Source organism: Duganella sp. CF517 (assembly GCF_900110275.1).
Classification (GTDB): Bacteria; Pseudomonadota; Gammaproteobacteria; order Burkholderiales; family Burkholderiaceae_D; genus Rugamonas.
In genome coordinates this window covers 114756-344957 of sequence record NZ_FODC01000002.1, presented here as the reverse complement: position 1 = coordinate 344957, position 230202 = coordinate 114756, and the positions used below count along the sequence as shown (strand labels likewise).

The window sequence follows — 230202 nt, the reverse complement described above, 5'->3', positions numbered from 1 at the left end:
TTTGCCGTGGTCGGCGCGCTTGCCGGCGATCGGCGAGGCGATCGCGCCGGCAACTCCGACCAGCGCGAAGATGGCGACGCCGGTTTGGCTGAGGTGGAAGTACGGACCCGTCAGTTCGAGCGAGACGCTGGTCCAGAACAGGCTGAAAGCGCCGAACATGCAAGCGTGGTAGGCGGCGCGGCGGCGCAGGATCGGCGTGGTGTTGAGCAGGTGCCACATCGAACCCAGCAGTTCGAAGTAGTGCAGGCCGGAGTTCGGGTGGCGCTGCGGCAGTCTGGCGCGCAGCAGGAAGGCGAGGGCGGTGGTGGTGACGGCGGAGATGACGAACACCGCATGCCAGTTCAACGCGTCGGCGATCAGGCTGGCGACGGGACGGGCCAGCATGATGCCCATCAGCAGGCCGCTCATGACCTTGCCGACCGTTTGGCCGCGCGTCTCGGGCCGCGACATGTGCGCCGCGAACGGCACGACGATTTGCGCGGCGACGGTGCCGAGGCCGATGCAGAAGGCGGCCAGCAGGAACAGGTTGGGATTGCTGGTGGCGGACGCGGCCAACAAGGCGACCGCGCTGGTCAGCAGCGCGATGAAGATCAGGCGGCGGTTTTCGACCAGGTCGCCGAGCGGGGCGATGAACAGCAGCCCGAGGCAGTAGCCCACTTGCGTGAGCGTGACGATCAGGCCGGCGGCGCTGGGGTCGAGGCCGGTGGCGCGGCTGATCGGGCCGATCAGGGTTTGCGCGTAGTACAGATTGGCGACGATCAGACCGGTCGCGACGGCGAACAGCCAAACCATGCCGGGGGAAAGATCTTGCTGGGCGTGGGACTGGCTCACGTGATGCTCCTTCATTTTGCAGGCGGCAATTCTACCGGCGATTGCAAAATGCTGCTGAGCGAGGAAGATTTGCGTTGTGATTCCTCGCGGAATCACAACGCGTGGCCTTACAAGCCCGTTTCGGCGCGTTTGAGCGACTGGTGTACCTCGGCCGTGATTTCATACGAACGCAGCCGGTGCTCGTGTTCGAAGATCTGCGAGGTGATCATCAATTCGTCGGCGCCGGTGCGGGCGATGAACTCCTGCAACTGGCGGCCGACCGTTTCCGGCGCGCCGATCGCGCTGCACGAGAGCACCGAGTCGAGCATGGCGCGTTCCGGCAGTCCCAGCGATTCGAGATAGCCCGGTTGCGGCGGCTGCAGCCGCGATGGCTTGCCGGTGCGCAGATTGACAAAGGCTTGCTGCATCGACGTGGCGCGCAGGCGCGCCTCCTCGTCCGTGTCGGCGGCGAAGACGTTAAAGCCCAGCATGACGTAAGGCTTGGCCAGTTGTGCCGAGGGTTGGAAGTTGGCCCGGTACAGGGTCAACGCCTGCATCATCATCTGCGGCGCGAAGTGCGAGGCGAAAGCGAACGGCAAGCCCATGTGCGCGGCCAGTTGCGCGCCGAAGGTGCTGGAGCCGAGTATCCACAGCGGCACCTTGGCGCCCTTGCCGGGCACGGCCAGCACGCGCTGGCGTGGCGCGTCCGACATGTAATCTTGTAATTCCAGCACATCCTGCGGGAAGGCGTCCGCGTCCGTCTCAAGGGTGCGGCGCAGCGCGCGCGCGGTGGTCTGGTCGGAGCCGGGCGCGCGGCCCAGGCCGAGATCGATGCGGCCCGGATACAGCGCTTCCAGCGTGCCGAACTGCTCGGCGATCACCAGCGGCGCGTGGTTGGGCAGCATGATGCCGCCGGCGCCGACCCGTATGGTGGACGTGCCGCCGGCCACATGCGCCATGACCACGGCGGTCGCGGCGCTGGCGATGCCCGGCATGCCATGGTGCTCTGCCAGCCAGTAGCGCTGATAGCCCCAACGCTCGCCGTGCTGGGCGAGATCGAGTGTGTTGCGGAAAGATGCGGAAGCGTTGCTGCCTTCGGCGATCGGGGCGAGGTCGAGTATGGAAAATGGAATCATGGCTGACATATCGGGCCAACCGCACAGGTTTCAATGAAGCCCTTGGCGCGCATGTGGGTTTACCGATGCCAAAGCGCCAATCTCTTTGTATTCGCACAGTTTTTTTATTATTTCCCTGCTATTTAAGTGTATGTAATTTGCCGACAGTGCCGCAAAAGTTCACAAAAAGTTTTTCTCCAGCGCCTTCCTGATTTACTATGGGAAACAGTAAAGCGCCACGCCGAGCTGCTCCCACCCTCCTAACTATTGTTATTTCGATGGCATCTCCCGCCATCGTCGGGAATTCGCATGCCTAAGAAAGTTGTCATCTTGTTCGCGCTGTTACTCGGCTTCGTCAGTCAGGCGGTGCTTGCCGCCGGCGTGAGCGAGATGGGTTCGCAGCGCCGTGGCCAGCTGTACCGCATCACCCATGAAGGTAAAGTCAGTTATCTGTTTGGCACGATCCACGTCGGCAAGGACGGTTTTTATCCGCTCGACGCCGAGGCGTCGCGCGCGCTGCTCGCTTCGAACACGTTGGTCATCGAATTGGACATTCGGCAGGACTTGCCTTTCCAGAAGGCGCTGGCGCGTCATGGCCGCTATGCGGACGGCGACGTGGTGCAGAACCATGTGAGCCCGGCCACGTTGAACAAAATGGTCACGGCGCTGGCGAAAGCGGGTTTGTCGCTGCAATCGGTGCAGCACTACAAGCCTTGGCTGATCGCCAATCTGCTGGTTGGGACGGAGTTGGATACGCATGGGTTCCAGCGCAGCCAGGCGGTGGAGTACGCGCTGCTGGCCGCCGCCCAGAAACAGGACAAGAACGTGCAGGAGCTGGAAAGCGCGGAATATCAGCTGGGCTTGTTCGACATGCTGGATGCGCGTCAGCAAGAACAGTATTTGGTGGAAAGTCTCGCCGACCTCGCCAGCGGTTCGTCGCTGAAGAAATCGAAGGCGTTGATCGACGCGTGGAGTTCGGCCGACGCGCCAGGCATCAAGGCCGCCTGGCAGTCGGCCACCACCGGCGACTCCATCTCCGCCGGGTTCATGCAGCGCGTGCTGCTGGGCAAACGGAATCCTGAAATGGCCGCCAACATCGAGCGCATCATGCAGCAGGACAAGGTGGCCTTCGTCGGCGTCGGCCTGCTGCACCTGGTCGGTGACGATGGCCTGCCGCAGTTGCTCAAGCGGCGCGGCTATCAGGTCGAACAGTTGTATTAATACGGCGTCAGGGTTCCGTTGTTGTAACGGACCCGATCGCCAATTTTGTAGCCCGGCATGGCGTCGACCACCACCAGCTGGCTGCTGCCGTCGTCCATCCGCACGGTGACGCGGTACACGCGGTCGGTCGGCGAACCGCCCATCGTGCCGCCCACGGCCGCCGCGCCCACCGAACCCATTCCCGCATCCTGACGTTGCATCTGGTCGATGGCTTGCACCGTTCCATACGAGGTTTGTGCGGAACTGCTGCTGCCGCTACCGGCTGTGCCGCCCATCGCGCCCGCGCCACCCAACGTGCCGCTGCCGCCCGCGCTTCCCAAACTCCCCGTGCCGCCGGTGCCGGCCGTGCTGCTGCCGGTTTCCCCGGTCCCCGAGCTGCTTGGGCTGCCGGTGCCGGCGGTGCTGGAGGTTGCCGTCGTCCCCGGCGCCGTATAACCGGTGTTGGCGCTCGACGAACTGTCGGACATGCGGTCCGACGCGCATCCGGCCAATGCCGCCATACATAAAACCGCAAGCCATTTATTTTGCTTAGTGATGTACATTTTTCGCCTCCCCGTTAATTAATCAAAGTGGGCCAGCCACTTGGGTGAGAGAGGCACAATGCTTTTTTGTTCCAACCTATCCCGCCACAATTGATGTACATCAATTGAAACATGCTACCCGCAGACAATAATTGTTCGGTATCACTTAAAAGGACATCGATATGTTGACACGCGTGACAGACACTATTATCGAAGAGTTAATCACTCTAGCCTGTGGGGAAAAGCAGGATCCCCGCTGCAGGCATTTGCTCACTCATGCATTGCACGGATTGGTACGCGTGGCCCAAGCCGAGCAACTGCAGCAAATGCGTATGGATGTGGAAGTGGCGACCGGTGGCGGGAGAAGCTTTCCCGCCGACGTCAGCCCCGATGTCAAGTTTGCGGCTGGGTACGGAAACGCGTCCACAAGGCCCACATGACGAGCGACGTGAGGACGGCGGCGTTGCAGTCGACCAGCCAATCCGCCACGGCGCCGTGGCGGTACGGCAGGAAGCTTTGCACCAGCTCGTCCAGCGCGCCCATCGCCGCGATGGTGAGGACCGCCTTGCCGGCGCGTTGCGCCGGACTGCCGGTGCCGCCGGTAAAGATCAGGAAGGCCAGGCCGGCATACGCCATCGAATGCAGGATGACGCCGGAAGCGACCTCGCCGATATCCTTGCGGGCGCCGGGAATCGAGCCGAAGATCAGGATCAGCAGATACAGGAAGATGGCGGTTCGGTAGCGCAGCTTGGCGTGCGATGAAGTCAGAAGTAGTTGCTTGATCATAAACCAGACAATACCACGCACTGCGCGAAATGGGGAGTGGTGCACCGGGTTCCCGGTGCACCTTTCTTCAGTCATGCCTATCGGTTGCATGTACTTAAGATGTAATCAGTATAGGGCGGCAATATGACGCGGCCATGACAAAAAACAATACCAGCGAAAAAAGGGCAAAAAAAAAGCCCGCTGGTTAAAGCGGGCTTAAAACTATTTTCTTGGAGGAGAATAGTGGAGACAGGTGTAATTATGGGACCGCAACAGATATGTGTCTAATTGTTGTTTTAGATACCAGACATCAGGTAGGCGCATAACTCTATATTTAACGGACTTATTTGACCGGGACCGTGTAATTCAAGGCCAGCCGGCCGCCGTCGACATACAGGGTTTGCCCGGTCATGTAGCTGGCGTCGTCGCTGGCGAGGAAGGCGGCGATCGACGCCACTTCCTCCGGCTCGCCGCAGCGGCCCATCGGCGTGCGCGACAAAATGGTGTTGCGCGCCTCCGGGCTGGACATCACCGCTTGCTTCGCCAGTTCCGTCAGGATGGTGCCGGGACCGATGCCGTTGACGCGGATGCCATGCGGGATCAGGTTGAGCGACATCACCTTGGTCAACTGGTTGATCGCGCCCTTGGACACCACATAGGGCACCTGGTTCGGGATCGCCAACTCCGCGTTGACGCTGGACATGTTGATGATGCAGCCGCTTTGCTGCTTGACCATCTCGCGCGCGACCGCCTGGCCGCACAGGAACATCGATTTCAGGTTGATGCGCATGACGCGGTCGAAATCGTCCTCGGTGACGTCGAGGAAGTCGGCGGCGTGGGTGACGCCGGCGTTGTTGATCAGGATGTCGATGCGGCCGAAGGCTGCCATGGTGGCGGCGACCAGCGCGTCGACATCGGCCTTCTGGCTGACGTCGGCGGCGAAGAAGCGGGCCTGCCCGCCCAATGCGGCGGCGGCTTGCTCGCCCTCCGGTTTGATATCGACCAGCATGACTTTCGCGCCTTCGGTGATCAGGCGTTGGGCGCACGCCAAGCCTATGCCTTGGGTGGCGCCGGTCACGATCGCGACTTTTTGGGATAATTTCATAGGAGTGCTTTCTGAGCGTTCTGGGATGGAGGGCAAATTTTAACAGCCCGGTGGTGGCGCGTTACAATAGAGGGTTTGCAACAGATTAAAAGGTGCGTCGTGAATTTCATCAACAAATTGTCTGCCGCGTGGACGGCCAACGACTCCCTGCTGTGCGTGGGCCTGGACCCGGACATGGCCAAGCTGCCGGCCCAGTTCCAGAACGACCCGCAAGGTATTTATCATTTCTGCCGCGAGATCATCGACGCGACGGCCGACCTGGCGTGCTCGTTCAAGCCGCAGATCGCCTATTTCGCGGCGCTCAGCGCGGAAGACCAGCTGGAAAAAATCTGCGCCTACGCGCGCGAGAACTATCCGCACATTCCGGTGATCCTGGACGCCAAGCGCGGCGACATCGGCGCCACCGCGCGCCAGTATGCGCGCGAAGCGTACGACCGCTATGGCGCCGACGCCGTCACCGTCAGCCCGTACATGGGCTCGGATTCGGTGGAGCCGTACATGGAATGGAGCGAGCGCGGCATCATCGTGCTGTGCCGTACCTCGAACGCCGGTGGTTCGGATCTGCAATTCCTCAACGTCGACGGCAAGCCGCTGTATCAGCACGTGGCGCGCCTGGTGGCGGAGAAGTGGAACGCCAACGGCCAATGCGCGCTGGTGGTGGGCGCCACCTTCCCGGAGGAATTGGCGCAGGTGAGGGCGATAGTCGGCGATATGCCATTGCTGGTGCCGGGGATCGGCGCGCAGGGCGGCGACATCGCTGCGACCGTCAAGTCGGGGAAGAGCGCGGCTGGCGCCGGCATGATGATCAACTCGTCGCGCGCGATCTTGTACGCGGCGCCGCAGGCGGGCGAGGATTTCGCGTCCGCGGCGCGCCGGGTGGCGCTGGAGACGCGCGACGCGATCAATTCGCATCGCGGCTGAGTTGGCGCGGGTGGCGCGCCCGGCCGGTGGCCACGGCGCGCGCCTCGCACGCGATTACGTTGTTGCCGGTGTTTCCTGATCGGTCTTGGGCAAGGTTTCCGCCGGCTTGGCCAGGCGCGAGGCGATGAAGTCCTCAAAGCCCTTCTGCACCAATTCGTAGGTCTTGTCGATGTTGCTGGCCACCTCGCCACCCAGCACTTTCAATCCCTCCAGCACATCGCGCGCCTCGCCGAAGCCCTGCTCGACACCCTTCTTCAGGGTATCGACGAACTTGTTGAGCAAGGTCTCTTCATCCACGCCCGGGTTCTGCTGCTTGAACGAATCGTAAAATGCGGTCGACAGCGATACAATGCGGCTCGCGGTGCCTTCCGGCGTATTGTCCTGCGACACGGCGTTCTGGATGGCGTTGTCGCCGAATTGCCCCTTGAGCGCCTCGTTAATGCCGGTCAGCGCCGTTTTCAGCACAACCGACATCGGGTCGTTGGACGATTTCAACGATACCGTCAAAGAAGCTTGTACGATGGAAGCGTTCAGTTGCGCCTTGGCCTTGGCGCCGACCGACATCGTGCTGTCGTCCCTGGCCTGGACGTCCTTCGCCTGAAGTGGTGCCGCCTTGGCGGCCGTGCTGCTGGATGGAACTGAGACGGGAGTAGCCATGATATTGCTCCGGTTGGAATACCTTTGAATTATCGGCAGTTTTTAGAATAACTGTAGCCCCCCTGAATGCGCCTCTATGACCACACAGACTTTTCTCTGGCACGACTACGAAACTTTTGGCGCGCAGACGCGTCGCGATCGCCCGGCGCAGTTCGCCGCGATCCGCACCGACGCCGACCTCAACGAAATCGGCGATCCGATCATGTTGTATTGCAAGCCGGCCAATGATTTTTTGCCCGATCCGCAATCTTGCCTGATCACCGGCATCACGCCGCAGCAGTGCCTCGAATGGGGTGTGCCGGAGCACAAGTTCGCCGCCACCATCGAGCAGGCGTTTTCCAAGCCCGGCACCGTCGGCGTCGGTTACAACACGATCCGCTTCGACGATGAAATCACCCGTTTCATGTTCTGGCGTAACTTGATCGATCCGTACGCGCGCGAATGGCAGAACCAGTGCGGCCGCTGGGACCTGCTGGACGTGGTGCGGATGACCTATGCGCTGCGTCCGGAGGGCATCGAATGGCCGAAGAAGGCCGACGGCAAGCCCAGCTTCCGGCTCGAAGACCTGGCCAAGGCCAACGGCCTGCTGCACGAGGCGGCGCACGACGCGCTGTCCGACGTGCGCGCCACCATCGCGCTGGCGCGCCTGATCAAGCAGAAGCAGCCGAAACTGTTCGACTTTTGCTTCGCGCTGCACAAGAAGGACCGCGTGGCCGACGAGATCGGCATGCACCTGGCGCCGGCGTTGCGCGCGCCGTTCCTGCACGTGTCGGGCATGTTCCCGGCCGAGCGCGGCTGCATCGCGCTGGTGTGGCCGCTGGCGACGCATCCGACCAACAAGAACGAAGTCATCGTTTGGGATTGCACCTACGATCCGACCGAATTGTTCACGCTGGATGCGGACGCGATCCGCACCCGCATCTTCACGCGCGCCGACGCGCTGCCGGAAGGCGTGACGCGACTGCCGGTCAAGAGCATCCATCTGAACAAATCGCCGATGCTGGTGTCGAACCTGAAGACGCTGTCGCCGGCCATGGCCGCGCAGTGGGGCATCGATCTGGAGCAGGGCAAGGCGTTCGCCGCGCTGGCCGCCGCCGGTCGCAATATGGATATCGAATGGGAGCAGGTGTTTTATCGTCCGCCGGGCGGGGAGCTCGATGTCGACGAGGATTTGTATAACGGCTTTATCGGCAAGGAGGATCGCCGTTTGCTGGAGTCCTTGCGCAAGGAGGCGCCGGCCAAGCTGGCGCTCGCGTCGCCGTCGTTTGCCGATCCGCGCCTGGTCGAGCTGTTGTTCCGCTATCGCGCGCGCAATTTCCCGGAGACCTTGTCCGAGCAGGAGATGGAGCACTGGGAGCAGCATCGGGCGGCGCGGTTTTACGATGGGGCCGGCGGTGCGCGCAGCATCGATCAATTCTTCGGCGAGATCGATCACTTGCAGCAGGATGCGGATGAGCGGGCCGAGCACATTCTCGCCGAGCTGTACGAGTACGTCGAGCTGATCGCTCCGGCGCAGTAAAAACGGGGCCGCCGGCCGATTACGCCGGTTCTTCCTGCGCCACCTGGTTGCGGCCCAACTCCTTGGCGCGGTACAGCGCCGCGTCGGCGACGGCGATCAGGTCTTGTTCGCTCTGGTGGGGCTGCAAGATCGCCACGCCGAACGAGGCGGTGATGTGCGGCAGCGGCGCGCGCATGTCGCTGAACACCACCGCTTGCTGCATCCGCTCGCACAAGCGCTCGGCGACCGCCAGCGCCACCTTGCGCTGCGTGTCCGGCAGCAGCACCATCATTTCCTCGCCGCCGTAGCGCACGGCGAAATCGGTCGGGCGCAGCGCGCCGCTGAGCACCTGCGCGGCCGAGCGCAGCGCCTGGTCGCCGGCCAGGTGGCCGTGGCTGTCGTTGAAACGTTTAAAGTGGTCCAGATCGATCATGATCAGCGCCAGCGGCGAGTTCGAGCCGTGCGCGGTGGTGATCATCGTCGGCAGCAGGTCGTTGAGCCAGGCCCGGTTGTACAGGCCCGTCAGGCCGTCGATCATCGACAGCTGGCGGTAGAACTCGCCCAGTTTCTGGCGCCGGCGCAGCTGGGCGTTGGCGGCGCGGATGCGGAACGACAGCAGGCGCAGCAGATTGCGCGCCAGCACGTTCGATTCGTCGATCAATTGCCAGACGATCTCCGCCTCGATCACCAGCACGTCGCTTTCCTCCAGCGCGGTGATGCTCGACAGATTGGCTTCCTCGTCCAGCACGGATTGCTCGCCCACGCTTTCGCCCGGCAAGATCTTGCTCACCGTGCCATCGGCCATGCCGGTGCGGGTGTCGGTGGCCACTGACAGCGCGCCGCGCAGCACGATGTAGAGCCGCGCCTTGCTCGAGTCCGTGACCGCTTCGTCCGCTTCCAGCCGCATGACGGGGCAGTGCGCCAGCAGTCTGGCGATGGCGGCGTCATCGTGCGCGTTGCGTAGCAACTGCAAGTCGCCGATCTGGTGGGTGGAGGCGCCAAAGGTGCTGATCTGTTTCAAGATAATCTTTCAATAGCGCAGCGGTATGTGCTGGCAGGCATTCTTATGAGACTCAAACATCATACCCAAACGAATCGGCCGGGTCACGTAGTTGTTGCGCGTTGTGGCGTGGAGTGCTTCAATATTGCCATTGCGATCAAGACGGAAAACCTTATGACTTATATCGACGCGCTCGGCACCGGGCACCAGGCGGACGCCAACGCGCGCATCGTCTCGCTGGTGCCGTCGATTACCGAGTTGCTGTGCGATCTCGGATTGGCGGAACAGCTGGTGGGGCGTACCGGATTCTGCATCCATCCGGCCGATGTGGTGCAAGCGATTCCGAAGGTGGGCGGCACCAAGGATGTCAACCTCGACAAGATCCGCAAGCTGGCGCCGACGCATCTTGTGGTGAACATCGACGAGAACGAAAAGCCGACCGTCGAGGAATTGGCTGAATTTATTCCCAATATTGTTGTGACGCACCCGATGCGGCCGCGCGATAACCTGGCGCTGGCGCGCTTGATGGGCGGCGTGTTTTGCCGCGAGCAGGAAGCCGAGCGCTGGTGCGCGGCGTTCGAGGCGGAATATGCGTTGCTGCAGGCCGCACCGAAAGGGCCGCCGCAGACGATGTTGTACTGTATCTGGCAAGACCCGTGGATGACGATTTCGCGGGATACCTATATCGCGCGCATGCTCGAGGAAATCGGCTGGAGCGTGCCGGATCTGGGCGACGTGCGGTATCCGCAATTCGCGTGGTCTGCGGAGCTGGTGAACGGCATCGACGGCGTGCTGCTGTCGAGCGAGCCGTATCGATTCACGGAGGCTCATGCGTTTGCGCTGGAAAAGCAGCTGGGCAAACCGGTGCTGCTGGTCGATGGGGAGATGATGTCGTGGTATGGCAGCCGGTCGGTGCAGGGGCTGCGGTATTTGCGCGAGCTCGCCACGGGTTCGTGAACCACTCTAAAACACGTGGGCGGATTAGCGTGGCGTGATCGGCCATGTATGCGCCGCAGGCGGCATATGCATGGCCGATTACGGCGTTCCGCCTGATCGGCCCGACGTGAGTCCGGGTAACCCGGCGGCTCCGGGATTATTGCTCGTCTTCGTCGGTATCTGCCGTGGCGACGACCGGATCGGCCGCGTGGCGCTTGTCCTTGTCGTGCAGGCGGCCCAGGGCGCTGTCGAGCGCGCGTTTGAGCTTGTCGGCGGCGCCGCCGATCGATTGGTGCAAGGTGGCGGCGTGGTCGCTCACGGCGATAGGCTTGTATCCGGTAACCCGGGCTTCCATCAGGACGCGGTTGTCGCCGTCCACTGATTTTTGACCCACGTTGTCGCTCAAGTGCACTTCCACGCTGGTGATCTGCTCACCGAAGCGATGAAGCGCGTTGTTCACGACTGATTGCACATGCTCGTCCAGACCTGCGTTGCGATCGATGGTTTTGTCGGAATTAATATTGATCTGCATATGCTTGCTCCTGTGTTGTTGAACTGCGAATCCATATTACACCTCTTTGCCTTAGGTTCCCGTTAAGTAGCTAACCGTTGATGAGAGAGGCTGCAATATTGATGGAAAGACCGAGAATCGCCAGGTTGTAGAAGAAGCACAGCACCGATTGGCCCAGCACCACCTTGCGCAGGCGCCGGCAGCGCACGGTCACGTCCGAGGTCTGCACCGCCACCGAGATGGTGAACGAGAAATACAGGAAGTCCCAATAGTTCGGCTTCAGGTGGCGGTCCGGAAAGCCCAGCGCCGGCTCGCCGCCGGTATGGGTGTAGTACAGATGCGCGTAGTGCGAGCAGAACATCACGCCCACCATGAACCATGAACCGGTCAGGGTCAGCACCACGAAGCCGTAATGCATCGCCAGATCGGCGTGCGGCGCGTCCTTGAGCGTGGTCAGCTGCGAGACGATGGCGGCCAGGCTGATCATCACGGCGATCGACAGGGTGGCCAGGATCACCGGTCCCTTCTCATCCTGGCGGCAGGCGGCGCGTTTGATGTCGTGCTGGTCGGCGCGCAGCATCATCCACCCCATCGTCGCCAGGTAGGTCCACACCGTCACATCCCACGCCGTCAGCACGCGGCTGAGCCAGCGCCAGTGGCCGGGCAAAAAAGGCAGCACCACCGCGCCGAGCACGATCGCCAGCGTCAGGTGCGGGCGGCTGTGCGCGATCTTGGGCAGGAAATTCGGCAGGGACTTCATTTTTTATCCTCGTGGGGGAAGCGGTCCATGCGCGACAGGACCGGGAACAGCCAGGCCCACAGTCCCGTCACGGCCAGCGTGGCGGCGCCGCCGAACAGGATGGCGCGCGTCAGCCCCATCCAGCCGGCGGTGACGCCCGATTCGAACTCGCCCAGTTCGTTGGAGGCGCCGATGAACACCGAGTTGACGGCGCTGACCCTGCCGCGGATCGCGTCCGGCGTTTCGTATTGCACCAGCAAGTGGCGCACGTAGACGCTGATCATGTCGCCGGCGCCCATCAGGAACAGCGCCACCAGCGCGACGATGAAAGTGGAGGTGGCGCCCAGCACCAGGGTGCCGGCGCCGAACACGGCCACGCCGCCGAACATCCACATGCCGACCCGGCGCGTGATTGGGAAGAAGGCCAGCGCGATCGAGCACAGCGCGGCGCCGGCGCCGGGCGCGGTGCGCAGCATGCCGAGTCCGGTCGGGCCGACGTGCAGCACGTCGTGCGCCAGCGCCGGCAGCAGCGCGGTGGCGCCACCGAACAGCACGGCGAACAGGTCGAGCGAGATGGCGCCCAGCACCACCGGCCGCGAGCGCACGAAGCGCAAGCCTTCGAGCACCGTGTGCCAGGTGGCCGGTTCGCGGTTGCTCGGCTGCTTGACCGATTTCACCATGCACATCATCACCACGGCCGCCACCAGCAACGCCGAGGAAATGACGTACACCGTTTTCGGTCCGGCCAGGTAGAACAGGCCGCCCAGGGTCGGCCCCAGGATCACGGCCACATGGAAGCTCGACGAGCTCAGCGCGACGGCCTTGCTGAAACTTTCCGGCGGCACCAGGTTGACCAGGATCGCTTGCGTGGCCGGCCCCATGAAGGCGCGCGCGCTGCCGAACAGCACCAGCACCGCGAACACGGGCCACACGGTGCTCAAGCCGGCCATGGTGAAGGCCAGCAAGGTCAGGCCGCACAGCAACTGCGCCGCGAGCGCGATGGCGATCAGGTTGCGGCGGTCGTAGCGGTCGGCGGCGTGGCCGGCGATCAGGATCAGCAGCAGGAACGGCGCGAACTGCGCCAGCCCGATCAGGCCGAGGTCGAACAGATTGTGCGTCATCGAATACACCTGCCAACCGATGGCGACGTTTTGCATCTGGACGGCGAGGGTGGCTAGGGTGCGGGCGCTGAGGTAGAGGGTAAAGTTGCGGTGACGCAGAACGCTGAAGCCATTGCCAGCGTTTGAAGAGGCGGAACTGTCGGACATTGGGGCTTTCTGGGCGCGGGGTCCTGGGACTCCGCATCCCAGTCCGCTCCCGGTTGGATGCTGTTACGGTTTGTTGATATCGGCTTCTGTGGTGAAGGCGTCGGCGTAGAATTCCTCCTCCGGCAGGCGGCATTGGGCGACAAAGTCCTGCTTGGCCGAGTCGACCATCACCGGCGCGCCGCAGGCGTACACCTGGTGGCCGGACAGGTCCGGCAGGTCGGCCATGACGGCCGCGTGCACGTAGCCGGTGCGCCCGCTCCAGTTGTCCTCCGGCAGCGCGGCCGAGATCACCGGCACGTACTTGAAGTTGGGCAGGATCGCTTCCCACTGGCGGCACAGCGCGTCCATGTACAGGTCTTGCGGACGGCGGCCGCCCCAGTACAGGGTCATCTGACGCTGCGAGTCCTGCGCGCGCAGGTGCTCGACGATGGCCTTGATCGGCGCGAAGCCGGTGCCGGAAGCCAGCAGCACCATCGGCTTGTCGGTATCCTCGCGCACGAAGAAGGTGCCCATCGGGCCTTCGAAGCGCAGGATGTCGCGCTCCTTCATCGTGGAGAACACCTGGTCGGTGAACAGCCCGCCCGGCAGGTGGCGGATGTGCAGGGCCAGCGGCTGGTCCTGGTCCGGCGGCGACGCCAGGCTGTAGCTGCGGCGTTTGCCGTCGCGCAGCATGAATTCGATATACTGGCCGGCGCGGAATTTCAGCGTCTCGTTGGCCGGCAATTGCAAGGTCATGACGACCACGTCCGGCGCCACCTTTTCCAGGGTCGCGACGCGCGATGGCATCTTGCGGATAGGATAGTCGTCGCTGCCGGCCACTTCGCGCGCTTCGATCACCAGGTCCGCGTGCGCGGTGGCGCAGCAGAACAGCGAGTAGCCGGCCGCTTCGTCTTCCTTGCTCAGCGCGCGTTCCTGATGGGCCTTGTGCGTGACCGAACCGGACACTACCTTGCCGCGGCACGAACTGCAGGCGCCGTTCTTGCAGCCGTAAGGCAAGCCGACGCCGGCGCGGATGGCCGCGGCCAGCACGGTTTCGTCTTCCTCGCAGCTGAATTGGTGGCCGCTAGGCTGTACAGTAATTTGAAACGTCATACAATCCTTCAGATGAAAAACATCAAGCTAAATAACGAACACCATTCCCACGCGTTCAACCGTCCGCGTCTGCTGATCGTCGGCTGCGGCGACGTCGGCATGCGCCTGGTGCCCTTGCTGCGGCACCATTTCCGCGTTTTCGCCACCACCAGCCAGCCGGGACGCCGCGCCGAATTGCGCGCGCTGGGCGCCGTGCCGATCGTGGCCGACCTCGACCATCCCGCCAGCCTGCGTCGTCTTGCCGGACTGGCGCCCTACGTGGTGCACCTGGCGCCGCCGCCGGCCGAGGGCGCGCTGGACCGGCGCACGCGTAACCTGACCGCCATTTTACCTGAGCAAGGCCGCATGGTTTATGTCAGCACCACCGGGGTGTACGGCGATTGTGGCGGAGCGTTGTTTGACGAGAGCCGTCCGGTGGCGCCGCGCAACCCCCGGGCGACCCGCCGGGTCGATGCCGAGGCCGTATTGCGGCGGTGGGCGGTGCGCGCCGGCGCCGACTTGTCCATCCTGCGCGTGCCGGGCATTTATGGCGCCGAGCGGCTGCCGGTCAAGCGCTTGCAGTTGGGGACGCCGGCACTGCTCGCGGCCGAGGATGTGTATACCAACCATATTCATGCCGACGACCTGGCCACGATCATCGTCCACGCGCTGTTGAGAGGCTTGCCAAACCGTATTTACCATGCGGTCGATGACAGCGATATGAAGATGGCGGAGTACTTCGACGCCGTGGCCGACACATTCGGGATGCAGCGGCCGCCGCGTTTGCCGCGTGCCGAATTGCAACAGGTGATCACGCCGGCGCTGCTGTCGTTCATGTCCGAATCGCGCCGCCTGAGCAATGGACGCATCAAGCGCGAGCTGGGGGTGCGGTTGCGCTATCCGACGGTGGCGGGGATGTTGGCGGGGATGGCCGCCGCCGTGATGCCGGGCTGACCTGGCGGCCAGGCGCCCGGCCGCGCGCTTATTTCTTCTGCTGTACCTTGCGCAACTGTTGCTTGCGCTGGGTCTGATTCCGGTTCTGCTTCGCTTCATACAGCGCGGTGGCGTCCTTCTTCGCCTGTTCCATCGTGCGCATCGCTTCGTTGTCGTCGTGGGCGACGAAATACTCGGCGTCCTGCGCGTCGACCACCAGCTTGATCGCGGCCGCGTCGTCGAGGTCGTAGATCTCGTGCAGCAGGGTGGTTACCTCATCGAGGAATTCTTCGTAGGTCATGGGCGCCTTTAGTGTTGTGGGATTGCGATTAAGGTCCGGCCGGAGGCGGGAAATACGCCATTTTAAACGACCAGATCATGTCGAGCGTGGCTCCCCGCACATAGCGGCGGTGTGGCCGCTTGTAGTTGCCCAGCAAAAAGGTGTAAAAAGATACGAGTACTTATACCAGTGCAAGCCCGATGTCAGCTTTCTGTGTCAAACTATTAAGATGACTTGCTTGACGCGCATCAAACAAAGCGGCGCTTGATGCGATATCGTTGTTATCTCTACGAGGAGCTCGCGCATGCCGGCCACTTTGCATCCGACGAAAGAGCAGGTTCGTGCTTACATGCAGCTGCGTGAGTGCGCCCGCCGTCCGCCACCGACCCCGGAGGAAATCCGTCGCCAGCTGGGCTGGCGTTGCTCATCGAGCAACCAGGGCTATGGGTCGGCCTCGACCATCCTGCTGCCGAGTACCATCGCACAACTTGCCACGTTGATGGCCGTCGAATGGTGTTTCCTGGTCTCGGGGCTCAGCCGCTCAAATTGAGTTGCTACAATTCTTTACAAAGTTTTATACCCTTTATTGCAACAAATTTCTTACTAGCATAAGAAATGGGTGTAAAATCTATCAAAATCTCACACAAAAACAGCTCGCGTTGGCCGTTCGTTAACAAAAACGTGTATTATCGCGGCTAGGCACTAAAAACCGGCATAAACGTTCGTGTTTTGTAGTGCTTCACTGGTAATTGAGCTAAAAATTTTATTTACCCATGTGTCGTTTTTTTGCGAAAGCGGCCACGAACCTACTTAAACATTATGTCTATCAAAGAAATCACCGCATCCCCAACCTACAACCCGAACCGTGTCCTCGACGCCATCATCGAAAAGTTGCAGCTGAAAAACGATGCTGCGCTGTCGCGCGCACTGGAAGTAGCCCCTCCAGTCATCAGCAAAATTCGCCACAATACCCTCCCGATTGGTGCAACCATCCTGATCCGTATGCACGAGATCAGCGATTTCAGCATCCGCGAGCTGCGCGAACTGATGGCGGCCTGATAGGCAACCAACAAAACAGACAACGGCGCGCACCTCTCGGTAACGCGCCGTTGTCTTAGGTGGGTACGGTTTGGACCGGCCCGCCGCGGTTTGGTTCACTCTCGCTAACGTGCCGACGCTGATCGGTTTTGTGGTCGCCGCTGTTTCCTAGCTCAGGCTGGGACGGCTGCTGAACAAACCTGGCTGATTCGGCGCTTTGGCGACGACGGCCTTTTCCGGGCTGCCGCAAAAAGCGACTTTCTCTTCAGGGGAACCACAGAAGGCGTTGGCTTGCTTATCAGGTGCGCCGCAGAAGGCGTTGGCTTGTTTTTCAGGTGCGCCACAGAAAGCGTTGGCTTGTTTTTCCGGTGCGCCGCAGAAGGCGTTGGCCTGCTTATCAGGTGCGCCACAGAAGGCGTTGGCCTGCTTATCAGGTGCGCCACAGAAGGCGTTGGCCTGCTTATCAGGTGCGCCACAGAAGGCGTTGGCTTGCTTTTCAGGCGCGCCGCAGAAGGCGCTGGCTTGCATTTCAGGAGCGCCACAGAAGGCGGCGGCCTGGGTCGCACCCTCGAAGGCATGCTTTGCCGGACGCACATAGTCCTCGCCGAATTCCGCTTCGTACAGTTCCTTCATCCGCTGCCCAATGCGCGCCAGCGCAGCTTCGTCCGCCTCGCCACGCATGCCGACGTACGGGAAGTGGTGCAGGAAGTAGCCGAACACGGCCTCGCAATCGGCCGCGTACTTCATCGTATCCAGGATATGGTAGTGCCAGAACGTGTCCACGTCGACCAGCGGCGAGGTCTGCTCGTGGGGGTATTTTTTCATCAGCGTCAGGAACCGGCGATATTCAAACTCGACAGCGTTGGCACGTTCCAGCGACCAGCCTTCGCCAGACTCTTGGTGCATCAGCTTGACCTTGATTGGGTCCAGATCCAGGGCGTTGATGACGTTCATGGACTTCTCCTCTAAATTGATACGGGTTAAGAAACAGTGCGAACCCGTTGATTTTTGCCTAACTTTGCGTCTTCACGCTTGATATTTATCAATGTTGTTGAGGAAATTCCTACATGCCGTCGACTTGTCCTAGCAAAAGTCGAGGTAAGCCGGAGGTCAGGCGATGACGTCGGCTCTCAAGTGGCCGGTGTCGTTGATATCCTTGAGATCGTCGTGCGACGGCGGCGGCACGTGGTCGATCGGCACCGAGATGGCGACCGTGGTGCCCGCGTTGGGGCTGCCGATGATGGAGCAGACGCCCCCTAGCAAGCTGATGCGTTCCTCGATGCCGACCAGGCCGAACGAGCCCACCTTGTTGCGATTGCTTGCCCGCATGCCGACACCGTTGTCGGTGATGGTCATGCTCAGCATGCCGCCGGCCTGGCGCAACTCCACCCGCACCAGGCTGGCGTGCGCGTGCTGGACGATATTGCTCAGCGATTCCTGCAGCACGCGGAAGAAGGCGGTGGCGCAATGATCGTCGATGCGGATGTCGCGCTGGTGTTCGATCAGCTCGCACACCATGCCGGAGCGCTGGCGGAACTGGGCGATCTGCCATTCGACGGCGGCGTTCAGGCCCAAATCGAGCACGTTCGGACGCAGGTCGTTGATGATGTGGCGCACGCTTTTGATGGTGCTGTCGATCTGGCTGAGCGTGCTTTTGGCGCGGGCGTGCAGGCGCGGATGGCGGTGGCGGGTACGGGTGGCCAGCATGTCCGCCTCGATCCGCAGCACCAGCAGGTTCTGGCCCAGGTCGTCGTGAATTTCGCGCGCGATGCGTTTGCGTTCCTGCTCCTTGATCTGGTCGGCGTGCGCTGCCAGCCGGCGCAGCTTGTGGTGCGATTGCTGCAGCTTGGCCTGGCTGTCGCGCAGTTCCTTGGTCATCACCTTGGCCATCTTGATCGCCCGCATGCGCGACGACGACAAGGTGTGGATCAGCAGGTAGAACAGCATCGAGCCGATGAATCCGCTCAACATGGCCAGCCACGGCAGGAAGCGGTCGAAGCGGCTGGACCACGCCGCCTTGGGCGCGCTGAAGTGGGCATGCCACTGGCGGCCGTTGAACGTCAGCGGCAACACGATGCCGAACTGGTCGGCGGAGCGCACTTTCTCACCGCCGTTGACCTTGTTGTCGAACAATAGCGCTGGCGCGGACGAGGCCGACGAGCGGTCGTTGCCTTCGCCGCCGTCGTACAGGCGCAGGCGCACGTCGCGCACCTGCATCTGGTCCATCGCCAGTTGCACCAGGCGCGGCACGCTGAAGCCGATGCCGACCGAGCCCCGGTAGGCGGCGCGGCGCTCCCCGATGGTGGTCAGCGGCATGTCCTTGCGGTACAGCGGCAGCCGGATCGCCATGCCGCCGCCCTGGCCGAAGCTGTCCATGTCGATCTGCTTGCCGGACGTGCTGATCTCGCCGGTGTCGCGGGCGTGGGCCAGCGCCTGCGCCACCGCCGGCTTGTGCGTGATGTCGAGGCCGACCCGCCAGCGGAACGCCGCGATCGGCTCGATCATCGTGATGACGGAATAGTCGGCGCGGCGGCCGGACGGCTGGATCACGTAGTCGGGATAGCCGTTGGCCGTGCCGTCGCCGCTGCGGCGCGATACCTTTTCGAAATTCTCGCGCTGGGCGTCGGTGACGTACTCGGCGTAGTTGACGCTGACCAACGCGGGAAACTGGGTCGCCAGTTTCAATCCGCGCACGAACCGGTGGAAGTCCTCGCGTTCGACCCTATCGCTGGCGTCGAAGTAGCTGGCCGTGGCGCGCAGCACGTCGGCGTAGGTGTCGATGCGCGAGCTGATGTGGTACTGGGCGTTGCGCGCCTGGTGCATGAAACGTTCGCCGGCGTCGTATTCGACCATTTTATAGGCGGCCACATAGCACAGCGCGCCCACCCCCAGGGACAGCATGATGCCGGCCCACCAGACCGATTTAGGCGGGGAAAACATTTGTCGCTGCGCGAGCAGTACCTCCATTCCGATTGCCTTTCTAGCAACTCTGATGATTCCCACCGTGCTTGAATATAGAAAATATTACCGATTCTAGTCAAGTAATTTTGCAAATGATGCCATCGAACCCGGGAGGTTATGGCGCCGATAAATGAAAAAACCGGCGCCTTCTTGCGAACGGCGCCGGTTTCACGGAAGCTGGAAGCCTTATTTGGCGACGAAGCTGTCTTTTAGCGTCACGATGCGGTTGAACACCGGTTTGCCGGCGCTCGAATCGACGCGGTCGGCGACGAAGTAGCCGTGCCGTTCGAACTGGAAGCGCTGGTCCGGCTGGGCCGCGCTCATGCCCGGCTCCAGATAGGCGGTGACCACTTCCTTGGCGTTCGGATTGAGCAGCGACAGGAAATCCTTGCCGCCGCCGTCCGGCTGGGCGTCGGTGAACAGGCGGTCGAACAGGCGCACCTCGGCCTGCAGGGCGGTGGCGGTGGAGACCCAGTGGATATTGCCCTTGACCTTGTAGTTGTCCGAACCGGGCGTGCCCGATTTGGAATCGGGGAAGTAATTGACGTGGACGGCGACCACTTTGCCGTTTTCATCCTTGTCGAAACCGGTGCATTCGGTCACATAGCCGTGGCGCAGGCGCACGCGGCTGCCCGGCTTGTCGTCGATCGGCGGGTAGTAGCGGAAATAGCCCTTGCTCGGCACTTCCATGAAGTCCTCTTCCTCGATCCACAGCTCGCGCGTGATCGGGAAGGTGCGCACGCCCATTTCCGGGTGGTGCGGGTGGACCGGCGACGTGCATTCCTCGCTCTGGCCTTCGGGATAGTTGTCGATGATCAGCTTGAGCGGACGCAGCACGGCGGTCGCGCGCGGCGCCTTCGGATCGAGATCCTCGCGCAGGCAGCCTTCCAGCGTGCTCATGTCGATCCAGCCGTCGGACTTGGTCACGCCGATGCGCTCGCAGAACAGCTGGATCGCCTCCGGCGTATAGCCGCGTCGGCGCAGGCCGACGATGGTCGGCATGCGCGGATCGTCCCAGCCGCTGACGATGCCGTCCTCGACCAGCTGGCGCAGCTTGCGCTTGCTGGTGACCACGTAGGTCAGGTTCAGGCGCGAGAATTCGTACTGGCGCGGCAGCGGCAACGTGAAGAAGCCGCCCTCGGCCAAGGTTTCCAGCAGCCAGTCGTAGAACGGGCGGTGGTCCTGGAATTCCAGCGTGCACAGCGAGTGGGTGATGTTTTCCAGCGCGTCCGAGATCGGGTGCGTGTAGTCGTACATCGGGTAGATGCACCAGGCGTCGCCGGTGCGCACGTGGTGCGCGTGGCGGATGCGGTAGATGGCCGGGTCGCGCATGTTCATGTTCGGCGAGGCCATCGCGTCCTCGCTGATCCTGGCGCGCAGGATGTGCGCGCCGTCGGCGTATTTGCCGGCTTTCATGTCGCGGAAGATCTGCAGCGATTCGGCGCGCGGACGGTCGCGGAACGGCGAATTCTTGCCCGGCGTGTTGAAATTGCCGCGATTGGCCGCCATATCCTCGGCCGACTGGCTGTCCACATAGGCGTAGCCCTGGTCGATCAGGTATTCGGCCATCGCGTACAGCTGGTCGAAGTAGTCGCTGGCGTAGTGCAGATGGTGCTCGACGCCGCCGTCGGCGGCCGGGTAGTCGTAGTTAAACCCCAGCCACTTGACGCTGTCGATGATGGTGTCGACGTATTCCTGCTCTTCCTTGGCCGGGTTGGTGTCGTCGAAGCGCAGGTTGCAGCGGCCTTGATAGTCGCGCGCCAGGCCGAAGTTGACGCAGATCGACTTGGCGTGGCCGATGTGCAGGTAGCCGTTCGGCTCCGGCGGGAAGCGGGTGATCACGCTGGGCATGCCCGCGCGCACGTGGGTGCCGGCGGCCTGGTCGTGATCGATGATGGCGCGCAAAAAGTTGGACGGTACGGCTGGCGCGGTGCTGTTTTTGTCGTTGCTCATCTGAAAAGTTGGCTTTGCAAGAGTTCGTGTAAAGGGCATTTTACCGTATCCCCTTCATGGGCTGAGGGGAAATGCTGCGTCGCGGCGGCCGGGCCGGGATGGCCGCTGGTGCGACGGGTATAATTCGCCTTTAATTGTTTCGGCACATGGCCGCGGAGTTTCCAAGATGGAAAATCACTACAACACGCTGGGGATCGCGCCCAACGCCACCGAAGACGAGATCAAAAAGATATACCGTTCGCTGGCGATGCGCTTCCACCCGGACCGCAACCACGCGCCCGGCGCCGAGGCGCGCTTCAAAAGCATCACCAAGGCCTACGAGATCCTGTCGGACCCGGTCAAGCGCGAGGAATACAACCAAAGCGTGAACCACCGCATCATCATCGATTCGGAAGCCGAAGCGTACCAGTTATGGCGCTCGGTCTTCAATCTGCACGGCACCACCCTGCCGCCGGCGTAAGACGATATTCATATAGCATTAAAACGAAAGCAAGCAATGAGAAAAGTACACCCCGAATTCGCCTATCAATCGCGCGAACTGGAAGGCCAGATCGAAGGCATTCTGGGCGATCCGCCCGACCGCAAGAACTACCAGCGCATGATCGACGCGCTGGTGTCCGAGTACGCCGGCGGCGGCGGCATCGAGGATGTCAACATGCTGGCCTTCGCGCTGGTCGACCACATCGAATTCAGCGACCCGAAGGGCTTGCTGGCCGAAGCCCAGGACTACGAGTTCGGCGACCCGGCGCGCGTGTTCGCGATGGCCTCGTGCAAGGGCGAGGCGGCGCAACAGATGTACGCGGCGCTGGAAAAAAACCTGCCGGAGCTGGCGCGCCAGGCCATCATCACCGCCTTCCTGTTCAAGAATCCGCGCAAGTGGGACGACGACGACCAATCGCTGGAACAACTGTCGGCCAACGACGACGGCGACGATATCGAGGATGAGGACGGCGCGACCGACGACTTCGCCCAAATGTTCGACAAGGAGGATTAAACCATGTCCGACGACAATAAAAGCAATCTGCCGGCGCTGAGCAAGCAAGTGACCGAGCTGGTGCTGGCCGGCTCGCTGGGCCACGCCGAGCAAGCCTTCGCCGAGGCGGCCGACCAGTTCGGCGACCTGGCGGTGGTCGAAGTGTTGAGCAACATCCCGCCGCAGGTGACGGCGCTGCACATGGCCGGCTTCGACGGCGGCAAGATGTCGCTGGCGACGCTGCTGGTGCCGCCCAAGGCTTGGGCCGACAGCCTGGCCTTCTTCGCCGCGACCTGGCAGGACGACCTGATCGAGGACGATCCGGAGCGCATCGCCGAGTCGCTGTTCGCGCACGTGCACGGCGTGGTGTTCTCGACCGACGACGAGGAGCGCCGCAGCGAATTGCTGCAGGCGGCCTCGGCGACCGACCACGGCGCCACCATCTTCGCCATCCTGTTCTCGATGGCGCCGAAGGAAATCCTGGAAGTGGCCGGCGAGATCATCGCCAAGGGCCCGTACCTGACCGGCCAGACCTCGTCCGACAACGACGTCGTGCCGCTGGCGATCGCGCTGGCGCAGGCGTCGGAAGACGGCTGGGACCGCTCGCTGTTCGAGCTGTTCCCCGAGTTCCGCCACAGCGCCGACCTGGCCGACGCCGAATTCAGCGACGACCCGGACGACGAGCCGACGTTCCTGCAGCGGTCGACGAAGGAATTGCTGTACCGCTTGCGCAAGCAGGTGCCGTCGACCCGCAGCGCCAAGGCCGGTTCGCGCCGCAGCGTCGGCACCGGCATCTTCTCTTGATGGAATCTTCAAAGGATACCGAAGCGATGCTGCCAGCATTAGTAGTAGAGAACCTGCCGCGCCTGACGCGCGCGATCCAGCAACTGGCGGCGCATCCGGACGACGACGCCGCCTATGCGCTGGCCGACGAGCTGACCGGCATCACGGCGATGGTGGCCGAAAAGTTCACCAACGACCGCACCGCCGAAGGCATCCAGAAGGCGTTGCAGTTGACGGTGGGCGGGGTGTCGCTCGGGCTCGATCACGTGATCCCGAACGAGACCGACCTCGACGCGCTCGATTTCCTGATCGAGCACGGCGCCGAGCACGCGTTCCAGATCGGTTTCCGCATGATCAAGGAGTTGTCGGCCTTGCCGGAGGACACCCTGGTCGGCGAATACGATACCGATCCGGTGTATTCGGCGCGCCGCCTGCGCGACCTGTTCATCGAGCTGTGCCAGACCGACCCGAACCAGAACTGGAACGGCGGCGATCGCTATTCGGTCATGCTCAAGCAGCGCAAGGAGGTGCAGGCGATCGTGCGCCTGGCCGGCTGGCTGCGCCGCCACAACACCGAGGGTCCGGTCAGCGACACGGATTTGAATGCCGAGGGCGTGATCGCGCTGGCGGTCATCTTCGCGATCGAGGGCGGGGGCAGGGTGGTGGCGCGCACCGGGCAAAAGGAGTTCGAGCGGTTCGTTAAATCGGTGCGCAAGAACAAGCCCGATTACGAGGAGGGCTGGGCGGCGCTGGTGGCCAAGGTGCCGGCGCAGCATCATCCGGTGTTGTTGGACCGGATCGACAGCTACCGCCAGACCTGTACCGTGATCCAGCACATCAAGGGACGCACGGCGATGAAGACCTTGTTCGCCGAGTTGGAGAATTACGCCGGCTCCGAACTGGACGCCGATTATTCGTAATCGATGACTGGGCCGCCGGCGGCGTCACGCGCTGGCGGCCTCCAACGCGATCGCCCTGAACGCCGCCACCAGCGGCGATATCTCGTCCTTCCGCTGCGCCAGCAGCAGCGCCGTGGTGGCGTCCTTGTCGGCCAGCGGCCGGTACAGCACCCCGCTCAGGCGGATGATGTCGAACGAACTCGGCAGCACCGCGATGCCGAACCCCGCCGCCACCAGCCCCGCCATCGTCGACGCTTCGCCGGCCTCCATCGCGATCGTCGGCTCGAACCCGGCCGCGCGGCACAGCCGGAAGATTTGCGGGTGGATGCCGGTGCCGGCCGTCTTCGGATACATCACCAGCGGCTGCCCCTCCAGATCGCGGATCCGCAACGTTTTCCTGGCCGCCAACGGATGCTCCTCCGGCAGCACCATCACCAGCGGATCGCGCCGCAACTCGGTGGTCGTCACCGCCTCTGGCAGCGCCGACTCCGGCGGCCGCACCAGCCCCAGGTCGAGCTCGCGGCCGGCCAGCGCGTTGATCTGCGCCAGGGTCGATCGTTCATGCAAGGTCAGGGTAACGCCGGGATAGCGCCGGCGGTAGCGGTTGATGACGGTCGCGAACAGCGGCGTCAGCGGCGTCGAAAACGTGAAGCCGACCCGCAATTCCCCGGCCTCGCCGCGCTCGGCCCGGCGCGCCGTCTGCACCGCCTGCTCCGACAGCGACAGCACGCGGCGCGCATCGTCCAGGAACAGTTTTCCCGCTTCCGTCAGGCGCACCCAGCGCTTGCTGCGCTCCAGCAGCTGCGCGCCCACTTCCGCCTCCAGCATCTGGATCTGGTGGCTCAGCGGCGGCTGGCCGATGTGCAGGCGCTCGGCGGCGCGCGTGAAGCTGAGCTCTTCAGCGACCGCGACGAAGTAGCGCAAATGCCGTAATTCCAAAGCGGGACTCCTGTTTTGTTATCGTTTTAAAGTATGACCAACGACTTAAATATATATTGGACAGTCGTACAGTGCAATCCTAAGATGACTTCATCGCGTTTTGCATCGGAATCCAAACATGTCTTCAAGCACAGCTTCGGCGTCCTCCTTCTCCGCGCCGCCGGCATCGTGCGCGCCGGCGCCGCGCATCGCCGCCGGCAGCGCCGAATTCAAACGCAGCAACCGCGCGATGTTCTTCGGCGGCTTCTCCTGCTTCGCGCTGCTGTATTGCGTGCAGCCGCTGATGCCCTTGTTGTCCCACGAATTCGCGCTGAGCGCCGCGCAGAGCAGCATGGTGCTGTCGGTATCCACCGCCGCGCTGGCCTTGTCGCTGGTGGCGTCGAGCGCGCTGTCCGAGCGCCTTGGCCGCAAGCCGCTGATGGTGGCGGCGATGGCGATCGCGGCGGTGATGACGATCCTGAGCGCTTTCGCCCACAATTATCCGCAGCTGCTGGCGATGCGCGCGCTGCTGGGTATCGCGCTGGGCGGCATGCCGGCCATCGCCATGGCCTACCTGGGCGAGGAGATCGAGCCCGGCTCGCTGGGCCTGTCGATGGGCCTGTACATCAGCGGCAGCGCCTTCGGCGGCATGGCGGGGCGGGTCATCACGTCGGTGCTGAGCGACTATTTTTCGTGGCGGCTGGCGGTCGGCGCGGTCGGCGTGGCGGGGGTGCTGGCGGCGTGGGAATTCTGGCGCAGCCTGCCGCCGTCGCGCCACTTCGTGCCGTCCGGCGGCGGCTTGCGCTCGATGGCCTCGGGTTTCAAGCTGCATTTGACCGATCGCGGCATGCCGTGGCTGTTCGCGCTGGCCTTCCTGTTGATGGGCGCGTTTGTCAGCCTGTACAACTACATCGCTTACCGCCTGCTGGGCGCGCCGTTCGGCTTGAACCACAGCCTGGTCGGGGCGGTGTCGTTCCTGTATCTGCTGGGGATCTACAGCTCGGTCTGGGCGGGGCGCCTGGCCGACCGGTTCGGCCGCCGCCACGTGCTGTGGGCGGTGATGGCCATCATGATCGCCGGATTGCTGCTGACCTTGTCCAACTGGCTGCCGCTGATCCTGCTGGGCGTGGCCCTGTTCACCTACGGATTCTTTGCCACCCACTCGGTGGCCAGCAGCTGGGTCGGACGGCGCGCCACGAGCAGCAAGGCGCTGGCGTCGGCGCTGTACCTGTTCTTCTATTATCTCGGTTCGAGCGTGATCGGTTCGGCCACCGGCGTCATGTGGGGCCGCGACGGCTGGCCGGGCGTGGTCATGGTGCTGGGCCTGGCGTTGGCATTGGCGATGCTGGTGGCGTTGCGCTTGCGCCGCCTGGCGCCGCTGGGCGCGGCGGAAAAATAAGCGGCGCCATACGCGGGATTCAGCGCGTCGCCTCCCGACCTTCGCCGCCGGCATGCAGCAGCCGGTGGTATTCGAACGCTTCGCGGATGTTGTCGCGCAGGGTCTGGTCGTCCCACGGTTTGGTGTAGAAGCGGTAGATTTCGCCGCGATTGATGGCATTGAGCACCGATTCCAGATCGGCGTAGCCGGACAGGATGATGCGTATCGTGCGCGGGTACAGACTCTTGACCCGGCTGAGGAATTCGGTGCCGTGCATGCCCGGCATGCGCTGGTCGCTGATGACCACCTGCACCTCGTTCATGGCGAGCAGGTCGAAGGCCTGCTCGGCCGTCTCGGCGCTGAGGATGCGGTAACCGTCGACCCGGAACAGGCGTTTGAGCGACGAGCGGATCGACGGCTCGTCGTCCAGCAGCAGCAAGGTTTGTTGCGCACGCGGCGCCACGTCCGGCCGCGGCGCCAGGCCGCGCTCCTGCCGCAGCAGTTCGGCGAAATCTTCCGGCGGCAACGGCCGGCTGAAGAAATAGCCCTGCATCTCGTCGCAGCCATGGCGCCGCAGGTAGGCCAGTTGCGCCTCCGTCTCGACGCCCTCGGCGATCACCCTGAAGCCCAGGCTGTGGCCGAGCGCCAGCACCGAGCGCACGATCGCGGCCACCTTCGGTTCGGTCAGCATTTCGCGCGTGAAGGACTGGTCGATCTTCAGGTAGTCGACCGGGAACTGCTTCAGATAGGCCAGGCTCGAATAGCCGGTGCCGAAGTCGTCGATCGACAGCGCGATGCCGAGCCGCTTGAGCTGCTCGACCACCGCCACCGCCTCGCCGACGTTGTGCATCATCAGGCTCTCGGTCAGCTCCAGCTCCAGGTATTGCGCCTCCAGGCCGCTGTCGGCCAGCGCGGCCAGGATCTCGCCGGTCAGCGCCGGATCGCGGAACTGGCGCGCCGACAGGTTGACGGCCACCCGCTGCGGCGTCAGCCCGGCCGCCTGCCAGGCCTTGTTTTGCGCGCAGGCGGTGCGCAGCACCCAGCGGCCGATCGCCACGATCATGCCGGTCTCCTCGGCCACGCCGATGAAGCGCGCCGGCGACACCATGCCCATGGTCGGATGGCGCCAGCGCAACAGCGCCTCCATGCCGACCACGGCGCCGCTGCGCAAATCGACCTTGGGCTGGTACTGCAAGCTCAATTCGTTGCGCGGCAGCGCGTGGCGCAGCTCGGCCTCGATCATGGTGCGCTCAGCGATGCGGGTGTGCATGGCCGCCTCGTAGAACTGGATCTGGTTGCGCCCGGCCTCCTTGGCGCGGTACATGGCGATGTCGGCGTGCTTGAGCAGTTGCTGCGGCTCGGCGCCGTCGTGGGGGTAGACGCTGACGCCGATGCTGCAGGTGATGGTGAACAGTTGCTTGCCCAGCGCCACCGGCGCGCTGACGGCGTCGAGCACGCGCTCGAGCAGCAGCGACATGGCGCGGCCGTCGGCGTCCGGCATCAGCAGCAGGAACTCGTCGCCGCCGAGCCGGGCGACGGTGTCGCCCGTGTCGAGGCAGGCGCTCAGGCGCGCGGCGATGGTGCACAGCAGCTCGTCGCCGGCCTGGTGGCCTTCGCTGTCGTTGACCAGCTTGAAGTTGTCGAGGTCGATGAACGCGACCCACACGCCGTGGCCGTAGCGCTGGGCGTAGCTGATGGCCTGCGCCATGCGGTCGCCGAACAGCGCGCGGTTGGGCAGGCCGGTCAGCGCGTCGTGGCTGGCCTGGTGCTCCAGTTGTTCCTGGTAGTTGATGGTTGCGGTCAGGTCGGTCAGCACGCAGACGTGGTGGCCGATTGCGCTGCCCGCGCCGCCGGTGTGCACCGGCGCCAGGTGCAGCTGGGTCCACAACGGCGTGCCGTCGCGGTGGCGCGCGCCCATCAGCAACGTCACCTCCTGGCGCGATTGCAGCGCCGCGCGCAGCGCCTCGCCGTCCTCGCTGTGGGCGTCGTTGCCGAGCAGTTGCTCCAGGCGCCGGCCGCGCGTGTCGGCGCCGCTGTGGCCGAACAGGCGGGCGAAGGCCGGATTGGCGTACTCGATCAGGTCGCCGTCCGGGCCGTACGCGGTGATGACGATGGCGTTGACGCTGGCGTCGAGCGCGCGCCCGCGCAGTTGCAGCGTGGTCTCGTTTTGTTTGCGCTCGCTGATATCCTCGATCATGCCCAGCACGCCGATGATGTTGCCGTGCTGGTCGTGGAACGGCAGCTTGTTGATCAGGTACCAGTGCAGCGTGCCGTCGGCCCAGGTCATGTGGTCCTGGCGGTTCAGCTGCGGCTGGCCGGTGGCGACGATGGCGCTGTCCTCGGCGCGGATGGCCTCGGCGTTGTGCGCCCACGGCAATTGCTCGTCGCGCTTGCCCGGCACTTGCGTGGTGCTGGCGAGGCCGGCGGCGCGAGCGAACACGGCGTTGCCGCCGAGGTAATTGCCGTCGAGTCCCTTCCAGAAAATCTGGTGCGGGATCTGGTTGATGACCAGGTTCTTCAGCTCGCGCGACGCGTGCAGCTCGGCCGCCATGCGCAATTGTTCGGTGACGTCGTGGACCACCACGAAGCGCGACGGATGGCCGGCGATGGTCACCGAGTGCGACGAGATCTCGACGTCGATGTGGCTGCCGTCGCGCTTGATGTGGGTCCAGCTGCCGGCGCGCTCGGGGCCCTTGACCGGGGCGGCGGCCAGGTTGCGCGCGAGCCGCTCGTGCTGTTCGGGCGGGCGGATGTCCTTGATCGTCATCCGCAGGAATTCGGCCTCCGTGTAGCCGTAGTGGGCGACGGCGGCGGCGTTGACGACCAGGAACTGTAGCGTTTGCAAGTCATACACCCACATCGGTTGCGGATGGGCTTCGAACAGGTGTTTGAAGCGCAGTCGCGACTCGAACACGTCGTAGTCGTCGAGCGGGTAGGACAGGCACAGGTAGTGGCCCGGCTGGTGCGCCGTGGCGCGGCGCCACTCCACCGTCTGCGTCACCATGTGCGGCACGCCGCCGGCGCTCACCAGCTCGAGCTCGCCGCGCCAGTAGCCGCGCGCGCGCGCCGTCGGCAGCGCCTCGTCCTTGAGCATCGGCACCGACCAGGTCGCATACAGCGCGGCGGCCGGTGCCGCGTCGGCGATGGGGCCGAGCGCCGCGCGGGTGTGGCCGTTAAACCAAAGCAGCTTGCCGCCCTCGTCGATCGAAAAAGCGAAGTAGGGACTGTGGGCGAAAAACTGCGCCAACGGCTGCTGTTCGGTGTGCGGGTGTGCGGAATACTGGTGGCTGTCCATGTCCGTTCTGACGGTGCGGGCTTTGTTGATTAATACTAACAGATGCGGCTGGGCCTGCGTAGCACAGCTGGCGCCGGTGGAATTGACGGCGATTTCGCTGGCGCTCTGACGTGCGTCAATGAGCGGACGCGGGCGCTGAAACTGGCGGCGGGGCCGGGGGTCGAATCTGCACTGGCACGCCTGTGCCCGATCCGACAGAGGAGGAGTCACCATGCTGCAAACGAACGACATCCAGCACCGGTTTCATTTACTTGAGCAAGCGATAGGGCAGGCGGCGCAGGCCAGTTCCGCCGAACCGAATCTGCCGAGCGAGCTGCGCGACAGCATCGAGCGCGTGGACCGGTTGTCGGACACCGCGCGCGAGATCCTGCTGTCGCAGGACGCGCAGCGCATCAACAAGCTGATCCGTGACATGGAATTGATGGCCGAGCGCGCCAAGCGGGTGTGCGTCAACATCCCGCAGTTGTCCGCACAAATGAAGGGCTCGGTCACCCAGATGCACAGTCAGATCATCGAACTGAAGCGGGATGTCCTACGGTGAGGCGGCGCGCGGCGCGGGCGCAAGGCCATTCCGTCACGCCGCCACCTTGATCGCCGCGATCATTTCGCCGATCTCGTCCAGGCCGGTTTCCTCGAAGCCGAAGCTTTGGTAAAACGTGCGCGCGGCGACGTTGCCCGGCTTGTAGCAGATCGTGATCAGCTTGACGTCCGGCTTGGCCTTGAGCTCGTCCAGCAGCAACGCCATCGCGCGCCGGCCGATGCCTTGGCCCTGGCGCGGGAAGTCGACCATGAAGCGGTAGATGCCATACTCGCCCGGATTGTCATTCGACTGGCGGTCGTACAGCAGGAAACCGGCCGGCTCGCCGTCGCAGCAGATGCCGCGCGGGATGTAATCGGCGTAGAACTTGGCCTGCGCGATCGAAAAGGCATTGCTGGCGATGAAATCGCGCTGGTGCTCGGGCAGCTCCATCTCCATGAATGCCTCGAAGTTGTGGCCGGTAATTTCTTCCAACGTTACGTTGCTGCTCATGCTTAAAGAATTCCTTTGTGGCGCAGCGTGGTGATATCGGCGTCGCTGTGGCCGAGCAAATCGCGCAGCACCTCGTCGGTGTGCTGGCCCAGCAGCGGCGGCGGCATCGTGGCCGCGTCGTCGGACGGCGCGCCGGACATGCGCATCGGGCTGCGCACCAGCTTGACCGTGCCGGCGGTCGGGTGCGGCACCTCCATCACCAGTTCACGCGCCAGTACCTGCGGGTTCTTGTAGACGTCGTCGAGGTTGTTGATCGGCCCGCAAGGCACGCCGACCGCTTCCAGCTGGTCGATCCAGAAATCGCGGCTGTGCGCCTGCACCATGGCCGCCAACAGCGGCACCAGTTCGTCGCGGTTTTTCACGCGCAGCGGATTGGTGGCGTAGCGCTCGTGTAAGGCCAGATCGCCGCGTCCGCCCACTTCGACGAATTTTTGATACTGGCCGTCGTTGCCGGTGGCGACGATGATGTAGCCGTCCGAACAGGCGAAGGTTTGGTACGGCACGATGTTCGGATGGGCGTTGCCCCAGCGCTTGGGCGGCTTGCCGCTATTCAGGTAGTTGCTGCCCATGTTGGCCAGCATCGCCACTTGCACGTCGAGCAGCGCCATGTCGATGTACTGGCCGCCGCCGTCGCGGTCGCGCTGGGTCAGCGCGGCGAGGATGGCGATGGTCGCGTACATGCCGGTCATCAGATCGGTCAGCGCGACGCCGGCTTTTTGCGGGCCGCCGCCGGGCAGGTCGTCGCGCTCGCCGGTCACCGACATCAGCCCGCCCATGCCCTGGATCAGGAAATCGTAGCCGGCGCGGTGCGCGTACGGGCCGTCCTGGCCGAAGCCGGTCACCGAGCAGTACACCAGGTCCGGCTTGATGGCCTTGAGCGAGTCGTAGTCGAGGCCGTAGCGTTTGAGCTGGCCGACCTTGTAGTTTTCCAGCACCACGTCGCAATGCTTGACCAGCTCGCGCAGCAGCGCCTGGCCCTCGGCGCTGGCGATGTCCATCGTCACCGAACGCTTGCCGCGGTTGGCGGCCAGGTAGTAGGCGGCCTCGGTGGTGTCGTTGCCGTCGGCGTCCCTGGCGTAGGGCGGGCCCCAGGCGCGCGTGTCGTCGCCGGCGCCGGGCCGTTCGATCTTGATGACGTCGGCGCCCAGGTCGGCCAGGTTCTGCGAGCACCACGGTCCGGCCAGCACCCGGCTCAGGTCGAGCACGCGGATGTGGCTTAACGCTTTTTGAGCTGTCATGATATGTCTAACCTTTTGAGTAATCCTATCAGGCCGCCAGTGTAGTGTCTGCGCGGCATTCGTGATAGGGTGGGAGTTGGTTTTATAACAAATATTTGCGCGGGAGGCAGAGTTATGTGGCCGTATCCTAAAATTGTTGCACATCGCGGCGGCGGCACGCTGGCGCCGGAAAACACGGTCGCCGGCCTGCGCGCCGGCCTGGCGTACGGCTTCCATGCCGTCGAGTTCGACGTGATGCTGTCGCGCGACGGCATCGGCATGGTGATGCACGACGCCGACTTCGGCCGCACGGTGGCGGGGCGGGGCAGCGTGCCGGAGACCGACGCCGTCGACCTGGCCGCCATGGACGCGGGCGCCTGGTTCGGCCAGCAGTTCAACGATGAGCCGGTGCCGTACTACACGCAATTCATCGATTACTGCAAGGCCCAGCGTATCTGGATGAACGTGGAAATCAAGCCGGCCGATGGTTTCGAGGCGGAGACGGGGCGCTGGGTGGCCAGGGTGACGCGCGACAGCTACGCCGCCGAGATCGCCGCCGGCGACCCGGCCGCCATGCCCTTGCTGTCGTCGTTCAGCTTCGACGCGCTGGCCGCCGCCCGGGACGTGGCCCCGGACCTGCCGCGCGGCTACCTGCTGGACCGGGTTCCCGGCGACTGGCAGGCGCAGGCGCGGGAATTGGGCGCCGTCGCCATCCACACCAACCACCAGCACCTGACGCTGGAACTGACGCGAGCGATCAAGGCCGCCGGCTATGGCCTGTTTTGCTACACGGTCAACGAACCCGAACGGGGCAGGGAGATCCTGTCGTGGGGCGTGGACGGTTTCTGCACCGACCGCATCGACTTGATCGGCCCGGGTTTCGCTTGAAGAGTGCTGGCGCGCCGGCGCGGCCGTCGTGCAATCGGCCGACGATTCCGACGAGCTTGGCTATTTTCTCTTCCAGAAAGTTATTTTTGCAAGAAGTTAGATGGAAACAATCTACCTGTTGTTAATGCTGAGTTCGGGTGTGAGCGCCGTCGCACCCGCGCGAGCGGAACCGGCGCAGACGCCGACGCAAGAGCTGACGGTTCCAAACTTTGTCGATAGCGAGCCGGCTTGCGTCGTAAAGGTACCGGTTCTCAACCCGCAATGCACTGCGGAGGGATGCATTTTGCCCGCGCCGGCGGGCTCGAAGCTCGACGCGACAACGCTGTTTTTCAGCTGCTTGCCGAAAGCGTCTCCGACCGGATTTGAACGGCCTGTACCGGAAGCTAAAGTCCAGCTTCTGTTCGCCAAGAACGCACGCGGGCACTTTATGGTGTTGGACGACTTCGCTCCGCCGCCCAACGAGCGATTTCGATATTTAAGTTTTTGCTTGTTTGGAAAGCTAAATAATTTTTGTGGCGTTGCCAGGGTGAGCATGGACTATCGAATAAAGGTGGAAACAACCCGAATGCTCAAGGCGTTTAGTCGAGGGATCGAATTGCAGTATCCGTGGACCGAAGATGGCCGCTGACCATCACTTTGCCACGTGCGCAGGCGGCGGACGGCGGCATTGGCAGGCACTTCACACGCCTCATTGGCCAGCCAATGCTGGTGTGGTAACCCGCTTCACGAGTGGCAACCCGCTTCGCGAACTAGGGAACAAAAGTGAATTGTCATGGACGGAGTAGTTATCAATGGCGCTCGTGATCGGCTTGGTGTTCGGTTCGTCCCCAGACGCCGTCTATGGCTCCGCCAAGGCCAAAGCTGGCCGAGGTGTAACATTGAGCTACGGGTCGAATGTCGGAAAGCTGGACAACAATGCGGCCAACACAGTGCTCGATTCCTTTGGCAGGATGAACGCGGCCGCCTATTTCTTTACCAAGCCCCCCACGTCGCTCGAGGTGTTGTAGAAACCGGATTTGATCTACAAGTACGAGCGTCGGCGCCAGACATACATCGACGGGCAGCGCGTGAAACTATTCGAGCTGTTTAAACCTGGCGAGCATCGATCGCGACACCGTTATTACTCGGAGGTCGGCTACATCGCGCGCCAGGAACAATTCGACGCCGATGGCCGCGTAAACCGCGTGATCACAGTCGACAACTGGCGTCAGCCACGTCCCGGCCCGCGCCCCGCCGTCAACGATAAATTGTTGACCGATAAAGGTATCCGCATTCCCGGCCACCAGATCTACCATCGTGTGTACGACTTCGATGCGAATGGAAAACCGAGGTTGGTGGCGGTCAGCTGGAACTGCGAAATCGGCTATCCGCTGAAAAAGACGAGCATCCTTTCGGCAGATCTGGTCTTTGGCACACCGACAGGCAAGGTGCTCTGGAAGACCAGGGAGGAGTTCGGCAAACATTTCGACTTCAGCCCTGCGGCCGCGCAGGTATTTCCGGATGTGGTCAACGGCATCGAGCCGGATCGGATGTGATGCCAGGGCTGAAGTGGCGGAAATATGTCCGCTTGGAGAGCCGCAAGCGCACGTGTAATTGGTAAAAATGCATGCTTTCCGTTATCATAACGATCTTCTCGGCGTTGCCGTGGCTCCCTGAAAGAAGCTGTGAATAACAAACTCCTCAAGCTCGCCCTGTTGGGCTTAGGTATCGGCGTGGCCGGCGGCGCGCGCGCCGATCTGGCCGGCGGCATGGCGGCGCTCGAGGCGGGCCGCTGCGCGCAGGCGATCAAGGCGCTAACGCCGGATGCGCAAGCGGGCAAAGCCGCCGCGCAGAAGGCGCTGGGCGATGCCTACACCAATGCGCGCGGCCGCTGCGACGATCGCCGGGGCAGCAAGGCGGACGACGCCGAGGGCGAGCGCTGGTATTTGTCGGCCGCCCGGGTGGGGGATGTGGGCGCGCAACGCGAGTTGTACTTTTTGTACGGCGTCAGTGCCGGCAGCCGCAACCCGGAGCAGGCCACGTTCTGGATGGGCAAGGTGGCCGCACTGGGCGGCGCCGCCGACCTGTCGAAATTGGCCACCCGTTACGAGCAAGCCGAGGGCGTGCCGCACGACCGCGTGCTGGCGCACACCTTCGAGTTGCTGGCCAGCCGCGGTGCCGACAAGGACGACAAGAACGACAAGAACGGCAAAGACGAAAAGGGCGGGCGGGCCAAGCGTTTGGCGCGCAACGTGAGCGAGATGTCGCCAGAACAGCTCGCCGAGGCCGAGCGCCTGGCCGCCGCCTGGAAGCCGGGCACGCCGCTGCCGACGGCCTCCGAAACGGGCCGGCGCGATCCGCGCGAGTGGTACCAGGCGGCGGCCCAGGCCGGTGATCTGGACGCCGCCCACAAGGCGGGCACGCTGTACTGGAAGTTCGTCTACGGCTTGAAGATCGACTACGTGCAAGCGGCGTTCTGGTTGCGCAAAGCGGCCCAGGGGGGCGTCGCGGAGGCGCAGTACGAACTGAGCCGCCTGTATGCGCACGGCGAGGGCGTGCCCAAGGATTTCGTGCTGGCCTATGCGCTGGAGCGGCTGGCGCTCAAAGGCGGCAGCCAGGCGGCGGCCAAAACCCCGGACACCTGGGACGACGCGCTCACCGCGCAGCAACTCGAGGAAGGCAAGGCGCTGCTGGCCGCGTGGCGCAAGGGCGACGCCTTCCCCGGGGCCACCCGCTATGGCTTGCAGCGCAAGGTCAATTATGTCGACGAGCCGCAAGGCAAGCGCGAGGCGCCGCCGCAGGTGCTGGCGCTGTTCAAGGCCGCCAACGAAGGCGATGAGGCCGAGTTCGGTCGCTTGCTGGCCCAGGTCGACAATGTCAACGACTATCTGGTCGACGAGGGCAAGCTGCTGCATGCGTTGCTGCGGCCGGCCGAAAGCCTGAGCAAGGAAGGGTGGGCCTGGAAGGAAGCGCGCAAGAACGCGCGCGACACCGCGCACTGGCAGCAACAGCAGGCCCGCCACGCCGCGCTGGCGCCGGCCAAGACGCGCATGCTGGCGCTGGCGCTGCAACGCGGCGCCGGCGTCAACGAGGGCACGCTGCGCGAGAACGCCGCGCCGCTGCATCTGGCGGCGATGTTCGGCACGCCCGAGATGGTGCGGCTATTGCTCAAGCATGGCGCCGATCCGCGCCAATACGGCGGCATCTATCGCAACGAGGCGCCGCTCGAATTCGCGCTGGCGCAGAGCGAGTACGCGCTCGGCCTGCCGGAGCTCATTTCGCCGGCGCAGCGCACCGCCAACATCATGGCGCTGGTCGAGGCCGGGTCGCTGCGCCCTTACATCCGGGTCGATATCGCCGATGCGAAGAAAACCGGCGATGAGCCCAAGCTGAAGCGGCCCGTCGCCGATTACCTGTTGTGGCCGAGACTGGTCGCCCTGACCAGCGGTACGGCGGTGCTGGACGCGCTGCTGGCGACCGGCACCAGGCCGGCCGAGGACGACGATGGCAAGAGCGTGTTCGACAACGCGGCCGAGGCGGGCAACGCCGACGCCATCGGCTGGCTCAAGCCGCGCGTGCCGCGCTACGACGGGAAAAAGCAGGACCGCTGGCTCAACGCGGCCATGCTGGCCATGTACAGCAGCGCGCCCGGGCGCGACAAGGTGCTGCAACAGTTGCTGGTCAAGGATATGGACTGGAGCGTGACGGGGCCGCAGACCGAAAGCTTCCATCGCGACTACCGCACACTGTTCGGCGGCAGCGAGCGCGTCGTAGCCGGCACGCTGCTCCATCACGCCACCCGCGCGCGCCGCACCGAATGGATCGGCAAGCTCGCCGAGCTGGGCACGCCGGTGCGCCGAGGCGGCAGCGGCCGGGACCTGCTTGCCGCCGTGCTCGTGGGCGACGCCGGTCCGGTCAAGACCTTGCTGGAACAGGGCGCCGATCCCGTCGCCGAAGTGCAATCGAGTTTGAGCGAGGACTCGGCCATCGCGGCGGCGCTGAGGGCGCCGCCGGGCCAGGACCAAATGCTCGATCTGCTGCTCGATCATCTCGCCCGGGTCGATAAGAAAGCGCTGGCGCGGCTCACGCCGTCGCCGCTGGAGGCGCTGCTGACGGGCAAAGGCACTATCGACACGGCGCGCCTGCGCAAGCTGCTCGACGCCGGGGCGTCGGCGCGCGGGCTGGACGCGCGCGCCGTCGGCGTGGCCTTCGCCGCGCCGGAGCGCGACGTGGCGACGCTGCTGATCAATCACGGACTGCTCGACAAGCCCGCCGCGGCCGAGACCGGGCAGGGCGACGGGCGGTCGCGCTTTGTCGATGCCGCCATTTACGCGGGCCGGGCCGATCTGTTGCCGGCGCTGCTGGCGCAGGGCGTGGACCCCAACCAGCGCGTGACGCTGGCGGGCGGGCGTGAGCAGCCCAGCTCGGTGGAATATGCGATCTCGCAGGGCCAGCTCGAAGCGCTCAACGTGCTGCTGGCGTTCGGCGGCGTGATCGACACTACCGGCGGCCATGCGTGGGGCAGCGCGCTCGACCTCTCGGTCGCCTCGCTCGATCCGGCGATGCTGCGCGCGGTCACTAAGAACCACGCGCACTCGCTCAAGCAGGTCTGCTTGCCGTCGGCAAGGCAACTGGAAAAGGTCGTGCTGCGCTCGTCGGCCAGCTATTGGACCCTGTTGCGCGAACACGGCTTCGGCCAGGGCGACGCCTGCGGCGGCATGCAGCAGCGTCTCGCGCTGCATCTGTCCACCGCTGATGTGTTGCTGGCAGGCTGGCCGGGCCAGCACCTGGTGGAGCGCTTGCCGCAACTCGCAGCGCGGCCGGAGCGCTTCGATGCCGAGACCTGGGCGGCGATCACGGCGAGCAAAAACGAGGTGTTGCCCAGCCTGTTGGCCAGGGCCGGCTGGAAGTCGGCCACGCCCGCGCCCGCCAACGCGGAGCAGGCGGAGAAGCCGTAAACGAACAAGGCCGCCGACGTGGCGCTGGTTCCGCAATTGGTTGGCCATTATTATTTGTCGGGCGTCCGCGAAGTGGGGCGGAACTGCGGCTCCAGGCGGACGGCAAATTCCAGTACACGATGGCCTACGGCGCCGTGGACGAAGCCGCGCAAGGCAGCTGGAAGGTGTGGAACAAGCAAGTGGTGTTGCGTTCCGATGCCCCGCCCGCGCGGCAGGGCGCGCTGCGCCGCGGCTACCGCCTGGACTTCGCGCCGCCGGAGGCCGTGTCGGGGGAGTTTGATTTCACGCTCGATGTGCGCGCCGGCGCGCTGATATGGAACCGCCAAGGGCGCGAATTGCTGTCCGAGAAAAAATAATCACACGGCCCGGCGGTCACCCCGGGCCGACTTACCAAAGAAGGCAACAATGAAAAATACCCGACGCCTGCTGTGCGCCATCGTTCTGTCCGCAATCGGCTGCGCCGGCGCGCACGCCGCCAGCCTCGATCTGAGCGATTGCGACATCTTGATCGGCAAGAAATCGGGCGCCGCCTACCAGGGCTGGCTCAAGGACAACCACAAGCAAGCCGAGTCGGGCGACCGCGACGCGATTCGTCTGCGCGCGATCGAGGCGCTTAACCGCCTGGCCTGCCACGAGGAGCTGCTCACCGGCGACGAAGGCTGGGGCGTGACGATGACATCCTCCGACGGCGCCTCCGAATCACACCAGCCGGCGATCATCGTCGACATCCGCAAGCAGAAGGGCGCGTGGAGCGCGCTGAACCAGGCCGTCAAGTTCGCTCACCAGGCGGGCGCGTTCGACGTCGGCATGAAGGGCGCCGCGGCCGACCTGGTGGCGCGCTACGCCGCCGACCTGCCGGGGCAACTGGAGGCCGCCTACGGTGACGCGGCCGGCGTATACGAGTATGACTGCGTGCTCAAGCGCCGCTACGGCCGGCGCGACCGGGACGCCGGCTGCGCCTCCGCCCGCACCAGCCGCGCACGGCTGATGACGTTGGTCCCGGCCGCGCGCCGCCAGCCGCTCGACGCCGCAGCGCGGCAATGGGCGGAACGCTTGCCGGCCGTGCCGAAGGACCAGTGACGACCGACGCGCGGGCTGGCCGCACCCTAATCAACATGCAGGGGGTTGCCGATGCCTGAAGCGGTGATTGACATTCTGACGGCGATCTTCCTCGACCACTTTAATTGGGCGACGGGCGTCTGCGTGATTCTGCTGGCAACCTTGGCATCAAGAAAATTCCTGCATGTTCGCTATCCTTATGTTCTCGCGCTGTGCGGCTGGGTTTTTTTACTGGTTTCCGGAACTGCCGTCGCCGCCGTGTTGACGATCGATTTTTTGTCACATGGGCAGGGACTGGAACGGCTGGCGCTGGTCGTTCTTTTCTTGGGCGCGAGTCCTTTGTTCGCATGCGCCCTGTTGGCGGTATTTATGTTCCCGAGGAAGTCAGCCGATTTTTTGCGCTGACCGAACGTGCATTTCTACACGCTATCCGGACGGCGCCGACACAGGAAAATTTCGATGAAAACAGGTTGCATGCTGTTGACGCTGATGTTGGGTTTGGCCGCAGTGACGCGTGCGGGAGCGGACTCGTCCTCCGTTCCGTCCGGTATCGCAATGTCATTCGCGCCGAAGCCCGGAACGCTGGCGCAAATTTCGGTCGACCAGAACCTGGCGACGGTCACCTTGCACATTGGCCCGGTCAGCACAGTGGAGGCAATTTCGGTGGAAGCTGAGCAGAAAATCGACGTCAAGGTCGCCGACTACAATTTCGACGGCTATCAGGATTTTTCCCTGTCACACATCGACGACGGCATGGGAACTTATCAAATGTATCAAATCTATGTGTTTTCTGCTGTCGAGCAGAAATTCGTCCGGTTACAGCCCAGCTGTGGCGACGACTTTATCAACGTCGTTCTTTCGACGCCGGCGCAAAGGCGCCTCACGCATTCCTATTTTTCTGACAGCACGCTGAAAAGTTGCGCGAAGAGTTACTGAGCGCCCCTGGCCCCCAAGACCCTGCCGCCCGCGCGGTCATATATAATCAACTCTTTGCATTTGCCAGCTACCCCTGCTCACGACATGAAATCAACTGAAATCCGCGAGAAATTCCTCAAGTTTTTTGAATCCAAGGGTCATTCGATTGTCCGTTCCAGCTCCCTGGTACCTGGCAACGACCCGACCTTGCTGCTGACCAACAGCGGCATGGTGCAATTCAAGGACGTGTTCACCGGCACCGACAGCCGTCCGTACACCCGGGCGACGTCGGTGCAGCGCTGCGTGCGCGCCGGCGGCAAGCACAACGATCTGGAAAACGTCGGCTACACCGCGCGCCACCACACCTTCTTCGAAATGCTGGGCAACTTCAGCTTCGGCGACTATTTCAAGCGCGACGCCATCAACTTCGCCTGGGAATTGCTGACCAAGGTCTACGGCCTGCCGGCGGACAAGCTGACCGTCACCGTCTACATGGAAGACGACGAGGCCTACGACATCTGGGCCAACGAAGTGGGCGTGCCGAAAGAGCGCATCATCCGCATTGGCGACAACAAGGGTTCGCGTTACGCTTCGGATAACTTCTGGCAGATGGCCGACACCGGCCCGTGCGGCCCGTGCACCGAGATCTTCTACGACCACGGCGCCGACATTCCAGGCGGCCCGCCAGGCTCGCCGGACGAGGACGGCGACCGCTTCATCGAAATCTGGAACCTGGTGTTCATGCAGTTCAACCGCGACGAAGCGGGCGTGATGCATAAGCTGCCGAAGCCGTGCGTCGACACCGGCATGGGCATGGAGCGCCTGGCCGCCGTGCTGCAGCACGTGCATTCGAACTACGAGATCGACCTGTTCCAGGCGCTGATCAAGGCCGCCGCGCGCGAAACCGGCGCCACCGACCTGGAAAACAAGTCGCTGCGCGTAATCGCCGACCACATCCGCGCTTCGGCGTTCATGATCGTCGACGGCGTGATTCCGGGCAGCGAAGGCCGCGCCTACGTCCTGCGCCGCATCATCCGCCGCGCGCTGCGCCACGGCCACAAGCTGGGCCAGACCAAGCCGTTCTTCTACAAACTGGTGGCCGACCTGGCGATCGAGATGGGCGGCGCCTATCCGGAGCTGGAAGAAGCCAAAGACCGCGTCGCGCAAATGTTGAAGGCCGAGGAAGAGCGTTTCGGCGAGACGCTGGAAACCGGCATGAAGGTGCTGGAAGCCCAGCTGGCCAAGGACAGCACCGGCATCGACGGCGCCACCGCCTTCACCCTGTACGAAACCTACGGCTTCCCGCCGGACCTGACCGCCGACATCTGCCGCGAGCGCAACATCAGCTTCGACCAGGAAGGCTATGACGCCGCCCTGAAGGAAAGCCAGGAACTGTCGCGCAAGGGCGGCAAGTCCGTCAAGGACAGCAAGGTCGAATACTCGGGCGAGAAGAACAAGTTCGTCGGTTACGACAACCTGAGCCACGCCACCGCCAAGATCGTCGCGCTGTACACGGGCGGCACCTCGGTGCAGGAACTGACGGCCGGCCAGTCAGGCATCGTGGTGCTGGACACCACGCCGTTCTACGCCGAATCGGGCGGCCAGGTCGGTGACCAGGGTGTCATCAGCGCCGGCGCCGCCGCGTTCAATGTCGATGACACGCTGAAGATCCAGGCCGACGTGTTCGGCCACCACGGCACCTTGTCCGCCGGTTCGCTCAAAGTGGGCGACGCGGTCAGCGCCGACGTCGACCAGGGCAAGCGCGCGCGCACCATCCGCAACCACTCGGCGACGCACCTGATGCATAAGGCGCTGCGCGAAGTGCTGGGCGGACACGTGGCGCAAAAAGGCTCGCTGGTCGACGCCGACAAAACCCGCTTCGACTTCAGCCACAACGCGCCGCTGACGGCCGAGCAGATCGCCGAAGTGGAAGCCAAGGTCAACAAGGAGATCCTGGAAAACCACGCGACCAAGGCGCAGCACATGTCGTTCGACGACGCCGTCAAGCATGGCGCGATGGCGCTGTTCGGCGAGAAGTACGGCGACGAAGTGCGCGTGCTCGACATCGGCACCTCGAAAGAGCTGTGCGGCGGCGTCCACGTGCAGCGCACCGGCGACATCGGCCTGTTCAAGATCATCTCGGAGAGCGGCGTCGCCGCCGGCATCCGCCGCGTCGAAGCGGTGACCGGCGAGGGCGCGCTGGCGCTGGTGCAGTCGATGAACCGCCGCCTGCTGGAAGCGGCCGCCGCGCTGAAATCGAATCCCGAAGAGCTGACCGCGCGTATCGGCCAGGTGCAGGACCACGTCAAGGCGCTGGAGAAGGAACTGGCCGCGCTGAAGTCGAAGCTGGCTTCGGGGCAGGGCGACGAGCTGGTCACGCAAGCGGTCGACGTCAACGGCATCAAGGTGCTGGCGGCCACGCTGGACGGCGCCGACGTGGCCCGCCTGCGTGAGACCATGGACAAGCTCAAGGACAAGCTGAAGACCGCCGCCATCGTGCTGGCGAGCGTTGCCGACGGCAAGGTCAGCCTGATCGCCGGCGTGACGGCCGACGCCACCTCGAAGGTCAAGGCCGGCGAGCTGGTGAACTTCGTTGCACAACAAGTGGGCGGAAAAGGCGGTGGCCGCCCCGATATGGCGCAGGCCGGCGGTACCGATCCGAGCGGCTTGCCGGCGGCGCTGGCAGGTGTTGCCGCATGGGTAGGTCAACGCGCCTAAAGCAACTAGCAGCTTGCAACCACGGCGCTAATGCAGCACCGATGCGGCCCGCGTGTCAAGCGCGGGCCGCTGTTGTTTAAGCAGACTTGTTGTGAAATCGCAAGTTCCCGTTGCGAACTTGCAACGCGCAATGAACTATTTTGGTGCAGCGCGTCAAGCTTCGCAAATTGGAGTAGTATTGCGAAAGTGCTTAACAAACTAGCGGGTTCTTGATGACCGACACGATACTTGAAAACGAAATCATGGAATTCCATAAGGAACTCGACGCGCGCGGCCTGAATTGCCCGCTGCCGATTCTTAAGGCTAAAAAAGCCTTGTCCGAGCTGCAAAGCGGCGAAGTGCTGCGCATCATGGCAACCGACCCCGGTTCCGTGCGCGACTTCCAGGCGTTCGCCAAACAAACCGGCAATGCGCTGCTGTCGCACGTTCAAACCGGACGCGAGTTCGTCTTTTTGATGCAGCGCAAATAAGCGTTAGCCATCTCCGCATCATTCTTCCCTTGTAGAACCGCCGTCTAGGAAAGTCCTTTTTAGACGGTTTCTACTAGCGAAAAATCGCACGATCGTGCTTTAATTTCTTGTGCGCGGTGGATTTCTCATATAATCTAGCCCACATTTAGTCCCGAACATTTATACATTTTCCCAAAGGCACAGCTATGAAAGTCTTGGTACCCGTCAAACGCGTGGTCGACTACAACGTCAAGGTTCGCGTCAAGTCCGACGGCACTGGCGTCGATATCGCCAACGTCAAAATGTCGATGAACCCTTTCGATGAGATCGCGCTGGAAGAGGCGATGCGCCTGAAGGAAGCCGGCAAGGTCACCGAAGTGGTGGCGGTGTCGTGCGGTGTGACCCAGTGCCAGGAAACCCTGCGTACCGGCATGGCGATCGGTGCCGATCGCGGCATCCTGGTCGAGACCTCGGTCGAGCTCGAGCCGCTGGCCGTCGCCAAGCTGCTCAAGGCGCTGGCCGACAAGGAACAGCCGCAGCTGATCATCCTGGGCAAGCAGGCGATCGACGACGACTCCAACCAGACCGGCCAGATGCTGGCGGCGCTGCTGGGTTGGCCGCAAGCGACGTTCGCGTCGAAAGTGGTGCTGGAAGACGGCAAAGTGACCGTCACCCGCGAAGTGGACGGCGGCCTGGAAACCCTGGCGCTGACCCTGCCGGCCATCGTCACCACCGACCTGCGCCTGAACGAGCCGCGCTATGTGACCTTGCCGAACATCATGAAGGCGAAGAAAAAACCGCTGGACGTGACCAAGCCGGAAGACCTGGGCGTCGACGTGACCCCGCGCCTGAAAACCCTGAAAGTCGTCGAGCCGGCCAAGCGCTCGGCCGGCATCAAGGTCCCGGACGTCGCCACCCTGGTCGCAAAACTGCGCACCGAAGCCAAAGTCATCTAAAGGAACAATCATGGTCGCATTAGTCATCGCAGAACACGACAACGCCAGCCTGAAGGGCAGCACCCTCCACACCGTGACCGCGGCCGCCCAGTGCGGCGGCGACGTGCACGTGCTGGTCGCAGGCTCGAACGCCGGCGCCGCCGCGGCGGCCGCCGCGCAGATCGCCGGCGTATCGAAAGTCATCGTCGCCGACGCCGCGCACTTCGCCGACGGCCTGGCCGAGAACGTCGCCGAGCAGGTGCTGGCGCTGGCGGGCTCGTACAGCCACATCCTGGCCCCGGCCACCGCCTACGGCAAGAACATCCTGCCGCGCGTGGCCGCCAAGCTGGACGTCGCCCAGATCTCCGAAATCACCAAAGTGGATTCGCCCGACACCTTCGAGCGTCCGATCTACGCCGGCAACGCCATCGCCTACGTGCAATCGTCGGACAAGATCAAGGTCATCACCGTGCGCTCGACCGGCTTCGACGCCGCCGCCGCCACCGGTGGTTCGGCCGCGACCGAGACCGTCACCGCGGTCGGCGACTCGGGCAAGTCGAGCTTCGTCGGCCGCGAGCTGGCCAAGTCCGACCGTCCCGAGCTGACCGCCGCCAAGATCATCGTCTCCGGTGGCCGCGGCATGGGTTCGGCCGACGCCTTCAAAGTGCTGGAGCCGCTGGCCGACAAGCTGAACGCCGCCATGGGCGCCTCGCGCGCGGCGGTCGACGCCGGCTACGTGCCGAACGACTGGCAAGTGGGCCAGACCGGCAAGATCGTCGCGCCAACCCTGTACATCGCCGTCGGCATCTCCGGCGCGATCCAGCACTTGGCCGGCATGAAGGATTCGAAGACCATCGTCGCGATCAACAAAGATCCGGAAGCGCCGATCTTCTCCGTTGCCGACTACGGCATCGTTGGCGACCTGTTCGAAATCGTGCCGCAACTGGTGGCGGAACTGGGCTAATACAGCCCGGACGCACCCGAGCCACGCTGATCCGGTACCGCCGGATTGCCGTGGCTTTTTTCTTGGAGACATAAGATGCCCTATCAAGCACCCCTGAAAGACATGCTGTTCGTGATGAACGAACTGGCGGACCTGGCCGGCGTCAACGCGCTGCCCGGCAATGAAGACGCGACCCCGGACACGGCCGAAGCCATCTTGGAAGAGAACGCGAAATTCGTCAGCAACGTCATCGCGCCGCTCAACCATCCGAGCGACAAGGAGCCGAGCCATTGGCACGACGGTCAGGTGACCACGTCCAAGGGCTTCAAGGAGGCCTTCAAGGCCTTCGGCGAGGCTGGCTGGCAGGGTGTGCAGCATCCGGTGGAGTTCGGCGGCCAGGGCTTGCCCAAGCTGCTGGCGACGCCGTGCATCGAAATGCTCAACGCCGGCAGCATCTCGTTCGCGCTGTGCCCGTTGCTGTCGGACGGCGCGATCGAAGCGCTGCTGACGGCCGGCAGCGACGAGCAAAAAGCCATCTATCTGGAAAACCTGGTGTCGGGCAAGTGGACCGGCACCATGAACCTGACCGAGCCGCAAGCCGGCTCCGACCTGGCCGCCGTGCGCACGCGCGCCGTGCCGCAGGGCGACGGCACCTACAAGGTGTTCGGCACCAAGATCTTCATCACCTACGGCGAGCACGATTTTTCCGAGAACATCGTCCACCTGGTGCTGGCGCGCACGCCGGACGCGCCGGCCGGCGTCAAGGGGATTTCGCTGTTCATCGTGCCGAAGTTCCTGGTCAACGCCGACGGCTCGATCGGCGCGCGCAACGACGCCCACTGCGTCTCGCTCGAACACAAGCTGGGCATCAAGGCCAGCCCAACCGCCGTGCTGCAATTCGGCGACCATGGCGGCGCCATCGGCACCCTGGTCGGCGAGGAAAATCGCGGCCTGGAATACATGTTCATCATGATGAACGCGGCGCGCTTCGGCGTCGGCCTGCAGGGCATCGGCCTGGCCGAGCGGGCGTATCAAAAAGCGGTGGCGTTCGCCAAGGACCGCGTGCAGTCGCGCGACCTGGCCGGCTCGGCCGGTCCGGTGGCGATCATCCATCATCCGGACGTGCGCCGCATGTTGATGAATATGCGTTCGCAGACCGAGGCGGCGCGCGCGCTGGCCTACGTCGGCGCCGGCATCAGCGACGTCGCCCACAGCCATGCCGACCCGGAAACGCGCAAGGCCAGCCTGGCCGTGTACGAATACCTGGTGCCGATCATCAAGGGCTGGTCGACCGAGATGTCGCAAGACGTCGCGCGCGACGGCGTGCAGGTGCATGGCGGCATGGGCTTCATCGAGGAGACCGGCGCGGCGCAGCACTATCGCGACTCGAAGATTTTGACGATCTACGAAGGCACCACGGCGATCCAGGCCAACGACCTGGTCGGCCGCAAGACCGTGCGCGACGGCGGCGCCGTCGCCAAGGGCATCATCGCGCAAATTCGCGCGACCGAGGCGGAGCTGGCCGCCGGTGGCTCGGCCGACTTCAAGGCGATCCTGGCGCAGCTGTCGTCCGGCAGCAAGGATCTGGAGGCGGTGGTGGAGTACGTCGTCGCCAACATGAAGAGCGACATCAAGGGCGTGTTCTCGGGCAGCGTGCTGTACCTGAAGCTGGCCGGCATCGTGCTGGGTGGCTGGCAGATGGCGCGCGCGGCCGTGATCGCGCAGCGGAAGCTCGACGCCAACGACGGCGACGCCGGCTTCTACAAGGCCAAGATCGCCACGGCGCGCTTCTTTGCCGACCACATCCTGTCGCAAGCGTCGGGCCTGCGCAGCGCCATCATCGACGGCAGCGCCGGCGTGCTGGCGTTGAGCGAGGACCAGTTCTAAGCAGTTCGTACAGCACAAAAAAGCAGCTTCGGCTGCTTTTTTTTCGCCCATCCTTACGCAAGTCGTGCTCACATATTTCATCCATTCGTCACGATCATGGTGTCGCCATATTTCGCGCTACACTATTATGAAAATACACGAATTGATTGCGCTGCTCCAGGCGAATGGCTGGGTTAAAGTTCGTATGACAGGGAGTCATCGCCAGTTCCAGCATCCGATCTTTGCCGGGACGATAACGGTGGCTGGTAAGCGCAGTGTCGATGTGCCTCTTGGCACGCTCAATGTCATTCTCAAACAGGCTGGTTTCAAGAAATAGGAGACGATATGCGCTTTTTAGTCATTATCGAAGAAGGGCCGGAATCGTTTGGCGCCTATGTTCCTGACCTACCCGGCTGCGTTGCGGTTGGAGAGACACGCGAGCAGACTTTAGCCTTGATGCAAGAAGCTATCGCATTTCACTTGGAAGGTTTGAAGGCGGACGGGCAGTCTGTTCCCAAACAGATATCGAGCGTGGAAACGGTGGAAGTGGAGATGGCGTAACGTCAGCGATATTTAATCCCGCAGGTCGTTGTGGTGTAGGCCACTTCGCTGAGTTGAATCCATTTTCGTGCGCGCTGCGTAAAACGAGGATGTTCACAGTGAGGTTCGCCATGAAATCCATCGTTATCGCCCCCATCAAAAATACCCGCAAAGCCTATGCCGTGCAACGCATGAACGAGGCCGCCCGCCGCATGCTTCAAGCAAAAACGGCCGCCGAGGAAATCATGGCCGGCCACTGGGTGCTGGCCTGGGCCGTTGCCGCCGGAGCACGCCCATCAGCCCGCTCGGTACGCGAGGCCGAAGCAGCCATTTCGACACTGGTCGAATTCCGACTTCATTGATGAGTAGAGCTCCTGGCCGAACATGATGCGATGGCCGTCGATCGTGCGCACGCCAAACTCGCGCATGCCCCACGGCTTGTCCGCCAGCGTTTGCGTGAACTCGGCGCCGTTGGCCTGGTACTCGGCAAACACGGCTGCGGCGTCCGACACCGTCACATAGCCATACCAGGAGTGGTCGCCAAGCTGCGCCGGCGGAACGGCATCGGTGCATTCGCCGAGCATCACGCGAAAGCTGCCGCGCGACAGGAACGTCCAGCCGGGCGCCGTGAAGTCTATCTCCAGACCGAGCACCGATGTGTAGTAGTTCGTCGATTTGGCCAGGTCAAGTACGGCCAGCGTGAATCTGACGTGGGTGAACTCTGACATGTTTGTCTCCTTGTCGTATCGTCGTTAATGTCTTTACGCCCGCGCCGATCAGGCCGGCGCACCCATCACATCCACAATAGCCTGATACACCCGCACCGGCTCCTCCGCGATTCGGTTGAGCACATAGAGGAAATGCTCCTCGCCGAAGACCACGTATTCGCGTGTGGGGAAGCCGCGCGCCTTGAGTTCGGCGATGTTTTCGGCGCCCAGGCCGATCAAGGATTCAAACTCATACCAGCGTGGATCGACGCGCTCTTTCAGAATCAGTTCGCTGAGGTCGGCCTGGATCGCGCGGTCGTGCGTGGCGATTGAGCACTTGTGTCCGCTTAGCAGCAACTCGCCCGCGTACCGGCGATACGCGGCGGCCAGTTCGGCGCTGTTGCGGTCGTAGGAGATTTGAGCCGACTCCAGAAACGCACCTTTGACCAACCGGATGCGGCCGGGAATCTTCATCAACGCCGGCAAGTCTTGCGCGGTGCGGTGACGCTTGGCCGGCACCGTGATGCCGACGTTGTGCAAACCGTCCTCCTTGTGCAGCCGCGCGTAAATGGCGTAGATGTCGTCGGCGCGGTCCGCGCCTTCCATCGAGATCATCACTTCGCGGTTGATTTCCGCCGCCGCCAACGCCACGCGGCGCAGGTTGCGGTAGCCCAGCTCCAGATCGACCATCGAACCGACGTGCGACAAGTCCAGCGAGATCGAGCAATTCAGGTTGCGCTGGCCGACCGCGCGCGTCAGTTCCATGAACACTTCCGTCTCCGCCATCGCGAAGGCTTCGTCGCGCACGCTCTCGCCCATGTATTCGACCGAGGCCGCGTGGCCTTGCGCGAGGATGCCCTCGACGCGCGCCAGCGCCTGCGCGACCGTCTGGCCCGCCACGTAGCGATGCGAGACCTTGTGCATGTAGGCGCGCAGCAGCGGGTCCTTGCAGAATTTTTCCTTGGCCGATTCGTCGAGCGCCAACGCGCGCAGCGCTGTGGCGGCCTGATCGACGAGGGCTTGCCATTGGGCGGGGAAGGCTGGTGCGGACACGGCGTCTCCTGGGGTGATGGAATAAACAACACATTGTGTCACAGCGGGGCCGGCTCGTCCAAGCCGCCGCCGGGCGCGCAATTGGCACTGGTGAAATGATTGCGCAATCGCAGTCGCGCGAATATACGCCAAAAAACACCCGGATTGCTGTATTTTTTTGGCAACTTAAGCCAAATTAAACGGTTGACGGAGTTGTCATAAAGGCAGAACATCCAAAAATGATTGCGTATAACATTTTTCGTGTTAGGAGGGCGGGAAGCTATAAAAGTAATAGAAATTGGTAGAGAAAAACATAAAACAATGCGCCCAAGGCGCGGACCCCACAGGCAGCAATGCCGAGTAGAGGAGACAGTATGGACAGTAAGTTGATCGGCGCGCCACGGCGCGGACCCGGCATGGGCGGATGCATTGCCGCCACCGTCGTCGCAGGCCTCATTTCAAGCGCGCACGCGCAGACCACCCAGACACCGGCAAGCGCGCCGGCCTCGTCATCGGCTCGGGCCCCGGCGGCCGGGGCGGCCGATGACAAAGACCCGCTGCAGCCGGCCAGGCCGACCGTGGTCGTCAACGGCTACCGCAGTTCGCTGGCGCTTTCCGCCAACGAAAAGCGCGAGAACATCGGCCTGAGCGACACCGTGTTCTCCGAAGACATCGGCAAGTTCCCCGACCCCAACATCGCCGACGCGCTGGCCCGCGTGCCCGGCGTCACCGTGCGCCGCGCCGAGATCGACGGCGAGGGCCTCAACATCTCGATTCGCGGCATGGGCTCGGCCTTCACCCGCGTGCTGCTCAACGGCGCGCCGATGGCGTCGGCGTCGGCCGGCAGCTGGGGCGGCTCGATCAGCGCCAACCGCGAAGTCGACATGGACTTCCTGCCGTCCGAGCTGTTCCGCAGCGCCAGCGTCTACAAAAGCCAGCAAGCCAGCCTGATCGAGGGCGGCATCGCCGGCACCGTCAACATGCGCAGCGTGCGGCCGTTCGACAAGAGCGGCTTCCGCTCGGCGTTCACGCTCAGCGGCAACTACCGCGAGCAGAACGGCAAGATGGGCGCCACCGGCTCCGGCCTGGTCAGCAACACCTGGACCAGCAACGCCTGGGGCAAGTTCGGCCTGCTGGGCGGCGTGGCCTTCGGCGACACCAAGTACAAGACCGACGGCTTCCAGTCGGTCGACATGCGCAACTTGCAGCTGAAGTCGTTCCAGGCCAACGCCGCCGACAATCCCAACAGCACCGGCGGCGGGTCGCAGTCGACGCCGGACACCGTGCCGTCCGGACTGGCGCTGAAGGACTTGCCCGAATACGCCCGCTCCATCCTGGTGCCGGGCAAGCAGATCGACCGCGCCATGCTGCTGGCGCTCAATCCCGGCGCCACCATCCAGCAGATCGACAACGCGCTGATGGCCCGCCTGGGGCGCCACCTGGTGTATGAAGGCGAGCGCAAGCGGATCGGCGAAGTGCTCAGCATGCAGTGGCAGCCGAACGACAAGTGGGACGTCTACCTGGATCTGGTCGCCGCCCAGAAGCGCAACAAGATGACTTACCAGGCAATGAACGCCGGCACCCGCGCCAACACGGTGATTCCGATCGGCATGGAATTCGACCGCAGCGATTGCACCGTCGGTTGCGTGCTCAACAAGGCGATCTTCGCCAATACCTTCTGGTCGCTGGAATACCGGCCGATGGAGGAAAAGACCAAGTTCCACAGCGTCAATCCCGGCTTCGAGTTCCGGCCCACCGACAAGCTGACCATCGACGCCCACTTCAACGCCACCAACAGCACCTTCTACCGCGACATGCCGACGGTGCTGTTCGCCACGCGCTCGCCGAACTCGGTGATCAACTACGACAACACCCGGGCCGGCCTGCCGCCCAGCTACAGCGCAAATCTCGACATTAACGATCCGGCCAACTTCGGCTGGTACCAGGGCGGGCAGGGCTTGTCGGGCCTGCGCATGGACCTGTACGAGCGCAACAACACCACGCGCGGCACCCGCCTGAACCTGAGCTGGGGCGACAACGACTTCAACGTCAAGTTCGGCGGCGCCTACGACGACATCAAGCGCCGCTACCGCAGCTTCTCGACGGCCGACGCGTGGATGAACGTGGCGTGCGGTAACAACGTCAGCGTGCGCTACTTCGCGCCCAACACGCAGTTGCGCTCGCCGCAGGGATGCGATGGCCGCAGCGCGCCCGGTCCGGTCACCGACGCCGCGACCGCCTATCCCGGCTACGGCACCGGCTCCACCAGCGGCATGACGGCGCCGCTGACCTATCTGGGATCGGTGGTGCCGAATGCCGCCGTGGCCAATTACGCGCAAGCGTCCGGCAACGGCTTCATCACCGTCGACTGGCCGAAGTTCGCGCAGGACACCGACTATCAATACTTCCGCGACAATATCTACCGAGGCTTCGGCAACGGCAGCGGCGGTTACATCCGCGAGGCGGTGAGCGCGTTCTATACCGAAGTCAATGGCCGCAACCAGGTCTTCGGCCGCACCTTGCGCTACAACGCCGGCGTGCGCTACGCGCGTACCAAGCAAACCATCGGCGCGCTGACCGTGGGCGCCGATCCGCGCAACGCCAACCTGCGCAACGGCGGGTTTTATGACAATATCAGCGTATGGGCCTACGAATCGACCACCTACAGCAATACGCTACCGTCCGCCACCATGGCTTATAACCTCACGCCGTCGGTCATCGCGCGCCTGTCGGGTTCGAAATCGTTGACGCGCGCCAATCCCGCCGACCTGCGCCAGACCCAGCTGACGCTTGGAGACCAAGGGCTGCGCCAGGGCAGCCTCACCAATCCCAATCTGAAGCCGTTCGAGGCCAACAACCTCGATCTTGGACTGGAGTACTACATCACCCGCGAGGCCTATGTGTCGGTCAGCGGCTTTGCCAAGGACATCATCAGCCGGCCGGGTCAGCGCGTCAGCACGTATTCGCTGGCGCAGCTCGACGCGCGCTTCGGCACCATCGGCCTGACCGATGCGCAACAGCAATCGGTCAACGCCAGTGGCGGGCGCGACAAGCATCTGATCGAGATTTCCGAACCCTACAACATCGACACCAAACTCAAGGTGCGCGGGGTGGAAGTGACCTGGCAGCAACCGCTGGACATGTTGCCGGTCAAGGGCTTCGGTCTCGCGGCCAACTTCACCTACGCCAAGCAGAAGGACGAGGCGGCCAACGCGCCGCCGGTGGCCGGCGTGCCGCCGCGCACCAACAATCTGACCTTGTACTACGAGCGCAACGGGTTGAACGTGCGTGTCGCGCGGCAGTACACGGCGTCGCACGTCGTCAACACGGGCACCGGCCTGAACGTTCCCGGCGGCGCGTATGCGTACACGACGGAGCGCTCGCAGGTCGATCTGTCGCTCGGCGCGAATCTGAAGCAGTTGTTCAACTTCCGTTACAACACCGATCTGACGCTGAGCGTATGGAACGCGAACAAGGCCATCAGCCGCACCTACACGCAGTTCAGCAACGCGGTGGCCGACGAGTACAAGCCCGGCGCGGCGTACACCTTGTCGTTGCGGACCACGTTCTGATGAAGGCCCGGCTCATGCACCATCGGCTCGTCGCGCGGCTCGTGTGCGCGGCGTTGCTGGCGGCCGCGCCGGGCCTGCACCCGGCGCAAGCCGGGCAGTCCAAAGCGCCGGCCCGGCCCAAAACCTGGACCGCCGACAACGGCAATGGCACCTTCACCAATCCCGTCTTTTACGACGAATTCTCCGATCCGGATCTGATCCGCGTCGGCGACTGGTTCTATATGACCGGCACCACCATGCACGCGATGCCCGGGTTGCCGGTGATGCGGTCGAAGGATCTCGTCAATTGGGAGTTTCTCAGCTACGCCGCGCCCAAACTGGATTTCGGCCCGCAGTTCCGGCTGGAGGACGGCAAGGAAATATATGGGCAGGGGATTTGGGCGCCCAGCCTGCGTTTCCACAACGGCACGTTCTACATCTTTACCAACATCAATCGCCGGGCGACACAGGTCTACTCCGCGACCGACCCGCGCGGGCCTTGGAAGCATCACGAAATGCGGCGCAGCCTGCATGACCTGTCGGTGCTGTTCGATGATGACGGCAAGGCGTACGCCGTCTGGGGGCACCAGACCCTGCAAGTGGCGCTGCTCAACGGCGACCTGACCGATATCGTGCCCGGCTCGGAGAAAACCTTGTTCGAAAAGGGCCAGGGCATGGGGGAGGGCGCGCATTTCTACAAAATTGGCGGCAAGTACTTTATCCTCAGCGCCAACTATGCGGGCGGATTCCGCATGCCGGCCGCCCGCTCCGATAGTGTTTACGGTCCGTATGAAGTCAATCAGGCCATCAGCAAGGACGAAGGCTTCGGCATGATGCGCGGCCATCGCTTGAAAGACGGCAAGCCGCCGTTTGTCATCGATCCACCCAATCCGGCCTCGAAGGACGCCACGGCGCTGCACCAGGGCGGCATCGTGCTCACGCCGGCGGGCGAATGGTGGGGCTTCTCGATGATGGACTACAACTCGGTCGGACGGCTGCTGAGCCTGTCGCCGGTGACGTGGAGCGAAGGCTGGCCGTACTTCGGCCTGCCGGGCAATCTGGGACGCAATCCGCGCACCTGGGTCAAACCGAAGACCGCCGTCCGGCAGCCGGTGCGGGTGCCATACGAGCGCAGCGACGATTTTTCCGGCGCGACGTTGAAGCCGGTCTGGCAATGGAACCACGTGCCGGTGGATGACAAGTGGTCGTTGGCGCAGCGGCCCGGTTTCTTACGGCTGCGCGCATTGCCGGCGACATCGTTCTGGGACGCGCGCAACAGCCTGACCCAGCGCGCCATCGGGCCGGTATCGTCGCCGACGGTCGCGCTGAACCTTGAGGGGATGAAAGAAGGCGACATCGCCGGCCTGGGCTTGCTCAATCTCCCCTACGCCACGCTCGGTGTCGAAAAAACCGCCGAAGGGTTGAACCTGGCGCTGTTCGACCAGGCCAGCGGACAGACCACCCGTCTGCCGTTGGACGCCAAGCGCATCTGGTTGCGTGCCGACTGCAACTTCCTGAGCGAGCAAGCGAGCTTCAGTTATTCGATCGACGGCAAGCGCTTCGTCGACATCGGTGGCCTCTGGACGATGGTGTTCCAGCTCAAGACTTTCCAGGGCGTGCGCTATGCGCTATTTAATTACAACGTCAATGGCGCGGAGGGCGGGTACGCGGATTTCGACGGCGTCGAGATCGCGCAGCCGATGCCGCGCGGGTTGATGCGTGCGATTCCGTTTGGCAAAACCATCCGCCTGGCGTCTTATAACGGGGAGACCGGGCTGGCCGCCAATGGAGAGAAGCTAACCGCATCCGCGCCGACGATGTTCAAGGTAAAAGATATGGGGTTGGGCCGCGTCGCGCTGGCAGCCGGAGTGCGTTATGTGGCGGTGGACAAAGAGGGCGGTATCAGCCTGCAGGCCGGCGAACCCGGCGCGGCGCACAGTTTCCAGTGGATTGAAACGCCGACGGGGGAGTTGATACTGATGTCGATCGCGAACAATCGTCACCTGCGAATCGATCCGAAGACGGGCGAGGTGGTTGCCAACAGCCCGGGACCGCTGCCGGACGGCGGCGATGGCGTGCGCTTCACCTGGTCGCGCGCCAACTAACCCCCGGGGTCAGTGCCGACATTCGGACACGAACACATCCATCGCCTGGTTCCGCCCGTGTCCGAATGTCGGCACTGACCCCGCTGGGTGGTTCAGCTCGTGTCCGAATGACAGACTTGACCCCGCTGGGGTTAGCGGCGGACGATGGTGCCGTTCGAGCGCTTGACCTGGTCGCCCTTCATCATGCCCGGGTCTTCTTCGAAGACGTAGCTGTCGTGCTTGCCGTCTTCGTATTCGACGTTGACGGTCCATTGCTTGCTCGAGCGCGCATGCTCCTCGACCTTTTTGCCGGCGTAGGCGCCGCCGGCGGCGCCCGCCACGGTGGCGAGCTTGCGACCGCCGCCACTGCCGACCTGGTTGCCCAGCAGGGCGCCCGCCACGCCGCCGGCGATCAGGCCGACCGCGCCGCCTTCACCCTTCTTTTCACCCAGTACGACCGAGGTGACCCGGCCGCAGTCGACGCAGTTGGCGGCCGGCTTGGCCGTACCGGCACTCTTGAAGTCGGCCTTCGCTTGCGTGTTGGATTTGTTGAATTCGGACTTGGCGTCGCGCAGACATTGCATGCGGGCGCTCGATTCGGTTTCTTCGGCGCACAGCTTCTTGTCTTCCGCGTAGCGGGTGGCGATGCGCTTGGTTTCGGCGTTGTAGTGTTGCTTCGGAGTCTGGGCGTGCGCGGCGGACGTCAGGGCGGCCAGCGTGATCGCCAGCATAATTGAACGTTTATTCATCAGTAAGTCTCCTATTGTTGGCTTAGCCATAAGCGCCCCCAGTGTACAGTAAGTCAAATAATCGTGAGATTGTGGCAATCAAGCCGGCGGCCCCCAGCATCATCGACGCCACCAGGATGATGGCCAGCGGCCAGCGCGACTCCGATCGCTTGCCCGACGCCGGGTTGAAACGGGCGTCCCACTTGTCGTCGGCCATCAGTCCCAGCACCAGCGCCTCCAGGAAGCCGACCAGTCCGGAGATCATGATCGGCAGTACTTTATAGAAGCCGTCCGCGTCCGGCGCCCCCTTGGCGATGATCCACGCCAGCGGCAGCGAGGCCAGATGCGCCCACAGCCACGGATCGCGCGCGCCGCGCAGGTACAAACGGTGCAGGCCCAGCCCGCCAAACAGGAAGGCCAGCAGGGCGGCGACGGTCTTGTTCTTGTGGCGTGCGGTAGACGTGGTGGCAGGCGCGGTGTGGTGCGGATTCGTCATGGTTAGCGATTAAATAGCCGGAAAGCATGCAGTATCGGTCATAATACCGGCCCGGCCCACCTTTTTATCGCTGTGGCTATTGCCCCGTGCGCCGGAACGGGGGATAATCTTCGATTACCCCAATTCGCCCGATTATTTCATTAACGCTTGCTGCTTCGCGGCAAAGCGCGCTATAATTTGCGGCTTTTTCCGTCCTAGCACACTTTTTGGAAATATTATGGTCGTTATTCGTTTAGCTCGTGGAGGCGCCAAGAAGCGTCCGTTCTTCAACATCGTTGCAACCGACTCGCGCAATCGCCGCGATGGCCGTTTCATCGAACGCATCGGTTTCTACAACCCGATGGCGCAGGGTGGCGAAGTGCCACTGCGCATCACCGCTGACCGTCTGGCTCACTGGCAATCGGTCGGCGCACAACTGTCGCCAACCGTCGCTCGCCTGGTAGCGTCGAACAAAGCCGTTTAAGTCTGGCTGCTGGTTTGACCGATAAGAATGCATCCGGGGTGCAAGTCCCCGACGATTTGGCACAGGTAGGCTTTGTCTTCGGTGCCTACGGCGTCGCTGGCTGGGTGAGGATACGTCCTTTCTCGGAAGATGCGGATGCGCTCCTGTCGGTGAAGACCTGGTGGATCGACAAGCCAAGCTTGCGCAGTGTCGAAGTCAAGCAGTCCAAGCTGCATGGCGGCGACGTGGTCGCACAGCTGGTGGGAGTGGCCGATCGGGACGTCGCAGAAGCGCTCAAGGGCGCCGCTGTTTCGGTTCCGCGCAGTGCGTTCCCGGCCTTGTCCGATGACGAGTTTTACTGGACCGAGTTGATTGGTCTGGATGTAGAGAATTTGCAAGGTGAGCACCTCGGTACGGTGACTGACATGATGAGCAACGGTCCGCAGTCGATCTTGCGCGTCACGGCAGCGACGACCGCAGAGGCTGATCCCGAGGTTGCGGCGCAAGAGCGCCTGATCCCATTTGTCGAAGCGTTCATCATCAAGGTGGACAAAGAGGCGAAAAAGATCACCGTCGACTGGGGCCTTGATTACTAAAGAACATAAGGGCGGCCCGCCATGCAATTCGATGTCGTGACCCTGTTCCCCGAAATGTTCGCCGCACTGACGCAGTCGGGGGTCACCCGGCGCGCGTTCGAACAGAATAAATGTGGCTTGTCGCTGTGGAATCCGCGTGATTTCACCACCGACAATCACCGCACCGTGGATGACCGCCCCTATGGCGGCGGCCCCGGCATGGTGATGCTGGCCAAGCCCCTGGAAGCGACGCTCAACGCGGCGAAGCAGCGCCAGACCGATGCCGGTCTGCCCGCGCCCCGCGTGCTGTTCATGTCGCCGCAGGGCAAGCAGTTGACGCACGAACGCGTCATGGCGCTCAAGCAGGAACCCGGTCTGGTGATCCTGTGCGGCCGCTACGAGGCGGTGGACCAGCGTTTGCTGGACCGTTGCATCGACGAGGAAATCAGCCTCGGCGACTTCGTGCTGTCCGGCGGCGAGTTGCCGGCGATGGCCTTGATGGATGCCGTGATCCGCCAGATTCCCGGCGTGCTGAACACGGATGCGTCGGCGATCGAAGACAGTTTCGTCAACGGCCTGCTCGATTCGCCGCACTACACGCGGCCGGAAACGTATGAAGGCGTGGGCGTGCCGCCGGTGCTAATGGGCGGCAACCACGCCGAGATCGAAAAATGGCGTCGCCAGCGCATGCTGGAGGCGACCGCGCGCAAGCGCCCCGATCTGCTGGTCAAGGCGCGCGACAGCGGCCTGCTGACCAAGCATGACGAGAAATTTTTGGCAGGTTTATAAAAACCTGTTGTTGTAGAAGCTTGCGGACATGTTGTCCGCCTGTTTAACCCCATCCTCTACTGGGCGAGTGTTTGAACAGCACTCAATTGCGCGCCAGCATGATGGTTTTTGGAGTCTTAAAATGAATCTGATTCAACAACTCGAGCAAGAAGAAATCGCTCGTCTGGGCAAGAAGATCCCTGATTTCGCCCCTGGCGATACCGTGATCGTCAACGTCAACGTCGTCGAAGGCACCCGCAAGCGCGCCCAGGCATACGAAGGCGTCGTCATCTCCCGTCGTAACCGTGGCCTGAACTCGAACTTCATCGTTCGTAAGATCTCGTCCGGCGAAGGCGTCGAGCGTACGTTCCAGCTGTACTCCCCGCTGATCGCTTCGATCGAAGTGAAACGCCGCGGTGACGTACGTCGCGCTAAACTGTACTACCTGCGTGATCGTTCCGGTAAATCGGCACGTATCAAGGAAAAACTGCCAAACCGTCGCCCAGCGGCGAAAGCAACCGCAGCTTAATAGCCGCGCTTGTGTTTGGAAGAAAGGGCACCACATCAAGGGGTGCCCTTTTTTTATATGGAGGTTCCGTTTGGCCAAACCGCTCTTTGATCCGAAGCTGCTGCCGATCGACGCCATCGCCGGCGAGCCGGCCGTCGCCCGCGAGCGCCTGGTGCCGCAATGGCTGCGCAGCCGCTTCGCCGAGCAGCCGCTGTGGACGCCGGAGAGCACCGACGAGCGCCACCTGCGCCGTCCCGACGGCACCCCGGCCACGGCCGCCTCCGTGCTGATCCCGCTGGTGCTGCGCGAGACCGGCCTGACCATCCTGCTGACCCAACGCAATCCCGACCTGACCGACCATCCCGGCCAGGTCAGCTTTCCCGGCGGCCGCGCCGAATCCTACGACAGCGGCCCGGTCGACACCGCGCTGCGCGAGTGCGAGGAGGAGATCGGCCTGGACCGCGCCCACGTCGACGTCATCGGCACCATGCCCGACTATTACACCGGCACCGGCTACCGCGTCACCCCCGTCGTCGGCCTGATCGCGCCGCCGTTCGAGCTGCGCGCCGACCCGTCCGAGGTGGCCGAGATCTTCGAAGTGCCGCTGGCCTTCCTGATGGACGGCTTGAACCACCAGCGCCTGTCGGCCCAAATCGCCGGCGGCGTACGCAGTTTCTACGCCATGCCCTACGGCGAATACTATATCTGGGGCGCCACCGCCGGCATGCTGCGCAACCTGTTCCACTTCCTGCGCGCTTGATGTCCGAACTAATAAGTTTGATTCTCCCACCACGGTGGGTTATCGTAGCGGGCATCAAGGCGTCGCCGACCTAAAAAGGACCATTAATGACATTTCTTTCCATTTTATGCGCGCTGCTGCTCGAGCAAATGAAGCCGCTGCGCGCGGATAACCCGATCTACGCCGAGATCAAAAGCCTGGCGTTGCGGATGGAGACATGGTTCAACGCCGGTCATTCGAGCCACGGCCGCCTCGGCTGGTTCCTGATGATGGCCATCCTGATGGTGCCGACCGCGCTGATTTACTGGGTACTCAAGTACTACGACTGGTTCCTGGCCGCCTTCGCCTGGAACGTGCTGGTGGTCTACCTGACGCTCGGCTTCCGCCATTACAGCCACTATTTCACCTCGATCCAGCTGCACCTGAGCGCCGGCGACGACGCCGCCGCGCGCGCCCTGCTGGCCGAGTGGACCCGGCAGGACACCGTCGGCATGGATGTCAGCGAAATCTCCCGCGTCGCCGTCGAGAAGGCGCTGATCACCACGCACCGCAGCGTGTTCGGCGTGTTCTTCTGGTTCCTGATGCCGCTCGGGCCGGCCGCCGCCGTCATGTACCGCGTCTCCGAGTACCTGGCGCGCGCCTGGAACGAACCTGAACACATGCGCAACGAGGCGTTCGGCCAGTTCGCCGCGCGCGCCTTCTATTGGATCGACTGGATACCGGTGCGGCTGACGGCGGTCGCCTTCGCCGTGGTCGGCAACTTCGAGGACGCGATCTACGCGTGGCGCAATTTCGCCCATCGCTGGAACGACAAGGCGATCGGCATCATCCTGTCAGCCGGCGGCGGCGCCATGGGCGTGCGCCTGGGCACGCCGGCCGAGAACGCGGCCAAGGTGGTGCTGGTGGACGCCGGCACGGTCGACGTCAGCGACATGGAGCCGGACATGCTGCCGGGCGAGGAGCCGGGCATCCGCGCGCTGCAAAGCACGGTGGGCCTGGTATGGCGCGCATTGTTGCTGTGGATGATGTTGTTATTGCTGTGCTCGGGCGCGGCCTGGCTCGGCGGGACGCCATAAAAGCACCGGGAGCAGGGTACAATAGCGGTATTGCCTTGGTGCGGATTGAGCGTTTTTCTGCACCAATTTGGTTATTTGCGAGGAAAGGTCGATTGAAATCAACGACTTACGTATTCAGGTCTTCTATAAGATATAATACGTAAGATTCTTCTAGAATGATATCCGCCCGGCGCACCTCGCCGGGACTTTCCACGCATTCTTGTTACCAACAAGTATCTACGCACAAGCGCCCGCCCATGGCAGAGTCAGTTCAAAAACCGGCAGAACAGCAGGAATCGTTCTTCATCCTTGGCCTCACCAGCAATGGCAGGCAGTTCCGTCCCAGCGACTGGGCCGAGCGTCTGTGCGGCGTGATGTCCTGCTTCAAGCCGGAAGGCTACGGCGGCGGACGCGACTCCCATTTGCAATTCTCGCCGTATGTCACGCCGACGGTGGTCAACGGCGTCAAGTCGGTGGTGGTCAACGGCAAGCTGCGCGCGCTGGAGCCGCTGGCGTACCACTTCGTGATCTCGTTCGCCAAGGACAACGACCTGCAAATGGTCGACGCCTGCCTGGTGCCGGAGAAGTAAGCAAGCAAGCAAGTAAGCAAGTACGCAAGCAAGCAAGAAAGTCAGCAACTAAGCGCTTAAGCCTCCCCTCAGAAAAATTTAGTTTTTGCCACTACCCACGTTGGCGGGGTGGGGCTATGCTGCCTGTTCATCCGTTTTTAGCGAGACACCATGAACAACAGCCGTTTGAAACACGCCGTCGTCGCCAGCATGATGCTGTGCGGCCTGTCCTTCGCCGCCACCGGCACCGCCTGGGCCGCGGCCGCGGCCGCCGCCACCGCCACCGCCGCCAGGACGCCCGCCGCCGCCGTCAAGCTGCCGGCCGGCGTCGTCAAGGGACCGTCGGTGGAGGGCATCACCGAGTACCGGCTGCCCAACGGCTTGAAAGTGCTGCTGTTCCCCGACGCCTCCAAGCCGACCGTCACCGTCAACGTCACGTACCTGGTCGGCTCGCGCCACGAAAACTATGGCGAGACCGGCATGGCCCACCTGCTGGAGCACATGCTGTTCAAAGGCTCGCCGAAGAACCGCAGCATCCCGCAGGAATTCGCCCATCGCGGCATGGACTTCAACGGCACCACCTCGTTCGACCGCACCAACTACTACGAGGTGTTCCAGGCCAGCCCGGAGAACCTGAAGTGGGCGCTCGACATGGAGGCAGACCGCATGGTCAACTCCTTCGTCGCCCGCAAGGACCTCGACTCCGAAATGACGGTGGTGCGCAACGAGTACGAGAGCGGCGAGAACAGCCCGTTCGGCGTGCTGCTCAAGCGCATGGAGAGCGTCGCCTACGACTGGCACAGCTACGGCCGTGACACCATCGGCAACCGCAGCGACATCGAAAACGTCAAGATCGACAACCTGCAAGCGTTCTACCGCACCTACTACCAGCCGGACAACGCGGTGCTGCTGGTGGCCGGTAAATTCGATCCGGCGCAAACGCTGGCGTGGATTAGCAAATCGTTCGGCGCGATCGCGAAACCGAAGCGCGTGCTGCCGCCATTCTGGACGGTCGAACCGACCCAGGACGGCGAGCGCAGTTTCGTCGTGCGCCGCAAGGGCGACATGCAGCTGGTGGTCCTCGGCTACAAGATCCCTTCCGCGCTGCAGGAGGACAGCGACGCCCTCGGTTTCATGTCCGAGATCCTCGGCGACACGCCGACCGGCCGTTTGCACAAGGCGCTGGTGGAAACCGGCAAGGCCGCCGAGGTGTTCAGCTTCCCCCAGACCGGCTACGCGCCCGGCCTGCAATTGATCGGGGCCGTGGTGAAGGCGGGCGAGCCGCTGGAGCCGGTGCGCGACGCGCTGATCGCGACCGTCGAGGGCTTCGCCAACACGCCGCCGACGGCCGAGGAAATGGAGCGCGTGCGCCGCAACGTCGCCAACGGCATCGAGAAGTCGCTCAACGATCCGCAAAAGGTGGGCGTCACTTTGTCCGAGGAGATCGCGCTGGGCGACTGGCGCCTGCTGTTCCTGGGCCGCGACAAGCTGCCGACCATCACGGCGGAGCAGGTCAGCGCCGCCGCCGCGCGCTACCTGAAGCGCGACAACCGCACCGTCGGCACCTTCATCCCGGAAGACAATCCGCTGCGCGCCGACATCCCGGCCGCGCCGAGCGTGGCCGAGGTGATGAAGGACTTCAAAGGCAAGGACAGCGTGCTGACGTCGGAAGTGTTCGATCCGAGCCAGGACAACATCAACGCCCGCACCGAGATCAAGACCATCGGCGGCCTGCGGGTGGCCCTGCTGCCGAAGAAAAATCGCGGCGAAGCGGTATCGGTCAACATGTCGCTGCACTGGGGCGACGAGAAGAACCTGTTCAACACCAACGCCGCCGCCGCCGCCGCCGCCGCGATGCTGATGCGCGGCACCGACAAGTTCACGCGCGAGCAATTGTCCGACGCCTTCGCCAAGCTCAAAATCTCCGGCGGCCCGTTCGCCTTCGAGACCACCGGTCCGAATCTGGACGCGGCGCTGCGGCTGGTCGCGCACGTGGTGAAGGACGCCAGCTTCCCGGCGGCGGAGTTCGAGCAGCTGCGCCAGCAATGGCTGGTCGGGATTGAAGCATCGCGCAACGAACCGCAGTCGCTGGCCAGCACCGAAATGGACCTGTACTTCAACCAATACCCGAAAGGCGACGTGCGCGAGGCGGTGTCGGTGGACGAGCAACTGGCGCAGGTCAAAGCGCTCAAGCTGGAAGACGTGGTGGCCTTCCACCGCAAATACTTCGGTGCCAATCATGGCGAAATCGCCGTTGTCGGCGACTTCGATAAAGCCGTGATCAGCAAAACCATCGAGGATGTGTTCTCGGGCTGGGACAGCAAGGTGTCGTACGCGCCGATCACCCGCGTGAACGCCGACAAGGCGCCGATCGTCAAAATGATCAACGCGCCGGAAAAGGAAAACGGCTTCTATGCCGCGCGCCTGAACCTCGATTTGAACGTCAACGATCCGGACTATCCGCTGCTGGACCTGGCCAACTACATCTTCGGCGACGGCGGTTTGAAATCGCGGCTGATGGACCGCATCCGCCAGAAGGACGGCCTGTCGTACGGCGGCGGCACCGGCTTGCAGGCGGGCGAGATCGACCGCGCCGGCCGCTTCGAGGTCAGTGCCATCGCCGCGCCGCAGAACCTGAACAAGCTGCGGTCGGCGATCCGGGAAGAGCTGGACCGTGCCGTGAAAGAGGGCTTCACGGCGGCGGAACTGGCGGGCGCCAAATCCGGCCTGCTGCAGCAGCGCATCCAGAACCGCTCCAAGGACGCGGTGCTGGCCGCCGGCTGGACGCGCAACCTGTACCTGAACCGCACCTACAGCTGGAGCAAGGAATACGAGGACAAGCTGCGCGCCGCCACCTTGGCGCAAGTGAACGCCGCCTTCCGCAAAGCCGTCGACCCGGCCAAGCTGACGGTGGTGGTGGCCGGCGACGAGTCCAAAGCCAAAAAATAACGGATGTCCTGCATGATCTCGAATTATGTACTATCATTAGTTACATGAGACGAGACAGCAAACTATCCTCCATCCTGCACGTGCTGCTGCACATGGCGCACGCCGACCGGACGTTCACCTCGGACGAGCTGGCCGGCTTCCTCGGCACCAATCCGGTGCTGGTGCGCCGTGTGCTGGCCGGCCTGCGCGAGCGTGGCTATGTCGGCTCCGACAAGGGCCACGGCGGCGGCTGGAGCATCACCTGCGACCTGCGCCGGGTGACGCTGCGCGACATCTACGAGGCGGTCGGATCGCCCACGGTGTTCGCGATGGGGAACCGCAGCGAGCAAACCGAGTGCCTGGTGGAGCGCGCCGTCAACGACGCGCTCTCCAGCGCCTTCGACGAGGCCGAGGCTTTGCTGATCGAGCGTTTCAAGGACGTCACGCTGGCCGATTTGTCGGCCCGCTTCAACGACGGATACGCCAAGCACAAAGGAGTCTCCCATGAACATCCCACATCCGGGCACTGAATTCGACGTCGTCGTCGTCGGCGGCAGCTACGCCGGCCTGTCGGCCGCGATGCAGCTGGCGCGTGCCCGCCGCCGCGTGCTGGTGGTCGACGCCGGCCAGCGCCGCAACCGCTACGCCACGCATTCGCACGGCTTCCTCGGCCATGACGGCCGCGAGGCGGCGGCCATCGCCACCGACGGCCGCGCGCAGCTGATGAAGTATCCGACCGTGCGCTGGATCGAAGGCGCGGCGCGGCGGGCGGAGAAAGTGGCGCAGGGCTTCCGCGTAACCTTGCAGGACGGCGCCGCCTACCTCGCGCAGCGGCTGGTGCTGGCCACCGGCGTGGTCGACGAACTGCCGCCGGTGCCGGGTTTGGCCGAGCGCTGGGGCGGCACGGTGTTCCACTGTCCTTACTGCCATGGCTATGAGCTGATGGAAGGGCGCATCGGCGTGCTGGCCACGGGAGCGCTGTCGATGCATCACGCGCTGATGCTGCCGGATTGGGGCCGGGTGACGTTGCTGCTGAACGGGGCTTTCGAACCGGACGCGGAGCAGTTGGCGTCGCTGGAACGGCGCGGCGTGGCGATCGAGCGCGCGCCGGTCAAGGCGATCAGCGGGCGGGCGACGGTCGAATTGCAGGATGGGCGGTCGCTGGAGATGGCGGGGCTGTTCGTGGTGAGCCGCACGCATAGCGGAAGTCCGATCGCCGAGCAGTTGGGCTGTGGGCTGGAGCAGGGCCCGATGGGCATGTACGTGCGCACCGATACGATGAAGGCGACCAGCGTGGCCGGCGTCTACGCGTGCGGCGACGCCGCGCGCATGGCGGGCAATGTGGCGCTGGCGGCGGCCGATGGAACGCTCGCCGGCGTGTCGGCGCATCAGTCGCTGATCTTCGGCGCCACCGCCGCGGCGGCGTGAGCGCCCTATGCGGCGTTAAGCTCCGCGACAAAGTCGTATAAGTCCCCGCGAAAATACGAGCGGCAGAACTCCACCGCCCGGCCGTCCCGCAGAAACCCCAAACGTTCCACCGCCAGGCCGGCGTCACCCGGTTTGGCCTGGAGCAGCGCCGCCTGTTCCTCGTCGAGCAGCAGCGCGCTCAATCGCTGCAGCGCGCGCACGGGGCGGTTGTACGCGTGTTCCAGCGCTTCGTACATCGACACCTGCACCGACTCCAGCGACGGCAAACACGTCGCGACGATGGTGGCATACTCGATGCACATCGGGATCTCGTCGGCATAACGGATCCGGTGGAACCGGTACACCGCCGCGCCCGGGCCAAGACGCAGTCGCAGCGCCTCCTCCGGCGTCACCGTCCCCTCCGACCGCTTGAGCCACACGCTGCGCGGCGTCCGCCCGCGCGCGCGCATGTCTTCCGAAAACGATGTCAGCTTGGCGAAGTTCTTCTCGATGCGCGTGTTGATGAAATTGCCCGAACCGGGCCGCCGCACCAGCAAGCCTTCGTCGACCAGCCCGTCGATCGCCTTCCTGACCGTGATGCGCGAGATCGACAGATCGGCCGCCAGTTGCCGCTCGGCGGGCAACGCTTCGTCCGGCCCGAACACCCGCTGATCGATGGCCGTGCGCAGCGCCCGCTGAAGGCGTTGGTAGAGCGGCTGGCTGCTGCCTTGGCCCAGCGTGTGCATGATCTCTGCAAGCGGTGTCATCCGTTTCGTCTCCGTCGTCTCGGGCCGTCCGCCATGAATTGGTCTGTCCCCGGTCGTTGCCTTGCCCGATTCGATAATACCAAAAAGAACCACAGCGCTGGTATCACACTGGTTTCACTGTGGACCGCACCGCGCTATAGATGCTCCTCTGCAACGAAGCGCAAATTGGTATGTGTACTCCGCACAACATATGAAAAAAATATGGCAATTGGTAGTATTCTGGTATTGGTACTGCGGTATATTGGCGTTGAATTGGTTTTGTATAAGGTTGTAAAAAAGGGATCTGCACGACATCGCGGCGGCGATGGCCGGGGAATCGATCGACGTTAAAACAGCACGGGCCTTTTCCAAAATAAACGGGCCGCAATCAAGGGGGAGTAAATGAAAGAGAATCTGCCAGGTAAGACGAACATGCCACGCAGCGCGGTCGAGCAGTTGACGCCGATCGCCGCAGCCGTGGGGCTGATGGTGCTGGGCATGTCGTGGTCGGCACAAGCCCAGGCGCAGGCTCAAGCGCAGGCCCAGGCCGGCGCCGGCAAGAAGGACGGCGAGGAAATGCAAACCGTCCAGGTGCAGGGCATTCGTGCGGCCCTGCAACAGTCGCTGAACCAAAAGAAAAACGCCGAGTCGCACCTGGAGGTGATCACGGCCGAAGACATCGGCAAGATGCCCGATAAAAACGTCGCCGACTCGCTGCAGCGCGTCCCTGGCGTCAACGTCAGCAACGCCGGCGCCAGCGAAGGCGGCTTCGACGAGAACGACCGCGTGTCGATGCGCGGCACCAATCCCAACCTGACGCAGACGCTGTTCAACGGCCACAACGTCGCTTCCGGCGACTGGTTCATCCTGAACCAGACCACCCAGGTCGGCCGCAGCGTCAGCTACACGCTGGTGCCGTCGGAACTGGTCGGTTCGGTGGTGGTGCACAAGAGCTCGGAAGCGAGCCTGGTCGAGGGCGGCGTGGCCGGCTCGGTCGACATCATCAGCCGCAAGCCGCTGGAATTCAAAGAGAGCTTCACCGGCGAAGTGTCGTTGGGCGCGGTGTACGCCGACCTGCCGAAGAAGACCGATCCGCAATTTAGCGCCTTGATCAACTGGAAGAACGAGCAGAAGACCTTCGGCGCCTTGCTGCAAGTGTTCTCGGAAGAACGCCACCTGCGCCGCGACGGCCAGGAAGCGCTGTCCTACGACAAGATTCTTCCCAACAGCCCGATGGCGATTTCCAATCCGGACCTGGCCAACGCCTACTACCCGGGCTTCCTGGGCGCCTCGCTGTTCCAGCAGGAACGCAAGCGCCGGGGCGGTTTGATCGACCTGCAATTCAAGCCCAGCCGCGACCTGAACTTCGACCTGACCGGTTTCAGCTCGACCCTGAAGGCGTCGAACACCAACGACAACTACCTGCTCAACGGCGGCGCCATCATCAACCAGGGCAACGGCCAGGCGCCGCTGCCGGGCTATGTGGTCAAGACCCAGAACGGCGTCAAGACGCTGGTCAGCGCGAACTTCGCGCCGGTGGCCGGCACCAACTACAACGAGTACGACCAGATCTCGCGTCCCGGCGCGGAAGCGACCGCCAAGTTCGTCGCGCTGGACGGCAAATGGCGCGCCTCCGAGAACCTGACCTTCTACGGCAAGGCCGGCAGCTCCAAGGGCGAGGGCAAGACCCCGGTCCAGGACGTCATCGCGTGGAACGGCGCCACCGGCACCGGCGCCTCGTACAAGCTCAATGGCACCGGCACGGCGGCCGACTTCTCCTTCAATAACAATCCGGCCGCGACGCCGGGCACCGACGCCTCCAGTGGCTTTAGCTGGATGTTCGGCGACCAGAACGTCACCGTCACCGACAAGGAAAAATGGCTGCAACTGGACAGCGACTTCCAGCTCGAAGCCGGCCCGCTCAAGCTGCTGAAGTTCGGCGTGCGCGGCGCCGACCATGACCGCTATTCGGACAACGTGGTCGGCCAGGGTCCGACCTGCTCGACCCGCACCGACGCCGCCGGCGGCCCGGGCTTCTTCTGGGCGGCGCCGCTGCCAACCCAGTACAGCTGCATCAACGGCGCCAACTCGCCGTACAACCCGGCCAACTGGCCGGCGGCGGCGGGATCGTATCCGTCCAACTACGCCAGCGGCCTGGGTGGCAATTTCCCGCGCGGGATCTTCCGCTACACCGCCGAGCAGCTGGCGGCGTTCTCGAAGCTGTTCGCCAACCGCGCCACCGACGGCACGCGTGAGGACTTCGGCAACGAGTTCAACCTGAAGGAAAAGAACCGCGCGGCCTACGTGCAGGGTAACTTCGAGGGCGAGGGCTGGAGCGGCAACGTCGGCGTACGCTATGTGCAGACCAAGGAACGCGCGGTCAGCAATGTGGGCATGCCGGGCGATACGCCGGCGGGCCAGCCGGGCGTGGTCTACACGTCGGCGTTCGGCATCTTCAAGCCGACCACCGTCGAACACACCTACAACGATTATCTGCCGAGCGCCAACCTGCGCCTGGACTTGAACAAGGACCTGGTGGCCCGCTTCGCGCTGTCGCGCACCATGACGCGTCCGGACTTCTCGTCGCTGGTCGGCACCTTCACCTTGACGCCACCGGCGGCCAAGGGCGGCGTCGGTTCCGGCTCGGGCGGCAACCCGGATCTGAAACCGATCACGTCGAACAACTTCGACGCCTCGCTGGAATACTACTTCGCACCGCGCTCGCTGGTGTCGGCCAGTGTCTATTACATGGACCTGTCCAATTACATCGGCCAGGGCACCCGCGTGGGCACCTACCGGACCTACACCGAGGCCACCAAGATCACCGATCCGAACGGCTTCGATGCGCAGTATTTGATCTCTTCGCCGATCAACAGCAAGGGTAAGGTCAAGGGCATCGAGCTGTCGTACCAGCAGCCGCTGTTCGGCTACTTCGGTATCGACGGCAACGCCACCTTCACCAACGCCAGCGACAGCAGCGGCGCCAAGGTGCTCGGTTCGTCGAAGCGCACCTATAACGCCAGCGCGTTCTACGAGGACGAGCGTTTCAACGCCCGCCTGACGTACAGCTACCGTTCGGATTCGTATGTGGGCCTGGACCGCGGCACGGAGTTCAACCAAGTCGGCATGGGTTACCTGAATGCCTCGCTCGGCTACAAATTCAACGAGAAGATCGGCTTCTCGCTGGACATGCGTAACCTGAACGATCCGAAGCTGAAGTACTACGCCTTGAACGAAGACCAGCCACGTTCGGTCTACAAGAACGGCCGCCAGTTCTTCCTGACGATGCGCGTCAAGTACTAAGCAGGTTTGACCGCGTCCGCCGCCACGAAAGGGGCGGGCGCGCGTTGAATAACGATATACTTTGCCGATGCACCCAATTCCGCAACCGATACCCGAGTGGCGCGACGTCGACGCCCGCGTCTTCCATGAGCAGATCCTGCCGCTGCACCGGCCCGCCGTGATGCGCGGCGTGGTGCGCGACTGGCCCGTCGTCGCACAGGCGCTGGCCTCGCCGGAGGCGGTGGGCGGCTACCTCAAGTCCTTCGACAGCGGCGTCGATGTCAACGCCATCATGACGCCGCCGGCCGCGCAAGGGCTGGTGGCCTACAGCGACGATGTCAGCGCGTTCAGCTTCGTGCGCAACCGGCTGCCGATATCGAGCATCATCGACCAGTTGATGCGCTACCTGCCGGCCGGTGCGCGCGCTCCGGCGCTGGCGGCGCAAAGCGCGGTCATCGCCGAATGCCTGCCCGGCTTTGTGGCCGAGAACCGGCTGCCGTTGCTGGGGCCGGAGGTGCAACCGCGCATCTGGCTGGGCAACCACATCACGGTGCCGGCCCACTTCGACGAGGCGCAGAATATCGCCGCCTGCGTCAGCGGCCGGCGGCGTTTCACCTTGTTCCCGCCCGAGCAGGTCGGCAACCTGTACGTCGGCCCGCTCGATTACACGCCGGCCGGCGCGCCGATCAGCATGGCCTCGCGCGCGCGGCCGGACTTCGACAAGTACCCGCGCTTTCGCGACGCGCTGGCGGCCGCGCAGGTGGCCGAGCTGGAACCGGGCGACGCGATCTATATCCCCGCGATCTGGTGGCACCAGGTCGAATCGATCGGCCAGCTGAACATCCTGGTCAACTACTGGTGGGGCGGTTCGCACACGGCCAACGATCGCGGCATGTCGCCGTCGAACGCGTTGATGCACTGCCTGCTGAACATGAAGGATCTGGAGCCGCAAGTGCTGCAGGCCTGGCGGGCGGTGTTCGAGCATTTTGTTTTCAATTCCGACCCCCGGCGGTTGGAACATATTCCCGAACAGCGGCGCGGCGCGCTGGGCGCGATGTCGCCCGAAGAGCTGCGCCGCTTCAAGGACGTCTTGATCGCGCAGCTACAAAAATAAACCTACTGGAGACACCATGAAACCACGCGCCGGCGCAGTGTTCGCGGCATCCGCAGCGATCTCTCTCGCCGCATTGTCGCCATCGTCCGCCATGGCCGATGAAGTCATCGGCTATTACCCCGGCTGGAAGTCGGCCGAGTATCCCGTCACCGCCGTCAACGTCGGCGCCGACAAGCTGACGATGGCGCTGTACGCGTTCATCGACGTGTGCTGGGACGGCAAGCATGGCAACCCCGAGCCGTCCATCAACGACGAGGCGCCTTGCCAGGACGCGGCCGGCGAACCGGCATCGGCCAACGGCGCGCTGGTGTTCGGCAACGCCGTCTCGGATGGGGCCAACCTGCGCGCCCTGGTGGCGCTGAAGAAGCAGCACCCCAAGTTCAAGGTGGTGGTGTCGGTCGGCGGCTGGAACTGGTCGAACCGGCTTTCCGACGTCGCCGATTCGGCCGCGGCGCGCGCCAATTTCGTCGCCTCGTCGGTGAAGCTGATGCGCCGCTTCGGTTTGGACGGCATCGATATCGACTGGGAATATCCGACCGAGGTCGGTGTGCCTTGCGTGGCGGGCAGGGTGTGCGCGCGGCCGCAGGACAAGCCGAACTACATCAAGCTGGTGCGCGCGCTGCGCGCCGCCTTCGATGCGGCCGGCAAGAAGGACGGCAAGCATTACAGCGTCACCATCGCGTCGGGCGCCAACGCCAACTTCGTCAACGACGGCGCGGCGGGCAGCGGATGGATCAAGGAGCTGGCGCAAAGCCTCGACTGGATCAACATCATGACGTATGACTATCACGCGCCGTGGGAGAAAACCACGGGGCACCTGGCGGCGCTGGGCGGCGATCCGAAAGATCCGGTCGCGTCCAAGGGCTTGTATGCGCAGGCGTCGGTGCAGCGTTATCTCGACGCCGGAATCGGCGCGGACAAGCTGGTGATGGGCGTGCCGTTTTACGGGTATGGCTGGAAGGGTTGCGCGCCGGGACCGGCGGGCGACGGCCAGTATCAGCTGTGCGAGGGCGGGGCGACCGGCGGCGCCGGTGGCGGTAACGCGTATGGATTCAGCCATCTGCTCAAGCAGGGGATCTTGACGCCCGCGTTCGAAGGCGGCAACGGCTACCAGCGCTATTGGAACGCCTCGGCCAAGGCGCCGTACCTGTATAACGCCAAGGAGAAGATCTGGATCACGTACGAGGACCAGGAGTCGCTGAAGGGCAAGGCGCGCTTCATCAAGTCGAAGCGGCTGCGCGGCGCGATGTTCTGGGAGCTGAGCGCCGATGGCGAGCATCAGCTGATCGAGACGCTATGGTCGGCGATGCGGTAAGCAGTCAAAAAAAATGCCGGCTTCAAGCCGGCATTTTTTGGTGACGTCGTGATTACTTCGCTGCGGCCGGTGCGGCTGCCGCGGGTTTGTTCTGATACAGGATCCAGTAGCGCGCCAGGTCGCCACGGCCGTCGTTGCCGGTGATGGTTTCCAGCAGCTTGACCGATTCGTCCTTTTTGCCGGCCATCGCCAGCGCGTAGCCCAGACGCAGTTTCGCATCTTCAGGATTTTTCGACACGCCTTTGGCGATACCCTGTTTCATCAGGTCGATACCCTTGTCGAACTGGCCCAGGGTGATGAAGTTGTAACCCAGGTTGACCAGGCCGACGCCGTCCTTCGACTTCTGCGCGGCGGCGACGCCCGAATCGATGTTCTTCGCATCGTCGGCCGCGCCCTTGTTGGCGCTGTCGCGGATCTTCTGGATCGCGGCTTTGTCTTTGCCGGCCGGGATGGCGCCAGGGTAAGCCTTGTCCATCGCGATTTTACCTTCGGTGAAGAAGCCGCCCAGCACGGCCAGTTCGGCCTGTTCCAGGTAGTCTTCAGGTTCCATCTTCGACGGCGCGGCGACGCCTTTCAGGCGCGCCATGTCCAGGTCCAGGCGCGGCGCGTAGGTCTTCTTGCCGCGCGTGCGGTTCAGCAGGTCGAACCAGTAGTCTTCCGAAGGGTAGTAGCGCACCAGCTCTTCGATCGCCGTCAGATACAGCTCGGTGTCCTTCAGCTTGATGCCGACGTTACCCAGCAAATTGAGTTCGTCCTTGGTCGGCGCCGTGCCGGCTTTTTTGGCCGCTTCGATATCCTTCAGCACTTCGGTCTTGGCGGTGGCGAAGTCGTTCTTCAGGAAGTACGAACGCACGATGTACTGGCGCTGCTTGGCGGTGTCGCCGGACTCGGTGCCGTAGCGGTTGAACCAGGTGATGGCCTTGTCGTAGTCCTTGACGGAGCTGTAGTAGATGCCGGCGACGGCGTCGATGAAGCGCAGCTTGTCTTCCTGCTTCAGACGGCCCGAATCGATCATCGATTCCAGCGCCTTCAGGGTCAGCTCGTTGTTGCCGGAGGCCTGGCCCAGTTGCACGCGCATCTGGTTCAGCACAAAGGTTTCGTATGGGGTCAGGTTCGGCGCGGCGGCGGCGGTGTCGATGCGGGTCTGGTATTCCTGGTAGTTCTTGGCGTCGAGCAGCGGCTTGGTTTGCGCCGGGTCGATCAACTTGAAGATCTCCGGACGGACGGTGTCTTTCGGCGCTTCGGCGGCGGCTTTCGCTTTTTCCTTGTCCTGCGCGTGGGCGGCGGTCACGCCCAGCACGGCCGGTACCGCGTTCAGGCCGATGGCGGCCAGGATCAGACTAATACGAGCGAGACGAATATGGGACATGTTCAATCCTTCAATCAAAGACATAAGATGGCCGGCGCCGAGGCGCCATGCCGTCGCTATTGGAGTTAGTGTTCAGGGCCGCGCGGCGCGCGATCCGGCAAGCCGCACATTCTACGATCCCTTTCCGGGAAGTAAAAGAGCCTGCCGGTCAAACCAGCGTATTGTTACATAAATCATGGTTGATGCGCTTAATTCAAGGGTGCGTCAACCGTGCGCCGGCTGCGCCGCCACCGGCTCCGGCTCCTGCCGCGCGCGTGCGGCCATTGGAATGATCTGCGACAGCACGGCCACCGGAATCGCGCACAGCATCACCCAGATGAAGAAGTGCTGGTAGCCGAGCGCGATCTGGATGTCGCCGCTGAATAGCTTGAACAGGACGAAACCGAGCTGCATGATGCCGGTCGCGAAGGCGTAGTGCGCGGTCTGGTATTTGCCCGGCGCGACCACCTGCATCATGTACAGAATCAGGCCGACGAAGCCGAAGCCGTAGCCGAACATTTCGATGCTGAGCGCCGCGCCGATCACCGCCAGGTCGGTCGGCTGGAAGTAAGACAGCAGGTAAAAGGCGACGTTGGGCAGGTTGACCGCGAGGATCAGCCACAGGATGGCGCGCTTGAGGCTTAGCCAGGAGGTGAAGTAGCCGCCGGCGATGCTGCCGACCAGGAAGGCGACCGTGCCCACCGTGCCGTAGACGGCGCCCACTTCGGCCGTGGTGAGGCCAAGGCCGCCGAGGTGGCGCGCCTCGCGCAGGAACAGGGGACCGATCGACTGCACCTGCGCCTCGCCGGCGCGGAACAGGATGATGAACAGGATCGAGACCCAGATGCCGGGCTTTTTGAAGAACTCGACGATCACTTCCCACAGCGTGCGGGCGATGGCGGCGGCGTTGGTGCCGGTGCTGACCGCGTTCTTCGACTGCGGCAGCGCCCAGCTGTTGTACAGCCCGAGGCCGACCATGACCGCGCCCAGGATGAGGAAGCAGATGGTCCACGCGGGCACCACGCCGATGCTTTGCTCGAAGTGCCCGGCCAGCACCAGCAGCCCGCCGGTGGTGAGGAATTTGCCGGCGTTGAAGAAGGTGCCGGTCCAGCCGGCGTATTGCGCCTGGCCTTTTTCATCGAGGCTGGTGATGTAAAGGCCGTCGCAGGCGATATCGTGCGTGGCCGCCGAAATGGCCACCAGCGCAAGCATCGCCATGCACGCGGCGAACCAGAATGGCGCGTGCAGCGCCAGCGCGACGCCGCCAAGGCATGCGCCGCCGAAGATCTGGAAGGTGACCACGACCAGCTTTTTGCTGCTGGCCAGTTCCAGGAAGGGACTCCATAACGGCTTGAAGACCCAAGCGAAGCCGATCAACGCGGTCCAGCGATTGATTTCGCTATTGGGCATGCCCATGCTCTTCAACATCTGGTTGGCGACGATGGCCACCGCGAAGAACGGCAGGCCTTGCGCCAGATAGAGGCTGGGCACCCAGAACTTCGGATTGCGGATGGTTGGCTTGCGGGTGTCTTGTTCGTTGTTGTCCACGTCGTCCCCGGATTATTTTTACTCGAAGCCCGGCACCGGTGCGCGGCCGGTGGCTGGCAGTTCGTCGGCGAGCCACAGGTTGACCGCGTCCAGCGCCGGTTTGGCGAAGCCGTAGGTCATCAGCGCCGGCGCCTGGATGTCGAGCGCCTGGTACGGATTCCACAGCGCCAGGTGCAGGTCGGGACGCCAGGTGGCGCGCGCGTGCTCGCCGTAGCGCAGGCGCGAGGTCGACGCCAGCACCGTGTAGCGGCCGTCGTCGGGCAGGGCGCCCCAGTCGAAGGCCTCGGCGTCGGCGAAGGTCACCAGTTCGACGTCGTACAGGCGGCGCAGCGACGCGGCCACCGTTTCGGCCGGCACGCCGGCTTCCGAGACGCCGTCGCTGACGACGTCCTGGCGCACCACCAGGCGCACCCGCGCGTCCTTGGACGGAGGCCGCGGCTGGCCGTAGGCCGTCAGCGCGCGGCACCAGCCTTCGGCCATCACGTCGCGGTCGGCCGCGTCTTCCTTGTACGAGCGCGGTTTGCATGGATAGGCCAGCGCCAGCGCCGCCAGGCGGTCGAGGCGCACGCGCACCTCTTCCATCGTCAGCTCGCCGGCGGCCAGCGCCGCCGCGATGGAGTCGAGCGTTTCGTCCTGGGTCTGCGTGGTGCCGAGCGCCATCACCATGTCGGCGCCGGCGGTCAGCGCGCGCACCGCCGCGTTGCCCACGCCGTAGCGGCCGGCGATGGCGTGCATGTCCATGCCGTCGGTGATGACGATGCCCTTGTAGCGCCATTCGTCGCGCAGCAGGCCGGTGAGGATGCGGCGCGACATCGTGGCCGGATTGTCCGGGTCCAGGGTCGGATAGACGATGTGCGCGGTCATCATCGCCGGCGCGGCGGCCGACGCGATGCGGAACGGCGCCAGTTCCAGTCGGTCCAGCTCCTCCACCGGCTTGTCCACGGTCGGCAGGTCGCGGTGCGAATCGACGCTGGTGTCGCCATGGCCGGGGAAGTGCTTGACGCAGCAGGCCACGCCTTCCGCGTGGCTGCCGGCCATCCACGACATCGCCAGCTCGGCGGCGCGTTGCGGCTCGGCGCCGAAGGAGCGCTCGGCGATGACGGGATTGTGCGGATTGTTGTTCAGATCCAGCACCGGCGCGAAGTTCCAGTTGAAGCCGAGCGCCTTGACCGCGCGCGCCACGGCGGCGCCGGTGCGGTAGGCCAGGTCGGTGTCGTCGGCCGCGCCCAGGCCCATGGCCGCCGGCGGCGCCGGCACCCAGGTCGAGCGCACCACGGCGCCGCCTTCCTGGTCGATGGCGATCAGCGATTCCGGTCCCATCACCGCGCGCAGGTCGGCGGTCAGCTTGCCCAGTTGTTCGGAGTCGGTCATGTTGCCCCGGAACAGGCAGACGGCGCGGATGCTGTTGGCCTTCAGGAAGCCGGCGGTGGCCGCGTCCAGCACCGTGCCGGGAAAGCGGATCATGATCAGTTGGCCCGCGATCTTGCGCAACTCGTCGTGGGTCTTGTTTGTTGGGTCGGTCATTGGGGTGCTCCGGCGTGCTTAATTTGTCTTGGTGACTTTGCTCAGATGGCGCGGCGCGTCCGGGTCCATGCCGCGCGCGGCCGACAGCTTCGCCGCCATCACGTAGAAGGTCTGGATCGCCACGATCGGATCGAGGTCCGGCGTCGCCGCCACCGGCAACGTCAGGTCGCGCTCGGCCACGTCGGCCGGCGCGGCCAGCAGCACGCGCGCGCCACGGCCGCGCATTTCGCCCGCCAGCTGCAGCAGGCCGGCCTGGGTGGGACCGCGCGTGGCGAAGATCACCAGCGGGTAGCCGTCCTCGATCAGCGCCATCGGACCGTGCTTGATCTCCGCGCCGCTGAACGCCTCCGCCTGCAGCGCCGAGGTTTCCTTGAACTTCAACGAGGCTTCCAGCGCGACCGGGAAGCTGATGCCGCGGCCGACCACCATGATGTTGCGGGCCGGGGCCAGCACTTCCAGCGCCGCCGACCAGTCCTCGGTGGTGGCGGCGCGCAGCGACTCGGGCAGCGCCTCCAGGCCGGCTTTCAGCTCGGGATCGTCCTGCCACGCGGCGACCAGGCGGGCGCCGGCCACCAGGCTGGTGATGAAGCTCTTGGTCGCGGCCACGCTTTGCTCCTTGCCGGCCCGCAGCGGCATCGCCCATTCGGCGGCGTGCGCCAGCGGCGAGTCGATGTCGTTGACCAGCGCGATGGTGGTGGCGCCGCCGTCGCGGAAGTATTTGATCGGCTCGACCACGTCCGGGCTCTGGCCCGATTGCGAGATCGAGATCGCCAGCGTGTCGCGGGTGATCAGCGGCGATTTGTTCAAGGTCACCAGCGACATCGGCAGCGACGCCACCACCCGGCCCAGGCGCGCCATGATCAGGTAGGCGGCGTAGGCGCAGGCATGGTCCGACGAACCGCGCGCGATGGTCAGCGCGGTCGAGAAGGAGGTGCTCCTCAATTTGCGGCCCAGCTCCGCGTAACGGTCGCCATCATGGGCCAGTTGCAGGGCCACGCAATCAGCGGCGGACAGGGCTTCTTTGAGCATCATTGAGGTCACAACAGTTCTCCTTCGATATAAACGGCTTTGAGGTTCAGGTCACGGTCGAGCACCACCAGGTCGGCGTAGGCGCCGGGGGCCACGCGGCCCCGCTCTTGCAGGCCGAGATAGTCGGCCGCATACGTCGAGACCCGTGCCGAGGCATCCGCCAGATCGAGGCCGAGTCCGACCAGGTTGCGCAGCGCCTGGTCCATGGTGAGGGTGCTGCCGGCCAAGGTGCCGTCGGGCAGGCGCACGCCGCCCATGCACTTGTGGACGACCTGGCGGCCCAGCATATATTCGCCGTCCGGCATGCCGGTGGCGGAAGTGGAATCGGTGACGCAGTACAGGCGCGGAATGCAGCGCAGCGCGGTCTTGATGGCGCCCGGGTGCACGTGCAGCAGGTCCGGTATCAGTTCGGCGTACTGCGCGTGCGCCAGCGCGGCGCCGACCATGCCGGGCTCGCGGTGGTGCAGGCCGGTCATGGCGTTGAACAGGTGGGTGAAGCCGTGGGCGCCGTTTTCCAGCGCCGCCTTGCCGTCCTCGTAGGTGCCCAGCGTGTGGCCGATCTGCACCCGCATGCCGGCGTCCGACAGTTCCTTGACCAGTTCCAGGTGGCCGTCGATTTCCGGCGCCACGGTGATCAGTTTCAACGGCGCCAGCGTTTCGAGGCGTTCGACGTCGGCCAGCTTGGCCGAGCGCGCGTAGTTGGGCTGCGCACCGAGCTTGCCGGAGTTGATATACGGGCCTTCGAGGTGGGCGCCGAGCACCCGCGCTTCGCCTTTGCCACGCCGGGCGGCGGCCTTGCCGATGCCGGCCAGCGCGAGGTCGATATCCTCCGGCGGCGCCGTCATCGTGGTCGCCAGCATGCTGGTGGTGCCGTGCCGCGCGTGGATGGCGGCGATGGTGCGCACCGCGTCGCCGCCTTCCATCACGTCCTTGCCGCCGCCGCCGTGCACGTGCAGGTCGATGAAGCCGGGGATGATGTAGTCGTCGGCGTTGAGCGCCGGATCGATGCCGCCGCCGGTGATGGCGAGCACGCGTTCGTCGAATGTGACTTCGCCACGGATCCAGCCCGCCGACGTGAGGATATTACCTTTGATTGCACTGCTCATCTGCGCGACTCCGCTACGAATTCATAATAATCACTACGGCAATACGAGTGGGTCAGTTCCACCGCTGCGCCGTTGTCCAGATAACTGACGCGGGTGATGTGCAGCATCGCGGCACCCGCAGGTATGTTGGCCAGGCGCGCCTGTTCCACGCTGGCGTTGACGGCGCGGATATGCTGCAGCGCGCGCATCGGGACCGTGCCCTTCGATTCCAGATAGCCGTACAGCGAATCGGTCACGCTGTGCGGGTTGGGCATGTACTGCGCCGGGATGGTGGTCGTTTCGATCGCCATCACCACGTCGTCGGCGGTGCGCAGGCGCTTGAGGCGCGCCACCGGCATGTTGGGCGACAGGCCGAGCGACAGCACCTCCACCGGCGAGGCCACGCCGATGTCGCGCTGCAGCCAGCGCGAGCCGGCGTTGAAGCCACGCTCGCGCAGTTCCTCGGAAAAGCTGGTCAGGCGCGACAACGGCTGTTCCAGCTTCGGCGTGATGTAGGTGCCCGAGCCGCGCTTGCGGGTCAGCATGCCGCGCTCGCACAGCATGTCGATCGCCTTGCGCGCGGTAACGCGCGAGATGTTCAGCATCTCCGACAGCACGCGCTCGGACGGCAGCGCCTCGTTGGCGCGCCACTCGCCGTTGACGATGCCGTCCGAAAGCTTGTTCGCCAGCTGCATGTACAGCGGCGTGTCGCTGCCGGCATCCGGTTCGAAGTCTTTCAGCTGTGCGCTCGACAGGGCTGGCACGGGCTACTCCTTCAATCGTTGTTGGATCAGCCGCAGCGCGCCGGCCGCCGAATCGCCTTGCGCGGGCACGATGCGCGCCAGCGTGGCCGCCGGCAGATAGGGGCGCAAAGGCTCGCCCAGGCCGCCGCACAGCGCGATCGGCAGCGCGCCGCTGCGATCGAGGGCGTCGGCCATGCGTTCGACTTCGCGTCCCGCGTCGAGCAGGATGGCGCGCGCCGTCGGATTCGATGCGCCATGGCGCAGCACCGCGCGCGCCAGCTGCGCGTATTGGGTTTGCGTGGCGTTGGCCAGCCATTGTTGCACCGACAGGCGGGTGTGCGCGAGGTCCGCGCCCTGGGCCGCGCCGCAGGCTTCGGCGACGTCGGCGGCGAAGGCGTCGTCCGGCCTGCGGCCGTCGAGCACCTGCTGCAGGTGGTTGGCGGCGCGCAGTCCCATCCAGGCGCCGCTGGCTTCGTCGCCGGCCGGGAAGCCCCAGCCGCTCACTTCGACATGCGGGCCGTGCGCGGGCTTGACCTCGCCGACGCTGCCGGTGCCCAGCGCGATGATGGCGCCCGGCCGGCCGCCGTGGGCGCCAAGCACGGTGGTGTGGCCGTCCGACTCCAGCGCCAGGTGCGCATAGCCCGGATTGGCGGCGACGAACGCGGCGGCCCAGGCGCGGTTATGGACGCCGGCCATGCCGAGGCCGATAGCGATGGACGATCTGGCGGGCAATTGCAGGCCGGCGGCGGCGAAGGCTTGCGCCGCGGCGGCCTCGACCGCCGTCCAGGCGCCGGCGATGCCGTGCGACAGGGCCGAGGGGCCGCTGGTGCCGTTTGCCAGTTCGACGCCGTCGGCGCGCGCCAGGCGAACCCTGGTGCCGCTGCCGCCGCCGTCGACGCCGATTAAAAATTCGATCATGGGTATCCGAAAACGCTGTTTCTGTTAAATCCGGCCGGGCCGGGGTGGTTGAGGGCACTATATGGTTGCCCAACCAGCTTGTCAACAGGTATTTAACTGGTATTATAAAATATTGAAGTGGACTTGCGTTGTCGAGTTGGTATTTATCGGTAACCATTTGTTTTTAATGGGATTTGATGAAGCGAAGCGCGTCCGCGCCGGCGCCGGCGATGCATGCCACTTTGGTCTGGTTTTGGTAGGGAGTGCGGCGGAAGGAGTACAATTCCGCTTTGCTAGATATTTAAAGGTAAGACAAATGACTGACTATTGGGACGACTGGCAGCGCGAAGCGTTGGCCGCGGGCGTGAAGGCGCCGTTGGCCAAGCTGGGGATGGAAGTGCTGAAGACGCACCGGAAAAACCGCTGGCCTTCGCACTTCTTGGGCCGCATGGAAGACGGGCCGATGATGATTGAAATGTGTCTGGAAGAACCGGACGAGACGGAGTTGCTGTTCGTCGAGAACCTGCATCCGTATGACGACAAGCTGATTGCCGCCACCAAAAAGCGCCTCTGCTTCGATTAATCCCTTGGCTTAATTGCTGGCTTTGTCGCGGGCGCCGGTGCGCTCGTAGGTCACCAGGCGCGATTGCTCCGCCGCCTTGCCGGTCACATTGACCACCGCGTTGCCGGGCCCGCGCACGATGACGTCGGCCTGGCCGGTCCACAACTGCTTCGCGTTGAGGTTGCCCGAGCCGCTCAGCTGCGCGGTCAGGGTGGCGGTCTTGCCGTCGAGCTTGACCTCGCCGGGGCCGTGCATGTTCAGGCGCACGCTCTTGCAATCGGCCGTCGCCGTCAGGTCGCCCGAGCCGCCCACTTCCGCTTCCAGCGTGTCGCTGACACGATTCAAATGAATATTGCCCGGGCCGCGGCTGCGCGCCACCGCGCGGCCGACTTGCAAGGTCTTGGCGTCCAGGTCGCCGGAGCCGCTCACTTCCGCGCTCAGCATTGCCGTCGCCCCCGACAAGGTCATGCCGCCCGGTCCGCTCAGCACGGCGCGCACCGTTTGCGCCTGCAGGCCGCGCACCGTCAGGTCGCCCGAGCCGTGCACTTCGGCGTCGAGTTTCTTGAGGTTGCCGGCGATGCAGGCGTCGCCCGGGCCGTGCAGCATGGCGCTGGCCGCTTCAGTGCTCAGCCCGCAGGCGTCGAGGTCGCCCGGCCCGGCCACCTCGGCGCGGAATTCGCGGGCGTTGCCGCGCAAGGTGACCGAACCGGGCCCGTGCATGGCGGTGTTGATCTTGCCGGCGTTGATGTCACCGATGTCGAGGTCGCCCGGCCCGTTGACCGAAATGTTCAAGTCCTGCGTGACGCCGGCGGCCGTGATGTCGCCGGGGCCGTTCGAGACCACGTTCAGGCTGGCGGCCTTCAGGCCGCGCAGGTCGATGTCGCCGCTGCCGGACGAGGTGACCGCCAGCTCCGTCACGGTGCCGCTGGCGGTGACGTCGCCGGAGCCGTCGGACGTCAAACCGAGCGCCGGCCCCTTGAATTGTTGCAGTTCGACGTCGCCGCTGCCGCTCGCGCGCAGGCTTTTCAGGGTGGCGGCGTTGATGCGTACCGTCACCTGCGACTTGTGGTCGTTGTTCCAGTTAAAGTTGAAGACCCAGCCGGTGCTCTTTTTACGCGGCTGGCGCACGGTGAGCGTGTCGCCGCTGACCGAGGTTTCGATGTCGGCGATTTTCTTGCGCGGACCGGTCAGTTCGATGCCGTTGCCGGGCTGGCTGGTGACGATCACGCGGAACGGCCCGCTCAGGTTGATGCCGGTGAACGGCGCCACGGTGCGGCTCTCGGTGCCGATGGCGTTGTCGGACTTGCCGTCGGATTTGTTGTCGGCCTTGGTGTCGGCCTGGGCGTAGCCGCCGGCGATGGCGGCCGCCAGCAGGGTGGCGGCCAGCGCCCGGTGTTTGATCGTCTGCTTCATTGTTATCTCGATGGTGGAAGTGGCGAGGAATGAACGATATGACAAAAGCAAGCCAGCGGCGCGCGGAATGGGATGGATGTGCGGAATAGTGGGATCAACCGCAAAAAAGCGGCGCTGAACTGCGATTCAACTTGTCGTGGCGCGCGCCGATAATGTCATAATCGGAGTATTGATGCTCGAGCGGGGAAAAGGAAGCGGGGGCGGACATGATTAAATACATGGGGACAAAGAACACCGACGATGGTTCGGTGCTATATGTTTTCTTAATCAACGGCTTACAGAAGGAAATCCGGGAGACGGCCCTGAAGCAGTACCCGGGATGCTACGAGGCGTTGCCGGCGACCGCCAAGGCGCGCATCAGCGCCAACCGCTCCTGGTTATCGAAACTTTAATGATGACGTTCTCTTTATTACGGCGCCGTGCCGGTGGGTATGGGTGCGCGTGCGCGCTGGCGGCGTCGGCCATGTTGCTGTCCGGCGCCGCCCTGGCGCAAGCGGTGCCCACCACCTTCGGCACCGTGATCGGCAACGGCCTGCTGTGCCGCGACCAGACCGCCAATTTCTACTACTACGATTATCTGCTCAAGGCCTTCGGCCCGGCCTACAAGCACGACGGCGGCGCCTTCTGGTTCAAGACCGAGGGCGCCAACCTGTGGGGCACGCCGGTGTCCGAGGTGATGGTCAGCGACGACACCAGCACCTATATCTTCGTCGGCGCCGTGGCCGAGGCCACGCCCGAGGAGCTGGAAAAGGCGATCATCGCCCAGGTCGGTGTGCATTATGCGAGAATCGACACGTCGGCCTTTCCGGTGCGCGAGGCCAAGCCGGCCAGCCGCATCGTTTATTTCGATACCAAATCCAAGATTTACTGCGCAAAGTACAAGCCCTTGCCGCCGGTGCAGCCGCCCCCCGTGCGCCAGCGGCTAAAATAGGGTACGCGCACTCCCAAGGTCTTCATGTACACCCACTTTTTCAATCTGAAGCAATCGCCGTTTTCCATCGCGCCCGATCCGCGCTACCTGTTCATGAGCGAACGCCACCGCGAGGCGCTGGCCCATCTGCTCTACGGCATCGGCAGCGGCGGCGGTTTCGTGCTGCTGACGGGGGAAATCGGCGCCGGCAAGACCACCGTGTGTCGTTGCTTCATGGAGCAGATCCCCGAGAACTGCAAGCTGGGCTATATCTTCAACCCGAAACTGTCGGTGGAGGAATTGCTGCTGTCGATCTGCGACGAGTTCGGCATCGAGCTGCCGCCGCAGGGCGCCGGCGCCGTCAGCGTCAAGGGCTATGTCGACGCCATCAACGCCTATCTGCTGGCCAGCCACGCGCAGGCCAAGAACAACGTGCTGATCATCGACGAGGCGCAGAACCTGTCGGCCGAAGTGCTGGAGCAGTTGCGCCTGCTGACCAATCTGGAAACGAGCGAGCGCAAGCTGCTGCAAATCATCCTGATCGGCCAGCCGGAGCTGCGCACGATGCTGGCGCGGCCGGAGCTGGAACAGTTGGCGCAGCGCGTCATCGCCCGCTATCACCTGGGCTCGCTGACCGAGGCCGAAACCGGCGCCTATATCGAGCATCGCCTGGCGGTGGCCGGCGCGTCGGCGATCGCGCCGTTTCCGCGTCGCTTGATGGGGCTGGTGCACAGCCTGGCGAAAGGCGTGCCGCGCCGTATCAATTTGCTGTGCGACCGCGCGCTGCTGGGCGCGTACGTGGAGAATCAGCCGCAGGTAACGCGCGTCATCTTGCGCCGCGCGGCGTCGGAGGTGTTTGCCGGGCAGGAAGTGGTGCCGGGCGCGTTGCTGGCGTCGTCGTCCGGCCGGCGCTGGCCGCTGGTGGCCGCCGGCGCGCTCGGCGGCGTGATCGTCAGCGCCGCGCTGTGGCAGCTGGCGGCGCACGACGCCAAGCCCGGCATGCAGAGCGCGCAGGCAGCCTCGACGACGACGACGACGACGGCCGGTGCCGGCGGCGGCGCCGCGCCTGCCGTCAAATCGACGCCGGCGTCCGGCGCGCAGGGGCCGGCGCTGGCCCCGGCGCGGTCTTTGCCGGCCGCGGCCAACGCGGCGCCGGCCGTGGGGGATGGCGCCCCGGGCAAGGCGGCGGCGTTGCGCCAGCTTGCCGCTTTGTGGGGGCTGGCGCTGGCCGACGGCGATCCTTGCCCGACGGCGGCGCGCCTGAATCTGCGTTGCCTGCAAACCAAAGGCGGCATCGACGATCTGCGCCTGCTGGACCGTCCGGCGGTGCTGACATTGCGCGACGATCCGGTCGCGCCCAACTATGTACTGCTGACCGCGCTGGATAAACGCAACGCCACCATCACGGCGCCCGGCGGCGCGCCGCAGACGATCAGCCTGGACGCGCTGGGCGCGCGCTTCGGCGGCGAGTTCACCACGTTCTGGCGGGCGCCGCGCAGCTGGCGCGACGAGGTCACCGTCGGCGACCACGGTCCCGATGTGGACTGGCTGGCCATGCGCTTGGCGCAGCTGTACGAACTGAAAAAGCCGCAGGAAAATCAACCGTTGGACGCGGCATTGCGCAGCCGCCTGACCGAGTTCCAGACCGAGCAGCATCTCAAGGCGGACGGCGTGGCCGGTCCGAAAACTTTCATCCGACTGTATCAGTTGGGCGGCGTCCAGGAGCCGCGTTTGCTGGCCCGTGCCGGCAAGGCCGACGCCGTGGCAGGGAAATAATATGTCCTATATTTTGGAAGCGCTGAAAAAGGCGCAGGCGGAGCGTCAACTCGGCAACTCGCCGACCCTGCACGCGCCGACGCTGCAATCGGTGGACCGGTCCGCGGCGGGCGGCCGGCTTAAAAAGCCGTTGCTGCTGTTGGTCGTGGCCATGGGCGTCGTCATCGCCGCGTTGCTGGTGATGGTGTTGAAGCCGGCGGCGGCGCCCGCCGGCGCTGCGGCGGTCCGGGACGTCGCCGGCGCGCCAGCGCCAGCCGCGCAACCGGCTCCCGCGCCGGTCGCCGCCACGCAGGCCCAGGCCCAGGTTGGCGCCGACATCCCAGCGCCGTTGCCGGCGCCGGTCGCCGCGCTGCCGCCGCCGGTGGCCACGCTCAACCCGGTGCCGCGCAAGCACGCCGACCCGCAGGCGGCGCAGGCCGCACCCGCTTCGCTCGCACCTGCCTCCGCCGCCAATTCGACCCCCACGGCGGCCGCCGGCGCCCCGGCCAAACAGGCTGTCGCGTTCGAGGAGCCGGTGCAGAATCTGCGCGACTTGCCCGAGCCCATCCAGCGGTCGATTCCGCAGGTTGCCGTCGGCGGCTACATTTATTCCAAGAATCCGTCCGACCGTCTGCTGTTGATCGACAAGGTCCTGCGGCGGGAAGGCGACGAGGTCGCCCCCGGCCTCAAACTCGAAAAACTCAATCCCAAGGAAGCCGTGTTCAATTTCAAAGGCTATCGTTACCGCGTTCCGTATTGAGTGTCATCAACTTGTCACTCGCTAGTGATATTTTCTTATCATTGAAAACAATGCTTGGGGAAATATCATGAAACATCTGAGAATATTGCCTTTCCTGATAGCCGCCGCCTTCGCCATGCCACGCGCGCAGGCGGCCGAAGCCGATACCCGGCAAGAGCCGATCGGCTACGGCGCCGGCCTGTTGTGCCTTGGCCTGGTCCTGCTGGCCAATGGCCGCGCGCGCAACGACGCCTTCACCCAACCAAACGGCGAATAGAGCCTGGCCGTAAGCCCCGCTACGTCCTTAAATGTTGCTGCGTATAATGACGGTAACAGTTCGGGGTAGAGGGGTTGATCAATGCAGCAAGAGAGTTCCGCGCAGATGCGCAATGTCCTGGGCGTCATCGGGACGTCCGGCAGCGGTAAGACCACGTTGCTGGAATTTTTGATCGCGCGGCTGGCGGCGCGGGGGCTGAAGGTCAACGTCATCAAGCACAGCCACCACGACCTGGAACTGGAACCGCCGCAAAAGGACAGCGCCCGCCTGCGCGTGGCCGGCGCCGCCGAAGTCATGGTGGCGTCGCCGTTCCGCGTGGCGATCATCCGCGAACTGCGCGGCGCGCCCGAACCGTCGTTGCAGGAACAGCTGGACCGGCTGTCGCCGGCCGACCTGACCCTGCTCGAAGGGTTCAAGACGTATCCTATCGACAAGCTGGAAGTCTACCGTGCCGGGCAGGGCCGTGCGCCGCTGTACCCGCTCGATCCGCACGTCCTCGCGGTCGCCTCCGACTTGCCCCGGCCCGCCGATTTGTTGCCGGGTACCGTGTGGCTGGACCTGAACGCGCCGGCCGAGGTGCTGGCCTGGCTGCTGGACCACGTCGAAAAAAAACGTTTAAATAAATCGTCGCAAGGCTAAAGTTCCGGTCGAATCATCCGTAAAAGAAGTGATACCCCTTAATGGAGGCTGATATGGACGTTTCAAGTATTGCTCAAGCCGCAACCTCGATCGCGGAAACCGGCAACAAGCAGGCGGTCGGGCTTGCTGTGCTGAAAAAAGCACAGGATATCCAGGCATCCAGCGCGCAGGCCTTGATCGAAGCCATTCCTCCCGCCCCATCGGCCCAGAGATTGCCTTCGAACCTGGGTAACACCATCAATACGACCGCCTGAACGGCGGTATCGCGGCGCCTGCCGGCGCCGCAAGCACCACCGTGCGCCGTCGGTTGCGCGGTGTCTATGCGCGATCGTTCGATCCGCACCCCTCCTCGATGTGAATCCGGTCAACAGAAACATGCGTATCTACGTTATTGCTGGTACGCTGCGCCTGTAAAAACGCTTGCCCTACAGGCGACACTGGGTTGCAATATGATTTTCACCATCCATTCGAGGAGACTTACCATGAACAAACGTCAAGCCCTGATCGCAGCCGCCCTGGCCACCGTCTGCGTCACCGCCGCCGCCGTCGATCAAGACACGCCGAAAGAGAAGTGCTTCGGCATCGCCAAGGCCGGTCAGAACGATTGCGCCGCCGCCAACGGCACGCACTCGTGCGCCGGCCAGGCCAAGGTCGACAACGCGCCGACCGAATGGAAATATGTCTTAAAAGGCACTTGCGAAAAAGCCGGCGGCAAAACCACGCCGCCAGCCAAGTAAGCGCAACCAGGCGCGCAAGTCCTCAACATCGCAACAATCAGCGGAGCCATGTCGTCCCCACGCATGCCGGAGCCCAAGCCGGGTGTCGGCGTTGGATTGCGGGCGCCGCACTACCGTCGGTTTCTCGAGCAGCGGCCGCGCGCCGCCTGGCTCGAGGTCCACACTGAAAATTACCTCGATCAAGCCGGCTGGGATCATCACGTGCTGCAGCGACTGCGCCGCGATTATCCGATCAGCCTGCATGGCGTCGGCCTGGGCCTGGGCTCGGCGCGCGGCTTTTCGGAGCATCATCTGGACAGCGTGCGCAGCCTGGTGGAGCGGGTCGAACCGGTGCTGGTGTCCGAACACTTGTGCTGGGGCGCCGTCGGCGGCCGCCACCTCAACGATCTGTTGCCGCTGACGCTGGACCATGCGGCGCTCGACCTGCTGAGCGCGCGCGTCGGCCGCGTGCAGGACACGCTCAAGCGCCAGCTGCTGCTGGAAAACGTCTCCACCTATGTACGCTTTCATCGCGATGCGATGAGCGAGGCGGAGTTCATGGCGGCGCTGGCGGCCCGCACTGGCTGCGGACTGCTGCTCGATATCAACAACCTGTACGTCAATCAATGTAACCACGGCGAGGACGCGCTGGCCGCGATCGCCGCGATCGCGCCCGGCACGGTCGGCGAGATGCACCTGGCCGGTCATCTGGTGACGCCCCAGGCGGTCATCGATCACCATGGCGCGGCGGTGGCCGATCCCGTCTGGCGCCTGTACGGGGCGGCGCTGGAGCGCTTTGGCGCCGTGCCGACGCTGATCGAGTGGGATACCGACATTCCGACCGTCGAAGTGCTGCTGGAAGAGGCCGCCAAGGCGGAGGTGCTGCACCGCCGCTATGCCGCGCCCGCCGCTGCGCCGGCGCCCGTGGCGAATCGGGTAGCGGGGGCGGCGGACGCTGCCGGCCTCGCCGCCGGCCAGCAGCGCTTCGCCGGCGCGTTGCTCGACCCGGCCCAGGCGCCGCAGGTGTTGTCGCAATTTAAGGGCGGCGACAACGAGCACCGGTTCGGGCTCTATCGCGGCAATCTGAGCGCGACCTGGGACAAGACCTTGTCGGCCGCGTATCCGGTGGTCCGGATGCTGGTGGGGGAAGAGTTTTTCAGCGCGCTGAGCAAAGCCTACGGCCTGGACCATCCATCCACCAGCGGCGATCTGAACCGCTTCGGCGCCGACTTCGACGCCTTCCTGCGCCACTTTCCGCATGTGGCCGAATGTCCCTACCTGCCCGACATGGCGACGCTGGAGTGGGCGCTGCACCGCGCGCACTACGCGCCGGCGGCCCAGGGCGTCACCGCGCAGCGGCTGGCCGCCTTGTCGCCCGAGCAAATGGAGGCGGCCCGGATGACCCTGCATCCGGCTTGCCGGCTGGTGTCGTCGCAATGGGCCGTGGTTCCGCTGTGGCAGGCGCATCAGCCCGACAGCGGGATCGGTTTCCCCGAACAGATGGCGGTGCCCAGCCATGGCGTGGTCGCGCGTCCGGCGTGGAAGGCACAGGTGGTTCCGCTCAGCGGCGCCGGTCACGCCGCGCTGCGGGCACTGGGGGAGGGGAGGGATTTCGGCGCCGCGCTCGACGCCGCGTTCGATATCGACGACGCCTTCGACGTGGCCGGCGCCTTACAACTGTGGCTGGCGCACGCGCTGGTGGTCAACATGGACGGGATGGCTGAAACGGGGTGATCGCCATCAGGCGCCGGGTTTGAACGCGCGCAGCAGCTTGGCTTCGCCCGTCAGATCCCGGTGCAGCTTGTTGGCGGCGGCGGTCAGCTCGATCATCCTGCCGATCTGGACGTCCTCGAAGCGCGCCAGTTCCTCGGTCGCGGTCAGCAGCGCCTGCGCCAGCTTGGCGCGCGCGCCCTGGTACAGCGAACCGTGGTACTGGTTGGTGTTCTTGAGCAGCTCCTCGGCGTTTTCAATCACCTGGCGCAGATCGTCGAGCAGTTTTTCCTGAGTTGGGCTATGTGGTTCAGGACCGTCCATGACGTCCCCCTGGTCGTAAAATAAACTGGTTGAAAAAGCCGGGCGGCAAGCAATTCCAATATAACTACGATATCGCCAGTCGGTTTGCGCATAATCAAACACGCTCACCCCCGTCTGCAGCGTTTTCTCGGCTGCGCTTATAGATTACTACCTTATTGCTCAAAAGCAAGAAGAAATTACACGCCGTTAATGCTGATGGCGACGTCGCCGACGGTAACCTGCTGGCCGGCGCGGATTTTCGCAGTCTTGCGCAATTCCTTCTTGCCGTCGACTTTGACGGCGCCGCTGGCCACCATCATCTTGCCGGCGCCGCCGCTGTCGCACAATCCGACCAGCTTCAAGAGCTGGTTCAGTTCCACAAATTCACCGTTCAATTCGAAGCTTACTTTTTGCATGTTGTCCTCTGTTGCCTAGATGTAAGGTCGGCACCGACGTCACTTCAGATAGTGTAGCGGCATTCCGACAGCCGCGCAGTTTACCCCAACGAATCGGGTTGTCACTCGGAAAAAAAATTGCTATGCTGAAGTCACTGCCAAATATTTAAGCAGTGCGATGTGCGTTACCAAGGTCTTACGAGCAGCATCATGAATAAGCTTTCCCTGACCATGCTGGTAATCGTCTCTCCGCTCTCGACAGCGGCTGGCGCGGCCACATCCGATCCTTTGTTCCCCCAGCAGACCGCGCCGGCGTACGAAAAGCGCGCCAACTCCGCCTTGTTGTTCGACGCCGCCGACCGCCAATCCGCGCTGGTCGACCAGCTGCAGACCGACGGCGCGCGCCGCTATGCCACGTTTTCCGGCGCGCCGCGCCTGCACTTCGGCGCCTTGCCGGAGAATTTGTCCCTGCTCGACCCGCTCGGTCCGTTGCTGAATGAGCGCAGCCGGCGCTATCTGAGCAGCGCCGAGTTCGAAAAGAAAACCGGCCGCGCGGTCGGCATTCTGACCATTGGCCTGTTGCGCGAGACCGGCTCCACCCTGGGCGGCGGCCAGCCCGGCACGTCATGGGGCGTGAACAGCCGTCCCACCACCAAATTCACGTCGTTGTCGTTGGGATATGCGCTCACGCCGCGCAGCTCGGTCATGGCGATGGCGTCGTACGGCAAGACCGACGGCTTCGGCGCGCCGGACAGTTTGATGGCGCAGGTGTCGTCGGTGCGGACGATGGCGTACAGCGTGGGCGTGTCGACGCGTCAGATTTTCTCGTCCCAGGACCGGCTGGCGGTGACCGTGTCGGTGCCGGCCAAGGTGCGTACCGGGTCGCTGCAAAACGGCGAACCGGATACGCGCGTCAATTATGCCAACGCCCAGGAGTTCGGCGCGCCGACCTTGAATCTGCGGCCCACCGCCACCGAGCGCGACCTGGAGTTCGGCTACACCACCATGGTCGGCAAGGCCGGCAAGATGGGCAAGCTGACCGGTGCGGTGATGCTGCGCGTCAATCCAGGCCACGATGCGAACGCCCGGCCGGATGTGTTGACCGGGGTGCGCTACGCCTACGGTTTTTGATCAGGCCGCGTTAGGGCGCGTCATGTCCAGCGGCACGATCCACTCGTCGAACTGCTCGGCCGTCACGTAGCCCAGCGCCAGCGACGCCTCCTTCAACGTCGTGCCTTCATGCTGCGCCTTCTTGGCGATCGACGCCGCCTTGTCGTAGCCGATGTGCGGCGCCAGCGCCGTCACCAGCATCAGCGAGCGTTCCATCAGTTCGGCGATGCGGCCGCGATTCGGTTCTATCCCGTGGACGCAATGTTCCTCGAAGCTGCGCATGCCGTCGGCCAGCAGGCGCGCGCTTTGCAGGAAGTTGTGCGCGATCAGCGGCTTGTAGACGTTCAGTTCGAAATTGCCCGAGGCGCCGCCCATCGTGATGGCGACATCGTTGCCGAACACCTGGCAGCACAGCATGGTGACCGCTTCGCACTGGGTCGGGTTGACCTTGCCCGGCATGATCGAGCTGCCCGGCTCGTTCTCGGGGATGGTGATCTCGCCCAGGCCCGAGCGCGGCCCCGAGGCCATCCAGCGCACGTCGTTGGCGATCTTCATCAGCGCGGCGGCCAGGGTTTTGAGCGCGCCGTGCGCCGACAGCAGCGCGTCGTGGCCGGCCAGCGCGGCGAATTTGTTGTCGGCGGTGCGGAACGGCAGCGACAACGTATGTTCGAGCTCGGCGGCGATGCGCACCGCGTATTCCGGATGGGCGTTGAGACCGGTGCCGACCGCCGTGCCGCCGGCGGCCAGCTGCAACACGCCGGGCAGGGCGGCGTTGATCGCGTGCTCGGCGAAATCCAGGTGGGCGACATAGCCGGAGAACTCCTGGCCCAGCGTCAGCGGCGTGGCGTCCTGCAGGTGGGTGCGGCCGATCTTGACGATGTCGGCGAAGGCTTCGGCCTTGGCGTGCAGGCTGGCGCGCAGCTGGCGCAGCGACGGCAGCAAGGTGTTGGCCAGCGCCTGCGCGGCGGCAACGTGGATCGCGGTCGGGAAGATGTCGTTCGACGACTGGCCCTTGTTGACGTCGTCGTTGGGGTGCAGCTTGCGGCTCTCGCCGCGCACGCCGCCCATCAGCTCGGAGCCACGATTGGCCAGCACTTCGTTCATGTTCATGTTGGACTGGGTGCCGGAGCCGGTCTGCCACACCGCCAGCGGAAACTCGCCGCTGTGCTTGTCGGCCAGCACCTCGTCGGCGGCCTGGGTGATGGCGATCGCCTTGGCGCCGTCCAGCAGGCCGAGGTCCAGGTTGACGCGGGCGGCGGCGCGCTTGACGCTGGCCAGCGCGTGGATCAATTCCGGCGGCATGCGCTCGCTGGAGATGTGGAAATGTTCCAGTGAGCGCTGGGTCTGCGCGCCCCACAGCTTGTCGTCGGGGACGTCGATCGGGCCAAAACTGTCACGTTCGCTTCTGTTGCTCATAATTCATCCTTGTTCGGAAGTCATCACTCGTGGGCTTTTCAGTGTAGCGCAGTTTGGAAAAATTATCCTGGGGCTACAAAATTGGGAAAATCAGCCGTTATAGCGATATACCCCAAGATTTGCGACTTCTATGCAGCGTTTCATACTCACACATTTGCTCCGCTCCCTGGCCTGCGCCGCAGTGCTGGCGCCGACGGCCATCGTGGCCGGCGCCGCCGAGCTGGGCGACGTTTCCGCGCGCTCGTACATCGGCCAGCCGCTGTCGGCCGATATCGAACTGGTGGCGCTGGCGCCCGACGAAGTGAACGCCTTGCAGGTGCGGCTGGCGCGGCCGGATGTGTTCCGGGGCGCGAACATCACGATGAACCCGGCGCTGTCGACGGTGCGCATGGCTGTCGTCAAGCGCGACCAGAAGCAGTTTTTGCACGTGACGACCACGCGCGCGATCGACGCCGACTACGTCCATATGTATGTGGAATTGAGCGCGGCGGGGCGGCAGGATGTGCGTTTGGCAACGGTCTGGCTGCAGGCGGACCCCAATCCGCCGCCGCCGCCGGCCCCGGTGGCGGTGTCCGTGCCGGCGCCAGCGGCGGCGACGCCGGCCGACGTCGAGCGGATCGCGGCGCAGGCGAGGGCGGAGCGGGTTGCCGCCGCGCCCGCCATGCCTGCGGCGCCGGCCGTGAGGGACCGGTCGCGCCCGGCGCCACTGCCGTCGTTGCATGAATCCGAAACCGGTGTTGCGGGCGCGCTCAAGGCCGCCGCAGCAGCGGCAGCGGCGCCGGTTCGGCCGACGCGAGCGGTGGCGGTGCGGGATTTGCCATCGCGCATAGCCGAAGCGATGGGGACGCCGCGCGGCGTAGCGGCCGCCGCCGCGCCGGCCGCTACCGCCGCGCCCGGCTCGCCGTCCAGCGCCGTGTCCAGCGCCGTGTCCAGCTCCGCGTCCACCTCCGCGTCCGCGTCCGCGCCGGTTCCGGCCAAGCCGCCGGCAAAGCGGGATGCGGCCGACGGCACGGTGCCGCTGCCGGTGGCGCAGGCTCTGCTGCCGCTGGGACCATTGCCGTTGCCTGCCGGCGTCAAGCGCCCGGCCGCGCCCGCCGCTTGCGCGCCGTCCGGCAACAGCGTCAAGGAATGTAAGGCGCTCGATACGCACAGCCTGGCCTTGTCCACCAAGCTGGTGGAGCTGGAGGGGAAAATGAAGGCGCTGCAAGGCGCGATCAAGAATGCGGCGGCGCCGGCGGCCGCTCCCGCCGCCGCGTCCAAGGTGGGGCAGGCCGGGACCGCCGTGTTGGCCGCGGCCGGCAGCAGCGTGGCGGCCGCGGTGGCGGCGCCGGCGGCGACGGCTAGCGACGCGCCGAAAGCTGCTTCGGTCGCGTCGGCGGCGCCGGGAGCGCCGTCCGGCCGCGAGACGGCGTCGGCCAAGCCCGCCGAGGACAAACCAGGCAAATCGAACAAACCTGTCCACGCCGGCGAAGCGCAGGCGGCGACGATGGATGGCGCCTCGGCGTCGGCCACGGCGGGCGCCGCTTCCGCCTCGGCATCGGCGTCGGCAGGCCGGCATGGCGCCAACGCGTCGGCCTCGGCGGCCGGTGCGTCCGCTTCGGCGTCGGCGCCGGTGCCGCTCAAGCGCGTGCTGCCCAAGCTGAAATACAAGAAGGAAAAGCCGGTCGAACGTCCGACCAACTATGTCGCCTGGGGCGCCGGCGCCGTCGGCGCGCTGCTGCTCGCTGGCGCTGGCCTGATCTACTGGCGCCGCAAAAAATCCGGCGCCGCGCCGCTGAAAATCTGGCAGGGCTTCCGCAAGAAAAAGCCGGCCGACGCGGCGGCCAAGCCCCAGGAGGCGCAGGCGCCGCACGAAGCGACGCCCGAATCAATGATGCAATAGTAATAAGCTTATTACCTCAGCTTTGCCTCTGGTGCCTCGATCTGGGTTATAGTATTCGACGCTTTTTGCACGCCATACCCCATTTTGAAAGAGCATATGACCGCAACGTCGCAATATCAGGAGCAGTACCACGCCTTCAAACAACTCGGCCTTAAACTGGATATGTCGCGTGGCAAGCCGGCGCCCGAGCAGCTCGACTTGTCCAACGCGCTGACCGAATCGCTGGGTGGCTTCAAGGCCGCCGACGGCACCGACGGCCGCAACTATGGCGGCACCATCGGCCTGCCGGAAGCGCGCGAGCTGTTCGGCAAATTGCTGGACGTGCCGGCCGCGCAAGTGGTCGTCGACAGCAGCGCCAGCCTGTCCCTGATGCATGACGTGATCATCTACAGCCTGCTCAACGGCACGCCGGGCAACGCGCCATGGGTGCGCGAGCCGGTGACGTTCCTGTGTCCGGTGCCCGGCTACGACCGCCACTTTGCCATTTGCGAAGCGCGCGGCATCAAAATGATCAACGTTCCGATGACCGAAGGCGGTCCGGACATGGACCTGGTCGAAAAACTGGTGGCCGAGGACGCCAGCATCAAGGGCATGTGGTGTGTGCCGAAGTACAGCAATCCGGGCGGCGTCGTCTATTCGGACGAGGTCGTCAGCCGCCTGGCCGCGATGAAAACCGCCGCGCCGGACTTCCGCCTGATGTGGGACGACGCCTATCGCTTCCACCACCTGAGCGAGAAGAAGCTCGACGTGGCCAACATCCTGGAAGCGTGCGCCAAGGCCGGCAATCCGGACCGCGCGATCGTGTTCGCGTCGTCGTCGAAGGTGACGTGGGCCGGTTCGGGCATCGCCGCGCTGGCCGCGTCGCCGGCCAATATCGCCTGGTGGACCAAGCATGCCGGCATCCGCAGCATCGGCCCGGACAAGATCAACCAGCTGCGCCACGTGCGCCTGCTGAAGGACGTCGCCACGGTCGAAGCGCTGATGGAACGGCACCGCGCGCTGCTGCAGCCGAAATTCGAAGCGGTGCTGGCGCAGTTCGAAGCCTATTTGGGCGACGTGCCCGGCGTGTCGTGGACGCGTCCGCTGGGTGGCTACTTCATCGACCTGGTGACGCCGGAAGGCTCGGCCAAGCGTACGGTGGCGTTGGCGAAGGAAGCCGGCATCACGCTGACGCCGGCCGGCGCCGCCTTCCCATACGGAAACGATCCGAAGGACAGCCACATCCGCATCGCCCCGAGCTTCCCGTCGCTGGACGAGATCACCAAGGCGGCGCAGGGGATCGCGTTGTCGCTGCGCGTCGCCTTGGCTGGCTAAAAATACAACTCCGGGGTCAAGTCTGACATTGGTACACGGGCTCGACCTTCGGAGGCGTTGACGGCGCCTCGTCGACGGTCAAGTGTTTCAAAATAAAAAAAGCGCCTTCGATGAGGCGCTTTTTCATTGGGCGGGCGGGTTTTATTGACGCGCCATGCCTGGTACTTGATTCATCCATGGATCGGCGATGTCGCGGATTTCGCGGTCGTTGGCCAGGATCTGCTTGAGCAGGTCGATTTTGCGCATGCGCGGGGCGCCGCTCAGGGCGGGCACGCCGGTGGCGACGGCGCGGGCTTCGGTGGCGCACTGGGCTTCCAGTTTGCTCAGGCCGTCCCAGTCGCCCATGCGCGCGGCGGCAGCCATCTGATTGCTCAAACCGGCAATGTTTTCGTACATCGAGAGGACTTCGGTAGCAATCATATACCCACCCAGGCTAGTTATCTTCGGCAAAACGGATTACCGCATGTCCTGATTAACGTCGCCTTAAACGGGAACTTTAGGGTATTTTGAAAAGATAATTGAAAAAGTCGAAAAAAAAGCCGCGCTGCTCGTTAGCAGGCGGCTTTTGTTGCCGTTAAGTTAAGCTTGCCGGCTTACTTCACCAGTTCCTCCAGACCAGCGCTCAGCTCGTCCGGTGATGGCATATCGTCAATCAGCGCGTTGTCGTCCAGGCCCAGTTCCTCGGCCAGTTCGGTCGGGTAGCATGCGGCGATTTCTTCTGCGCTCAGTTCGGCGTGCTCGACGCGCGCGCGCCAGGCCGCCAGCGAGACGACCGCCGCCAGACGATTGAGCTCGCCATTGTGATGCGGCTCGGGGAAGGCCTCGATGGTTTCCGAGAAGGCGGCCGGGAACTTCCAGCGCTTGGCCAACTCCGCGCCGACGTCGGCGAAGGTGTAGCCGAACGAGGCGGTCTCGGCATCGAGACGGCGGGCGTCCATCGGACCGGCGATCTTGTCGATCTCCATCGATTTTTCCGGCATCGCCGAATGCATCACCAGCTGGCCGATCGCATGCATCATGCCGATGGTGAAGGCGAGGTCGGTGTTTTCCTTGGTCTTCTTGGCGATCCACTTCGCCGACACGGCGGTGTGCAGGCTGTAGCGCCAGAATTGTTTGAGGTCGAGGCCGGGAACGGTCTTGAAACCGCTGACCAGGCCGGAGCTAATCACGAGCGTGCGCACGGTGACGAAGCCCAGCATCAACACCGCGTCCTCGACGGTGCCGATGCTGCGCGAGACGTGATAGTAGGCCGAGTTGGCCAGGCGCAGCAGCTTGGCGCTCAGCACCGGATCGGTCGCCAGTTTTTTCGCGATCTCTTCGGTCGAGACGCTGGCCTTGTCGAAACTGCTGATCAATTCCTCGACGACCTTCGGCGCGGTGGGCAGCGCGGTCGGATTCTGGAACAAGGCGTCAAGTTTCATTTTTATCTCCTCGAACTTCGTAATGGGGGCGTTGCTATAGGCTAACTATATAGCGATTCCCCGAATGAAAGAAGTGATTTGATACCCGAGCGTATCTTTTCCGCCTTGTCGATACGCTACACTGACACCATGGAACCCGATCACATTGAAGAAATCACGCAGAAAACACTGCAACACTACGAACAGACGGCGCAGCAATTTTTCGCCGGCACCATCGATCATGATGTCAGCCAAAACATTGCCGCGCTGCTCGACGCGATCGACGCGACGGCGCCGTACCGGTTGCTCGACCTCGGCTGCGGTCCCGGCCGCGACCTGAAAACCTTGCGCGGGATGGGGCACGAGGCGATCGGCGTCGACGGCTCGGCCCGCTTCGTGGAGATGGCGCGCGCCTACAGCGGTTGCCAGGCCTGGCACCAGGACTTCGTCCAGCTCGAGTTGCCGGCCGCGTTTTTCGACGGCGTGTATGCCAACGCTTCGCTGTTCCATGTGCCGAGCGCGGCGTTGCCGGACGTGTTGCGGCGCCTGCACGCGGCCCTCAAAGCGGGCGGTGTTTTGTTCAGTTCGAATCCGCGCGGCGACAACCGCGAAGGCTGGAACGGCCCGCGCTACGGCAGCTACTACGATTACGAAACCTGGGAGCGTTACCTGGTCGCAGCAGGTTTTAGCGCAGTCCAACATTACTATCGGCCGGCGGGATTGCCGCGCGATCAGCAGCCGTGGCTGGCCAGCGTCTGGCGCAAAATTTGATTGATGGCAGCGTTCGCGAACGCACAGAAAACTCAGCGGCTGGGGCCTATAGTTACTCCATCCACACAGCGCAGCGTTGTGTGTCCTGTAGCTTCAACAACGATAAAGGAGTTCATCATGAACAAGGATCAAGTTAAGGGTACGGCGAAAGATATCGGCGGCAAAATCCAGGAAAAAGCAGGCGAAGTGATCGGCAGCTCCGAACAGCAGGCCAAGGGCCTGAACAAGCAAGCCGAAGGCAAGGCGCAAAAAGGTCTGGGCGATGCCAAGGAAGCGATCGACGACGTCGTCAAAGGCAACCGCAACTAACAGCACCACTTCTGCGCCGAGCGCGCATCGCAGGCGATCATTCGCCGCATGGAAAAACAGCCGCATCAGCGGCTGTTTTCGTTTATCTACGCATAGATCAGGCCGCGATGCGGTTGCTGGACAAATCCCAGCCGCCGGCGGTGTTGCCGCCCGCGCCGCCGGAGATTTTTTGTTGCGTATAGCGCCACTTCACTTTCGAAAACTTCAGCGACACTTGCTCCGACAGCACATCGCCTTCCTGCACGCTGGGCGACACCGTGCCGACCAGCACATTTTCCAGTTCGATTTCGAAGTACTTGATGCGCTCGCCCTGACCATCGGCGCGCATGAATTCAAATTTCGCCTTCGGAATGGTTTTGCCGGATGAGCACGTTTGCAGCAGCACCGGCGACGCCAGGTCGGCCATTTTCAGCAGGGTGATATCCTGGTGTTCGCAACGCTCGGCGGTATGGCCGCCGCTGGTCGACGCGGTCGCCGACTTCGGCTGGCTCACCGCCCAGCTCACCGACTTGCACTCAATCCAATCCTTGTGTTTTTCATCCGCCGACTCGCCGCGAATACCGTCGATCTGCAGATAGACATCGATAGCCATAATTCCTCCTGGAATATAAGTGAAACGATGCGAAGCGCACCGCAGCGGGCATTATCGAATAATCAACAAATCTTCCCTTGTGGCCGCTCAAGCCACCCCAAAAAACTCCGGGGTCAAGTCTGTCATTCGGACACGGGCTCTTGTTTTAGGCGCCAAGTTCCTCTTAACGACGAGTTCGTGTCCGAATGACAGACTTGACCCCACGGGTTATGACCCCGCGGGTTAAAGTTCCTCTTAACGACGAGTTCGTGTCCGAATGACAGACTTGACCCCGCGGGTTATTTTGCGTCGGGCATCAAGTTCTTTTTGAAGAAGGCTTCGATGTTGCCATACACGTGGCGCTGCGGCGCGCGGCCGGCGATGCCGTGCTTGCCGCCAGGGTAGGTCATCAGTTCGAAGCGGACGTTGCGGCTGACCAGCGCGTCGATCATGCGCGTGGTGTTGGTGAACAGGACGTTGTCGTCGGCCATGCCGTGCATCAGCAGCAGCGGCGATTTCAGGCCGTCCAGGTGCGAGTAGACGCCCGCCGAGACGTAGCCGGCGGCGTTGGCTTTCGGCGTGCTCATGAACTGCTCGGTGTAGTGCGTGTCGTACAAGGCCCAGTCGGTCACCGGCGCGACCGAGACGCCCATCGCGATCTTGTCCGACGCTTGCGCCAGCAGGCGCAACGTCATGAAGCCGCCGTAGCTCCAGCCGAACACGCCGATGCGCTTGGCGTCGACGTAGCTTTGCTTGCCCAGCCATTCGATGCCGGTCAGCTGGTCTTCGATTTCGACCTTGCCCAGGTTCAGGTAGTTGGCGTCGGTGAAGGCGCGCTCGCGGCGGAACGAGCCGCGGTTGTCCAGGCGCCAGACCACGAACCCCTGCTGCGCCATGTATTGGTCGAAGAAATTGCCCCATTTGCGCGCCACGTGCTGCGCGTGCGGGCCGCCGTAGGTCGACAGGTAGACCGGATATTTCTTCACCGGGCTGAAGCCGCTCGGCTTGATCATCGAGTAGTACAGGGTTTGGCCGTCGCCGGCTTTCAAGGTGCCGTATTCGGTGCGCAGGTGCGCGTCCTTGTACTTGCCGTACGGGTGGTTGGCGTTCAGTTCGTTATGCTCGAGCCAGCCGATCATCTTGCCGTCCGGACGGCGGATGCTTACTTGCGGCGGGGTGTCCGGATCGGACCAGGTGTCGACGAATACTTCGCCATTGCGCGAGAACGACGAGTCGTGCCAGCCGTCGCCTTCGGTGATGCGGGTCGGCTTGTCGGCGCCGCTGCCGTCGAGCTTGAGCGCATAGGTCTGGCTGTCGATGACGGCGTCGCGGTTCGATTGCACGAACACGCGGCCGTTTTTTTCGTCGACGGCGAGCAGCTTGTCGATGCCCCATTCGCCGCTCGAAATCGGGTGCAGCAGCTTGCCGTTCAAGTCGTACAGGTAGAGGTGCTTGCGGCCGCTGCGCTCGGACGGCCAGATGAAGCCTTGGTCGTTGCCGAGGAAGCGCAGGTCGTCGAAGATGCTGACCCACGTCGGCGACGTTTCGGTGATCAGCACGCGCTGCGCCAGCGTGGCGGCGTCGACCGACACCAGCTCCAGCTTCTTCTGGTCGCGGCTCTGGCGCTGGAACAGCAAGGCCTTGCCGTTGGCGCTCCAGTCGGCGCGCACCAGGTAAATGTCTTGCTCCGCGCCGAGGTCGACGTTGCGGATCTCGCCGCTGACCGGCGAGACGATCTTCAGCTGCACCAGCACGTTCGGATCGCCGGCGGCCGGGTAGCGCTGCTCGATGACGTCGGTGCGGTCGGCGTAGATTTCAAAGCGCTTGACCACCGGCACCGGCGCGTCGTCGTAACGCTTGTAGGCGATGGCGGAGTCGTCCGGCGCCCAGTAGTAGCCGCTGGTCTGGCCCATTTCTTCCTGCGCGACGAACTCGGCTTCGCCGTTGTGGATCGTGCCCTTGCCGTCGGTGGTCAGCTGGCGTTCCTTGTTGTTGGACAGGTCGATGACGAACAGGTTCTGGTCGCGCACGAACGAGACGTAGCGGCCCTTGGGCGAGATCTTCGGGTCGAGCACGTTGCCGCTGGCGACCATGCGCGCCGCGTCGGGCTTGCTGACGTCGATCAGGTACAGGTTGCCGGCGATCGGCACCAGCAGCTGCTTGCCGTCGGGCGACCAGCTGTAGCTGAGGATGCCCTTGAGGCTGGCGGTGCGGGCGCGCTCGCGGCGGGCCTTTTCGGCGTCGGACAGGTTCTCGTCCGGCACCAGGATCTTGGAGTCGACCAAACGGTGCGTGGACTTGTCCTTGAGGTTGTATTCCCACAGGTCGAGCTGGAACTGGTTGTCGTCGCGGCCGCGCAGGAAGGTCACGCGCGCGCCGTCCGGCGACACCTTGAGGCTGCGCACGCCGGGGCCGCTGAGCGACGGGTCGGCATGGATGCGGTCCAGGGTCAGTTTTTCGGCGGCGGCGTTGCCGCCGGCCAGCAGGGCGAGAAAGCAAAGGATAAAGCGCATGGAAGGTCTCTTGGTGGGCAATCCAAGACGATACCAGAGTCGTGTTTATGTGGCGAGATGGCAATGTTCTGAATCCATCCCGCAAAACCGTCTTTCCTTCGGCGCGCGTGTATCGTTTTGTTTCAGGCGCCGCGCAGGCGCGCCAGCGACAGGTTGCGCAGCGACCAGCTCAGCAGCACGGCGGCCACCGTCAGCCCCACCACCAGCCCGATCCAGAAGCCGGACGCGGCCATCGGCGCAGCCGGCGACCACGGCATCCATTGCGGCGCCAGGCCCAGCCAGCATCCGAGCGGCAGCGCGAAACCCCAGAACGCCAGCAGCTGGATCTGCATCGGCTGGCGCGACACCTTGTAGCCGCGCAGCGCGCAGGCGGCCGCCACCTGCGTCGAGTCGGACAGCTGGAACAGCGCGGCGAACAGCAGCAGGTGCGCGCACAGTTCGCGCACCGCCGGATCGGACGTGTAGGCCTGCGCGATCTGGTGGCGGAACACCACGATGAAGGCGGCCGACAACACGGCGAACGCCAGCGACATCCACACGCCGACCCAGGCCACGAAGCGCGCCTTGAGCGGATTGCCTTCGCCCAGCGACTGGCCGACGCGGGTGATCAGCGCGATGCCAAAGCTGAGCGGCACCATGAACACCAGCGACGTGAAATTGAGCGCGATCTGGTGCGCCGAGATTTGCACCACGCCGTAGCGCGCCACCAGCAGGCTGACCGCGCCGAACGCGCTGACCTCGGCGAAGTAGCTGATGCCGATCGGCACGCCGAGCCGCAGCATCGTGCCGATCTCCGGCCAATGCGGCCATTCCCAGTGCGTGAACGGGTAGGTGGCGCGGTAGGCCGGGGCGTAGCGTATCCACGCCAGCATGGCGAACAGCATCATCCACATGCACAGCGCGGTCGAGACGGCGCAGCCGACGCCGCCCAGCGCCGGCAAGCCCCAGTTGCCGAACACCAGCAGCCAGTTGACGAAGACGTTGATGCACAGTCCCATGATGGCGATCAGCATCACCGGCAAGGTCTGGTTGATGCTGGTGCTGTAGCCGTACAACGCGCGGTAGGCGGCGAACGGCAGCAGGCCGATGCTGATGACATGGACGAACAGCTCGGCCTGGCGCTGCACGTGCGGCGTCAGGTACAAATGCGAGAACAGCAGCGTGGCGACGTTGACCAGCGCCGCCGCGACCAAGCCGACGCCGAGCGCCTTCCACAACGATTGCCGCACCGTGTGCGGGATCTTGCGCAGGTCGGCCGCGCCGACGTCGTGCGCGACGATGCTGTTGATGGCCATCATGACGCCGCTGACGGTGACCAGGATGATCGACCAGATCGACGCGCCCAGCGACACGGCCGCCAGTTCGTCGGCGCTGGTGTGGCCGGTCATGGCGACGTCGGCCACGCCCATGCCGACGGTGGCCAGCTGGCCGATCAGCATGGGCCAGGACAGGCGCCACAACGCGGCGGCTTCGGTACGGATCGACGACAGGGTGAAAGAGTGGGGCATGAGAGGGCGCGGCGGCAGGCTGATGTGGCAGGGCCCGCCATTTTACCGGCAGCGGGCGCACGATTGCATTTGGTTGCAATTTAGTTCGACTGCTGCGTATGCGAAACTTATACCATGCGCGTTATGTGCAGAAGAGGTCCACCCCGGACGTCGCCCAACCACCATTCAGGCTAAAAACATGAAAAAATTCCTGCCCCGCTTGCTGAACGCCGCCCTGGCGCTGGCCGCTCCCGCCGTCTTCGCCGCCGCCGCGCATGCCGGCGAAGTGACGCTCTATACCCACGACAATTTCGGCGGCCCGGCCGTCACCGTGCGCGACCAGGTTCCCGACCTGTCCTCCGAAGGCTTCAACGACCGCGCATCGAGCGTGCGGGTGCGCTCGGGCCGCTGGCAGCTGTGCGAGAACGCCAATTTCGACGGCCATTGCATCGTCCTCGGACCTGGCGAGTACCGCAAGCTGGAAGGTTTTAACGATGTGCTGTCATCGCTGCGCGAAGTGGGCGGCGATGGCGACCGCGGCGACCGTGGCGACCGCGGCCATGGCCGGCGCGGCGAAAACGGCGGCGGTGGCCGCGGCGGGGCGCCGATCGTGCTGTATTCGCAGTCGCGTTTCAACGGCGCCGAGCTCGAGTTGCGTGATGATACCCGTAAGCTCGATCGCCTCGATTTCAACGACCAGGCCGGCTCTGTGATCATCCGCGAAGGCAGCTGGCAGCTGTGCGACGACGCCGACTTCCGCGGCAAATGCGTGGTGCTGTCGCCGGGCCGCTACGACAACCTGCGCGACATGGGCGACCGCATCTCGTCGGTGCGCCGGGTCCGCTGACGGCTCTTCTGGGAGGCGCGCTCCAACCCGGTTTGCGGGTAGACTACGGGTAACGCAACAAGCAACCGGACGGAGCGCGCAACGTGGAATACAAGGACTATTACCAGACCCTGGGCGTGTCGAAAACCGCCTCGGAAGACGAGATCAAGAAGGCTTACCGCAAGCTGGTCCGCAAATACCATCCGGACGTCAGCAAGGAAGCCGACGCGCAAAAGAAAACCCAGGAACTCAACGAGGCCTACGGCGTGCTGGGCGACGCCGAAAAACGCGCCGCCTACGACGATCTGGGACGCGGCCGCCAGTTCCGCGCCGGCCAGGAATTCCGTCCGCCGCCGGACTGGGGACGCGGCTTCGGCGGCGGCACCGGCAATCCGGGCGCCGGCGGCGGCGCGCCTGCGGGCGGCGGCTTCGGCGACACCGATTCGAGCGACTTCTTCGCCGACCTGTTCGCCAACCTGGGCGGACGCCGGCGCCAGCAGTACGCCTACGAGCCGCAGCGCGGCGACGACAGCCACGCCACCATCACCATCGACCTGGTCGACACCTATCAGGGCGCCACGCGCAACGTCAGCATGATGGTGGCCGAGCGCGACGCCGCCGACCGCATCGTCACGCGCGAGCGCACCCTCAGCGTCAACATCCCCAAGGGCGTGACGGCCGGCCAGCAGTTGCGCCTGTCCGGCCAGGGCCAGCGCGGCGACGGCGGGCCGGGGGATTTGTATCTGGAAATCCAGTTCCGGCCCGATGCGCGCTACCGCGTCGACGGCCGCGACGTCTTCGAGACGGTGCCGGTGGCGCCGTGGGAGCTGGCGCTGGGCGCCGAGATCGAGGTGGCCACGCCGTCGGGCAAGGTGACCGTGTCGGTGCCGGCCGGCTCGCAAAGCGGCCGCAAGCTGCGCCTGCGCGGACGCGGCATTCCCGGCAAGGAAGCCGGCGACTTATACCTGTTATTGGAAGTGGTGCTACCGCCGGCCAACACCGACAAGGCACGCGAACTGTATCAAACGATGGCGCGCGAGATGGCGTTCAATCCGCGCGCGGGAGGATGAGCGATGGGACAGGCAATGGAAGCAGCGGCGGGGCAGTCGCCGATCACCGCCGTGTTGATCGATGAGAGCGCGCTGACGCTCGAGGAGCTGGCGCGCGCCTGCGCGGTCGAGCGCGACTGGGTGGTGCAGCGGGTGCGCACCGGCATCCTGATGGAGTGCGACTCGGAGGATTGCGTCAGCTGGCGCTTCACCAGCGCCGACCTGGTGCGGGCGCGCCGCCTGTGCCAGATCGAGCGCGACTTCGAGGCCAACGACGACGTCGCCGCGCTGGTGGTCGACCTGTCGGAGGAGATCTGCCGCCTGCGCCGCAAGCTCAGCGCGGCCGGCGTGAAGTAGCCGCGGGCGCCTGTTTGAGCGGCGTCGCGGTGATCGGCGGCGTGGCCACGGACGGCTGCGCGGTCGAGCGCTGATGGAAGGGCATGTGGATCGGCAGGTGTTCCCCTGCCGCCGTCGTCGGCTGTAACTTGCCGCCGTATTCCTCGGCGATGCGCCGGTCCATGTCGAGAAACTGCTGCATGACCCAGCGCGTGGCCGGGCCAGGCTCCTCGTCGCCGCGCCGTATCACATACAGCGGCGCGCTGAACGACGGCCCCTCGGCGACCTCGAGCTGCACCAGCCGTCCCGCGTCCAGGTCCCACTGGATGAACTCCACCGGCATGTTGCCCCAGCCGATGCCGCTGCGCAGCAGCGCGTGCTTGGAGCTCAGGTCGCCCAGGCGCCAGTCGCGCAGCGCCACCACGCCGAAATCCTGGCCCTTGGTCAAGGTGCTGCGGTCGGTCAGCACCAGCTGCGTGTGCTCGCGCAGCACCTCGTTGGGGATCTTGCCCTTGATCTGGGCCAGCGGATGGGTGGGCGACACCACCGGCACCATCGTCACCACGCCGCAGCTCTGCCGCTCGATGGTGTCCGCCGAGCCGGGCATCCACGCGCTCAGGCCGATGTGGCAGGTGCGGTCCATCACCAGTTGCGTGACCGCGCCTAGCGCCTCGGTGCGCAGCCGCATCGACACGGTCGGAAACTCCTTCTGGAAGCCGTGCAAAATGCGCACCAGCTTGCAGGTCGAATACATCACGTCGACCACCAGCGACACCTCCGCCTCCAGCCCGGCCGAGAGCGCCTTGGCGCGCGCGCGCATGCCGTCGACCTTGAGCGAGACGGCGCGGGCGTCGGCCAGGAGCGCCTTGCCGGCCTCGGTCAGCACCGGCTTGCGCTTGCTGCGGTCGAGCAGTTCGATGTTGAGCTGCTCCTCCAGGTTGGCGATGGTGTAGCTGATGACGGACTGCGTGCGGTGCAGCGCCCGCGCCGCGTGCGCGAAGCCGCCATGGTCGATGACGGCGATGAAAACGCGCAGCTGGTCGAGGGAGGGGAGGCCGGGGTCGCGCATGATGGTTGCCTGTGGTTGAAATTTAGATATCGATAAAATCGATCAGTAAGATTTAAATTTAGTGTATTTCATCGATAGTAATACCGTTCTATGATGCGTGCAACCCTACCACTTAAAGGAAGCACATCATGGCAACCGTACTCCACATCGATAGCAGCGTTCGTCACACCGGTTCGCTTTCACGCCAGCTCGGCGGTGAATTCATCGCGAAATGGAAAGAAGCCAACCCTTCCGACGTCATCGTCACCCGCGACCTGGCCGCCGCGCCGCTGCCGCACCTGACCGAACAGCTGATCGGCGCCTACTTCACCCCGCCGGACCAGCGCAACGCCGACCAGGCCCACACGCTCAAGCTGTCCGACACCCTGGTCGACGAGCTGCTGGCGGCCGACACCATCGTCATCGGCGCGCCGATGTACAACTTCTCGGTCACCTCCGGCCTGAAGGCCTGGATCGACCACGTCGCCCGCGTCGGCCGCACCTTCAGCTATGGCGCCAATGGCCCGAGCGGCCTGGTGACCGGTAAAAAAGTCTATGTCTTCATCGCCAGCGGCGGCGTGTACAGCCAGGGCCCGGCGGCCGCCTACGACCACCTGACGACCTACCTGCGCGCGGCGCTGGGCTTCCTGGGCATGACCGACATCACCTTTATCGTCGCCGAAGGCGTATCGATGGGCGGGGAAGCGGTGGCCAACGCGATCGCCAAGGGCCGCGCCGACATCAACGCCATCCTGGTATAAACACGCAACAGTATCGCCACCGAACGAAGCCCCGCTTGCGGGGCTTGTTCTTTGCTGCGTATCATGGAAGGCATCCCGTCACGGAGCGTCACATGAAACGACACCTGCACCTGCTGATCATCGATCCGCAGAACGACTTTTGCGATCTGCCGGCCGGCTACCTGCCGCTGGACCCGGCCACGCGCCAGCCGCGCGCGCCGGCGCTGCCGGTGCCCGGCGCGCATCAGGACATGCGGCGCCTGGCCGGCCTGATCAACCGTGGACGCTCGGGCCTGACCGCCATCAGCATCACGCTCGATTCGCACCACCGCTTCGACATCGCCCACCCGACGTTCTGGATCGCCCGCGACGGCGCGCCGGTGGCGCCGTTTACGCAGATCACTGCGGCCGACGTGCGCGCCGAAAAATACCTGCCGCGCCATCCCGCCGGCCTGCCGCTGGCGCTGAACTATCTCGACAAGCTGGAGGCCGCCGGCCGCTACCGGTTGATGGTGTGGCCGGTGCACTGCGAAATCGGCAGCTGGGGCAACAACGTCCATGACGACGTGCGCGCCGCCTACGCCGCGTGGGAGGAAGCCTCGCTCGGCATCGTCGCCAAGCTGGCCAAGGGCTCCAACCCGTGGACCGAGCACTACTCCGCCGTCATGGCCGAGGTGCCTTACGCCGACGACCCGGACACCCAGTTCAACACCAAGTTCGTCAACACCTTGGCCGAGGCCGACCAGATCTATGTGGCGGGGGAGGCCGGCAGCCACTGCGTCAAGGCGACGGTCGAGCACATCGTCGACCATTTCGGCGACCAGGGCGCGTCCAAGCTGGTACTGATCACCGACTGCATGAGTCCCGTCACCGGCTTCGAGGCGCAGTACCAGGGCTTCCTCGCGACGATGCGGTCGCGCGGCGTGCAGCTGATGCAGGCGGGCGACGTGCTGCCCGAACTGCTAGTCAACGCCGCCCGCTGAAGGCGCTATCCGGCAGGGGCGCGGACCCATCCGTCCCGCATCGCGTAAGATCATGGCAATATGCAATCTGGAGAGTTCATGAGTCAGCCTATCGTCCGCAGCCTGTTGGAGACGGATCTATATAAATTCACCATGTGGCAAGCGCTGCTGCATGGCCATCCGAACTCGCACACCGAATACGAATTCGTCTGCCGCAACACGCCGGACTACCCGTTGGCCGAGCTGCATGAGGCGGTCGAGCGTGAACTCGATCATCTGTGCTCGATGGGGTTCTCGGACGAGGAACTGAACTTCCTGCGCTCGCTGCGTTACATCAAAAGCGACTTCGTCGACTTCCTGACGGTGTTCCGCTTCCAGCGCAAATTCATCGACGTGCGCGTCGACGGCGACACCTTGGCGATCCGCGCGACCGGGCCGCAGGTGCACGTGATGGGCTTCGAGATCTACGTGCTCTACATCGTCAACGAACTGTATTTCCGCCGCTTCGACCAGGAGGCCGCGCTGGCCGAGGGCCGCGCGCGCCTCAGCGCCAAGATCGCCGCGCTCAAGGCCTTCGGCGCCGAGCCGGCGCGCCGCAATCCGTTTGAGTTCTCCGACTTCGGCACGCGCCGGCGCTTTTCCGGCGCCTGGCACGACGAAGTGGTGCAGCGCCTGTCGCGCGAGGTGCCCGAGTACTTCAAGGGCACCTCCAACGTCTACCAGGCGATGAAGTTCGGCCTGGTGCCGATCGGCACGATGGCGCACGAATACATGCAATCGTTCCAGGCCTTCGGCGTGCGGCTGCGCGACTTCCAGAAAGCCTCGCTGGAGGCGTGGGTGCAGGAATACCGGGGCGACCTCGGTGTCGCGCTGACCGACGTGGTGGGCATGGATGCCTTCCTCGACGACTTCGACCTGTACTTCGCCAAGCTGTTCGACGGGCTGCGCCACGATTCGGGCGATCCGGTGGTGTGGGGGGAGAAGGCGCTGGCGCACTACGCCGCGCTGCGCATCGACGCCAAGACCAAGCGGCTGGTGTTCTCGGATGGGCTGAATCTGGAGAAGGCGTTCGAACTGTACCGCCACTTCGCCGACCGCATCATGATCGGTTTCGGCATCGGCACGCACCTGACCAACGACGTCGGCCTGAAGCCGTTGAACATCGTCATGAAGCTGGTCAATTGCAACGGCCAGTCGGTGGCCAAGCTGTCGGACTCGCCCGGCAAAACGGTGTGCAAGGACGAGACCTTTTTGGCTTATTTGCGGCAGGTGTTCCACCATCCCGCCGCTTGAGGCGCCAGCCCTTTGCCAGGGCTGGCAAGTGATGCCGCGTATTACGCCTGGCGCGCGTTGAAGCCGCTCATGATGGAATCGGCCTTGCCGCCTTCTTCCTCGTCGTAGATATCGACCGACAGCATGGCGCCGTGGCGTTCGCGCGCGTGGGCGGCGGCGGCCGGACCGCCCGGCGTCAGCGCGTCGAGGATGTTACCGACCGTGCTGGAAGCCACCGTCGGCGGCAGCGGCGTATGTTTGGTGAGCTTGACGGTGGACGGAGGAAAACCCTGGGCCAGCAAGGCGCTGCGGGCGCTTTCGGCGTCGGTCACCTGTTCGAAATTGCGGTGTATTGTGCGTGTCATGACGACCTCCTTGATTGAACCGGGGCGGCTTAGAAGCCGGCCACCACGGTTTCGAAATGCTCCACCTTGGGTGGTGTAGCGAAGTAGCTGCCGACCAGTCCGCGCCACGACTGGAACGCCGGACTGCCGCGGAAATCGACGGTATGGTTTTCGAGGGTTTGCCAGCCGATCACCAGATGGTAGGTGTCGGGCGTTTCGATGTCGCGGTCGAGGCGCATCGACAGGCAACCGGTGGCCGCCTTGAACAGGGGCACCGCTTCGGCCACGCCCGCCTGGAAGGCGTCGTGGGCGTCCGGCTTGATATACAGCTCGGCGATCTCGTAAATCATGGGCATCCTTTTGAAAGTATGCCCCTATTGTGCCTCAACTGCGGCGGGCGTGCGCAGGATGAAGCGCATCGCCTGGCGGGCCAGCTCGTTGACGTCGGCGCCGCTGCCCGGTTTGTACCACTGCACGGTCCAGTTGAGCGCGCCGAAGATCAGCAGGCGGTCGAACGACGACGGCATCGCCCAGTCGCCGGACAGGTGCAGCTCGGCGATGGCGCGGTCCCAGACGGCCTCGTAGCGGTCCTTCAACGCCACCACGCGCGAGCGCGACGGCTCGTCGAGCGAGCGCCATTCGTACAGCAGCACGGCGATGTAGTGGTGGTCGGGCGCCAGCAAGGTATGCAGATGGGCTTCGACCAGCTGGCGCAGGATCTCGCACGGCGGCAGCTGTTGGTTGCCGATGGCCTCGATCTCGGCCAGCGAGCGCTCCATGCCTTGCTCCATGATGGCGGCCAGGATGTCGTGTTTGGTCTTGAAGTGATAGAACCAGCTGCCTGCCTGGATGCCGGCGGCGGCGGCAATATCGCGCACGGTGGTGTTCTCGTAACCTTTGGTGCGAAACAATTCGGCCGATTTCTCGATCAGTTCCGCACGCAGTCCACCGCTTTCCCCTTTCAGGGGACGCCCGCGTTTTTTCGGGCTGGGGGAGTCGATTGTGGCGGCGTTAGGCATGAAAAGGCATCTGAAGAGTAGTTTTGGTACACCCCATTCTAATGCAGCGCTCGCGCGCGAAATTGAAAAAGTGTTCGAAAATGTTACTTCTGATATGGAAGTAACCGCCTTTTGTGCTGCAATGCAACACTTTGGTTTGGCGCGAGATTGAGCGTGATCAAAGGAATAACGGAAGGGCGGCACAGGGTGGTGGGACATTCAACCCGGCACCTTGATTAGCGCTCCGTTGCGAAGGTTGTGTTGACATTGGACAGGCGTCATGAAGGATTGCTGAAATGGAAACCGAACTGGAAATGCTGAGACGGAAATCTGCGCTGCATAACAATCAACTGCCCCGAGAGACAACGGAGCGGATTGAGGAATGCCGTAGGGAAACCGACGCGCGGATCGCAGAATCACATCGGCAATCGCAGGAGCGGATTGATGCGTCCCGCTGGGAAGCCTATGGCCGCAGGGGTAGTTGTCGCTAGCCTCACGACAGCGGGCTGTTCGCCCGCGCCGCGCACATGCTGTAACTGAAGGAAATTGGTGCCGGTATATTTCCCGACCGCCGGCGCCGGTAGTAGCCGCCTCCGGGAGGCGCTAATTGGTCGTTCTGTGTGAGAACTGAAGCCATCATATCGGGCCAATGTGACAGGCGTTTGACCGGGTTCGGAATGTGGTATGCGTCGCGGCGCAAAGTGCGCTAGAATGGAGGTCTGTGGGGACGACCTGGTTTCGACGTGGGTTGCAAAGCAGCGCAGGGCATACCGAGGGCGGGCTACCTCGTAAATACAACCTGAAAAAACTTAACTGCAAACGATAACTCGTACGCACTGGCAGCTTAATTGCTGTTAGCTCCACAACACCTCGTCCCTGGGGTGGGCCGTTAAAAGCTGTGGAGTCATTTACAGGGACTCGCGCTGTGAGGGGTCACTTCAATCCGCGCTAAATCTAAGGTGAATCGCTTGTCCAGAACGTGCACATCCGTGCTGTACAGGTTAAATTAAATGATAGTGCTAAGTATGTAGAACTGTCTGTAGAGTGCTTGCGGACGCGGGTTCGATTCCCGCCGTCTCCACCACCTATTTGTTTCAAGCAGCCTCAAGCTGTACAAAAACCCGCCTCCGAGCGGGTTTTTTACTATGAGCGGCCGTCCGGGAACGGCCGGGTAGGTCCTCCAACATCCGGCGGGAATATGGGGTAGGGGCTTGGGGTAATGGCCGCCGGTGGTCTGGAGGTACCCCAATTACCCCGGTCGCCGCGCAGCTGCGCCTTTCACGGGAAGCGATCTCGACCGACGTGATGTGCATCAAGCGTGAAAGGGAACTATTGGTTGCAAGGAGCACTCCAATGCGTCAGGTGGGGACACCCATGCCGCTTACGGATGTGAAGATCAAGTCCGCCAGGCCAACCGAAAAGCCATACAAGCTGTACGACGAGCGCGGGTTGTTCCTTATCGTCACCCCGACCGGCGGCAAATGGTGGCGCTTGAAGTATCGCTTTGACGATAAGGAAAAATTGCTTTCGCTTGGCGTTTATCCGGATATCGGATTGAGGGACGCCAGGGATAGACGGGATGAGGCCCGTAAGCTGCTGACCCACTTTATCGATCGGGGCCTGCATCGCCAAACGCAAAAAATGCTGAGGCAAGCACAGGCCGCCAACAGTTTCGAGGCGGTGGCGCGCGAGTGGCACGCAGAGTACGCGCCCACTTGGGCGGAGCACCACGGCGATCGTATTATCCGCAGACTTGAGCGCGACGTATTTCCGTGGATCGGCAAAAAGGCAATCGCTGAGATATCCGCTCCCGAAGTGCTTGCTGCCGCTCGCCGAATCGAGCGGCGCGGAGCGCTTGAAACGGCCCATAGGGCGCTAGCAAACTGCGGTCAGGTATTCCGCTATGCCGTTGCTACAGGCCGCGCGCTGCGCGACCCCACGGGCGATCTGCGAGGAGCACTTCCCCCGGTCCGGGTTGCGCATTTCTCCGCCGTGACTGAACCCGGCAAGGTAGCCAACTTGTTGGGCGCATTGGATGGGTATGAAGGTTCGCTAATCGTCTCCTGCGCCTTACGTTTGGCCCCGCTTGTTTTTGTTCGGCCAGGTGAGCTCCGTACAGCCAAGTCTCGGTCTTGACCAGCGCCGACCGTTGGCACGCGTCTTCGGTGGCGCGGGCGCAGCGGAGCTCAGCGCAGGCTGGCCGCAGCTTCTTCGATCAGCTTTGCCACCTCGGTCGGATGCGAGGTCATGACAACGTGCGAAGCGCCGTCGATGACGACGGTCTTCTTCGCGTTGGCGCGCTTGGCCATGAAGTCTTGCGCTGCGGCGGGAATGTTTTTATCGGCCTTGCCGTAGATGAACCAGGACGGCAGCGTCTTCCAGGCAGGCGCGGGCGAGGCTTCATTGAGGGCCGCGTCCGTCACCGGCCGCTGGCCTGCCGCCATCTGTTGCGCCTTGAGCGGCGCCACGTCAGCGGCAAACTGGTCGTGGAACTTCGCGAGCTGGATGTACAAATCCTTGCCACCGCCCGGCAGCGCCACTGGCGGCGCCAAGGTCGGACCAAGCGTGCTGCCCGGGAACTTGCCCGACAGCCCCACCGCCGACTCGCCACTCTCGGGCGCGAACGCTGCCACATACACCAGCGCCTTCACGTTGGCGTTGCCCTGGACGGCGGCGCTGATGACGGAACCGCCGTAGGAGTGGCCGACCAGAATCACCGGACCGTCGACACTCTTGACGATCCCGGCCACATAGTCGGCATCGGTCTTGACGCTGCGCAGCGGGTTGGCCGCGCCGATGACGTTGTAGCCATCCTTTTGCAGCTTGGCGATCACGCCGTCCCAGCTCGACGAATCGGCGAAAGCGCCGTGCACCAGAATGACGGTTGGCTTGGCGGCGGCAATGGCGGCGTAGCTTGGTGCGGCCAGGGCGGCGCTTAGCACGGCTGCAGCGGCCAGGCTGGAGGTGATGGCTTTTTTCATGTGAACTCCGTTGAACAAGGTGGCGGTTGCGGCGTTTTGCATGCGAGGTCGGCGCCAAAAAACTCATGCTAACAGCGAAATGTATGGTTATTTATATGTATCGGCGCACCCAGCCTTCTGATAGGCCCGCTCCCCCCCAGTAAGCAGTACTATCTCCTACCCTTTTATAATTCGGTCGCAGTTTCGACCGCAAAACGCAAGCGGCCGCGCCGCAAAAGAATGGATTGGCATGAAGGCAGGGTTGTTAGCGCTGTTGCTTTTGGTGAGCACTCCGGCGGTGTTGCCGCCGGCGCTAGCCGCAGCCGGGCAGACATCCGATTGGCAGTCCAACCTGTATCACAGGGGCTGGACCAAGCAGGATGGGGCGCCCTCGGTGGGGTCGGGCATAGCGCAGGACCGTTCCGGCATGCTGTGGTTCACTTCCTCGACCGGCTTGTATCATTTCGACGGCGCGCGCTTCGAACGTACCGATGTCATTGATGGTAACAAGCTGCTGTCGCCGACCACCAGTAGCGTGGCAGCGTTCGGCGATGCCTTGTGGGTTGGCTACGGTTTCGGCGGCGCCAGCGTGTTTGAACGTGGCACCGTGCGCCATTACGGCGTGGCCCAGGGGCTGCCGGGGCGTACCGCACACCAATTCAGCCGTACCGCCGACGGTACCGTCTGGCTGGCCACGGCCGGTGGCCTTTTCTGGACGCAGGGCGAGCGCTGGAACAAGGTCGAGGAGGCAGCGGGGCTGCCGCCCGGATTTCTCTTCCATTGCACCGCCTTGCCCGATGGCACCTTGCTGGCCCACCATGCCAAAGGCGTCTACCGCAGCATTGCTGGTACCCGGCGTTTCCGCCTGGTGGCGCCGCAGGCGACCGAGATGGGCAGACTGCGCGCCGATGGCAAGGTGCTCATGGTGAGCGCCCAGCATAAGATGTGGCTGTACGATCCCGACAGCGGTGCCGTCACGCCGCTCAACTGGCCGGCCGACTTGATTGTGCCGCTTAGCGTCACGCTTGACGCCCGTGGCGCGATCTGGATCGGGACTGGCCAAGGGATGCAGTTGCTTGGGCCGGACCTGCGGCCACTGCGCACCTTCGCTGCGCCGCACCAGTTCACCGGGAAGATGGCGTACACCGATTTGAGCGACCGGGAAGGCAATCTCTGGTTCGTCACGGAGGAAGGCGTCGACAGGATACGCGTAGCGCGCCTGAACAGCATTGAAATGCCGCCGCGCATGATGGGTGCGCTCAACGTGGTGGCTGGCGGCGACGGCACGGTGTGGATCGGCAACACCCCTACCACCGGCAACTTCAACGATAACAGTTTTACCATTGGCGCCGACGGGCGGCGCGCCGCCACCACGCTGCACAACGTCACTGCCACCTTGCGCGACCGCGACGGCGCGGTCTGGCTGGCAACGCCGGGAACGATCTGGCGACAGCAGCAAGGCCGTATGCGGCGTCTGCCGTTGCCGCCCGCGCTGGCGAGTAAGGAAGTGCAGGCGTTGGCGCTGGGCGCCGATGGGAAGCTGTGGGTTTCGGTGGCAACCTACGGTGTCGGCACGCTAGCCGATGGCGTCTGGACGCCCGGCGGCGGCTATCCAGAGCTGGCTGCGACGGCGATCACGATGCATGTGGATGAGCGGGGCCGGATCTGGTTCGGCTATCCGGGCAACGCCATGGCCGTGCTCGAGGGCGGCACGGTACGGCGCTTCGGCGCCGCCGATGGAATCGATGTCGGCAATGTGCTGTCGATGTCGAGTCGCGGCGGTCGTCTGTGGATAGGCGGCGACCGTGGCCTGGCCTATTTGCGCGGCCAACGTTTCGTGGCGCTCGGCGCAGCCGACGGCGTTCCGCTATACGGCATCACGGGCCTGGTCCAGTCCGGAGCGGGCGAGTTGTGGCTGCACGGCGCCGACGGGTTGGCACGCATCGGCACGGCCGCGCTGGCAGATGCGCTGCGCGCCGACGCGCGCGCGGTGGCGTTGGAGCGGTTCGACTACCTGGACGGGTATCAAGGGCAGCCGAGCACGATTCGTCCGCTCAACAGTCTGAGCGAAGCGCCCGACGGCCGGATATGGTATGCCACCAGCGTAGCCGTGGGCTGGATCGACCCGACCCGCATCTTCCGCAATTCGCTGGCGCCGACGCCACGCGTTGCGGCGCTTAAGACCGACGGCAAAGCATACGTCCCACGCGACGGTGTCAGTCTGCCCAAGCATACCGACAATCTGCAAATTGACTTCACCGCCGCCGCGCTGTCGATACCGGAGCGGGTACGCTTCCGCTATCGGCTGCTCGGCCTTGAAGGTTCCTGGCGCGAGGCCGGAGGCCGGCGTCAGGCGTTTTATACCAACCTCGGCCCGGGCGACTATCGGTTCGAGGTGAGTGCCGCCAACGAGGATGGCATCTGGAGCGTGGCGCCGGCGTCGCTGTCGTTCAGTATCGCCCCGGCGCCGACACAGACAGTATGGTTCAAGCTTGCCTGCGCGGCAGCTTGCCTTGCCGCGCTGTATCTCCTGTATCTGGCGCGACTGGCGCAAGTGACGGCCCGGATCGCCGACCGCCTGCGCGAGCGAGTAAGCGAACGCGAGCGCATTGCGCGCACCTTGCACGACACTCTGCTGCAAAGCGTGCAGGCGCTGATTTTGCGTTTCGATTCGATCAAGCGGCTGCTGCCGTACGACGCCCCGGCACAGCAGCAAATCGACACCGCCCTGGACGCGGCGCAGGCGGTAATCGACGAGGGCCGCGACGAGGTCATGGAGTTGCGCGCGGTCGCGGCGACTTCCGCCGCATTGCTGGAACCAGCGCTGCGCGCCGCATGGACTGCCCTGGCCGCGGACGGCATGGCTTTCGCATTGACGGTGTCGGGACGGCCTCGCGCGCTAAGGGCGGCGGCAAGCGCAGAGGCGCTGGCTATTGGTAAGGAGGCGCTTTCGAACGCGGCGCGACACTCCGGGGGCGCCGCCGTGCAGGCAGAGTTGGCATATTCTTCGAAGCACTTCCGCTTGACGGTGGCCGATGACGGTGCGGGCATTGATGCGACCGTGCTCAGGGACGGCAAGCGTCCCGGCCACTGGGGACTGGAAGGCATGCGCGAGCGCGCCCAGCGCGTGGGCGGCAAGCTGACGCTGGACAGCACCGCCGGCGCGGGGACCCGCGTCACGCTGATGCTAACGTCCCGGCAAGCATATGAATGAGGGCGCGGCGCCCGACTGTTGCTGGCTGAACTCGTCCATGCGGAAGCAGGTACAGGCCGGCGGTCCCGCATCCTGACATTGAGGTTAAGCTTCCCGTTATGAGCTCATGCGCGCGAATCCAACCTCAGTTGAAGGCGCCTTCGGCCCGCAGCAACGACACCGCCAGATCGATGAAAGCCCGCACCTTGGTCGTCGAGCGCCTACCCTCATGGTGCACGACGCTAACCGGCGCCGGCGCCGACTCGTACTGCGTCAGCACCGTCTTGAGCCGCCCGGCGGCGAGGTGCGGCGCCACCATGTAGGAGATTACCCGCGTCAAGCCAAAGCCACGCACAACTGCCGCGATGGCGGCGTCGTTGCTGGTACTGGCCAGGCGCGGCTTCAACCTCACCACCAGCGGCTGGCGCTCCGACTCGAAGCGCCAATCGGGCGAGGCGGTGAGGGCGCTGGCCAGCACAATGTCGTGTCCGAATAGATCCTCCGGCGTCAGCGGCAGGCCGCGCGCCTCAAGGTAAGCCGGCGACGCGCATACCACCTGCCGCACCTGGCCCACCCGCACCGCCTGATAGCTCGAATCGGGCAGCTGGCCGATGCGGATCGCCACGTCCACCCCCTCATCCATCATGTTGACCACGCGGTCGACAAAGCGGCATTCCACCTCGGTCTCCGGGTAGCGGCGCAGATACTCGGTCACCACCGGCGTCACATACATCGCGCCGAACAGCACCGATGCCGTGATCACCAGCTTGCCGCGCGGCTCGGCGTGGGTGCCGGTCGCCGCCTGCTCGGATTCGGACACGTCGGCCAGGATGCGCCGGCAGTCGGCCGCGTAGCGCGCCCCCACGTCGGTCACGCGCACCATGCGCGTGGTCCTGGTCAACAGACGCACGCCCATCGTTTCCTCCAGCTCCGTCACCGCCCGCGTCACCACCGGCGGCGAGATCCGCAGCTTGCGCGCGGCCGGCGCGAAGCCGCCTTCATCGACCACGGCCAGGAATATCGACATGGTGTAGAGCCGATCCATATTATTCCGCTTTCAGGAATGGTCCATTGCAGTTTGTCCGGATTCTAATTATTCCGGAAAAGACTCAAACTGTAAGCGCTGGATAACACTTCGTCAACCATTCAAGGGGAACACCATGAGCCGCATCACGATCATCGACAACAGCAACGCCAACGCCGAACAACAAGCCCTGCTCGACACCATCCAGGCCCAACTCGGCATGGTGCCGAACTTCCTCAAAGTCTTCGCCAACTCGCCGGTCGCCCTGCGCGCCTTCCTGGGCTTGTACGGCGTGGCCGGCGCTGGCAGCCTGGACCATCAAACCCGCGAACGCATCGCGCTGGCGCTGGCCCAGATAAACGGCTGCGAGTACTGCGTCTCGGCGCACACCGCGATCGGCCGCAAGAGCGGACTGACCGGCGATGAAATCAACGCCGCCCGCCACGGCACCAGCGAAGACGCGCAGGCGGCCCTCGCCGTCCAGTTCGCCAGTAGCCTGATGGAGAAGAAGGGCGATGTGAGCGCTATTGAGATCGCCCAGTTGCGCAGCGCCGGCTTTACCGATTCCGACATCGTGGAAATCATTACCCACGTCGGCATGAACTTCCTGACCAACATCCTCGGCAAGGCCAGCAAAGTCGAGATCGACTTCCCGCAGGTCGACCTGAAACTGGCCGCCTGATCCCGGCACCGAACCCACCTCTAGGAGCATCGCCATGAATTCATCCTCTTCCACCTGGGCCCGCCTGGCCGTCGCCGCCGGCTTCGTTGCCGTTACCGCCGCCGCCAGCGCCGCGCCCGTAACCCCGGCCGCCTCGACCGCCGTGACCTACCACACGGCCAGCATCGATGGCGTCAAAGTGTTTTACCGCGAAGCCGGCCCGAAAAACGCGCCGACGCTGTTGCTGCTGCACGGTTTCCCGACCTCGTCGCAGATGTTTCGCAACCTGATTCCCAAACTGGCCGACCGCTACCATGTGATCGCGCCGGACTATCCGGGCTACGGCCAGAGCGACCAGCCGCCGATGGACAAGTTCACCTACAGCTTCGACAACCAGGCCAAGGTGATCGATAAATTAACCAGCCAGCTCGGCCTGACGAAATACGCGCTCTACGTACAGGACTACGGCGCGCCCATCGGCTACCGCCTGGCCGCCGCCCACCCGGAACGGGTTACCGCGATTGTTGTGCAAAACGGTAACGCCTATGACGAGGGCCTGGACAACGAGTTCTGGCAACCGGTCAAGGAATACTGGAAAGACAAAACCGAAGCCAAGGCCGCCAAGCTGCGTCCGCTGCTGGAGATCGGCGGCACCAAGTGGCAGTACACCGAAGGCTTCCGCAATCCGGACGCCAACGTCAGCCCGGACGCGTGGATGCTCGACCAGGCCTATCTGGACCGTCCCGGCAACAAGGACGTGCAGATCGAAATGTTCTACAGCTACGGCACCAATCCGCCGCGCTATCCCGAGTGGCAGGCGTATTTCCGCAAGCACCAGCCGCCGATGCTGCTCGTTTGGGGCAAGGGCGACAAGATCTTCCCGGCGGCGGGCGCCACGCCCTACCTGCGCGACCTGCCGAAAGCCGAGCTGCACCTGCTTGACACCGGCCACTTCGCGCTCGAAGAAGAGGGCGACAAGATCGCCAAGCTGATGCGCGACTTCCTCGGCCGCAACGTCAAACGTTAAACCTCACCTTATCAGGAGCCATCATGGGCCGCGCATTTTCCGACATCACCTTCACCCCGAGCGTGCGCGCCATGCAGGAACGCATGGGCAGCCGCGAGCAGTACGAGGGCTTCGACGTGATGACCAACCGGGCCGACCGCCTGGGACGCATGGAGACCGAGTTCGTCGCCCAGGCCGACCATTTCTACCAGGCCACGGTGAGCGAGACGGGCTGGCCGTATGTGCAACATCGGGGCGGCCCGGCCGGCTTCCTGAAAGTGATCGATCCGAAGACCGTGGCCTTCGCCGATTTTCGCGGCAACGTGCAATACCTCAGCGTGGGCAACCTGCACAAGGACGACCGCATCTCGATCATCGTCATGGACTACGCCAACCAGATGCGGCTCAAGCTCATCGGCCGCGTGCGGCTGGTGGAGGCCGCCGACGACGCCGAGCTGATCGAACGGCTGCGCACGCCCGGTTATGCGGCGCGCATCGAACGCGCTTTCGTGATCACGGTTGAAGGCTACGACTGGAACTGCCCGCAGCACATCACGCCGCGCTTTACCGAGGGCGAGATCAACACCATGACGGCGCCGCTGTACGCGCAGGTCAAGCGTCTCAAGGAGCAACTGGCCGCGAGCGCCGCCAAAAAGCCGTTGACGGAACTGGGCGACGGCCCGCTGGCGCTGGTGGTCGGCGGCGTGCGCCAGCTGACGCCACGGGTGCGTGCTTACGAATTGAAAGGTGCCGACGGCGGCGGCTTGCCTGCGGTCGAGGCCGGCGCGCACATCGACGTGCCGGTCCTGCTGGCCGATGGCAGCGCCGCCACGCGCAGCTATTCGATCGCTTCCGATCCGGCCCGGCCCGGCGTCTACGAGATCGCCGTGCTGCGCGAGGAGGAGGGCAAGGGCGGCTCGGCCAGCGTGCATGAGGAATACCACCTCGGCCTGCTGTTGCGCTGCTCGCTGCCGCGCAACGATTTCGCCTTGCCGGCCGACGGCCCGGTGGCGCTGATCGCCGGCGGCATCGGCATCACGCCGATCAAGGCCATGGCCCACACGCTGGTCGCCGCGCACCGCGACTTCGTGCTGCACTATGCCGTGCGCTCGCGCCGGGAAGCGCCGTTCCTAGATCAGCTCGAACGCGAACTGGGGCAGCGCCTGGTCGTGTACGCCGCCGACGAAGGCCGGCGCCTGCCGCTCGACACGGTCATGGCGGGCGAGGGCGTCACCGTCGCTTGCGGTCCGGCGCGGCTGCTCGACGCGGTGACCGAAACCGGCAAGCGCCTGGGCGTGCGCGTGCTGATCGAACGCTTCGCCGCCGACGCGGGCGCCGTCAACCGGCCCGTCGTCGTGACCTTGAAGCGCAGCCGCAAGGTGATCGAAGTGCCGGCCAGCGCCAGCATTCTCGAGGCGGTGGAGGCGGCCGGCATCGACGCGCCATCCTCCTGTCGGATAGGCAACTGCGGCACCTGCCGCGTCAAGGTACTGGCCGGCACGCCGGAGCACCGCGACAACGCGCTCAGCGACGAAGAGCGCGCCGACCACATGTGCATTTGCGTCTCGCGCGCCAGCGGCGACACGCTCGAACTCGACCTTTAAGCAGCGTGTGCGCACTGGGCGGCCGGGTGAAAATATCCGATCCGAGGCATAATCTCCTGCTGAGTAATAGCGGGAGTAGAAATGAACGAACATATGGTGGCGGTGGAGCTGGAAAAGGCATATCGCCTGCTCAATCACGGTCCGACGGTGCTGGTGTCGGCCTCGCACGACGGCGTCGACAACGTCATGGCGGCGGCGTGGTCGTGCGCGCTGGATTTCTCGCCGCCCAAGGTGACGCTGGTGTTGGACAAGGCAACCAGCACGCGCGCGCTGGTGGAGGGCAGCGGCTATTTCGCGCTGCAGGTGCCCAACGTGGGCCAAGTCCAGCTGACCTATGACGTTGGCAATCTCAGCCTGGCCGACGCGCCGGACAAGCTGCAGAAATGCGGGATCGAGTTGTTTCGCGTCGACGGACAGGCGACGCCGCTGGTCTCAGGCTGCTCGGCCTGGTTGATCTGCAAAGTGATCCCCGAGCCGCACATCCAGCAAACCTACGACTTGTTCATCGGCGAAGTGGTGGAAGCCTGGGCCGACGACCGCGTGTTCCGCAACGGGCACTGGGAGTTCGACAAAGCCGATCCGAGCTTGCGCAGTCTGCACTACATCGCCGGCGGCCAGTTCTATGCCATCGGGGAATCGGCGCTTGCGGATACCGGCAAGCCGACATAGCCGGCTTTTTACTTACTCGGTGACTGACATGCGGCGCCACCGACGGTCCCGCCCTATGCGCGCGGCATATGGCCCGTCGACAGCGCGCATTCCCAGTCGCGCCGTCCACGCGAGCGCGCCAGCGCCGCCATTTCGGCGTGACGATATGGAACGGTCAGCAAGTTCGACCGCCACTGCCCATCGATAAGCTCGACGATGCCATAGCGGGCATCCGGCGATCCGGATTCAATCACATGCGGGTAGGGATGGTCGTCCGCATACGCCGGCTGGCCCACGCTGCCCGGATTGACGATCAACTGTCCGCGCGCGGTGCGAACGCTGCGCGCCACATGCGTGTGGCCGCAAACAATCAGTCCGGCATCGATATGGCCCAGCCGTGCTTCGATCTCCGCCGGCGTGGCCGCCGCGTCGACGGTCTGCAGCAAGCCGGTCACATCACTTGTTGGCGTGCCATGGCATGCCAGCACGTCAGGTGTGATCCGCCTTACCGGCAGCAGGCCCGCGATCCAATCCAGCTCCTTTGCCGTCAGCTGCGAATGGGCATAGGTATCGCTCGCGCCCGAACCCGCGTGCAGCGTCAAAATCTGGCGCTCATGGTTGCCCGCCAGATGGAGCCAATCCTGCGCCATCAAAAACTGCGCCGTCTCCAACGGCAGCAGCGGCCCGGACAAGCTGTCGCCGATGTTGACGACCATATCCACGCCGCGCCGCGCGATGTCCGCGGCGACCGCTTCAAGCGCCAGCAAATTGCCATGGATATCGGAGACGAGGGCGATGCGCATCATGCGGCCTTTTCAAACGCGTCGAGCAGGTCCCGGGTATGCACGATGGCCGCGTATTCACCGTCCAGGTTGGACAGAGCCATCGCGTGCACATCGTCTGCGCTGCGTGGCGTGCCGGCGTAGTCGACCTTGGCGAAAGCGAAACACGCATCGGCAACGACGTGGGTCGCAAAGCCCAGGTTGCCCGCCGTCCTGGCGCTGGCTTCGACCGAGTTGTTGGTGCTGACGCCGACGAGGACCAGCTCACCGATGCCGCGCACGCGCAGCCACCGCTCCAGCCCGGTGTTGATGAAGGCGTCGGGCACATTCTTCTCGATGACGTAAGCGTCCGGCGACGGCGCCAAGCGTTCCTGAAACTCCACCCCGGCCTGGCCCGGCCAGAACAGCGAGCCCACCGTTCGCGATATGTGGCGCACATGGACCACTGTGGCGCCGGCGGCCCGCCACGCGCTCAGCAGGGCGGCGATGTTCCGTTCCGCATCGGGATTGTTGCGGTCGCCGGCGGCCGGATCGGCCATGCCTTTTTGCATATCGATAATGATCAGCGCCGCTGTACGTACTTGCATAATGATGTTCCGGTCCGGTGGATGGCAATCGATTGTAGCTCGGGCATCATCACGATATCCAGAAAGAGTAGAATCTCGCTATCCCAACCCGCCGATCAAACCCGCATGAACGTCGCCATTTTCTTGAGCGTCCTGCCGTGAGCAAGGCCAGGCCGGCCGGCGACTGGATCGTGCGCGCGCCGCCGACGGGGCGCCTGGAGCGCATCGAGGCGTTCTTCTCGGGCCACGGCTACGAGCCGCACCGCCACGACACGTACGCCATCGGCCGCACCTTGGCCGGGGTGCAGAGTTTCCACTACCGGGGCGGGCAACGCCACAGCGTGCCGGGCGCCACCATCGTGTTGCATCCGGACGAGATCCACGACGGCGAGGCCGGCACCGAGGCCGGTTTCCGCTACCGCATGCTGTATATCGAACCGGCGCTGATCCAGCAAATCCTCGGCGGCCGGGCGCTGCCGTTCATCCAGCACGGCATCAGCGCCGATCCCCGCCTGTTCGCGGCCAGCGAACTCTTGTTGCGCGGCCTGGACGCGCCGCTCGACGCGCTGGAAGAGGACGATGCATTGTTCGACCTGGCTCACGCGTTGAGCGCGGTGTCGGCGCCGCCGCGCGCGAAGCAGCCGTTCGACTATCGCGCGGCCGAACTGGCGCGCGAGTTCATCCACGGTTCCCTGGAACGCAGCGTGACGCTGGAGGAATTGGAGCGCCACAGCGGGCGCGACCGCTGGAGCCTGTCGCGCGATTTCCGGCTGCTGTTCGGAACCTCGCCGTACCGCTACCTGACCATGCGCCGTCTCGACCTGGTGCGCTCGCTGCTGCTGCAGGGCCAATCGCTGGTGGGCGCGGCCTTGCTCGCGGGCTTTACCGACCAAAGCCACATGACCCGGCATTTCGGCAAGACCTACGGTTTGTCGCCGGCACGCTGGCTCAAGATGCGCGCCGGCTGACGTCCGCACAATCGTACAAGAAACGACGTCCCGTTTTGGCTACGCTGGGCACTCCCCAATCAGCAACAGGACGAACCCAATGAATACCGAGCAGACGGCGGCGCACGCCATCCACACCATCAATTTCGCGAGTAAATTCAGTTTGTTTTCCGAGCAGTGGGCACCCAAGGTGGTCGCGGAAATGAACGACTACCAATTCAAGATCGTCCGGCTGCAGGGGGATTTCATCTGGCACGCGCACGCCGCCACCGATGAAACCTTCATCGTGCTGGAAGGGCGGCTGCGCATCGATTTTCGCGACAGCCACGTGCTGGTGTCGCAGGGCGAAATGGTGGTGGTGCCCAAGGGCGTCGAGCACAAGCCATCGGCCGAAGGAGAGGTGAAACTGCTGTTGATCGAGCCGCGCGGCGTGCTCAACACAGGCGAGGAGGAAATTAGCGAGCTCACCGCCGTCAATGACGTGTGGATCTAGGCGTGCCGAGCGGCCAATGAAAAAAGCCCGGTGCGCTGGCACCGGGCTGTTGGCTTTTCATGCGCCCGAGCGCAGGATTATTTTTGCTTGCGGCGGCGCGCGACCACGCCCATCATGCCCAGGCCGGCGAGCATCATGGCGTAGGTTTCCGCTTCCGGCACCGCAGTCACGGATGCCTTTTCGGTCGAATACAGCGTGGCGTTCGACAGCGAATTGAAGGCGGTCGTGAAGCTGTCCACGCCCGCGCCGTGGCCGGCGTCGAAACGGTAGAAGGCGGTGACGTTGTTCTGTTTGTTACCCAGCACATCGGTCACGTTGCCATAGTGGATACTGATGATGGTGTCGCCGTACAGCTGTTGACTGAAGTTGATGGTGTTGCCGGTCAGGCCGGACAGCATCGACGTCGATGCCACGGCGTCCGTCAGGTGCACGCCCCAGACGCCCAGGTTGTTGTTGATCTCGGTCAGGCTGGGCTTGTTGCCGTTCAGGTTGCCGCTGATGAAGCCGATGCAGCTGGCGCCGGCCACGGAAATGCTGGCGCCGGCGCACGAGTTCGTTGCGGCCGGAACGGTGATCACCGGGGTGGTCGCTGGCTTGGTCACCACAGGGGTGGTGACAGGCGCGGTAACCACGGGCGGGTTGCTGCCGCCGTTACCTTTGCCGTTGCCGTTGTTGCCCTTGCCGTTGCCGCCGGCCGCAGCCATCGCGGCGCCTCCGGACATCAAGAGGACCAAAGCGGCGGCGGTGGAAAAAGTCGTCAGTTTCATGTCAAATATCCCCAAAAATAGTCAATGATTACGGTGAGAGTTGTGCGCCGGAAACAGTTGGTTGGGTTTCTTTGAGCAAGGATCGTGCTATTGGTCCAAGCATATCATGACTAGCTGCTATAAAGATACTTATGTTGCTTTATAGCATAGCATTGTGGCGGGGGTCGCATCCTTGCCTTGCGCCGCGTCGTGGACAATCATGCAAAATATGCATTTATAAATACGGAATGATTCGTGGGCGCGGCACTCTATTCAACTTAGGCTTGTGCGATTCATAACTGGAGGAGCGATGAAACTGGAAACCCTTGCCGTCCACGGCGGCTACAAGCCGGACCCCACCACGCGCGCGGTGGCGGTGCCGATCTATCAAACCGTCGCCTACGCGTTCGACGACACCCAGCACGGCGCCGACCTGTTCGATCTGAAGGTGCCCGGCAATATCTACACGCGCATCATGAATCCGACCCAGGACGTGCTCGAGCAGCGCATCGCCGCGCTCGAGGGCGGGGTGGCGGCGCTGGCGCTGGCCTCCGGCCAGGCCGCCGTCACCTACGCGATCCAGACCATCGCCGAGGCCGGCGACAATATCGTGTCGGCCGCCACCTTGTACGGCGGCACCTACAACCTGTTCGCGCATACCTTGCCGCAGTTCGGCATCACCACCCGCTTCGCCGACGCCCGCGACCCGGCCTCGTTCGAGGGCTTGATCGACGAGCGCACCAAGGCGGTGTTCATCGAGTCGATCGGCAACCCGCTGGGCAACATCACCGATATCGAACAGATCGCCGCGATCGCCCACAAGCACGGCGTGCCGCTGATCGTCGACAACACCGTGGCCACGCCGTACCTGCTGCGCCCGTTCGAACACGGCGCCGACATCGTCATCCATTCGCTGACCAAGTATTTGGGCGGGCACGGCAACTCGATCGGCGGCGCCATCGTCGACTCCGGCAAGTTCCCGTGGGCCGAGCACAAGCAGCGCTTCCGGAGGCTCAACGAGCCGGACGTGTCCTACCACGGCGTGGTCTACACCGAGGCGCTGGGGCCGGCCGCCTACATCGGCCGCGCGCGCGTGGTCCCGCTGCGCAACACCGGCGCGGCGATTTCGCCGTTCAACGCGTTTTTGATCTTGCAGGGGATCGAGACGTTGGCGCTGCGCATGGAGCGCATCGTCGACAACGCGCGCGCGGTGGCCGGGTTCCTGAGCGGCCACGCCAAGGTCAAGTGGGTCAATTACGCCGGGCTGGAGCAGCATCGCGACCATGCGCTGGCGCTCAAGTATCTGGGCGGCAGGCCGTCCGGCGTGCTGACCTTCGGTGTCGAGGGCGGCGTCGAGGGCGGAGCGCGCTTCCAGGACGCGCTGCAATTGTTCACGCGACTGGTCAACATCGGCGACGCCAAATCGCTGGCCTGCCATCCGGCTTCGACCACGCACCGCCAGCTCAACGAGGAGGAACTGGCCAAGGCCGGCGTGACGGTCGATACGGTGCGCCTGTCGATCGGCATCGAGCACATCGACGATCTGCTGGCCGATCTTGAGCAGGCGCTGGCCGCCGTCTGACGGGCCGGACTTATTTTTTATCCGGCTTGACCTTGTCGGGCACGCGCGTGACGAGCACCTCGCCGTCGACGATGGTGCAGTCGATCAGGTGAGTGCGCGACGCCGGCACGTGCTGCGAGAACAGGTCGTGGTAGGGACCGGTCTCCTCCAGGCGCAGGTCGATGCGGAAGCTCTCCAGATGGTTGGCGGCGTGCACTGCGCGCACCCGCTGCCTGCGCACGTCCGCCTCCTTGTCGCTGCGGCCGTGCATCTGCGGCCCCTCGAAGTAGCGGATCAGCGCGCATTCGATGATGTCGATGCGGTCCTTGAGCAGCATGTCGGCCGCGATCGCGTTCTGGTTGACCGGCATGTCGACCGGATCGCCGTCGTCGGACAAGACCTCGACGTTCATGCGCTGTATCAGCAGCAGCATGTCGTTGTCTTCGTTGTTGATCTGGTGGATCTTCTGGATCGCCGCCAGGCGCCCGCGCGCCAGCCGTCCGGCCGCGTCCTTGGTCTGGCCGACGTACTGCACCTTGCTCTGGAAGCGCAGGTCGTTCTCATATTGTTGCAGCACGTCGTGGATCGACAGCGCCTCGATCAGGCCGCCCCAGTTGAGCGTGATGAAGCGGTCCGTCATGACCACGGTGGGCTTCTTGAGCGTGGCCGCGAACGGCACGGTCAGCTCGATCGTGATGCTGTCGCGTTTTTCCTCGGCGCCGACCACGATCGGCACCGTCAGCTTGAGCGAGAAGAAACCCCAGCTGGTCTTGCCGTTGGTATCGAAGCGCACGCGCGGGCGGTTGACGGCGAAATAGATCAGCCGCTTTTCCATCGTCGCTTCCAGGTCGAACTGGATGCGGCGCAGCTGGCGCCCGACCGGGTCGCGGATATCGGGCCGTTCGGGGAAGCCGGCCACCAAGTCGTACCAGTGATATTTGGCGTCGGCGACGGTGACCACCCAGGTTTGCGGCGCGCCGCCGCGCTGGGGCAGCAGCGGCAGCAGGTCGTCCAGCGGTTCGGCCGGCGGCGCCATGAGGTCGTGGAATGGCTCCGGCGATTCGGCAAACAAGTCGCCTATGCCCAGTTCTTCGGGGCTAGGATCGGGATAGTCGTCGGCGATTAGGGGGGGATAATCGCTCGTCATGATGCGCACTCCAGGATCTCGTTTAATTGGTCGTTTATTGGGACTTTTATTGACTACAGTATAGTTGATCCTTGTGACATTTCCACCTGGCAATTCCAGAAAGCGGCGAATTAGTCACACATTCTCACACTCTCCGGCGCCGCGCGGCGCGGCGCGGCGCGGCGTTCGTCGCGCCCTAGCGTCGGCCCTGTGCGGCGGGCACGGGCATCGACGCCACCCTGGCCTCGCCGTCGGCGATGAAGCAGCTCAGCAGATGCGCCGGCGCCGGCGCCACCTGGTCCGAGCACAGCTTGTCGTAGTTGCCGGCCTCTGGCAGTTCGAGGTCGATGGTGAATTGCACCAGATTGTTCATTTGCTGCACCTCGGCCAGCCGCGCCCGGCCCAACTTGCGCTGGTCCAAGGTCAGTCCGCGCGCGCCGGCGTCCTCGAAATGGCGGATCAGCGCCGCCTCGATGACATCCATGCGCTCGGCGCGCAGCGCCTCGGCCGCGCGGGCGTCGGCGTTGCAGGGCAGGTCGGCGGCGTCGCCCTCGTCGCAACTGACGTGCACGCTCATGCTCTGCACCAGCAGCAGCGTGTCGACATCGTCGCCGAGCCGCGCGTGCAGTTTTTGCAGCGCCGGCAGCCTGGCCCTGGACAGGCGCGCATCCGGATCGCGGGTCTGCCCGACGTGGATCACGCGGCAGGGCGCGGACAGGTGGTTGGGGTAGGTCTGCAGGATGTCGTGGATCGAGAACGCCTCGATCAGGCCGCCCCAGTTCAGCGTGACGAAGGTCGGCGTCATGGTGACGGTCGGCTTTTTCAGCGTGGCGGCGAACGGCACCGTCAGCTCGATGCTCAGGCTGTCCCTGGCCTGCTCGGCGCCGACCAGCAACGGCAACGTCAGCTTGAGCGAGAAGAAGCCCCATTGCACGGCGGCGGCGGTATCGAAGCGCACGCGCGGACGGGTCACGGCGAAGAACAGATGGTGTTTTTCGGCCACCGCCTCCAGTTCGAACTGCATGCGGCGCTGGTAGCGGCCGACCGGGTCGCGGATGTCCGGGCGCTCCGGGAAGCCGGCGATCAGGTCGTACCAGTGGTAGCGGGCGTCGGCCACGGTGACCATCCAGCTTTGCGGGGCGTTGGTGTGCTCCGGCAGCTGGTGGACGTCGAAATCGGCGAACTGTTCGGGGTAGGGCTGCGGGTATGGGGCAGCCGGTTCAGGATTGATCATGATGGCCTGACGAAGAGTGGAGAAGTGTCCGCTGCTCCTGTTTCCATCAAGCGTTGATTGGCTTAATGGAAATAAGTATTTCTACGCAGTAATTCGGAGACTATACCTGTCAGGCGTTTTGAGCAACAAGTTTATTTGTATGGATTCCGGCAGAAGTATCCGTGCGGCATTACGCCGCCAGTTGCGCCTTGTCGGCCACGGCCGAGCGCATCAGCGCCAGCAGCTGTTCCGGCGTGTCCAGCACCAGGTCCGCCTGCCAGTCGTGCGGCTCGACCGGGCCGCAATAGCCCCAGCCGCAGCCGATGCTCGGCATGCCGGCCGCTTGCCCGGCCTGGATGTCGCGCAGGTCGTCGCCCACGTACCAGCATTGCTGCGGCGGCAGGCCCAGGCGCGACGCCGCCTCCAGCAACGGCGCCGGATGCGGCTTGGCGTACGCCGTGGTGTCGCCGGAAATGATGCAGGCCGCGTGTCCGAGCCCGATCTGCGGCAGCAGCGGGTCGGTGAAGCGCGCCGGCTTGTTGGTGACGATGCCCCACTGCAGCCCGGCCTGCTCGATGCCGGCCAGCAGTTCGACGATACCCGGGAACAGGGTGCTGTGCACCGCCATCGCCGCCTGGTAGTTGTCGAAAAAACCTTCGCGCAATTCGACGAAGCCGTCGTCGCCCGGCTTGAGTCCGAATGCGGCGCCGATCATGCCGCGCGCGCCGGCCGACGCGGTCGGACGCAACAGTTCATAGGCGGTCGGCTCCAGCCCGCGCGCCGTGCGCAGCAGGTTGACGGCGGCGGCCAGGTCGGGCGCGGTGTCGGCCAGGGTGCCGTCGAGGTCGAACAGGATGGCGCGCGGCGCCGAAAGTGCGGTAGTCATGGGCGGGTCGATCAGAGCGGACGGGTGGTGGCGACCAGATAGTTGACGCTGGTGTCTTCGTTCAGGGAATAAATCTTGGTCAGCGGATTGTAGCCCATGCCCTTGAAACCCTTTAAATCGAGGCCGGCGCTGCGCACGAACTGCGACAGCTCGGACGGCGTGATGAATTTATCGTAGTCGTGGGTGCCGCGCGGCAGCATGCGCAGCACGTATTCGGCGCCGATGATGGCGAACAGGTAAGACTTCGGATTGCGGTTCAGGGTCGAGAAGAACACATGGCCGCCCGGTTTGACCAGGGTGGCGGCGGCGCGCACGATGGCCGCCGGGTCCGGCACGTGCTCGAGCATCTCCATGCACGTGACGACATCGAACTGGCCCGGCTCCTGCGCCGCCATCTCTTCGGCCGCGACCAGCTTGTAGCGCACCTGCACGCCCGATTCCAGGCTGTGCAGGTCGGCCACCTTGAGCGCTTTTTCCGACAGGTCGATGCCGGTGACGGTGGCGCCCTTGCGCGCCATCGATTCGCTCAGGATGCCGCCGCCGCAGCCGATGTCGATGACGTTCTTGCCGGCCAGCGGCACGCGCGCGTTGATCCACTCCAGGCGCAGCGGATTGATCTCGTGCAGCGGGCGGAATTCCGAGGTCGGGTCCCACCAGCGGTGGGCCAGGTCGGAGAATTTCTGTAGTTCTAATGGATCGGCGTTCATGGGCTCGGTGTTCCGTGAGAAAAGTATTCGCTATTCTAAAGCAGCGGGCATAAAAAAACCCCGCCGGGGCGGGGTTTCTGTGCGGCGCGGGCGCCGCGGCGTTAATAATCTAACGCTGCGGTGCCGGCATCTGCAACGAATTACTTGCTGGTACCGACGACTTCGATCTCTACGCGACGGTTTTTAGCGCGGCCTTCTGCGGACTTGTTGTCTGCAACTGGCTGTTTCTCGCCTTTGCCTTCGGTGTACACGCGGTTGGCGTCGACGCCTTTGGAGATGATGTAGGCTTTGACGGCTTCAGCGCGACGGATCGACAGCTTCTGGTTGTACTCATCCGAACCGACCGAGTCGGTGTGACCGACGGCGATGATGACTTCCAGGTTGATCGAGCTCAGTTTCGAGGTGACGTCGTCCAGCTTGGCTTTGCCTTCTGGCTTCAGCACGGCTTTGTCGAAATCGAAGAACGCGTCGGCGGCGAAGCTGACTTTTTGCGCGGTCGGCACTGGCACTGGCACTGGGGCCGGAGTTGGCTGGGCCGGGGCAGGCGCTTCAACCGGTGGTGGCGGCGGTGCTACGCACTTGCCGTTTTCCAGTTTCTCTGGCTCGACGCACAGTGGCAGATCGCAACCTGGAACGGCATCGGCCGGGGTCCAGTAGCCGGTGCGCCAGCACAGGCCGAACGGGTCACGGGCGATCACGCCGCGCGAATCCTGAACGTAGGCGCTCTTAGGAGTAGCAGCCTTGATGTCTTGGGTAACTGGAGCGTACGGTGGCGCGGTAGGGGTTGGGGTGGTCTGGGCGATTGCCGAGCCGGCGAAAGCTGCCGACACGGCCAACATCGAAATAAGTTTTTTCATATTTTTCTTCCTTTCGGGGGTGATATCCGCAGAAAAACTGCGCGACGTATATTACGTGGGCCGAATTCTACCACGCAGGGGCGTCACGCCTGTCTCCCGATTGCGAAACGAGCAATTAACTTCTGAACCATTTTGCCACAAGCGATCCGGCGGCGTGAAAAGGCGCCAACATGGCGCTGATTCGCGTCCGACCAAAATGTTGTTTTGTTGCAACGTGATTGTCGATAATAATTGAGTAATGTGTCATCAATATTACATGGTGTTACAACGCGTGGCCCAGCGCACATAACAGCTGCTGGCCATGTTGCTGGCATGAAAATAGTGCATAAAAGACACGCCTCCATATTGACATATCTCAGTAAAGTCGTTTGTTTTCGCCGATATCATGGTTGAGTGGCGAATCCAGGGAGGTCATATGGCGATCAGTGTTCCGAATGTCATCGGCATGGCGCGCCCGGCGGCCGAATCGACGCTGGCCGCCAGCCAACTGCGCTACATCGCCCGCTTCCCGTTTTCCGCCACCGGCGACGGCACGGCGGCGGCGCAAACGCCGACGCCGGGCAGCACGGCGCCCATGTTCTCCGTGGTCACGGTGTCCTATCCCAGCCCGCTCGGGCCGCTCGACGACAGCCCCGTCGGCGGGCCGACCTTGCGCCCGGGTACTTACGAGGGCACTATTAAGAGGGTCCTGGCCGGCAATCCGTTCGGGTCGGGGCAGGGCGCCTGGATCGGCTTCGAGACCGCGCTGGACGGCGGAGCGGTCGGTTTCACCGGCGTGCTGTACTTCGATCACGCGCTGCATCCGGCGGCGCCGCCCGACCGCACCGAATGGATGCGGCGCGCGGCGATGCTGGGCATCGCGCAGCGCGCGTTCACGCACGGTCACAGGGTGCGCCTGGTCACCGCGAACGACCTGTTCATCGCCAGCATCGAGCTGTTCGCCTAGCGGACAACGGGGGCAAGCATGTCGTGCGCGAGCGGTTCCGTTCCCACCGAGCAAAACCTTCTGGTCGAGGACTTGCTGCACGTTCACCCGCTCACGGCGGCGCGGCGCTATCGGCCGTCCGATCGCGGCGAGCTGGTCGAAGCGGTCATGCGGGCCGCCGCCGCGGGGCGCGGCGTGCGCCCGCTGGGGTCGAACTGGTCGCTGTCGGACACCGGCGTCGCGCCGGACGTGATCGATACGGGCGCCTTGTCACGCCACCTCAGCGCGCCTTTCCCCGTTCCCGGCCAGGCGCTGCCGCCTGAGCGCTTGCGCGGCGGCGGCGACTTCCTGCGCCGCGCCTGCGCCGACGACGCGCGCCTGCGCGGGCGCCACTTCGTCCATGTCGAGGCCGGAATCAAGCTGCGCGACTTGCTGGCCGACCTCGCCGGCTGCGGCCTGGCGCTGCCGACGATGGGCGACGGCGCCGGCCAGTCCCTGGCGGGCGCGATATCGACCGGCACGCACGGCGGCGACCTGCGCGTGCCGCCGCTGGTCGAGTGGGTCCGCGCCGTGCATCTGGTGAGCGCCACCGGCAGGGAAATCTGGATCACGGCGGGCGACAGCGCGTTCGCGGCCGCCCCGCTGGTGATGCAGCTGCCGGACTGGTGCCCGGACGCCCGCTTTATCGCGGACGACGACACCTTTGCCGCCGTGCGCCTCGGCGCCGGAAGAATGGGCGCGGTGTACGCCTTCGTGCTCGAGGTGGTCGAGCAATACACGCTGGTCGAGTGCAACTTCGAATATCGCTGGCCCGAGCTGGGCGCGCGGCTGGCCGCCAGCCGGCTTGGCGCCGACGGCGTGGCGAGCGGCCTGTTCGACGCGCCGCTGCGCGACCTGGACGCCGGCTTGTTCCGCAGCGAGGTGCTGCGGCGCACGTATTATCCAGCCGTGGGGCGGGAAGCGAAATTCATCTATGAGCGCGGAGCGGAGCGCTGGCCCGGCGTGCCGGCCTACTTCGACGCCCACCCCGAGGTCTACGCGCGCCTGCTGGACGAACTCAAGCTCTCCGGCCTGGCCGCCGACTTGCGCGGCGGGCCGGCGCTGCCGCTGCACCACCTGAACATCGCCATTTCGCTGGCCGACCCGCAGCGGTGCTGGGTGCGGCGCCGCTGGCGGCGCGCGCAAGCGGTGCGCGCCCACGAGGTCGGGCCCGCCGCCGACGACGCGCTGATCGCGTCGGTCAAGGCCAACAAGACCAACCCGTCCGGCATCGTGGGGGCGCTCAAGGATCGGCTCGAGCTCGATCCCTTGCTCGACTTCCTGGGCTGGCTGACGCACGACCCGAGGAAGCAGCGCCTCGACTGGTACCTGGACCACGGGATCGCGGATATTGCCGCGCAGCACCAAGCGATCGGCGCCACCAGCGGCGAAACGGTGTTCCTCGTGCTGCGCCGCATCGCCACGGACGCCGTGCTGGAGGCGGGCGGCGACGTCGCGCGGGCGGTGTCGGAGGTGATCGGCGGCGGCTTCGCCAAACTGGCGCGCGCCGGGCCGGCCAGCGGCGGGCTGCATCTGAACATGCTCGACGCCCATGACTACGGCCTCGACGGCGCGCAGTGCGGCAACTCCGGCGAGTTCCACTTCGATGCCGCCGGCGGCGGCTTCCTCGACTTCATCGGCGACGCCATGCGGCTGGCGCGCCAGCCGGGGCACGGCCCGGTGTTTGGCTACATCGGCATCCGTTTCACGCCCGCCGCCTCGGCGCTGATCGCCATGCAGCAGTTCCCGCTGACGGCGTCGGTGGAGGTGGCCACGGCGCGCTCGCGGGTGGACGATGTCCACGCCGGCTTCTGGTCGGCGCTGCACGACGCGGCCCGCGCCCGCCGGGGCATTCCGCACTGGGGGCAGGAGTTCCGGCATACGGGGGCCGAGCTGGAGGCGCTGTACGGCACGCGCCTGCGGCGCTGGCGCGCCGCGCTCGCCGACCTGTGCCACGGCGCGCCGGCAGTGTTCAGCACCGCCTTCAGCCGCGACAAGGGCCTGGAACCGCTCGGCGGCGGCGCGACCGACGACGACGCGATCGACCTGTTCCTGGCCGCGCTGGCCGCCGGCGACGACTAGGCCGGGCGCCGCCGGCCGCAAAACCACTATTTCGATGTGACAATCCCGCCTGGGAGCATGGCTGGCGGCCAAAATGTGCTAGTTACCTTGCCCCCATGCTAAAATCCCACGCTTGCCTGTCTGATTAGGACGGGCGGCGCAGGAGTGCAGTACGTGCGGCATACATTGCTTAAAAGATAACCCACAGTCAAAGATCAGTCGACCCGCCAATGGATCAATTCGCAAAAGAAACAATCCCTATTTCCCTCGAAGAAGAGATGCGCAAGAGCTACCTCGATTACGCGATGAGCGTGATCGTGGGCCGCGCGTTGCCTGACGTGCGCGACGGCTTGAAGCCGGTGCACCGCCGGGTTCTGTACTCGATGCACGAATCGAATTACGTGTGGAACCGCGCCTACGTCAAGTGCGCCCGCGTGGTTGGCGACACGATGGGTAAGTACCACCCGCACGGCGACGCCTCGATCTACGACACGCTGGTGCGCATGGCGCAGCACTTCTCGCTGCGCTATATGCTGGTCGACGGGCAGGGCAACTTCGGTTCGGTCGATGGCGATGGCGCGGCGGCGATGCGTTACACAGAGTGCCGCCTCGACAAGATCTCCGCCGAGCTGCTGGCCGACATCGACAAGGAAACGGTCGACTTCCAGCCCAACTACGACGGCAAGGAAAAAGAGCCGACCGTCTTGCCCACCCGCATTCCGAACCTGCTGATCAACGGCTCGTCCGGCATCGCGGTCGGCATGGCGACCAACATTCCGCCGCACAACCTGCATGAAGTGATCGCTGGCGCGCTGCACGTGCTGCGCAACCCGGCCTGCACCATCGACGAGCTGATCGAGCTGATCCCGGCGCCGGACTTCCCGACCGGCGCCACCATCTATGGCGTCTCGGGAGTGCGCGACGGCTACCGCACCGGCCGCGGCCGCGTGGTCATGCGCGCCAAGACCCACTATGAAGAATACGGCAAGGACGGTGGCCGCACCGCGATCATCGTCGACGAGCTGCCGTACCAGGTCAACAAGAAGTCGCTGCTCGAGCGCATCGCCGAGAATGTGCGCGACAAGAAGCTCGAAGGCATCTCCGACATCCGCGACGAGTCCGACAAGTCCGGCATGCGCGTGGTCATCGAGCTCAAACGCGGCGAAGTGCCGGAAGTGGTGCTCAACAACCTGTACAAACAGACCCAGTTGCAGGACACCTTCGGCATGAACATGGTGGCGCTGGTCGACGGCCAGCCGCGCCTGCTGAACCTGAAAGAGATGCTGCAGTGCTTCCTGTCGCACCGCCGCGAAGTGGTCACGCGCCGCACCGTGTTCGAACTGCGCAAGGCGCGCGAACGCGGCCACGTGCTCGAAGGGCTGGCGGTCGCGCTGGCCAACATCGACGACTTCATCGCCCTGATCAAGGCGGCGCCGACGCCGCCGGTGGCGAAGGCGGCGTTGATGGATCGTTCGTGGGATTCGTCGCTGGTGCGCGAGATGCTGGCCCGTACCGGCGAGGGCGCCACCGTCGGCGGCATCGAGGCGTTCCGCCCCGAGCACCTGCCGAAGCACTACGGCATCCAGGCCGACGGCATGTACAAGCTGTCGGACGACCAGGCGCAGGAAATCCTGCAAATGCGCCTGCAGCGCCTGACCGGCCTGGAACAGGACAAGATCGTCAACGAATACAAAGACGTGATGGCAGAAATCGCCGACCTGCTGGACATCCTGGCCAAGCCGGAACGCGTCACCACCATCATCGTCGACGAGATGACCCACGTGGTCAACGAATTCGGTGATCCGGCCAAGGATCCGCGCCGTTCCAACATCGAGCATAACGCCACCGATCTGGGCACCGAAGACCTGATCACGCCGCAGGACATGGTGGTGACGTTGTCGCACACCGGTTACATGAAGGCGCAGCCGATCACCGAATACCGCGCGCAAAAGCGCGGTGGACGCGGCAAGCAGGCCATGGCGACCAAAGAGGAAGACTGGATCGACCAGCTGTTCATCGCCAACACGCACGATTACATCCTGTGCTTCTCCAACCGTGGCCGCATGTACTGGCTCAAGGTGTGGGAAGTGCCGCAAGGCTCGCGCAACTCGCGCGGCAAGCCGATCGTCAACATGTTCCCGCTGGCCGACAACGAGAAGATCACCGTCATCCTGCCGCTGTCGGGCGAGAACCGGACCTTCCCCGAAGACCATTACGTCTTCATGTCGACCAGCCTCGGTACCGTGAAGAAGACGCCGCTGAAGGACTTCAGCAATCCACGCAAGGCCGGCATCATCGCGGTCGACCTGGACGAGGGCGACTTCCTGATCGGCGCCGCGCTGACCGACGGCGAGCACGATGTGATGCTGTTCTCGGACTCCGGCAAGGCGGTGCGCTTCGACGAGAACGACGTGCGTCCGATGGGCCGCAACGCCCGCGGCGTGCGCGGTATGAACCTGGACGAAGGCCAGCGCGTGATCGCGCTGCTGGTGGCGGAAAACGAGCAGCAGTCGGTGCTGACGGCGACCGAGAACGGCTTCGGCAAGCGTACCCCGATCATCGAGTACACCCGTCACGGCCGCGGCACCAAGGGCATGATCGCGATCCAGACCTCCGAGCGTAACGGCAAGGTGGTGGCGGCGACCCTGGTCACGCCGACCGACGAGATCATGCTGATCACCACCGGCGGTGTGCTGATCCGCACCCGCGTGGCGGAGATCCGCGAGATGGGCCGCGCCACGCAAGGCGTGACCTTGATCGCGGTGGAGGATGGCACCAAGCTGTCCGGCCTGCAGCGCGTGGTCGAAACCGACATCGACGAAGTCGAGCTGGAACCTGGTCCGGACGGCAAGCCTGTCGACGCGCCGGTGGCCGACGCGCCGCTGGACAGCGCGGCCGACGACACCCCGGCGGACGACAATCCGGCGGAATAAGCGCAGCAAACAAAGCCCCGGTCGCGGTATCGGACCGGGGCCGGCGGGGCCAGGGTTTATTTCGCGGATTAGTGCGACAATAACACTGGCCCCGTTGTCATTTTAAGAGAGAATCCATGAAAAAAGTCGTAGCAGCTGTTGTCACCGCCGTCGCCCTGACCGGCGTAGCACCTTCGTTCGCGCAAACCGCCGCGCCGGCGCCAGCCGCCGCCGCCATCGATCCGGCCACCCTGGCCGCGTCGCAGGAGTTGTTCGAGGCGATGAACCACCGCGCCATGATGACCGGGATGATGAAGCAGATGTCGCAGGGGATCGCGCAGTCGATGCGCGCCGGCGCCGAGGCGGGCATCAATAACAATCCGAAGCTGAACGCCGAGCAGAAAAAGCAGGCGCTCGCCAAGATGGAAGCGGAACTGCCGGCGTTCATCGCCGGGATGCAGGGCGTGATGAACGACCCGGCCATGATCGACGAAATTTTGGCCGAGACGGTGCCGATCTACGCGCGCACTTTCAGCGCCGATGAATTGAAACAGATGACCGCCTTCTACCGCACGCCGGTCGGCGCCAAGATGCTCGCCGCGACGCCGCAGTTGATGGCCCAGGGCATGCAGGTGGGACAGCAGGTGGTGAGCCGCCGCATCGGACCGTTGATGCAGAAAATGCAGCAAGAAAGCAAACAGTAACCACGCAAAGGATCCACAGTGACTCACATCTATAACTTCTCCGCCGGCCCGGCCGTGCTGCCGAAGGAAGTGCTGGCGCAAGCCGCCGCCGAAATGCTGGACTGGCATGGCAGCGGCATGTCGGTGATGGAGATGAGCCACCGCGGACCGGAGTTTATCTCGATTTACAAGGCGGCCGAGCGCGACCTGCGCGAGCTGCTGGCAGTACCGGACAATTACAAGATCTTGTTCATGCAGGGCGGGGGCTTGTCCCAGAACGCCATCATTCCGTTGAATCTGGTCGGCCACAAGCCGCAACCAGCAACCATCGATTTTATCCACACCGGTTCGTGGTCGGGCAAATCCATCAAGGAAGCGGCCAAATACGCCAACGTCAACATCGCCGCGTCGTCGGCCACCGGCGTGCCGCCGCAGTCGGAGTGGAAGCTCACCCCCGGCGCGGCCTACCTCCACATGTGCACCAACGAGACCATCGACGGCATCGAGTTCGACTTCGACGCCGGCGTGCCGGCGGCGCGGCCGGACGTGCTTCTCGTGGCCGACATGTCGTCGCATATTCTGTCGCGCCGGATCGACGTCTCGAAGTACGGCGTCATCTTCGCCGGCGCGCAGAAGAACATCGGCCCGGCCGGCGTGACGATCGTCATCGTGCGCGAGGATTTGCTGGGCAAGGCGCTGCCGGCATGCCCGTCGGCGTTCGACTTCAAGCTGGTCGCCGACAACGACTCGATGTACAACACGCCGCCCACCTACGGCATCTACATCGCCGGCCTGGTGTTCCAGTGGCTGAAGAAGAACGGCGGCGTGGCCGCCATGGAAAAGGTCAATATCGCCAAGGCGGAGCTGCTGTACAAGGCGCTCGACGTCGACGATTTTTACCAGACCAGGGTGGCGAAGGAAAGCCGCTCGCGCATGAATATTCCGTTCTACCTGCAGGACGAAAGCCGTAACGAAGAATTCCTGGCCGGCGCCAAGGCGCGCGGCCTGCTGCAGCTCAAGGGCCACAAGTCCGTCGGCGGCATGCGCGCATCGATCTACAACGCGATGCCGATCGAGGGCGTACAGGCGCTCGTGGATTATTTGAACGAATTCGCCGGCAGGACAGCTCCCGCCGCCAGCAATGACTTGAAAACGCCATGACAGACAAACTCACCCCCCTGCGCGAACAAATCGACGCCATCGACGCGCAAATCCTCGACCTGTTGAACCGCCGCGCCAAGGTGGCGCAGGAAGTCGGCCACGTCAAGGCCGAAACCAACGCCCCGGTGTTCCGCCCCGAGCGCGAAGCGCAGGTGCTGCGCGGCGTGGCCGAGCGCAACCCCGGCCCGATGGGCAACACGGAAATGCAAACCATCTTCCGCGAGATCATGTCGGCCTGCCGCTCGCTGGAAAAGCGCGTCACCGTCGCCTTCCTCGGCCCGGCCGGCACCTACAGCGAACAGGCGGTCTACCAGCAGTTCGGCACCGCCGTCGACGTGCTGGCCTGCTCGTCGATCGATGAAGTCTTCCGCGCCACCGAAGCCGGCACCGCCGAATTCGGCGTGGTCCCGGTCGAAAATTCGACCGAGGGCGCGATTGGCCGCACGCTCGACCTGCTGCTGCAAACGCCGCTGACGATCAGCGGCGAAGTGGCCATCGCCGTGCGTCACAGCCTGCTCACCGGCACCGGCAACATGGACGGCGTCACCGCCATCTGCGCCCACGCGCAGGCGCTGGCGCAGTGCCAGATCTGGTTGAACAATAACTACCCGGACGTCGAACGCCGCGCCGTCTCGTCCAACGCCGAAGCGGCCCGCATGGCGCGCGACGACCATACGATCGCCGCCATCGCCGGCGAGCGCGCCGGCGTGCGCTACAGCCTCGGCACCGTCAAGGCCAACATCCAGGACGATCCGCACAACCGCACGCGCTTCGCCGTCATCGGCCATCTGCAAACCGGCCCGTCGGGCAAGGACCGCACGTCGATGGCGCTGGCCGCGCCGCACCGCGCCGGTTCGGTGTATCGCCTGCTTGGATCGCTGGCGCAGAACAACGTGTCGATGACCCGCTTCGAGTCGCGCCCGGCACGCAACGGCAACTGGGAATACTACTTCTACGTCGACGTCGAAGGCCACATCCAGAACGAATCCGTGGCCAAGGCGCTGGACGAGTTGCAAAGCAACGCCGCTTTCTTCAAGGTGCTGGGATCGTACCCGGTGAGCCTGACTTAATCTAAAACATAGAACAGAGACAGAACATGACCAAGAACTACGGACCGGAATACGTTAGAGCCATCGCCCCTTACCAGGCCGGCAAACCGATCGCCGAAGTGGCGCGCGAATTCGGCCTCGACGAGGCCTCCATCGTCAAGCTGGCGTCGAATGAAAACCCGTTCGGCGTGCCGGAATCGGCGGTGCAGGCGATGACCGCCGCCGCCACCGACCTGGGACGCTACCCGGACGCCAACGGCTTCGAGCTGAAAGCGGCGCTGTCCAAACGCTACGACGTGCCGGCCGACTGGATCACCTTGGGCAACGGTTCCAACGACATCCTGGAAATCGCCGCCCACGCCTTCGTCGAGCGCGGCCAGGCCATCGTCTACTCGCAGTACTCGTTCGCCGTGTACGCGCTGGCGACGCAGGGCGTCGGCGCGCGCCACATCGTGGTGCCGGCCCGGGCCTACGGCCACGACCTGCCGGCGATGCTGGCCGCCATCGACGCCGACACGCGCCTGGTCTTCATCGCCAACCCGAACAACCCGACCGGCACCTTCATTCCGGCGGCCGACATCCAGGCCTTCCTGGACAAGGTGCCGGCCAACGTGGTGGTGGTGCTGGACGAGGCCTACAACGAATTCCTGGCCGAGGAAAACCAGTTCGAATCGGCCGAATGGGTCAAGCGGTATCCCAACCTGCTGGTGTCGCGCACGTTCTCGAAGGCCTACGGCCTGGCGGGCCTGCGCGTCGGTTTCGGCATCGCCCAGCCGGCGCTGACGGACCTGATGAACCGCATCCGCCAGCCGTTCAACGTCAACTCGATGGCGCAGGCGGCTGCCATCGCGGCGCTGAACGACAAGGACTTCCTCAAGCGCAGCGCCGCCAACAACGCCGCCGGCTACCAGCAGTTCACCGAAGCGTTCACGCAGCTGGGACTGGAGTTCGTGCCGTCGTACGGTAACTTCGTGCTGGTCAAGGTCGGCAACGATCCGGCGGCCGGTTCGCGCGTCAACCTGTCGTTGCTGAAGCAGGGCGTCATCGTGCGCCCGGTCGGCAACTACGGCTTGCCGGAGTGGCTGCGCATCTCCATCGGCCTGCCGCAGGAGAACGCGGTGCTGATCGCCGCGCTGACCAAGGCGCTGGCGGAGTGACAGGGAGCGACGACATCATGCTGAACAAGGTGGTCATTTTCGGCGTGGGCCTGATCGGCGGATCGTTCGCGCGTTCGCTGAAGAAGGCCGGCGCCGTCGGCAGCGTGGTTGGCATGGGCCGTTCGGCGGCCTCGCTGGCGCGCGCCAGGGAGTTGGGCGTCATCGACGTCATCGGCGAGTCCGGCGACGAGGGCATGGCCGAGGCGTTGCAAGGCGCCGACCTGGTGCTGCTGGCCGCGCCGGTGGCGCAGACCGAGGCGATCCTGTCGGCCATCGCGCCGCATCTGCAACCCGGCACCGTGGTCACCGACGCCGGCAGCACCAAGTCCGACGTCGTCGCGGCCGCGCGCCGCGCCCTGGCTGGCAAGGTGGCGCAGTTCGTGCCGGGCCATCCGATCGCCGGACGCGAAACCAACGGTCCCGAGGCGGCCATCGACGATCTGTATGTCGGCAAGAAGGTGGTGCTGACGGCGCTCGATGAAAACGCGGCCGAAGACGTGGAACGCGTGGCCGCCGCCTGGCGCGCCTGCGATGCCGTCATCCACCGCCTGTCGCCCGAAGAACATGACAAGGTGTTCGCCGCCGTGAGCCATCTGCCGCATTTGCTGGCATACGCCCTGGTGGACGACATCGCCAACAAGCCGCATGCGGATTTACTGTTCCAGTATGCGGCCAGCGGTTTTCGCGATTTCACAAGGATCGCCGGATCGTCGCCGGAAATGTGGCGGGACATCAGCCTGGCCAACCAGTCGGCGCTGCTGACGGAGCTGGACGCCTATCTGGCACAATTGACGGGACTGCGCGCCCGTCTGGCCGCCGGCGACGGCGCCGCGCTGGAGAACGTGTACGGCAACGCCCAGCGCGCCCGCCACCAGTGGATCACCGCGATCGAGGCGGCCGAAGCGCCGCCTTCAAAAGATAAAGCTGAATAGACAGCAGAACAAGGAACAGTATGACCCACGAATATATCGACCTGGCGACGGTCGCGCATGTGCAGGGCGCCGTGCGCCTGCCAGGCTCGAAGTCGATCTCCAACCGCATCCTGCTGCTGGCGGCGCTGTCGCAAGGCGACGTCGCCATCGTCGACCTGCTGGCCTCCGACGACACGGCCGTCATGCTGGCCGCCCTGCGCTCGCTGGGCGTGCAGTGGACCGAAGAGAAAACCGCCACCGGCACCATCCACCACGTCAAGGGCGTGGCGGGCGTGCTGCCGAATACATCGGCCGATCTGTTCATGGGCAACGCCGGCACCGCGATCCGTCCGCTGACCGCCGCGCTGGCCGTCATCGGCGGCGACTACAAGTTGCACGGCGTGCCGCGCATGCACGAGCGCCCGATCGGCGACCTGGTCGACGCGCTGAACGCCGCCGGCACCGACGTCGAATACACCGGCAACCCGGGCTTCCCGCCGCTGCACATCAAGCAGGGCAAGATCCACGCGCAACGCCTGTCGGTGCGCGGCAACGTCTCGAGCCAGTTCCTGACCGCGCTGCTGATGGTGGCGCCGCTGATGGCCAAGGAGCACGCGATCACCATCGACGTCGAAGGCGAGCTGATTTCCAAGCCGTACATCGAAATCACCTTGAACCTGGTGCGACGCTTCGGCGTGAAGGTCGAGCAGGACGGCTGGAGCTCGTTCACCGTGCAGCCGGGCCAGGTCTACCAGTCGCCCGGCACCATCCACGTCGAGGGCGACGCCTCGTCGGCGTCGTACTTCCTGGCGGCCGGCGCCATCGCCGGCGGTCCCGTGCGCGTCGAAGGCGTGGGCCGCGATAGTATCCAGGGTGACGTGCGTTTCGTCGCGGCGCTGGAGCGGATGGGCGCGCAGATCACCATGGGCGACAACTGGATCGAGGCCAAGTCGAACCGCGTGCTCAAGGCCATCGACGCCGACTTCAACCACATTCCCGACGCCGCCATGACGATCGCGGTGGCGGCGCTGTACGCCGACGGCACCAGCACCCTGCGCAACATCGCCAGCTGGCGCGTGAAGGAGACCGACCGCATCGCGGCCATGGCGACCGAATTGCGCAAGGTCGGCGCCATCGTCGAGGAGGGCCCGGATTACATCAAGGTGACGCCGCCGCCGACGATCACGGCCGCCACCATCGACACCTACGACGACCACCGCATGGCGATGTGTTTCTCCCTGGTGTCGCTGGACGGGGCCGCGCGCAAGGGCGCCGTCATGCGCATCAACGATCCCAAGTGCGTCGGCAAGACTTTCCCTGAATACTTCGCGGCGTTTGCCGCGATTGCAAAATAAATAACTGAATAAATAACCGAGCAAAATGGTCACATCCCAAATCCCAGTCATCACCATCGACGGCCCGACCGCATCCGGCAAGGGCACCGTCGCGCACCGCGTTGCCGATAAGCTCGGCTTCCATTACCTGGATTCGGGCGCCCTGTACCGCTTGACGGCGCTGTCGGCCCTGCGCCGCGGCACCGACCTGAACGACGAACACGCGCTGGCCAAGCTGGCCGAGCACCTGCAATGCAGTTTCCAGGGCGGCGACATCATTTTGTCGCAGGAAAACGTCACCGACGCCATCCGTGCGGAAGAGGTGGGTAATACCGCTTCCAAAATTGCCACATTCCCGACCGTGCGCCACGCGCTCGTGGGGCTGCAACTGGGTTTCCGCAAGGCGCCGGGCGTGGTGGCGGACGGGCGCGACATGGGCTCGGTGATCTTCCCGCACGCGGTGTTGAAGGTGTTTTTGACGGCGTCTGTCGCGGCCCGGGCCGATCGCCGTTATAAGCAATTGATTGGCAAGGGAATTTCTGCTATTATGGAAGACCTACTGATGGATTTGCAGGCGCGGGACGACCGGGATACCCACCGGGCCATCGCGCCGCTGGTGCCAGCGGAAGGGGCGCATGTGCTGGATACATCCAATATGACCGCTGATCAAGCGGTCGAACAGGTGTTGCAGTGGTATGCGGCAGTGGGCAAGCCCCACTGAAAATGTAGCAAAGGCGGGTCCGGCGGCGCGAGTAAGTGGTTACTCACCAAGCGCTTGCGGGACTTTGATCAACCTTAACCCAACTGAAGTCGCATTCGCGAGCCTTGTTGGCAACCTGGAAGTCACAATGTCTAATATGGAAAGTTTTGCAGCCCTCTTCGAAGAATCCCTGTCGCGTCAAGACATGCGTTCGGGCGAAGTGATCTCGGCTGAAGTCGTTCGTCTGGATCACAACTTCGTGATCGTCAACGCCGGCCTGAAATCGGAAGCATTCATCCCAGTTGAAGAATTCAAGAACGACCACGGCGAACTGGAAGTCAAAGTAGGCGACTTCGTTTCCGTGGCGATCGAATCGCTCGAAAACGGTTTCGGCGACACCATCCTGTCCCGCGACAAAGCCAAGCGTCTGGCTTCGTGGCTGGCCCTGGAAAAAGCGATGGAATCGGGCGAGATCGTCGTCGGTACCGTCAACGGCAAAGTCAAGGGCGGCCTGACCGTTCTGACCAACGGCATCCGCGCGTTCCTGCCGGGTTCGCTGGTCGACACCCGTCCGGTCAAGGACACCACCCCGTTCGAAGGCAAGACCCTCGAATTCAAGGTCATCAAGCTGGACCGCAAGCGTAACAACGTGGTTCTGTCCCGCCGCGCCGTCATCGAAGCTTCGATGGGCGAAGAGCGTCAGAAGCTGATGGAAACGCTGAAAGAAGGCACGGTCGTGACCGGCGTCGTCAAGAACATCACCGACTACGGCGCGTTCGTGGATCTGGGCGGCATCGACGGCCTGCTGCACATCACCGATCTGGCATGGCGTCGTGTGCGTCACCCATCGGAAGTGCTGACCGTTGGCCAGGAAATCACCGCCAAGGTCCTGAAGTACGATCAGGAAAAGAACCGCGTTTCGCTGGGCGTGAAGCAACTGGGCGACGACCCATGGACCGGTCTGTCCCGTCGTTACCCACAAAGCACCCGTCTGTTCGGTAAAGTCACCAACCTCACCGACTACGGCGCGTTCGTTGAAGTCGAGCAGGGTATCGAAGGCCTGGTCCACGTGTCGGAAATGGACTGGACCAACAAGAACGTCGCTCCAAACAAAGTTGTCCAGCTGGGCGACGAAGTTGAAGTCATGGTTCTGGAAATCGACGAAGAGCGTCGCCGTATTTCGCTGGGCATGAAGCAGTGCAAAGCGAACCCATGGGATGACTTCGGCGTGACCCACAAGAAGGGCGACAAAGTCCGTGGCGCGATCAAGTCGATCACCGACTTCGGCGTGTTCATCGGCCTGGCCGGCAACATCGACGGCCTGGTGCACCTGTCCGACCTGTCGTGGACCGAAACCGGCGAAGAAGCCGTTCGCCGCTTCAAGAAGGGCGACGAGCTGGAAGCCATCGTTCTGGCCATCGACGTCGAGCGCGAGCGCGTTTCCCTGGGCGTCAAGCAACTGGAAGGCGACCCGTTCAACAACTTCGCCGCCATGAACGACAAGGGCGCGCTGGTTACCGGCACCGTGAAATCGGTCGAGCCTAAAGGCGCCGTGATCCAACTGTCCGAAGAAGTCGAAGGCTACCTGCGCGCTTCCGAAATCTCCCGCGACCGCGTGGAAGATGCCGGTACGCACCTGAAGGTTGGCGACTCCGTCGAAGCCCTGGTCATCAACATCGACCGCAAAGCGCGTTCGATCCAGCTGTCGATCAAAGCCAAAGACAACGTCGAGACCCAGGAAGCGATGCAGAAAATGGCCGCTACCGACAACAACGCAGCTTCGGGCACCACCAGCCTGGGCGCGCTGTTGAAAGCCAAGTTCGATAACAAGAACTAAGAACTAGTCGATGACTAAGTCCGAGTTGATCAACCGCCTGGCTGAGCGTTATTCTCAGCTGGTGGCCAAAGATGCGGAGTATGCCGTCAAGACCATTCTGGATGCGATGACCAACGCCCTGGCGACCGGTCAACGCATCGAGATCCGCGGTTTTGGCAGTTTCGCTCTGAATAGCCGGCCACCGCGTATCGGACGTAATCCGAAGTCGGGCGACAAAGTGATGGTGCCCGAAAAACGGGTGCCGCACTTCAAGCCGGGCAAGCAATTGCGCGAGCGGGTCGACGCGATGGTCGGGCAACCGATCATCGAGGACTGAAGCGTCTGATGGTTTGACAAGAAAGCGGCGTCCTCGGATGCCGCTTTTTTTTACGCGCTTTTTTGCGCTTTTTTTGCGCTTTTTTTGTAGTATTTGGTGACTAGTGCCATACTGGCGCTCTTAGAAATCCAGAACAGGAACCAGGCTGATGAAATTCGTATCCACCCTCATTGGAATCGTCCTATTCGTCTTGTTTTTTGGCTTTGCCCTGAAAAATACGCAGGAAGTCGATCTGCACTTTTTCCTCCACTATGATCTGCGCGGCCCCCTGGTGCTGATGCTGCTCGGCTTCTTCGTCGCCGGCGCCGTCCTCGGCGTGCTGGCGCTCACGCCGACCGTGTTCCGCCACCGCCGCGAAACGAACAAACACAAAACCACCATCACGACGCTGCAATCGTCGGCGCAGCAGGTCAACGCGCAGCCGCAGCCCGATGGCGTCACCACACAATAAGCACCACTATCCACTACAAGAACAAGCATGGAATTTGAACTCTGGATGTTATTGGGCATCCCGCTCTTCTTCGGCATGGGATGGATCGCCGCGCGCGTCGACATCCGCCAGCTGGTGTCCGAATCGCGCACGCTGCCGCGCGGTTATTTCAAGGGCCTGAACTTCCTGCTCAACGACCAGCCGGACAAGGCGGTCGACGCCTTCATCGAGATCGTGCGCATGGACCCGGAGACGGCCGACATGCACTTCGCCCTCGGTAACCTGTTCCGGCGCCGTGGCGAGACCGAGCGCGCCATCCGCGTCCACCAGAATTTGCTGGCGCGTCCCGACCTGCCGCAGGAGCAGAAGGAGCACGCCGAATACGAATTGGGCATGGACTACCTGAAGGCCGGCCTGCTGGACCGCGCCGAGGAAACCTTCAATCGCCTGATCCACAGCCAGTACGCGGTGCCGGCGCGGCGCGCGCTGCTGGAGATTTTCCAGCGCGAGAAGGAATGGCCGCGGGCCATCGAAGCGGCCATCGGCCTGCAGGAGTCGGGCGCCGGATCGCGCCAGAAGGAAATCGCGCAGTTCTACTGCGAGCTGGCGCAGGACGCGCTGGTGCACCTGCATCCCGAGGACGCGCTGCCGCTGCTGGAGAAATCGCTGCAGGCCGACCGCGTCAACGTGCGCGCGACCCTGTTGATCGGCGACGCGCAGCTGGCCAAGGACGATGTCGAAGGCGCGTTGATGACGTGGCGCCGCGTCGAACAAATCAGCGTGCCGCACACCGCGCTGGTGGCGCAGCGCATGATGGACGGCTACCGCAAGGTCGGCCGCCCGCTCGAAGGCGTCAATCTGATCAAGTCCTACCTGGAGCAGGCGTCGTCGATCGACTTGCTGGAGGTGGTGTACAAGGCGGTGCTGGAGCTGGACGGCCTGGATGCCGCCAAGGACCTGGTGGTCAATGAGCTGCGCCGCACGCCGACGTTGCTGGGACTGGACAAGCTGCTGGAAGCGCGCCTGGTCGACGCGCCGGCGAGCGTGGTGTCGGAACTGTCGATGGTGAAGAACCTGGTGCACGGCTACACGCAGAAGCTGGCGCGCTACCAGTGCAGCCATTGCGGCTTCAAGGCGCGCCAGTTCTACTGGCAGTGCCCAGGATGCAGCCGCTGGGAGACCTACCCGCCGCGCCGCACCGAAGAACTGAATGTCATGAATTAAGAATAAATCAGAGGACCATGTGAGTACTTCCGTCACCGCTTTTCAATCCCCCGCACTGGACAAGGTGCGCATCCTGGTCGTCGGCGACGTCATGCTGGACCGCTACTGGTTCGGCGACGTCAGCCGCATTTCGCCGGAGGCGCCGGTCCCCATCGTGCGCATCGAAAAGCGCGAAGCGCGCCTGGGCGGCGCCGCCAACGTGGCGCGCAACGCCGCCGCGCTGGGCGCGCACGCCGGCCTGCTGGGCGTGGTCGGCGCCGACGAAGCGGGCACCGAAGTGGAACAGCTGCTGCAAAACTGCGGCATCCACAGCTACCTGAAACGCGACGACGCCATCTCCACCATCATCAAGCTGCGCGTCATCGGCCGCCAGCAGCAGATGGTGCGCATCGATTTCGAAGAGGCGCCGACCGACACCGTGCTGCGCGATAAACTGGTGCAGTTCAAGGCGCTGCTGGCCGACTACGACGTCATCGTCCTGTCGGACTACGCCAAGGGCAGCCTGGTGAACGTGGCCGACATGATCGCCTCCGCGCGCGCGGCCGGCAAAGTGGTGATGGTCGATCCGAAGGGCGACGACTTCTCGCGCTACAGCGGCGCCACCGTGCTCACGCCGAACAAGTCGGAGATGAAGCGCATCGTCGGCAGCTGGAACAGCGAGGAACAATTGACGGCCAAGGCGCAGCAACTGCGCGCGGAACTGAAGCTGGATGCGTTGCTGCTCACGCGCTCGGAAGAGGGCATGACCCTGTACACCGAGAACGACCAGTTCCACATGCCGGCGCAGGCGCGCGAGGTGTTCGACGTCTCGGGCGCGGGCGACACCGTCATCGCCACGATGGCGTGCATGCTGGGCGCGGGCGCGGGCTGGAACGAAGCGGTGCAAACGGCCAACCGCGCCGGCGGCATTGTCGTGGGCAAGCTTGGCACCGCGACAGTCACGCGCGAAGAATTGTTCGACGCCGGCGCCAGCGTTTGATCTAGCTCATACGAACAGCGTCAACCGGCATTGCGTCCCCACCCGTTAAGGGTATTCAAGGTGCGATTTCCGCCCTTGCTCGACACCAACCACGGAGACAGACATGTTCAAAAAACTAATGCTGGGTATTGCCACGCTGGCCGCCACGATGAGCTTTGCGTTCGCACAAGTCGATGTCAATAAAGCGGACGCGGCCGCGCTCGATGCGATCAAGGGCATCGGCCCGGCCAAATCCACCGCCATCCTGGAGGAACGGAAAAAAGGCGAGTTCAAGGACTGGGCCGACTTCGAACAGCGCGTCAAAGGCGTCGGCGGCAAGAACGCCGCCAAACTGTCGGAGGCCGGCCTGCTAGTGAACGGCAAGTCGAAGGAGGGCGCCGGGGCCGCCGCCAAACCCAAGGCCGACAAAGCCGCTCCCAAAGCGGGCCCCACGCCGGTCGCCGCAGCAGGTAAATAAATCCGTCAGATCGGCAACAGCCCGCAGCCCCGCGCTGCGGGCTGTTGCGTTTTTAGGTCTGGTAAGATAGCGCGACATTTTGATTGGAGTCCGCACATGTCGCCGCTGAAGATTTCCAGGATACTCCACGCGGGTTATGTCTTCGAACACGAAGGCACGCAGATACTGTTCGATCCGATTTTCGAAAACCCGTTCAGCCGCAACTGCCACGCCTTTCCCGCCGTGCGCTTCGACCTTGAGCAGATCAGGAAGCTCACGCCGGACGCCGTCTTCATCTCGCACTTCCACGACGACCATTGTTCGATGGAGAGCCTGGACCTGCTGCCGCGCGCCACGCCGATCTATCTGTACTGCCTGTTCGACGAACTGTTCGCGATGATCCGTGAGCTCGGGTTCACCGACGTGCGCGCGCTGGCGGTCGACGCGCCGGTGCTGGTCGGCGCGGTCGAGATCATTCCGCGCAGGGCGCTCGACGCCGATGTCGATTCGATGTTCCACATCCGCGCCGGTGGCTTGAATGTGCTGAACGTCGTCGATTCGTGGATGGACCCGGAGACGCTGGAGCAGCTCACGGCCCACGCTCCGTGGGACATGGTGCTGTGGCCCTTCCAGACCATGCGCGAGATCGACGTGATCGCGCCCTCGCGCGCGGAAGGCGGCCAGCCGGAACTGCCGGAGGAATGGCCGGAGCAGCTGCGCGCGCTCAAGCCGCGCTATGTCGTCCCCAGTTCCTGCCAGTTCGTGCAGGAGCCGTGGTCGTGGTACAACCACGCGCTGTTCCCGATCACCTACCGGCAGTTCGAGCGCGAGGTCGGCGCCTGGCTGCCGGACGCGCGCGTGGTCCGCCTCAATCCTTCCGTCGCGATGGATCTGACGCCGCAAGCGCTAACGCCCGCCGCGCCGCTGCCATGGGTGCTGCCGGTCGGCGAACAGGACGTCGATTATCGATACGACGCCGGCATCGCGCCGCCGCCGACGTCCGACATCGCCGCCCATTTCGCGCCGCTGACGGAGGAGCAAACCGCGCTGGTGCTGGACTACTGCGGTGCGGGCCTGCTCGATAAATACCGGGAGATGGAACTGCCGCCGGACAGCTACTTCGAAACGCCGTGCGTCTGGCAGTTGTCGGTGTACGATCACGCGGGCGCCGTGCGGCAGTACCGCTACCGCATCCATGGCGACAGCATCGCAGCGGTGGGGGACGAGGAAGCGCCGTCCTGGCGGACCGAAATCCCCATCGCCAAGCTATACGCGGGCCTGGCGCTGGGGGAGTCGCTGACGTCGATGTACATGCGGATCAGCGGTGCGCCGGCGGACGCCGACATCGTCGACGATCCGCTGATACGCTGCCTGTTCAACGACGCCTTCGGCGCCTACCAGGCGGCGCAACTGCGGCGCCTCAAGGAGGCTAGGCAGGCCGCGTGAGGAAATCGAAGACCGCGGGATTGTCGTCGATGGTGGGCAGCTGGAGGATTTCCTTGTGTGCGAGCGTGGTGTCGGCATCCTTATAGCCCGCCTGCCAATGCTCGTTCATCGTCCTGCGGGAAAACTCCACATCCTTGTACTGTCCCTCGTAAGTCGCCGAACGGTAGACCATCTCGACGATGTTGTAGCGCGCGGGATCGCCCGCCGCCGCCAGCAGCTTGGCTTGCGGACTGGCCGCCATGTCCGGCGGGATCACGGCCAGCAGTTCGCTCAGCGCGGTGTGCAGCTTTTTCACCCTGCGCAGGGAGTCGGTTGCCATGCGCGTGCGGCTCGAATACTGGATCTCCTTCATCCGCGTGGCGACGCTGGCCATATCGCGTGGCAGTTCGCCGTGGGCGCTCCACAGATCGACCTGCCAGACCAGCGTATCGAGGCCCGAGCTGTTGGATAGCACCCATTCCAGCGGCGTGTTCGACACCATGCCGCCATCCCAGTACTTTTCGCCGTCGATCTCCACCGCATCGAAGGCCGGCGGCAAGGCGCCGCTAGCCATGATGTGCTCGACCCGTATGTGCTCGGTGGCGTTGTCGAAGTAGGCGAAGTTCCCGGTGCGGACATTCACCGCGCCCACGCTGAGCCGCGTCTCGCGCGCGTTGATGCGATCGAAATCGACCAGGCGTTCGAGCGTCGCGCGCAGCGGCGACGTGTCATAGAAGCTGGTGGCGCCGCCACCGCCAAACGCGAACGACGGCATGCGCGGCTCGAAGAAGCCCGGCACGCCGCGTACGAACGCGCTGCCCGCGGCGAGCTGGTTGACCCAGGCGCGCGCCGTGTCGGCAAGCGCCAGGCCGCTCCAGTTGGCGCCCGCTGCGCAGGCGCCGCCATCGCTGACCAGTTCCCAGAATTCGCGCAGCCGCGCCACCCGTTCCTGCCGCGCGTTGCCGGCGATGATGGCGCTGTTGATGGCGCCGATCGATATGCCGGACAACCAATGCGGCTCGATGTCGCTTTCCAGCAGGCGCTCGTAGACGCCGGCCTGGTAGGCGCCCAGCGCGCCGCCGCCTTGCAGCACCAGGGCGACGCTGCCGAACTCCGACGGACCGGCGCCGGCGGGCGTCGGCCTGCCGCCCGGCGATGCGCTGGCGTCTCGCTTATTCACGTTCCGGCACCGGCACGTTGAAGCCGTTCAGCGTGGTCGATACCAGCGCGTACAGGCCCACCAGGTAAATCAACTCGTTGGTGCCATGCTGGCCGAAGGTGTCGATCGCGAGCCGGTATAGCGGCTCCGGCAGCGTGCCGCCGCGACTGAGCGCGTACGAGAAGTCGAAGGCGACATTCTCCTCCTTGGACAGGTCGACCGGCTTCAGGTCACCACCAGCGCGGCCAGGCGCTCGGCCGACATGCCGGCTTTCTCGGCGACGGCGACGTGCGCATACAGTTCATAGGCGGCGTTGTAGCGGGCGCCGACAACCAGAATCGCGATCTGGCGCACGTTGTCCGGCAGGACGGCGTTGGCCGTCATGGCCAGCGTCAGGTCCCAGATCGCCTTGCCGATGCCCGGTTCGTGCAGCCAGGGATTCCAGGGGCCCATCAGGGCGCCGTCGTCGCGTTCGACCTTGAAGGCGTTGAAGTTGCTGGCGATGCCTTTGCGCATGCTGTCGTACAGGTCTTTTTGTTCGGGGCTCAGTTCGTTCGGGGGGATGAGTGGAAGTCGCATTTTGTCCTCGCATGGTTGAAGTATGATGTCGAGGAAACAAATGGGACGTTGAGGTCTTGCGTGTTGCCTCGGCTTTCATTCTGGCATGGATGAGTTCGGCGTTCGATTAAATCGCCCTTAAGGAGAGAGTATGTTAGTGACACTCGGCCGCCGCATGCGTACCGGCGCCATGGCCGCGCTGCTGGCGTTCGCCGGCATCGGCGCCGCGCACGCGCAATCGGTGGCCTTCACCTTCGACGACGGGCCGCGGCTGGAGCAGACGCCGTTGATGTCGCCGCAGCAGCGCAACCGGGCGATGCTCGACGCGCTGGCCGCGCACAAGGTGTCGGCGGCGTTGTTCGTCACCTGCGACTTCGGCGCCACCAAGCCGGCCGGCTACGCGCTGGCGAAGGCGTGGGGCGACGCGGGGCACGCGCTGGGCAACCACACGATGACGCACCTGGATCTGGCGGCGGCGGACGTGACGCTGGCGCGGTATCAGCAGGAGCTACTCGATTGCGACCGCATCACCTCGACCTTGCCGGGGTATCAAAAGTGGTTCCGGTTCACCTACCTGCGCGAAGGGAACACGCCGGAGAAGCGCGACGGCATGCGCAGCTTCCTCAAGGAGCGCGGCTACCGCAATGGCTACGTAAGCCTGGACACCAGCGACTGGCGGCTGGACGAGAAGTTGACCCAGGTGCTGCGCGCCGATCCCAAGGCGGATATCGCGCCGATCAAACAGGCCTACCTGGCGCACGTCAAACAGCGTGCGATCGCCTATCGCGATTTGTCGCGCAAGCTGGAAGGGCGCGATATTCCGCAGGTGCTGCTGCAGCATCACAATCTGCTGAACGCGTTGTGGTTGAAGGATGTGATCCAGCAGTTCGTCGACATGGGATGGACCATCGTCACGCCGGCGCAGGCGTATGCCGATCCGGTGTATCAGTTGCAGCCGGAGCGCCAGGCGCCGGGACAAAGCCTGTTGCTGTCGATCGCCCGCACGCGCGGCATGGGCAAGTTCGAAGGGTGGGAGCGCATCGTGGACGACGGCGATTTCGAGATCGAGCAGCTGGAGAAGTTGGAATCCGCCCCGGCGCCATTGGGACGCATCGATCATCTGCCTGAGGTGGACGTGAAGGCGATGCAGGGACGCCTCGATCCTGCGCTCTCCAAGGCGGTTGCCGAAGCGCAGAAATCCGAGGCGCCAACCACGCCATATTATCAAAGTTCCCCGGCGTTCAATTCGGCCAATTCCGATACCATGACGGCCGCTTTTATTGCGGCCAAGGTACCGGATTGTCTGCACTCGGAGGGGCTGAAGCGCCAGCCGACGTTTTTCCTGACCGGCTATCTGGCATTGCCGTTCATCGCTATCGCCAAGCTGCGGGGGAAGTGTATCTAGCGTGGGACCGCGCCAGCTAACCTTCGCGCACGCGCACGTAGCCCCTCCGAGGTATATCAGCCCGGCGCGAAGCCCATTAAGCTTGGTGTTTCGCTTCGGCAGCCGGAACCGGTCTGCGCCGAAATGTCCATCGCAGCTCTTTCCGAAAGCACTCTGCCATGAAAGATATCGTCTCCGCCCAGCGCCGCTACTTCAACGCCAACCACACCAAGCCACTGGACTTCCGCATCGCGCAACTCGAGAAGCTAAGGGCGGTACTGCGTAGTAACGAGCCAGCGCTGGAGGCGGCGATCCACCGTGATTACGGCAAGCGGCCGTTCGAGACGTTTCTGTCCGAGTTCTTCCTGGTCTACGATGAAATCGAGGTGGCGATCGCCAACCTTGGCACATGGGCCGCGCCGAGCCAGGTCGACACCAATGCGCTGAACCAGCCCGCGACTAGCTACGTGCTGCCCGAGCCGCTCGGGTCGAGCTTGATCATCGGTCCCTGGAACTATCCGTACCAGCTGTCGCTGGCGCCGGCCATCGCCGCCATCGCCGCCGGTTGCACCGTGTTGCTCAAGCCTAGCGAACTGACCGCGCACTGCAGCGCGCTGTTGGCCGAGCTGATCGGCCAGACGTTCGCGCCGGATTTTTTTGCCGTGGTAGAAGGCGGCGTTGCCGAGACCACCGCGTTGCTGGCCGAGAAATTCGACATCATTTTCTTCACCGGCAGCGTGCCCGTCGGCAAGATCGTCTATCAGGCGGCAGCCAGGCACCTGACACCCGTGGTGCTGGAACTGGGCGGCAAAAGTCCGACCATCATCGCCCCGGACTGCAACCTGGCCATCGCCGCGAAGCGGCTGGTGTGGGCCAAATTCCTCAACGCGGGCCAGACCTGCATCGCCCCCGATTACGTCTGCGTCCACCGCAGCGTGTACCTGGCGTTCCTGAACTGCGTGGTCGAGGAGGTCGAACGTGCCGCGTACGATGTGGATGCCGGCAATTACGTCAGGATCGTCAACGAGCGCAATACTGAACGGGTTGCAAGCCTGATCGAGCCCGCCAAGGTCATCCTGGGCGGCCGCTATGACATCGCGGCCCGCACCATCGAGCCGACAGTGATGCGCGACGTCTCATGGGCCGACAAGGTGATGCAGGAGGAGATCTTCGGTCCGCTGCTGCCGTTCCTGCCCTATGACGACCTCGATGCGCTGATCGCCAACATCAAGGACCGTCCCAAGCCGCTGTCGCTGTACCTGTTCACCGAGGACGCGGCGGTCAAGCAAAAGGTGCTGGCCGAGATATCGTTCGGCGGCGGTTGCATCAACGACGCGATAATGCACATCGCCAACGGCGAGCTGCCGTTCGGCGGTGTGGGCGATAGCGGCATCGGCAGCTACCACGGCGAAGCCGGCTTTCGCGCCTTCTCGCACTACAAGAGCGTGCTCGACCGGGCGGTTGTCGAAGACCCCGAGGTCAAGTTCCCGCCCTACACGGACGAAAAACTGGCGCTGCTCAAGGCGGTGGTGGGCCTGGGCGGTTGACTTACTCCGAGGCCAGGATGCCGCGCTTGAGGGCGAGCGTGACGGCGTGGGTGCGGTTGGCGGCGGCCAGCTTCTCCATGATGTTCTTGACGTGCACCTTGGCCGTGTCTTCCTTGATGAACAGGCGTAGCGCGATGTGCTTGTTGGAAAAGCCCAGGGCCACCAGCTTGAGCACGTCGACCTCGCGCTGGCTCAAGGTGGGGCCGGGGTTGGCGTTCAGGCTGGCGGCGATGTCGGGAGGAACGCAGCAGCCGCCGGCATGGACCAGGCGGATGGCATCGGCGATATCCTGGCGCAGTGAACTTTTGAGCAAATATCCGGCCGCGCCGGCCTGCATCGCCCGCCGCACCAGCAGGTCGCCGAAAAACGTCGTCAGGATCAACACCCGCGCCCTGGGGGCGCTGGCGCGGATGGCCAGCAGCGCTTCGATGCCGTCCATGTCCGCCAGCCCGATGTCCATCAGCGTCACATCGGGCTGGAAGGTTGAAAACTGCGCAATCGCGGAGGCCGCGCTCAACGCGGTGGCGACAATGTCGAAGTCCTGGTGCGAATTGACCATCCGCACCATTCCGTCGAGAAAAATCGGATGATCGTCGACCAGCATCAGGCGGATAGGGGAAGTGCTCAAAGCGGTGGGTCCTTGGTTTTTTCTAGCATATACTTCTTGTCATCTTCCTGCCAGTCCCTCACGCCATGCGCCTGTCACCTTCGAGTACCGTCTTCCTCGCCTTCGTGCTCGCCGCATTGGCGTTGTTGGGGCCGGCCCGGGCGGCGCAGCCGAGGCCGTCGCTTGCGTCGCTGGACCATACCAGCTGGACCGAGCGCCATGGCGCGCCGCTGAACATCGTCACCATGGCCGAGACGCGCGACGGCTTTTTGTGGCTCGGTTCCGGGCGGGCCCTGTACCGCTTCGACGGTGTCAGCTTTACCGAAGCGACAGTCGATGGCGCGTCCTTCCCCGGCACCGAGGTCTACAAGCTGGTCGCCGACCCGGGCGGTGGGCTGTGGATCGGTTGGGCGATCGGTGGCATCAGCTTTCTGAAAGACGGTAAACTTCACAACTACGGCACCAAGGAGGGGGCGCCCAGCGGCACGATCTGGGATTTCGCCTTCGACCAGGAGCGCGGCGTGTGGGCGGCCGGCCTTGGCGGCGTGAGCCGGTTCGACGGCCACGCCTGGCGCAAGATCGGCGCTGCCGAGGGCTTCACCGGCCAGCGGGGCTCAACCGTGTTCGTCGCCAACGACGGCACCGTGGCCATCTTTTCGGAAAAAGGCCTCTACACACGGGCCAAGGGCGCGCAGCGTTTTAGCGGTCCCCTGGGGACCACCGACACCGGTCTGCCGCCACAGCAACGCCAAGACGGCACGCTCTATTATTATAACGACTTCGGCATCCGGCGCATCGCCGGCTTGCCGCGATACGAGAAAACCGACTTTCCCTGGCTGCACAAGAAAGATCCGAGCCAGCCCGGCATGATGCTGCTGGACCGCTCCGGTATGCTCTGGTTCAACACCGCGCAGGGATTGCACCGGCTCAATCCGCAAGACGCCGGTGCCGGCATGGAGACCTATACGTCCAGAGACGGGCTTACCGGCAATGGCATCCAGGCATTTGCCGAAGACCACGAGGGCAATATATGGGTGGCGACCGCCCAGGGCCTGGACCGCTTCCGCAAGAACAATGTCACGCCGCTGGTCTCGCCGTTCCAGCTCGGCGGCGCGCGCCTGCTCAGCGACACCGATGGCACTGTCCTGCTCGGGTCCGAGGCGGTGGAGGCGTCGTGGGTGCGCGCCTCCCCGAATGGCGACGTCAGCAGCGTTGGCCCGAATCTGAGCACGACCGCCGTGATGCGCGACCATCAGCAGCGTGTCTGGCGCGGGGGCGCCACGGCGATCGCGCGGTTCGATCAGCGCTCCGGCAGGCGGACCGATATCGGCTATCCGCCGGGGTTGATGACAAATGGCGAACTCCACCAGCTCGGCGAGGATGCCAGCGGTACGGTGTGGGCATCGTTCGTGGGGGCGGGCGTTTTTCGTTACCAGAACAACGCCTGGCGGCAAGAGGTGCTGTTGCCCAACGCCGGTAAAAATCCCGCCGTCAACATGGTGGCGGCCAGTGACGGCGGCATGTGGTTCGGCTACACCGATAATCGCCTCAGCTATCTGAAGGGAAACACGGTCACCTCCTTTACCGCAGCACAGGGTATGACAATCCGCAAAGTCGCGCTGTTGAAGGAATTGGGCGGCCACTTGTGGATCGGCGGCGAAGGTGGCCTGATGCGCCGCAGCGCCGGCGCCTTCCACCGGGTCGAAGCGGCGCTCCCGCATGCGTTCGACGGCGCGGTCGATATCGTCGACACCGCTGGCGGATACTGGATCCACAGTCTCGCCGGGCTGGTTTATCTCTCGCACGGGGAAGCCGCCAAGAGCATCCGCGAGCCCCGTCACCAAGTCAGGCTGCGGGTGTTCAACGAGCAGGATGGCCTGCACGGTTTTCCCGCCCTGCTGGACCCCGACTCGCTGGCGCTGGCCACCGACGGCAAGATATGGATCAGTAACATGCTCAACAGTTACGTCATCGATCCCGCCACCATCAGGGCCGATCCGACGCCGGCCCGGGTCCACCTGGACCAGGTCGATGCCGATGGCGTGGCGCGCCGCCCCGGCGCGCTGATGCAACTGCCCGCAAACGTGGGCCGGGTAAGGATCGACTTCACGTCGCCGGCGGTCACGTCGGGCGAGCAACTGCGCTTCAGGTACAAGCTCGAGGGCTACGATGCCGGGTGGACGCCGCTGGCAAAACAGCGCAAGGCGGAGTACACCAGCTTGCCACCGGGGCGCTATCGCTTGATGGCGCAGGCGGTCAATCGCGACGATGTCGCCGGTCCCGCGACGTTGCTGACGGAACTCGAAGTGCCGCCCACGATCGTGCAGACGGCCTGGTTCAAGGCCGCTTGCGCGCTGCTCGCGCTGGCGCTGCTGTGGTACGCCTACCATCTGCGGCTGCGCACCAGGTTCCGGGAATTGATGGCGCGCGAGAACGTGAGGCAGGCCGAGCGCGACAGGATAGCGCGCGAGCTGCACGACACCCTGCTGCAGGGCGTCCAGGGCATGCTGCTGCAATTCCAGTCGATCGCCAATGCGGTGCCGGCCGACGCGGCGTTGCGGAAAAATATGGAGCAGGCGCTCGACAGCGCTGAAAAAGTCATCACCGAGGGACGCGAGCGGGTGCAGGAACTGCGCGTCTACCAGCAGGTCAGCTCCGGCTTTGCCGACTCGATCGGCTACGCCGGCGCCAGCCTGGCCGAGCATCACCAGGTGCCGTTCACGCTGGAGGTCAAGGGCGCCGCGCGCGCCTTGAAGCCCGGGATCGACTATCAGTGGTACCGCATCATCAACGAGGCCGTGCTCAACGCCTACAAGCACGCCCGCGCCAGCGCCATCGAGGTGTTGATCACCTATGACGCGGCCGGACTGCACGGCTGCGTCAGGGACGACGGCACCGGCTTCGAGTGCTCCGATGCGGCCGCGCACGACGCGCCCGGCCATTGGGGACTGGTCGGCGTGCGCGAGCGCGTCGCCCTGCTGTGCGGCGGCATGCGGATCGCCTCCGCGCCCGGTGCCGGGACGACGGTGACGTTCTCGTTGCCGGCGGCGCTGGCGTTCGACGACGAGTGACGCGGTGGCGCCGGCGGAGCTACCGGGCCGCCAGCCACGCATGGCCCGGCGCCGCCGAAGCGGCCGTCACCACGCCGCCGGCTTGCGCCAGCAGCGCGCCGAGCAGGCGGGCCAGCGGCATATCGCCGCTATCGGCCTGCACATAGCAGGCGCGCCCGCGGCCATGGCGGAGCGCCAGGCTGAGCATCATTTGCGCATCGGCGCAGGCGACCAGCAGGCCGGCGCCGCGCGATGCGGGCAGGTCGCTGGCGAGCGCGGTGTGGCCGCCAATTTCGATCATCAATGGCGCCGCCATGCCTGCGGCGCGTGGCGACCCTTCGCCGACAACCTGGCCGCCTGCCAGGTCGATTGCCGATTGATAGGCGCTGTCGGCGTCGACCTCGGCGGCGAACCGGCGGCCGTGCAGGCGTTCGGCGAAGCTTTCCCGCAGGTCGACCATGCCGTGGCCGTCGATGATGAACAGCGGGCCGATCACCAGGCCGGGCGGGGGCGGCGCCAGCAGCAGCGCCACGATCGCCGCGGCCGCGTCCTCGGCACGGGCATTGAGCGCGTCCGGCAGGATGAACACGGGACAAAAGGCGGGCAGAACGGTGTCGGGGGCGTCCATGGGCTCGGTTCCACCGTCGGAATGGGATACGGACAGTGTAAAAAGGATAGGCCGCCGGCGTGAATAAAGCGGTATAAATTGGTGCTAACCGGCCGCGCTACCCATTACAGGGAATTGCCGTAACGCCGCCAAGCGGGAACAATGATCGCATTCTCTCGTCTGCGGAAACAGGAACACATCATGGAACATGCCGGCCTCGCCAATGTTGAACCTGAGCTAGCCTTCGGGCCCTATCGTCTTGCCGCGTCCAACCGGGTCCTGCTGCATGACGGCCGGCCCGTGCAATTGAGCGGGCGCGCTTTCGATCTGCTGCTGGCGCTGGTCGAGCGGGCCGGCGAGGTGGTGAGCAAGGAAGAATTGATCGCGCGCGTCTGGCCCAGCACCGTGGTCGAGGAAAACAATCTGCGGGTCCATATCGGTACCCTGAGAAAAGTGCTATGCGCCGACGACAGCGGCGCGCGCTACGTGGAGAACGTGGTGGGGCGCGGCTACAGCTTCGTCGCGCCGGTCACGCGGGTGTCCCATGCCATCCGCACCACGGTGCTGCACCGGGACATCGTTCGCCTGCCGTTGATGCAAACGCGGCTGATCGGGCGCGACGAGGTGCGCGACCAGCTGGCGACCCTGGTCGGGCAGCACCGCTGCGTCAGCATCGTCGGCCCCGGCGGCATCGGCAAGACCACGATGGCGCTGGCCGTGGCGCAAACGCTGGCGCCGCTGTTCGGGGAGCACACCTATTTCCTCGACCTGGCGCCGGTCACCGATGGCCGGCTGGTGGTCAGCACGGTGGCCGTCGCGCTGGGGCTACCGATGCTGGGCGACGATCCCCTGCCGTCGCTGCGGGCCTTTTTGCGCGACAAGCAGGCGATCCTGATTTTCGACAGCTGCGACCACGTCATCGAGCCGGTGGCGCAACTGGTTGAGCAACTGTTGGCCGACAGTCCGCCGCTGCACATCCTTGCCACCAGCCGCGAGCCGCTGCGCGCGGCGGGCGAGCGCTTGCTGCGGCTGGCGGCGCTGGCCGTGCCGCGGCACGCCGTCACGCGCGAGGAGGCGTTGTCGTATTCGGCCGTGCAGCTGTTCACCGAGCGGGCGATGGCAAGCATGAACGGGCTCGACCTGTCGGACGACAACCTGCGGCATATCGTGGAAATCTGCCGGCGCCTCGATGGCATTCCGCTGGCCATCGAACTGGCGGCCGGGCGCGCGGACTTCTTCGGCATTGCCGGATTGGCGGCGCAACTCGAGGACTGCTTCAACATGCTGGTACGCGGGCGCCGCACCGCCTTGCCGCGCCACCAGACCCTGCGCGCCACCCTCGACTGGAGCTTCGACAAGCTGCCGGCCGCCGAGCAGGTGCTGTTGCAGCGCTTTGCCATCTTCCGGGGCAGCTTCACGCTCGAGGCGGCGGTGGACGTGGTCGCCTGCGACGGCATCACCGGGGCCGTGGCGCTCGAAGGCTTCGCCAACCTGCACGCGAAGTCCCTGCTCAGCAATGATGCCGACCAGGACACCATGCAGTACCGCCTGCTCGACACCACGCGGGCCTACGCCAGTGAAAAACTGGCGGCGTCGGGCAGTGCCAACCTGGTGGCGCGCCGCTATGCCGACTATTGCTGCCGCTTGCTCGACAACGCCCAGGCCGACTGGGAAACGCGCTCCACCCGGGACTGGCTGGCGTGCTACGGGCGCGCCATCGACCACGTGCGCGCGGGACTGGACTGGGCCTTCGGCCCGGCCGGCGACGTGGTGGTGGGCGTGACGCTGACCATTCTTTCCGCGCCGCTCTGGTACCAGCTGTCGCTGATGAGCGAGTATCGCAGCCGGCTGGGCACCGCGCTGGCCGCCGTCGACGGCGGCCACGCCGACCAGCGGCGCTGGGAAATGCAACTGAACCTGGCGCTGGGGCACGCGCTGCTGCATACCCATGGCGGCGACGCCGATTGCACCACGGCGTTTGCCACGACGCTGCGCTTGGCCGACGCGCTGGCGGACATCGGCAGCTATATGCGCGGCCTGTGGGGCGCGTTTACCGATGCCATCTTCCATGGCGATTACGAGCACGCTTTGGGCTTCGCCGAGCAGTTCGGCCGCTATGCGAACCAGTACGCCGGCGAAGCGGAACGAGTCATCCACGCGCGCCTGACCTCGCTGGCGTTGCATTATCTGGGCCGCCAGGACGAGGCCCGCATCTATGCCGACCTGGTGGCGAACCATCCGCTCACCCATGCCGCGCGGGCCCAGAACAACGGTTTCCAGTTCGATCAGCGCGTGTCGTCGCTGGCGATCCAGTCGCTGGTGCTGTGGATGCAGGGCTACCCGGACCGTGCCATGCAGGTCACCGGCGCCGCCATCCGGGAGGGCCGGGAAGCAGGGCACAGTATCTCGCTGTGTTTCGCGCTGACGGTCGGCTGCACGGTGGCCACCTGGAGCGGTGCCAGGGAGCTGGCGCTGCAGTGGGCCACGATGCTGCTCGACGTGGCCAGCCGCGCCATGCTGCCCAACTGGCATTACTGGGGCCGCGTGTTCCAGGCCGCCTGGCTGCTCGAGCACGCGCCCCATGACGTGGCGCGCGAGTCGCTGGCCGCGCTCGAACAGAGTCCGTTTTGCGGCGCGCTGCAGTCCGAAGTGATGGCCAGCCTGCACCCCGGCCTGCTCACGCGGCGCGCCGTCCAGCGCGCCGCCGACGGCCGGGCCGGGTGGTGCCTGGCGGAGATCATGCGCCACCAGGCCGCGAGCGCCGGCGACGCGGCCGGCGCCGAGGCGCAACTGCAAGCGGCGCTGCTGGTGGCCCGTGGCCAGGGCGCCAAAGGTTTCGAGCTGCGGGTGGCGCTGGCGCTGGCGGCGCGCTGGCGTGAACAAGGGCGGCGCGAGGCCGCCCTGGGACTGCTGCAACCGGTCTATGACCAGTTCAGCGAAGGGTTTGGCACCCGCGACTGTCAGGCCGCCGCTGCCTTCCTGGCCGGCTTGCGGCCCTGATTGAGGCTGCGCACCTGCAGCGCCGCGCCGATCACGAACAGCACGAACATCACGCCGGTGATGGCCTTGAGCTCGGGCGCCTCGGCGTTGGCCAGCACCGGCGCGCCCAGCGGCAAACGGGTCAATGTTTCGGTCACCGCCGGGATCATGTGGAAGAACAACGTCAGCGACAGCAGCACGGTGTGCACCGCCACCCGGCGCCGCACCAGCCAGGCGGCCAGCAGCACCAGCAGGGTCAGCACGCCAAGCGCGTGCGGTTTGCCGAACCCGCCATGCTGGAAGATCCCGAAGCCGGTCAGGCACGTGAGCACGGTCATGACCAGGTAGGTCTTGCCCGCTCCATTGCCCAAGTCGATACGGTGGTCGCGGACCAGGCCGGCCACTCCCGCGCCGACCGCGACCAGACTGATGGCGGTATGAATGACACCCAAAGACGTAAGTCCCAACATGATGCGCTCCTGACAAGTGGATCTGAAAACCAGGTTCCTGCAGGGATCGATGATAGGGAAGCGGCGGGCCAGGTGTTAATAAAGCGCAATAAATCGTTATAAAGGCCCGGTCCGGGCCACCCGTGCCTCCCCGCTTAGCACCTCTTAGCAATGATTTACTCGCAAGGTTGACGGTTGCCTCACTACACTTGGACTACTTCGAGCAACCGGTACAAGGGGAGGTGGCGTCATGATGGACAGCGGCAGACTATTCGACGTACTGCTTGATCACCGGGCGCCGCTGGTCAACGCCGGGATGGTCACATTGCTGCGGGACTACCAGGACTTGTGGCTGCGCACGGCGCCGCTCGACGGCATCGAACCGGACGTCATCATCGCCAACTACGCCAACGGTCTGGCCCATCTCGAACGGTTGCGCGGCGCCGCGACGGCGCCACCGTCGCGGGTGGTGATCCTGACCCACCGTCACCGCGAATGGGAGGTGCGCACGGCGATCTCGGCCGGCGTGCGCGGCTATCTGCCGCATGACTGCGCCGCTGCCGAGCTGGTGGACGCGGTGCGCGCGGTCGGCGCCGGCGCCATCCATATCCACCCGTCCCTGCTGCGCACCGTCGCGCAGGGCAGCCAGCGGCTCGACCTCACCAGCCGCGAGCACCAGGTGCTCAGCCTGATCGCGCAGGGATGCTGCAACAAGATCATCGCCCGCGAACTCGGCATCGAAATCGGCACCGTCAAATCGCACGTCAAAGGCGTGTTCGGCAAGCTCGGGGCGACCGCCCGCACCCACGCGGTGGCACTGGCCAACCAGCGCGGCCTGGTCAACTGACAGGCCGCGCCCGCACCCGTAGTTCCCATCGTTCCACCAAGGAGAATGCAATGAGCAGCAATCAGTACGCAAGGTCCGACACCGCGTTGTTGTTGGTCGACCCCTACAACGACTTTCTGAGCGAAGGCGGCAAGCTGTGGCCGCCGGTGAAGGCGGTCGCCGAAGAGCAGAACCTGCTGCCTAACATGAAGTCGGTGGTGGCTGCGGTCCGCGCGGCCGGCATCCGCGTGTTCTACGTGCCCCACCACCGGGCCGAGCCGGGCGACATGGACCACTGGCAATGCTCCACCCCGTACCAGCGCAGCGCGGCGCAGATCCTGGTCTTCGGCAAGGATACCTGGGGCGGCGAGTGGCATCCGGACTTCGTTCCCCAGCACGGCGATGTGATCGCCAAGGAGCATTGGGCGTCGAGCGGCTTCGCCAATACCGATCTCGACATTCTGCTCAGGCAGCACGCCATCCGCAAGGTGATCGTCATCGGCCTGCTGGCCAATACCTGCATCGAGACGACCGCCAAGTTCGCCATGGAACTGGGCTACCAGGTCACGCTGGTCAGCGACGCGACCGCCGCCTTCAGCAAGGAGGCGCTGCACGCGGCGCACCACATCAACGGCCCCACCTATGCCAGCGCGATCCTGTCGACGTCGGCCCTGCTGCACGCATTGACTTGACCAAGGAGATCAGCATGAACGTTACCGCAATCAATACCCCGAACCTGACCGTCGACAGCCATGGCCGCACGCTGGCTTACCGCAGCCTCGGCGCCGGCCACCCGATCGTGTTATGCGCGCGTTTTCGCGGCACCATGGACGTGTGGGACCCGGCCTTCCTCGACGCCTTGGCAGCGCAGGGGTTCCAGGTCATCACCTTCGACTACAGCGGCATCGGCCAGTCCAGCGGCGAGAAGTCGATGCATCCGGCCACGCTGGCGGCCGACGCCAACGACCTGATCGTCGCGCTCGGCCTTGAGAATGTGGTCATCAGCGGCTGGTCGCTGGGCGGCATGGCGGCCCAGATCGCGATTGCCATGTATCCCGAACGCATCAGCCATGCGGTCCTGATCGGCACCACGCCGCCGGGCCCGAATGTCAAGCCTGCCGAGCAGCTGTTTTTCGACACCGCCACCATCCCCGACTACACGCTGGAACACGAGACCATCTTGTTCTTCGAGCCCGCCGCGCCGGCCAGCGTGGCCGCCGCGCGGCGCTCGGTGGAGCGGATCGCGCAGCGCAAAGAGGGCCGCAGCCCGCCGGTGCCGCTGGCGTGGGCCGCCGAGAACCTGGGCCGCGGACCGAAAAGCCCCCTGTTCCCCGCCGACGCGGTGCTCGAGGCGCTCAAGGCCACCGCCATCCCGATCCTGCATGTTGGCGGCGACCACGACATCATCTTTCCGGTGGAAAACTGGTACGCGCTCAACGGGCAGCTGCCAACCACCCAGCTGCTGACCTTCCCCGCGGCCGGTCACGGCCCCCACCACCAGCATCCGCAGGCGGTGGCCGACTACATCGCCAGTTTCGTCGCCACCACCAGCAAGACACGTTGAGGACACTGCAATGAATATCGCACAATCGACGGTCCTGGTGACGGGCGCCAATCGCGGACTGGGGCTGGCGTTCGCCAGGGCGCTGGTGGCCCGTGGCGCAAAAAAAGTGTACGCGGGGATGCGCGACACGGACGGCTTCAGCGAGCCCGGCATCACTGCCGTCCAGCTCGACCTGCATAATCCGGCAAGCATTTCCGCGGCGGCGCAACGCTGCGGCGACGTGACGTTTTTGGTGAATAACGCCGGGATCGCGCGCTACGAACAGTCGGTGCTCGACCCGGCGGGCCTGGACCATGCCTACGCCATGCTCGAAACCAATTACTTCGGCACCGTGCGCGTGACGCAAGCGTTCGCATCGGCGCTGCGGCGCAACGGCGACGGTGCGATCCTCAACGTCTTGTCGGTGGCCTCGTGGCTTGCCAGGCCGCCGCTGGCGGCCTACGCCGCCTCGAAGTCCGCCGCGTGGAGCTTCACGAACGCCTTGCGCTACGAGCTCAAGCAGGACGGGGTGTTGGTGAGCGGCATGCATGTCGGCTTCATCGACACCGATCTCACCGAGGGTCTGGAGGTCGCCAAGCAGAGCGCGGCATCGGTGGTCGATGCCGCGCTGGATGGCATCGAGGCCGGACTGGAGGAAATCCTGATCGACGAGACGTCGCGGGCCGTCAAGGCCAGCCTGGGGACGCCGGCCGCGATCTACCTGGCGCCACCCGACGCCGGCTAAGCCATCCCTGCGCGGCGCCGGCGGGATGGCTAGCGCGGCGGGTTGGCCGGCAGATTAGCCAAAAACGCGTGGATCTGCGCCACCACCGCCGCGCCTTCGCCGACCGCCGCCGCCACCCGCTTGGTGGAGCTGGCGCGCACGTCGCCGATCGCGAACACGCCCGGCACGCTGGTCTCGAGCGCCGCCCGCGCCGGCATCTCGCGCGGATACACGCCCTTGTCGAAGTTGGCCTTGCACTGCGCCTTGGTGACGTCGAAACCGGTGCGGATGAAGCCGTGGCCGTCGACGTCGACGCCGCAGTCCTGCAGCCAGCCGGTGTTCGGATCGGCGCCGATGAACAGGAACACGCGGCACACATCGTAATCGCATTCCTCCTCGCTTTTCGAATTGCGGATGCGCACCTGCTTGAGGCCGTCCTCGTCGCCCTCCAGCGCGATGATCTCCGAGTGCGTGTGCAGCTCGATATTCGGCGTGGCCTGGATACGTTCGATCAGGTAGCTCGACATCGTCGACGACAGGCTGTCCTTGCGGATCAGCATATGCACCTTGGAGGCGTGCCCCGACAGGAACACCGCCGCTTGCCCGGCGGAGTTGCCGCCGCCGACCAGCACGATCTCCTCGGTCTTGCACAGCTTGGCCTCGATCGGCGAGGCCCAGTAATAAATCCCCTTGCCCTCGAACTGCTTGAGGTTGGCCAGCGACGGCCGGCGGTAGCGCGCGCCGCACGACAGCACCACGGTCCTGGCCTGCAGCTTCTGCAGGCTGCCGCACATTTCCACCTGCAGCGGATAGGTGTCGCAGATCAGCCGGCCGGCGGGGGCCGGGATGGCGATCTCGACGCCGAATTTTTGCGCCTGCACGTAGGCGCGGCCGGCCAGCGCGCGGCCGGAGACGCCGGTCGGGAAGCCGAGGTAGTTTTCGATGCGGGCGCTGGCCGCCGCCTGGCCGCCGAAGGCGCGCGTTTCCAGCGCCAGCACCGACAGGCCTTCGGACGCCGCGTACACCGCCGTCGCCAGTCCCGAGGGGCCGGCGCCGACGACGATCACGTCCCACACCTTGTCGGCCGGCAGTTCGGGCAGCATGCCGAGGCAGCGGCCGATCTCGACCGTGGTGGGATTTTTCTTGACCACGCCGTCCGGGCACACCACCAGCGGCAGCTCGTCCGGCGTCGGCCGGTAGTGGGCCAACAGTTCGGTCGCCTGCTGGTCGACTTCCGGATCGAGCACGCTGTACGGGTGGCCGTTGGCGGCCAGGAAGCTTTGCAAGGTGTGGATGCGGCCATGGCCGCGCGGGCCGACGATGACCGGGCCGCCCGAGTTCTGTTCGATCAGGCCGACGCGGCGCAGGATCAGCGCGCGCACGATGCGCTCGCCCAGGTCGGCGTGCGCGACCAGCAGCGCGCGCAGCGATTCGGGCGGCACCACCAGCACCTCGACCTCGCCGACGGCGTCGGCGTTGCCCAGCGCCGGGCGGCCCGACAGCTGCGCCACCTCGCCGGAGAACTGGCCGGGCGTGTGCGTGGTGATGTACGAGGTGTTGCCCAGGCCGTCGAAGCGGCTGATCGCGACACCCCCCTTGAGCACCAGCAGCATGCCGTAGCTGCTTTTGCCGGCCTCGGCGATTTTTTCGCCGTCGCTGAAATGGCGCACGTGGCCGAAGCGCAGCATGTGCTTGATGTCGCTGTCGGACAACGTCGGGAACATCTGGTGGCGCCGGCTTTCCAGGTCGGCCGGCAGCGCGGCCTGCGTGTCTGGGGTGGCGTCGGGCAGCATTTCAAGCGGTGAGGTGGACATGGCGGTCGAGTGGCGTAAAAGTGGTCGGCACGGCGTGGTGCGATGCAGCGATGATGCAAGTCTAGCGCATGCCGCCGCTCCAGTCCAAAGACTTCCGGCACTTTACCTCCTCAGGCAGGGGACCGGCCATCCCTTGCAATACGCGCAACGGCAAGTCGGATTAAAATGCATGTTTTGGCGAAACCACTGAAGATTGAACACGATGGCTTACAAGACTCTGGAAGATACGATCGGCAACACGCCGCTGGTGCAGCTGACCCGCTTGCCCGGCGCGGACGCGGTCGCCCGCAACAATATTATTCTCGGCAAGCTCGAAGGCAACAATCCGGCCGGCTCCGTCAAGGACCGTGCCGCCATGTCGATGCTCAAGCGCGCCGAGGAGCGCGGCGACATCAAGCCCGGCGACACCCTGATCGAAGCGACCAGCGGCAACACCGGCATCGCGCTGGCGATGGCGGCGGCGTTGCGCGGCTACAAAATGTTGCTGCTGATGCCCGAGAACCTGAGCATCGAGCGGCGCCAGAGCATGGCCGCCTACGGCGCGCAGATCATGCTCACGCCCAAGACCGGCGGCATGGAATACGCGCGCGACATGGCCGAGCAACTGCAAAAGGACGGCAAGGGCATCATCCTCGACCAGTTCGGCAACCAGGACAACGCGCGCGCCCACTACGAGGGCACCGGCCCGGAAATCTGGCGCGACACCGACGGCCGCGTCACCCATTTCGTCAGCGCCATGGGCACCACCGGCACCATCATGGGCGTGTCGCGCTATCTGAAGGAACAGAATCCGGCCGTGCAGATCATCGGCGCCGAGCCGGAGGAGGGTTCGTCGATCCCCGGTATCCGCAAATGGCCGGAAGCCTACCTGCCGAAAATCTACGACCGCGCGCGGGTGGACAAGGTCGAGGCGGTGTCGCAGGCGTCGGCCGAACGGATGGCGCGCCGGCTGGCGGCGGAGGAGGGCATTTTCTGTGGTATTTCGGCGGCGGGCGCCTGCGAGATCGCGTTGCGTCTTTCGCAGACGGTGGAGAACGCGACGATCGTGTTCATCGTGTGCGACCGCGGCGACCGCTATCTGTCGACCGGCGTGTTTCCGGCTTAGGCTCGCAGCTTAAATTCGCCGGCCTAAAACCCGGCGCGCAAAAAGATGTATCCCTCGCCCCTGCAAGAGGGGGGAGGGATACAAGGGTAAAACGCAACAGGTCAGTGCCGGGGTAAAACTTAACCCTGGCCCTGGCCTGGTTCGCCTTCCTTTGGTTTGAACTGCTTATCGCTGATGCGGAACTTGTTGCGGCGATCGCCCATCAAGTAACGCAGGTCACGGATGCTCAGATCGCTAACTTCGTGCATGCGGATCAGCAGCGAAGCGCCAACTGGCAGGCGGTGGTGGCGAATTTTACTGATCACTGGCGGTGCGACTTCCAACGCGCGCGACAGGGCCGCGTCGTTTTTCAAGCGCAAGTTTTCGATCAGGGTATCGAGCAGACGGTTGGGATTGTATTGCAGCAGGTCATCGCCATCCGCATCGTTGTTCATATCTATGCCGACTTGGTTTGTCATGATTTCGTCTTTTCCTTCTGTAAAGTTGTCCTGCAAAGTACAACACTCGGAGCTCGCTTTGCTGCGTTAATGTTCATCCTTACCAAGGAACGAATTTACACACGGACCGATTCCGGGATAACAAGTTTCATAATATATACACAATTATACAACATCTCGCAATGTAATACCCGACAGCAATAGAAAAAAATTGCAAAGTCGTGTATTGTTGTCCCGATGCAACATTGTGTGAGAATTATACACCGACTCCTGTGCTACGCTATGGTGCACGCTTGTATTTAGCAACTAACGTTAATTATAAGACAATTTCGTTGTATAGATGCTTATGATTTAGTGCTTTAATGGCCAGTTTGGATGAATAATTTCCAAGTGTCAACTAAACAATACCGCGTGCAAGTTGGGCCAACAACAGGCGTTACTGTTGCTTACATCCGTCATCGCCGTCCTTACACGCGTCCGCGCGGCGCGCCGTGCGCCGCTTTCTACATGTTGCCGCGCGCCAGCCGCACCGCGCGGCCCAGCTCGATCACCGACATGGCGTAGAAATAGCTGCGGTTGTACTGCGTAATTGCAAAGAAATTACTGTTGGCTAACCAGTATTCGGTCGGGTCGGCGCCGTTTTGCAGATCCACCAGGCCATAGGTTTGTTGCTCCGGCACAGCTACAGTGGTGGTGACTCCCGCCGCTATCAAGTCCCGCGGCGCATATTTTGCTGTCAGGCCCTGGTTCAGCATCGGTTCCCAGGCCCGGTTGGGCGACGCCGTGGCGGCGTACACCAACGGGCCGCCCTGCTCGCGCTGCCAGCCGTGGGCCGCCAGGAAGGCGGCGACGCTGCCGATGGCGTCGGTGCTCGAGCCGAGCAGGTCGATGTGGCCGCTGCCGTCGAAATCGACCGCGTACTTGATCAGGCTGCTCGGCATGAACTGCGGCATGCCCATGGCGCCGGCGAACGAGCCGCGCAGCGACAGCGGGTCGACGCCGTCGCGCCGTGCGAACACCAGGGTGGCCTCGAGCTCGCCACGGAAGAATTCCATGCGGGCGGCGCGCTGCGGCGCCTCCGGGTACGAGAACGCCAACGTGGTGAGCGCGTCGACGACGCGGAACTTGCCGGTGACGCGGCCGTACACGGTCTCGACGCCGATGATGCCGACAATGATCTCGGCCGGAATGCCGTACAGCGCCTCGGCGCGGTTGAGCGCATCGGCGTTGTCGTTCCAGAACTTGACGCCGCCGTCGACCCGCGTCGACTCGATCGTCAGCGCCCGGTAGGCGGCCCAGTTTTTCGGCTTGCCCGGCGGCGCCGGCTTGACCAGCTGCACCGTGGCGTCGACATAGCGCACCTGGGCCATCAGGGTGTCCAGTTCCTTGCGGTCGAAGCCGTTGCGGGTGGCGACGTCGTCGAGGAAGGCGCGCACGTCCTTCCACTCGCCGAAGTTGACGTATTCGCCGACATAGTCGATGGCCGGCACGGTTTTCTTTTTGACGGGCGGCGCTTTCTTCTTGGCTTTTGGCTGCATGCTGGGCGGCAGTTTGTAGCCGTAGCGGTCGACCTGCGCGTGGCTGGCGCCGCTGGCGGCCAGCAGCGCGGCGGCCAGCAGGGGGGGGATCAAAGTCTTCATCGGCATAAAGGTAACAGTGTTTTCAGCGTCTTGAGCGACGCCGTTCGTTGTTCGGCCCCGGCGCCGCCGTATTTCAGCGCGCCGTACAGGGTTAAAAATGTCTCCATCGCCGCGTGTTGTTCCGCGCTGGCGGGCAGGTCCCGCAGACGGGCAGCATAGCTGAGCGGGCCCTCATCGGGGCGCCGCCCATGACCGCGGCGCGCCTGCAGCCGGCAAAAGGCCAGGTACAGCGCATCCAGCGGCGCGGCCGGCCGGCGTTGCCGCCGCCAGTGCAGCAGCCACGCCAGCGCGCAGACCGCCAGCGCGCCCGCCGCGCTGCGCCAGTTACCCAACACGGAACCTAGTTCCGCAAGGAAACTTCGCTGCCTATCTGGATTGTAATCCAGGACCCATTGATTCCAAGAATTATTCAGCGCGGCATAGCGGAATCCGAGTTGCGCGAGCCACGAATCGGGGTCGTTCCGCAGCGCGATAAACTGGCCGAAGCCGAACGTCGATGGCGGCGGCAGCGCCCGCGCCAGGTTGCCGGCGATGCGCTCGGGCGCGACCGCGCCGGTCGGGTCGACCCGGCGCCAGCCCCGCGCGGGCAGCCAGATCTCGGCCCAGGCGTGGGCGTCGGACTGGCGCACCGTCAGGTAGCCGTCGAGCGGATTGAGTTCGCCGCCCTGGTAGCCGGTGACCACGCGCGCCGGCACGCCCATGGCCCGCATCAGGACAACGTAGGCGCCGGCATAGTGCTCGCAAAAGCCGGCCTTGCTGGTGAACAGGAAGTCGTCGACCATGTCGCGCCCGGCCAGCGGCGGCTGCAGGGTGTAGTGGAAAGTGTCGCGGCGGAACATCGACAGTACCTGCTGCGACAGCTGGCGGGCGTCCGGCCGGCCGTCCGCCGCAAGCGGCGCCGCTTGCTTGAGCTGTTGCGCCAGCGCCAAGGTGCGCGGGTTGAAGCCGTCCGGCAGCTCCAGCCAGCGCCGCAGGTTTTCCGGCTGCTCGGTCGCTTGCAATTGAAAATCGACATAGGCGCTGGCGGCGTAGCGCACGCGGCGCGCCACCGGCTCGATCGTGAACTGCTCCATCTCGTCCGATTCGCGCACAGTGAAGCCCGGCACGCCGAAGCGCGGGCCGGTCAACTCCAGCAGCGCCAGCCAGCGCTTGCCGGTCGGCTCCATCGTCACTTCGTGGCGGACCGGCTGGCCGCGCACGCTGACGGCGATGTCCATCCTTTGCGCGCCGCGCCGGCGCGGCACCCGGGTCCAGGTGCGGCCGTCGTAGTCGCCCAGCACGATGCTGCGCCAGTACAGCTGGTTTTGCGGCGGAGCCTGGTCGAGGAAGCGCACGCGGAAGGCGACGTCGTCCGACTGCGCCAGCGACGACAGCGTGCCCGGCGCCATGCTGTCGGAGATGCCGCTGCGGCCGCTGTGGGCGTCGCCCGGCATGCCCCACAGCGGCCCCTGGACGCGCGGGAAGCCGATGAACATCAGCAGCGCCAGCGGCGCGGCCAGCAGGAACAGCTTGGCCGAGGTGCGCAGGCGGCGGGCCAGCGGCGGCACGGCGCCGGTGTACTGGAACGATTGCTGCGCCGTCAGCAGCACGATGATGGTGGCGGCCATGAACAGCGCCGTCGGCATCGTCTGCGAATAGAAAAAGCTGGTCAGCAGCACGAAGAAGCTGAGGAAGATGACGACGAACAGGTCGCGCTTGGCGCGCATCTCCAGCAGCTTGAACGCCAGCAGCAATGTCAGCATGGCGACGCCGGCGTCGCGGCCCAGCAAGGTGCGGTAGGTCAGGTAGACGCCGGCCATCGCCGCCACCGCGACCGGCACCAGCAGCCACATTGGCGGCATGCGCTTGCCGCGCCAGGTGATGGCCACGCGCCACAGCAAGGTCGCGCACACGGCCAGGCTGACCCACGGCGGCAGGTGGGCGAAGTGCGGCGCCAGCACCATCAGCGCGGCGGTCAGCAGCAGCAGGGTGTCGGCCTTGTCGCGCGGCAGCGCCGCCAGGCGCCGCAGCGCGGGGCCGCGTCGTGATGTGCCGCTCATGCGCCGCCCTCGCGCCCGAACAGCGCCAGCGCGCGCAGGCAGGCGGCGCGGTGGGCGTCGCCCAGCGCCGGGCCGTAGGCGTGCTGCGCCAGGCGGAAGGTGTAGGGCAGGGCGCGCTGCTCGGCCGCCAGCACCCATTGCGTCATGCGCGACAGTTTCAGTTCCAGGTCCAGTTGCAGCGGCAGCGCGGCGAAGTCCAGCGCCAGTTCGGCCACCGCGCCGCCCTCGAAATGCTTGGTCACCAGCTGTCCGCCCAGCGCCGGATCGTGGCGGGCGATCTGGCGCCAGGCCAGATGCCGCATCGGGTCGCCCTGCTGGTAGCTGCGGATGCCGGCGAAATTATCCAGCCCCACGGTGCCATGGCCGTCCTCGCTGGCGGCGCCGTGCGACGGCAGCGGCTGGGCGGGCGATTCCGGCGCCGGATACACCAGCACCCGCATGTCCGGTTGCCAGTAGCTCCACGCCTTGAACAGGCCGAGCGGAAAACGCGTGGTCAGCTCGATGCGCGGCGCGGCCAGCCAGCCGCGCTCGCGCGTCGGCAGCGACAGCGCCACCGCGCCGGCGCCGCCGGCCGCCACGTCCGTCGCCTGGCGCGGTTCGCCGAGCGCCTGGAAGCCGAGCCAGATGGCGTAGCGGTCGAGCCGGGTGGGGTTGGCCAGGCGCAGTTCGAAGCGCGCCTGCTCGCCGGCGAACACCGGCTGCGCGCGGCCCGGCGCCAGCTTCAGCAGCGCAAGGTTGCGCGCCGTCAGGAACATGTCGGCCACCGCGCAGGCGCCGGTGAAGAAGGTCAGCGCGAAGCCCAGGCCGAGGTTGTAATTGAGCGCGCCGATCAGCATGATCAGCAGCAGCACGGTGAACGAGAGGCCGGCGCGCGTGGGCAGGATGAACACGCGGCGCGACGTCAGGGTGACCTCGCCGGTTTCACTGCCGCGCAGCTGGAACAGCCACCGCTCGCCCACCCGCCGGCCTTTGCGGAACAACGCTTGCAGGCCGGAAGTCACTACAGCGGCACCGATTTCTGCAACTGCAGCACCAGGTCGCGGCTGGCCAGCGCCACGCCGTGCGCCGCCTTGAGCGGACGCAGGCGGTGCGCGCAGACCGGCACCAGCACCGCCTGCACGTCCTCCGGCAGCACGTGGTCGCGTCCCTCCAGCGCGGCCCAGGCGCGCGCCGCCTGCAGCAGCGCGATGGCGGCGCGCGGACTCATGCCCTCGGCGAACATGCCGTTCTGGCGCGAGGCGGCCGCCAGCGCCTGCACATAGTCGACCAGCGGCGCCGACACGTGGATCCGCTTGAGCGCTTGCTGGGCCGCGCCCAGCTCGGCCGGCGTCATCGCCGCCGGCAAGGTCTTGAGCAGCAGGCGGCGGTCCTCGCCCAGCAGCAGCGCGCGTTCGGCGGCGGCGTCCGGATAGCCCAGCGACAGGCACATCAGGAAGCGGTCCAGCTGCGACTCGGGCAGCGGGAACGTGCCGATCTGGTGGGTGGGATTTTGCGTGGCGATGACGAAGAACGGCAGCGGCAGCGGGCGCGTGACGCCGTCGGCGCTGACCTGGCGCTCCTCCATCGCCTCGAGCAGGCCCGACTGGGTCTTCGGCGTGGCGCGGTTGATCTCGTCGGCCAGCAGCACTTGCGTGAAGATCGGGCCGGGATGGAACACGAAGCCGTTCTTTTCACGCTCGTAGATCGAGATGCCGTTGACGTCGGCCGGCAGCAGGTCGCTGGTGAACTGGATGCGGTTGAAGCGCAACCCCAGCGAGATCGCCAGCGCGTGCGCCAGGGTGGTCTTGCCGACGCCGGGCACGTCCTCGATCAGCAGGTGGCCGCCGGCCAGCAGGCAGGTCAGCGCTTGACGGATCTGCAAGTCCTTGCCGACAATGATGTCTCCGACCTGGCGTGCCACCGCGTGCAATTTTGTGTACATGATATGTATGGTAGATTAGCGCCTGGGATCAGCACAATCAGGCGCGGCGTTTGACGATTCTATGCGAGAAACCGCGCAGCGGATATAGCGCGCTGAAGCGGACCTTGCGTAGACCATTCGCGGCCTGTAAAACCATAGACATGACCACAGCCATTTACAGCCATCCCGATTGCCAGCGCCACGACATGGGCGATTGGCACCCCGAATCGCCGGCGCGCCTGCAAGCCATCGCGGACCAGCTGATCGGATCGCACATCAGCGACCTGCTCGAGCACCGCGAGGCGCCGCTGGTGGCGCTGGCCGACCTCGAGCGCAACCACAGCCGCAACGCCATCGCCATCGTGCGCGACAACGTGCCGGCGCCGGGCGACACCTATCCGATCGACGGCGACACCTCGCTCAACGCCTGGAGCTGGCTGGCCGCGCAGCGCGCCGCCGGCGCCGCCGTGGCCGCGACCGACGCCGTCATCGACGGCGAGATCGACAACGCCTTCTGCTCGGTGCGCCCGCCCGGCCACCACGCGCGGCCGGTCGAGCCGATGGGCTTCTGCCTGTTCAACAACGTCGCCGTCGCGGCCAAGCACGCGCTCGACGCGCGCGGCCTGGCGCGGGTGGCCATCGTCGACTTCGACGTCCACCACGGCAACGGCACCGAGGAGGCGTTCCGCGACGAGCCGCGCGCCTTGATGGTGAGCTTCTTCCAGCATCCGTTCTATCCGTACACCGAGCCCGAGCCGATCACCGCCAACCTGGTCAACGTGCCGGTGCCGCTGGCCACCAAGGGCGACGCCGTGCGCAAGATCGTCACCGAGCAGTGGCTGCCGGCGCTGCACGCGTTCAAGCCGGAGATGATCTTCATCTCGGCCGGCTTCGACGCCCACCGCGAGGACGACATCGGCGGCATGGGGCTGGTCGAGGCGGACTACGCGTGGATCACGGAACAGGTGATGGACGTGGCGCGCCTGTACGGCAAGGGCCGCATCGTCAGCTGCCTGGAGGGCGGCTACAACCTGTCGGCGCTGGGCCGCAGCGTGGTCGCGCACTTGAAGGCGCTGGCCGAGATCTGAGCGCGGCCGGCGCGGCGTGCCGACCCGGCCGCGTCACGGGGCGGGCTTGAGGTGTTGGTCGAGGAAGGCCTCGACCTGCCGCCAGAAATCGACGCGGTTTTTCCCGTTGCGCCAGCCGTGGCTTTCGTTGTCGTAGTAAATGGCGGTGACGTTGCTGTTGTTGGCCGTTACGCCGTTGCCGAAGCGCCTGCCGTGCTCCAGCGGCGTGTCAGGCGGAACAGGCGCGACGACACCGGCGCGGCATCGACGTTGTTCCACGTGTAGTCGATCGTCGTTGATCCAGTGGATGGCCTAAATGCTCGCCATCGTCGGATCGACCCGGCGAACGATGGTGTGCCTGGACGGGGCGGCGGTTCCTGGTCGCGGCGATCCTCCTTGCGGTCGGACCAGCGGAAGCACACTACGCCCTGCTCGAGCGGTTCCAAAAACAACTCCGGGGTCAGGTCTGACATTGCTACACGTCCCGGGCCGTGGTGCGGGCGTTTGCCCGCTACGGCACAGTTCGTGTAGCAATGTCAGACTCGACCCCGGAGTGGCGGGTTGCTGCGTTTGATCAGGCGTTGACGGCGTGGCCGTTCTTCGACGACCAGCGGTACAGGCCCACGACCACGACCGTGGCGACGATCAGCGAGATGATCATCGTGTGCGCTTCGCTCAGCGAGTTGTGGATGGCCAGCGGTTCGCCTTCGCCCGACAGCACGATCAGGCCGGCCAGCGCGACGTTGAACAGGCTCTCGCCGACGATGAAGCCCGACATGATCAGCACCGCCAGGCGCTTGGCCGTTTCGCCGCCGGCCGATTTGCCGCAGGCGCGCTCGAAGAAGTAGCCGGCCACCGCGCCGATGACCACCGGCGTGATCACCGCGCTGGGCAGGTAGATCGCCAGGCCCACGCCCAGCGGCGGCAGGCTGTATTTGTCGTTGCTCGATTTTTTCAGCACGAAGTTGATCGCCACCAGCACCAGCCCGACCAGCACGCCGTAGCCGAGCAGGTTCCATTGCAGGTTGCCGCCGATGACGCCCTTGGCCAGCGTCGAGATCAGCAACGCCTGCGGCGCGGCCAGCGGCTGGTCCGAGATCGAGTCGAGGTTAGGCGCGCCGACGAAACCGTTGGCGTGGTTGAGCAGTTCCAGCACCGGCGGCACCACGCACGAACCGGCGAACACGCCGATCAGCAGCGCGACCTGCTGCTTCCACGGCGTGGCGTCGACCAGCTGGCCGGTCTTCAAATCCTGCAGGTTGTCGTTGCCGATCACGGCCACCGCCAGCACCACGGTGGTGACGAACAGCGCGAAGGCGATCAGCGCCTGCGCCACTTCCGGACCCATGATGCTGCGCCCGACCATGCCCACGCTGAGCGCCGCGCCCAGGATCGTCAAGATGGCGATGCCCGACACCGGCGAGTTGGAGGAGCCGATCAGGCCCGCCATGTAGCCGCAGACGGCGGCGGCCAGGATGCCCGCGACCAGGATGTAGCCGATGCCGACCGCCACCAGCGGCAAGGCGATCGACGACAGCGGGCCGCCCTGCAGGAAGCTGGTGAGCAGCCAGCCGGCCGGCACCATCGCCACCAAGGTGACCAGGCCGACGATGAAGATCGGCATATCCATCTCGGTGCGATCGAGCACGGCGCCTTCGAGCTTGGCGCGGCGCGCCGTGTCCATGGCCGATTTCAGGCCGCCGAAAATCGGCTTGGCCAGGCCGGCCAGGGTGATGATCGCGGCGATGCCGATCACGCCCGCGCCCATCATGCGCACTTCGGTTTTCCAGATGCCCAGCGCGTGGCCGGCGGCGTCGACGCCGGCGGCGGCCGGGGTCAGGGACGTCATCAACGGCACCATGATGCCCCAGGCGATGACCAGGCCGGCGAGCATCGCCAGGCCGACCGTGATGCCCATCAAATGGCCGGCGCCGATCAGCGCCAGCGAACCGGAGGCGCCGATGCCGGTGGCGCCGGCGCCGGTGCGGAAGTAGAACGACAATTCACCGGCCATCAGCTTGACGGCGGCGCCGGCGGCGAACAGCGCAGAGCTGACGGCGCCCAGCACCACCGCGCGCAGGCCGGCCTTGCCCTCGGCGGCGCCGGCGCGCGAGGCCGTGCCCACCTTGAGCACCTCGGCGGCGGCGACGCCCTCCGGATACGGCAGGTTCGATTGCGACACCAGCGCGCGGCGCAGCGGCACCGTGTACATCACGCCCAACACGCCGCCGATGGCGCAGGCGCCGAAGGTCGGCCAGAACGGCACGTGCGCCCACCAGCCGATCATCAGCAGGCCTGGCAGCACGAAGATCACCGACGCCAGCGTACCGGCGGCCGAGGCGATCGTTTGGACGATGTTGTTTTCCTGGATGGTGGCGTTCTTGAAGGCGCTCAACAGCGCCATCGAGATCACGGCCGCCGGGATCGACGTGGCGAAGGTCAGGCCCACTTTCAGGCCCAGGTAGACCTGTGCCGCCGTGAATACCAGCGTAATCAGGATGCCCAGAATAATGCCGCGGAGGGTGATCTCCCTCGGGTTGGACGGTGCAGCTATGCTCATCTTCAGCACTCCGGTTGAAAAATATTGTTTATATGGTCAGAAAAACGGAAAAGCGACTCATGATATCCGAATCCCGGCCGGGCCAGCAGGTAAAATAGCGGATTGTCAGAACGATTTTGAAGGTCAGAGCATGTCGATACAATGGTACCCGGGGCACATGAACGCCGCCAAGAAGAAGGCGGCGGAGCAGATGGAGAACACCGATCTGGTGATCGAGGTGGTCGACGCGCGCCTGCCGGAGGCCAGCACCAATCCGATGGTGGAGGAGCTGCGCAAGTTCCGCCAGCGTCCGTGCCTGAAGATCCTCAACAAGATCGACCTGGCCGATCCCGCCGCCACGGCGGCGTGGGTACAGTATTACAACGCGCAGGAGGGCGTGACGGCGTTCGCGATGACCACCAAGAAGCCGGCCGACGTCACGCGCGTGCCGGAACTGGCCAAGCAATTGGCGCCGCACCGGGGCGTGCCGACCAAGCCATTGCGCATCATGATCATGGGGATCCCCAACGTCGGCAAGTCGACCCTGATGAACGCGCTGCTCAAGCGCAAAGTGGCCAAGGTCGGCGACGAGCCGGCGGTGACCAAGCAGCAGCAGAAGCTTTATCTGGACAAGAACACCATCCTGGTCGACACGCCCGGCATGCTGTGGCCGAAGATCGCGCTGCCCAGCGACGGCTTGATGCTGGCCGCCAGCCACGCCATCGGCTCGAACGCGCTGATCGAGGAGGAGGTGGCGGTGTTCCTGGCCGACGAGATGCTGAAGTACTACCCGCAGTTGCTGGTGGCGCGCTACGGCTTCAAGGATATCGAGAAGTTCGACGGCATCGCGGTGGTGGAGGGCGTGGCGGCCAAGCGCGGCTTCCGCCAGAAGGGCGGCGACCTCGATTTCGAGAAGGCGTCGCATACCTTCCTGGGCGACTACCGCAGCGGCACCTTGGGCCGCATCTCGCTCGAGACGCCGGCGTCGCGCAAGGAGCGGTTGGATACGTACGCGGTGGAGGCGGCGGCCAAGGCGGCCGAAAAAGCCGCGATCGCCGAAGCCAAGGCCGCCGAATACGCCAAGGGCAAACGCGGAACGTAGTCCCTACGCGCCGCCGAACCTGAAGCTGCTGACGGCCAGCGATCCCATAAACGCATCCTCGTGATACGGCACGGACGCCGGCTCGTCCTCGGCCGCCCCCAGCGCCACCATCAGCGGCAGCAAGTGTTCCTCGCGCGGATGCGCCATGCGCGCGGCCGGCGCCTTGTCCCACTCGATCAACGCCGCCGTGCGCTCGGCCGGCGGCAGCGCCATGGCCGCCCGCAGCCAGCCGTCGAATTGATGCGACGCCGCCGCGCCCTGCGCGTTGAACGCCCGCAGGTTGTGGTAACTCAGGCCGCTGCCGATGATCAGCACACCTTCCTTGCGCAAAGGCGCCAGCAGACGTCCGACCGCCAGATGCGTCCGCGGATCGAGTCCGTGCTTGAGCGACAGCTGCACGATCGGCACGTCGGCGTCGGGATACACCGGGTACATGGCGCTGAAGGTGCCGTGGTCGAAGCCGCGCTGCCCGTCCAGTTGCGCTGGATGGCCGCCGTCGTCGAGCAGCTGCTTGATGTGCGCGGCCAGTTCCGGCGCGCCCGGGGCGCTGTATTGGACTTCATAGGTGTGCGGGGGGAAGCCGCCGTAGTCGTACAACATCGGCGGCCTGGCCGACGACGACAGCATGAAGTCGCGGCCTTCCCAGTGCGAGGTGACGACCAGCACCGCTTTCGGCGTGACGCCCACTTGGCGCGGGATGTCGCGCAGCGAAGCATCCAGTTTTTTGTACAGGTGGCCGACCGTGTCCATCATGAACGGCCACGGGCCGCCGCCGTGGGACAGAAAATAGGTGGGGAGGGTTTGGGTGCTGCTCATGGCAATGCTCCAGGTATGGTGTTGATATCCATACTATAGGGACGCCGGGGCTGGCAATCAATGCGCGAAATGTAGATAGGTCATATCGAAATGCTGAATGATCCTTTGGAAGCCGCGTTGTTGGCAGGCGTATAATGCCCGGGTTCTGGTGCCTGCGCATGTGCTCACGTGCGCGGTTAAACGGGAAACACAGGGCCGCTTCCGCATTCCGCGAAGCGGCCAAGGTGTGCTGCCCCCGCAACGGTAACGCCCGCGCTTTGTCGAGAGTCGCTCCGACGACAGCGCCGGCCAGCCCGGATATCGGCCAGACAGGGGGGAGCGCGCGCCGTCGACCGGCGCGCGGCTTCCGTACACTTCCGACCTGCGGGGACGCAGGCGCGGATGTCTCTTTTGAAAACGATCTGCCATGAATTCCTTCGCGTTTGTTCCGCCTTCGGCGCCACGTTTGCTGGCCGCCGCCGTTTCCCTTTGCTTCGTTGCCGTCACCCCTGTCGCCGTCATGGCGCAAGACGCCGTCGGCGCGCAGGTCGCCCAGGTGCTCGCACCGGTCGTCATCACCGGCTCCCGCTTCGACGCCGATCCCGCCTTGGCACCGATCGGCGCCACGGTGATCTCGGCCGACGACATCCGCCGCGCCGGCGTCAGCGACGTCAATTCGGCGATCCGCAAGATCGGCGGCGTCTACGGCCGCCAAAGCCTGAACGGCAGCCCGGATTTCGATCTCGACCTGCGCGGCTTCGGCACCAACAGCAGCCAGAATCTGGTGATCGTGCTCGATGGCGTACGCCTGTCGGAAAATGAACTGAGCACCGCCATCCTGTCGACCATCCCGGTCGATACGGTGGACCGTATCGAAATCACGCGCGGCGGCGCCAGCGTGTTGTACGGCGACGGCGCCACCGGTGGCGTGATCAACATCGTCACCAAGAGCCCGGACAAAAACACCCGCCGTGGCAGCGTGTTCGTCGAGGGCGGGCGATTTAACGCCGGCGAGGCGCGCGTCTCGGCCGCGCAGGCGTGGGAAGGCTTCGCGGCCGATGCGACCCTGGGCCACCAGCGCACCGACAACTACCGCGACAACAACGAATTCAAGCAAACGCAGTTCAGCGGCGGTGCGCAGTGGTTCAACGACGCCGGCCGCGTCGGCTTCCGCTATGAAGGCGCGCGCCAGGACATGCGCCTGCCGGGATCTCTGACCGAAGCGCAGTTCAACGCCAATCCGCGCCAGGCGAGCACGCCCGACGACCATGGCTCGCTCGATAGCGACCGCTTCACCATCTTCAGCCAGTATCGCCTGGCCGGCTACGATCTGGCGGCCGACCTGTCGTACCGTAAAAAGACGGTCGATTCGTCATACTTCTACGATGGCGGTTCGTCGATCGGCACCAGTGAAAGCAAACAGATTCAGTTCTCGCCACGCGTGCGCCGCCTGGGCGAGATCGGCGGCCTGCTCAATGAAGTGGTGGCCGGCGTGGACTTGAGCAAGTGGGAGCGCACCGCCGCCACGGCCGACGCCGAGCAGAAGTCGAAGGCGATTTATCTGCGCGACGAGCTGCGCTTCGACGCCGCGCATCAAGGCCGGATCTCGGCCGGTGTGCGGCGCGAGATCTTCGACAAGGATTTCAGCGATCCGGCGGGCTTCGGCAGCACGGGCTACGACGTGACGCAGGGCTTGAACGCGTGGGAGCTGCAGGCGAGCTATATGCCGCTGAACGGTTTGACGGTGTTCGGCAAGGCGGGACAAAGCTACCGGGTCGCCAATGCCGACGAAAACGCCTTCACGCGCGTGATCAACGCGTCGCTGCAGCCGCAAAAGTCGCACGACCTGGAACTGGGCGCCAGTTATGCCAATGCCTCGCACAAGGTCACGGCGCGCGTATTCCGTCACAACCTGAGCAACGAGATCTTCTACGATCCCACCACGTTCGCCAATGTCAACCTTGATCCGACCAAACGCCGGGGCTTCGAGCTCGATGCGGAGCAGCGCATCGCCGCCGATTGGACCGTCAGCGCGCACTACCAGCACGTCGACGCCAAGTTCCGCGAAGGCGCCAACAGCGGCAAGCAGATGGTGCTGGTGCCCGAGAATACGCTGGGCGCGCGCCTGAGCTGGACCCCGGCCGACGGACAGTCGGCCGACATCGGAACGCAGTGGGTGGACAATCAGCGCTACGGCTCGGACTTCGACAACAGCTGCGCAGGTAAAATTCCGGGCTTCGCCACCGTCGACGCCCGCTATGCCCGCAAGTTCGGCCAGTGGGAGTTCGCCGTCTCCGGCCTGAACCTGACCGATAAACGCTACTACTCGCAGGCTTATTCCTGCGTGGACGGCGTCCACAGCGGCATTTACGCTGCGGACGGCCGCCAGTTGAAACTGTCGGCGCGCTACGAGTTTTAAGCGCGTTTTAACGTCCTTCCCGGGCGCGAACGGCCACCTCGCGCCTGAAAAGTGGTAATCTCCGCTCGTGGCGTGGTAGACGTGTCACCCGCCGCGCAAGGAAGCGCTTTAATTTGGAACGGGTACGAAAATGAAAGAAATCAGCGACGAACGCAAGGCCGCCGAAGGTAAGGTGATGCATCTCTACAAGGAGTCGTCACCGGTCATCGAGACGCTGTTCGAGTGGGCGTATATCAACCATGTCGCATGGAGCTTGGTGGTGGTGTTGCTGGGCTTTGTCTTCTGGCTGGTGGTCGCCTTGGCCAACGCGGAAAATCAGCGCTATGCGTTGATGACCAAAAAGTGCGAAGACCCGATGTTCAAGGGCGAAGTCGACAAAAAATGCCTGCGGACGGTCGATTCGCGCGACCACTGGTGGCAGCACGTGACCTACGCGCTGAAAAACACCAGTCCGGAGAAGTAACCCAGACCACAAGCCCGCGCCAGCGGGCTTTTTTACGAGGCGAGCGATGAAACAAGTGATGGTGGTGACCGGCAGCAGCCGGGGCATAGGCGCGGCGACGGCCTTGATGGCGAGCCGCCGAGGCTACGCCGTCTGCATCAACTACGTCAGCAACGGCGACGCGGCCGAGGCGCTGCGCGCGCAAATCGCCGGCGAGGGCGGCGAGGCGATCGTGGTGCGGGGCGATATGGGCGTGGAGGACGACGTGCTGCGCCTGTTCGCGGCGGTCGACACGCAATTGGGTCCGATCACCGCGCTGGTCAACAACGTCGGCGTGCTGGAACAGCAGTGCAAGCTGACGGAGATGTCGGCCGAGCGGATGCAGCGCGTTTTCACCACCAACATCATGAGCGCTTTCCTGTGCGCGCGCGAGGCGGTTCGGCGCATGTCGACGCGCAGTGGCGGGCAAGGTGGCGGCATCGTCAACATCTCCTCCGGCGCGGCCCGGCATGGCGGCGCCAATACCTACATCGACTACGCGTCCTCCAAGGGTGCCATCGATGTGATGACCCTGGGCTTGTCGAAGGAAGTGGCGGAGGAGGGCATCCGCGTCAACTGCGTGCGGCCCGGCGTCACCGACACCGAGATCCACGCCAGCGGCGGCATGCCGGATCGCGTGGCGCGGATGGCAGCGAGTTTGCCGATGGGCCGCGCGGCCCGCTCGGAGGAAGTCGCCGAGTCCATTTTGTGGCTGCTGTCGCCGCAGTCGTCCTACGTCAGCGGCGCGATCCTGGATGTCGCCGGCTCGCGCTAGTTTCCGTCAGCTGTGGATCACCACCGTGCAGGTGGTGCCGGCCACCAGCGCCAGGTCCTTGGGCTTCCGGTCGATATGGATGCGCACCGGCACCCGCTGCGCCAGCCGCACCCAGTTGAAGGTGGGGTTGACGTCGGCCAGCAGCTCGCGTCCGACGCTGGCGTCGCGGTCGGTGATGCCGTGCGCGATGCTCTCGATATGGCCGTTCAGCTGCGCCGCGCCGCTCATCAAGCGAACCTGCACCTGGTCGTTCAATTTCAGCAGCGGCAGTTTGGTTTCCTCGAAATAGCCCACCACGTAGAACGACTCGCTGCCGATGACGGCCAGCTTGGCCGCGCCGACGGCGGCGAAATCGCCCGCGTGCACATTCAGGTTGGTGACATAGCCGGCCACCGGCGCGCGCACCACGGTGCGCTCAAGATTGAGCTGCGCCAGATCGCGTGCGGCCAGCGCGGCCTGGTATTGCGCCGACGCGGTGCCGACCGCGAATTGGGCCGTCTCCATGCTCTCGGCGGAGATGATGGAGCTGTCCAGCGCCGCGCGGCGGCTGGCCTCCTTGCTGCGGCGGCCCTTCTCGACCTGCTGCGACGCCAGCATGGCGTTGGCCTGCGCCAGCGCGTTCTGGTAGCGCGCCTTGTCGACGACGAACAGCACGTCGCCTTGCTTGACCATCTGGTTATCGCGCACCATCACGTCGGTCACGGTGCCGGCGACGTCGGCGCTGATGGTGACCACGTCGGCCTTGATGCGGCCGTCGCGGGTCCACGCCGATTCCATGTACTGGTCCCAGGCGGTGCGCCCGATCCACAGGGCCGCCGCCAGCAACAGCATGGTCAGGAAAAAGCGGAAGATTTTAGATGCGCTCACGTTAGCTCTCGAAGATGATGGGGTTATTTGTACAGGGTTAGCAGCAGGGCGCCGAAGATGCAGACGAACAGGCAAAGGCGCACCAGCGCCGGATGCCAGCTTTGGCGGTACGCGCCGACGTGGCTCAAGACGCTGTCCAGCGCGACCTGCAGCAGCAGGCTGACGAGGAACAGTGGCAGCACGCCGGGCAGCAGGACGCCGAAAAAGTCGATTTCACGCGGCATGGTGGGGTTCTCCGGTAGATAGCTGGTCCAGCAAGGACGTGTAAATGGAATGCAGGTCGGTCAGCGCGGTATGCAGCGGCAGGCGGCGTTCGGGTGCGGCGTCGGCCAGCACCGCGCGCACCGCCGTGCCGGCGTGCAGCAGCGATTCCAGCGCGGTCGCGCCGTGCGCCGGCGTTGGCGCGCGCAGGTAGCCGGCCAGGTTGCGCACCACCTGTTGCAGGCCGTGGCGCGCGGGGCCGGCCGGCGAGGCGGCGACCAGCTGCCGCAGTTCGATCACGGCGTGGCCCAGTTCCAGCAAGGTCAGTCCCTGCCGCACCACCGAGCGCGCCGCTTCGCTCGGCGCCGGCCCCGAAGCGGCGTTCAACTGGCTTAGCAGGTCGCGCACGCGGTTGTCGAAGCGGCGCTTGAGCCGGTGCAGCGGCGCTGTGCAGGCGTTCAGCGCCTCGCGCCACAGCGCGGCGGCGACGTGGCCCTTGTGGCCCATCGTGTGCTCGGGCAGCACCACCTTGAACATCACGTAGGCCACCACCACGCCCATCGTCAGCGACAGTTCGCTGCTGATAAAAGCCTCCACGTCGTAGTGCATCTGGTTGGCCGGCACCAGCAAGGTCGCGGAGAACATGCCGATGCCGATCCCCACGCCGGCCCATTTGGGACCGGTGCTCAGGTAGGAACCCAGCGCCAGCAGCGGCAAGGCCGCCAGCACCATCGGGCCGAAGTCGTCGGCGCGCGTCATCAGCAGGAACTCGGTGAGGAAGGCCAGCGGCATGGCGATCAGGAAGCCGGTCAGCACCTGCTGCACTAGCGCCGTCGGCCGCGGCGACGACGACGCCAGCGCGCAGAAGATCGTCGCCATCAGGATGGCGTTGGCGGCGTAGGGCCAGGCCAGCCAGTACCAGGCGGCGGCCGTGATCAGCAAGGTGGCACCGGCCCGGAAACCGCTGGCGATGACAATGGCCGGCGGCGTCTTAGGCGTGTAGGCGCCGGGATCGCTGACCTGCTGGCGCTTTTCCCGCGCCAGGCCGTGGTACAGCGCCGCGAACTGCTCCAGGTCGCGCACGAAGCGGTCCAGCAGTTCGACCGCCGTATCGAAGTCGATCTGTTGCGGGCGCCCGTCGAGCGGCTCGGCCGCCAGCCGCGCCCGCGCCGCCGCGATGTCTTCGGCCAGTTCCACCCGCATCCGTGCCAGCCGGCCGGCGGTCAGGTCGGGCTTCATCGCCTGCGCCAGATGCGCATGCATCGGCTCGACCAGCTCCAGCACGTGGCCGGTGGCGTTGACGCGCAAGCGGTGGACCAGCCGGTGCAGCGTGTAGAAGGTGGTCAGCACCGTCATGAAAGCGGCGTTGAAGGCGTGCAGCTGGCGCGTGTGGGAGCGAGCGTGGTCGGCCTCGAAAAAGGCGGCGGCGCGGCCCGACTCCAGCGCGGCGATATCGGCGGCGAACTTCAGGTGGTTCAACTCCGCTTCCGCCGGCGACAGCCGCTGCTCCAGCACCTGCTGGCAAAAGGTGATGAAGCCGGCGTAGCGCGTCTGCACGGTGCGCATGACGGCCTGCGAGTGGCGGCGCGGGAAAATCACGTCATGCACCACGGCCGCGCAGATGATGCCCAGACCGACCTCGGTCACGCGGGTGACGGCCAGGGTGAACACATGGGCCGGCGCGTCGATGGCGGGAACGACGATCATGCAGGCGGTGTAGCCGGCCAGCACGAAGCTATAGGATTGCTGGTTGCGGTGCATGGCGGCGCCGCCGGTGCACAGCGCGACCCACAGCGCCACGCCGATGAACAGCACCGGCGGCGATTGCGGGAACAGCGCCACCAGCAGCAGCGAGGCCGCGCAGCCGACCAGCGTGCCGAGAAAACGGTAGAAGGCTTTTTCCAGCACCATGCCGCTGCTGGGCAAGGCCAGGATGACGGTGGTGGCAAGCGCGGTGGAGGGGGAGTCGAGGCCGAGGCGGAACGCCAGCCACAAGGCGGAGAAGGCGGCCAGCATGGCCTTGGCGACGAAGACCCAGCGCTGGCCTTCGGTGTTGAACCAGCCGGCGGTTTCGGCGCGCAACCACGCCGCTCCCTTGTTCACCGCTCCCCGCGCCGCTGTGTGTTCCTGTGTTGGCGTGGCGGCGGAGGGAGGGTTCATGGTGTCGGTTCGTCTATGTAAGTGCTTCGAGGTTGTTCAACTGCCGTTTCAGCAGTGCTTCCAGTTGTTTGACTTCTTCCGCGTCGTAGCCGTCGTAGGCGTGGGTGGTCGCCGCCCATACTTCCGGCAGCACCTTGGCGATCAGCGCGCGGCCGCTGTCGGTCAGCGAAATCATCACGCAGCGGCGGTCGCCCGGACGATTGCCGCGCGTGATCAGTCCCTGGGCTTCCAGGTCGTTGCACACGCGCGTCAGGTTGGCCGGCTTTTCCATGCAAGCCTCGCCCAGGGTGGAGGCGGTGGAGGTCTCGTCGTCCGAGCCATACAGCACCGCCAGCACCATGTAGCTGGCGTCCACCAGGTCATATTTGCGCAGCGCGGCATTGCTCAAATCTTTCATCCGTTTTTGGATGTGGTAGGTCATGCGCAACAGGCGCATCAGATCCTCGGGGAAGTCCGGCATGCGGGCATGGATGTTTTTCAGGCGTTTTTTAGTCGCTTCAAAACTGCTCATTGCCTTGCTCCTCTTATAATTTTTGAAGGATTGATTGTACTTGGAAGCCCCCCGGTTAATCCACTTTTATGCCCCCGCCTAGCGCCGACATCAACAAAGCGTAGTTATCCAGTTGTTTGCTCGCCACTTGTGCCATTTGCTGCTGCTCGTTTAACAAAGTCAGCTGCGCGTTGATGACGTTGAGCGAATCGGTCATGCCGGCGTTGTAGGCCCGCTCGGCCAGCTGCTGCTGGCGGCGCGCCGACGCCAGCGCGCGCTGCGCCAACACGTCCTGTTGCTTGACGGAGGCGATGCGCACCACCGCGTTGGCCACATCGGCCATCGCCTGTACCACGGCGGCGTTGTACTGTTCGACCGCGCCATCCCGGAGCGCGGTCTGGTTGCCGAGTTGGGCGCGCAGCCGGCCGCCGTCGAAGATCGGCAGGCTGATGGCCGGCGTGATCCCGCGCATCTGGGAGTGGCTGTCGAGGAAGCGCGAAAAACCCAGCGACTGCACGCCGACGAAGGCCGCCAGGTTGATGTTCGGGTAGAAGTCGGCCTTGGCGCCGGCGATGCGCGCGCCGGCCGCCTCCACGCGCCAGCGCTGGGCGACGATGTCGGGTCGCCGGCCGACCAGTTCCGCCGGCAGCGTGTCGGGCACCGCTTCGCCGTGGCCCGCTTCCAGGGCCAGCTTCGGCCGGGCGATCGTTTCACCGTCGCCCGGTCCTTTGCCGATCAGTGCCGCCAGCTGGTTGCGCAACAGGGCGATCGATTCGTCGATCTGCTCATGGTCGCGCCGTCCCGCCGGCAGTGTCGTTTCAATGTTGGTGACGTCGATGTCGCTCACCAGTCCCGCCGCATGGCGCTTGCGCGTGATCTCGAGGATGCGCTGGCGCTGCGCCAGGTTGTCGGCCACGCTGTCGCGCAGCGCGTAGTCGAGCGACAGCTGGATGTAGCTGCGCACGATGGCCGTCTCCAATGTCAGCCGCGCCATCTGCGCCTCGGCCGACGCCATGCGCACCTCGTCGAGCGCGGCGGCCAGCGCGTCGCGGTTGCGGCCCCACAGATCGAGGTCGTAGGAACCGGACAGGGTGGCGGTGTTCTTCCACGCGTAGTTGCCGGCCAGCGGAGCGGGCACGGTGCTGTGCGCGGAATACAGCTCGCGGTCCGCGCTGGCCGAGGCGTCCACGCGCGGCAGTGTGGCGGCCCTGGCGACGCCCGACAGCGATTCGGCCTGGCGCACGCGCGCTTGCGCCGCGCGCAGGCCGGGATTGTCGGCCAGCGCCGCGCCGACAAGCTTGTTCAACTGTTCGTCGTGCAGCGCTTCCCACCAATGCTCCGCGGGCCAAGCCACGTCGGCGCTGGCGGCGGCGATGGCTTTGCCGGCGTTCAGCTGCGCGGGTTCGAGCGCGACGGCTTGCGGCTCGATGTGGCCCATGTCCGCGCACCCGCCCAGCACCGCCATCGCGCACGCCAGCAGGGCGGCGGCGACGGCGCGGGGCGATGGTTGCCTGGTCATGGTCATCGGCTCGTTGCGCTGTTAGTTGGCGAAGTGCTTGCGGGTTTGCGCGACGTCGAAGTCGGCTTCCGTCTGCAGCAGCGTGCCGTTTTTGCGCGCTTCGAGGAATTCCGCTTGAACCTGGGCGCGGGTCAGGCCGGCGGGCTGTTGGGCTTTGCTCGCGGCGACGGTGGTGGCGGCGACGGCGTTTTGCGCGGCGGTGCTGCTGGTCGCGGCCTTGGTGGCGCCGGCGCCGGTGGTGGCAGTGGCGGCGCTGGTGGCGGCCGCGCCGGTGCCGGCTTGCGATGTGGTCTGGGCGACGGCGGCGCCGCCGGCGGCGATGGCGAGAACGATGGTGGCGGCGCGCAGCAGGTTGTTGGTAGCGGTGCTCATGATGTACTCCTTCGTGTGTGTATGGAGTAACTATATCTATGAATAGTACATTTGTAAAGTAAAAATTTCCTATCGTGTCGATAGGCGGGCGGCCCGGAGGCGTCTCCCCTATATGCGAGTGGGCGCACGGACCGGCCGCCGCCGCGGTGGTCCAATCGGGTTTTCATTGGAAGGAGCACATCATGTCTGACAGTACACTCGACCCCGATAACATCCCGGCAGGTAACGATCGCGTGCTGGGGCGCGGCCACGGTACCCGTTCGCTCGGCCCGAGCGATAACTCCGACAGCGGCAGCGACGTGGCCGGCAATCCGGACCTGGCGCTCGACAGCGACACCGATGCCGAAGGCACCGGCGAGCGTGGCGACGTCGGCATCGACAGCGTGGAGGCGGGCGCCGACATCGGCTTCGACCATATCGAAACCATCCCGGGCGCCGATGCGATGGTGGACGGCGATTTCCACGACGTGGTGCCGTTGGAGGACGACGGCAGCGTGCCGGATGACGACGTGGCGCCGGATCAAACGTTGGAGCGTGGCGAGAAGTCGCGGCTTAACGGGCAGCCGGCTTCCCGCCAGTAAGTGCTTCTATTTGTGGACGGACGATACCGCCCACAAATTGATGTCGCCTTCCTTGGCTTGCTGGTCGATCGCGGCCAGTTCGTCGGCGCTGAAGTGCAGGTTCTTCAGCGCGGCGACGTTCTCGCGGATCTGCGCACTGCTGCTTGCGCCGATCAGGGTCGACGTGATGCGCGCGTCGCGCAGCACCCAGGCCAGCGCCATCTGCGCCAGCGTTTGTCCGCGCGCCTTGGCGATCTCGTTGAGGGCGCGCACGCGGGCCAGGTTCTCCTCGCTCAAATGCGACGCCATCAGCGAACCGCCGCCCGGACGGTTGATGCGGGCGTCGGCCGGAATGCCGTTCAAATATTTGTCGCTCAGGATGCCCTGAGCCAGCGCGGTGAAGGTGATGCAGCCGATGCCCTGCTTGCCCAGGGTGTCGAGCAGGTCTTCCTCGATCCAGCGGTTCAGCATATTGTAGGACGGCTGGTGGATCAGGCACGGCACCTTCCACTCGTGCAGCAGGCGCGCCGCTTCGGCGGTTTTCTCCGCCGAGTACGACGACACCCCCACATACAACGCCTTGCCCTGCTGGACCGCGTGCGCCAGCGCGCCCATGGTTTCCTCCAGCGGCGTGGCCGGGTCGAAGCGGTGCGAGTAGAAGATGTCGACGTAGTCGAGGCCCATGCGCTTCAGGCTTTGATCGAGGCTGGCCAGCACGTACTTGCGCGAGCCGCCGCCCTGGCCGTAGGGGCCGGGCCACATGTCCCAGCCGGCCTTGGTGGAGATGATCAATTCATCGCGGTAGGGCTGGAAGTCGGACTTGAACAGGTGGCCGAAATTCGATTCGGCCGAGCCGTACGGCGGACCATAGTTGTTGGCCAGGTCGAAGTGCGTGATGCCCAGGTCGAAGGCGGTGCGCAGCATGTCGCGCTGCGAGGCGAGGTTGTTGGTGTCGCCGAAGTTGTGCCACAGGCCGAGCGACATCGCCGGCAGCTTCAAGCCGCTGCGGCCGCAGGTGCGGTACTGCATTTCTTCGTAGCGGTGGGGTGAGGCGAGGTAGGTCATGGGTGTCTCCAGACAGGTTAAAAAAAAGCCCGGCCCTCGCGACGAGGACCGGGCTTTTTCGGTGGTGCCTAGTTCATTCAGGCGAAGTTGGCCGCCGCGAAGTCCCAGTTGGCCAGCTTGAAGAAGGTCTCCAGGTACTTCGGACGCACGTTGCGGTAGTCGATGTAGTACGCGTGCTCCCACAGGTCGCAGGTGATCAGCGCTTTGGCGTCGGTGGTCAGCGGGGTGGCGGCGTTGGAGGTGTTGACGATGTCCAGCGAACCGTCGGCCTTTTTCACCAGCCAGGTCCAGCTCGAACCGAAGTTGCCGACGGCCGACTTGGTGAACTCTTCCTTGAACTTGTCGAACGAACCCCACTTGGCGTTGATCGCCTCGGCCAGCGCGCCGTCCGGTGCGCCTTTGCCGTTTGGCGTCAGGCTGTTCCAGTAGAACGTGTGGTTCCACACCTGGGCGGAGTTGTTGAACACGCCGCCGGACGATTTCTTGATGATCTCTTCGAGCGACAGGTTCTCGAACTCGGTGCCCTTGATCAGGTTGTTCAGGTTGGTGACATACGTCTGGTGGTGCTTACCGTAGTGGTATTCCAGGGTTTCTTGCGAGATGTGCGGCGCCAGGGCGTCGATGGCATATGGCAGTGGTGGCAGGGTATGTTCCATTGTTGTTCCTTTGTTTGGGGTGTTAAAACCGAGGGTGAATTATGGCGAAACGTTCATCATTGTAAAGCGGATGCGCCTTCCATGCTCAAAAGGCCCGCTTTCCGTGTGGATACTCGGTGGCGCGCTCAGCGCACCCGGCGCGTGGTCTCGCGCACGATCAGTTCGAGCGGCGGAATCTCGCCCTGGGCGTCCTCGCCGTTGATCACGCGCAGCAGCGCGTGGGTGGCGATGCGGCCGATGTCGTACAGCGGCTGGCGGATGGTGGTCAGCGGCGGCGTCGTGTACGACGACCCCGGCAGGTCATCGAAGCCGACCAGCGAGATGTCGTCCGGCACGCGGATGCCCTTGCGGTACAGGGCCAGCCGTGCGCCGTAGGCGCTCAGGTCGTTGGCCGCGAACACCGCCGTGAATTGCTGGTGCGTGTCGAACAAGCGGTTCATCGCCATCATGCCGCTGGCCTCGTGGTAATTGCCCTCGACAATCAGATGCGGGTCGGCGTCGATGTTGGCCTCCTCCAGCGCGCGCCGGTAGCCGGCCAGGCGCTCGTCGGCGTCCATGTTGTTGGCCGGGCCCGAGATGAACGCGATGCGGCGGTGGCCCAGGTCGATCAGATGGCGCACGGCAAGATAGGCGCCGTATTCGTTGTTGATCTTGAAGCCCAGCGCGGTGCGGGTCTTGAGTTCGCGCCCGGTCGAGACGATCGGCCGTTGGGTGGAGAAGCCGAGCACGGTCTCGTCCGAGATGCGGCCCGACAACAGGATGATGCCGTCGACCTTGCGCGCCAGCAGCAGGCGGATGCGCTCGGCCTCCTCGTCGGCGTTCCAGTGGCCGCTGACGATGACCGACGCGTAGCCGGTGCCCTTGAGGCCGTCGTCGACGCCGCGCAGCGTCTCATCGAAGAACGGGGAGGAAATATCCTGCACCACGATGCCGATGGTCAGCGAGCGGCCTTTTTTCAGTCCCTGCGCCATCTGGTTGGGGGCGAAGTTCATCTTGGCGATGGCCGCCAGCACGGCCTCGCGCTTGTCGTCGGAGACCTTGGCGGTGCCGTTGAGGATGCGGGAAACCGTACTGGGCGACACTCCCGCCTGGCGTGCAACATCCATCAGCGTCGATGGGCCGGAGTGGGGGGAGAGATCTGCCAAGGGGAATTCCTGTTATTTAAATGTTATGAAAACCTTTTCACCCAAGGTTACCATATTCACTATCCTTTCGGCCAGTTCCGGCGCCGCATTGACTTTGCGCCGCGGCGGGTATTTAATGAAAACTGTTTTTGAAAACGATTTCATGAGGGTGCTGCCGTATAATCCGCATCACAAAGTCGTACATCGCGGCACCCACAATAAAAAGGAAGAGACATGGATCGCGCAAACTTTTCGCACCTGGCGAACGGCCCGCGCCTGTTGGCCGACATCGGCGGCACCAGCGCCAGCTTCGGGCTGGAGACGGCGCCCAACCAAATTGACGCCATCTGGGTCACCGAGTGCGCCACCTATCCGACGCTGGGCGCGGCGCTGGTGGCCTATTTGTCGCAGCCGGCCACGGTGGCGGCGGGCGGCTACCAGGCGCGCTTCGCCGGCATCGCCATCGCCAATCCGATCGACGGCGACTGGGTCACCATGACCAACCACCACTGGTCGTTCTCGATCGAGGCGGTGTGCTCGCAATTCAGCCTCAAATCGCTGGTGGTGGTGAACGACTTCACCGCGCTGGCCAGCGCCTTGCCGTACCTGGCGGCGGACCACAAGCGCCAGATCGGCGGCGGCGTGGCGCGCGCCGGCGCGACCATCGGCCTGGTGGGCGCGGACGCCGGACTGGGCGTGTCCGGGCTGGTGCCGTCCGGTGTCGCCGGCCGCTGGATCGCCATCGACAGCGAGGGGGGGCACAGCACCTTCGCGCCGATGAACGAGCGCGAGATCGAGATCCTGCGCTATGCGCGCCGCTATCACGAGCACGTGTCGAGCGAGCGGCTGGTGTCGGGCATCGGCCTGGCGCTGGTGTACCGCGCGCTGTGCGAGCGCGCGCGGGTCGAGCCGCGCAACCTGAACACCAACGAGATCATGGAGCAGGGCTTGCATCGCCTGTGTCCCGTGTGCGAGGAGACGCTGGAGGCGTTCTGCGAGATGCTCGGGACGGTGGCGGGCAACGTGGCGCTGACCCTGGGCGCCAAGGGCGGCATCTACATCGGCGGGCGCATCGTGCCGCGCATGAGCGAATTCTTCGAGCGTTCCGGCTTCCGCGCGCGCTTCGAGCAGAAGGGGCGGTTCTCGGATTATCTGTCGCACATCCCGACCTTCGTCATCACCGAGGAGTATCCGACCTTGATCGGCATGTCGGCGATGCTGTCGGCGGCCTAGCCGGTTAGTCCAGCGACGGCTGCACCGAATCGACGCCCACTTGCGCGCTGCCCTCGGCCAGCCGCAACGTCAGCGTGCTGCGCGGGCGCAGTTGCGCCGGCGCGCGCACGATGGCGCCCTTGTCGTCGGTGACGATGGCGTAGCCGCGCTCCAGGGTGCGCTGCGGATTCAATAACTCCAGTTGCGACGACAACGCCGCCAGCGCGTGGCGGCGCCTGCCCAGTTGCGTGGCCACGCTGATCCCGGCGCGATGGCGCAGGCCGGCCAGCGCCGAGCGCGCCGCCCGCACATCGGGCTTGTGCGCGGCCATGCGCCCGCTCAAGCGATCGAGCTGGTAGCGCGACTGCGACAGCGGCATGCGGTTGGCGTGCATCATCGCCGCCGACAAGGCCAGCAGCTTCAAACGCTGCTGCTTGATCTGCGCGCCCGGATTGAGCAGGCGGCGCGCGTGGCTATCGAGTGTTTGCGTGGCCTCGCTGACGCTGCGGCGCATCGCGCGGCGCAAATCGGTGGCGTCGGCGCGCAGCGACGCCAGCCAGTCGGCGCGCGGCGTGGCCGCCAGTTCGGCCGCCGCCGTCGGCGTGGCGGCGCGCAGGTCGGCGGCGAAATCGCAGATCGTGAAGTCCGTCTCGTGGCCGACGCCGGAGATCACCGGCATGCGGCAATTGGCCACCGCGTAGGCCACGTCCTCGTCGTTGAACGACCACAAGTCCTCGATGCTGCCGCCGCCCCGGCAGACGATCAGCACATCGCATTCGTCGCGCAGCGAGGCCGTGTCGATGGCGTCGGCGATCTTCGCGGCCGCCAGTTGTCCCTGCACCGGCGTCGGATACAACACGATGCGCACGTGCGGCGCGCGTCGCTTGAGCGCCGTCAGCACGTCGCGCAGCGCCGCCGCCTGCGGGCTGGTGACGATGCCGATCGCGCGCGGGAACATCGGCAGCGCGCGTTTGCGGTCGGCGTGGAACAGGCCCGCCGCGTCCAGCTTTTCCTTCAGCCGCTGGAACGCCTCGAACAGCGAGCCGACGCCGGCGCGGCGGATCGCCTCGACATTGATCTGGTAGTCGCCGCGCGCGCCGTACAGGGTCACCAGCGCGCGCACCTCGACCTTGTCGCCCTCGCGCGGAATGAAGTCGGCGTACTGCGCGCGTCCGCGGAACATCACCGCCCGCACCTGCGCCGCGTTGTCCTTGAGCGTGAAGTACCAGTGGCCGGAACTGGCGCGGGTGAAGTTGGACACTTCGCCGCCGATCCACGCCAGCGGGAAGGAGCGCTCGAGCAGCCGCGCCACCGCCTGGTTGAGCGCGGTCACGGTCATCACGGGGGCGGCGGCGGGGGCGGAATCGGAGCGGTCGTCGAACATCATCGGTTTCAAAAATATAAACTATCCACACTATGTGGGATCTGTAACACAGCGGTCACAGTGCACGTGAAGCGGTAGGTATTATAGATAGGGTCATGATTTTAAAGGCTAATATTTCTGCCTCATTTGCAGGCATCGAATAAAAAGCCTTACGGATCAAGCACTTTAGCTTCCGCGATGGCAGTTACACACAAAGTTATCCACACAAACTGTTCATGACGAGATCTGGAAATCCCAGTTCTGCACGCCTATCTTGTGGATATCCATTTCGGCCGACAGCGTGAACAGTTCCGCCACCCGCTCCAACGACATGCCTCCGGCCATTTTATCTATCCAAAAAGCAAGCCCGGGAGCGTCGCTGTGGCGCCTGAAGATGCCTTGATACAGCAACTCGATGTCGTGCCCGCTGTCGCCGTTGAACACCATCGGGTGCCGCGCCTGGGATTCCGCCGACTGGATGATGGCGAGGGCGATCCAGCCCATGCTCGCGCCGCTGTCGTAGAACGTGGCCCAGAACTCGGCGCCGAGATGGTCGGCCTGGCGCCCGAGGACGCTCTGATACAGGCCCGTGATCGACGCCAGCGACGCCGGGTTGTCGACGCCGAGCGTGGTGTCGGCGAACTTCAGGCTTTCGGCGTTGATCACCAGCGCGTGCTGCTGCGGTTGCGCCTTGGCGGTGACGATGGCGTAGCCCCGGTGCAGATCGATCGTGTAGTTGGCGCTGGCGCCGTTGAAGGCGGCGCTGTCGTCACCGAGGCCGCCGTGCAGGATGGTGGTGGTGTCGGCGGCGGCGGCCAGCGCGCGCGATGCCGACACGGCGGCGGCCATGGCACCGGCCGTAGCCGACGGTGAGTTGTACGCCAGCGCGTCGGCGCCGCCGCCGGCGAACACCGCGCCGCCGCGCGCGGACGAGACGGTGAACTGCTGGCTGGCGGCGTCGCCGGTCAGGATTTGGCCGTCGGTGTTGCCGGTGACGTTGACGGCGCCGACGACGGCGGCGAAGTCGGTCGCGTTCAACACCAGGTTGCTGCCGGGGGCCAGATCGCTGGCGTCGATGACCAGTGCCGTGCGCTGGCTGTCGGTGCTGGTGCCGGTCAGGGTCAGCGATCCGGTGGGCGCGGTGGCGCCGCTGATCGGGACGACGGTGCTGACCAGCAGCGGCGTGGTCGCTGCCAGCTGGCCCAGGAAGGCCACGCCGTTGCCGGTCAGGTGGCCCTGGTCGGCCGCCGGATGGTCCGGCGTCACGCCCAGGATGGCTTGGATCAATTGGTCGGTCGAATTCCCGACCGGCCGGCTGGCGCCGCTGGAGGCGGTCAGTCCGAAGCCGGGCGCGATTTGCGCCAGCAACAGGTTGGCGCCGCCGCCGGTCACCAGCGGAATGTCGGCCACGCCGGCGTTGCCGCTCGATTCGGCGCGGTCGCCGGCGACGATGCCGATCACGGTCTGGGTGCCAAGGCCGCCGCCGGGCAGCGCGACCGGCGTCTGCACCACCGCCACGCCGTCGATCGTGGTGGCGGGCGGCGTGGCCGGCGGCGGCGCGGCCTCGATGGTCAGCGCCAGCGCCGCGCCGGCGGCCGAGGCGTTGCCGGCCGCGTCGAACTGTTTGGCGGTGAGCGTGTGCGCGCCGACCGCCAGCGCGCCGCTGGTGATGCTCCAGTTGCCGGCGCCGTCGGCGGTGGCCGTGCCCAGCACCGTGGTGCCGTTGGTGTCGTACAGGCGCACCACGGCGCCGGCCAGCGCGGTGCCGGTCAGCACCGGCCGGGCGACGTTGGTGAGGTTGTCGCCGGCGGCGCCGCTGTCGCTGGCGGCGGCCAGCACCGGCGCGCCCGGCGCCGCCGGCGCCAGGGTGTCGATGGTCAGCGACAGGCCGGCGCTGGCGATGGAGATGTTGCCGGCGCGGTCGGTCTGCACGGCAGTCAGCGTGTGGGCGCCGTCGCCCAGGGTGGCGGTGGCGGTGCTCCAGGCGCCGCTGCCGTTGGCGGTCGCCGTGCCCACCACCGTCAGGCCGTCGGTGTCGAACAGGGTGACGTCGGCGTTGGCCTCGGCGGTGCCGCTGATCGTCGGCGTGGCGTTGTTGGTGATGCCGTCGCCGACGGTGCCGCTGTCGCTGGCGCCGGCCAGCGCCAGGGCGGCCGGGGCGTTGGCGTTGGTGTCGATGACCACCGCCAGCGCGCCGCCGGCGGCCGAAGCGTTGCCGGCGGCGTCGGTGGTGCGCGCCGTCAGCGTGTGGCTGCCGACCGTCAGCGCGCCGCTGGTGATGCTCCAGTTGCCGCCGCCGTCGGCGCTGGTGGTGCCGACCTGGGTGGCGCCGTCGAACAGATTGACGGTGGCGTTGGCCTCCGCCGTGCCGGTGAAGGTCGGGGTGGTGTTGCTGGTGATGGCGTCGGTGGGGGAGGCGCCGCTGTCGCTGCCGGCGCTCATCGCCGGCGCGCTCGGCGCGGCCGGCGCGGTGTGGTCCAGCGTGTAGGTCTGGCCGGACGTGTGGCCGCCGACGATGGCCACGGACGAACCGTTCTGGATGCCGGTGCCGCTGGCGTTGAGGTCCAGCCGCAAGGTGCCGTCGCCGCCGATGCCGTTGACGGTGACGGTGTAGGTGGCGCCGCTGCCGCTGACCGACGCGATGGTGCCGGTGGCGGTGCCGCTGGCGGTCAGCGCGAAGTCGCTCGCGCCGACGCCGGTGACGCTTTGGTCGAAGGTGACCGTGTAGCTGACCGAGGTGGCGCTGGCGGCCACCGTGCCCGGCGCGGCGGCCGCGCGCACGATGGAACTGACGGCCGGGGCGTCGACGACGGTGACGGTGAAGGTTTGGAAGGCGTCGTTGCCGGCGGCGTCGGTGGCGCGCACGTAGATGTGGTAGCTGCCGGCGCCCAGAGTCTGCGCCGCCACCAGACTGGTGCCGGCGAAGCTGAACTTGGCGTTGTCGGCGTCGATGGTGCCGTTGCCGACCGCGAAGTCGTACACGACGGCGCTGGTGTCGGTGGAAGAGGCGGTGGCCACGGTGGAACCGTTGGTGGCGCCGGCCAGCGCGATGGTGGTGGCGCTGAGCGCCAGCGCGGTCGGGCCGATCGTGTCGAGCCGGTAGGTGTAGGCGCTCGATGCGGCCGAGATGTTGCCGGAGACGTCGGTCTGTTTGGCCGTCAGGGTGTGGGCGCCCTCGGTCAGCGCGCTGGCGGTGATGCTCCAGTTGCCGGCGCCGTCGGCGGTGGCGCCGCCCACCTGGGTGATGCCATCGCTGTCGTACAGGCGCACGGCGGCGCCGTTCTCGGCGTGGCCGGTGATGGTCGGCGTGCCGACGTTGCTGATGCCGTCGCTGGGGGAGCTGCCGCTGTCGCTGGCGGCGTTGGCCCCGGTGACGGTCGGCGCCAGCGCGATGGTGTCGATGTTGAGCGTCGGCGTCAGGCCGGCCGCGCCGCTGTTGCCGGCCACGTCGGTGTAGCTGCCGCCGGCGACGGTGATGCTGGCCGCGACGCTGTCGGTGGCCACCGCCGGCGTGAAGGTGGCCGTGCGCGTGAGCCCGGTGCCGGAGATCGCGCCCAGGGTGCCGCCGCTGACGACCACGTCGCCGCTGCTGCCGTTCCACGTGAACGTGGCGCCGGGGTCGCTGCTGAAGGTGAAGGTGATGGTGGCCGTCTCGCCGGCCTTGAGGCTGTTGACGTCGCTGGTGATGGTTAGCGTCGGCGTGGCGGTCACGATCGTCACGCTTTGCGTGGCCGAGGCGGCGCCGGTGTTGCCGGCGGCATCGGTGGCCTTGACGCTGACGCTGTGCGCGCCGGCCGCCAAAGCGTTGCTGGTGAGCGTCCAGTTGCCGCCGCCGTCGGCGGTGGTGGTTTGCAGCAGGGTGGTGCCGTCGGTGTCGTACAGCCTGACGGTGGCGTTGGCCTCGGCGGTGCCGGTGAAGGTCGGCGTGGTGTCGTTGGTGATGCGGTCGGACGGGCTGGTGCCGCTGTCGCTGGCGCTCGCCAGCGCCGGGGTCGACGGCGCCGACGGCGCCAGGGTGTCGAAGGTCAGCGACGGCGTGGCGCCGGCGCCGCCGCTGTTGCCGACCGTGTCGGTGTAGGTGCCGGAGGCGACGGTGATGCTGGCGCTGCCGCCGTTGGTCGACGCGGTCGGCGTGAAGGTGGCCGTGCGCGTCAGGCCGGCGCCGGAGATGGCGCCCAGGGTGCCGCCGGTGACCACCACGTCGCCGACGTTGCCGTCCCAGGTGAAGCTGGCGCCCGGGTTTTCACTGAAGGTGAAGGTAATGGTGGCCGTCTCTCCGGCCTTGAGCGTGGCGACGTTGCTGGTGATGGCCAGGGTCGGGGCGATGCCGTCGACCACCAGCGCCTTGTTGGCGCCCAGCGAGCCGGCGGTGCCCGGCGTGGGCAGGGTCAGGGTGGCGGCGGCGGCGCCGACGGTCTGCGTGATGCTGCCGCCGTTGAGGCTGAGCGCGCCGGTGCTGAAGACGTCGAGGTCGCTGGTGCTGTCGCCGGCCTGCACTGTGTAGCTGAACGTCAGCGTGGTGCTGCCGCTGCCGCTGGCGTAGTTGATGGCGCGGCCGGCGCCGCCGGTGGCCAGCGTCAACTGCGGCGTGCCGGCCACCGTAACGGCGGCGTCGAAGGCGACCTGGATGCTGATGGTGTCGCCGACCTTGTAGCTGCCGTTGGCGGTGCTGGAGGTGATCGAGGTCACCGACGGCGCGGGCGGCTGGATATTGGTCAGCACCAGATCCTCCAGCACCAGATAGAACATCTTGCCGCCGTTTGAGTTGGCGTCGGCCGTCACCTTCAGCGTGGCGATGTTGGTCAGGCCGGAGAACGTCGCCGTCAGGTAGTTGGCGGGGTAGGTGGGGGTGCCGGGTGTATAGAAGACCTGGGTCGAACCGACCTGGTTACCGGCCGTGTCGTAGCCTTTGAAGAGCAAGGTTTGCACGCCGGCGATCTGGGTGCCGACTCTGATCGAGGTCGGCGTGAAGACCTGGCCGGCGACGAAGGACATCGTCAGCAGCGTTTCGCCGCTGGCGGTGCCGGCGTCGCTGGCAACATAGCCGCCGAAGTCGATCACACCCTCGTTCTGGCCGTCGATCTTCAACCGGTAGCCGCTGTTGCCAGAGACGTTGTAGATGACGTCCTGGGCCGGCAAGTAGCCGCCGGCGTTGGCGAAGTTTCCGGGAGTGTTGAAGTTGACGGTGGCGCTGGGAATCGCCAGCGTTTGCTGGTACAACGTCGCCAGCGCCGGGTCGACCACGGCGGCGGTCTCGATCTGGCCGCTGGCCACTTCGAGGCGCCAGTCGCCGCCCATCGCGGTGGCGCCGGTCAGGTTGGCCGAGGCGGCCACGTCGGCGCCGGTGACGTCGGCCAGGCGGTCGATGAAGGCGGCGCCGGCGCTGCCGGCGCCGACCTCGCAACCGTACAGCAGGATGTCGCCGCCGTCGGCCATGGCGCGGCCTATCGCATCGAGCTCGGCGCGGTGCGTGTCGAGATTGCCGCCGTCGAGCTTGAGCGCGCCGAAGTTGACGGCCGCCGTCGCCCCGTGCGAGATGATGTGCAGCGCGTCGATGCCACCGCGCCCGGCGAGGATGGCGGCGATCTGCTGCAGGCCGTCCTGGCCGGCGTCGAGCACGTGCACCTCGCTGCCGGCCAGGCCCTTGAGCAGGGTTTCCAGGTCGGCCACGTTCGACTCGATGAAGGTGATCTCGCTGCGCTGGGCGATCGCCAGCGGCGGCTGTTCGGGGGCCAACGCCGGGGCCGCCGGCAGGGACGCCGCCTCGGGCGCGCCGGCCAGGATCTGCAGGCGCCATGGCGCGCCGTCGTCGTCGAGCTGGCTATGGGTGCCGTTGGTGTGCTGGCTGATCATGATGGATTCCCTGGCAGTGCCGGTTGGTTGCTGATCACATTCGCGCGACTGCCGCTGCGGTCGCCCCAGAAGGACAGCTTGGAATATTTTTCAAACAAGTCGGGCGGCAGGAGGGTGCGCCGCGCCTGGAACTCGACCTTGGCGCGCACCCGGTGCAGGCCGGGCACGCCCAGTTGCAGGTCGAAGTCGACGGCGTCGTACTCGATGCGCTCGAAGTCGTGCGCGAACGCCGGCTCGCCGATGAAGTCGTAGATCAGCGGGATCACCTGTTGCGGCGCGCGCGACAGCAGGTCGTAATCGACCACCAGCAGCGACTCGGCCTGCTCGCCGTAATAGGCCTCGCGCAGCGCGGCCCAGGCCGAGCCGACCATCTGGTCGTGCTGGACCAGGCCTTCGAGCCGGGTGTAGACCGAGCCGCGCCCGCCTGCGTGGTTGAACAGGCGCGTGTTCTCGTACGGGTTGGCGCGGTACAGGCGCTCGATGCTGTCCATGACCCAGGCGACGTTGCGCACGCAGGCGATCACCTTGGCACGGGGGAACAGGTCGCGCAGCAGCGGCAGCTTGCCGCACCACAGGCGGTTGGTGTCGAACACCACCTCGCCGGGATTGGTGCTGTAGTAGGCGTCGAACAGGCCGCGCAACAGGGCGCGGCGCTGCGCGGCGTCGACCAGCGTGGCGAATTCGCTGCCGGCGCTGACCTGGCCCAGCAAGCCGGCAGCGAGGCTGGCGACGGGACTGCTGATGCCGGCGTGGAAGCGGGGATTCTGGCGCAGGATGGCCGACAACAAGGTGGAACCGGAACGGGGCAGGCCGGAAATAAAGTGATAGGTGCGGTCGGAGTCTGGCATGGTGGGCGTGCACGCCTACGGGTCGGTGGTCATGGTTTCGACAGGAAAGAGCTTTATTTAACTGTGACATAAATTATAGAAAAAGTTTCTCCCCAATTGTCACAAATGGTCGCGATCAAGTTAATTCCCGACAAATTCGTTGTTCAGGCGGGACTGTTCCAGCGCCGCGTATAGCCGCGCAAGCCGGTCGAACAGCGCCGGGCCCGGCGCCGCGCCCCAGCGCCCGGCGGTGGCGGCGTCGCCGCTGAACGGCGCGCCGTGCTTGGCGTGAAAGGCGGCGCGCCGCAGCATGTCGGCGCGCTCGGTGCGCCCCGGGCGGATGCCCAGCCGCGCCAGCAGCGGCAGGCCCGGCAGTTTTGGCAAATCGGCGTAGTTCAGCAGTAGCAAGGGTTGGCCGCGGTTTTGCGTCGCCAGCGCCGTCTCCATCAGGGTGCACAGCACGTGCAGGCAATAGCGGTCGAGGTCGGACGGCGCCAGGCGCTCACCGGCGCCGTGGTCGGCCTCGGTTTTACCGGCCGCAACGCCCGCCTCCCCCGGTGGGTCGAAAGTGATGCCCAGCCAGTCGGGATCGATCAGCCCCGGCAGCATTTGCGGGCCGCGCTGGCGCTGGTGCGAGGCCAGCACCTGCAGCGGCTCGCGATACAGGAACACCATCGCCGTGGCCGGGAAGGCGGCGCGCAACAGCGCCAGGTCGCGCAGGTGCCAGCTGTCGAGTTTGACCACCAGATGGCGCTGGCGCGGATCGCGGCGCTGGCCGAGCGCGCGCACCAGCGCGCGCAGCCGGACGATGTCGCCAGCGTCGCCTGCATGGCTGGCATGGTCGGCGACATCGTCCGTCCCGGCCGCATCGAGGCGTTGGCGCCGCAGCCGCAGAAAGTCGTCCACCACCGGCGGCTCGGACAGCGCCACGCACGAGGGCAGGGTGGCCAGCATCTGCGTCAGCAAGGTCGAGCCGCAGCGCGAAACGTGGAAGATGAAGGCGTTCGGCGCCAGCGCATCGGGCAGCGCGGCCGGCGCCTGCCAGTCGCTGAAGCACAGCTGCCGTTCGGCCGGCGGCTGGTGGCGGAAAGTGTCGGAGAAAAACGGCTCGCTGAACGGCCGCGCGCCCAGGCGGCGCCACCACAGCCCCTCGGGCTGGTCGCCGACTGCCACCGGATACCAGCCTTCCAGCGATCCGGCCTGCGCCAGGGTGATCTCGGGCGCGCGCAGCAATGCGCGCCGCTGGTGCGCCAGCGGATGCTTGTCGTCCGCGCCGACCTGGCCGAAACGCGGCGGCGCCGACGGCGCCATGCCGGCCCGCGCGAACAGTTGGCGCAGCCACGGATTGACAAGGCAGTCGAGCACTAGGTGGATGCGGCTGCGCGCGCTGCGGTTGTGGACCGCGTGGGTGCGCCCGGCGTTCAGGTACCAGGTGTCGCCCCGGCTGAAGTGGATATCCTCGCCGTCGATGCAAAACGTCACGGCCGGATCGGTCTGCAACGGCACGTGCAGGCGCGCCAGGCCGTCGTCGAAGGCGGTGGCGGCGTCGCGGTGCGGCTTGATGACGGCGCCCGCCTCCTGCGCCATCAGCCGCACGGCGGCCTTGTCGCACTCGAACGTGTCGAGCACGGCGCGCAAGTAGGGGCATTGCGCCAGCGCCGGCGTGTCGAGGAAATTGGCCTCGGACAGCGCGCCGATGTCGCGCGGCCGGCCGTCCGCCGAGCGCAGCGCCAGGCAGCGCCAGCCGCCGTCGTAGTCGCGCGTGTTGAAGTGTTCGACCCACTGCGGCGCCAGCAGCGCGTCGAGTTCGGCCTGCAGCCGCGCCGCGTCGAAGCTGAGCGGCAGCTTCAGGTAGCGGGCCGACGCCGGCGTCATGGCGCCGCCGGGCTGCTGGCGGCCGGGTCCCACCGCATCGGTTCGAACAGCTCGTCGCCGGCGCCGGGGCGGAAACCCAGGTTCAGATACAGGTGGCGGGCCGGGTGGTTGTCGCGCCGCACTTGCAGGTCGAGCGGCACGCCGGCGATTTGCGCCTGTCGCTGGGCCCAGCGCAGCAGCGCGCGCGCCACGCCCTGTCCGCGCGCCTCGGGCAGCACGGCGATGTCGATCAGGTGCAGGCGGTGCGGGCGCCAGTCCAGCACCAGCTGCGCCACGCAGCGCCCGTTGCTGCGCAACAGCCATTGACGCGCGCACGGATACTGGCGGCGCTGGCCCTCGGCGTGCACGCGCTGCTGCATGGCGATCAACGCATCGATCGCCGGGCTGTCGCCCAGCCGCGTGAGGTCGTCGCGGGTGGCGCGGTACAGCGCCGCCAGCAGCGGCTGGTCGGCGTCGGTGGCCGGACGCAGGTCCAGCCCGGGCTCGGGCGGGGCTTCGGCCGGCTCAGTTGCGGCTGGGGTAGATGCCATTCAGACAGATGATGTAGTTAAGGACGAGGAAAGGCGTCATCGTCGGCACCGCCGTGTTGACGCTGACGCTGACCGGCGCCGGCGCGCCGCCGCCGGTGGGGTCGACCGTCACCGTGCCGGCGCCGGTGACCGTGGTCTTGACGCCGCCCAGCGTTACCGGCGCGACCGGCGCCACGCTCGACAACTGATAGATCGCCGCGCCGGCCGCGCCGGCCGCCGTGCTGGTGAGGGTGGCGCCCTGGGTGGCGGCCAACTGGCCGCCGGTGCCGGTGCCCACGCTGATATCGGTGGTCGCGCCGAGCCCGCTTAGGGACAGCGTCGCGGCGTGGCTGTGCGACGGCAGGTTGGCGGCGCTCAGCGTCACCGCGCCGGTGCCGGTGCCGACGGCGGCCACGGTCTCCGCGCCGCCTTTCTGGGCCACCGGGCGGGCGGTCAGCGGCGCCGGGCCGTTCGGCCCCAGCACGGTGCGCCCGCGCAGGTCGGGCAGGGCGAAGGTGGTCCTGCCGTCGCCGCCGTACTGGGCGCCGATGACCGCGTACAAGGCTTGATAGGCGTTGATTTGCAACACGCTGCCATCGCAAAACGCCCAGTCTCGCGGAGCGTAAGTGCCAGGCCAGGGCAGGATGGTTCCAAGGAATGCGTCCATTGCTCATCTCCTGTTACCGGCCGAGGCCGGCTTGTTGGGGACGGGAAGCGGTTCGCTCCCGGCGCGTTCGCCGGCATCCACGGCCAGCGTGGAGCCCATCTTAAAGATGTTTTGATTTCAATAGAAATAAAAGCAATACTTCCAAGATGGTAGCGTTGTATCTTTTCAATGGCGGCGATTTCACATTGACGTGTACGCCTCCCGCTGCGTGTTTTTTGCGCATGGACACAATCATTATTCAAATCAATTACTTAGCGCAGACCCGGGTGCCTTGCTCACAATCTTATCCACACAAAATGTGCAGAAGTGAAAGCTTCTGGGGGTAATTGCCCGGTTTGCGGGAATACGCGTCGAATCGTCCATATTGCTGTTTTTTTACTCAGAGCAAAAATTCCCTTATGAATCAACGATCTTTCACGATGTGGGAGCGGTTGCGCACAATCTTATCCACATCAAGTGTGCAGAAGTGGCGCGGCGGCCTCGGCTCGGTTTTGCCGGTGCTGGCAAGCGGACAGTGCGCTTATTTTACGCATGGCAAAAATAGTCTTATAAATCAGTGACCTGCGGTTTGTGGGATAGCCTTGCTAACAATCTTATCCACAAATTTTGTGCAGAAGTGCACACGTCTGCGGCTAGCGCCCTGAATGTTGTGTTGTGGATAAGTACTTTGGGGATTATCGGTCGCTTGTGGCATCGCTGCCATTTTTTTACGCACGACAATAAAGCTGATTAAAATCAATGGCATGCATGGGGCCGACGGCGCTTGCACACAATCTTATCAACAGAATATGGGCATAAGTTGGCACAACTTTTGCAATGCATAAACCGGACCAGCGAGAGCCGGTCTGCGTTTAATTTGAGCTTTGATATTTTGTTCTTTTAAATCAATGGCTTGCTCGGCATTGAACGGCCTTGCGCACATTGTTGTCCACAGAAAATGTGCAGAACTCCCCAAGCGCATGCTACTTGCCGAGTGTCGTCCAACAAGATACATTGCGCCTTCGGGTTTCATATCACTACAGGAGTTCGTTTTGCTCGCTATTTTCCAAGCCGCAGGTTGGCCCATCTGGTTGTTGTTGATCGCCTCGATCGTCGCCACGGCCCTGATCATCGAACGCTTGCTGTACCTGCGCCGCAGCAAAATCCTGCCGAAGAAGCTGTTGGACGAGGTGGTCCAGGTCTATCGCGGCGGCAAGGCCGACATCGGCGTCATCGACAAGCTGGAGAAAAGCTCCCCGTTGGGCGTGGTGCTGTCGGCCGCGCTGCGCAACGTCGACGCCCCGCGCGAAGTGATGAAGGAATCCATCGAGGAGGCCGGCAGCGGCGTGGCGCATACGCTGGAACGCTTCCTCACCACGCTGGGCACCATCGCCACGCTGGCGCCGCTGATGGGACTGTTCGGCACGGTGGTCGGCATGATCGAGATTTTCGGTTCGCAAAACGCCACCGGCTCCAATCCGGCGCAACTGGCGCACGGTATTTCCGTGGCGCTGTATAACACCGGCTTCGGCCTGGCGATCGCCATGCCGACCTTGGTGTTCTACCGTCACTTCCGCGCGCTGGTGGACAGCTTCGTCATCGAGATGGAGCAGCAGGCGGTGAAGTTTGTCGACATCGTGCACAGCAAGCGCAAGTAAGGACGGCCGCATGAATTTCCGCAAAGGCCGGCACCGCGAGGACCCCGAGATCAACCTGATCCCGTTCATCGACGTGTTGCTGGTGATTTTGATTTTCCTGATGGTCTCGACCACCTACAGCAAGTTCACCGAGCTGCAGATCACCTTGCCGACCGCCGACGCGCAGAAGCAGGAGGAAAAGCCGTTCGAGCTGAACGTGACCGTCGACGCCAAGGGCAACTACACGATCAACGACGAGCCGGTGTCGTTCCGCGACGTGGCCGGCCTGGCGCAGTCGATGCAGACGGCGGCCGGCAAGGGCGGCCAGCCGGGCAAGTCGCCGGTGGTGATCGTCAACGCCGACCAGTTCGCGATGCACCAGATGGTGATCAACGTGATGGAGGCGGCCCGCATCGCCGGTTACGAGAAGCTGACGTTCGCCGCGCAGACCGCTGCCGCCAAATAAGTGTCCGCGTCCACCCCCCATCAATCGTCCGCGCTGGAAACCACGCTGACGCGCAACTGGTTGCGGCGCGGCCCGCTGGCGTGCGCGCTGTGGCCGTTATCGCTACTGTTCCGCGCGGTGAGCGGCTTGCGCGCGGGGTTGTACCGCGCCGGCCTGCTCAAATCGTCGCGGCTGCCGGTGCCGGTGGTGGTGGTCGGCAATATCTACATCGGCGGCACCGGCAAGACGCCGCTGACGATCTGGCTGGTGCAAGCGTTGCAGGCGGCCGGCATGCGCCCGGGCGTCGTCTCGCGCGGCCACGGCAGCGACGCCGACGGCGCGCGCGAAGTCGGCGCACTGTCGACGCCGGCCGAGGTCGGTGACGAACCGTTGCTGATCAAGCAGCGCACCGGTTGTCCGGTCATGGTCGGGCGCGACCGCGCCGCCACCGGCCGCGCGTTGCTGGCGGCCCACCCCGAGGTCGACATCGTGCTGACCGACGACGGCTTGCAGCATTACGCGCTGCAACGTGATATCGAGATCATCCTGTTCGACGGCCGTGGCGCCGGCAATGGCTGGCTGCTGCCGGCAGGGCCGCTGCGCGAGCCGGTCTCGCGCCGGCGCGACTTCACCGTCATCAACGCGCCGCTGTTGACCGCCGAGCTGGTACGCGCCGTCGGCGGCCCGCCCCCCAAGTCCATGGCGGGGTCAGACCCCGACATTCGGTCCGCCTCGACGACAATGTCGGGGTCAGACCCCGACAAGTCGGCGCCGATCCAGATGACCTTGGTGGGCGAGTACGCGGAGCAGCTGCGCGACCGCGGCCAGCGCCGCCCGTTGGCCGCGCTGAACCAGCCCGGACTGCGGCTGGCCGCCGCCGCCGGCATCGGCAATCCGGCGCGCTTCTTCGGCATGCTCAAGGCCGCCGGCCTGTCCATCGCCGAGCTGCCTTTGCCCGACCATCACGACTTCGCCGACCGCCCGTTCGCGCGCCTGGAGGCCGATATCATCTTGATGACCGAGAAGGATGCAGTAAAATGTGCGCAAATTGAAGAACTCAGAGACGACCCGCGACTATGGGTCGTCCCGGTAACGGCGCGCATCGATGCGGCGCTGGCCGACCAAATCGTGGAGAAATGTCGTGGACGCTAGATTGCTTGATATCCTGGTATGCCCGGTCTGCAAAGGCCCCCTTGAGTACGATAAGAAAGCCCAGGAAATGATCTGCAAGGGCGACCGCCTGGCGTTTCCAATCCGCGACGGCATCCCGATCATGTGGGCCGACGAGGCCCGGACGTTGCAAGATCCGCTGCAAGACAAGGTGGATTGAGCGGTGCAGTCCGTCCTCCACCCGGTGTTTCCGTTCATCGTCATCATCCCGGCGCGGCTGGCGTCGACGCGCCTGCCGAACAAGCCGCTGGCCGACCTCGGCGGCAAGCCGATGGTGGTCCGCGTGGCCGAGCGCGCCGCGCTGGCGGGCGCCTCGCGCGTCATTGTCGCCACCGACCATGACGACATCCGCGCCGCCTGCGAAGCGCACGGCGTCGAAGTGTGCATGACGCGCGCCGACCATCCGTCCGGCACCGACCGCATCGCCGAAGTGGCGCGCACCCTGAACTTGCCGGCCGACGCCGTCGTCGTCAACCTGCAGGGCGACGAGCCGCTGATCGAGCCGGCGCTGCTGCAAGCGGCCGCCGCCCGCATCGGCGCCGACGTGCCGATGTCGACCTGCGCCCACCCGCTGCACGACGCCGCCGACGCCTTCAATCCGAACGTGGTCAAGGTGGTGTTGGACAAGGCCGGCCGGGCCCTGTACTTTTCGCGCGCGACCATACCGTGGAACCGCGACGCCTTTGCGCTGTCCAAACAAGCACTGCCAGCCGGCTACGTACCGCTCCGTCACATCGGACTGTACGCCTACCGCAACGATTTCCTGCAAGCCTACCCGGCGCTGGAGGTCTCGCCGCTGGAATCGATCGAAGCGCTCGAGCAGCTGCGCGTGCTGTGGCACGGTTATCCGATCGCCGTCCACGTCACCGACTCGGCGCCGGCCGCCGGCGTCGACACGCCGGAAGATCTGGCGCGCGTCCGGTCGCTGTATCCATCGCCGTATTGATATAGATCAGCTGGCCGGCATAAATCAATCATAAACAGGAAGCAAGTGCGATATTCATACGGAATATCTCTGTATGCGCCTGTTTTGCCCGTGAACGACGGCGCAAGCCGTCACAAATTGGCGTTTAGACGAAGTTTTGTGGTAAGTTTCGTACCAACATAGTCGGACTTGCAGTATTTCTACTGTTTCCACACAAACACTAACCACATCCAAAATCTGTTTTAGGAATTTTTCATGCGTCTTATTCTTTTAGGAGCACCAGGTGCAGGCAAGGGCACCCAGGCTAATTTCATCAAAGAAAAATACAACATCCCCCAGATCTCGACCGGCGACATGTTGCGCGCCGCGATCAAGGCCGGCTCGGAGTTGGGCGTAGCCGCCAAAAAGGTGATGGATGCGGGTGGCCTGGTCTCCGACGACATCATCATCGGCCTGGTGCAAGAACGTTTGCAGCAGCCCGATTGCGCCAACGGTTACCTGTTCGACGGCTTCCCGCGCACCGTCGCGCAAGCCGACTCGATGAAGGACAACGGCGTGGTGGTCGATTACGTGCTGGAAATCGACGTGCCGGACGAGTCGATCATCGAACGCATGGACGGCCGCCGCGTGCACCCGGGTTCGGGCCGCGTCTACCACGTCAAGTTCAATCCGCCGAAGGTGGACAACAAGGACGACGTCACCGGCGAAGACCTGGTGCAGCGCGACGACGACAAGGCGGAAACCGTCAAGAAACGTCTGGACGTGTATCACAATCAAACCGAAGTTCTGCTGGGTTACTACAATACCTGGGCGCAGTCGGGCGAGCCTGGCGCGCCGAAATACCGCCGCATCGCCGGCGTCGGTCCGGTGGAACAAATTCGTGACAGCGCGTTTGCCGCGCTCGCCGAATAAGCGGTAAAGTAGAGCGGACCGAGTGTCCGCTTTTTTTACGCCCTGGTTTTCCCAGGCCGGCCAAGCCGGATGCCCTCCCGATTTGACGTTTTGCAGTTCGCAGGTTAGTCGGCTGTCCGCACCGGACGGCTACTGAAGTGTGGTTTGTAGGCTCGTTCAATAAAAATAAGGGGACATCTATGGCAGCCAGTCTTTGGTTAGCAGTCGGTTGCGGCGTCATCGCCGTGGTTTACGGTTTATGGTCACGCAGCTGGATTTTGCGCCAGGACGCGGGCAACCCGCGCATGCAGGAAATCGCACTGGCGATTCAGCAGGGCGCCGCCGCCTACCTGGCGCGCCAGTACCGCACCATCGGCATCGTCGGCGTGGTGCTGCTCATCCTCATCGGCGTACTGCTCGACATCAATACCGCGATCGGCTTCCTGATCGGCGCGGTGCTGTCGGGCGCGTGCGGCTTCATCGGCATGAACGTCTCGGTGCGCGCCAACGTGCGCACCGCGCAGGCCGCCACCAAGGGCATGAACGAAGCGCTCGACGTCGCCTTCAAGGGCGGCGCCATCACCGGCATGCTGGTGGTCGGGCTCGGCCTGCTGGGCGTGGTGCTGTTTTATATGTACCTGATCGCCGGCCTGCCGCCCGACCTCGGGCCCAATTTGCACAAGGTGATCGAGCCGCTGATCGGGCTGGCGTTCGGCGCCTCGCTGATCTCGATCTTCGCGCGGCTCGGCGGCGGCATCTTCACCAAGGGCGCCGACGTCGGCGCCGACCTGGTCGGCAAGGTCGAGGCGGGCATCCCCGAGGACGACCCGCGCAACCCGGCCGTGATCGCCGACAACGTCGGCGACAACGTCGGCGATTGCGCCGGCATGGCCGCCGATCTGTTTGAAACCTACGTCGTCACCTTGATCGCCACCATGCTGCTGGGGGCGCTGTTGATGACCACGTCGAGCACGGCGGTCGTCTATCCGCTGCTGCTGGGGGCGGTCTCGATCATCGCCTCGATCATCGGCTGCTCGATGGTCAAGGCCAAGCCGGGCAAGAAGATCATGTCGGCGCTGTACACCGGCCTGTGGTGGGCCGCCGGGCTGTCGCTGATCGGCTTCGCGGTCGTCACCTGGCAGGTCTGGCCGGACGAGGCGATGCGCATGCGCATGCTCGGCTGCACCGTGGTCGGCATCGTGCTGACCGGATTGATGGTCTACATCACCGAGTACTACACCGGCACCGATTTCCATCCCGTCAAACATATCGCCGAGGCTTCCACCACCGGCCACGGCACCAACATCATCGCCGGGCTGGGCGTGTCGATGAAGTCGACCGCGTGGCCGGTGCTGGCCGTGTGCGCGGCGATCCTGGTGTCGTACCAGCTGGGGCAGCTGTACGGCGTGGCGATCGCCGCCACGTCGATGCTGTCGATGGCCGGCATCGTCGTCGCGCTCGACGCCTACGGCCCGATCACCGACAACGCCGGCGGCATCGCCGAAATGGCCGGCATGCCCGAATCGGTGCGCGCCATCACCGACCCGCTCGACGCGGTGGGCAACACCACCAAGGCCGTCACCAAGGGCTACGCCATCGGCTCGGCCGGCCTGGCGGCGCTGGTGCTGTTCGCCGACTACACGCACGCGCTCGAATCGGCCGGCCGGAGCACCTCGTTCGACCTGTCCAACCCGATGGTGATCGTCGGCCTGATCATCGGCGGCCTGATCCCCTACCTGTTCGCCGCGATGGCGATGGAGGCGGTGGGGCGCGCGGCCGGCGCCGTGGTGGTCGAGGTGCGCCGCCAGTTCCGCGACATCAAGGGCATCATGGACGGTACCGGCAAGCCGGAGTACGACAAGGCGGTCGACATGCTGACCGCGTCGGCCATCAAGGAAATGATCGTGCCGTCGCTGTTGCCGGTGGTGGTGCCGGTGGTGGTCGGCATGCTGCTGGGATCGGCCGCCTTGGGCGGCATGCTGATGGGCACCATCGTCACCGGCCTGTTCGTGGCGATCTCGATGACGACCGGCGGCGGCGCCTGGGACAACGCCAAGAAATACATCGAGGACGGCCACTTCGGCGGCAAGGGCTCGGAGGCGCACAAGGCGGCGGTCACCGGCGACACCGTCGGCGATCCGTACAAGGACACGGCCGGTCCGGCGGTCAATCCGCTGATCAAGATCATCAACATCGTCGCCTTGCTGCTGGTGCCGTTGCTGCCGGCGTCGGGCTGGCTGGCGGTGAGCGCGCCGGTGATGGCCGCGCACGCGCCGGCGCCGGCGCGCACGCTGCCGGCCGATGCGCCGCCGCCGCCACGGTCGGCCTCGCCGCTGACGGAAGGCGCGCCGCTGGCGCCGGGCCTGCCGCCGCCGGCGCCGCCGGCATCGGAACCGGCGGGCCCCGCGCCGGCGAGGTAGGCGGGCGCCATCGTCGGAGGTTACGAATTGTTTCAATGCCTTCCGTGCGGCCCCATGCCTGCTAATAATGGAGACAGGCGGTGCACTTTGGAAGGTAATGACATGAAATCCCTGAAACCGGCCGCGCTGGCGGCGGCATTCCTGCTTGGATCCTTACTTTGCGCAAACGCGTGGGGCGAGTCCGCACCCGCCGGGACGCCGGCGCAGCCGCGGTCGCAGCCGCAATCGCAGGCTGGCAAGGACGCCTACGCCAAGCTGCCCGTGTGCGAGCTCAGCGAGGACGGCAAGCGGCTCGCGGTGGAGCCGTGCCGCACGGCGCCGGCCGCCGCGCCGATGCCGCGCCGACCGGTGCCGCTGACGATACTGCAAATGCCGAACAACAAGGTCGCGCCGCAGGTCGCCATGCCCAAGACCCAGCCCTCCACGCCGATCGAAGCGCTGATGCAACCGCCGGGCACGCCGATTCCGGCGGTCGGTTGCACCGCCGGTGGCTGTTACGACCCGGGCGGCGCCCGCCACAACGCCGGTCCGGGCAGCACCACGATCACCCCCGCAGGCAAGCTGTGCCAGCGGCAGGGCGCCTGGCTGCAGTGCTGACGGGCGCAGTTGGCCGTCGCGTCGCCTCGGAAGAGTGTTGCTTTTTACTCAAATAGAGCTGGCGATGGATGGGTTTTAGGTTGGTTTTTCGGCTAGTATTATTGTCTATATTTAACTTCAACAATTCTTGCCACCTAAACTTTCAGCTGGGCTGCCGGCCGGTCTTGCGCGCACCGATTAAGGACGTATGAAAACGAGTTCACCCTCCTCCTCCCGCTCCGTGTTACGCCGCCTGTTTTCGCGTTTTGCCGCCGGATACAGCCAGCAGCTCACCTCCCTCATCGAAAAGCGCGCCGACATGGCCATGGGCCGGCTCGTCAACGAGCGCATCGACGCGGTGCAGGCCAAGTCGGCGCTGTCACCCAAGATCTTCCTGCCGCCGATCGAGCTCTACCAGACGGACCCCGCCGGCCCGTTCATGCGCTATTCGACCTGCTCGGCGGCCGACTTCTACCATCCGCAGTTTTCGCAAATCGCCCGCGACCTGGCCATTCCACCGATGTTGCACCGCAAGTTTTGGGAATGGGCCTACATCGTCCATACCGCGCGTAGCCGCGGCGTCATCGGCGACGGCAAGCGGGCGCTGGGCTTCGGCGTCGGGACCGAGCGCATGCCGGCGCTGTTCGCCAAGGGCGGCATGCACGTGACGGCCACGGACGCGCCGCAAAGCATCGACAACGCCCAGGGCTGGAGCGCCACCGGACAATATAGCAACGCCATCGACAGCATCCCGTACCAGGGCATCCTGGACAAGGAAGACTTCCTGGCGCGCGTGCGGTTCCAGGAATGCGACATGAACAACATCGGCGACGATGTCGGCGGCTACGATTTCTGCTGGTCCTCGTGCGCGCTGGAACACCTCGGCAGCCTGCGGCTGGGCATCGATTTCATCATCAACAGCGTCGAGAAGACGCTCAAGATCGGCGGCGTCGCCTGCCATACCACCGAGTTCAATCTGAGCTCGAACGACGCCACCGTCGAAAGCGGCGACACGGTGCTGTACCGCCGCCGCGACCTCGACGCGCTGATCGCCGAACTGCGCGAGCGCGGCCACCAGGTCGACGCCTTCGCCGTCGCCCCCGACGCCCATTTCCTCGACGGCTACGTCGATACGCCGCCGTTCGCCACGCCGACCCCGACCGAGGGACCGGCCCACCTCAAACTCGAGCTCTACGGCTACGCCTGCACCTCGGTCGGCATCACGGTGGTGCGGGGGCGCTGACGCCCCGTGGCGGAGGGGGCGAATTTTCCACGCTCGAGCCGCCATTTTAGCTACAATGGCGTTTGACGTTTACGTAAACGTAACGTTGGCATAAGCTGACCATAAGCCGAGCGGCAAATACACACCATTGGAGACCTGATGCAAATTCAAGACAATGTATATCTCATCACCGGCGGCGCCTCCGGGCTGGGCGCGGCGACGGCGCGCATGATCGTCGAGGCCGGCGGCAAGGTGGTGCTGGCCGATGTGCAGGCCGAGGCCGGCCAGGCGCTGGCCGACGAGTTGAACGGCGTTTTCGTGCAGACCGACGTGACCGCCGAGGCCGACGCCGTGCGCGCGGTCGCGGCGGCCGTGGCGGTGGGCACCTTGCGCGGCCTGGTCAACTGCGCCGGCATCGCGCCGGCCGCCAAGACCGTCGGCAAGGAGGGCGCCCATTCGCTCGAGCTGTTCCAGCGCACCATCAATATCAACCTGGTCGGCACCTTCAACATGGCGCGCCTGGCGGCCGAGGCGATGGGCAAGAACGCCGCCATCGATACCGGCGAGCGCGGCGTCATCATCAACACCGCCTCGGTGGCGGCGTTCGATGGCCAGATGGGGCAGGCCGCCTACGCGTCGTCCAAGGCCGCCGTCGCCGGCCTGACCCTGCCGATGGCGCGCGACCTGGCGCGCAGCGGCATCCGCGTCATGGCCATCGCGCCGGGCATCTTCGAGACGCCCATGTTGATGGGCATGCCGGCCGAGGTGCGCGACGCGCTCGGCGCCATGGTGCCGTTCCCGCCGCGCCTGGGCAAGCCGCACGAATATGCCCATCTGGCCAAGGCCATCATCGAGAACACGATGCTCAACGGCGAGACCATCCGTCTCGACGGCGCTATCCGCATGCAAGCGAAGTAAAACGGTTTAAACGATTTCGTGTAGGATGCCAGAGTGATCGGGCGCGCCCAGGTGGGGCATTTCCCGGCAGGCGCGCCCTCTATTTGGAGAGCCCATGATTCGTTTGAAGACACTGGCGCGCAGCGCCGCACTGGCCATACCGCTGTTGGCCGTTTTGCACGCGCCGGTTTACGCGCAACGCGCGACGCCCGCGGTTACTCCGGATTCTGCGCCGGAAATCGCCACCGGCTACGCCCACAAGACCGGCAAGTCCTCGCAAAAATTCATGGTCGCCGCGGCCAACCCGCTGGCCACGCAGGCCGGATACCAGATGCTCAAGCAGGGCGGCGCGGCGATCGACGCCGCCGTCGCCACCCAGCTGGTACTGACCCTGGTCGAGCCGCAATCGTCGGGCATCGGCGGCGGCTCCTTCATGCTCTACTCGGACGGCAAACGCGTGCAATCCTACGACGGCCGCGAGACGGCGCCGGCGTCGGCCGACGAACACCTGTTCCAGGACGCCGACGGCAAGGCCGTCTCGCGCGAGGTCGGCGTGATCGGCGGCCGTTCGGTGGGCGCGCCCGGCGTGCTGCGCATGCTGGAGCTGGCACACAAGCAGCATGGCAAGCTGCCGTGGAAAACCTTGTTCACGCCGGCCATCAAGCTGGCCGACGAGGGCTTCGCGGTCAGCCCGCGCCTGAACGCGCTGATTTCCTACGACCGCTACCTGGCGCGCGATCCGGTCGCCAAAAAATACTTCTTCGACGACGACGGCAAGCCGCGCCCGGTCGGCTACATCCTGAAAAATCCGGAACTGGCGCGCACGCTGCGCGAGATCGCCGCCGGCGGCGCCGACGCCTTCTACAAGGGCCGCATCGCGCGCGACATCGCCGCCAAGGTGGCCTCGCATCCGACCAATCCGGGCAAGCTGACCGCCGCCGACATCGCCGGCTACCAGGCCAGGGAGCGCGCGCCGGTCTGCAGCGACTACAAGGCGTGGACCGTGTGCGGCGCGCCGCCGCCGTCGTCCGGCGGCATCGCCATCGCCCAGATGCTCGGCATCCTGGAGGTCAAGGACATCAGCCCGTACAAGCCGGTCGACGGCATGCCCAGCGCCGAAGGCATCCACCTGTTCTCGGAGGCGGGCCGGCTGGCCTACGCGGACCGCAACCGCTACGTGGCCGACACCGATTTCGTGCCGCTGCCGGGCAAGGGCGTGAGCGCCATGCTGGACAAGGCCTACCTGGCGCAGCGCGCCTCGCTGATCGGCGAGCGCTCGATGGGCCGCGCCAACTACGGCACGCCGGCCACCATGCAGGTGGCGTGGGGCGCCGACACCGCGATCGACAAGCCGTCGACGTCGCACTTCGTCGCGGTCGACGCCTTCGGCGGCGGGCTGTCGATGACCACCTCGGTGGAAGACGCCTTCGGCGCGCGCCAGATGGTCGACGGCTTCATGCTCAATAACCAGCTGACCGACTTCTCGTTCGACTCCCAGGACGCCGACGGTCCGATCGCCAACCGGGTGCAGGCCGGCAAGCGCCCGCGCAGCGCGATGTCGCCGACGCTGGTGTTCGACAAGGGCACGCAGCGGCTGGTGCTGGCCACCGGTTCGCCGGGCGGCTCGGCCATCATCAATTACGTCGCCAAGGTGCTGGTCGGGACCCTGGACTGGCAGCTCGACGTGCAGCAGGCCATCAGCCTGCCGAACATGGGCAGCCGCAACGGCCCGACCGAGATCGAGGCCGGGCGCGTGGCGCCGGCGGTGATCGGGGAGCTGAAGGCGCGCGGCCACCAGATACGCGAATCGGACCAGAACTCCGGCCTGCAGGGCATCCAGCGCCGCGTCGTCGACGGCAAGGCGCAGTGGTTTGGCGGCGCCGATCCGCGCCGCGAGGGCATCGTACTGGGGGATTGATGGTTGCGCCGGCGGCCGGCGCCGGCCCCGGGGTGTGTGGCAAAGTCGCCGAAAAGCGCCCGCCGCCTTCCCCAAACGGCGCATACCCTGATAACCTTGGCGCATGGGAATTCAAAAGAAAACAGGCTTGATCCTGACCGGAGGCGGCGCCCGCGCGGCCTACCAGGTCGGCGTCCTCCAGGCCATCTCGGAGATACTATGGGAAGCGGGCTGGCCTCCGGCGCGCAACCCTTTCGATATCATTTGCGGCACCTCGGCCGGCGCCATCAACGCCACCGCGCTGGCCTGCCGCGCCGACAACTTCGGCGAGGGCGTGCAAAAGCTGCTCGACGTCTGGCAGCATATCGAGGTCGAACAAGTCTACCGCGCCGATTCGCTGGGCGTGATCCGCTCCGGCGCGCGCTGGCTGTCGCTGCTGTCGTTCGGCTGGCTGCTGCGCAAGTGGCGCGCCGCGCCGCCGGCGTCGCTGCTCGACAACACGCCGCTGGTCGGCCTGCTGCACCGCATGCTCGACCTGCCGCGCCTCGACGCCGCGCTGTCCGAGGGCCTGCTGCACGCGCTGGCCGTCACCGCCTCGTCCTACACCGCCGGCAACCACCTGACGTTTTACCAGACCGCCGCCGACATCGCGCCGTGGATACGCATGCAGCGCGTGGCGCTGCAGGACCAGATCGGCGTCGAGCACCTGCTGGCGTCGTCGGCGATCCCGTTCATCTTCCCGGCCACGCCGCTGTACATGGGCGGCCACCGCGAATACTGCGGCGACGGCTCGATGCGCCAGCTGGCGCCGATCTCGCCGGCGATCCACCTCGGCGCCAGCAAGGTGCTGGTGGTGGGGGCCGGCCGCCTGACCGAGCCGGCGCGCAGCGCCGCCGAAAAAAGCGCGGCGCGCTATCCAAGCCTGGCGCAGATCGCCGGCCACGCGATGTCGTCGATCTTCCTCGATTCGCTGGCGGTCGACATCGAGCGCCTCGAGCGCATCAACAAGACCTTGTCGATGCTGCCGCCCGAGCTGCTCGAGCAAACACCCCTCAAGCCGGTCAAGCTGCTGGTGATCGCGCCCTCCGAACGCCTGGACGATATCGCCAGCCGCCATATCGCCAGTTTGCCGTCGCCGATACGCACCATGTTGTCCGGAATCGGCGCGACCGAGACCCGCGGCGCGGCATTGGCCTCGTATTTATTGTTCGAATCGACTTATACTTGCGAGTTGATCCGGCTCGGCCAACGCGACACCCAAGCCCGTAAAGAGGACGTGCTGGCCTTCTTCGATTCCTGATTTTAATCCTGACCACCGACTGCGGGACCGTTTTGCCGTGTATTAGACGCCAATTTCGACGATTGTTCGGACACTTGCTGGTGCCGCTCCTGCTGTTGTGGGGACTCGGCGTGGCCGCCGCATGGGCCGCCGCGCCGCCGCGCACGTTGCGCTTCGAGCAGCTCGGCGTCGAGAACGGGCTGGCGCAGGAATCGGTGCTGGCCATCGCCCAGGACCCGCAGGGCTTCATCTGGCTCGGCACCCAGGCCGGCCTGACGCGCTTCGACGGCTACCGCACCGTCACCTACAAAAGCGCCGTCTCGGACCCCAACAGCCTGGTCGACAACTGGGTGCGCGTGCTGCACGTCGACGGCACCGGCCGCATGTGGGTCGGCACCGACGGCGGCCTGGATCTGTACGATCCGTCCACGCGCCATTTCACCCACTTCGCGCCGCAGGAGCCGGGGCAGCGCGGCAACGGCAACCGCCACGTGCGCGCCATCGTCGACGATGGCCTGGGCGGCCTGTGGGTGGGCAGCGCCGACGGCCTGCACCACTTCAACCCCTCCACCAAGCGCTTCACCAGCTGGCACCACGACGCGGCCGATGCGGGCAGCCTGGCCAACGACCAGGTCAACGCGCTGGCGCGCGACGCCGCCGGGCGCCTGTGGGTGGCCACCGCCACCGGCCTCGATATGCTGGCGCCGGGCGCGGCCCACTTCCGCCACTACACGATGGACGCCGGCGGCGACAGCCGCTTCAACGCCGTGCTGTCGCTGCAGGTCGACAGCGCGCAGACGCTGTGGATCGGCACCATGGGCGGGCTGGAACAATGGCGCCTGCTGGGCGTCGAGCCGCAGCGCCGCCGCCTGGGCGCGCGCGAGGGCATCAACCCCGGGGTCGGCGTCACCACCCTGTACGAGGACGTCGAGAACCAGATCTGGGTCGGCACCCAGGCCGACGGCCTGTTTCGCTGGCTGCCGGCGGAGAACCGGCTGACGCAGTACCGCCACCAGTTCAGCGATGGCCACAGCGTGGCCGACAACCAGATATCGGCGCTGTTCCGCGACCGGGTCGGCACCTTCTGGGTCGGCACCTGGAACGATGGCGTCAGCCGCGTCGACATGGGCAGCGGCGGCTTCGCGCGCATCGTGCGCCAGTCCGACATGCTCAACTCCGTGTCCGACAACAAGGTGCGGGCGATCGTCGCCGAAGGCGGTTCGAAGCTGTGGCTGGGCAGCGCCGGCGGCTTGAACCTGTACGACCCCGTCACCGGCGAGAGCCGGGTGTGGCGCCACGATCCGAGGGACCCCAATAGCCTGAGCGACGACCAGGTCACCGCGCTGCTGCGCGAAAAAAGCGGCAACCTGTGGATCGGCGGACGGGCCGGCGTCAACTACCTCAATCCGGCCACCGGCGCGATGCGGGCGGTGTCGTTCATGAGCGCGGACGTCGGCAGCGACACGGTGCGCAACATCGTCGCCGACCGCGGCGGCATGCTGTGGGTCGCCAGCCGGGGCGGCCTGCACCGGCTCGACCCGCGCACCATGGACGTGCGCACCTACCGCCACAATCCGGCCGACGGCGCCAGCCTGGCCGACAACGTGGTGCGCCCGATCCTGGAGGACCGCCGCGGCCAGCTGTGGGTGGGCACCTTCAACGGCCTCGATCTGCTGGACCGCAAGACGGGCCGCTTCCGCCATTTCCGCCGCGACCCCGCCGATCCGTTCAGCCTCAGTCACGACGAGGTGCACTGCCTGTACGAGGACGCGCGCGGCACGATCTGGGTCGGCACGGCGGCGGGCCTGAACCGGATGGACGTGGCCCCGGACGGCGCGATCCGCTTCCGGCGCTACCTGCGCAAGGACGGCATCGCCGACGACGCCATCGCCTCGATCCTGCCCGACAACGCCGGCAACCTTTGGCTCAGCACCAACAGCGGCCTGTCGCGCTTGAACATCGACTCCGGCCTGGTGCGCAATTACAGCGGCGCCGACGGCACCATCGAAGGCGCCTACTTCGACGGCGCCGCGCTGCGCACGCCGGACGGCACGCTGTACTTCGGGGGCTTCAACGGCATCACCGCCTTTTCGCCCGGGGACGTGCGCGAAAACAGCGTGGCGCCGACGGTGGCGATCACCGACTTCCAGATCTTTAACAAGTCGGTCAGGGCCGGGCAGGGCGATCATCCGAAGGTGCTGACCTCGGCCATCGAGCACACCGGCGCGCTGACCTTGAGCGAGAACGATTCGGTGTTCTCGCTGGAGTTCGCGGCGCTGCACTACGCCGCGCCGCAGCGCAACCGTTTCGCCTACCAGCTGCAGGGTTTCGACGAGGACTGGGTGGTCACCGACGCCACCAAGCGCTTCGCCACCTACACCAACCTGGACCCGGGCACCTATACGTTCCGCGTCAAGGCCGCCAACAAGGACGGCATCTGGAACGACAACGCGGCCACCTTGCAGATCACCATCCTGCCGCCGTTCTGGAAAACCTGGTGGTTCCGCAGCCTGATGGCGGTGCTGCTTCTGAGCGGCGCCTATGCGGCCTACCACGCGCGCGTGCGCAGCCTGCGCCGCCAGCAGCAGCGGCTCGAGCTGCTGGTCGGCGCGCGCACGGCCGAAGTGGAGCACAAGAACCAGCTGCTGCAGCAGCAGAAGCAGGAACTGGAGCTGCGCCGGCTGGAGGCGGAAACCCAGCGCGCCGAGGCCGAACAGCGCCGCGTCGACACCGAGCGGCAGAAGCGGGAAGTCGAGCGGCAAAAGGAAAACGTCGAGCAGGCGCACCGCAACATCTCGGTGCTGAGCGAACTGGGACGCGAATTGAGCGCCACGCTGGACATGGAAACGTCGATGCTGACGCTGTACCGTCACGTGCATCATCTGATGAGCGCGCAGATCTTCGGCATCGGTTTCGTGCGCGAAGAAGACGGCGTGATCGATTTCCCGTTCGCGATCGAGGGCGGCGTGCGCACGCTGCCCTACCAGCGGCGGCTCGATGAGCCCAACCAGCTGGCCGTGTGGTGCGTCACGAACGGCAAGCCGATCTTCATCAACGACATGCGCGGCGAGTACCGCGACTACATGGACGATTCCGGCCTGGATTCGGTGATGCTGTGCGTGCGCGAGGATGGCGTGCAGCTGGCCCCCGCGCAGTCGACCTTGTACGCGCCGCTGATCGCCGCCGACAAGGTGGTCGGCCTGATTTGCGTGCAAAGCACGCAGAAGAACAGCTATCAGCGGGTCCACATGGACATGCTGCAGACATTGGCCTCGCACGCGGTGGCAGGGCTGGAAAACGCCCGCGCCTACCAGCAGCTGGAGGAGGCGCTGCAAACGCTGCGCCAGACGCAGGACCAGCTGCTGTTGCAGGAGAAGCAGGTGCGCCTGCACACCGAGGAGCTGGCGCTGGCCAACCGCGCCTTGCAGGACAACGACGAACGCCTGCGCCTGGCCAAGCAGAAGGCGGAGGACGCGACCCGGCAAAAGTCCGAGTTCCTGGCCAATATGAGCCACGAGATGCGCACCCCGCTGGCCGGCGTGATCGGCATGCTGGGCTTCGCGCTGCGCGACGGCCGGCTGCACGACAGCACGCGCGAGCAGATCCTGCGCGGGCAGGCCAACGCGCAGTCGCTGCTGTCGATCATCAACGACCTGCTGGATTTCTCCAAGATCGAGGCGGGCAAGCTGACCATCGAGAACATCGACTTCTCGCTGTCGGCGGCGGTGCGCAACGTGGTCGGCCTGTTCGAGGAGCAGGCCGTCGCGCACAGCGTCGGTTTCAGTTTGGAGTTCGGCGAGGGCTTGCCGCAGTTCGTCGTCGGCGACCCGACGCGGCTGCGCCAGGTGCTGGTCAACCTGGTCGGCAACGCCTTCAAGTTCACCCAGCACGGGGCCGTGACGATGCGCGTCGAGCGCGCGCCGGACGATGCGCGCGACGACATCCGCGGCGGCGCGCAGGCGCGGGCCGGCCGCACGGACGCGGTCAACCGCATCCGCTTCACCGTCGCCGACACCGGCATCGGCATCGAGGCCGACGCCATTCCGCGCCTGTTCCAGCAGTTCGAGCAGGCCGACGCCTCCACCACCCGCCGCTACGGCGGCACCGGCCTGGGGTTGGCGATCTGCCGCCAGCTGGTCGAGCTGATGGGCGGCAGCATCAGCGCCGTCAGCACGCCGGGGCGGGGCAGCGTGTTCTCGTTCGAGCTGCCGCTGGCGAACGGCGCGCCGCCGCCGCTGGTGCCGCACCTGCCGCGCGAGCCGCACAGCCACCAGCTCAAGGTCTTGTGCGCCGAGGATTTTCCGACCAACCAGATCATCATCCGCATGATGCTCGAGGACCTGGGCCACAAGGTGGACATCGCCGCCAACGGCGCGCTGGCCGTCAAGGCCTGTTCGCTGACGCGCTACGATCTGATCCTGATGGACGGCCGCATGCCGGAGATGGACGGCGCCAGCGCCACGCGGCTGATCCGCTCCGGCGGCACGGCGGCGTCGCCGGTGCGCGACCAGGAGTTGATGATCATCGCGCTGACCGCCAACGCCAGCGAGGAGGACCGCAGCCGCTACCTGGCCGCCGGCATGGACGATTTCCTCACCAAGCCGATCGACGAGGACAAGCTGCACTTCCAGTTGAGCCGCGCGATCGAGCGCCAGCTGCAGCGCGGCGTGAGCCTGCCGCGCATGGAGCCGCGCCGCCATCCCGCCATCGGCACGCCGGAACTGGACGCCATGTTCGGCGTCGAACCGGCCGCCTCGGAGCCGGCCAGGCTGGCGCAGCACAGCGGCGCCGGCGGCGATCTGAAGGCGCGCCTGCGCGGCGCCTTCCACCAGGACGCGCCGCTGCGCCTGGCGGAGCTGGAGCGGGCGCTGGCGGGCGGCGACCGCGACACCGCCAGCCGCCTGCTGCACGGCATCAAGGGCAGCGCGGGCTATCTGGAGGAACAGGAGCTGCAGGCCTTGTGCGGCGAGCTGGAACTGTGCGCCGACCACGGCGACTGGAAGCGGATCGCCGACGCCATGTCGACGCTGCGCGTTTTGCTGGAACAGGCCGGAGCGACTAGCACGCTGTAAGCCGCCGCGCCGGCTCGCGGGCGTGCTCGCGACCTGGGTTTAAGCCGGCGACACCGGGATTTAAGCCCTGTTTATAATGTGGGATCAAAGGGACGGGAAGTGACATGAAAGTTCTGGTAGTCGACGACGACGTCGTCTCGCGCATGGTGTTGATGCATCTGATCGACAGCTGCGGCAAGTTCGACATCGTGGAAGCGGAGGACGGCGCCGACGCATGGCGGCAGTTGCAGCAAGGCTTGCGCCCGGCGATCTGCTTTTGCGACCTGCGCATGCCCAACATGTCGGGCATGGAGTTGCTGCAGCACGTCAAAGGCCACGCGGATCTGCGGGGCGTGCCGTTCGTGTTGGTGACGTCGGCCTCCGACAAGGACACCTTGCAGGAAGCTACCCAGGCCGGCGCCGCCGGCTACATCGTCAAGCCGTTCCAGGCGGAGCAGGTGCGCGTCCACCTGGCCGGCTTCCTCGACCAGGCGGCCGGCGATGCCGGACACCAGGCCGAGGACCCGGCGGCGACCTTGCGCCGGCTCGGCATCAACGCGGAGCGCCTGCTGGTGTATCTGAGCGGCTTCCACAACCAGCTGGCCGCCGCCGGCGGCGATCTCGATGCGTTGCTGGCCAGGGGCGGACAGCAGGAGGCGCAGGCGCGGATCGAGCGCCTGCACGCCGGCTGCGTGACACTGGGACTGGACGGCGCCGCGGCCGCGCTGAACGGCCTGGAGCCTGACCGGTTGTCCAGCCAGGCGGTCCAGGCGGTGCTGTCGGAGGTGATGCGCGCGGTCGATCGGCAGGCCGAATCGGTCCGCAACAGCACCTCCGCCTGATCCGCGTATTGATTTCGCTCTGGGTTTGTCGCGCATTTTGGGCTTGATGCCGAGATAGTTTAGGTTTAAAGTATCTTCGACATTGCCACTTCAGGGCGACCATGAACCAAGCCACCGACAGTTCCGCGCGCGCCAGCGCCCATACCGACCACTTCGCGCGCGACCATTTGCCGCCGGCGGACCTGTGGCCCGAGCTGCGTTTCGACCTGCCCGAACTGCAGTACCCGCCGCGCCTCAATTGCGTGCGGGAGTTGCTGAACGGCGCCGCCGATCTCGAGCAACGCACCGCCATCGTGTGCGAACAGGGAAGCTGGACCTACGCCGGCCTGCGCGAACGGGTCGACCGCATCGCCCACGTGCTGCGCGGGCCGATGGGGCTCGAAGCCGGCAACCGCGTGCTGCTGCGCGGCGCCAACAATCCGATGATGGCCGCGTGCATCCTGGCGGTGATCAAGTGCGGCTGCATCGCCGTGCCCACCATGCCGCTGCTGCGCGCGCGCGAGCTGGCCGCCATCGCCGGCAAGTCGGAGATCAACGCGGTGCTGTGCGCCGAAGCGCTGCGCGCCGAGCTGGAGGCGGTTGATCCGCCTTTGCCGCAAGCGGTGCGCGAGCGCACCTTGTGGTTCGGCGGCCAGGACTGCCCGCTGGAGGCGCTGATGGCCGCGCAGCCGGCCAGTTTCGAGGCGGTCGACACGGCGGCCGACGACGTTTGCCTGATCAGCTTCACCTCCGGCACCACAGGCGTCCCCAAGGGTACCATGCATTTTCATCGCGACGTGATGGCGGTCTGCGACTGCTTCCCGCGCTCGGTGCTGCGTTCACGCGCCGACGATGTGTTCATCGGCACGCCGCCGCTGGCCTTCACCTTCGGCCTTGGCGGCCTGCTGCTGTTCCCGCTGCGGGTGGGCGCCGCGGCGGTGCTGCTGGAGAAGCTGACGCCGGAAACGCTGCTCGCGGCGATCGAAAAATACCGCGCCACGGTGTGCTTCACGGCGCCGACGTTCTACCGGCAGATGGCGCAGATGGCGCAGGTGGCCGGCGGCCATGACCTGGCCAGCCTGCGCGCCACCGTGTCGGCCGGCGAGGCGCTGCCGGCGGCGACGCGCGAGGCCTGGCGCCGCGCCACCGGGCTGGAAATGATCGACGGCATAGGCGCGACCGAACTGCTGCACATCTTCATCTCGGCGGCGGGCGACCAGGTGCGCCGCGGCGCCACCGGCAAGCCGGTGCCCGGCTACCAGGCCTGCGTCCTCGACCACGACGGCAAGCCGGCCGGCCCGGGCGTGATCGGGCGGCTGGCGGTCAAGGGCCCGACCGGCTGCCGCTACCTGGCCGACGCGCGCCAGCGCGACTATGTGCTCGATGGCTGGAACCTGACCGGCGACGCCTACGAAATGGACGCCGACGGCTATTTCTACTACCGTTCGCGCATCGACGACATGATCATCTCGGCCGGCTACAACATCGCCGGCCCGGAAGTGGAGGACGCGCTGCTGCGCCACCCGGCCGTGGCCGAATGCGGCGTGATCGGCCGGGCCGACGAAGAGCGCGGGCAGATCGTCGAAGCGCATGTGGTGCTCAAGCCGGACGCCGCGCCGTCGCCGCAACTGGCGGCGCAGTTGCAGGAATTCGTCAAGCAGCAAATCGCCCCATACAAATATCCACGTTCGATCCGTTTCGTCAAGGCGCTGCCGCGCACCGAGACGGGCAAGCTGCAGCGCTTTAAACTGCGTTCGGAAAATCCATGAACATCCTTTGCATAGGCGGCGGCCCGGCCGGCCTGTATTTCAGCCTGCTGATGAAACAGCGGAGTCCATCCCACAACATCACCGTGGTGGAGCGCAACCGGCCCTACGACACCTTCGGCTGGGGCGTGGTGTTTTCCGACCAGACGCTGGGCAACCTGATGAACGCCGACGCGCCGACCGCGCGCGAGATCCTGCGCTCGTTCAATCACTGGGACGACATCGACGTCTTCTTCAAAGGCGGCAAGGTGACCTCGGGCGGCCACGGGTTTTGCGGCATCGGCCGCAAGCACCTGCTCAACATCTTGCAGAAGCGCTGCGAGGAACTGGGCGTGTCGCTGGTGTTCGAAACCGAGGTGCGCGACGACCAGGAACTGGCCGCGCGCCACGGCGCCGATCTGGTGATCGCCTCCGATGGCTTGAACAGCCGCACGCGCGCGCGCTACGCCGACAGCTTCCGGCCGCGGATCGAGGCGCGCGAATGCCGTTTTGTGTGGCTGGGCACGCGCAAGAAGTTCGACGCCTTCACCTTCGCCTTCAAGCAAACGGCGCACGGCTGGTTCCAGGCCCACATCTACCAGTACGACGGCGAGACGTCGACCGTCATCGTCGAGACGCCGGAATCGGTGTGGCGCGCGGCGGGGCTGGACGAGATGAGCCAGGCCGGGGCGATCGCCTATTGCGAGCAGTTGTTCGCCGAGCAGCTCGACGGCCATGCGTTGATGTCGAATTCGCCCCATCTGCAAGGGGCCAACATGTGGATCAAGTTCCCGCGCATCGTTTGCGACCAATGGGTGCACTGGAACGACGCCGGCGGCAAGCGGGTGCCGGTGGTGCTGATGGGCGACGCCGCCCACTCGGCGCACTATTCGATCGGTTCCGGCACCAAGCTGGCGCTGGAGGACGCGATCGAGCTGGCGCGCTGCTTCGGGCGGGAGGAAGATGCCGAGGCTGCGCTGGCGGCCTACCAGCAGGCGCGCGCGGTCGAGGTGACCAAGCTGCAAAGCGCGGCGCGCAATTCGATGGAATGGTTCGAGAACGTCGAGCGCTATTCGGCGATGGAGGCGCCGCAATTCGCCTACTCGATGCTGACGCGCAGCCAGCGGCTGTCGCACGAAAACCTGCGCCTGCGCGACGCCGCCTACGTGGCCGGCTACGAGGACTGGTTCGCGTCCCGCGCCTTCGGCCAGGCGGGTTTGCCGGCGCCGGCCTGCCTCCACGTGCCGCCGATGTTCACGCCGTTCAAGGTGCGCAACCTGGTGCTGAAGAACCGCATCGTGGTGTCGCCGATGGCGCAGTACAGCGCCGTCGACGGCGTCGTCGGCGATTACCACCTCGCGCACCTCGGCGCGCGGGCGATGGGCGGCGCGGCGATGGTGTTCGCCGAGATGACCTGCGTGTCGGCCGACGCCCGCATCACGCCGGCCTGCCCGGGCTTGTACTCGCCGGCGCATACGCAGGCCTGGCGCCGCATCGTCGATTTCGTCCACCAGCACAGCGATGCGCACATCGCCGTGCAGCTGGGCCACGCCGGCGCCAAGGGATCGACCCGCGCCATGTGGGACGGCATCGACCGGCCGCTCGAGAACGGCAACTGGCCGCTGGTGTCGGCCTCGCCGCAGCAGTATCTGGCCGGCGTCTCGCAGACCGCGCGGGCCATGACCTTGGCCGACATGGACCGCGTCGAAGGCGATTTCGTGCGCGCCACGCGGGCGGCGGACGAAGCGGGCTTTGACTGGGTGGAGCTGCATTGCGCGCACGGCTATCTGCTGTCGTCGTTCATCTCGCCGCTGACCAACGAGCGCGGCGACGAGTATGGCGGCAGCCTGGAGAACCGTTGCCGCTATCCGCTGCGCGTGTTCGCGGCCATGCGCGCCGCGTGGCCGCGCCACAAGCCGATGAGCGTGCGCATTTCCGCCCACGACTGGGTCGAAGGCGGCATCACGCCGGACGACGCGGTGCGCATCGCGCGCTTGTTCAAGGCCGCCGGCGCCGATATGATCGATTGTTCGTCGGGGCAGGTGAGCAAGCTGGAAAAGCCGGTGTACGGCCGCATGTTCCAGGCGCCGTTCGCGGACCGGATACGCAACGAGGCCGGCATCGGCGCGATCGCGGTGGGCGCGATCTTCGAGGCCGACCACGCCAACGGCATCATCGCGGCCGGACGCGCCGATCTGTGCGCGGTGGGACGGCCGCACCTGGCCAATCCCGCGTGGACGCTGTGCGAAGCGGCCAGGCTGGGTTACACGGCGGTGGCGTGGCCCAGGCAGTATTTGCCGGCCAAGCAGCAGATGGAGCGCAATATGCGGCGCGAGCGCCAACTGGCCTCGGCTAACAAGGTTGAACCACGCGAGGCGGACGAATGAACCAGGGATCGACAACACAGGGCGCACTGCCATTGGCCGGCAAGCACGCGCTGGTCACCGGCGGCTCGCGCGGCATCGGCGCCGCCTGCGCGCAGGCCTTGCTGGCGCGCGGCGCGCGCGTGACGCTGGCCGGCCGCGACGCCGGTTCGCTGGCCGCCGCCGAGGCGTCGCTGCGCGTGCTGTCGCCGCCGGGCGCGGACATCGCCATTCAGGTGCTGGACGTCGCCGACGAGGACTCGGTGCGCGCCGGTTTCGCCGCCGCCGCCGGACGTTTCGGCCGCATCGACATCCTGGTCAACAACGCCGGCCAGGCGGCCGCCGCGCCGTTCGGCAAAACCGACGCCGCGCTGTGGCGGCGCATGCTGGACGTGAACCTGACCGGCACCTTCCACTGCACCCAGGCGGCGCTGCCGGCGATGCTGGAGGCGAAGTGGGGCCGCATCGTCAACGTCGCTTCGACCGCCGGCCTGACCGGCTACCGCTACACGGCCGCCTATACCGCCGCCAAGCACGGCGTGGTCGGGCTGACCCGCGCGCTGGCGCTGGAGGTGGCCACCAAGGGCGTGACCGTCAACGCCGTCTGCCCGGGCTATACTGAGACCGATATCGTGCGCGACGCCGTCGCCAACATCGTCGCCAAGACCGGCCGCGGCGAAGACGAGGCCCGCGCCGAGCTGGCCGCCGGCAATCCGCAAAAGCGGCTGGTGCAAAGCGGGGAGGTGGCCAACGCCGTGGCCTGGCTTTGCCTGGCCGAATCGGCCGCCATGAATGGACAATCCATCGCCGTCGCCGGCGGTGAAGTCATGTGAGGTACAAGGACGCCATGCCCCCATCAGACAACGATCGAGAAAGGCCGGACGACGATGCGTCGCTTGACGAAGCAACGGCGGGCGGGGAGCCGGTGCTCGACCTGGCCAGCCGCCTGACGCGCGACCACCACCAGTCGCTCAAACTGTGGCTGCGGATGCTGTCGTGCACCGTCAAGATCGAGACCGAAATCCGCACCCGGCTGCGCGCGACCTTCGGCATCACCTTGCCGCGCTTCGACCTGATGGCGCAGCTGGAGCGCTATCCGCAGGGGCTGCGCATGGGCGAGCTGTCGAAGCGGATGATGGTCACCGGCGGGAACATCACCGGCATCACCGACCAGCTGGAGCAGGAAAAGCTGGTGGTGCGCGTGCCCGATCCCAAGGACGGCCGCGCCTACAGCGTCAAGCTGACGGCGGAGGGGCGCCGCGCCTTCACCGAGATGGCCGAGGTGCACGAGGGCTGGATCGCCGAACTGCTGCAGGACATGTCCGGCGCCGACAAGGGCCAGCTGATCGAGTTGCTGTCGCAGATGAAGCGGCATCTGTATGCAGCCGATCGGTCGGCCGATCGCAACACCGACGAAAAATAAGGACAAGAATAAGGAAACCCTATGCGATATCTTCAAGGCGAAGCCCACCAGCTGCCCGGCAACCGCGCCACCCTGGCCGGCTACCGCGCCAGTCATTTTTTGTTCGAGTCCGACGTCGGCGTGGCCACGCTGACGCTGAACCGCCCGGACCGCAAAAATCCGCTGACCTTCGACTCCTACGCCGAGCTGCGCGACCTGTTCCACGCGCTGGCGCGGGCGGACGACATCAAGGCCGTGGTGATCACCGGCGCCGGCGACAACTTCTGCTCCGGCGGCGACGTGCACGACATCATCGGCCCGCTGACCAGACTCGATATGCCGGGCCTGCTGGCCTTCACCCGCATGACCGGCGACCTGGTGAAAGCCATGCTGGCCTGTCCGCAGCCGATCGTGGCGGCGATCGACGGCATTTGCGCCGGCGCCGGCGCGATGCTGGCGCTGGCGTCGGACATCCGCATCGGCACGGAGCGCAGCAAGACCGCCTTCCTGTTCACCCGCGTGGGCCTGGCCGGCTGCGACATGGGCGCCTGCGCGCTGCTGCCGCGCGTGATCGGCCAGGGGCGCGCCGCCGAACTGTTGTACACCGGCCGTTCGATGTCCGGCGCGGAGGCGGAGCGCTGGGGATTTTTCAACAGCCTGCGCGCGCCGCAAGAGCTGGCGGAGGCGGCCCGCGCCTTCGCGCAAGGGTTGGCCGACGGCCCGACCTTCGCGCACGGCATGACCAAGACCATGCTGCGACAGGAGTGGAACATGGGCGTCGCCCAGGCCATCGAGGCGGAGGCGCAGGCGCAGGCCATCTGCATGGCGACCAACGACTTCCACCGCGCCTACCACGCCTTCGTGGCAAAGCAAAAACCCGAATTCGAAGGCGATTAAAGGCATGGGCGACAAAACCTATCTGGAGTGGCCGTTCTTCGAGACGCGCCACGCGGCGCTGGAGCGGCGGCTGGACGAATGGGCCGCGCGCCACATCGGCCAGCAGCACGAGGCCGAGGCCGAGGCC

Annotated in this window: 212 protein-coding genes, 1 other RNA gene and 1 riboswitch (2 of these 214 running past the window's edge); of the genes, 130 read left to right on the top strand and 83 right to left on the bottom strand. The window is 65.1% G+C overall.

Features of this window, described 5'->3' with window-relative positions; translation table 11 throughout:
• Positions 1-792: the 5' portion of an MFS transporter gene (locus BMX85_RS08665; RefSeq protein WP_090315876.1), read on the bottom strand. The gene continues 387 nt to the left of window position 1, outside the view; 792 of the gene's 1179 nt are visible here — the first part of the coding sequence; the start codon lies at positions 790-792; the stop codon falls past the left edge of the window.
• Between the two features lie 146 nt (positions 793-938).
• On the bottom strand, positions 939-1946 hold the full coding sequence (locus tag BMX85_RS08660; protein ID WP_090315872.1) for an LLM class flavin-dependent oxidoreductase: 1008 nt from the start codon (positions 1944-1946) through the stop codon (positions 939-941).
• A gap of 288 nt (positions 1947-2234) precedes the next feature.
• On the opposite strand from BMX85_RS08660, the gene BMX85_RS08655 reads away from it, so the two are divergent.
• Positions 2235-3146 (top strand): TraB/GumN family protein, encoded by a 912-nt coding sequence (locus tag BMX85_RS08655; protein WP_090315867.1) that lies wholly within the window; start codon positions 2235-2237, stop codon positions 3144-3146.
• Here the strand turns inward: BMX85_RS08655 and BMX85_RS30440 are convergent.
• The 3 genes from BMX85_RS30440 to BMX85_RS08640 all read right to left on the bottom strand — a co-directional run bounded on the left by BMX85_RS30440 (position 3143) and on the right by BMX85_RS08640 (position 5537).
• Positions 3143-3613, bottom strand: coding sequence for a hypothetical protein (locus BMX85_RS30440; RefSeq protein ID WP_177196698.1), 471 nt, complete (start codon positions 3611-3613; stop codon positions 3143-3145). The genes BMX85_RS08655 and BMX85_RS30440 overlap by 4 nt on opposite strands.
• Before the next feature lie 447 nt (positions 3614-4060).
• On the bottom strand, positions 4061-4453 hold the full coding sequence (locus BMX85_RS08645) for a VanZ family protein (RefSeq protein ID WP_090315863.1): 393 nt from the start codon (positions 4451-4453) through the stop codon (positions 4061-4063).
• A 322-nt stretch (positions 4454-4775) separates the two neighbouring features.
• A complete protein-coding gene (locus tag BMX85_RS08640) occupies positions 4776-5537 on the bottom strand; it encodes an SDR family NAD(P)-dependent oxidoreductase (protein WP_090315860.1) in 762 nt (253 codons plus the stop codon).
• A 99-nt stretch (positions 5538-5636) separates the two neighbouring features.
• Between BMX85_RS08640 and pyrF the strand changes: the two genes are divergently transcribed.
• Positions 5637-6458 (top strand): orotidine-5'-phosphate decarboxylase, encoded by an 822-nt coding sequence (gene pyrF, locus BMX85_RS08635; RefSeq protein ID WP_090315857.1) that lies wholly within the window; start codon positions 5637-5639, stop codon positions 6456-6458.
• 54 nt (positions 6459-6512) lie between these two features.
• Here the strand turns inward: pyrF and BMX85_RS08630 are convergent, their stop codons facing one another.
• Positions 6513-7115 (bottom strand): DUF5610 domain-containing protein, encoded by a 603-nt coding sequence (locus BMX85_RS08630; RefSeq protein WP_090315855.1) that lies wholly within the window; start codon positions 7113-7115, stop codon positions 6513-6515.
• A gap of 76 nt (positions 7116-7191) precedes the next feature.
• Here BMX85_RS08630 and sbcB point away from each other — a divergent pair, with 76 nt between their 5' ends.
• Positions 7192-8634: an exodeoxyribonuclease I gene (gene sbcB, locus BMX85_RS08625; protein ID WP_090315853.1), complete on the top strand. Its 1443-nt coding sequence runs from the start codon at positions 7192-7194 to the stop codon at positions 8632-8634.
• Between the two features lie 19 nt (positions 8635-8653).
• On the opposite strand, the gene BMX85_RS08620 is transcribed toward sbcB, so the two are convergent.
• The gene (locus BMX85_RS08620; RefSeq protein WP_090315850.1) at positions 8654-9634 is read right to left on the bottom strand and encodes a GGDEF domain-containing protein; all 981 of its coding nucleotides are present in this window, start codon (positions 9632-9634) and stop codon (positions 8654-8656) included.
• A 153-nt stretch (positions 9635-9787) separates the two neighbouring features.
• Here BMX85_RS08620 and BMX85_RS08615 point away from each other — a divergent pair, with 153 nt between their 5' ends.
• Positions 9788-10570 (top strand): helical backbone metal receptor, encoded by a 783-nt coding sequence (locus BMX85_RS08615; protein WP_090315846.1) that lies wholly within the window; start codon positions 9788-9790, stop codon positions 10568-10570.
• A gap of 136 nt (positions 10571-10706) precedes the next feature.
• On the opposite strand, the gene BMX85_RS08610 is transcribed toward BMX85_RS08615, so the two are convergent.
• From BMX85_RS08610 to BMX85_RS08595, 4 genes are all read right to left on the bottom strand, one after another.
• A complete protein-coding gene (locus BMX85_RS08610) occupies positions 10707-11081 on the bottom strand; it encodes an HPF/RaiA family ribosome-associated protein (protein WP_090315844.1) in 375 nt (124 codons plus the stop codon).
• Positions 11082-11151: 70 nt separating this feature from the next.
• Positions 11152-11820: a DUF1345 domain-containing protein gene (locus BMX85_RS08605; protein ID WP_090315841.1), complete on the bottom strand. Its 669-nt coding sequence runs from the start codon at positions 11818-11820 to the stop codon at positions 11152-11154.
• Positions 11817-13067: an MFS transporter gene (locus tag BMX85_RS08600; RefSeq protein ID WP_090315838.1), complete on the bottom strand. Its 1251-nt coding sequence runs from the start codon at positions 13065-13067 to the stop codon at positions 11817-11819. The genes BMX85_RS08605 and BMX85_RS08600 overlap by 4 nt, the downstream gene beginning before the upstream one ends.
• A gap of 63 nt (positions 13068-13130) precedes the next feature.
• The gene (locus tag BMX85_RS08595; RefSeq protein WP_090315835.1) at positions 13131-14159 is read right to left on the bottom strand and encodes a CDP-6-deoxy-delta-3,4-glucoseen reductase; all 1029 of its coding nucleotides are present in this window, start codon (positions 14157-14159) and stop codon (positions 13131-13133) included.
• Between the two features lie 12 nt (positions 14160-14171).
• On the opposite strand from BMX85_RS08595, the gene BMX85_RS08590 reads away from it, so the two are divergent.
• Entirely contained in the window at positions 14172-15092 is a 921-nt protein-coding gene (locus BMX85_RS08590) for an SDR family oxidoreductase (protein ID WP_090315832.1), read from the top strand.
• A gap of 28 nt (positions 15093-15120) precedes the next feature.
• On the opposite strand, the gene BMX85_RS08585 is transcribed toward BMX85_RS08590, so the two are convergent.
• A complete protein-coding gene (locus tag BMX85_RS08585) occupies positions 15121-15372 on the bottom strand; it encodes a hypothetical protein (RefSeq protein WP_090315830.1) in 252 nt (83 codons plus the stop codon).
• Between the two features lie 283 nt (positions 15373-15655).
• Here BMX85_RS08585 and BMX85_RS08580 point away from each other — a divergent pair, with 283 nt between their 5' ends.
• On the top strand, positions 15656-15901 hold the full coding sequence (locus BMX85_RS08580; RefSeq protein WP_090315827.1) for a hypothetical protein: 246 nt from the start codon (positions 15656-15658) through the stop codon (positions 15899-15901).
• Positions 15902-16170: 269 nt separating this feature from the next.
• A complete protein-coding gene (locus BMX85_RS08575) occupies positions 16171-16410 on the top strand; it encodes a hypothetical protein (protein ID WP_008445950.1) in 240 nt (79 codons plus the stop codon).
• Positions 16411-16557: 147 nt separating this feature from the next.
• Here BMX85_RS08575 and BMX85_RS30435 read toward each other — a convergent pair whose 3' ends face one another.
• The 3 genes from BMX85_RS30435 to BMX85_RS08560 all read right to left on the bottom strand — a co-directional run bounded on the left by BMX85_RS30435 (position 16558) and on the right by BMX85_RS08560 (position 21303).
• Positions 16558-17343, bottom strand: coding sequence for a glycine-rich domain-containing protein (locus tag BMX85_RS30435; protein WP_177196696.1), 786 nt, complete (start codon positions 17341-17343; stop codon positions 16558-16560).
• A 156-nt stretch (positions 17344-17499) separates the two neighbouring features.
• Positions 17500-19329, bottom strand: coding sequence for a CHASE domain-containing protein (locus BMX85_RS08565; RefSeq protein WP_229210352.1), 1830 nt, complete (start codon positions 19327-19329; stop codon positions 17500-17502).
• A gap of 207 nt (positions 19330-19536) precedes the next feature.
• Positions 19537-21303: a glutamine--tRNA ligase/YqeY domain fusion protein gene (locus tag BMX85_RS08560; RefSeq protein ID WP_090315821.1), complete on the bottom strand. Its 1767-nt coding sequence runs from the start codon at positions 21301-21303 to the stop codon at positions 19537-19539.
• A 166-nt stretch (positions 21304-21469) separates the two neighbouring features.
• Between BMX85_RS08560 and BMX85_RS08555 the strand changes: the two genes are divergently transcribed.
• Genes BMX85_RS08555 through BMX85_RS08540 form a run of 4 tightly spaced genes read left to right on the top strand, consistent with a single transcriptional unit; the run spans position 21470 to position 23979 of the window.
• Positions 21470-21763 carry a J domain-containing protein gene (locus BMX85_RS08555; RefSeq protein WP_090315818.1) on the top strand — a complete coding sequence of 98 codons (294 nt, stop codon included), beginning with the start codon at positions 21470-21472 and terminating at the stop codon, positions 21761-21763.
• A 36-nt stretch (positions 21764-21799) separates the two neighbouring features.
• Complete coding sequence (locus tag BMX85_RS08550) at positions 21800-22297, top strand: hypothetical protein (protein WP_090315815.1); 498 nt, start codon at positions 21800-21802, stop codon at positions 22295-22297.
• Between the two features lie 3 nt (positions 22298-22300).
• A complete protein-coding gene (locus BMX85_RS08545; RefSeq protein ID WP_090315812.1) occupies positions 22301-23080 on the top strand; it encodes a hypothetical protein in 780 nt (259 codons plus the stop codon).
• Positions 23081-23106: 26 nt separating this feature from the next.
• A complete protein-coding gene (locus tag BMX85_RS08540) occupies positions 23107-23979 on the top strand; it encodes a hypothetical protein (protein ID WP_090315810.1) in 873 nt (290 codons plus the stop codon).
• A 24-nt stretch (positions 23980-24003) separates the two neighbouring features.
• On the opposite strand, the gene BMX85_RS08535 is transcribed toward BMX85_RS08540, so the two are convergent.
• Entirely contained in the window at positions 24004-24897 is an 894-nt protein-coding gene (locus BMX85_RS08535) for a LysR family transcriptional regulator (protein ID WP_090315807.1), read from the bottom strand.
• A 118-nt stretch (positions 24898-25015) separates the two neighbouring features.
• On the opposite strand from BMX85_RS08535, the gene BMX85_RS08530 reads away from it, so the two are divergent.
• Entirely contained in the window at positions 25016-26275 is a 1260-nt protein-coding gene (locus BMX85_RS08530; RefSeq protein WP_090315805.1) for an MFS transporter, read from the top strand.
• A 19-nt stretch (positions 26276-26294) separates the two neighbouring features.
• Here the strand turns inward: BMX85_RS08530 and BMX85_RS08525 are convergent, their stop codons facing one another.
• Positions 26295-29549 carry an EAL domain-containing protein gene (locus tag BMX85_RS08525; protein WP_090315802.1) on the bottom strand — a complete coding sequence of 1085 codons (3255 nt, stop codon included), beginning with the start codon at positions 29547-29549 and terminating at the stop codon, positions 26295-26297.
• A gap of 211 nt (positions 29550-29760) precedes the next feature.
• On the opposite strand from BMX85_RS08525, the gene BMX85_RS08520 reads away from it, so the two are divergent.
• Positions 29761-30090 carry a hypothetical protein gene (locus BMX85_RS08520; RefSeq protein WP_090315798.1) on the top strand — a complete coding sequence of 110 codons (330 nt, stop codon included), beginning with the start codon at positions 29761-29763 and terminating at the stop codon, positions 30088-30090.
• Positions 30091-30123: 33 nt separating this feature from the next.
• On the opposite strand, the gene BMX85_RS08515 is transcribed toward BMX85_RS08520, so the two are convergent.
• Together BMX85_RS08515 and BMX85_RS08510 are read right to left on the bottom strand one after the other, a co-directional pair.
• Positions 30124-30579 carry a GNAT family N-acetyltransferase gene (locus tag BMX85_RS08515; protein WP_090315795.1) on the bottom strand — a complete coding sequence of 152 codons (456 nt, stop codon included), beginning with the start codon at positions 30577-30579 and terminating at the stop codon, positions 30124-30126.
• 2 nt (positions 30580-30581) lie between these two features.
• The gene (locus BMX85_RS08510) at positions 30582-31817 is read right to left on the bottom strand and encodes a CaiB/BaiF CoA transferase family protein (protein ID WP_090315793.1); all 1236 of its coding nucleotides are present in this window, start codon (positions 31815-31817) and stop codon (positions 30582-30584) included.
• A 114-nt stretch (positions 31818-31931) separates the two neighbouring features.
• Here BMX85_RS08510 and ugpQ point away from each other — a divergent pair, with 114 nt between their 5' ends.
• The 17 genes from ugpQ (at position 31932) to BMX85_RS30005 (ending at position 47408) form a co-directional block, all read left to right on the top strand.
• Positions 31932-32684, top strand: a complete 753-nt coding sequence (ugpQ, locus tag BMX85_RS08505) for a glycerophosphodiester phosphodiesterase (RefSeq protein ID WP_090315790.1) — start codon at positions 31932-31934, stop codon at positions 32682-32684.
• Positions 32685-32784: 100 nt separating this feature from the next.
• Entirely contained in the window at positions 32785-33312 is a 528-nt protein-coding gene (locus BMX85_RS08500; RefSeq protein ID WP_090315786.1) for a hypothetical protein, read from the top strand.
• Positions 33313-33475: 163 nt separating this feature from the next.
• The gene (locus tag BMX85_RS08495; protein WP_090315783.1) at positions 33476-33691 is read left to right on the top strand and encodes a BAR domain-containing protein; all 216 of its coding nucleotides are present in this window, start codon (positions 33476-33478) and stop codon (positions 33689-33691) included.
• A 9-nt stretch (positions 33692-33700) separates the two neighbouring features.
• Complete coding sequence (locus tag BMX85_RS08490) at positions 33701-34219, top strand: hypothetical protein (protein WP_090315781.1); 519 nt, start codon at positions 33701-33703, stop codon at positions 34217-34219.
• A 129-nt stretch (positions 34220-34348) separates the two neighbouring features.
• Positions 34349-37621, top strand: coding sequence for a hypothetical protein (locus BMX85_RS08485; protein ID WP_090315778.1), 3273 nt, complete (start codon positions 34349-34351; stop codon positions 37619-37621).
• A gap of 119 nt (positions 37622-37740) precedes the next feature.
• The gene (locus BMX85_RS08480; protein WP_090315775.1) at positions 37741-37977 is read left to right on the top strand and encodes a hypothetical protein; all 237 of its coding nucleotides are present in this window, start codon (positions 37741-37743) and stop codon (positions 37975-37977) included.
• 49 nt (positions 37978-38026) lie between these two features.
• A complete protein-coding gene (locus BMX85_RS08475; protein WP_090315772.1) occupies positions 38027-38701 on the top strand; it encodes a hypothetical protein in 675 nt (224 codons plus the stop codon).
• A gap of 51 nt (positions 38702-38752) precedes the next feature.
• Positions 38753-39085, top strand: coding sequence for a hypothetical protein (locus tag BMX85_RS08470; RefSeq protein WP_090315770.1), 333 nt, complete (start codon positions 38753-38755; stop codon positions 39083-39085).
• A gap of 54 nt (positions 39086-39139) precedes the next feature.
• Positions 39140-39616, top strand: a complete 477-nt coding sequence (locus BMX85_RS08465; RefSeq protein WP_143067931.1) for an XAC2610-related protein — start codon at positions 39140-39142, stop codon at positions 39614-39616.
• A gap of 84 nt (positions 39617-39700) precedes the next feature.
• Positions 39701-42313: an alanine--tRNA ligase gene (gene alaS / locus BMX85_RS08460; RefSeq protein ID WP_090315765.1), complete on the top strand. Its 2613-nt coding sequence runs from the start codon at positions 39701-39703 to the stop codon at positions 42311-42313.
• 242 nt (positions 42314-42555) lie between these two features.
• On the top strand, positions 42556-42783 hold the full coding sequence (locus BMX85_RS08455) for a sulfurtransferase TusA family protein (protein WP_036623531.1): 228 nt from the start codon (positions 42556-42558) through the stop codon (positions 42781-42783).
• 185 nt (positions 42784-42968) lie between these two features.
• Positions 42969-43718: an electron transfer flavoprotein subunit beta/FixA family protein gene (locus BMX85_RS08450; protein ID WP_090315761.1), complete on the top strand. Its 750-nt coding sequence runs from the start codon at positions 42969-42971 to the stop codon at positions 43716-43718.
• Between the two features lie 10 nt (positions 43719-43728).
• Complete coding sequence (locus BMX85_RS08445; RefSeq protein ID WP_090315758.1) at positions 43729-44661, top strand: electron transfer flavoprotein subunit alpha/FixB family protein; 933 nt, start codon at positions 43729-43731, stop codon at positions 44659-44661.
• A 75-nt stretch (positions 44662-44736) separates the two neighbouring features.
• Positions 44737-46527 carry an acyl-CoA dehydrogenase gene (locus BMX85_RS08440; RefSeq protein ID WP_090315756.1) on the top strand — a complete coding sequence of 597 codons (1791 nt, stop codon included), beginning with the start codon at positions 44737-44739 and terminating at the stop codon, positions 46525-46527.
• A gap of 127 nt (positions 46528-46654) precedes the next feature.
• Positions 46655-46843 carry a type II toxin-antitoxin system HicA family toxin gene (locus BMX85_RS08435; RefSeq protein ID WP_090315755.1) on the top strand — a complete coding sequence of 63 codons (189 nt, stop codon included), beginning with the start codon at positions 46655-46657 and terminating at the stop codon, positions 46841-46843.
• A gap of 8 nt (positions 46844-46851) precedes the next feature.
• Positions 46852-47067, top strand: coding sequence for a type II toxin-antitoxin system HicB family antitoxin (locus BMX85_RS08430; protein ID WP_090315752.1), 216 nt, complete (start codon positions 46852-46854; stop codon positions 47065-47067).
• 110 nt (positions 47068-47177) lie between these two features.
• The gene (locus BMX85_RS30005) at positions 47178-47408 is read left to right on the top strand and encodes a hypothetical protein (RefSeq protein WP_143067930.1); all 231 of its coding nucleotides are present in this window, start codon (positions 47178-47180) and stop codon (positions 47406-47408) included.
• On the opposite strand, the gene BMX85_RS08425 is transcribed toward BMX85_RS30005, so the two are convergent.
• Together BMX85_RS08425 and BMX85_RS08420 are read right to left on the bottom strand one after the other, a co-directional pair.
• Positions 47343-47774, bottom strand: a complete 432-nt coding sequence (locus BMX85_RS08425) for a VOC family protein (RefSeq protein ID WP_090315749.1) — start codon at positions 47772-47774, stop codon at positions 47343-47345. The genes BMX85_RS30005 and BMX85_RS08425 overlap by 66 nt on opposite strands.
• A 48-nt stretch (positions 47775-47822) precedes the next feature.
• Positions 47823-48806: a proline dehydrogenase family protein gene (locus BMX85_RS08420; RefSeq protein WP_090315744.1), complete on the bottom strand. Its 984-nt coding sequence runs from the start codon at positions 48804-48806 to the stop codon at positions 47823-47825.
• A gap of 353 nt (positions 48807-49159) precedes the next feature.
• Here BMX85_RS08420 and BMX85_RS08415 point away from each other — a divergent pair, with 353 nt between their 5' ends.
• Complete coding sequence (locus tag BMX85_RS08415) at positions 49160-52357, top strand: TonB-dependent receptor (protein ID WP_177196695.1); 3198 nt, start codon at positions 49160-49162, stop codon at positions 52355-52357.
• A 14-nt stretch (positions 52358-52371) separates the two neighbouring features.
• Positions 52372-54441: a glycoside hydrolase family 43 protein gene (locus BMX85_RS08410; RefSeq protein WP_090317599.1), complete on the top strand. Its 2070-nt coding sequence runs from the start codon at positions 52372-52374 to the stop codon at positions 54439-54441.
• Between the two features lie 131 nt (positions 54442-54572).
• Here BMX85_RS08410 and BMX85_RS08405 read toward each other — a convergent pair whose 3' ends face one another.
• Both BMX85_RS08405 and BMX85_RS08400 read right to left on the bottom strand, forming a co-directional pair.
• A complete protein-coding gene (locus tag BMX85_RS08405) occupies positions 54573-55169 on the bottom strand; it encodes a glycine zipper 2TM domain-containing protein (RefSeq protein WP_090315738.1) in 597 nt (198 codons plus the stop codon).
• Between the two features lie 22 nt (positions 55170-55191).
• Positions 55192-55644 carry an NINE protein gene (locus BMX85_RS08400; protein ID WP_090315736.1) on the bottom strand — a complete coding sequence of 151 codons (453 nt, stop codon included), beginning with the start codon at positions 55642-55644 and terminating at the stop codon, positions 55192-55194.
• 217 nt (positions 55645-55861) lie between these two features.
• Between BMX85_RS08400 and rpsP the strand changes: the two genes are divergently transcribed.
• The 10 genes from rpsP (at position 55862) to BMX85_RS08350 (ending at position 64656) form a co-directional block, all read left to right on the top strand.
• Positions 55862-56107, top strand: a complete 246-nt coding sequence (rpsP, locus tag BMX85_RS08395; RefSeq protein ID WP_090315733.1) for a 30S ribosomal protein S16 — start codon at positions 55862-55864, stop codon at positions 56105-56107.
• 14 nt (positions 56108-56121) lie between these two features.
• On the top strand, positions 56122-56682 hold the full coding sequence (gene rimM / locus BMX85_RS08390) for a ribosome maturation factor RimM (RefSeq protein WP_090315732.1): 561 nt from the start codon (positions 56122-56124) through the stop codon (positions 56680-56682).
• Between the two features lie 21 nt (positions 56683-56703).
• Positions 56704-57450: a tRNA (guanosine(37)-N1)-methyltransferase TrmD gene (gene trmD, locus BMX85_RS08385; RefSeq protein ID WP_090315730.1), complete on the top strand. Its 747-nt coding sequence runs from the start codon at positions 56704-56706 to the stop codon at positions 57448-57450.
• Between the two features lie 121 nt (positions 57451-57571).
• Positions 57572-57958 carry a 50S ribosomal protein L19 gene (gene rplS / locus BMX85_RS08380; protein WP_090315727.1) on the top strand — a complete coding sequence of 129 codons (387 nt, stop codon included), beginning with the start codon at positions 57572-57574 and terminating at the stop codon, positions 57956-57958.
• A gap of 70 nt (positions 57959-58028) precedes the next feature.
• Entirely contained in the window at positions 58029-58697 is a 669-nt protein-coding gene (locus tag BMX85_RS08375) for a CoA pyrophosphatase (RefSeq protein WP_090315725.1), read from the top strand.
• Between the two features lie 86 nt (positions 58698-58783).
• Entirely contained in the window at positions 58784-59752 is a 969-nt protein-coding gene (locus BMX85_RS08370; protein WP_090315722.1) for a CobD/CbiB family protein, read from the top strand.
• Positions 59753-59988: 236 nt separating this feature from the next.
• Positions 59989-60321: a DUF3579 domain-containing protein gene (locus tag BMX85_RS08365; protein ID WP_090315719.1), complete on the top strand. Its 333-nt coding sequence runs from the start codon at positions 59989-59991 to the stop codon at positions 60319-60321.
• Between the two features lie 150 nt (positions 60322-60471).
• Complete coding sequence (locus BMX85_RS08360) at positions 60472-63249, top strand: M16 family metallopeptidase (RefSeq protein ID WP_090315717.1); 2778 nt, start codon at positions 60472-60474, stop codon at positions 63247-63249.
• A gap of 44 nt (positions 63250-63293) precedes the next feature.
• Positions 63294-63758, top strand: a complete 465-nt coding sequence (locus BMX85_RS08355; RefSeq protein WP_090315714.1) for an Rrf2 family transcriptional regulator — start codon at positions 63294-63296, stop codon at positions 63756-63758.
• On the top strand, positions 63733-64656 hold the full coding sequence (locus BMX85_RS08350; protein WP_090315711.1) for an NAD(P)/FAD-dependent oxidoreductase: 924 nt from the start codon (positions 63733-63735) through the stop codon (positions 64654-64656). Before BMX85_RS08355 ends, BMX85_RS08350 begins: the two co-directional genes overlap by 26 nt.
• Before the next feature lie 5 nt (positions 64657-64661).
• On the opposite strand, the gene BMX85_RS08345 is transcribed toward BMX85_RS08350, so the two are convergent.
• The gene (locus tag BMX85_RS08345; RefSeq protein WP_090315708.1) at positions 64662-65402 is read right to left on the bottom strand and encodes a GntR family transcriptional regulator; all 741 of its coding nucleotides are present in this window, start codon (positions 65400-65402) and stop codon (positions 64662-64664) included.
• A 381-nt stretch (positions 65403-65783) separates the two neighbouring features.
• Between BMX85_RS08345 and BMX85_RS08340 the strand changes: the two genes are divergently transcribed.
• From BMX85_RS08340 to BMX85_RS08330, 3 genes are all read left to right on the top strand, one after another.
• Positions 65784-68684, top strand: a complete 2901-nt coding sequence (locus BMX85_RS08340; protein ID WP_229210351.1) for a TonB-dependent receptor — start codon at positions 65784-65786, stop codon at positions 68682-68684.
• A 67-nt stretch (positions 68685-68751) separates the two neighbouring features.
• Positions 68752-69777, top strand: coding sequence for a cupin-like domain-containing protein (locus BMX85_RS08335; RefSeq protein WP_090315705.1), 1026 nt, complete (start codon positions 68752-68754; stop codon positions 69775-69777).
• 16 nt (positions 69778-69793) lie between these two features.
• The gene (locus tag BMX85_RS08330; RefSeq protein WP_090315703.1) at positions 69794-71092 is read left to right on the top strand and encodes a glycoside hydrolase family 18 protein; all 1299 of its coding nucleotides are present in this window, start codon (positions 69794-69796) and stop codon (positions 71090-71092) included.
• 52 nt (positions 71093-71144) lie between these two features.
• Here BMX85_RS08330 and BMX85_RS08325 read toward each other — a convergent pair whose 3' ends face one another.
• The 7 genes from BMX85_RS08325 to BMX85_RS08295 all read right to left on the bottom strand — a co-directional run bounded on the left by BMX85_RS08325 (position 71145) and on the right by BMX85_RS08295 (position 79287).
• Positions 71145-72461 (bottom strand): tetratricopeptide repeat protein, encoded by a 1317-nt coding sequence (locus BMX85_RS08325; protein ID WP_090317593.1) that lies wholly within the window; start codon positions 72459-72461, stop codon positions 71145-71147.
• A gap of 204 nt (positions 72462-72665) precedes the next feature.
• Positions 72666-73988, bottom strand: a complete 1323-nt coding sequence (locus BMX85_RS08320) for an MFS transporter (RefSeq protein ID WP_090315700.1) — start codon at positions 73986-73988, stop codon at positions 72666-72668.
• 18 nt (positions 73989-74006) lie between these two features.
• The gene (gene nagZ / locus BMX85_RS08315) at positions 74007-75512 is read right to left on the bottom strand and encodes a beta-N-acetylhexosaminidase (protein WP_090315697.1); all 1506 of its coding nucleotides are present in this window, start codon (positions 75510-75512) and stop codon (positions 74007-74009) included.
• An 18-nt stretch (positions 75513-75530) separates the two neighbouring features.
• Positions 75531-76544 (bottom strand): SIS domain-containing protein, encoded by a 1014-nt coding sequence (locus BMX85_RS08310; protein ID WP_090315694.1) that lies wholly within the window; start codon positions 76542-76544, stop codon positions 75531-75533.
• Between the two features lie 5 nt (positions 76545-76549).
• Positions 76550-77647 carry an N-acetylglucosamine-6-phosphate deacetylase gene (gene nagA / locus BMX85_RS08305; RefSeq protein ID WP_090315692.1) on the bottom strand — a complete coding sequence of 366 codons (1098 nt, stop codon included), beginning with the start codon at positions 77645-77647 and terminating at the stop codon, positions 76550-76552.
• Positions 77644-78321 carry a GntR family transcriptional regulator gene (locus BMX85_RS08300; protein ID WP_090317589.1) on the bottom strand — a complete coding sequence of 226 codons (678 nt, stop codon included), beginning with the start codon at positions 78319-78321 and terminating at the stop codon, positions 77644-77646. Before BMX85_RS08300 ends, nagA begins: the two co-directional genes overlap by 4 nt.
• Before the next feature lie 72 nt (positions 78322-78393).
• The gene (locus BMX85_RS08295) at positions 78394-79287 is read right to left on the bottom strand and encodes a glucosamine kinase nucleotide-binding domain-containing protein (RefSeq protein WP_090315690.1); all 894 of its coding nucleotides are present in this window, start codon (positions 79285-79287) and stop codon (positions 78394-78396) included.
• 61 nt (positions 79288-79348) lie between these two features.
• Here BMX85_RS08295 and BMX85_RS30925 point away from each other — a divergent pair, with 61 nt between their 5' ends.
• A complete protein-coding gene (locus BMX85_RS30925) occupies positions 79349-79849 on the top strand; it encodes a hypothetical protein (protein WP_229210350.1) in 501 nt (166 codons plus the stop codon).
• 9 nt (positions 79850-79858) lie between these two features.
• Here the strand turns inward: BMX85_RS30925 and BMX85_RS08285 are convergent, their stop codons facing one another.
• Entirely contained in the window at positions 79859-81241 is a 1383-nt protein-coding gene (locus BMX85_RS08285; RefSeq protein ID WP_090315685.1) for a GIN domain-containing protein, read from the bottom strand.
• Between the two features lie 206 nt (positions 81242-81447).
• On the opposite strand from BMX85_RS08285, the gene BMX85_RS08280 reads away from it, so the two are divergent.
• From BMX85_RS08280 to BMX85_RS08240, 9 genes are all read left to right on the top strand, one after another.
• A complete protein-coding gene (locus BMX85_RS08280; protein WP_090315684.1) occupies positions 81448-81633 on the top strand; it encodes a hypothetical protein in 186 nt (61 codons plus the stop codon).
• Positions 81634-81704: 71 nt separating this feature from the next.
• Positions 81705-82172: a hypothetical protein gene (locus BMX85_RS08275; protein ID WP_229210349.1), complete on the top strand. Its 468-nt coding sequence runs from the start codon at positions 81705-81707 to the stop codon at positions 82170-82172.
• 24 nt (positions 82173-82196) lie between these two features.
• Positions 82197-83927 (top strand): ExeA family protein, encoded by a 1731-nt coding sequence (locus BMX85_RS08270; RefSeq protein ID WP_090315679.1) that lies wholly within the window; start codon positions 82197-82199, stop codon positions 83925-83927.
• 1 nt (position 83928) lies between these two features.
• Entirely contained in the window at positions 83929-84666 is a 738-nt protein-coding gene (locus BMX85_RS08265; RefSeq protein ID WP_090315677.1) for a general secretion pathway protein GspB, read from the top strand.
• 67 nt (positions 84667-84733) lie between these two features.
• Entirely contained in the window at positions 84734-84922 is a 189-nt protein-coding gene (locus BMX85_RS08260; RefSeq protein ID WP_090315674.1) for a hypothetical protein, read from the top strand.
• Positions 84923-85003: 81 nt separating this feature from the next.
• Complete coding sequence (gene mobB / locus BMX85_RS08255; RefSeq protein WP_090315672.1) at positions 85004-85561, top strand: molybdopterin-guanine dinucleotide biosynthesis protein B; 558 nt, start codon at positions 85004-85006, stop codon at positions 85559-85561.
• Between the two features lie 53 nt (positions 85562-85614).
• On the top strand, positions 85615-85815 hold the full coding sequence (locus tag BMX85_RS08250) for a YjfB family protein (RefSeq protein WP_090317586.1): 201 nt from the start codon (positions 85615-85617) through the stop codon (positions 85813-85815).
• A gap of 228 nt (positions 85816-86043) precedes the next feature.
• Positions 86044-86298, top strand: coding sequence for a BufA1 family periplasmic bufferin-type metallophore (locus tag BMX85_RS08245; RefSeq protein ID WP_090315670.1), 255 nt, complete (start codon positions 86044-86046; stop codon positions 86296-86298).
• Positions 86299-86346: 48 nt separating this feature from the next.
• The gene (locus BMX85_RS08240; protein WP_090315668.1) at positions 86347-88011 is read left to right on the top strand and encodes an MNIO family bufferin maturase; all 1665 of its coding nucleotides are present in this window, start codon (positions 86347-86349) and stop codon (positions 88009-88011) included.
• A gap of 6 nt (positions 88012-88017) precedes the next feature.
• Here the strand turns inward: BMX85_RS08240 and BMX85_RS08235 are convergent, their stop codons facing one another.
• Both BMX85_RS08235 and BMX85_RS08230 read right to left on the bottom strand, forming a co-directional pair.
• Entirely contained in the window at positions 88018-88311 is a 294-nt protein-coding gene (locus tag BMX85_RS08235) for a DUF883 domain-containing protein (protein WP_090315667.1), read from the bottom strand.
• Between the two features lie 176 nt (positions 88312-88487).
• Entirely contained in the window at positions 88488-88706 is a 219-nt protein-coding gene (locus tag BMX85_RS08230) for an RNA-binding S4 domain-containing protein (protein WP_090315665.1), read from the bottom strand.
• Between the two features lie 189 nt (positions 88707-88895).
• Here BMX85_RS08230 and BMX85_RS08225 point away from each other — a divergent pair, with 189 nt between their 5' ends.
• A complete protein-coding gene (locus BMX85_RS08225; RefSeq protein WP_090315663.1) occupies positions 88896-89816 on the top strand; it encodes a hypothetical protein in 921 nt (306 codons plus the stop codon).
• Here BMX85_RS08225 and fumC read toward each other — a convergent pair whose 3' ends face one another.
• A complete protein-coding gene (fumC, locus tag BMX85_RS08220; protein ID WP_090315660.1) occupies positions 89817-91211 on the bottom strand; it encodes a class II fumarate hydratase in 1395 nt (464 codons plus the stop codon).
• A 154-nt stretch (positions 91212-91365) separates the two neighbouring features.
• Between fumC and BMX85_RS08215 the strand changes: the two genes are divergently transcribed.
• Together BMX85_RS08215 and BMX85_RS08210 are read left to right on the top strand one after the other, a co-directional pair.
• Positions 91366-93093 carry a type IV pilus assembly protein FimV gene (locus tag BMX85_RS08215; protein ID WP_143067929.1) on the top strand — a complete coding sequence of 576 codons (1728 nt, stop codon included), beginning with the start codon at positions 91366-91368 and terminating at the stop codon, positions 93091-93093.
• Between the two features lie 96 nt (positions 93094-93189).
• Positions 93190-94407, top strand: coding sequence for an aspartate aminotransferase type Ic (locus tag BMX85_RS08210; RefSeq protein WP_090315657.1), 1218 nt, complete (start codon positions 93190-93192; stop codon positions 94405-94407).
• Between the two features lie 141 nt (positions 94408-94548).
• On the opposite strand, the gene BMX85_RS08205 is transcribed toward BMX85_RS08210, so the two are convergent.
• Positions 94549-94827, bottom strand: a complete 279-nt coding sequence (locus BMX85_RS08205; protein WP_090315654.1) for a flagellar protein FliT — start codon at positions 94825-94827, stop codon at positions 94549-94551.
• Positions 94828-95000: 173 nt separating this feature from the next.
• Positions 95001-95828, bottom strand: coding sequence for an HDOD domain-containing protein (locus tag BMX85_RS08200; RefSeq protein WP_090315652.1), 828 nt, complete (start codon positions 95826-95828; stop codon positions 95001-95003).
• Between the two features lie 129 nt (positions 95829-95957).
• Between BMX85_RS08200 and BMX85_RS08195 the strand changes: the two genes are divergently transcribed.
• Both BMX85_RS08195 and BMX85_RS08190 read left to right on the top strand, forming a co-directional pair.
• The gene (locus BMX85_RS08195) at positions 95958-96578 is read left to right on the top strand and encodes a class I SAM-dependent methyltransferase (RefSeq protein WP_090315650.1); all 621 of its coding nucleotides are present in this window, start codon (positions 95958-95960) and stop codon (positions 96576-96578) included.
• A gap of 117 nt (positions 96579-96695) precedes the next feature.
• Positions 96696-96887 (top strand): CsbD family protein, encoded by a 192-nt coding sequence (locus BMX85_RS08190; protein WP_090315647.1) that lies wholly within the window; start codon positions 96696-96698, stop codon positions 96885-96887.
• Between the two features lie 97 nt (positions 96888-96984).
• Here BMX85_RS08190 and BMX85_RS08185 read toward each other — a convergent pair whose 3' ends face one another.
• The 3 genes from BMX85_RS08185 to BMX85_RS08175 form a co-directional block, all read right to left on the bottom strand.
• The gene (locus BMX85_RS08185) at positions 96985-97479 is read right to left on the bottom strand and encodes an Hcp family type VI secretion system effector (RefSeq protein WP_090315646.1); all 495 of its coding nucleotides are present in this window, start codon (positions 97477-97479) and stop codon (positions 96985-96987) included.
• A gap of 278 nt (positions 97480-97757) precedes the next feature.
• Complete coding sequence (locus BMX85_RS08180; RefSeq protein ID WP_090315644.1) at positions 97758-99971, bottom strand: S9 family peptidase; 2214 nt, start codon at positions 99969-99971, stop codon at positions 97758-97760.
• Between the two features lie 122 nt (positions 99972-100093).
• On the bottom strand, positions 100094-101479 hold the full coding sequence (locus tag BMX85_RS08175) for an MATE family efflux transporter (protein WP_090315643.1): 1386 nt from the start codon (positions 101477-101479) through the stop codon (positions 100094-100096).
• A 178-nt stretch (positions 101480-101657) separates the two neighbouring features.
• Here BMX85_RS08175 and BMX85_RS08170 point away from each other — a divergent pair, with 178 nt between their 5' ends.
• The 3 genes from BMX85_RS08170 (at position 101658) to BMX85_RS08160 (ending at position 103690) form a co-directional block, all read left to right on the top strand.
• Positions 101658-102305, top strand: a complete 648-nt coding sequence (locus BMX85_RS08170; protein ID WP_090315641.1) for a beta/gamma crystallin family protein — start codon at positions 101658-101660, stop codon at positions 102303-102305.
• A gap of 83 nt (positions 102306-102388) precedes the next feature.
• A complete protein-coding gene (locus tag BMX85_RS08165; RefSeq protein WP_090315639.1) occupies positions 102389-103354 on the top strand; it encodes a DnaJ C-terminal domain-containing protein in 966 nt (321 codons plus the stop codon).
• A 3-nt stretch (positions 103355-103357) separates the two neighbouring features.
• Complete coding sequence (locus tag BMX85_RS08160) at positions 103358-103690, top strand: chaperone modulator CbpM (RefSeq protein ID WP_229210348.1); 333 nt, start codon at positions 103358-103360, stop codon at positions 103688-103690.
• On the opposite strand, the gene BMX85_RS08155 is transcribed toward BMX85_RS08160, so the two are convergent.
• Complete coding sequence (locus BMX85_RS08155; protein WP_229210347.1) at positions 103668-104738, bottom strand: LysR family transcriptional regulator; 1071 nt, start codon at positions 104736-104738, stop codon at positions 103668-103670. The genes BMX85_RS08160 and BMX85_RS08155 overlap by 23 nt on opposite strands.
• A 128-nt stretch (positions 104739-104866) precedes the next feature.
• Here BMX85_RS08155 and BMX85_RS08150 point away from each other — a divergent pair, with 128 nt between their 5' ends.
• From BMX85_RS08150 to pncB, 3 genes are all read left to right on the top strand, one after another.
• On the top strand, positions 104867-105478 hold the full coding sequence (locus BMX85_RS08150) for an FMN-dependent NADH-azoreductase (RefSeq protein WP_090315636.1): 612 nt from the start codon (positions 104867-104869) through the stop codon (positions 105476-105478).
• A 92-nt stretch (positions 105479-105570) separates the two neighbouring features.
• Positions 105571-106440, top strand: coding sequence for a cysteine hydrolase family protein (locus BMX85_RS08145; RefSeq protein WP_090315635.1), 870 nt, complete (start codon positions 105571-105573; stop codon positions 106438-106440).
• 78 nt (positions 106441-106518) lie between these two features.
• The gene (gene pncB / locus BMX85_RS08140; RefSeq protein ID WP_090315634.1) at positions 106519-107712 is read left to right on the top strand and encodes a nicotinate phosphoribosyltransferase; all 1194 of its coding nucleotides are present in this window, start codon (positions 106519-106521) and stop codon (positions 107710-107712) included.
• 41 nt (positions 107713-107753) lie between these two features.
• Here the strand turns inward: pncB and BMX85_RS08135 are convergent, their stop codons facing one another.
• Genes BMX85_RS08135 through BMX85_RS08125 form a run of 3 tightly spaced genes read right to left on the bottom strand, consistent with a single transcriptional unit; the run spans position 107754 to position 109054 of the window.
• Positions 107754-108056, bottom strand: a complete 303-nt coding sequence (locus tag BMX85_RS08135; RefSeq protein WP_090315632.1) for a hypothetical protein — start codon at positions 108054-108056, stop codon at positions 107754-107756.
• Between the two features lie 29 nt (positions 108057-108085).
• Entirely contained in the window at positions 108086-108385 is a 300-nt protein-coding gene (locus BMX85_RS08130) for an antibiotic biosynthesis monooxygenase family protein (protein WP_090315631.1), read from the bottom strand.
• Positions 108386-108409: 24 nt separating this feature from the next.
• Complete coding sequence (locus tag BMX85_RS08125) at positions 108410-109054, bottom strand: TetR/AcrR family transcriptional regulator (protein ID WP_090315629.1); 645 nt, start codon at positions 109052-109054, stop codon at positions 108410-108412.
• On the opposite strand from BMX85_RS08125, the gene BMX85_RS30430 reads away from it, so the two are divergent.
• From BMX85_RS30430 to BMX85_RS08115, 3 genes are all read left to right on the top strand, one after another.
• Positions 109053-109205, top strand: a complete 153-nt coding sequence (locus BMX85_RS30430; RefSeq protein ID WP_177196694.1) for a hypothetical protein — start codon at positions 109053-109055, stop codon at positions 109203-109205. The genes BMX85_RS08125 and BMX85_RS30430 overlap by 2 nt on opposite strands.
• Positions 109206-109756: 551 nt before the next feature.
• Positions 109757-110117, top strand: a transfer-messenger RNA (tmRNA) gene (gene ssrA, locus BMX85_RS08120).
• A gap of 290 nt (positions 110118-110407) precedes the next feature.
• The gene (locus BMX85_RS08115; RefSeq protein ID WP_090317582.1) at positions 110408-111169 is read left to right on the top strand and encodes a tyrosine-type recombinase/integrase; all 762 of its coding nucleotides are present in this window, start codon (positions 110408-110410) and stop codon (positions 111167-111169) included.
• Between the two features lie 50 nt (positions 111170-111219).
• On the opposite strand, the gene BMX85_RS08110 is transcribed toward BMX85_RS08115, so the two are convergent.
• Positions 111220-112014: an alpha/beta fold hydrolase gene (locus tag BMX85_RS08110; RefSeq protein WP_090317578.1), complete on the bottom strand. Its 795-nt coding sequence runs from the start codon at positions 112012-112014 to the stop codon at positions 111220-111222.
• A 229-nt stretch (positions 112015-112243) separates the two neighbouring features.
• On the opposite strand from BMX85_RS08110, the gene BMX85_RS08105 reads away from it, so the two are divergent.
• A complete protein-coding gene (locus tag BMX85_RS08105; protein WP_090315627.1) occupies positions 112244-115207 on the top strand; it encodes a sensor histidine kinase in 2964 nt (987 codons plus the stop codon).
• Positions 115208-115331: 124 nt separating this feature from the next.
• Here the strand turns inward: BMX85_RS08105 and BMX85_RS08100 are convergent, their stop codons facing one another.
• A complete protein-coding gene (locus BMX85_RS08100) occupies positions 115332-116213 on the bottom strand; it encodes a LysR family transcriptional regulator (RefSeq protein WP_307172928.1) in 882 nt (293 codons plus the stop codon).
• A 133-nt stretch (positions 116214-116346) separates the two neighbouring features.
• Between BMX85_RS08100 and BMX85_RS08095 the strand changes: the two genes are divergently transcribed.
• The 4 genes from BMX85_RS08095 to BMX85_RS08080 all read left to right on the top strand — a co-directional run bounded on the left by BMX85_RS08095 (position 116347) and on the right by BMX85_RS08080 (position 120150).
• Positions 116347-116892: a carboxymuconolactone decarboxylase family protein gene (locus BMX85_RS08095; RefSeq protein WP_090315622.1), complete on the top strand. Its 546-nt coding sequence runs from the start codon at positions 116347-116349 to the stop codon at positions 116890-116892.
• Between the two features lie 34 nt (positions 116893-116926).
• On the top strand, positions 116927-117898 hold the full coding sequence (locus BMX85_RS08090; protein ID WP_090315620.1) for an alpha/beta fold hydrolase: 972 nt from the start codon (positions 116927-116929) through the stop codon (positions 117896-117898).
• 23 nt (positions 117899-117921) lie between these two features.
• The gene (locus tag BMX85_RS08085) at positions 117922-119481 is read left to right on the top strand and encodes a 2Fe-2S iron-sulfur cluster-binding protein (RefSeq protein WP_090315619.1); all 1560 of its coding nucleotides are present in this window, start codon (positions 117922-117924) and stop codon (positions 119479-119481) included.
• Positions 119482-119562: 81 nt separating this feature from the next.
• Entirely contained in the window at positions 119563-120150 is a 588-nt protein-coding gene (locus BMX85_RS08080; protein ID WP_090315618.1) for a flavin reductase family protein, read from the top strand.
• Positions 120151-120203: 53 nt separating this feature from the next.
• Here the strand turns inward: BMX85_RS08080 and BMX85_RS08075 are convergent, their stop codons facing one another.
• Both BMX85_RS08075 and BMX85_RS08070 read right to left on the bottom strand, forming a co-directional pair.
• Complete coding sequence (locus BMX85_RS08075) at positions 120204-120932, bottom strand: metallophosphoesterase family protein (protein ID WP_090317575.1); 729 nt, start codon at positions 120930-120932, stop codon at positions 120204-120206.
• Positions 120932-121498, bottom strand: coding sequence for a cysteine hydrolase family protein (locus BMX85_RS08070; protein ID WP_090315616.1), 567 nt, complete (start codon positions 121496-121498; stop codon positions 120932-120934). The genes BMX85_RS08075 and BMX85_RS08070 overlap by 1 nt, the downstream gene beginning before the upstream one ends.
• 137 nt (positions 121499-121635) lie before the next feature.
• Here BMX85_RS08070 and BMX85_RS08065 point away from each other — a divergent pair, with 137 nt between their 5' ends.
• Both BMX85_RS08065 and BMX85_RS08060 read left to right on the top strand, forming a co-directional pair.
• The gene (locus BMX85_RS08065; protein ID WP_090315615.1) at positions 121636-122445 is read left to right on the top strand and encodes an AraC family transcriptional regulator; all 810 of its coding nucleotides are present in this window, start codon (positions 121636-121638) and stop codon (positions 122443-122445) included.
• 79 nt (positions 122446-122524) lie between these two features.
• Positions 122525-122917 carry a cupin domain-containing protein gene (locus BMX85_RS08060; RefSeq protein WP_090315613.1) on the top strand — a complete coding sequence of 131 codons (393 nt, stop codon included), beginning with the start codon at positions 122525-122527 and terminating at the stop codon, positions 122915-122917.
• Between the two features lie 77 nt (positions 122918-122994).
• Here the strand turns inward: BMX85_RS08060 and BMX85_RS30920 are convergent, their stop codons facing one another.
• Positions 122995-123684 (bottom strand): PEP-CTERM sorting domain-containing protein, encoded by a 690-nt coding sequence (locus tag BMX85_RS30920; protein ID WP_143067928.1) that lies wholly within the window; start codon positions 123682-123684, stop codon positions 122995-122997.
• A gap of 289 nt (positions 123685-123973) precedes the next feature.
• On the opposite strand from BMX85_RS30920, the gene BMX85_RS08050 reads away from it, so the two are divergent.
• Entirely contained in the window at positions 123974-125245 is a 1272-nt protein-coding gene (locus BMX85_RS08050; RefSeq protein ID WP_090315611.1) for an O-acetylhomoserine aminocarboxypropyltransferase/cysteine synthase family protein, read from the top strand.
• Between the two features lie 10 nt (positions 125246-125255).
• Here BMX85_RS08050 and BMX85_RS08045 read toward each other — a convergent pair whose 3' ends face one another.
• The 5 genes from BMX85_RS08045 to ompA all read right to left on the bottom strand — a co-directional run bounded on the left by BMX85_RS08045 (position 125256) and on the right by ompA (position 130013).
• Positions 125256-126371: a hypothetical protein gene (locus BMX85_RS08045; RefSeq protein ID WP_090317569.1), complete on the bottom strand. Its 1116-nt coding sequence runs from the start codon at positions 126369-126371 to the stop codon at positions 125256-125258.
• 175 nt (positions 126372-126546) lie between these two features.
• Entirely contained in the window at positions 126547-127584 is a 1038-nt protein-coding gene (locus BMX85_RS08040; protein ID WP_090315609.1) for a hypothetical protein, read from the bottom strand.
• A gap of 169 nt (positions 127585-127753) precedes the next feature.
• Positions 127754-128449 carry an HAD-IA family hydrolase gene (locus tag BMX85_RS08035; RefSeq protein ID WP_090315607.1) on the bottom strand — a complete coding sequence of 232 codons (696 nt, stop codon included), beginning with the start codon at positions 128447-128449 and terminating at the stop codon, positions 127754-127756.
• Between the two features lie 11 nt (positions 128450-128460).
• Positions 128461-129156 carry a bifunctional 2-polyprenyl-6-hydroxyphenol methylase/3-demethylubiquinol 3-O-methyltransferase UbiG gene (ubiG, locus tag BMX85_RS08030; protein WP_090315605.1) on the bottom strand — a complete coding sequence of 232 codons (696 nt, stop codon included), beginning with the start codon at positions 129154-129156 and terminating at the stop codon, positions 128461-128463.
• A 140-nt stretch (positions 129157-129296) separates the two neighbouring features.
• Positions 129297-130013, bottom strand: coding sequence for an outer membrane protein OmpA (gene ompA, locus BMX85_RS08025; RefSeq protein WP_090315603.1), 717 nt, complete (start codon positions 130011-130013; stop codon positions 129297-129299).
• 415 nt (positions 130014-130428) lie between these two features.
• Here ompA and BMX85_RS08020 point away from each other — a divergent pair, with 415 nt between their 5' ends.
• The 17 genes from BMX85_RS08020 (at position 130429) to BMX85_RS07940 (ending at position 149613) form a co-directional block, all read left to right on the top strand.
• The gene (locus BMX85_RS08020) at positions 130429-130959 is read left to right on the top strand and encodes a PASTA domain-containing protein (protein WP_090315601.1); all 531 of its coding nucleotides are present in this window, start codon (positions 130429-130431) and stop codon (positions 130957-130959) included.
• An 18-nt stretch (positions 130960-130977) separates the two neighbouring features.
• Entirely contained in the window at positions 130978-133059 is a 2082-nt protein-coding gene (locus BMX85_RS08015; RefSeq protein ID WP_143067926.1) for an FAD-binding protein, read from the top strand.
• A gap of 209 nt (positions 133060-133268) precedes the next feature.
• Positions 133269-135971 carry a DNA gyrase subunit A gene (gyrA, locus tag BMX85_RS08010; protein WP_090315599.1) on the top strand — a complete coding sequence of 901 codons (2703 nt, stop codon included), beginning with the start codon at positions 133269-133271 and terminating at the stop codon, positions 135969-135971.
• Between the two features lie 116 nt (positions 135972-136087).
• Positions 136088-136654, top strand: coding sequence for a DUF2059 domain-containing protein (locus BMX85_RS08005; RefSeq protein WP_090315597.1), 567 nt, complete (start codon positions 136088-136090; stop codon positions 136652-136654).
• 18 nt (positions 136655-136672) lie between these two features.
• A complete protein-coding gene (gene serC / locus BMX85_RS08000) occupies positions 136673-137794 on the top strand; it encodes a 3-phosphoserine/phosphohydroxythreonine transaminase (RefSeq protein WP_090315595.1) in 1122 nt (373 codons plus the stop codon).
• The gene (gene pheA / locus BMX85_RS07995) at positions 137791-138864 is read left to right on the top strand and encodes a prephenate dehydratase (protein ID WP_090315593.1); all 1074 of its coding nucleotides are present in this window, start codon (positions 137791-137793) and stop codon (positions 138862-138864) included. Before serC ends, pheA begins: the two co-directional genes overlap by 4 nt.
• Before the next feature lie 26 nt (positions 138865-138890).
• Positions 138891-140000, top strand: a complete 1110-nt coding sequence (hisC, locus tag BMX85_RS07990) for a histidinol-phosphate transaminase (protein ID WP_090315592.1) — start codon at positions 138891-138893, stop codon at positions 139998-140000.
• A gap of 17 nt (positions 140001-140017) precedes the next feature.
• The gene (locus tag BMX85_RS07985) at positions 140018-140932 is read left to right on the top strand and encodes a prephenate dehydrogenase (protein ID WP_177196711.1); all 915 of its coding nucleotides are present in this window, start codon (positions 140018-140020) and stop codon (positions 140930-140932) included.
• Between the two features lie 20 nt (positions 140933-140952).
• Positions 140953-142266, top strand: a complete 1314-nt coding sequence (gene aroA / locus BMX85_RS07980) for a 3-phosphoshikimate 1-carboxyvinyltransferase (protein WP_090315590.1) — start codon at positions 140953-140955, stop codon at positions 142264-142266.
• A gap of 25 nt (positions 142267-142291) precedes the next feature.
• Entirely contained in the window at positions 142292-142966 is a 675-nt protein-coding gene (cmk, locus tag BMX85_RS07975; protein WP_090315588.1) for a (d)CMP kinase, read from the top strand.
• 136 nt (positions 142967-143102) lie between these two features.
• Positions 143103-144782 (top strand): 30S ribosomal protein S1, encoded by a 1680-nt coding sequence (rpsA, locus tag BMX85_RS07970; protein ID WP_020705490.1) that lies wholly within the window; start codon positions 143103-143105, stop codon positions 144780-144782.
• A 10-nt stretch (positions 144783-144792) separates the two neighbouring features.
• The gene (locus BMX85_RS07965) at positions 144793-145098 is read left to right on the top strand and encodes an integration host factor subunit beta (protein WP_008446215.1); all 306 of its coding nucleotides are present in this window, start codon (positions 144793-144795) and stop codon (positions 145096-145098) included.
• Positions 145099-145246: 148 nt separating this feature from the next.
• Positions 145247-145549, top strand: a complete 303-nt coding sequence (locus BMX85_RS07960) for a LapA family protein (protein WP_090315586.1) — start codon at positions 145247-145249, stop codon at positions 145547-145549.
• 27 nt (positions 145550-145576) lie between these two features.
• A complete protein-coding gene (lapB, locus tag BMX85_RS07955; protein ID WP_090315585.1) occupies positions 145577-146752 on the top strand; it encodes a lipopolysaccharide assembly protein LapB in 1176 nt (391 codons plus the stop codon).
• Positions 146753-146771: 19 nt separating this feature from the next.
• Positions 146772-147731: a D-glycero-beta-D-manno-heptose-7-phosphate kinase gene (rfaE1, locus tag BMX85_RS07950; RefSeq protein ID WP_177196693.1), complete on the top strand. Its 960-nt coding sequence runs from the start codon at positions 146772-146774 to the stop codon at positions 147729-147731.
• Between the two features lie 103 nt (positions 147732-147834).
• The gene (locus BMX85_RS07945) at positions 147835-148188 is read left to right on the top strand and encodes a ComEA family DNA-binding protein (protein ID WP_090315580.1); all 354 of its coding nucleotides are present in this window, start codon (positions 147835-147837) and stop codon (positions 148186-148188) included.
• A 96-nt stretch (positions 148189-148284) separates the two neighbouring features.
• On the top strand, positions 148285-149613 hold the full coding sequence (locus tag BMX85_RS07940) for an MBL fold metallo-hydrolase (protein ID WP_090315578.1): 1329 nt from the start codon (positions 148285-148287) through the stop codon (positions 149611-149613).
• On the opposite strand, the gene BMX85_RS07935 is transcribed toward BMX85_RS07940, so the two are convergent.
• Positions 149597-150772 (bottom strand): patatin-like phospholipase family protein, encoded by a 1176-nt coding sequence (locus BMX85_RS07935; protein WP_090315576.1) that lies wholly within the window; start codon positions 150770-150772, stop codon positions 149597-149599. The two genes, BMX85_RS07940 and BMX85_RS07935, sit on opposite strands and share 17 nt — an antisense overlap.
• 204 nt (positions 150773-150976) lie before the next feature.
• The gene (locus BMX85_RS30915) at positions 150977-151330 is read right to left on the bottom strand and encodes a carboxymuconolactone decarboxylase family protein (RefSeq protein WP_229210346.1); all 354 of its coding nucleotides are present in this window, start codon (positions 151328-151330) and stop codon (positions 150977-150979) included.
• 130 nt (positions 151331-151460) lie between these two features.
• Here BMX85_RS30915 and BMX85_RS07925 point away from each other — a divergent pair, with 130 nt between their 5' ends.
• Both BMX85_RS07925 and BMX85_RS07920 read left to right on the top strand, forming a co-directional pair.
• A complete protein-coding gene (locus BMX85_RS07925) occupies positions 151461-152714 on the top strand; it encodes a polysaccharide deacetylase family protein (protein WP_229210345.1) in 1254 nt (417 codons plus the stop codon).
• Between the two features lie 158 nt (positions 152715-152872).
• A complete protein-coding gene (locus BMX85_RS07920) occupies positions 152873-154240 on the top strand; it encodes an aldehyde dehydrogenase family protein (protein ID WP_090315574.1) in 1368 nt (455 codons plus the stop codon).
• Position 154241: 1 nt separating this feature from the next.
• Here BMX85_RS07920 and BMX85_RS07915 read toward each other — a convergent pair whose 3' ends face one another.
• Positions 154242-154868 carry a response regulator transcription factor gene (locus BMX85_RS07915; protein WP_143067925.1) on the bottom strand — a complete coding sequence of 209 codons (627 nt, stop codon included), beginning with the start codon at positions 154866-154868 and terminating at the stop codon, positions 154242-154244.
• A gap of 122 nt (positions 154869-154990) precedes the next feature.
• On the opposite strand from BMX85_RS07915, the gene BMX85_RS07910 reads away from it, so the two are divergent.
• On the top strand, positions 154991-157918 hold the full coding sequence (locus tag BMX85_RS07910; RefSeq protein WP_177196692.1) for a sensor histidine kinase: 2928 nt from the start codon (positions 154991-154993) through the stop codon (positions 157916-157918).
• Between the two features lie 19 nt (positions 157919-157937).
• Here the strand turns inward: BMX85_RS07910 and BMX85_RS07905 are convergent, their stop codons facing one another.
• Positions 157938-158525 (bottom strand): hypothetical protein, encoded by a 588-nt coding sequence (locus tag BMX85_RS07905; protein WP_090315568.1) that lies wholly within the window; start codon positions 158523-158525, stop codon positions 157938-157940.
• A gap of 180 nt (positions 158526-158705) precedes the next feature.
• Between BMX85_RS07905 and BMX85_RS07900 the strand changes: the two genes are divergently transcribed.
• Positions 158706-161504, top strand: a complete 2799-nt coding sequence (locus BMX85_RS07900; protein ID WP_177196691.1) for an ATP-binding protein — start codon at positions 158706-158708, stop codon at positions 161502-161504.
• Here BMX85_RS07900 and BMX85_RS07895 read toward each other — a convergent pair.
• A complete protein-coding gene (locus tag BMX85_RS07895) occupies positions 161465-161953 on the bottom strand; it encodes a hypothetical protein (protein WP_090315565.1) in 489 nt (162 codons plus the stop codon). The genes BMX85_RS07900 and BMX85_RS07895 overlap by 40 nt on opposite strands.
• A 229-nt stretch (positions 161954-162182) precedes the next feature.
• Here BMX85_RS07895 and BMX85_RS07890 point away from each other — a divergent pair, with 229 nt between their 5' ends.
• From BMX85_RS07890 to BMX85_RS07875, 4 genes are read left to right on the top strand one after another with little or no spacing between them, the layout of a single operon-like run.
• Positions 162183-162779, top strand: coding sequence for a LuxR C-terminal-related transcriptional regulator (locus tag BMX85_RS07890; protein ID WP_090315562.1), 597 nt, complete (start codon positions 162183-162185; stop codon positions 162777-162779).
• A gap of 50 nt (positions 162780-162829) precedes the next feature.
• The gene (locus tag BMX85_RS07885) at positions 162830-163450 is read left to right on the top strand and encodes a cysteine hydrolase family protein (protein ID WP_090315560.1); all 621 of its coding nucleotides are present in this window, start codon (positions 162830-162832) and stop codon (positions 163448-163450) included.
• 14 nt (positions 163451-163464) lie between these two features.
• Positions 163465-164322, top strand: coding sequence for an alpha/beta fold hydrolase (locus BMX85_RS07880; protein ID WP_177196690.1), 858 nt, complete (start codon positions 163465-163467; stop codon positions 164320-164322).
• 10 nt (positions 164323-164332) lie between these two features.
• Positions 164333-165046 (top strand): SDR family oxidoreductase, encoded by a 714-nt coding sequence (locus BMX85_RS07875; RefSeq protein WP_090315558.1) that lies wholly within the window; start codon positions 164333-164335, stop codon positions 165044-165046.
• Positions 165047-165075: 29 nt separating this feature from the next.
• On the opposite strand, the gene BMX85_RS07870 is transcribed toward BMX85_RS07875, so the two are convergent.
• Entirely contained in the window at positions 165076-166839 is a 1764-nt protein-coding gene (locus BMX85_RS07870; RefSeq protein WP_090315557.1) for an FAD-dependent oxidoreductase, read from the bottom strand.
• Between the two features lie 202 nt (positions 166840-167041).
• Here BMX85_RS07870 and cysM point away from each other — a divergent pair, with 202 nt between their 5' ends.
• Entirely contained in the window at positions 167042-167944 is a 903-nt protein-coding gene (gene cysM, locus BMX85_RS07865) for a cysteine synthase CysM (protein WP_090317557.1), read from the top strand.
• A gap of 119 nt (positions 167945-168063) precedes the next feature.
• Here the strand turns inward: cysM and BMX85_RS07860 are convergent, their stop codons facing one another.
• From BMX85_RS07860 to BMX85_RS07840, 5 genes are all read right to left on the bottom strand, one after another.
• Positions 168064-168402 carry a hypothetical protein gene (locus BMX85_RS07860; RefSeq protein ID WP_090315555.1) on the bottom strand — a complete coding sequence of 113 codons (339 nt, stop codon included), beginning with the start codon at positions 168400-168402 and terminating at the stop codon, positions 168064-168066.
• Between the two features lie 482 nt (positions 168403-168884).
• Positions 168885-170021 (bottom strand): lytic murein transglycosylase B, encoded by a 1137-nt coding sequence (mltB, locus tag BMX85_RS07855; protein ID WP_229210344.1) that lies wholly within the window; start codon positions 170019-170021, stop codon positions 168885-168887.
• Positions 170018-172060 (bottom strand): transglutaminase TgpA family protein, encoded by a 2043-nt coding sequence (locus tag BMX85_RS07850; protein WP_090315551.1) that lies wholly within the window; start codon positions 172058-172060, stop codon positions 170018-170020. The genes mltB and BMX85_RS07850 overlap by 4 nt, the downstream gene beginning before the upstream one ends.
• Positions 172057-173061, bottom strand: coding sequence for a DUF58 domain-containing protein (locus tag BMX85_RS07845; RefSeq protein WP_090315549.1), 1005 nt, complete (start codon positions 173059-173061; stop codon positions 172057-172059). Before BMX85_RS07845 ends, BMX85_RS07850 begins: the two co-directional genes overlap by 4 nt.
• Complete coding sequence (locus BMX85_RS07840) at positions 173061-173981, bottom strand: AAA family ATPase (RefSeq protein WP_090315547.1); 921 nt, start codon at positions 173979-173981, stop codon at positions 173061-173063. The genes BMX85_RS07845 and BMX85_RS07840 overlap by 1 nt, the downstream gene beginning before the upstream one ends.
• A gap of 140 nt (positions 173982-174121) precedes the next feature.
• Here BMX85_RS07840 and BMX85_RS07835 point away from each other — a divergent pair, with 140 nt between their 5' ends.
• Positions 174122-175048 (top strand): histone deacetylase family protein, encoded by a 927-nt coding sequence (locus BMX85_RS07835; RefSeq protein WP_090315545.1) that lies wholly within the window; start codon positions 174122-174124, stop codon positions 175046-175048.
• Between the two features lie 33 nt (positions 175049-175081).
• Here the strand turns inward: BMX85_RS07835 and BMX85_RS07830 are convergent, their stop codons facing one another.
• Both BMX85_RS07830 and BMX85_RS07825 read right to left on the bottom strand, forming a co-directional pair.
• Positions 175082-175306, bottom strand: coding sequence for an alpha/beta hydrolase (locus tag BMX85_RS07830; protein WP_090315543.1), 225 nt, complete (start codon positions 175304-175306; stop codon positions 175082-175084).
• Between the two features lie 295 nt (positions 175307-175601).
• Positions 175602-177587, bottom strand: coding sequence for an OPT family oligopeptide transporter (locus BMX85_RS07825; protein ID WP_090317554.1), 1986 nt, complete (start codon positions 177585-177587; stop codon positions 175602-175604).
• Between the two features lie 130 nt (positions 177588-177717).
• Here BMX85_RS07825 and ylqF point away from each other — a divergent pair, with 130 nt between their 5' ends.
• Entirely contained in the window at positions 177718-178668 is a 951-nt protein-coding gene (gene ylqF, locus BMX85_RS07820; RefSeq protein WP_090315541.1) for a ribosome biogenesis GTPase YlqF, read from the top strand.
• Between the two features lie 3 nt (positions 178669-178671).
• Here ylqF and BMX85_RS07815 read toward each other — a convergent pair whose 3' ends face one another.
• A complete protein-coding gene (locus tag BMX85_RS07815; RefSeq protein WP_090315538.1) occupies positions 178672-179484 on the bottom strand; it encodes a DODA-type extradiol aromatic ring-opening family dioxygenase in 813 nt (270 codons plus the stop codon).
• Between the two features lie 129 nt (positions 179485-179613).
• Positions 179614-179808, top strand: a riboswitch (cobalamin riboswitch).
• 82 nt (positions 179809-179890) lie between these two features.
• Here BMX85_RS07815 and BMX85_RS07810 point away from each other — a divergent pair.
• The 3 genes from BMX85_RS07810 to BMX85_RS07800 all read left to right on the top strand — a co-directional run bounded on the left by BMX85_RS07810 (position 179891) and on the right by BMX85_RS07800 (position 183138).
• Complete coding sequence (locus BMX85_RS07810; RefSeq protein WP_090315537.1) at positions 179891-181882, top strand: TonB-dependent receptor; 1992 nt, start codon at positions 179891-179893, stop codon at positions 181880-181882.
• 130 nt (positions 181883-182012) lie between these two features.
• Positions 182013-182345 (top strand): hypothetical protein, encoded by a 333-nt coding sequence (locus tag BMX85_RS07805; protein WP_090315535.1) that lies wholly within the window; start codon positions 182013-182015, stop codon positions 182343-182345.
• Positions 182346-182391: 46 nt separating this feature from the next.
• Positions 182392-183138 (top strand): SDR family oxidoreductase, encoded by a 747-nt coding sequence (locus tag BMX85_RS07800; RefSeq protein ID WP_090315533.1) that lies wholly within the window; start codon positions 182392-182394, stop codon positions 183136-183138.
• 6 nt (positions 183139-183144) lie between these two features.
• Here the strand turns inward: BMX85_RS07800 and BMX85_RS07795 are convergent, their stop codons facing one another.
• From BMX85_RS07795 to BMX85_RS07770, 6 genes are read right to left on the bottom strand one after another with little or no spacing between them, the layout of a single operon-like run.
• The gene (locus BMX85_RS07795) at positions 183145-184005 is read right to left on the bottom strand and encodes an efflux RND transporter periplasmic adaptor subunit (protein WP_090315530.1); all 861 of its coding nucleotides are present in this window, start codon (positions 184003-184005) and stop codon (positions 183145-183147) included.
• A gap of 23 nt (positions 184006-184028) precedes the next feature.
• Positions 184029-184229 (bottom strand): DUF1656 domain-containing protein, encoded by a 201-nt coding sequence (locus BMX85_RS07790; RefSeq protein ID WP_090315529.1) that lies wholly within the window; start codon positions 184227-184229, stop codon positions 184029-184031.
• On the bottom strand, positions 184219-186366 hold the full coding sequence (locus BMX85_RS07785; RefSeq protein ID WP_090315527.1) for an FUSC family protein: 2148 nt from the start codon (positions 186364-186366) through the stop codon (positions 184219-184221). The genes BMX85_RS07790 and BMX85_RS07785 overlap by 11 nt, the downstream gene beginning before the upstream one ends.
• A gap of 13 nt (positions 186367-186379) precedes the next feature.
• Positions 186380-186877, bottom strand: a complete 498-nt coding sequence (locus tag BMX85_RS07780; RefSeq protein ID WP_090315525.1) for a MarR family winged helix-turn-helix transcriptional regulator — start codon at positions 186875-186877, stop codon at positions 186380-186382.
• Between the two features lie 55 nt (positions 186878-186932).
• A complete protein-coding gene (locus BMX85_RS07775; protein ID WP_229210343.1) occupies positions 186933-188375 on the bottom strand; it encodes an efflux transporter outer membrane subunit in 1443 nt (480 codons plus the stop codon).
• Between the two features lie 21 nt (positions 188376-188396).
• On the bottom strand, positions 188397-188747 hold the full coding sequence (locus BMX85_RS07770; protein ID WP_090315522.1) for a hypothetical protein: 351 nt from the start codon (positions 188745-188747) through the stop codon (positions 188397-188399).
• Positions 188748-188929: 182 nt separating this feature from the next.
• Between BMX85_RS07770 and BMX85_RS07765 the strand changes: the two genes are divergently transcribed.
• Positions 188930-189328 carry a hypothetical protein gene (locus BMX85_RS07765; RefSeq protein ID WP_090315521.1) on the top strand — a complete coding sequence of 133 codons (399 nt, stop codon included), beginning with the start codon at positions 188930-188932 and terminating at the stop codon, positions 189326-189328.
• Positions 189329-189334: 6 nt separating this feature from the next.
• Here the strand turns inward: BMX85_RS07765 and mgrA are convergent, their stop codons facing one another.
• From mgrA to BMX85_RS07750, 3 genes are all read right to left on the bottom strand, one after another.
• Entirely contained in the window at positions 189335-190372 is a 1038-nt protein-coding gene (mgrA, locus tag BMX85_RS07760) for an L-glyceraldehyde 3-phosphate reductase (RefSeq protein ID WP_090315519.1), read from the bottom strand.
• A 77-nt stretch (positions 190373-190449) separates the two neighbouring features.
• Positions 190450-191028, bottom strand: coding sequence for a superoxide dismutase [Fe] (gene sodB, locus BMX85_RS07755; RefSeq protein WP_090315518.1), 579 nt, complete (start codon positions 191026-191028; stop codon positions 190450-190452).
• Positions 191029-191153: 125 nt separating this feature from the next.
• A complete protein-coding gene (locus BMX85_RS07750) occupies positions 191154-192134 on the bottom strand; it encodes a LacI family DNA-binding transcriptional regulator (RefSeq protein WP_090315516.1) in 981 nt (326 codons plus the stop codon).
• A gap of 252 nt (positions 192135-192386) precedes the next feature.
• Here BMX85_RS07750 and BMX85_RS07745 point away from each other — a divergent pair, with 252 nt between their 5' ends.
• Positions 192387-193385 (top strand): glucokinase, encoded by a 999-nt coding sequence (locus BMX85_RS07745; protein ID WP_090315514.1) that lies wholly within the window; start codon positions 192387-192389, stop codon positions 193383-193385.
• A 4-nt stretch (positions 193386-193389) separates the two neighbouring features.
• On the opposite strand, the gene xseA is transcribed toward BMX85_RS07745, so the two are convergent.
• The 6 genes from xseA to BMX85_RS07715 form a co-directional block, all read right to left on the bottom strand.
• Positions 193390-194751, bottom strand: a complete 1362-nt coding sequence (xseA, locus tag BMX85_RS07740) for an exodeoxyribonuclease VII large subunit (protein ID WP_090315512.1) — start codon at positions 194749-194751, stop codon at positions 193390-193392.
• Between the two features lie 210 nt (positions 194752-194961).
• Positions 194962-200580 (bottom strand): Ig-like domain-containing protein, encoded by a 5619-nt coding sequence (locus BMX85_RS07735; RefSeq protein ID WP_090315511.1) that lies wholly within the window; start codon positions 200578-200580, stop codon positions 194962-194964.
• A complete protein-coding gene (locus tag BMX85_RS07730) occupies positions 200577-201428 on the bottom strand; it encodes a sulfotransferase family protein (protein ID WP_090315509.1) in 852 nt (283 codons plus the stop codon). The genes BMX85_RS07735 and BMX85_RS07730 overlap by 4 nt, the downstream gene beginning before the upstream one ends.
• A 120-nt stretch (positions 201429-201548) precedes the next feature.
• On the bottom strand, positions 201549-203282 hold the full coding sequence (locus tag BMX85_RS07725; protein WP_143067924.1) for an aspartyl/asparaginyl beta-hydroxylase domain-containing protein: 1734 nt from the start codon (positions 203280-203282) through the stop codon (positions 201549-201551).
• The gene (locus BMX85_RS07720) at positions 203279-203812 is read right to left on the bottom strand and encodes a GNAT family N-acetyltransferase (RefSeq protein ID WP_090315505.1); all 534 of its coding nucleotides are present in this window, start codon (positions 203810-203812) and stop codon (positions 203279-203281) included. The genes BMX85_RS07725 and BMX85_RS07720 overlap by 4 nt, the downstream gene beginning before the upstream one ends.
• Entirely contained in the window at positions 203787-204458 is a 672-nt protein-coding gene (locus BMX85_RS07715) for a phage tail protein (protein ID WP_090315503.1), read from the bottom strand. Before BMX85_RS07715 ends, BMX85_RS07720 begins: the two co-directional genes overlap by 26 nt.
• Positions 204459-205489: 1031 nt before the next feature.
• Between BMX85_RS07715 and BMX85_RS07710 the strand changes: the two genes are divergently transcribed.
• From BMX85_RS07710 to BMX85_RS07615, 20 genes are all read left to right on the top strand, one after another.
• On the top strand, positions 205490-206095 hold the full coding sequence (locus tag BMX85_RS07710; RefSeq protein WP_090315501.1) for a MotA/TolQ/ExbB proton channel family protein: 606 nt from the start codon (positions 205490-205492) through the stop codon (positions 206093-206095).
• A 10-nt stretch (positions 206096-206105) separates the two neighbouring features.
• Positions 206106-206540: an ExbD/TolR family protein gene (locus BMX85_RS07705; RefSeq protein WP_090315499.1), complete on the top strand. Its 435-nt coding sequence runs from the start codon at positions 206106-206108 to the stop codon at positions 206538-206540.
• Complete coding sequence (gene lpxK, locus BMX85_RS07700) at positions 206541-207671, top strand: tetraacyldisaccharide 4'-kinase (protein WP_143067923.1); 1131 nt, start codon at positions 206541-206543, stop codon at positions 207669-207671.
• Positions 207661-207849: a Trm112 family protein gene (locus BMX85_RS07695; RefSeq protein WP_090315497.1), complete on the top strand. Its 189-nt coding sequence runs from the start codon at positions 207661-207663 to the stop codon at positions 207847-207849. Before lpxK ends, BMX85_RS07695 begins: the two co-directional genes overlap by 11 nt.
• A 3-nt stretch (positions 207850-207852) precedes the next feature.
• On the top strand, positions 207853-208635 hold the full coding sequence (gene kdsB, locus BMX85_RS07690) for a 3-deoxy-manno-octulosonate cytidylyltransferase (protein WP_229210342.1): 783 nt from the start codon (positions 207853-207855) through the stop codon (positions 208633-208635).
• A 234-nt stretch (positions 208636-208869) separates the two neighbouring features.
• The gene (gene adk, locus BMX85_RS07685) at positions 208870-209526 is read left to right on the top strand and encodes an adenylate kinase (protein WP_090315492.1); all 657 of its coding nucleotides are present in this window, start codon (positions 208870-208872) and stop codon (positions 209524-209526) included.
• Between the two features lie 179 nt (positions 209527-209705).
• Positions 209706-211925 carry a sodium-translocating pyrophosphatase gene (locus BMX85_RS07680; protein ID WP_090315490.1) on the top strand — a complete coding sequence of 740 codons (2220 nt, stop codon included), beginning with the start codon at positions 209706-209708 and terminating at the stop codon, positions 211923-211925.
• A gap of 102 nt (positions 211926-212027) precedes the next feature.
• Complete coding sequence (locus BMX85_RS07675; RefSeq protein WP_090315488.1) at positions 212028-212522, top strand: hypothetical protein; 495 nt, start codon at positions 212028-212030, stop codon at positions 212520-212522.
• Between the two features lie 187 nt (positions 212523-212709).
• Positions 212710-213744: a class I SAM-dependent methyltransferase gene (locus BMX85_RS07670; protein ID WP_218147317.1), complete on the top strand. Its 1035-nt coding sequence runs from the start codon at positions 212710-212712 to the stop codon at positions 213742-213744.
• Between the two features lie 138 nt (positions 213745-213882).
• Complete coding sequence (locus BMX85_RS07665) at positions 213883-214641, top strand: SDR family NAD(P)-dependent oxidoreductase (RefSeq protein WP_090315486.1); 759 nt, start codon at positions 213883-213885, stop codon at positions 214639-214641.
• Positions 214642-214735: 94 nt separating this feature from the next.
• Positions 214736-216538, top strand: coding sequence for a gamma-glutamyltransferase (ggt, locus tag BMX85_RS07660; protein WP_090315484.1), 1803 nt, complete (start codon positions 214736-214738; stop codon positions 216536-216538).
• 103 nt (positions 216539-216641) lie between these two features.
• Entirely contained in the window at positions 216642-217817 is a 1176-nt protein-coding gene (locus BMX85_RS07655; protein WP_090315483.1) for a patatin-like phospholipase family protein, read from the top strand.
• A 77-nt stretch (positions 217818-217894) separates the two neighbouring features.
• Complete coding sequence (locus tag BMX85_RS07650) at positions 217895-222868, top strand: two-component regulator propeller domain-containing protein (RefSeq protein WP_373923532.1); 4974 nt, start codon at positions 217895-217897, stop codon at positions 222866-222868.
• A gap of 104 nt (positions 222869-222972) precedes the next feature.
• The gene (locus BMX85_RS07645) at positions 222973-223689 is read left to right on the top strand and encodes a response regulator (RefSeq protein WP_090315481.1); all 717 of its coding nucleotides are present in this window, start codon (positions 222973-222975) and stop codon (positions 223687-223689) included.
• A 101-nt stretch (positions 223690-223790) separates the two neighbouring features.
• Entirely contained in the window at positions 223791-225437 is a 1647-nt protein-coding gene (locus BMX85_RS07640) for an AMP-binding protein (protein ID WP_090315478.1), read from the top strand.
• Positions 225434-227800 carry a bifunctional salicylyl-CoA 5-hydroxylase/oxidoreductase gene (locus BMX85_RS07635; protein ID WP_090315476.1) on the top strand — a complete coding sequence of 789 codons (2367 nt, stop codon included), beginning with the start codon at positions 225434-225436 and terminating at the stop codon, positions 227798-227800. Before BMX85_RS07640 ends, BMX85_RS07635 begins: the two co-directional genes overlap by 4 nt.
• Positions 227797-228609, top strand: a complete 813-nt coding sequence (locus BMX85_RS07630; RefSeq protein WP_090315474.1) for an SDR family NAD(P)-dependent oxidoreductase — start codon at positions 227797-227799, stop codon at positions 228607-228609. Before BMX85_RS07635 ends, BMX85_RS07630 begins: the two co-directional genes overlap by 4 nt.
• A gap of 14 nt (positions 228610-228623) precedes the next feature.
• Positions 228624-229199, top strand: coding sequence for a MarR family winged helix-turn-helix transcriptional regulator (locus BMX85_RS07625; protein ID WP_090317542.1), 576 nt, complete (start codon positions 228624-228626; stop codon positions 229197-229199).
• A 21-nt stretch (positions 229200-229220) separates the two neighbouring features.
• Positions 229221-230075 carry an enoyl-CoA hydratase family protein gene (locus BMX85_RS07620; RefSeq protein ID WP_090315473.1) on the top strand — a complete coding sequence of 285 codons (855 nt, stop codon included), beginning with the start codon at positions 229221-229223 and terminating at the stop codon, positions 230073-230075.
• A 4-nt stretch (positions 230076-230079) separates the two neighbouring features.
• Positions 230080-230202: the start of an acyl-CoA dehydrogenase family protein gene (locus BMX85_RS07615; protein WP_090315471.1), read on the top strand. It continues 1080 nt past the right edge of the window; 123 of the gene's 1203 nt are visible here — the first part of the coding sequence; it begins with the start codon at positions 230080-230082; the stop codon falls past the right edge of the window.

Bases quoted from the DNA above. Each gene is read 5' to 3' on its own strand.
- BMX85_RS07770 (WP_090315522.1), bottom strand. From the start codon at position 188,747: ATGAGCACCGCTACCAACAACCTGCTGCGCGCCGCCACCATCGTTCTC.
- BMX85_RS08590 (WP_090315832.1), top strand. From the start codon at position 14,172: ATGAAAAACATCAAGCTAAATAACGAACACCATTCCCACGCGTTCAAC.
- BMX85_RS07885 (WP_090315560.1), top strand. From the start codon at position 162,830: ATGAGCAGCAATCAGTACGCAAGGTCCGACACCGCGTTGTTGTTGGTC.
- fumC (WP_090315660.1), bottom strand. From the start codon at position 91,211: ATGAGCAACAGAAGCGAACGTGACAGTTTTGGCCCGATCGACGTCCCC.
- BMX85_RS08565 (WP_229210352.1), bottom strand. From the start codon at position 19,329: ATGTTTTCCCCGCCTAAATCGGTCTGGTGGGCCGGCATCATGCTGTCC.
- BMX85_RS08605 (WP_090315841.1), bottom strand. From the start codon at position 11,820: ATGAAGTCCCTGCCGAATTTCCTGCCCAAGATCGCGCACAGCCGCCCG.
- xseA (WP_090315512.1), bottom strand. From the start codon at position 194,751: ATGATGTTCGACGACCGCTCCGATTCCGCCCCCGCCGCCGCCCCCGTG.
- BMX85_RS07790 (WP_090315529.1), bottom strand. From the start codon at position 184,229: ATGCCGCGTGAAATCGACTTTTTCGGCGTCCTGCTGCCCGGCGTGCTG.
- BMX85_RS07775 (WP_229210343.1), bottom strand. From the start codon at position 188,375: ATGACCAGGCAACCATCGCCCCGCGCCGTCGCCGCCGCCCTGCTGGCG.
- BMX85_RS07640 (WP_090315478.1), top strand. From the start codon at position 223,791: ATGAACCAAGCCACCGACAGTTCCGCGCGCGCCAGCGCCCATACCGAC.
- BMX85_RS07655 (WP_090315483.1), top strand. From the start codon at position 216,642: ATGGGAATTCAAAAGAAAACAGGCTTGATCCTGACCGGAGGCGGCGCC.
- BMX85_RS30925 (WP_229210350.1), top strand. From the start codon at position 79,349: ATGGTTGCCCAACCAGCTTGTCAACAGGTATTTAACTGGTATTATAAA.
- BMX85_RS08600 (WP_090315838.1), bottom strand. From the start codon at position 13,067: ATGTCCGACAGTTCCGCCTCTTCAAACGCTGGCAATGGCTTCAGCGTT.
- BMX85_RS07785 (WP_090315527.1), bottom strand. From the start codon at position 186,366: ATGAACCCTCCCTCCGCCGCCACGCCAACACAGGAACACACAGCGGCG.
- BMX85_RS08170 (WP_090315641.1), top strand. From the start codon at position 101,658: ATGAAAAAATTCCTGCCCCGCTTGCTGAACGCCGCCCTGGCGCTGGCC.
- BMX85_RS08300 (WP_090317589.1), bottom strand. From the start codon at position 78,321: ATGCAGCTGGCGAACAAGCTTTCGGACGGCATCGTCAACGGCGAGTGG.
- BMX85_RS07850 (WP_090315551.1), bottom strand. From the start codon at position 172,060: ATGAGCGGCACATCACGACGCGGCCCCGCGCTGCGGCGCCTGGCGGCG.
- BMX85_RS08085 (WP_090315619.1), top strand. From the start codon at position 117,922: ATGGGCCGCGCATTTTCCGACATCACCTTCACCCCGAGCGTGCGCGCC.
- ylqF (WP_090315541.1), top strand. From the start codon at position 177,718: ATGTCGATACAATGGTACCCGGGGCACATGAACGCCGCCAAGAAGAAG.
- BMX85_RS08110 (WP_090317578.1), bottom strand. From the start codon at position 112,014: ATGAAAAAAGCCATCACCTCCAGCCTGGCCGCTGCAGCCGTGCTAAGC.
- BMX85_RS07940 (WP_090315578.1), top strand. From the start codon at position 148,285: ATGTCGCCGCTGAAGATTTCCAGGATACTCCACGCGGGTTATGTCTTC.
- pheA (WP_090315593.1), top strand. From the start codon at position 137,791: ATGACAGACAAACTCACCCCCCTGCGCGAACAAATCGACGCCATCGAC.
- BMX85_RS08240 (WP_090315668.1), top strand. From the start codon at position 86,347: ATGTCGTCCCCACGCATGCCGGAGCCCAAGCCGGGTGTCGGCGTTGGA.
- gyrA (WP_090315599.1), top strand. From the start codon at position 133,269: ATGGATCAATTCGCAAAAGAAACAATCCCTATTTCCCTCGAAGAAGAG.
- cysM (WP_090317557.1), top strand. From the start codon at position 167,042: ATGGCTTACAAGACTCTGGAAGATACGATCGGCAACACGCCGCTGGTG.
- BMX85_RS08180 (WP_090315644.1), bottom strand. From the start codon at position 99,971: ATGCGCTTTATCCTTTGCTTTCTCGCCCTGCTGGCCGGCGGCAACGCC.
- BMX85_RS08245 (WP_090315670.1), top strand. From the start codon at position 86,044: ATGAACAAACGTCAAGCCCTGATCGCAGCCGCCCTGGCCACCGTCTGC.
- BMX85_RS08430 (WP_090315752.1), top strand. From the start codon at position 46,852: ATGCGCTTTTTAGTCATTATCGAAGAAGGGCCGGAATCGTTTGGCGCC.
- BMX85_RS30430 (WP_177196694.1), top strand. From the start codon at position 109,053: ATGAAAAGGCATCTGAAGAGTAGTTTTGGTACACCCCATTCTAATGCA.
- BMX85_RS07635 (WP_090315476.1), top strand. From the start codon at position 225,434: ATGAACATCCTTTGCATAGGCGGCGGCCCGGCCGGCCTGTATTTCAGC.
- BMX85_RS07805 (WP_090315535.1), top strand. From the start codon at position 182,013: ATGAAAGAAATCAGCGACGAACGCAAGGCCGCCGAAGGTAAGGTGATG.
- nagA (WP_090315692.1), bottom strand. From the start codon at position 77,647: ATGAGCAGTGCAATCAAAGGTAATATCCTCACGTCGGCGGGCTGGATC.
- BMX85_RS08275 (WP_229210349.1), top strand. From the start codon at position 81,705: ATGTTGCTGTCCGGCGCCGCCCTGGCGCAAGCGGTGCCCACCACCTTC.
- BMX85_RS08545 (WP_090315812.1), top strand. From the start codon at position 22,301: ATGTCCGACGACAATAAAAGCAATCTGCCGGCGCTGAGCAAGCAAGTG.
- BMX85_RS08345 (WP_090315708.1), bottom strand. From the start codon at position 65,402: ATGACACCGCTTGCAGAGATCATGCACACGCTGGGCCAAGGCAGCAGC.
- alaS (WP_090315765.1), top strand. From the start codon at position 39,701: ATGAAATCAACTGAAATCCGCGAGAAATTCCTCAAGTTTTTTGAATCC.
- BMX85_RS08630 (WP_090315855.1), bottom strand. From the start codon at position 7,115: ATGGCTACTCCCGTCTCAGTTCCATCCAGCAGCACGGCCGCCAAGGCG.
- BMX85_RS07840 (WP_090315547.1), bottom strand. From the start codon at position 173,981: ATGTACACAAAATTGCACGCGGTGGCACGCCAGGTCGGAGACATCATT.
- trmD (WP_090315730.1), top strand. From the start codon at position 56,704: ATGCAATTCGATGTCGTGACCCTGTTCCCCGAAATGTTCGCCGCACTG.
- BMX85_RS07675 (WP_090315488.1), top strand. From the start codon at position 212,028: ATGAAATCCCTGAAACCGGCCGCGCTGGCGGCGGCATTCCTGCTTGGA.
- BMX85_RS08475 (WP_090315772.1), top strand. From the start codon at position 38,027: ATGAAAAATACCCGACGCCTGCTGTGCGCCATCGTTCTGTCCGCAATC.
- ugpQ (WP_090315790.1), top strand. From the start codon at position 31,932: ATGTGGCCGTATCCTAAAATTGTTGCACATCGCGGCGGCGGCACGCTG.
- BMX85_RS08560 (WP_090315821.1), bottom strand. From the start codon at position 21,303: ATGAGCAACGACAAAAACAGCACCGCGCCAGCCGTACCGTCCAACTTT.
- BMX85_RS08435 (WP_090315755.1), top strand. From the start codon at position 46,655: ATGAAAATACACGAATTGATTGCGCTGCTCCAGGCGAATGGCTGGGTT.
- BMX85_RS08175 (WP_090315643.1), bottom strand. From the start codon at position 101,479: ATGCCCCACTCTTTCACCCTGTCGTCGATCCGTACCGAAGCCGCCGCG.
- cmk (WP_090315588.1), top strand. From the start codon at position 142,292: ATGGTCACATCCCAAATCCCAGTCATCACCATCGACGGCCCGACCGCA.
- BMX85_RS08425 (WP_090315749.1), bottom strand. From the start codon at position 47,774: ATGTCAGAGTTCACCCACGTCAGATTCACGCTGGCCGTACTTGACCTG.
- BMX85_RS30005 (WP_143067930.1), top strand. From the start codon at position 47,178: ATGAAATCCATCGTTATCGCCCCCATCAAAAATACCCGCAAAGCCTAT.
- BMX85_RS08210 (WP_090315657.1), top strand. From the start codon at position 93,190: ATGACCGCAACGTCGCAATATCAGGAGCAGTACCACGCCTTCAAACAA.
- BMX85_RS08045 (WP_090317569.1), bottom strand. From the start codon at position 126,371: ATGACGAGCGATTATCCCCCCCTAATCGCCGACGACTATCCCGATCCT.
- BMX85_RS07810 (WP_090315537.1), top strand. From the start codon at position 179,891: ATGAATTCCTTCGCGTTTGTTCCGCCTTCGGCGCCACGTTTGCTGGCC.
- sodB (WP_090315518.1), bottom strand. From the start codon at position 191,028: ATGGAACATACCCTGCCACCACTGCCATATGCCATCGACGCCCTGGCG.
- BMX85_RS08040 (WP_090315609.1), bottom strand. From the start codon at position 127,584: ATGATCAATCCTGAACCGGCTGCCCCATACCCGCAGCCCTACCCCGAA.
- BMX85_RS08525 (WP_090315802.1), bottom strand. From the start codon at position 29,549: ATGGACAGCCACCAGTATTCCGCACACCCGCACACCGAACAGCAGCCG.
- BMX85_RS08335 (WP_090315705.1), top strand. From the start codon at position 68,752: ATGCACCCAATTCCGCAACCGATACCCGAGTGGCGCGACGTCGACGCC.
- BMX85_RS07750 (WP_090315516.1), bottom strand. From the start codon at position 192,134: ATGGATGTTGCACGCCAGGCGGGAGTGTCGCCCAGTACGGTTTCCCGC.
- BMX85_RS07680 (WP_090315490.1), top strand. From the start codon at position 209,706: ATGGCAGCCAGTCTTTGGTTAGCAGTCGGTTGCGGCGTCATCGCCGTG.
- BMX85_RS08445 (WP_090315758.1), top strand. From the start codon at position 43,729: ATGGTCGCATTAGTCATCGCAGAACACGACAACGCCAGCCTGAAGGGC.
- lapB (WP_090315585.1), top strand. From the start codon at position 145,577: ATGGAATTTGAACTCTGGATGTTATTGGGCATCCCGCTCTTCTTCGGC.
- BMX85_RS07905 (WP_090315568.1), bottom strand. From the start codon at position 158,525: ATGGACGCCCCCGACACCGTTCTGCCCGCCTTTTGTCCCGTGTTCATC.
- BMX85_RS07870 (WP_090315557.1), bottom strand. From the start codon at position 166,839: ATGTCCACCTCACCGCTTGAAATGCTGCCCGACGCCACCCCAGACACG.
- BMX85_RS07880 (WP_177196690.1), top strand. From the start codon at position 163,465: ATGAACGTTACCGCAATCAATACCCCGAACCTGACCGTCGACAGCCAT.
- BMX85_RS07960 (WP_090315586.1), top strand. From the start codon at position 145,247: ATGAAATTCGTATCCACCCTCATTGGAATCGTCCTATTCGTCTTGTTT.
- BMX85_RS08470 (WP_090315770.1), top strand. From the start codon at position 38,753: ATGCCTGAAGCGGTGATTGACATTCTGACGGCGATCTTCCTCGACCAC.
- aroA (WP_090315590.1), top strand. From the start codon at position 140,953: ATGACCCACGAATATATCGACCTGGCGACGGTCGCGCATGTGCAGGGC.
- BMX85_RS07825 (WP_090317554.1), bottom strand. From the start codon at position 177,587: ATGAGCATAGCTGCACCGTCCAACCCGAGGGAGATCACCCTCCGCGGC.
- BMX85_RS08100 (WP_307172928.1), bottom strand. From the start codon at position 116,213: ATGTCGATATTCCTGGCCGTGGTCGATGAAGGCGGCTTCGCGCCGGCC.
- BMX85_RS07875 (WP_090315558.1), top strand. From the start codon at position 164,333: ATGAATATCGCACAATCGACGGTCCTGGTGACGGGCGCCAATCGCGGA.
- BMX85_RS08130 (WP_090315631.1), bottom strand. From the start codon at position 108,385: ATGATTTACGAGATCGCCGAGCTGTATATCAAGCCGGACGCCCACGAC.
- hisC (WP_090315592.1), top strand. From the start codon at position 138,891: ATGACCAAGAACTACGGACCGGAATACGTTAGAGCCATCGCCCCTTAC.
- ggt (WP_090315484.1), top strand. From the start codon at position 214,736: ATGATTCGTTTGAAGACACTGGCGCGCAGCGCCGCACTGGCCATACCG.
- BMX85_RS08360 (WP_090315717.1), top strand. From the start codon at position 60,472: ATGAACAACAGCCGTTTGAAACACGCCGTCGTCGCCAGCATGATGCTG.
- ubiG (WP_090315605.1), bottom strand. From the start codon at position 129,156: ATGAACGCCGATCCATTAGAACTACAGAAATTCTCCGACCTGGCCCAC.
- BMX85_RS07815 (WP_090315538.1), bottom strand. From the start codon at position 179,484: ATGAGCAGCACCCAAACCCTCCCCACCTATTTTCTGTCCCACGGCGGC.
- BMX85_RS07745 (WP_090315514.1), top strand. From the start codon at position 192,387: ATGGATCGCGCAAACTTTTCGCACCTGGCGAACGGCCCGCGCCTGTTG.
- BMX85_RS08190 (WP_090315647.1), top strand. From the start codon at position 96,696: ATGAACAAGGATCAAGTTAAGGGTACGGCGAAAGATATCGGCGGCAAA.
- BMX85_RS07665 (WP_090315486.1), top strand. From the start codon at position 213,883: ATGCAAATTCAAGACAATGTATATCTCATCACCGGCGGCGCCTCCGGG.
- BMX85_RS08645 (WP_090315863.1), bottom strand. From the start codon at position 4,453: ATGATCAAGCAACTACTTCTGACTTCATCGCACGCCAAGCTGCGCTAC.
- BMX85_RS08160 (WP_229210348.1), top strand. From the start codon at position 103,358: ATGGGACAGGCAATGGAAGCAGCGGCGGGGCAGTCGCCGATCACCGCC.
- BMX85_RS07900 (WP_177196691.1), top strand. From the start codon at position 158,706: ATGGAACATGCCGGCCTCGCCAATGTTGAACCTGAGCTAGCCTTCGGG.
- BMX85_RS08660 (WP_090315872.1), bottom strand. From the start codon at position 1,946: ATGATTCCATTTTCCATACTCGACCTCGCCCCGATCGCCGAAGGCAGC.
- BMX85_RS08455 (WP_036623531.1), top strand. From the start codon at position 42,556: ATGGAATTCCATAAGGAACTCGACGCGCGCGGCCTGAATTGCCCGCTG.
- BMX85_RS08280 (WP_090315684.1), top strand. From the start codon at position 81,448: ATGATTAAATACATGGGGACAAAGAACACCGACGATGGTTCGGTGCTA.
- BMX85_RS08205 (WP_090315654.1), bottom strand. From the start codon at position 94,827: ATGATTGCTACCGAAGTCCTCTCGATGTACGAAAACATTGCCGGTTTG.
- BMX85_RS08285 (WP_090315685.1), bottom strand. From the start codon at position 81,241: ATGAAGCAGACGATCAAACACCGGGCGCTGGCCGCCACCCTGCTGGCG.
- BMX85_RS30915 (WP_229210346.1), bottom strand. From the start codon at position 151,330: ATGCGACTTCCACTCATCCCCCCGAACGAACTGAGCCCCGAACAAAAA.
- BMX85_RS08580 (WP_090315827.1), top strand. From the start codon at position 15,656: ATGCCGGCCACTTTGCATCCGACGAAAGAGCAGGTTCGTGCTTACATG.
- BMX85_RS07800 (WP_090315533.1), top strand. From the start codon at position 182,392: ATGAAACAAGTGATGGTGGTGACCGGCAGCAGCCGGGGCATAGGCGCG.
- rplS (WP_090315727.1), top strand. From the start codon at position 57,572: ATGAATCTGATTCAACAACTCGAGCAAGAAGAAATCGCTCGTCTGGGC.
- BMX85_RS08020 (WP_090315601.1), top strand. From the start codon at position 130,429: ATGGCGATCAGTGTTCCGAATGTCATCGGCATGGCGCGCCCGGCGGCC.
- rpsA (WP_020705490.1), top strand. From the start codon at position 143,103: ATGGAAAGTTTTGCAGCCCTCTTCGAAGAATCCCTGTCGCGTCAAGAC.
- BMX85_RS08145 (WP_090315635.1), top strand. From the start codon at position 105,571: ATGAAACGACACCTGCACCTGCTGATCATCGATCCGCAGAACGACTTT.
- nagZ (WP_090315697.1), bottom strand. From the start codon at position 75,512: ATGACCGACCCAACAAACAAGACCCACGACGAGTTGCGCAAGATCGCG.
- ompA (WP_090315603.1), bottom strand. From the start codon at position 130,013: ATGAAAAAACTTATTTCGATGTTGGCCGTGTCGGCAGCTTTCGCCGGC.
- BMX85_RS07630 (WP_090315474.1), top strand. From the start codon at position 227,797: ATGAACCAGGGATCGACAACACAGGGCGCACTGCCATTGGCCGGCAAG.
- BMX85_RS07670 (WP_218147317.1), top strand. From the start codon at position 212,710: ATGAAAACGAGTTCACCCTCCTCCTCCCGCTCCGTGTTACGCCGCCTG.
- BMX85_RS08640 (WP_090315860.1), bottom strand. From the start codon at position 5,537: ATGAAATTATCCCAAAAAGTCGCGATCGTGACCGGCGCCACCCAAGGC.
- BMX85_RS07860 (WP_090315555.1), bottom strand. From the start codon at position 168,402: ATGACAAACCAAGTCGGCATAGATATGAACAACGATGCGGATGGCGAT.
- BMX85_RS07730 (WP_090315509.1), bottom strand. From the start codon at position 201,428: ATGCCAGACTCCGACCGCACCTATCACTTTATTTCCGGCCTGCCCCGT.
- BMX85_RS08270 (WP_090315679.1), top strand. From the start codon at position 82,197: ATGTACACCCACTTTTTCAATCTGAAGCAATCGCCGTTTTCCATCGCG.
- BMX85_RS08520 (WP_090315798.1), top strand. From the start codon at position 29,761: ATGCTGCAAACGAACGACATCCAGCACCGGTTTCATTTACTTGAGCAA.
- BMX85_RS07720 (WP_090315505.1), bottom strand. From the start codon at position 203,812: ATGGCATCTACCCCAGCCGCAACTGAGCCGGCCGAAGCCCCGCCCGAG.
- BMX85_RS08515 (WP_090315795.1), bottom strand. From the start codon at position 30,579: ATGAGCAGCAACGTAACGTTGGAAGAAATTACCGGCCACAACTTCGAG.
- BMX85_RS08365 (WP_090315719.1), top strand. From the start codon at position 59,989: ATGGCAGAGTCAGTTCAAAAACCGGCAGAACAGCAGGAATCGTTCTTC.
- BMX85_RS07725 (WP_143067924.1), bottom strand. From the start codon at position 203,282: ATGACGCCGGCGTCGGCCCGCTACCTGAAGCTGCCGCTCAGCTTCGAC.
- BMX85_RS08035 (WP_090315607.1), bottom strand. From the start codon at position 128,449: ATGACTACCGCACTTTCGGCGCCGCGCGCCATCCTGTTCGACCTCGAC.
- BMX85_RS08185 (WP_090315646.1), bottom strand. From the start codon at position 97,479: ATGGCTATCGATGTCTATCTGCAGATCGACGGTATTCGCGGCGAGTCG.
- BMX85_RS07735 (WP_090315511.1), bottom strand. From the start codon at position 200,580: ATGATCAGCCAGCACACCAACGGCACCCATAGCCAGCTCGACGACGAC.
- BMX85_RS08235 (WP_090315667.1), bottom strand. From the start codon at position 88,311: ATGGACGGTCCTGAACCACATAGCCCAACTCAGGAAAAACTGCTCGAC.
- BMX85_RS07780 (WP_090315525.1), bottom strand. From the start codon at position 186,877: ATGAGCAGTTTTGAAGCGACTAAAAAACGCCTGAAAAACATCCATGCC.
- BMX85_RS08495 (WP_090315783.1), top strand. From the start codon at position 33,476: ATGGCGCTCGTGATCGGCTTGGTGTTCGGTTCGTCCCCAGACGCCGTC.
- BMX85_RS08510 (WP_090315793.1), bottom strand. From the start codon at position 31,817: ATGACAGCTCAAAAAGCGTTAAGCCACATCCGCGTGCTCGACCTGAGC.
- BMX85_RS07920 (WP_090315574.1), top strand. From the start codon at position 152,873: ATGAAAGATATCGTCTCCGCCCAGCGCCGCTACTTCAACGCCAACCAC.
- BMX85_RS08260 (WP_090315674.1), top strand. From the start codon at position 84,734: ATGAAACATCTGAGAATATTGCCTTTCCTGATAGCCGCCGCCTTCGCC.
- BMX85_RS30435 (WP_177196696.1), bottom strand. From the start codon at position 17,343: ATGAACGTCATCAACGCCCTGGATCTGGACCCAATCAAGGTCAAGCTG.
- BMX85_RS08450 (WP_090315761.1), top strand. From the start codon at position 42,969: ATGAAAGTCTTGGTACCCGTCAAACGCGTGGTCGACTACAACGTCAAG.
- BMX85_RS08125 (WP_090315629.1), bottom strand. From the start codon at position 109,054: ATGCCTAACGCCGCCACAATCGACTCCCCCAGCCCGAAAAAACGCGGG.
- BMX85_RS07705 (WP_090315499.1), top strand. From the start codon at position 206,106: ATGAATTTCCGCAAAGGCCGGCACCGCGAGGACCCCGAGATCAACCTG.
- BMX85_RS08500 (WP_090315786.1), top strand. From the start codon at position 32,785: ATGGAAACAATCTACCTGTTGTTAATGCTGAGTTCGGGTGTGAGCGCC.
- BMX85_RS08230 (WP_090315665.1), bottom strand. From the start codon at position 88,706: ATGCAAAAAGTAAGCTTCGAATTGAACGGTGAATTTGTGGAACTGAAC.
- BMX85_RS08575 (WP_008445950.1), top strand. From the start codon at position 16,171: ATGTCTATCAAAGAAATCACCGCATCCCCAACCTACAACCCGAACCGT.
- BMX85_RS08340 (WP_229210351.1), top strand. From the start codon at position 65,784: ATGAAAGAGAATCTGCCAGGTAAGACGAACATGCCACGCAGCGCGGTC.
- BMX85_RS08200 (WP_090315652.1), bottom strand. From the start codon at position 95,828: ATGAAACTTGACGCCTTGTTCCAGAATCCGACCGCGCTGCCCACCGCG.
- mgrA (WP_090315519.1), bottom strand. From the start codon at position 190,372: ATGACCTACCTCGCCTCACCCCACCGCTACGAAGAAATGCAGTACCGC.
- sbcB (WP_090315853.1), top strand. From the start codon at position 7,192: ATGACCACACAGACTTTTCTCTGGCACGACTACGAAACTTTTGGCGCG.
- BMX85_RS08225 (WP_090315663.1), top strand. From the start codon at position 88,896: ATGAATAAGCTTTCCCTGACCATGCTGGTAATCGTCTCTCCGCTCTCG.
- BMX85_RS08350 (WP_090315711.1), top strand. From the start codon at position 63,733: ATGAACATCCCACATCCGGGCACTGAATTCGACGTCGTCGTCGTCGGC.
- BMX85_RS08400 (WP_090315736.1), bottom strand. From the start codon at position 55,644: ATGACGAATCCGCACCACACCGCGCCTGCCACCACGTCTACCGCACGC.
- BMX85_RS08195 (WP_090315650.1), top strand. From the start codon at position 95,958: ATGGAACCCGATCACATTGAAGAAATCACGCAGAAAACACTGCAACAC.
- adk (WP_090315492.1), top strand. From the start codon at position 208,870: ATGCGTCTTATTCTTTTAGGAGCACCAGGTGCAGGCAAGGGCACCCAG.
- BMX85_RS08250 (WP_090317586.1), top strand. From the start codon at position 85,615: ATGGACGTTTCAAGTATTGCTCAAGCCGCAACCTCGATCGCGGAAACC.
- rpsP (WP_090315733.1), top strand. From the start codon at position 55,862: ATGGTCGTTATTCGTTTAGCTCGTGGAGGCGCCAAGAAGCGTCCGTTC.
- BMX85_RS08005 (WP_090315597.1), top strand. From the start codon at position 136,088: ATGAAAAAAGTCGTAGCAGCTGTTGTCACCGCCGTCGCCCTGACCGGC.
- mltB (WP_229210344.1), bottom strand. From the start codon at position 170,021: ATGAAGACTTTGATCCCCCCCCTGCTGGCCGCCGCGCTGCTGGCCGCC.
- BMX85_RS08540 (WP_090315810.1), top strand. From the start codon at position 23,107: ATGCTGCCAGCATTAGTAGTAGAGAACCTGCCGCGCCTGACGCGCGCG.
- BMX85_RS08070 (WP_090315616.1), bottom strand. From the start codon at position 121,498: ATGCAAGTACGTACAGCGGCGCTGATCATTATCGATATGCAAAAAGGC.
- BMX85_RS08310 (WP_090315694.1), bottom strand. From the start codon at position 76,544: ATGATGCTCAAAGAAGCCCTGTCCGCCGCTGATTGCGTGGCCCTGCAA.
- BMX85_RS08415 (WP_177196695.1), top strand. From the start codon at position 49,160: ATGGACAGTAAGTTGATCGGCGCGCCACGGCGCGGACCCGGCATGGGC.
- BMX85_RS08135 (WP_090315632.1), bottom strand. From the start codon at position 108,056: ATGACACGCACAATACACCGCAATTTCGAACAGGTGACCGACGCCGAA.
- BMX85_RS08090 (WP_090315620.1), top strand. From the start codon at position 116,927: ATGAATTCATCCTCTTCCACCTGGGCCCGCCTGGCCGTCGCCGCCGGC.
- BMX85_RS08655 (WP_090315867.1), top strand. From the start codon at position 2,235: ATGCCTAAGAAAGTTGTCATCTTGTTCGCGCTGTTACTCGGCTTCGTC.
- BMX85_RS08595 (WP_090315835.1), bottom strand. From the start codon at position 14,159: ATGACGTTTCAAATTACTGTACAGCCTAGCGGCCACCAATTCAGCTGC.
- BMX85_RS07620 (WP_090315473.1), top strand. From the start codon at position 229,221: ATGCGATATCTTCAAGGCGAAGCCCACCAGCTGCCCGGCAACCGCGCC.
- BMX85_RS30440 (WP_177196698.1), bottom strand. From the start codon at position 3,613: ATGTCCGACAGTTCGTCGAGCGCCAACACCGGTTATACGGCGCCGGGG.
- BMX85_RS08555 (WP_090315818.1), top strand. From the start codon at position 21,470: ATGGAAAATCACTACAACACGCTGGGGATCGCGCCCAACGCCACCGAA.
- BMX85_RS30920 (WP_143067928.1), bottom strand. From the start codon at position 123,684: ATGAAACTGACGACTTTTTCCACCGCCGCCGCTTTGGTCCTCTTGATG.
- BMX85_RS08015 (WP_143067926.1), top strand. From the start codon at position 130,978: ATGTCGTGCGCGAGCGGTTCCGTTCCCACCGAGCAAAACCTTCTGGTC.
- BMX85_RS07925 (WP_229210345.1), top strand. From the start codon at position 151,461: ATGTTAGTGACACTCGGCCGCCGCATGCGTACCGGCGCCATGGCCGCG.
- BMX85_RS08060 (WP_090315613.1), top strand. From the start codon at position 122,525: ATGAATACCGAGCAGACGGCGGCGCACGCCATCCACACCATCAATTTC.
- BMX85_RS07985 (WP_177196711.1), top strand. From the start codon at position 140,018: ATGCTGAACAAGGTGGTCATTTTCGGCGTGGGCCTGATCGGCGGATCG.
- BMX85_RS07895 (WP_090315565.1), bottom strand. From the start codon at position 161,953: ATGTTGGGACTTACGTCTTTGGGTGTCATTCATACCGCCATCAGTCTG.
- BMX85_RS08615 (WP_090315846.1), top strand. From the start codon at position 9,788: ATGACTTATATCGACGCGCTCGGCACCGGGCACCAGGCGGACGCCAAC.
- BMX85_RS08325 (WP_090317593.1), bottom strand. From the start codon at position 72,461: ATGTCCCATATTCGTCTCGCTCGTATTAGTCTGATCCTGGCCGCCATC.
- BMX85_RS08355 (WP_090315714.1), top strand. From the start codon at position 63,294: ATGAGACGAGACAGCAAACTATCCTCCATCCTGCACGTGCTGCTGCAC.
- BMX85_RS08330 (WP_090315703.1), top strand. From the start codon at position 69,794: ATGAAACCACGCGCCGGCGCAGTGTTCGCGGCATCCGCAGCGATCTCT.
- BMX85_RS07835 (WP_090315545.1), top strand. From the start codon at position 174,122: ATGACCACAGCCATTTACAGCCATCCCGATTGCCAGCGCCACGACATG.
- BMX85_RS08050 (WP_090315611.1), top strand. From the start codon at position 123,974: ATGAAACTGGAAACCCTTGCCGTCCACGGCGGCTACAAGCCGGACCCC.
- BMX85_RS08155 (WP_229210347.1), bottom strand. From the start codon at position 104,738: ATGCGCGACCCCGGCCTCCCCTCCCTCGACCAGCTGCGCGTTTTCATC.
- BMX85_RS08115 (WP_090317582.1), top strand. From the start codon at position 110,408: ATGCCGCTTACGGATGTGAAGATCAAGTCCGCCAGGCCAACCGAAAAG.
- BMX85_RS07945 (WP_090315580.1), top strand. From the start codon at position 147,835: ATGTTCAAAAAACTAATGCTGGGTATTGCCACGCTGGCCGCCACGATG.
- BMX85_RS08295 (WP_090315690.1), bottom strand. From the start codon at position 79,287: ATGATCGAATTTTTAATCGGCGTCGACGGCGGCGGCAGCGGCACCAGG.
- BMX85_RS08610 (WP_090315844.1), bottom strand. From the start codon at position 11,081: ATGCAGATCAATATTAATTCCGACAAAACCATCGATCGCAACGCAGGT.
- BMX85_RS08405 (WP_090315738.1), bottom strand. From the start codon at position 55,169: ATGAATAAACGTTCAATTATGCTGGCGATCACGCTGGCCGCCCTGACG.
- BMX85_RS07715 (WP_090315503.1), bottom strand. From the start codon at position 204,458: ATGGACGCATTCCTTGGAACCATCCTGCCCTGGCCTGGCACTTACGCT.
- BMX85_RS07645 (WP_090315481.1), top strand. From the start codon at position 222,973: ATGAAAGTTCTGGTAGTCGACGACGACGTCGTCTCGCGCATGGTGTTG.
- BMX85_RS07625 (WP_090317542.1), top strand. From the start codon at position 228,624: ATGCCCCCATCAGACAACGATCGAGAAAGGCCGGACGACGATGCGTCG.
- BMX85_RS07890 (WP_090315562.1), top strand. From the start codon at position 162,183: ATGATGGACAGCGGCAGACTATTCGACGTACTGCTTGATCACCGGGCG.
- BMX85_RS08550 (WP_090315815.1), top strand. From the start codon at position 21,800: ATGAGAAAAGTACACCCCGAATTCGCCTATCAATCGCGCGAACTGGAA.
- BMX85_RS08465 (WP_143067931.1), top strand. From the start codon at position 39,140: ATGAAAACAGGTTGCATGCTGTTGACGCTGATGTTGGGTTTGGCCGCA.
- BMX85_RS07765 (WP_090315521.1), top strand. From the start codon at position 188,930: ATGTCTGACAGTACACTCGACCCCGATAACATCCCGGCAGGTAACGAT.
- mobB (WP_090315672.1), top strand. From the start codon at position 85,004: ATGCAGCAAGAGAGTTCCGCGCAGATGCGCAATGTCCTGGGCGTCATC.
- BMX85_RS08410 (WP_090317599.1), top strand. From the start codon at position 52,372: ATGCACCATCGGCTCGTCGCGCGGCTCGTGTGCGCGGCGTTGCTGGCG.
- BMX85_RS08370 (WP_090315722.1), top strand. From the start codon at position 58,784: ATGACATTTCTTTCCATTTTATGCGCGCTGCTGCTCGAGCAAATGAAG.
- BMX85_RS08080 (WP_090315618.1), top strand. From the start codon at position 119,563: ATGAACGAACATATGGTGGCGGTGGAGCTGGAAAAGGCATATCGCCTG.
- BMX85_RS08075 (WP_090317575.1), bottom strand. From the start codon at position 120,932: ATGCGCATCGCCCTCGTCTCCGATATCCATGGCAATTTGCTGGCGCTT.
- BMX85_RS08480 (WP_090315775.1), top strand. From the start codon at position 37,741: ATGGCCTACGGCGCCGTGGACGAAGCCGCGCAAGGCAGCTGGAAGGTG.
- BMX85_RS08530 (WP_090315805.1), top strand. From the start codon at position 25,016: ATGTCTTCAAGCACAGCTTCGGCGTCCTCCTTCTCCGCGCCGCCGGCA.
- BMX85_RS08585 (WP_090315830.1), bottom strand. From the start codon at position 15,372: ATGACCTACGAAGAATTCCTCGATGAGGTAACCACCCTGCTGCACGAG.
- BMX85_RS08265 (WP_090315677.1), top strand. From the start codon at position 83,929: ATGTCCTATATTTTGGAAGCGCTGAAAAAGGCGCAGGCGGAGCGTCAA.
- BMX85_RS08150 (WP_090315636.1), top strand. From the start codon at position 104,867: ATGGCAACCGTACTCCACATCGATAGCAGCGTTCGTCACACCGGTTCG.
- BMX85_RS08095 (WP_090315622.1), top strand. From the start codon at position 116,347: ATGAGCCGCATCACGATCATCGACAACAGCAACGCCAACGCCGAACAA.
- BMX85_RS08105 (WP_090315627.1), top strand. From the start codon at position 112,244: ATGAAGGCAGGGTTGTTAGCGCTGTTGCTTTTGGTGAGCACTCCGGCG.
- pncB (WP_090315634.1), top strand. From the start codon at position 106,519: ATGAGTCAGCCTATCGTCCGCAGCCTGTTGGAGACGGATCTATATAAA.
- BMX85_RS08440 (WP_090315756.1), top strand. From the start codon at position 44,737: ATGCCCTATCAAGCACCCCTGAAAGACATGCTGTTCGTGATGAACGAA.
- BMX85_RS07965 (WP_008446215.1), top strand. From the start codon at position 144,793: ATGACTAAGTCCGAGTTGATCAACCGCCTGGCTGAGCGTTATTCTCAG.